Annotated in this window: 197 protein-coding genes and 9 pseudogenes; 107 read left to right on the top strand and 99 right to left on the bottom strand. The window is 62.3% G+C overall.

Annotated elements, in window-relative coordinates:
- Positions 1-133: 133 nt before the first annotated feature.
- Complete coding sequence (locus V1289_RS39915; RefSeq protein ID WP_334404586.1) at positions 134-346, bottom strand: hypothetical protein; 213 nt, start codon at positions 344-346, stop codon at positions 134-136.
- 628 nt (positions 347-974) lie between these two features.
- On the opposite strand from V1289_RS39915, the pseudogene V1289_RS39910 reads away from it, so the two are divergent.
- Positions 975-1,383: pseudogene (locus V1289_RS39910) on the top strand (SUMF1/EgtB/PvdO family nonheme iron enzyme); the annotation flags it as partial.
- Positions 1,384-1,462: 79 nt separating this feature from the next.
- Here V1289_RS39910 and V1289_RS39905 read toward each other — a convergent pair.
- Positions 1,463-3,223, bottom strand: a complete 1,761-nt coding sequence (locus V1289_RS39905) for an IS1634 family transposase (protein WP_334395305.1) — start codon at positions 3,221-3,223, stop codon at positions 1,463-1,465.
- A gap of 395 nt (positions 3,224-3,618) precedes the next feature.
- Here V1289_RS39905 and V1289_RS39900 point away from each other — a divergent pair, with 395 nt between their 5' ends.
- The 3 genes from V1289_RS39900 to V1289_RS39890 are packed head-to-tail and all read left to right on the top strand — an operon-like array spanning position 3,619 to position 6,956.
- A complete protein-coding gene (locus V1289_RS39900; RefSeq protein ID WP_334404585.1) occupies positions 3,619-4,056 on the top strand; it encodes a hypothetical protein in 438 nt (145 codons plus the stop codon).
- A gap of 15 nt (positions 4,057-4,071) precedes the next feature.
- Positions 4,072-5,373 carry a hypothetical protein gene (locus V1289_RS39895; protein WP_334404584.1) on the top strand — a complete coding sequence of 434 codons (1,302 nt, stop codon included), beginning with the start codon at positions 4,072-4,074 and terminating at the stop codon, positions 5,371-5,373.
- Positions 5,374-5,390: 17 nt separating this feature from the next.
- On the top strand, positions 5,391-6,956 hold the full coding sequence (locus tag V1289_RS39890; protein ID WP_334404583.1) for a Dyp-type peroxidase: 1,566 nt from the start codon (positions 5,391-5,393) through the stop codon (positions 6,954-6,956).
- Here the strand turns inward: V1289_RS39890 and V1289_RS39885 are convergent.
- Entirely contained in the window at positions 6,924-8,141 is a 1,218-nt protein-coding gene (locus V1289_RS39885; protein ID WP_334404582.1) for a catalase family protein, read from the bottom strand. The genes V1289_RS39890 and V1289_RS39885 overlap by 33 nt on opposite strands.
- 458 nt (positions 8,142-8,599) lie before the next feature.
- On the opposite strand from V1289_RS39885, the gene V1289_RS39880 reads away from it, so the two are divergent.
- The 3 genes from V1289_RS39880 to V1289_RS39870 are packed head-to-tail and all read left to right on the top strand — an operon-like array spanning position 8,600 to position 13,930.
- Positions 8,600-11,116, top strand: coding sequence for a hypothetical protein (locus V1289_RS39880; RefSeq protein WP_334404581.1), 2,517 nt, complete (start codon positions 8,600-8,602; stop codon positions 11,114-11,116).
- A gap of 2 nt (positions 11,117-11,118) precedes the next feature.
- Positions 11,119-13,050 (top strand): GMC family oxidoreductase, encoded by a 1,932-nt coding sequence (locus V1289_RS39875; RefSeq protein ID WP_334404580.1) that lies wholly within the window; start codon positions 11,119-11,121, stop codon positions 13,048-13,050.
- Positions 13,043-13,930, top strand: coding sequence for a hypothetical protein (locus tag V1289_RS39870; protein WP_334404578.1), 888 nt, complete (start codon positions 13,043-13,045; stop codon positions 13,928-13,930). Before V1289_RS39875 ends, V1289_RS39870 begins: the two co-directional genes overlap by 8 nt.
- 12 nt (positions 13,931-13,942) lie before the next feature.
- Here V1289_RS39870 and mmsB read toward each other — a convergent pair whose 3' ends face one another.
- The 14 genes and pseudogenes from mmsB to V1289_RS39800 form a co-directional block, all read right to left on the bottom strand.
- On the bottom strand, positions 13,943-15,133 hold the full coding sequence (gene mmsB / locus V1289_RS39865; RefSeq protein ID WP_334404576.1) for a multiple monosaccharide ABC transporter permease: 1,191 nt from the start codon (positions 15,131-15,133) through the stop codon (positions 13,943-13,945).
- Positions 15,130-16,707, bottom strand: coding sequence for a multiple monosaccharide ABC transporter ATP-binding protein (gene mmsA, locus V1289_RS39860; protein ID WP_334404575.1), 1,578 nt, complete (start codon positions 16,705-16,707; stop codon positions 15,130-15,132). Before mmsA ends, mmsB begins: the two co-directional genes overlap by 4 nt.
- Positions 16,708-16,804: 97 nt before the next feature.
- Positions 16,805-17,869, bottom strand: coding sequence for a multiple monosaccharide ABC transporter substrate-binding protein (chvE, locus tag V1289_RS39855; RefSeq protein WP_334404574.1), 1,065 nt, complete (start codon positions 17,867-17,869; stop codon positions 16,805-16,807).
- A gap of 168 nt (positions 17,870-18,037) precedes the next feature.
- Complete coding sequence (locus tag V1289_RS39850; RefSeq protein WP_334404573.1) at positions 18,038-18,925, bottom strand: SMP-30/gluconolactonase/LRE family protein; 888 nt, start codon at positions 18,923-18,925, stop codon at positions 18,038-18,040.
- Positions 18,926-18,949: 24 nt separating this feature from the next.
- Positions 18,950-20,038: an aldose epimerase family protein gene (locus V1289_RS39845; RefSeq protein WP_334404571.1), complete on the bottom strand. Its 1,089-nt coding sequence runs from the start codon at positions 20,036-20,038 to the stop codon at positions 18,950-18,952.
- Positions 20,039-20,042: 4 nt separating this feature from the next.
- Entirely contained in the window at positions 20,043-20,969 is a 927-nt protein-coding gene (locus tag V1289_RS39840) for a Gfo/Idh/MocA family protein (protein WP_334404570.1), read from the bottom strand.
- Positions 20,970-20,975: 6 nt separating this feature from the next.
- Positions 20,976-21,908, bottom strand: a complete 933-nt coding sequence (locus V1289_RS39835) for a dihydrodipicolinate synthase family protein (RefSeq protein WP_334404568.1) — start codon at positions 21,906-21,908, stop codon at positions 20,976-20,978.
- Positions 21,909-21,978: 70 nt separating this feature from the next.
- Positions 21,979-22,647: pseudogene (locus V1289_RS39830) on the bottom strand (ABC transporter permease subunit); the annotation flags it as partial.
- 258 nt (positions 22,648-22,905) lie between these two features.
- The gene (locus V1289_RS39825) at positions 22,906-23,607 is read right to left on the bottom strand and encodes a hypothetical protein (RefSeq protein WP_334404566.1); all 702 of its coding nucleotides are present in this window, start codon (positions 23,605-23,607) and stop codon (positions 22,906-22,908) included.
- On the bottom strand, positions 23,604-24,149 hold the full coding sequence (locus tag V1289_RS39820) for a GNAT family N-acetyltransferase (RefSeq protein ID WP_334404564.1): 546 nt from the start codon (positions 24,147-24,149) through the stop codon (positions 23,604-23,606). The genes V1289_RS39825 and V1289_RS39820 overlap by 4 nt, the downstream gene beginning before the upstream one ends.
- Positions 24,150-24,181: 32 nt before the next feature.
- Positions 24,182-24,700, bottom strand: a pseudogene (locus V1289_RS39815) (DUF3455 domain-containing protein).
- A 50-nt stretch (positions 24,701-24,750) separates the two neighbouring features.
- On the bottom strand, positions 24,751-26,205 hold the full coding sequence (locus tag V1289_RS39810) for an HlyD family type I secretion periplasmic adaptor subunit (RefSeq protein WP_334404562.1): 1,455 nt from the start codon (positions 26,203-26,205) through the stop codon (positions 24,751-24,753).
- A complete protein-coding gene (locus V1289_RS39805) occupies positions 26,192-28,333 on the bottom strand; it encodes a type I secretion system permease/ATPase (RefSeq protein ID WP_334404560.1) in 2,142 nt (713 codons plus the stop codon). Before V1289_RS39805 ends, V1289_RS39810 begins: the two co-directional genes overlap by 14 nt.
- A gap of 25 nt (positions 28,334-28,358) precedes the next feature.
- Positions 28,359-31,253: a beta strand repeat-containing protein gene (locus tag V1289_RS39800; RefSeq protein WP_334404559.1), complete on the bottom strand. Its 2,895-nt coding sequence runs from the start codon at positions 31,251-31,253 to the stop codon at positions 28,359-28,361.
- 245 nt (positions 31,254-31,498) lie between these two features.
- On the opposite strand from V1289_RS39800, the gene V1289_RS39795 reads away from it, so the two are divergent.
- Entirely contained in the window at positions 31,499-33,106 is a 1,608-nt protein-coding gene (locus tag V1289_RS39795; RefSeq protein WP_334404557.1) for a winged helix-turn-helix domain-containing protein, read from the top strand.
- Positions 33,107-33,249: 143 nt separating this feature from the next.
- Positions 33,250-33,859, top strand: a pseudogene (locus V1289_RS39790) (TetR/AcrR family transcriptional regulator).
- A gap of 31 nt (positions 33,860-33,890) precedes the next feature.
- Here V1289_RS39790 and V1289_RS39785 read toward each other — a convergent pair.
- The 4 genes and pseudogenes from V1289_RS39785 to V1289_RS39770 all read right to left on the bottom strand — a co-directional run bounded on the left by V1289_RS39785 (position 33,891) and on the right by V1289_RS39770 (position 37,694).
- Positions 33,891-34,839: pseudogene (locus tag V1289_RS39785) on the bottom strand (fatty acid desaturase).
- A 27-nt stretch (positions 34,840-34,866) separates the two neighbouring features.
- The gene (locus V1289_RS39780) at positions 34,867-35,898 is read right to left on the bottom strand and encodes an alpha/beta fold hydrolase (RefSeq protein WP_334404555.1); all 1,032 of its coding nucleotides are present in this window, start codon (positions 35,896-35,898) and stop codon (positions 34,867-34,869) included.
- Positions 35,899-36,192: 294 nt separating this feature from the next.
- A pseudogene (locus V1289_RS39775) lies at positions 36,193-37,416 on the bottom strand (cytochrome P450).
- A 68-nt stretch (positions 37,417-37,484) separates the two neighbouring features.
- Entirely contained in the window at positions 37,485-37,694 is a 210-nt protein-coding gene (locus tag V1289_RS39770) for a ferredoxin (protein WP_074280974.1), read from the bottom strand.
- Positions 37,695-37,849: 155 nt separating this feature from the next.
- On the opposite strand from V1289_RS39770, the gene V1289_RS39765 reads away from it, so the two are divergent.
- Positions 37,850-38,485, top strand: coding sequence for a TetR/AcrR family transcriptional regulator (locus tag V1289_RS39765; RefSeq protein ID WP_334404553.1), 636 nt, complete (start codon positions 37,850-37,852; stop codon positions 38,483-38,485).
- A gap of 46 nt (positions 38,486-38,531) precedes the next feature.
- Here V1289_RS39765 and V1289_RS39760 read toward each other — a convergent pair.
- Positions 38,532-38,885 (bottom strand): annotated as a pseudogene (locus tag V1289_RS39760) (mannonate dehydratase); the annotation flags it as partial.
- A 796-nt stretch (positions 38,886-39,681) separates the two neighbouring features.
- On the opposite strand from V1289_RS39760, the gene V1289_RS39755 reads away from it, so the two are divergent.
- Positions 39,682-40,068: a YkvA family protein gene (locus V1289_RS39755; protein ID WP_334404551.1), complete on the top strand. Its 387-nt coding sequence runs from the start codon at positions 39,682-39,684 to the stop codon at positions 40,066-40,068.
- A 16-nt stretch (positions 40,069-40,084) separates the two neighbouring features.
- Here the strand turns inward: V1289_RS39755 and V1289_RS39750 are convergent, their stop codons facing one another.
- Together V1289_RS39750 and V1289_RS39745 are read right to left on the bottom strand one after the other, a co-directional pair.
- Positions 40,085-42,526, bottom strand: coding sequence for a TonB-dependent receptor (locus V1289_RS39750; RefSeq protein ID WP_334404549.1), 2,442 nt, complete (start codon positions 42,524-42,526; stop codon positions 40,085-40,087).
- A gap of 147 nt (positions 42,527-42,673) precedes the next feature.
- Positions 42,674-44,041 (bottom strand): histidine kinase, encoded by a 1,368-nt coding sequence (locus tag V1289_RS39745; protein ID WP_334404547.1) that lies wholly within the window; start codon positions 44,039-44,041, stop codon positions 42,674-42,676.
- A gap of 209 nt (positions 44,042-44,250) precedes the next feature.
- Between V1289_RS39745 and V1289_RS39740 the strand changes: the two genes are divergently transcribed.
- The 7 genes from V1289_RS39740 (at position 44,251) to V1289_RS39710 (ending at position 50,431) form a co-directional block, all read left to right on the top strand.
- The gene (locus V1289_RS39740; protein WP_334404545.1) at positions 44,251-44,871 is read left to right on the top strand and encodes a response regulator transcription factor; all 621 of its coding nucleotides are present in this window, start codon (positions 44,251-44,253) and stop codon (positions 44,869-44,871) included.
- Positions 44,872-44,904: 33 nt separating this feature from the next.
- Positions 44,905-45,750, top strand: coding sequence for an S-formylglutathione hydrolase (gene fghA / locus V1289_RS39735; RefSeq protein ID WP_334404543.1), 846 nt, complete (start codon positions 44,905-44,907; stop codon positions 45,748-45,750).
- Positions 45,751-45,941: 191 nt separating this feature from the next.
- Entirely contained in the window at positions 45,942-47,123 is a 1,182-nt protein-coding gene (locus V1289_RS39730; RefSeq protein WP_334404541.1) for an ABC transporter substrate-binding protein, read from the top strand.
- Between the two features lie 41 nt (positions 47,124-47,164).
- Positions 47,165-48,142 carry a YVTN family beta-propeller repeat protein gene (locus tag V1289_RS39725; protein WP_334404540.1) on the top strand — a complete coding sequence of 326 codons (978 nt, stop codon included), beginning with the start codon at positions 47,165-47,167 and terminating at the stop codon, positions 48,140-48,142.
- Positions 48,139-48,960 carry an ABC transporter ATP-binding protein gene (locus V1289_RS39720; RefSeq protein WP_334404538.1) on the top strand — a complete coding sequence of 274 codons (822 nt, stop codon included), beginning with the start codon at positions 48,139-48,141 and terminating at the stop codon, positions 48,958-48,960. Before V1289_RS39725 ends, V1289_RS39720 begins: the two co-directional genes overlap by 4 nt.
- Positions 48,957-49,805, top strand: coding sequence for an ABC transporter permease (locus tag V1289_RS39715; protein WP_334404536.1), 849 nt, complete (start codon positions 48,957-48,959; stop codon positions 49,803-49,805). Before V1289_RS39720 ends, V1289_RS39715 begins: the two co-directional genes overlap by 4 nt.
- Positions 49,802-50,431, top strand: coding sequence for a hypothetical protein (locus V1289_RS39710; protein WP_334404534.1), 630 nt, complete (start codon positions 49,802-49,804; stop codon positions 50,429-50,431). The genes V1289_RS39715 and V1289_RS39710 overlap by 4 nt, the downstream gene beginning before the upstream one ends.
- A gap of 192 nt (positions 50,432-50,623) precedes the next feature.
- Here V1289_RS39710 and V1289_RS39705 read toward each other — a convergent pair whose 3' ends face one another.
- The 3 genes from V1289_RS39705 to xoxF5 (V1289_RS39695) form a co-directional block, all read right to left on the bottom strand.
- On the bottom strand, positions 50,624-51,193 hold the full coding sequence (locus V1289_RS39705) for a PQQ-dependent catabolism-associated CXXCW motif protein (protein WP_334404533.1): 570 nt from the start codon (positions 51,191-51,193) through the stop codon (positions 50,624-50,626).
- A gap of 1 nt (position 51,194) precedes the next feature.
- The gene (locus tag V1289_RS39700; protein WP_442896124.1) at positions 51,195-52,082 is read right to left on the bottom strand and encodes a substrate-binding domain-containing protein; all 888 of its coding nucleotides are present in this window, start codon (positions 52,080-52,082) and stop codon (positions 51,195-51,197) included.
- A gap of 78 nt (positions 52,083-52,160) precedes the next feature.
- Complete coding sequence (gene xoxF5 / locus V1289_RS39695) at positions 52,161-53,966, bottom strand: lanthanide-dependent methanol dehydrogenase XoxF5 (protein ID WP_334404531.1); 1,806 nt, start codon at positions 53,964-53,966, stop codon at positions 52,161-52,163.
- Positions 53,967-54,343: 377 nt separating this feature from the next.
- Here xoxF5 (V1289_RS39695) and V1289_RS39690 point away from each other — a divergent pair, with 377 nt between their 5' ends.
- Together V1289_RS39690 and V1289_RS39685 are read left to right on the top strand one after the other, a co-directional pair.
- A complete protein-coding gene (locus V1289_RS39690; protein WP_334404529.1) occupies positions 54,344-55,270 on the top strand; it encodes a quinoprotein relay system zinc metallohydrolase 2 in 927 nt (308 codons plus the stop codon).
- Positions 55,271-55,326: 56 nt separating this feature from the next.
- Positions 55,327-56,157, top strand: coding sequence for a quinoprotein dehydrogenase-associated SoxYZ-like carrier (locus tag V1289_RS39685; protein WP_334407863.1), 831 nt, complete (start codon positions 55,327-55,329; stop codon positions 56,155-56,157).
- Positions 56,158-56,350: 193 nt separating this feature from the next.
- Here the strand turns inward: V1289_RS39685 and V1289_RS39680 are convergent, their stop codons facing one another.
- Entirely contained in the window at positions 56,351-56,710 is a 360-nt protein-coding gene (locus V1289_RS39680; protein WP_309183949.1) for a hypothetical protein, read from the bottom strand.
- Positions 56,711-56,815: 105 nt separating this feature from the next.
- Between V1289_RS39680 and V1289_RS39675 the strand changes: the two genes are divergently transcribed.
- From V1289_RS39675 to V1289_RS39655, 5 genes are read left to right on the top strand one after another with little or no spacing between them, the layout of a single operon-like run.
- Entirely contained in the window at positions 56,816-57,778 is a 963-nt protein-coding gene (locus V1289_RS39675; protein WP_334407862.1) for an ABC transporter substrate-binding protein, read from the top strand.
- A 1-nt stretch (position 57,779) separates the two neighbouring features.
- Positions 57,780-58,517 carry an ABC transporter permease gene (locus V1289_RS39670; RefSeq protein WP_309183948.1) on the top strand — a complete coding sequence of 246 codons (738 nt, stop codon included), beginning with the start codon at positions 57,780-57,782 and terminating at the stop codon, positions 58,515-58,517.
- On the top strand, positions 58,507-59,235 hold the full coding sequence (locus V1289_RS39665; RefSeq protein ID WP_334404526.1) for an ABC transporter ATP-binding protein: 729 nt from the start codon (positions 58,507-58,509) through the stop codon (positions 59,233-59,235). The genes V1289_RS39670 and V1289_RS39665 overlap by 11 nt, the downstream gene beginning before the upstream one ends.
- 47 nt (positions 59,236-59,282) lie before the next feature.
- Positions 59,283-60,074 (top strand): pentapeptide repeat-containing protein, encoded by a 792-nt coding sequence (locus V1289_RS39660; RefSeq protein ID WP_334404525.1) that lies wholly within the window; start codon positions 59,283-59,285, stop codon positions 60,072-60,074.
- Positions 60,075-60,108: 34 nt separating this feature from the next.
- Positions 60,109-60,453 (top strand): hypothetical protein, encoded by a 345-nt coding sequence (locus V1289_RS39655; RefSeq protein ID WP_334404523.1) that lies wholly within the window; start codon positions 60,109-60,111, stop codon positions 60,451-60,453.
- Positions 60,454-60,499: 46 nt separating this feature from the next.
- Here V1289_RS39655 and V1289_RS39650 read toward each other — a convergent pair whose 3' ends face one another.
- The 3 genes from V1289_RS39650 to V1289_RS39640 form a co-directional block, all read right to left on the bottom strand.
- On the bottom strand, positions 60,500-60,736 hold the full coding sequence (locus tag V1289_RS39650; protein ID WP_334404521.1) for a hypothetical protein: 237 nt from the start codon (positions 60,734-60,736) through the stop codon (positions 60,500-60,502).
- Positions 60,737-60,932: 196 nt separating this feature from the next.
- Positions 60,933-62,693: an IS1634 family transposase gene (locus tag V1289_RS39645; protein ID WP_334395305.1), complete on the bottom strand. Its 1,761-nt coding sequence runs from the start codon at positions 62,691-62,693 to the stop codon at positions 60,933-60,935.
- Between the two features lie 126 nt (positions 62,694-62,819).
- Positions 62,820-63,686: a hypothetical protein gene (locus V1289_RS39640; RefSeq protein ID WP_334404519.1), complete on the bottom strand. Its 867-nt coding sequence runs from the start codon at positions 63,684-63,686 to the stop codon at positions 62,820-62,822.
- 201 nt (positions 63,687-63,887) lie between these two features.
- Between V1289_RS39640 and V1289_RS39635 the strand changes: the two genes are divergently transcribed.
- The gene (locus tag V1289_RS39635; protein WP_074280955.1) at positions 63,888-64,196 is read left to right on the top strand and encodes an EthD family reductase; all 309 of its coding nucleotides are present in this window, start codon (positions 63,888-63,890) and stop codon (positions 64,194-64,196) included.
- A gap of 113 nt (positions 64,197-64,309) precedes the next feature.
- On the opposite strand, the gene pqqA is transcribed toward V1289_RS39635, so the two are convergent.
- Entirely contained in the window at positions 64,310-64,390 is an 81-nt protein-coding gene (pqqA, locus tag V1289_RS39630) for a pyrroloquinoline quinone precursor peptide PqqA (RefSeq protein WP_035721241.1), read from the bottom strand.
- Between the two features lie 309 nt (positions 64,391-64,699).
- Here pqqA and V1289_RS39625 point away from each other — a divergent pair, with 309 nt between their 5' ends.
- Positions 64,700-64,954 carry a hypothetical protein gene (locus V1289_RS39625; protein ID WP_334404515.1) on the top strand — a complete coding sequence of 85 codons (255 nt, stop codon included), beginning with the start codon at positions 64,700-64,702 and terminating at the stop codon, positions 64,952-64,954.
- 14 nt (positions 64,955-64,968) lie between these two features.
- Entirely contained in the window at positions 64,969-66,522 is a 1,554-nt protein-coding gene (locus tag V1289_RS39620) for a hypothetical protein (protein WP_334404513.1), read from the top strand.
- A 59-nt stretch (positions 66,523-66,581) separates the two neighbouring features.
- On the opposite strand, the gene V1289_RS39615 is transcribed toward V1289_RS39620, so the two are convergent.
- Positions 66,582-66,974, bottom strand: coding sequence for a hypothetical protein (locus V1289_RS39615; RefSeq protein ID WP_309183937.1), 393 nt, complete (start codon positions 66,972-66,974; stop codon positions 66,582-66,584).
- Positions 66,975-67,266: 292 nt separating this feature from the next.
- On the opposite strand from V1289_RS39615, the gene V1289_RS39610 reads away from it, so the two are divergent.
- The 3 genes from V1289_RS39610 to V1289_RS39600 are packed head-to-tail and all read left to right on the top strand — an operon-like array spanning position 67,267 to position 70,230.
- On the top strand, positions 67,267-68,937 hold the full coding sequence (locus tag V1289_RS39610) for a methanol/ethanol family PQQ-dependent dehydrogenase (protein ID WP_334404509.1): 1,671 nt from the start codon (positions 67,267-67,269) through the stop codon (positions 68,935-68,937).
- A 13-nt stretch (positions 68,938-68,950) separates the two neighbouring features.
- Entirely contained in the window at positions 68,951-69,301 is a 351-nt protein-coding gene (locus tag V1289_RS39605; protein ID WP_334404507.1) for a c-type cytochrome, read from the top strand.
- A complete protein-coding gene (locus tag V1289_RS39600; protein ID WP_334404505.1) occupies positions 69,298-70,230 on the top strand; it encodes a substrate-binding periplasmic protein in 933 nt (310 codons plus the stop codon). The genes V1289_RS39605 and V1289_RS39600 overlap by 4 nt, the downstream gene beginning before the upstream one ends.
- 76 nt (positions 70,231-70,306) lie before the next feature.
- On the opposite strand, the gene V1289_RS39595 is transcribed toward V1289_RS39600, so the two are convergent.
- Positions 70,307-71,275: a helix-turn-helix domain-containing protein gene (locus tag V1289_RS39595; RefSeq protein ID WP_334404503.1), complete on the bottom strand. Its 969-nt coding sequence runs from the start codon at positions 71,273-71,275 to the stop codon at positions 70,307-70,309.
- A gap of 412 nt (positions 71,276-71,687) precedes the next feature.
- On the opposite strand from V1289_RS39595, the gene xoxF5 (V1289_RS39590) reads away from it, so the two are divergent.
- The 6 genes from xoxF5 (V1289_RS39590) to V1289_RS39565 all read left to right on the top strand — a co-directional run bounded on the left by xoxF5 (V1289_RS39590) (position 71,688) and on the right by V1289_RS39565 (position 79,194).
- A complete protein-coding gene (gene xoxF5 / locus V1289_RS39590) occupies positions 71,688-73,493 on the top strand; it encodes a lanthanide-dependent methanol dehydrogenase XoxF5 (protein WP_334404501.1) in 1,806 nt (601 codons plus the stop codon).
- Positions 73,494-73,567: 74 nt separating this feature from the next.
- The gene (locus V1289_RS39585; RefSeq protein ID WP_334404499.1) at positions 73,568-74,083 is read left to right on the top strand and encodes a c-type cytochrome, methanol metabolism-related; all 516 of its coding nucleotides are present in this window, start codon (positions 73,568-73,570) and stop codon (positions 74,081-74,083) included.
- Positions 74,084-74,144: 61 nt separating this feature from the next.
- On the top strand, positions 74,145-75,254 hold the full coding sequence (locus V1289_RS39580) for an S-(hydroxymethyl)glutathione dehydrogenase/class III alcohol dehydrogenase (RefSeq protein ID WP_334404497.1): 1,110 nt from the start codon (positions 74,145-74,147) through the stop codon (positions 75,252-75,254).
- 31 nt (positions 75,255-75,285) lie between these two features.
- Positions 75,286-75,855 (top strand): S-(hydroxymethyl)glutathione synthase, encoded by a 570-nt coding sequence (gfa, locus tag V1289_RS39575; protein WP_334404495.1) that lies wholly within the window; start codon positions 75,286-75,288, stop codon positions 75,853-75,855.
- A gap of 565 nt (positions 75,856-76,420) precedes the next feature.
- Positions 76,421-76,873 carry a (2Fe-2S)-binding protein gene (locus V1289_RS39570; RefSeq protein ID WP_334404493.1) on the top strand — a complete coding sequence of 151 codons (453 nt, stop codon included), beginning with the start codon at positions 76,421-76,423 and terminating at the stop codon, positions 76,871-76,873.
- A 2-nt stretch (positions 76,874-76,875) separates the two neighbouring features.
- Entirely contained in the window at positions 76,876-79,194 is a 2,319-nt protein-coding gene (locus tag V1289_RS39565; RefSeq protein WP_334404491.1) for a xanthine dehydrogenase family protein molybdopterin-binding subunit, read from the top strand.
- Positions 79,195-79,308: 114 nt separating this feature from the next.
- Here V1289_RS39565 and V1289_RS39560 read toward each other — a convergent pair whose 3' ends face one another.
- The 6 genes from V1289_RS39560 to V1289_RS39535 form a co-directional block, all read right to left on the bottom strand.
- Positions 79,309-81,039, bottom strand: a complete 1,731-nt coding sequence (locus tag V1289_RS39560; RefSeq protein WP_334404489.1) for a methanol/ethanol family PQQ-dependent dehydrogenase — start codon at positions 81,037-81,039, stop codon at positions 79,309-79,311.
- Positions 81,040-81,106: 67 nt separating this feature from the next.
- Positions 81,107-81,700, bottom strand: a complete 594-nt coding sequence (locus tag V1289_RS39555; protein WP_334404487.1) for a QcrA and Rieske domain-containing protein — start codon at positions 81,698-81,700, stop codon at positions 81,107-81,109.
- A gap of 486 nt (positions 81,701-82,186) precedes the next feature.
- Positions 82,187-82,522 (bottom strand): ferredoxin FdxA, encoded by a 336-nt coding sequence (gene fdxA, locus V1289_RS39550; RefSeq protein WP_334404485.1) that lies wholly within the window; start codon positions 82,520-82,522, stop codon positions 82,187-82,189.
- A gap of 35 nt (positions 82,523-82,557) precedes the next feature.
- Entirely contained in the window at positions 82,558-83,535 is a 978-nt protein-coding gene (locus tag V1289_RS39545; RefSeq protein ID WP_334404483.1) for a HEAT repeat domain-containing protein, read from the bottom strand.
- Positions 83,536-83,537: 2 nt separating this feature from the next.
- Positions 83,538-83,771 (bottom strand): 4Fe-4S dicluster domain-containing protein, encoded by a 234-nt coding sequence (locus V1289_RS39540; RefSeq protein ID WP_008141081.1) that lies wholly within the window; start codon positions 83,769-83,771, stop codon positions 83,538-83,540.
- 34 nt (positions 83,772-83,805) lie between these two features.
- A complete protein-coding gene (locus tag V1289_RS39535; protein ID WP_334404481.1) occupies positions 83,806-85,548 on the bottom strand; it encodes a fumarate reductase/succinate dehydrogenase flavoprotein subunit in 1,743 nt (580 codons plus the stop codon).
- A gap of 100 nt (positions 85,549-85,648) precedes the next feature.
- On the opposite strand from V1289_RS39535, the gene V1289_RS39530 reads away from it, so the two are divergent.
- The 6 genes from V1289_RS39530 to V1289_RS39505 all read left to right on the top strand — a co-directional run bounded on the left by V1289_RS39530 (position 85,649) and on the right by V1289_RS39505 (position 90,494).
- Positions 85,649-85,813 (top strand): hypothetical protein, encoded by a 165-nt coding sequence (locus V1289_RS39530; protein WP_334404479.1) that lies wholly within the window; start codon positions 85,649-85,651, stop codon positions 85,811-85,813.
- A gap of 126 nt (positions 85,814-85,939) precedes the next feature.
- Positions 85,940-86,245, top strand: coding sequence for a DUF971 domain-containing protein (locus V1289_RS39525; protein ID WP_334404477.1), 306 nt, complete (start codon positions 85,940-85,942; stop codon positions 86,243-86,245).
- 92 nt (positions 86,246-86,337) lie between these two features.
- Positions 86,338-87,120, top strand: coding sequence for a Crp/Fnr family transcriptional regulator (locus tag V1289_RS39520; RefSeq protein WP_334404475.1), 783 nt, complete (start codon positions 86,338-86,340; stop codon positions 87,118-87,120).
- 181 nt (positions 87,121-87,301) lie between these two features.
- The gene (locus tag V1289_RS39515; protein WP_334404473.1) at positions 87,302-88,723 is read left to right on the top strand and encodes an ABC transporter substrate-binding protein; all 1,422 of its coding nucleotides are present in this window, start codon (positions 87,302-87,304) and stop codon (positions 88,721-88,723) included.
- Positions 88,720-89,625, top strand: a complete 906-nt coding sequence (locus V1289_RS39510) for an ABC transporter permease (protein ID WP_442896123.1) — start codon at positions 88,720-88,722, stop codon at positions 89,623-89,625. The genes V1289_RS39515 and V1289_RS39510 overlap by 4 nt, the downstream gene beginning before the upstream one ends.
- A complete protein-coding gene (locus V1289_RS39505; RefSeq protein WP_334404471.1) occupies positions 89,622-90,494 on the top strand; it encodes an ABC transporter ATP-binding protein in 873 nt (290 codons plus the stop codon). The genes V1289_RS39510 and V1289_RS39505 overlap by 4 nt, the downstream gene beginning before the upstream one ends.
- A gap of 305 nt (positions 90,495-90,799) precedes the next feature.
- Here V1289_RS39505 and V1289_RS39500 read toward each other — a convergent pair.
- A protein-coding gene (locus tag V1289_RS39500; protein ID WP_442896122.1) for an IS3 family transposase occupies positions 90,800-91,977 on the bottom strand; the annotation gives its coding sequence in 2 pieces (ribosomal slippage) (positions 90,800-91,686 and positions 91,686-91,977; 1,179 coding nt in all).
- Positions 91,978-92,720: 743 nt separating this feature from the next.
- Here V1289_RS39500 and V1289_RS39495 point away from each other — a divergent pair.
- The 3 genes from V1289_RS39495 to ilvD all read left to right on the top strand — a co-directional run bounded on the left by V1289_RS39495 (position 92,721) and on the right by ilvD (position 96,305).
- Positions 92,721-93,206: a hypothetical protein gene (locus V1289_RS39495; protein ID WP_334404467.1), complete on the top strand. Its 486-nt coding sequence runs from the start codon at positions 92,721-92,723 to the stop codon at positions 93,204-93,206.
- 164 nt (positions 93,207-93,370) lie between these two features.
- Positions 93,371-94,102: a hypothetical protein gene (locus V1289_RS39490; protein ID WP_334404465.1), complete on the top strand. Its 732-nt coding sequence runs from the start codon at positions 93,371-93,373 to the stop codon at positions 94,100-94,102.
- A gap of 361 nt (positions 94,103-94,463) precedes the next feature.
- The gene (gene ilvD, locus V1289_RS39485; RefSeq protein ID WP_334404463.1) at positions 94,464-96,305 is read left to right on the top strand and encodes a dihydroxy-acid dehydratase; all 1,842 of its coding nucleotides are present in this window, start codon (positions 94,464-94,466) and stop codon (positions 96,303-96,305) included.
- A gap of 337 nt (positions 96,306-96,642) precedes the next feature.
- Here ilvD and V1289_RS39480 read toward each other — a convergent pair whose 3' ends face one another.
- Genes V1289_RS39480 through V1289_RS39470 form a run of 3 tightly spaced genes read right to left on the bottom strand, consistent with a single transcriptional unit; the run spans position 96,643 to position 99,573 of the window.
- On the bottom strand, positions 96,643-97,692 hold the full coding sequence (locus V1289_RS39480) for a hydroxyacid dehydrogenase (RefSeq protein ID WP_334404461.1): 1,050 nt from the start codon (positions 97,690-97,692) through the stop codon (positions 96,643-96,645).
- Between the two features lie 14 nt (positions 97,693-97,706).
- Positions 97,707-98,603 (bottom strand): amidohydrolase family protein, encoded by an 897-nt coding sequence (locus tag V1289_RS39475; RefSeq protein WP_334404459.1) that lies wholly within the window; start codon positions 98,601-98,603, stop codon positions 97,707-97,709.
- A gap of 4 nt (positions 98,604-98,607) precedes the next feature.
- Entirely contained in the window at positions 98,608-99,573 is a 966-nt protein-coding gene (locus V1289_RS39470) for a Bug family tripartite tricarboxylate transporter substrate binding protein (protein WP_334404458.1), read from the bottom strand.
- Positions 99,574-99,767: 194 nt separating this feature from the next.
- Between V1289_RS39470 and V1289_RS39465 the strand changes: the two genes are divergently transcribed.
- From V1289_RS39465 to V1289_RS39455, 3 genes are all read left to right on the top strand, one after another.
- A complete protein-coding gene (locus V1289_RS39465) occupies positions 99,768-100,370 on the top strand; it encodes a decarboxylase (RefSeq protein ID WP_334404456.1) in 603 nt (200 codons plus the stop codon).
- 8 nt (positions 100,371-100,378) lie between these two features.
- Positions 100,379-100,993 (top strand): thiamine pyrophosphate-dependent enzyme, encoded by a 615-nt coding sequence (locus V1289_RS39460; protein ID WP_334404454.1) that lies wholly within the window; start codon positions 100,379-100,381, stop codon positions 100,991-100,993.
- Between the two features lie 142 nt (positions 100,994-101,135).
- Positions 101,136-101,498, top strand: coding sequence for a VanZ family protein (locus V1289_RS39455; RefSeq protein ID WP_334404453.1), 363 nt, complete (start codon positions 101,136-101,138; stop codon positions 101,496-101,498).
- A gap of 57 nt (positions 101,499-101,555) precedes the next feature.
- Here V1289_RS39455 and V1289_RS39450 read toward each other — a convergent pair whose 3' ends face one another.
- The 5 genes from V1289_RS39450 to V1289_RS39430 form a co-directional block, all read right to left on the bottom strand.
- Complete coding sequence (locus tag V1289_RS39450; RefSeq protein WP_334404452.1) at positions 101,556-101,942, bottom strand: DUF1236 domain-containing protein; 387 nt, start codon at positions 101,940-101,942, stop codon at positions 101,556-101,558.
- A 239-nt stretch (positions 101,943-102,181) separates the two neighbouring features.
- Positions 102,182-103,219, bottom strand: coding sequence for a tetratricopeptide repeat protein (locus V1289_RS39445; RefSeq protein WP_334404450.1), 1,038 nt, complete (start codon positions 103,217-103,219; stop codon positions 102,182-102,184).
- Positions 103,220-103,280: 61 nt separating this feature from the next.
- Positions 103,281-104,513 (bottom strand): tetratricopeptide repeat protein, encoded by a 1,233-nt coding sequence (locus tag V1289_RS39440; RefSeq protein ID WP_334404448.1) that lies wholly within the window; start codon positions 104,511-104,513, stop codon positions 103,281-103,283.
- Positions 104,465-104,785, bottom strand: coding sequence for a hypothetical protein (locus V1289_RS39435; RefSeq protein WP_334404446.1), 321 nt, complete (start codon positions 104,783-104,785; stop codon positions 104,465-104,467). The genes V1289_RS39440 and V1289_RS39435 overlap by 49 nt, the downstream gene beginning before the upstream one ends.
- Positions 104,786-105,007: 222 nt before the next feature.
- Positions 105,008-107,131: an acetate--CoA ligase family protein gene (locus tag V1289_RS39430; protein ID WP_334407851.1), complete on the bottom strand. Its 2,124-nt coding sequence runs from the start codon at positions 107,129-107,131 to the stop codon at positions 105,008-105,010.
- Between the two features lie 266 nt (positions 107,132-107,397).
- Here V1289_RS39430 and V1289_RS39425 point away from each other — a divergent pair, with 266 nt between their 5' ends.
- The 3 genes from V1289_RS39425 to frc all read left to right on the top strand — a co-directional run bounded on the left by V1289_RS39425 (position 107,398) and on the right by frc (position 111,238).
- On the top strand, positions 107,398-108,093 hold the full coding sequence (locus V1289_RS39425) for a GntR family transcriptional regulator (RefSeq protein WP_074280929.1): 696 nt from the start codon (positions 107,398-107,400) through the stop codon (positions 108,091-108,093).
- 76 nt (positions 108,094-108,169) lie between these two features.
- On the top strand, positions 108,170-109,903 hold the full coding sequence (gene oxc, locus V1289_RS39420) for an oxalyl-CoA decarboxylase (RefSeq protein ID WP_334404443.1): 1,734 nt from the start codon (positions 108,170-108,172) through the stop codon (positions 109,901-109,903).
- Positions 109,904-109,960: 57 nt separating this feature from the next.
- Positions 109,961-111,238 (top strand): formyl-CoA transferase, encoded by a 1,278-nt coding sequence (frc, locus tag V1289_RS39415; protein WP_334404441.1) that lies wholly within the window; start codon positions 109,961-109,963, stop codon positions 111,236-111,238.
- 67 nt (positions 111,239-111,305) lie between these two features.
- Here the strand turns inward: frc and V1289_RS39410 are convergent, their stop codons facing one another.
- From V1289_RS39410 to V1289_RS39400, 3 genes and pseudogenes are all read right to left on the bottom strand, one after another.
- The gene (locus V1289_RS39410; protein ID WP_334404439.1) at positions 111,306-111,962 is read right to left on the bottom strand and encodes a TetR/AcrR family transcriptional regulator; all 657 of its coding nucleotides are present in this window, start codon (positions 111,960-111,962) and stop codon (positions 111,306-111,308) included.
- A 56-nt stretch (positions 111,963-112,018) separates the two neighbouring features.
- Positions 112,019-113,164, bottom strand: a complete 1,146-nt coding sequence (locus V1289_RS39405) for a CocE/NonD family hydrolase (RefSeq protein WP_334404437.1) — start codon at positions 113,162-113,164, stop codon at positions 112,019-112,021.
- Between the two features lie 14 nt (positions 113,165-113,178).
- A pseudogene (locus V1289_RS39400) lies at positions 113,179-113,718 on the bottom strand (CocE/NonD family hydrolase); the annotation flags it as partial.
- Between the two features lie 377 nt (positions 113,719-114,095).
- On the opposite strand from V1289_RS39400, the gene V1289_RS39395 reads away from it, so the two are divergent.
- From V1289_RS39395 to V1289_RS39360, 8 genes are all read left to right on the top strand, one after another.
- Complete coding sequence (locus tag V1289_RS39395; protein WP_171986097.1) at positions 114,096-114,233, top strand: hypothetical protein; 138 nt, start codon at positions 114,096-114,098, stop codon at positions 114,231-114,233.
- A gap of 255 nt (positions 114,234-114,488) precedes the next feature.
- Complete coding sequence (gene oxlT, locus V1289_RS39390) at positions 114,489-115,775, top strand: oxalate/formate MFS antiporter (RefSeq protein ID WP_334404435.1); 1,287 nt, start codon at positions 114,489-114,491, stop codon at positions 115,773-115,775.
- A gap of 253 nt (positions 115,776-116,028) precedes the next feature.
- Positions 116,029-117,342, top strand: coding sequence for an oxalate/formate MFS antiporter (oxlT, locus tag V1289_RS39385; protein WP_334404433.1), 1,314 nt, complete (start codon positions 116,029-116,031; stop codon positions 117,340-117,342).
- A gap of 257 nt (positions 117,343-117,599) precedes the next feature.
- Positions 117,600-118,028, top strand: coding sequence for a CBS domain-containing protein (locus V1289_RS39380; protein WP_334404431.1), 429 nt, complete (start codon positions 117,600-117,602; stop codon positions 118,026-118,028).
- A 237-nt stretch (positions 118,029-118,265) separates the two neighbouring features.
- On the top strand, positions 118,266-119,261 hold the full coding sequence (locus V1289_RS39375; protein WP_334404429.1) for an NAD(P)H-dependent flavin oxidoreductase: 996 nt from the start codon (positions 118,266-118,268) through the stop codon (positions 119,259-119,261).
- 223 nt (positions 119,262-119,484) lie between these two features.
- On the top strand, positions 119,485-120,453 hold the full coding sequence (locus V1289_RS39370) for a zinc-binding dehydrogenase (protein WP_334404427.1): 969 nt from the start codon (positions 119,485-119,487) through the stop codon (positions 120,451-120,453).
- A gap of 405 nt (positions 120,454-120,858) precedes the next feature.
- Positions 120,859-122,436 (top strand): caspase family protein, encoded by a 1,578-nt coding sequence (locus tag V1289_RS39365; protein ID WP_334404425.1) that lies wholly within the window; start codon positions 120,859-120,861, stop codon positions 122,434-122,436.
- 42 nt (positions 122,437-122,478) lie between these two features.
- Positions 122,479-122,709: an IS1096 element passenger TnpR family protein gene (locus tag V1289_RS39360; protein WP_334404423.1), complete on the top strand. Its 231-nt coding sequence runs from the start codon at positions 122,479-122,481 to the stop codon at positions 122,707-122,709.
- A 460-nt stretch (positions 122,710-123,169) separates the two neighbouring features.
- Here V1289_RS39360 and V1289_RS39355 read toward each other — a convergent pair whose 3' ends face one another.
- A complete protein-coding gene (locus tag V1289_RS39355; protein ID WP_334404421.1) occupies positions 123,170-125,155 on the bottom strand; it encodes an ATP-binding protein in 1,986 nt (661 codons plus the stop codon).
- A gap of 1,090 nt (positions 125,156-126,245) precedes the next feature.
- Here V1289_RS39355 and V1289_RS39350 point away from each other — a divergent pair.
- From V1289_RS39350 to V1289_RS39340, 3 genes are all read left to right on the top strand, one after another.
- Entirely contained in the window at positions 126,246-127,625 is a 1,380-nt protein-coding gene (locus V1289_RS39350; RefSeq protein WP_334404419.1) for a cation-efflux pump, read from the top strand.
- A gap of 192 nt (positions 127,626-127,817) precedes the next feature.
- A complete protein-coding gene (locus tag V1289_RS39345; protein ID WP_334404417.1) occupies positions 127,818-130,118 on the top strand; it encodes a PAS domain-containing sensor histidine kinase in 2,301 nt (766 codons plus the stop codon).
- Positions 130,119-130,616: 498 nt separating this feature from the next.
- Positions 130,617-133,202: an MASE1 domain-containing protein gene (locus V1289_RS39340; RefSeq protein ID WP_334404415.1), complete on the top strand. Its 2,586-nt coding sequence runs from the start codon at positions 130,617-130,619 to the stop codon at positions 133,200-133,202.
- Positions 133,203-133,356: 154 nt separating this feature from the next.
- Here the strand turns inward: V1289_RS39340 and V1289_RS39335 are convergent, their stop codons facing one another.
- The 3 genes from V1289_RS39335 to V1289_RS39325 all read right to left on the bottom strand — a co-directional run bounded on the left by V1289_RS39335 (position 133,357) and on the right by V1289_RS39325 (position 135,941).
- Positions 133,357-133,995: a class I SAM-dependent methyltransferase gene (locus V1289_RS39335; protein ID WP_334404413.1), complete on the bottom strand. Its 639-nt coding sequence runs from the start codon at positions 133,993-133,995 to the stop codon at positions 133,357-133,359.
- Positions 133,996-134,339: 344 nt separating this feature from the next.
- Positions 134,340-135,089, bottom strand: coding sequence for an SDR family NAD(P)-dependent oxidoreductase (locus V1289_RS39330; protein WP_334404411.1), 750 nt, complete (start codon positions 135,087-135,089; stop codon positions 134,340-134,342).
- Positions 135,090-135,191: 102 nt separating this feature from the next.
- Positions 135,192-135,941 (bottom strand): SDR family NAD(P)-dependent oxidoreductase, encoded by a 750-nt coding sequence (locus V1289_RS39325; protein ID WP_334404409.1) that lies wholly within the window; start codon positions 135,939-135,941, stop codon positions 135,192-135,194.
- A gap of 621 nt (positions 135,942-136,562) precedes the next feature.
- Here V1289_RS39325 and V1289_RS39320 point away from each other — a divergent pair.
- On the top strand, positions 136,563-137,396 hold the full coding sequence (locus V1289_RS39320; protein ID WP_334404407.1) for an SDR family NAD(P)-dependent oxidoreductase: 834 nt from the start codon (positions 136,563-136,565) through the stop codon (positions 137,394-137,396).
- Positions 137,397-137,572: 176 nt separating this feature from the next.
- On the opposite strand, the gene V1289_RS39315 is transcribed toward V1289_RS39320, so the two are convergent.
- A complete protein-coding gene (locus tag V1289_RS39315; RefSeq protein ID WP_334404405.1) occupies positions 137,573-138,463 on the bottom strand; it encodes a LysR family transcriptional regulator in 891 nt (296 codons plus the stop codon).
- A gap of 242 nt (positions 138,464-138,705) precedes the next feature.
- On the opposite strand from V1289_RS39315, the gene V1289_RS39310 reads away from it, so the two are divergent.
- The 5 genes and pseudogenes from V1289_RS39310 (at position 138,706) to V1289_RS39290 (ending at position 144,657) form a co-directional block, all read left to right on the top strand.
- Positions 138,706-139,182: a formate dehydrogenase subunit gamma gene (locus V1289_RS39310; protein ID WP_334404403.1), complete on the top strand. Its 477-nt coding sequence runs from the start codon at positions 138,706-138,708 to the stop codon at positions 139,180-139,182.
- Entirely contained in the window at positions 139,179-140,735 is a 1,557-nt protein-coding gene (locus V1289_RS39305) for a formate dehydrogenase beta subunit (protein WP_334404401.1), read from the top strand. The genes V1289_RS39310 and V1289_RS39305 overlap by 4 nt, the downstream gene beginning before the upstream one ends.
- Before the next feature lie 11 nt (positions 140,736-140,746).
- Positions 140,747-143,622 (top strand): annotated as a pseudogene (fdhF, locus tag V1289_RS39300) (formate dehydrogenase subunit alpha).
- Between the two features lie 2 nt (positions 143,623-143,624).
- Entirely contained in the window at positions 143,625-144,455 is an 831-nt protein-coding gene (gene fdhD, locus V1289_RS39295) for a formate dehydrogenase accessory sulfurtransferase FdhD (protein ID WP_334407849.1), read from the top strand.
- Complete coding sequence (locus tag V1289_RS39290; RefSeq protein ID WP_334404400.1) at positions 144,445-144,657, top strand: formate dehydrogenase subunit delta; 213 nt, start codon at positions 144,445-144,447, stop codon at positions 144,655-144,657. The genes fdhD and V1289_RS39290 overlap by 11 nt, the downstream gene beginning before the upstream one ends.
- Positions 144,658-144,846: 189 nt before the next feature.
- On the opposite strand, the gene V1289_RS39285 is transcribed toward V1289_RS39290, so the two are convergent.
- A complete protein-coding gene (locus V1289_RS39285) occupies positions 144,847-145,182 on the bottom strand; it encodes a copper-binding protein (RefSeq protein ID WP_334404398.1) in 336 nt (111 codons plus the stop codon).
- 147 nt (positions 145,183-145,329) lie between these two features.
- Between V1289_RS39285 and V1289_RS39280 the strand changes: the two genes are divergently transcribed.
- Positions 145,330-145,710, top strand: a complete 381-nt coding sequence (locus V1289_RS39280) for a hypothetical protein (RefSeq protein WP_334404396.1) — start codon at positions 145,330-145,332, stop codon at positions 145,708-145,710.
- A gap of 96 nt (positions 145,711-145,806) precedes the next feature.
- Here V1289_RS39280 and V1289_RS39275 read toward each other — a convergent pair whose 3' ends face one another.
- Genes V1289_RS39275 through V1289_RS39265 form a run of 3 tightly spaced genes read right to left on the bottom strand, consistent with a single transcriptional unit; the run spans position 145,807 to position 149,368 of the window.
- On the bottom strand, positions 145,807-147,345 hold the full coding sequence (locus V1289_RS39275; RefSeq protein WP_334404395.1) for an AMP-binding protein: 1,539 nt from the start codon (positions 147,343-147,345) through the stop codon (positions 145,807-145,809).
- A gap of 55 nt (positions 147,346-147,400) precedes the next feature.
- Positions 147,401-148,522, bottom strand: coding sequence for a DUF5938 domain-containing protein (locus V1289_RS39270; RefSeq protein ID WP_334404393.1), 1,122 nt, complete (start codon positions 148,520-148,522; stop codon positions 147,401-147,403).
- Positions 148,523-148,564: 42 nt separating this feature from the next.
- Positions 148,565-149,368 (bottom strand): SDR family NAD(P)-dependent oxidoreductase, encoded by an 804-nt coding sequence (locus V1289_RS39265; protein ID WP_334404392.1) that lies wholly within the window; start codon positions 149,366-149,368, stop codon positions 148,565-148,567.
- A 239-nt stretch (positions 149,369-149,607) separates the two neighbouring features.
- Between V1289_RS39265 and V1289_RS39260 the strand changes: the two genes are divergently transcribed.
- Positions 149,608-150,273 (top strand): TetR/AcrR family transcriptional regulator, encoded by a 666-nt coding sequence (locus tag V1289_RS39260; protein ID WP_334404390.1) that lies wholly within the window; start codon positions 149,608-149,610, stop codon positions 150,271-150,273.
- Between the two features lie 99 nt (positions 150,274-150,372).
- Here the strand turns inward: V1289_RS39260 and V1289_RS39255 are convergent, their stop codons facing one another.
- The 14 genes from V1289_RS39255 to V1289_RS39190 all read right to left on the bottom strand — a co-directional run bounded on the left by V1289_RS39255 (position 150,373) and on the right by V1289_RS39190 (position 168,058).
- On the bottom strand, positions 150,373-151,374 hold the full coding sequence (locus V1289_RS39255; protein ID WP_334404389.1) for a DUF3592 domain-containing protein: 1,002 nt from the start codon (positions 151,372-151,374) through the stop codon (positions 150,373-150,375).
- A 371-nt stretch (positions 151,375-151,745) separates the two neighbouring features.
- Positions 151,746-154,706: a bifunctional [glutamine synthetase] adenylyltransferase/[glutamine synthetase]-adenylyl-L-tyrosine phosphorylase gene (locus V1289_RS39250; RefSeq protein ID WP_334404387.1), complete on the bottom strand. Its 2,961-nt coding sequence runs from the start codon at positions 154,704-154,706 to the stop codon at positions 151,746-151,748.
- Positions 154,703-156,169, bottom strand: a complete 1,467-nt coding sequence (locus tag V1289_RS39245) for a sensor histidine kinase (RefSeq protein WP_334404385.1) — start codon at positions 156,167-156,169, stop codon at positions 154,703-154,705. The genes V1289_RS39250 and V1289_RS39245 overlap by 4 nt, the downstream gene beginning before the upstream one ends.
- Complete coding sequence (locus tag V1289_RS39240; protein ID WP_074280906.1) at positions 156,153-156,833, bottom strand: response regulator transcription factor; 681 nt, start codon at positions 156,831-156,833, stop codon at positions 156,153-156,155. Before V1289_RS39240 ends, V1289_RS39245 begins: the two co-directional genes overlap by 17 nt.
- A gap of 262 nt (positions 156,834-157,095) precedes the next feature.
- A complete protein-coding gene (locus tag V1289_RS39235) occupies positions 157,096-158,694 on the bottom strand; it encodes a Do family serine endopeptidase (protein ID WP_334404383.1) in 1,599 nt (532 codons plus the stop codon).
- Positions 158,695-158,863: 169 nt separating this feature from the next.
- Positions 158,864-159,361 carry a cytochrome c-type biogenesis protein gene (locus V1289_RS39230; protein WP_334404381.1) on the bottom strand — a complete coding sequence of 166 codons (498 nt, stop codon included), beginning with the start codon at positions 159,359-159,361 and terminating at the stop codon, positions 158,864-158,866.
- A gap of 4 nt (positions 159,362-159,365) precedes the next feature.
- Complete coding sequence (locus V1289_RS39225; protein ID WP_334404379.1) at positions 159,366-161,348, bottom strand: heme lyase CcmF/NrfE family subunit; 1,983 nt, start codon at positions 161,346-161,348, stop codon at positions 159,366-159,368.
- On the bottom strand, positions 161,345-161,836 hold the full coding sequence (gene ccmE / locus V1289_RS39220; protein WP_334404377.1) for a cytochrome c maturation protein CcmE: 492 nt from the start codon (positions 161,834-161,836) through the stop codon (positions 161,345-161,347). Before ccmE ends, V1289_RS39225 begins: the two co-directional genes overlap by 4 nt.
- A gap of 25 nt (positions 161,837-161,861) precedes the next feature.
- Positions 161,862-162,965, bottom strand: a complete 1,104-nt coding sequence (gene ccmI / locus V1289_RS39215; protein ID WP_334404376.1) for a c-type cytochrome biogenesis protein CcmI — start codon at positions 162,963-162,965, stop codon at positions 161,862-161,864.
- A gap of 148 nt (positions 162,966-163,113) precedes the next feature.
- Positions 163,114-164,517: a hypothetical protein gene (locus tag V1289_RS39210; protein WP_334404375.1), complete on the bottom strand. Its 1,404-nt coding sequence runs from the start codon at positions 164,515-164,517 to the stop codon at positions 163,114-163,116.
- Between the two features lie 158 nt (positions 164,518-164,675).
- Entirely contained in the window at positions 164,676-166,052 is a 1,377-nt protein-coding gene (locus V1289_RS39205) for a sensor histidine kinase (protein WP_334404374.1), read from the bottom strand.
- A gap of 100 nt (positions 166,053-166,152) precedes the next feature.
- Entirely contained in the window at positions 166,153-166,824 is a 672-nt protein-coding gene (locus V1289_RS39200) for a response regulator transcription factor (RefSeq protein WP_074280900.1), read from the bottom strand.
- A gap of 262 nt (positions 166,825-167,086) precedes the next feature.
- The gene (locus V1289_RS39195; RefSeq protein WP_334404373.1) at positions 167,087-167,755 is read right to left on the bottom strand and encodes a metallophosphoesterase; all 669 of its coding nucleotides are present in this window, start codon (positions 167,753-167,755) and stop codon (positions 167,087-167,089) included.
- Between the two features lie 150 nt (positions 167,756-167,905).
- The gene (locus tag V1289_RS39190; RefSeq protein WP_171986096.1) at positions 167,906-168,058 is read right to left on the bottom strand and encodes a hypothetical protein; all 153 of its coding nucleotides are present in this window, start codon (positions 168,056-168,058) and stop codon (positions 167,906-167,908) included.
- Positions 168,059-168,320: 262 nt separating this feature from the next.
- Here V1289_RS39190 and ku point away from each other — a divergent pair, with 262 nt between their 5' ends.
- Both ku and V1289_RS39180 read left to right on the top strand, forming a co-directional pair.
- Positions 168,321-169,310, top strand: coding sequence for a non-homologous end joining protein Ku (gene ku, locus V1289_RS39185; RefSeq protein WP_334404371.1), 990 nt, complete (start codon positions 168,321-168,323; stop codon positions 169,308-169,310).
- Positions 169,311-169,341: 31 nt separating this feature from the next.
- On the top strand, positions 169,342-169,575 hold the full coding sequence (locus V1289_RS39180; RefSeq protein WP_334404369.1) for a hypothetical protein: 234 nt from the start codon (positions 169,342-169,344) through the stop codon (positions 169,573-169,575).
- A gap of 6 nt (positions 169,576-169,581) precedes the next feature.
- On the opposite strand, the gene V1289_RS39175 is transcribed toward V1289_RS39180, so the two are convergent.
- On the bottom strand, positions 169,582-169,746 hold the full coding sequence (locus V1289_RS39175; protein WP_074280896.1) for a Flp family type IVb pilin: 165 nt from the start codon (positions 169,744-169,746) through the stop codon (positions 169,582-169,584).
- A 230-nt stretch (positions 169,747-169,976) separates the two neighbouring features.
- On the opposite strand from V1289_RS39175, the gene V1289_RS39170 reads away from it, so the two are divergent.
- The gene (locus V1289_RS39170) at positions 169,977-170,141 is read left to right on the top strand and encodes a hypothetical protein (RefSeq protein ID WP_334404366.1); all 165 of its coding nucleotides are present in this window, start codon (positions 169,977-169,979) and stop codon (positions 170,139-170,141) included.
- Positions 170,142-170,190: 49 nt separating this feature from the next.
- Here V1289_RS39170 and V1289_RS39165 read toward each other — a convergent pair whose 3' ends face one another.
- A complete protein-coding gene (locus V1289_RS39165; RefSeq protein ID WP_334404364.1) occupies positions 170,191-171,777 on the bottom strand; it encodes a porin in 1,587 nt (528 codons plus the stop codon).
- 473 nt (positions 171,778-172,250) lie between these two features.
- Between V1289_RS39165 and V1289_RS39160 the strand changes: the two genes are divergently transcribed.
- The 5 genes from V1289_RS39160 (at position 172,251) to V1289_RS39140 (ending at position 180,941) form a co-directional block, all read left to right on the top strand.
- Positions 172,251-172,721 (top strand): aminoacyl-tRNA deacylase, encoded by a 471-nt coding sequence (locus V1289_RS39160; RefSeq protein ID WP_334404362.1) that lies wholly within the window; start codon positions 172,251-172,253, stop codon positions 172,719-172,721.
- Positions 172,722-172,998: 277 nt separating this feature from the next.
- Positions 172,999-174,633 (top strand): thiamine pyrophosphate-requiring protein, encoded by a 1,635-nt coding sequence (locus V1289_RS39155; protein WP_334404360.1) that lies wholly within the window; start codon positions 172,999-173,001, stop codon positions 174,631-174,633.
- Between the two features lie 175 nt (positions 174,634-174,808).
- On the top strand, positions 174,809-177,934 hold the full coding sequence (locus V1289_RS39150) for a GAF domain-containing protein (protein WP_334404358.1): 3,126 nt from the start codon (positions 174,809-174,811) through the stop codon (positions 177,932-177,934).
- Positions 177,931-178,320 carry a response regulator gene (locus V1289_RS39145; protein WP_334404357.1) on the top strand — a complete coding sequence of 130 codons (390 nt, stop codon included), beginning with the start codon at positions 177,931-177,933 and terminating at the stop codon, positions 178,318-178,320. The genes V1289_RS39150 and V1289_RS39145 overlap by 4 nt, the downstream gene beginning before the upstream one ends.
- A gap of 722 nt (positions 178,321-179,042) precedes the next feature.
- The gene (locus tag V1289_RS39140) at positions 179,043-180,941 is read left to right on the top strand and encodes a hypothetical protein (RefSeq protein ID WP_334404354.1); all 1,899 of its coding nucleotides are present in this window, start codon (positions 179,043-179,045) and stop codon (positions 180,939-180,941) included.
- Between the two features lie 125 nt (positions 180,942-181,066).
- On the opposite strand, the gene V1289_RS39135 is transcribed toward V1289_RS39140, so the two are convergent.
- The 3 genes from V1289_RS39135 to V1289_RS39125 form a co-directional block, all read right to left on the bottom strand.
- On the bottom strand, positions 181,067-181,288 hold the full coding sequence (locus tag V1289_RS39135; RefSeq protein WP_143206083.1) for a hypothetical protein: 222 nt from the start codon (positions 181,286-181,288) through the stop codon (positions 181,067-181,069).
- Positions 181,289-181,413: 125 nt separating this feature from the next.
- Entirely contained in the window at positions 181,414-182,997 is a 1,584-nt protein-coding gene (locus V1289_RS39130) for an MDR family MFS transporter (RefSeq protein WP_334404353.1), read from the bottom strand.
- Between the two features lie 172 nt (positions 182,998-183,169).
- Positions 183,170-183,685, bottom strand: coding sequence for a YcgN family cysteine cluster protein (locus tag V1289_RS39125; protein WP_334404352.1), 516 nt, complete (start codon positions 183,683-183,685; stop codon positions 183,170-183,172).
- Between the two features lie 296 nt (positions 183,686-183,981).
- On the opposite strand from V1289_RS39125, the gene V1289_RS39120 reads away from it, so the two are divergent.
- Genes V1289_RS39120 through V1289_RS39110 form a run of 3 tightly spaced genes read left to right on the top strand, consistent with a single transcriptional unit; the run spans position 183,982 to position 187,505 of the window.
- Entirely contained in the window at positions 183,982-186,285 is a 2,304-nt protein-coding gene (locus V1289_RS39120; protein WP_334404350.1) for a transglycosylase domain-containing protein, read from the top strand.
- 27 nt (positions 186,286-186,312) lie between these two features.
- A complete protein-coding gene (locus V1289_RS39115) occupies positions 186,313-186,891 on the top strand; it encodes a DUF1214 domain-containing protein (RefSeq protein ID WP_334404348.1) in 579 nt (192 codons plus the stop codon).
- Entirely contained in the window at positions 186,888-187,505 is a 618-nt protein-coding gene (locus V1289_RS39110) for a DUF1254 domain-containing protein (RefSeq protein ID WP_334404346.1), read from the top strand. Before V1289_RS39115 ends, V1289_RS39110 begins: the two co-directional genes overlap by 4 nt.
- 7 nt (positions 187,506-187,512) lie before the next feature.
- Here the strand turns inward: V1289_RS39110 and V1289_RS39105 are convergent, their stop codons facing one another.
- Positions 187,513-188,346, bottom strand: a complete 834-nt coding sequence (locus V1289_RS39105) for an MBL fold metallo-hydrolase (protein WP_334404344.1) — start codon at positions 188,344-188,346, stop codon at positions 187,513-187,515.
- A gap of 94 nt (positions 188,347-188,440) precedes the next feature.
- On the opposite strand from V1289_RS39105, the gene V1289_RS39100 reads away from it, so the two are divergent.
- Positions 188,441-189,298: a LysR family transcriptional regulator gene (locus tag V1289_RS39100; RefSeq protein WP_334404342.1), complete on the top strand. Its 858-nt coding sequence runs from the start codon at positions 188,441-188,443 to the stop codon at positions 189,296-189,298.
- A gap of 1 nt (position 189,299) precedes the next feature.
- Here V1289_RS39100 and V1289_RS39095 read toward each other — a convergent pair whose 3' ends face one another.
- Complete coding sequence (locus V1289_RS39095; RefSeq protein WP_334407845.1) at positions 189,300-190,004, bottom strand: hypothetical protein; 705 nt, start codon at positions 190,002-190,004, stop codon at positions 189,300-189,302.
- 88 nt (positions 190,005-190,092) lie between these two features.
- On the bottom strand, positions 190,093-190,287 hold the full coding sequence (locus tag V1289_RS39090; RefSeq protein ID WP_334404340.1) for a hypothetical protein: 195 nt from the start codon (positions 190,285-190,287) through the stop codon (positions 190,093-190,095).
- A 240-nt stretch (positions 190,288-190,527) separates the two neighbouring features.
- On the opposite strand from V1289_RS39090, the gene V1289_RS39085 reads away from it, so the two are divergent.
- Positions 190,528-191,505, top strand: coding sequence for a DUF2336 domain-containing protein (locus V1289_RS39085; RefSeq protein WP_334404338.1), 978 nt, complete (start codon positions 190,528-190,530; stop codon positions 191,503-191,505).
- 50 nt (positions 191,506-191,555) lie between these two features.
- Here the strand turns inward: V1289_RS39085 and V1289_RS39080 are convergent, their stop codons facing one another.
- Both V1289_RS39080 and V1289_RS39075 read right to left on the bottom strand, forming a co-directional pair.
- Positions 191,556-193,139: a CYTH and CHAD domain-containing protein gene (locus V1289_RS39080; protein ID WP_334404336.1), complete on the bottom strand. Its 1,584-nt coding sequence runs from the start codon at positions 193,137-193,139 to the stop codon at positions 191,556-191,558.
- A 349-nt stretch (positions 193,140-193,488) separates the two neighbouring features.
- Positions 193,489-193,833, bottom strand: coding sequence for a DUF1491 family protein (locus V1289_RS39075; RefSeq protein WP_334404334.1), 345 nt, complete (start codon positions 193,831-193,833; stop codon positions 193,489-193,491).
- Between the two features lie 152 nt (positions 193,834-193,985).
- Here V1289_RS39075 and V1289_RS39070 point away from each other — a divergent pair, with 152 nt between their 5' ends.
- Entirely contained in the window at positions 193,986-195,149 is a 1,164-nt protein-coding gene (locus tag V1289_RS39070) for an OpgC domain-containing protein (RefSeq protein ID WP_334404332.1), read from the top strand.
- A 108-nt stretch (positions 195,150-195,257) separates the two neighbouring features.
- Positions 195,258-196,197 (top strand): IS630 family transposase gene (locus V1289_RS39065; protein ID WP_334397836.1). Its coding sequence is split into 2 segments (ribosomal slippage): positions 195,258-195,596 and positions 195,598-196,197, totalling 939 coding nucleotides; the frame shifts between segments, so codons are not numbered across the junction.
- Positions 196,198-196,222: 25 nt separating this feature from the next.
- On the opposite strand, the gene V1289_RS39060 is transcribed toward V1289_RS39065, so the two are convergent.
- On the bottom strand, positions 196,223-196,999 hold the full coding sequence (locus tag V1289_RS39060) for a peptidoglycan-binding domain-containing protein (RefSeq protein WP_334404331.1): 777 nt from the start codon (positions 196,997-196,999) through the stop codon (positions 196,223-196,225).
- Positions 196,992-198,806: a PAS domain-containing sensor histidine kinase gene (locus V1289_RS39055; protein ID WP_334404329.1), complete on the bottom strand. Its 1,815-nt coding sequence runs from the start codon at positions 198,804-198,806 to the stop codon at positions 196,992-196,994. Before V1289_RS39055 ends, V1289_RS39060 begins: the two co-directional genes overlap by 8 nt.
- A 422-nt stretch (positions 198,807-199,228) precedes the next feature.
- On the opposite strand from V1289_RS39055, the gene V1289_RS39050 reads away from it, so the two are divergent.
- Positions 199,229-199,621: a DUF5330 domain-containing protein gene (locus V1289_RS39050; RefSeq protein ID WP_334404327.1), complete on the top strand. Its 393-nt coding sequence runs from the start codon at positions 199,229-199,231 to the stop codon at positions 199,619-199,621.
- A 181-nt stretch (positions 199,622-199,802) separates the two neighbouring features.
- Positions 199,803-200,231 carry a SufE family protein gene (locus V1289_RS39045; protein WP_334404325.1) on the top strand — a complete coding sequence of 143 codons (429 nt, stop codon included), beginning with the start codon at positions 199,803-199,805 and terminating at the stop codon, positions 200,229-200,231.
- A gap of 121 nt (positions 200,232-200,352) precedes the next feature.
- Here V1289_RS39045 and V1289_RS39040 read toward each other — a convergent pair whose 3' ends face one another.
- Together V1289_RS39040 and V1289_RS39035 are read right to left on the bottom strand one after the other, a co-directional pair.
- The gene (locus V1289_RS39040; RefSeq protein ID WP_309183808.1) at positions 200,353-200,766 is read right to left on the bottom strand and encodes a MucR family transcriptional regulator; all 414 of its coding nucleotides are present in this window, start codon (positions 200,764-200,766) and stop codon (positions 200,353-200,355) included.
- A 173-nt stretch (positions 200,767-200,939) separates the two neighbouring features.
- Positions 200,940-201,842 (bottom strand): DUF308 domain-containing protein, encoded by a 903-nt coding sequence (locus V1289_RS39035; RefSeq protein ID WP_334404322.1) that lies wholly within the window; start codon positions 201,840-201,842, stop codon positions 200,940-200,942.
- On the opposite strand from V1289_RS39035, the gene V1289_RS39030 reads away from it, so the two are divergent.
- The 3 genes from V1289_RS39030 (at position 201,829) to V1289_RS39020 (ending at position 204,728) form a co-directional block, all read left to right on the top strand.
- Positions 201,829-202,131: a hypothetical protein gene (locus tag V1289_RS39030; RefSeq protein ID WP_334404320.1), complete on the top strand. Its 303-nt coding sequence runs from the start codon at positions 201,829-201,831 to the stop codon at positions 202,129-202,131. The genes V1289_RS39035 and V1289_RS39030 overlap by 14 nt on opposite strands.
- 51 nt (positions 202,132-202,182) lie before the next feature.
- On the top strand, positions 202,183-203,832 hold the full coding sequence (locus V1289_RS39025) for a glycosyltransferase family 39 protein (protein WP_334404318.1): 1,650 nt from the start codon (positions 202,183-202,185) through the stop codon (positions 203,830-203,832).
- Between the two features lie 116 nt (positions 203,833-203,948).
- Complete coding sequence (locus V1289_RS39020; protein WP_334404316.1) at positions 203,949-204,728, top strand: class II aldolase/adducin family protein; 780 nt, start codon at positions 203,949-203,951, stop codon at positions 204,726-204,728.
- Between the two features lie 208 nt (positions 204,729-204,936).
- On the opposite strand, the gene V1289_RS39015 is transcribed toward V1289_RS39020, so the two are convergent.
- The 4 genes from V1289_RS39015 to V1289_RS39000 all read right to left on the bottom strand — a co-directional run bounded on the left by V1289_RS39015 (position 204,937) and on the right by V1289_RS39000 (position 210,108).
- A complete protein-coding gene (locus V1289_RS39015; RefSeq protein WP_334404314.1) occupies positions 204,937-205,473 on the bottom strand; it encodes an REP-associated tyrosine transposase in 537 nt (178 codons plus the stop codon).
- Between the two features lie 59 nt (positions 205,474-205,532).
- Complete coding sequence (locus tag V1289_RS39010; RefSeq protein ID WP_334404312.1) at positions 205,533-206,936, bottom strand: M20/M25/M40 family metallo-hydrolase; 1,404 nt, start codon at positions 206,934-206,936, stop codon at positions 205,533-205,535.
- Positions 206,936-208,267 (bottom strand): glycosyltransferase family 87 protein, encoded by a 1,332-nt coding sequence (locus tag V1289_RS39005; protein WP_334404310.1) that lies wholly within the window; start codon positions 208,265-208,267, stop codon positions 206,936-206,938. The genes V1289_RS39010 and V1289_RS39005 overlap by 1 nt, the downstream gene beginning before the upstream one ends.
- Before the next feature lie 218 nt (positions 208,268-208,485).
- Complete coding sequence (locus V1289_RS39000) at positions 208,486-210,108, bottom strand: helicase HerA-like domain-containing protein (protein WP_334404308.1); 1,623 nt, start codon at positions 210,106-210,108, stop codon at positions 208,486-208,488.
- 336 nt (positions 210,109-210,444) lie between these two features.
- Between V1289_RS39000 and V1289_RS38995 the strand changes: the two genes are divergently transcribed.
- The 14 genes from V1289_RS38995 to V1289_RS38930 all read left to right on the top strand — a co-directional run bounded on the left by V1289_RS38995 (position 210,445) and on the right by V1289_RS38930 (position 222,310).
- Positions 210,445-210,810, top strand: a complete 366-nt coding sequence (locus tag V1289_RS38995) for a DUF2267 domain-containing protein (protein WP_334404307.1) — start codon at positions 210,445-210,447, stop codon at positions 210,808-210,810.
- Positions 210,811-210,854: 44 nt separating this feature from the next.
- Entirely contained in the window at positions 210,855-211,262 is a 408-nt protein-coding gene (locus V1289_RS38990) for a DUF4332 domain-containing protein (protein ID WP_334404306.1), read from the top strand.
- Between the two features lie 85 nt (positions 211,263-211,347).
- On the top strand, positions 211,348-212,205 hold the full coding sequence (gene folP / locus V1289_RS38985; protein ID WP_442896121.1) for a dihydropteroate synthase: 858 nt from the start codon (positions 211,348-211,350) through the stop codon (positions 212,203-212,205).
- Positions 212,202-212,579, top strand: a complete 378-nt coding sequence (folB, locus tag V1289_RS38980; RefSeq protein ID WP_074280861.1) for a dihydroneopterin aldolase — start codon at positions 212,202-212,204, stop codon at positions 212,577-212,579. The genes folP and folB overlap by 4 nt, the downstream gene beginning before the upstream one ends.
- Positions 212,572-213,063, top strand: a complete 492-nt coding sequence (gene folK / locus V1289_RS38975) for a 2-amino-4-hydroxy-6-hydroxymethyldihydropteridine diphosphokinase (protein WP_334404301.1) — start codon at positions 212,572-212,574, stop codon at positions 213,061-213,063. The genes folB and folK overlap by 8 nt, the downstream gene beginning before the upstream one ends.
- Before the next feature lie 93 nt (positions 213,064-213,156).
- Entirely contained in the window at positions 213,157-215,022 is a 1,866-nt protein-coding gene (locus V1289_RS38970) for a methylmalonyl-CoA mutase subunit beta (RefSeq protein ID WP_334404299.1), read from the top strand.
- Positions 215,023-215,024: 2 nt separating this feature from the next.
- Complete coding sequence (locus V1289_RS38965) at positions 215,025-215,489, top strand: GFA family protein (protein WP_334404297.1); 465 nt, start codon at positions 215,025-215,027, stop codon at positions 215,487-215,489.
- Between the two features lie 43 nt (positions 215,490-215,532).
- Positions 215,533-217,689 (top strand): methylmalonyl-CoA mutase, encoded by a 2,157-nt coding sequence (scpA, locus tag V1289_RS38960; RefSeq protein WP_334404294.1) that lies wholly within the window; start codon positions 215,533-215,535, stop codon positions 217,687-217,689.
- Between the two features lie 38 nt (positions 217,690-217,727).
- The gene (locus V1289_RS38955) at positions 217,728-218,024 is read left to right on the top strand and encodes a nucleotidyltransferase family protein (protein ID WP_334404292.1); all 297 of its coding nucleotides are present in this window, start codon (positions 217,728-217,730) and stop codon (positions 218,022-218,024) included.
- A gap of 1 nt (position 218,025) precedes the next feature.
- Positions 218,026-218,370, top strand: coding sequence for a HepT-like ribonuclease domain-containing protein (locus V1289_RS38950; RefSeq protein WP_334404290.1), 345 nt, complete (start codon positions 218,026-218,028; stop codon positions 218,368-218,370).
- Between the two features lie 5 nt (positions 218,371-218,375).
- Positions 218,376-219,149 carry a DUF3298 and DUF4163 domain-containing protein gene (locus tag V1289_RS38945; RefSeq protein WP_334407843.1) on the top strand — a complete coding sequence of 258 codons (774 nt, stop codon included), beginning with the start codon at positions 218,376-218,378 and terminating at the stop codon, positions 219,147-219,149.
- The gene (meaB, locus tag V1289_RS38940) at positions 219,146-220,132 is read left to right on the top strand and encodes a methylmalonyl Co-A mutase-associated GTPase MeaB (protein ID WP_334404286.1); all 987 of its coding nucleotides are present in this window, start codon (positions 219,146-219,148) and stop codon (positions 220,130-220,132) included. Before V1289_RS38945 ends, meaB begins: the two co-directional genes overlap by 4 nt.
- The gene (locus V1289_RS38935; RefSeq protein WP_334404284.1) at positions 220,129-220,782 is read left to right on the top strand and encodes a pyroglutamyl-peptidase I; all 654 of its coding nucleotides are present in this window, start codon (positions 220,129-220,131) and stop codon (positions 220,780-220,782) included. Before meaB ends, V1289_RS38935 begins: the two co-directional genes overlap by 4 nt.
- Before the next feature lie 157 nt (positions 220,783-220,939).
- Positions 220,940-222,310: a TIGR03808 family TAT-translocated repetitive protein gene (locus V1289_RS38930; RefSeq protein ID WP_334407841.1), complete on the top strand. Its 1,371-nt coding sequence runs from the start codon at positions 220,940-220,942 to the stop codon at positions 222,308-222,310.
- Between the two features lie 23 nt (positions 222,311-222,333).
- Here the strand turns inward: V1289_RS38930 and V1289_RS38925 are convergent, their stop codons facing one another.
- The 4 genes from V1289_RS38925 to V1289_RS38910 form a co-directional block, all read right to left on the bottom strand.
- Positions 222,334-222,846, bottom strand: a complete 513-nt coding sequence (locus V1289_RS38925; RefSeq protein WP_334404282.1) for a TIGR03809 family protein — start codon at positions 222,844-222,846, stop codon at positions 222,334-222,336.
- 563 nt (positions 222,847-223,409) lie between these two features.
- The gene (locus tag V1289_RS38920) at positions 223,410-225,137 is read right to left on the bottom strand and encodes a S8 family serine peptidase (protein WP_442896120.1); all 1,728 of its coding nucleotides are present in this window, start codon (positions 225,135-225,137) and stop codon (positions 223,410-223,412) included.
- Between the two features lie 37 nt (positions 225,138-225,174).
- A complete protein-coding gene (locus V1289_RS38915; protein WP_334404280.1) occupies positions 225,175-225,882 on the bottom strand; it encodes a hypothetical protein in 708 nt (235 codons plus the stop codon).
- Positions 225,879-226,448, bottom strand: coding sequence for a sigma-70 family RNA polymerase sigma factor (locus tag V1289_RS38910; protein ID WP_309183788.1), 570 nt, complete (start codon positions 226,446-226,448; stop codon positions 225,879-225,881). Before V1289_RS38910 ends, V1289_RS38915 begins: the two co-directional genes overlap by 4 nt.
- A gap of 442 nt (positions 226,449-226,890) precedes the next feature.
- Here V1289_RS38910 and V1289_RS38905 point away from each other — a divergent pair, with 442 nt between their 5' ends.
- Entirely contained in the window at positions 226,891-228,039 is a 1,149-nt protein-coding gene (locus V1289_RS38905) for a GGDEF domain-containing protein (RefSeq protein WP_334407837.1), read from the top strand.
- Between the two features lie 63 nt (positions 228,040-228,102).
- Positions 228,103-229,209: a DUF2336 domain-containing protein gene (locus V1289_RS38900; RefSeq protein ID WP_334404278.1), complete on the top strand. Its 1,107-nt coding sequence runs from the start codon at positions 228,103-228,105 to the stop codon at positions 229,207-229,209.
- Between the two features lie 67 nt (positions 229,210-229,276).
- On the opposite strand, the gene V1289_RS38895 is transcribed toward V1289_RS38900, so the two are convergent.
- Together V1289_RS38895 and V1289_RS38890 are read right to left on the bottom strand one after the other, a co-directional pair.
- On the bottom strand, positions 229,277-229,915 hold the full coding sequence (locus V1289_RS38895; RefSeq protein WP_334404276.1) for a DUF1109 domain-containing protein: 639 nt from the start codon (positions 229,913-229,915) through the stop codon (positions 229,277-229,279).
- A 2-nt stretch (positions 229,916-229,917) separates the two neighbouring features.
- Positions 229,918-230,463 carry a sigma-70 family RNA polymerase sigma factor gene (locus V1289_RS38890; protein WP_334404274.1) on the bottom strand — a complete coding sequence of 182 codons (546 nt, stop codon included), beginning with the start codon at positions 230,461-230,463 and terminating at the stop codon, positions 229,918-229,920.
- Positions 230,464-230,686 lie beyond the last annotated feature (223 nt).

Raw genomic sequence — 230,686 nt, 5'->3', positions numbered from 1 at the left:
TCCCGCCCGCGCGTCCAATGGGCAGCGTCTACCTCCGCATCCGCGCCCGCCTGAAAGCTCTGATCGAACGGATTGACCTTACGAATTTCCCGGGATCATGCTGCGGATGATCGCGCGGCGATCCCCGTTCGCGTCAGGACGGGAATTCGGCATCGGCGATGTGAACGCGGTCGGCATGGAGCAACCAATCCCCAACGTTCTCGGTCTCGCAAAATTTCGCCTTCGCCAACTCGGCGGCATCGGTCAGGCATGACGCCTCGATCTCGACCGAACGCTGGCAAATCTCGGCTTCGTGCCCGTTTTCGCCGAGCACGTCTTTCATGAATCGAGCGATATAGTGTGCCATGTTGGGCTCCCGCCTGGTTTCGATTAACCTTCGTTTCAGTCTATGGCATGCAAAGCCGTTCGGTTTGACGCAGGTCAAACGGCAACGAACCACGCAAAATCGACAACCCCCTGTTGCGCCCGGCGCGTCGACCATGCGGGCCGCGCCGTGAGCAGGACCAGACCAAAAGGCAGAATCCGCCAAACCAATTTCTGTCGGGGACCCCGCGATCGGCAGCGGCCTCAATTGGCTCGCGAGCAAGAGGATACTCCCATGGATGCGGGTCGCAATCACAATGTAGATCGCCCATCCGTGCGGCCTGAAACAGCAGACCCGATCTGCCCGGATCATATTGAAAGGACCCGGGAACGACCAAACACAGCGCATGTCTGTACCGCACGCCGGTAAAAGGGCCGGTGCAAGCACGATCTCCACGCCGGCACCACCGCCCCGGCATTACGAGCAATACTGCCCCAAGCGCCGGCGATCGACGGAGCGGGCCAACAGCCCTGACCCAATCGTTAGCTCCGGCCGGTGAGCAACCGGCTGAAAGCGATTGAGAAACCGAGGAAGGCCGCAGCCCACGCGAAGGCGGCAAGAAGCAGCAACGGTCCGTAATGCGATGGATCGACGGCCGCGCAAATCCGTGCGCGAGTCCGATCGCGGCCCGGAAGATCCGCAAACCCATGCCTTCGGCAGCTTCGGCGCTAGCGAGAACGGGTTGCTCGACCTCGGCGGCAACGTCTGGGAATGGACCAGATACGTGCTTCATCCGGACCGCGCTGGACAATGCCGGCAGTGTGCTGTCGAAAAATCCTAATTGCGGCGTACGGGTCGCCGAAGGGCAGCACCGCGCCTACGTCACCGACTTCATCCGCGACGCCCGCGCCGGTGGCTGTGACACCGGCCTGCCGCCGCGCAATCTCGGGTTCCGGCTGGTTCGTGAGCCGAAGGCTTCGGCAATATCGGCTTTGCCCGAAAGCTGCGCGAACAGCTCCAGCCGGTCAGATCCACGTCCAAGCCAGGGCAATTTAATTTCTCCCTTCTCCCCGAAGTAAGCAACTAGCCCGAAGTTTTCACCCATGAATCGCATAAGTATCTGATGCGGTTTGATCATTCGTCCGCGAGGCTACTCGGTTACTGGACACGAACGGGATTGAGCCCGAGCAGATCGAAGGCCGCCTCCTGGAGGGCGGTTGGTTTGGAGTGAAGGGTAAAGCGGTGCTTGGGGCGCGCGGGCACGTGCATGGTGTTGCGAGCGAGTGTTCCGAGATGCGCAATGAGGTCACCGAAGCTCATGACGCGCTGACCGTCTGCCGATCGCCTGGTTGTCTTCTTGACCTTGACGACGTCTGACGGTGCGGTGGCCGCAACTGGAGAAGTTCGCTCCGCTTTGGCTGCTGCCAGATCGGTGTCGTGGAACAACAGCGGCGCTAGGGCCTCCCGTAGGAGCCACTCGACATGGTAGGCGAGCATGCACAGGAAGACATGAGCCCGCACCCTGTCCGCGGTCCAATGACGGATCGGCCGGATTTCCAGATCGACGCTCTTCAGGGATCGGAATGCCCGTTCGACGTGCGAGAGATCCTTGTAGGCCTGAACTGCTTCTGCGGCATTCAGATGCTCGGCAGGCATGCTGGTTCGGATCACATAGATGCCGTCGAGGCGCGCCTCTGCCTCGATCTGATCGAGCCGTCTATGCCAGGAGAGATGACCATCGCGGATCGTAACGACGAAGTGCTTGGCCATCTTTCTTTTGTTAAGAACCGCGCCGACCGCCAGACCTATTTCGGCAGCGTCACGCAAGGGAGCGTTCCTGCGCCGGACCTTGGCTTCGATCCGGGCCAGTTCGCGTTCAGTCACTGCTAACAAGTCCTCACGCTTGCGCGCCCGTTCGGCGGCGAGGTCGTGATTGCGGCACGCGATCAGCCGTTCGCCTGGGAACATGTCCGGCGCGCTGATTTCGGCGAGATCGCGATCATCGAACAACGACAGCTGTAACGGCCCATTTTCCGCGGCCAGCGCCTGCACCGCCGGTGCACGCAGGCAGGTGATCCAATCGAGATTCGCGGGCCTAAGTTCGTCGCGAATGCGGGCCGAGGTGATCATGCCGCGATCTCCGACCAGCACCAGACGACTGATCCTGAAGCGATCCTTCACCTTCTCGATCTGCGCGCTCAAGGTTGAGGGATCCGCGGTGTTGCCGTCGAACACCTCCACGGCGATCGGCAGTCCCTCGCGTGTGCAGAGCAGCCCATAGACAATTTGCGGCCGGTCCTTGCGGTGATCCCGGCTGTGGCCATAGCGCGCCAGCGGGCAGCAGCGGCCCTCGAAGTAAGATGAGCTGACGTCATAGAGGACCAGCACGCCGTCTTCGAGATGCCGCCGCGCCAAGCCATTTTCGACGCGGCCCTGACGTTCGAGCAGCCAATCCAGCGCCTCATAGGCCTCCCGCTCCTTGACCCGGCCAAGGTGCAAGACCGCGCCCAGACTCGATACCGCCGTCTCCTCATCGATCGCGCGGACAAAGCCCAGCTTCGATCGTGGCGCAATCAACCGATCAACCACCATGGCGACAACGAGATCGCAGCAGCGTCGCGAGGCCGGATCCTTCGCCGCACCCAGAATCAACCGGTCGAGGCCAATCTTGCGGATCATTCCAAGCGCCGCCGCAACATGGCCGTGCGGCAATGAGCGCTCGACTTCCAGTTCCTGCGGACCAGTGCCGATGACCGTTCCGCCCTTCAGCACCGCCTTCAACGTATCGATCATATCACGCGGCAGCTTGCTGAGATTGGCCAACGTCCGCTTCTGCGAACGGCCTTGCTCGTCGCGATAACTCTCCCGCAGCAACACCGCAGGCGGAGAGTCTCGATTGGGCACCATCTCGATGAACATGCCCGAATCGAATCATATCCTCGCCGATTTGGGAATCCCCTTACATGGACACAATCACAGGATCATTCCCACCCTAACCCACTGCACTGACTCAAGTCTCTCCTGACGACACGAGCAAACTTCGGACTAGCGCAACGTCAGTTTTGCTGTACAATTTTTCCGGTTAGAACCATGCCGCAACGTCCTGTGCGCGAGCGCCAAGCGGTGTTCTCAATGCGAACCAGTTCACACTCGATCGGGCACGCCGAGACCGTTCACGGCTCGATTCAAGTGGTATCTCGATCTGCATGTACGGGTTCACCGACCGCGAATGCGGTTATCGGATAAGGGGCCGGCATATCCGCGCCTGCAATCGCACATCAAATGGATTTCGGGCATGACCAAGGGAGAGGCCAATGGCTTTAGATGCAAAGCAGCTACTCCAAATGTCGCAACAACAGCTCGACGCGCTATTCAGCGCACGTGACGCCGGGCCGATCCCCGACGGCGAAGCCAAGGGTACCGCGATCATTGCGCCCGGCACGTCGTTCAGCGGCGCGATCGCCGAGTTCATCAACATCTTCGCCTGGCAAGGCAAGGTGTTCGACGCCAAGGACGGGTTGCTGCGAAACCACATCCTGGCGTTCGGCCTGAAGGCTATCATCGCTCGCGTCTACAAGGCGCCCAGCTTGCTCGACGGCAAGGAATGCATCGTTCTCGATTATTCGGAGACATCGCTGGTCGCGTCGCACATTCGCGACGAAATTCGCATGATCGAACCCGGGTTCTATCTCGGCAAGGTTTACTGGGACAAAGCCCGGTTGATCGATTTTTCGCTCGACTTCAGGACCTAAAGCCGGATTGGCGGCATGATCCCGCAAGACAGTTTTATCATCGTCACAAAGATCGATCCTGTTCAGCTCGACAAGCTGAGATCGCTGCTCAAGACCATGACCTTCGCCGACCGCACGGGCATGGCGGATCCCGACAACCCGCTGGTGCGGTTTCGCGACTTCGACGAGATCCACTTTGCGCGGTTCGTCGTGCTCGCGGACAACACGTTGAACGATCGTGCCGATTATCCGCAGCTTCCAAGTAGGGAGCCGTTCTACCTCTGCTTCATGGTGGATTGCGACGGCTCGGCGGATGAGCTGTTGGCGCGCATGGCACAAAGGCCGGACGGATTGCGGACAATCGTCGGTCATTGCGAGGAGTTTGGCCAAACCACCGACCTGCTCGGCTGGCTCCGCGCGCGCCGGGTAAAGCCTGCAGCTTCCTACGTCAATTGGGTCGGACGCAGCGTCGGTCAGGTGCGGGAAGAGGCGCGGTTGCACGATCTGTTGCGCGCTGCGCTATCGGAGATCGAGGAGAGTGAGCCTCAGAAGATTCTCGTCCGCTTGCGGCAGTCGATTATGTTGCCCGAGCCGCTGAAGCCGGCGCCTCCGACGCCCCTCTCCTGGCGCATTCGTAACTTGGCGCATCTGTTGCTTCCGTTCGTGGTCGCGTTGGTCTGCCTCGCATTGTTTCCAATCATCACGATCGTGCTGCTGGGCATCGGCTCGGTGCTGTTTGCCGTCGCATTGCGCAGGCATGAACAAACGGACAAATTCGTCAAACAACCTTACGACGCCGACTGGGTCGCAGAGCTTCGCAAGAGCGAGGATCATGATGTAACCAACCAGTACACCGCGATGGGCTCCATCAAGCCGGGATGGTTTCGTCTCAGGACCGAGAAGGCGATCCTTTACGGAATCAATTGGGTGGCTCGCCACATTTTCACGCGCGGATCGCTCGCGCGCATCGGCACGATACATTTCGCCCATTGGGTGTTTCTGGACCAGGGCCGCCGCGCCTTCTTCTGCAGCAATTACGACGGCGGTCATGAAGCCTATATGGACGACTTCATCAACAAAGCCGGCTTTGGGCTGAACCTCTCGTTCTCGAGCGGCATCGGCTATCCCACTACCAACTGGCTCCTCGCCCGCGGGGCATGGCTGGAGCAGGAATTCAAGCACTTCCAGCGCCGCCATCAGATTCCCACGGACGTCTGGTACAAGGCCTATCCTGGGCTGACCGCCCACGATCTCGCCCGCAACAGCCGCATCCGCAACGGGTTCGAAAAAGCGGCGATGAGCTACGACGAAATACGCCGATGGCTGGCCGAAATATGACGGCGCGAGAAACCAACATGCGACGTGAGATCGACGCAACCGACATCCAGGCGATCGCCCGAACCGCCTTCGGCTCGTACAAGAGCGCAAGATACATGCTGTTGCGCGCTGTCGAGCCCAGTGCCGCGCGTCAATGGCTGCGCGGCCTTACCCCGACGAGCCTTGCGAAAATGTCTCTGAAAGAGCTCCCTCCTGAAATCAGCCAGATGGCCTTTACGGCGGAAGGCTTAAGGGCACTGGGCATCAAAGACACGATCCTGCAGCAATTTGCGCCCGAGTTCGTCGACGGCATGGCAAACAATGACAATCGCTCTCGGCGATTGGGCGACACCGGGGCAAATGCGCCGACGAACTGGTGTTGGGGCGTCGGCGAGAAGGAACCGCACATCCTGCTGATGCTGTTTTCGAGCGTGGAACAGATCGAAGCGTTCACCGACAGGATGCTGGATCAGGCGCTTGCCGCCGGACTGTCCAAGATTGATATCCTTTCGGACAGCGACATGGACAACACGGAGCCGTTCGGATTCCGCGACGGAATTTCGCAGCCTACATTCGACTGGGATCGCCCTCGGATCCCCGGCACCAAGGCCGATCAGGACTACACCAATCTGCTGGCGCTGGGCGAACTTCTCCTCGGCTATCGAAACGAATATGGCCTGCTGACAGACCGCCCGCTACTCGCAGCAAGCGAAAAAAATGTCGACATCTTGCCGAAAGATTTGACGGATCGTGGGGACGTTGGCCTGAATGGCAGCTACCTGGTCTATCGTCAGCTCGCCCAGGATGTCGCAGGCTTCTGGCGATGGGTCGCCAACGAGGCCGCGCGTTCCGGAATAACAAAAGAGCAGCAGGCCGAGTCGATGGTCGGGCGCAAGCTTGACGGCAGTCCCCTCCCCGACCTCCCCGTCGGCCGGTCGATTCCCGGCGTCGACGAGCGCAACTCCGGTCTCAACGGCTTTCTGTTCGATACCGATCCGGATGGACTGAGCTGCCCAGTCGGCGCGCATATTCGTCGCGCCAATCCGCGTACCGGCGATATGCCCGGCGGCAGGAAGGGGCCGCTCGACAGTTTGCTGACCATGCTGGGGCTAACCACGCGCCGCGACCGCCGCCCGACTTCGTCCACGCTTCCCTGGCGGCGCAATACGACGGTGTGGCCTTTTATTCGATCCGAGGATGATGCGGTGGCTTCGGCCCGCTTTCACCGTATCCTGCGGCGCGGCCGGGAATATGGCACGAAGCCAGATCGCGACCTGGGGCACGATCCCGCGACCGAGACCGGCATCCACTTCCTTTGCCTCAACGCCAACATCGCGCGGCAATTCGAATTCGTTCAGGGCGCCTGGATCGCCAGCGCGAAATTTGCCGCACTCACGGGAGAGCAGGACCCGTTGCTCGGCAACCGCGAGCCGTTTCCGACCGGCCCGATCGCCGAGCCGCAGCCCACCGATGGGTTTACCCGGCCCGGCGCTCCCCCTCACTGCCGGCATGCTAGCGGGCTTCCGCAATTCGTCCGCGTGCGCGGCGGCGCCTATTTCTTCCTGCCGGGCCTAGCTGCCCTGAGGTGGATCGCCAGCGATTGACCCGCCGTCGAACCGTTCGTCGCCGTTCGGCTCGATGTGGATTGCGCCATTCATCTTCTGACGAAACGTTGCCAGTTCGTCATACATCCGCTTACGCGCCCGGCTCTGGTTGCCGAGCGGACGATGCTCCGGCAGACAATGCCATGGATTGAACTTCAGATTGCGGGTGAAGGCGAATTGCGCGGGGCTGTCGAATTCCTGTCGCGGGATTCGTAAAGTTGCCACCGGTACGCGCGGAGACAGGCGCTCGGGCCAAAGCACGGCGTTGTTTTCGATCGGCATCAAAAAGGCGTCGGTCTGCAGCTGAACGCGCATCTCAAATTCGACGTCCATCTCCTTGAGGGTGCTGATCATGTTGTCACGCAAATAATTGTCGGGTGGACGCAGCGGCAGCCGCGGGATCCTGCGGTGGACATTGGTCTTGGACCTGAAGCTGTATTGCATCGCCTGGTGCGGTCCCATGAGATAGGGAACGCAGCTGTAAAAGGTGGCGCCGAGCGGGTTGGTCTGGGTCTCGTTCCAAAGGCCTTGCATTGCCATGTCCAGCAGATGGGTCCCGCGAAAATCCATAAAATAGAACGCCGGTAGATGGCGGCGGCTCCAATATTGCAGCCGTGCATTGGCCTTGATGTCAGGCGTCACGAACGTCGGCGTGCAAACCGCCGTGAAGTCCTGCGTGTGCGTTTCGTCTTTCCACAGCTTGTCGCCCTCAACGCCCATCACTTTGACGCTGATGCTGACAAACCCGACGTCGTCGATATCCGGTTCGATATGCGGGCCGGGACCGGAAAAACGGACCCAGCACCGGTAGGTCTTTGGCATCGCAAACAGGCCATGCCGGAAGGCTTCCGGCAGATTGTCGGCAATGGTCAATTCGCCGCGCACGAGGCCATGGGTCTTGGTGTTGCCGGCGCGCTCGAAGCCGCCGGGCGGGAAATCGATCACCAGATGACGCCGCATCTCGTCGATCATGGTCTGGACATCCTGATCCTCGCCCGGCTGCGGCGTCTCCTCAGCCAGCGCGACGTCCTCGCGGCTTCGCATGAGATTGATCAGTGCTGTGAGGAGCCGCGCGATCGGTTCGCGCAGCAAATAGTTAAACGCTGGCCGCAGAAAAGGCTGTTCGAACCGTCGCTCGAAATGCAGCAGGATATCGATGATACGGTGCAGGAACCTGAGAAGCATCGCCAGTCTCTCCCCAGCAGACGCCGCCTTGAGTACCGCCAATCGTCGTAAACTTTCGGACTCGCGGACGCCCGCAAAACAATACGCGAAGAAACGCTTCAACCGTAGCTTTCAGTCGACATTGCCACGGACCGACGCGAAACACAAAATTCTACGCGCCGCGACGCAACCGGTCTGAGGTCGGGTTTTTCTCGTTCGTGTTCCGTAAACACTTGAATTTGGTCGCACTTCGGAGGAATCGGCAGGAAAATCAGCCTCCTCGTCGCACCCGAAGAGGATCAAAACTGCCACAACCTAAGGAAGCTCGCTTTAATATTGCGCGTTTCGATAAATGGCGCAAAGATGCAAGGTGCGAGGCGAGGCAGTGCCGCCTTTGGGCTTTGAATTGCTGTCCGGTGAGCGTCGGCTTGACGCCCCCATATGCGCTGCCGGCGGATTTCGGAAGCGAGGAAGCGATCATGCAAGCAATCCATTTGCGCGCTCGTACCGCTGGACTCATGGGAATTGTCGCGGCGGCCGCCTTGATACTTTGGGTACCCGGCACGCAAGCCGCGCCCCCCGCCACACCGGACGAGGCGCAGCGCGCCGGGCGTACCCCAGCGAGTTTTCCGCAGGCAAAGGAGGACCATTTTCACGACATGGACAATGGCGTGGCCATGTCTCCTGAAGAGATCCAGGGGCGTAACATGTGGCTGCTCTGGACCGGCGGCAATGACCGGTTCTGGGACAAAGTCACGCGAAACAGCATGGCGACATTCGACCTCCTGAAGATTGTCACATCGCACCCAAGCCAAACTTATTGCGACGGAAAGCATTGCGATCGCGATTCGCGCTGGCACTGGCTGGGCGCGCTCAACGAACCCTGCTTCGAAAAGCCTACGGCGCCCGATCCGAACCGCTTCGGTCTATGGCTCGATGCGCGCCGCAAGGACTGTCCGGCGGAGCCATTCGAGGACGAGAAGGCCTATCCCGGCGTAAAGATCGGCGCGCGCGGCGCGACCTTCACCGACGGCTCAAAGCTGCCGGTCGGCTCGTATTTCGGTTATGCGACGGGCATCGTCGGCTTGCGGCTGTTCCCGAATCCGGACTTTGACCAGGCGGCAAAGGACAAGTGGGATCCGGAGAAGTACTACACCGACGAAAATTATTACAAGAATCCCGACCTCGTCCGGCCCTATCGCGTCGGTATGGCCTGCGGCTTCTGCCATGTCGGCCCAAGTCCCATCCACCCGCCGGCGGACCCCTCCAATCCGCAATGGGCCAATCTCAATTCGACCGTGGGCAGCCAGTATCTCTGGATGGACCGGGTGTTCGTTTACTCCGGCGACACCAAGGAGTTTCTGTATCAGCTGATGCATTCCTACCCGCCGGGCACGATGGATACGTCGCTGGTGTCGACCGACTACATCAACAACCCGCGCACGATGAACGCGGTCTATCTGCTGGAGCAGCGGCTGACCGAATCCAGCCTCTGGGGCAAGGAAACACTGAAGGGTGGCGAGCTCAACAACAAGCAGTTGCCGCCCTATTTTGACGATCCGAACACGTCCTGGTCGCCGCGCGTGCTGAAGGACGGCTCCGACTCCGTTGGCGTGCTCGGCGCGCTCAACCGCGTCTATCTCAACATCGGTCTCTACAGCGAAGAGTGGATGAAGCATTTCAATCCGTTCTTTGGCGGCAAGAGCATCACGCCGATCGAGATCGAGACCGCGGAGAGCGGCTCTGCCTATTGGCGGGCCACCGAGATTGGCACGCTGAACATGGCGAAGTTCCTGCTCAAGGCCGGGCGGCCGGACCGATTGGCGGATGCGCCCGGAGGAAGCCAACATTTGACAACCGACAGAGCCGTCCTGGAGCGCGGCAAGACGGTGTTTGCCGAAACCTGCGCCCGTTGCCATTCGAGCAAATTGCCCGACGAAGCGCGCGCCAAAATGGCGCCGGGCGGTTGCTCGGGACCCGGTTACCTGACCTGCTGGAACCGCTATTGGAGCTATACTAAGACCGACAAGTTCAAGGCCAAGATGCGCGCGATCGTGGCCCGGCCCGACTTCCTCGACGGCAATTATCTATCCACCGAAGCCCGCATCCCGGTGACGTTGTTGCGAACCAATGCCTGCAGCCCGCTGGCGACCAATGCCATCCGCGGCAACATCTGGGACAACTTCTCTTCCTCGACCTACAAGACCCTTCCCTCGGTCGGAAAAATCACGGTGCAGGATCCCTTCACCGCAGAGCGCTGGCAATACCCGATGGCCGGCGCCGGACGCGGTTTTACGCGGGTGCCTTCGCTGGTCAGCATCTGGTCGACCGCGCCATTCCTGCTCAACAACCGGCTCGGACCGCGCGGGCCGTTTTCCGACGATCCGTCGGTCGAGGGGCGCATGAAGGTTTTCGACGCCTCGATAAAGCAGTTGCTGTGGCCGGAAACGCGCGACCACGAGGAAAACTTTGACGGATATATCGTTCGCACCACCGAGAGAAGCGCGATCAACGTTCCCAAGCGAAGCATCCCGGTCGAATTGAAGAGTCTCGTCGACAGCCTTCCGGCAGAACCGTTCGGGCGCCTTTTCGATCGCGATGGCGCGTTCAAACTCGGCCCGATACCGAGGGGATTTCCCATCAGTCTGGCGGCCAGTTACCAGCCCCTGCCCGATCTGGATCGCGCGACGGCTGCAGAACGAATTGCCCATGTCGCCAACTTCGGTCGACTTATCGGGAAATTCCTCGAAAATTGGCCGAGTCTCGATCTTTCAGCCGATGACGCAAAACTGCTCGCCTGGGGCGCCAATCTTCGAGAGCCATTGCTCAAATTGAGCAAATGTCCGGATTTCGTCGTCAACCGTGGCCACTATTTCGGCACGGCGAAATTCAACGACACCAGTGGATTGAGCGACGACGAAAAAGCATTTGGAGCCGAACCGCCGCTCAGCGACGAGGACAAACAGGCTCTGATCGAATTTATCAAGACGTTCTGACAATGAACCCCGCGTCAAACGACGACTACGACTACGTCGTGGTCGGCTCCGGGGCCGGAGGCGGCACGGTCGCCGCACGCCTCGCCGAAGCGGGAATGAGGGTCCTGCTGCTCGAAGCAGGCAGCGACCCCTGCGATCAGCCCAGCCGCGCCCCGGAGCTTCCGAGCCAGTACCAGGTTCCCGCCTTTCATCCCTTCGCCTCGGAAAACCCGGCGATGGCGTGGAATTTTCTGGTACACGATTTTGGCGAAGACGCCTCCCGCCGCCTGCCGCGCGCGAATCCGCCGGCCGGGGTGCTCTACCCGCGGGCCTCAGCGCTCGGCGGCTGCACCGCGCACAACGCCATGATCTTCATGTACCCGCACGATTCGGATTGGGACCAAATCGCCGCGCTGACCGGTGACCGATCCTGGAGCGCGGACAACATGCGGCGCTATTTTCATCTGCTCGAGAATTGCCGGCATCGCCCGCTCTGGCGTTTCCTCTCCTGGCTGACCGGCGATCGCTTCAACCCGACAGGACACGGGTGGAAGGGCTGGCTCGACGCCGAAATCCCGCTGCCGCGGAAGGCATTCGGCGATCGAGCGCTGATGCGAACGATCAGGGACACGATCCGCGCTGACCTCAAACCAGACCAGCGAACCACGGTAGTTGCCTGGCTGCGCCATATCTGCCTGCGGTTGGCGCGCTTCCTGATCGGCGAGAGCGATCCCAACGATCAACGCTTGCAAGAGTTGCTGGCCGAGGGCCTTTGCGAAATTCCGTTATCGACATCCACCGGGCGACGGCGCGGCGCGCGCGAACGCGTCTTGTCCGCCGTACATAAACACGGATTGGCCGTCGAGTTCGACGCGCTTGCGACCAAAATCCTGCTTGATGCCGACAAACGCGCCATCGGCGTGGAATTTCTCAAAGGCAAGGCCCTCTATCGCGCCTCACCGAACACCAGCGGCGAACCCGGCGTGCCAAGGCGCGTCAGCGTCATGCGCGAAGTCATCCTCGCCGGCGGTTCCTTCAATACCCCGCAACTGCTGATGCTATCGGGCATCGGTCCGCCGCCGTCCCTCGCCGCATTGGGTATCGATGTCGAGGTCCCACTGGAGGGCGTCGGTCGAAATCTGCAAGACCGTTACGAGATCGGCCTTGTTCACAAGACCTCGCGTCCGTGGAGTTGCTTGCGGGATGCTCGCTTCGCCGCCGATGATCCCGTCTACCGCGACTGGCTGGCTGGCCGCGGCATGTATATTTCCAACGGCGCGGCGATCGCTTTCGCCTTGCGTTCGAGCCCGGTCCAGGCAAACCCGGATTTGTTCGTGATGGCGCTGCTAACGCGCTTTTCGGGTTATTTTCCCGGCTATTCCGACCTCATCCGCAACAGCCATGACGATCTCACCTTCGCACTCTTGAAGGCCCATACCCATAATCGCGGCGGCACGGTGTCGCTGAAATCGAGCGATCCGCGCGATCCGCCGCAGATCGATTTTCGCTACTTCGAGGAAGGGACCGATAAAGACGGCGACGATCTCGCCGCGGTCGTGGAAGGTATTCGCCGCGTCCGGAAAATGTCGGCCGCGCTGCAAGCCAGCGGACTGATTCATGGCGAGGAAACGCCTGGCGCAGACCTCCAAGACGATGAGCAGTTGCGGCAATTCGTCCGCGACCACGCCTGGGGACACCACGCGTGCGGCACCTGCGCGATTGGTAATCGAGACGCCGGCGGCGTCCTCTCCAGCGACTTTCGCGTGCACGGAACGAGCGGTATTCGCGTCGTCGATGCTTCCGTCTTTCCGCGCATCCCCGGGTTTTTCATCGCCTGCGCCGTCTACATGATCGGCGAAAAGGCCGCCGAAGCAATCCTTGAGGCCGCGAAGACGACGCGTGGGCATTCGACCATGCCAGCGGCAGGCCAAAGCAGCGGAGGTATCCATGCTTGAAAGTCCATTGGCACTCGATCCACGGGTCCGCGACCTGATGGTGGAGACCAAGGTCACCTGCCCGTTTCTAGGCAGCCTGGTCCATCAGGAATTGCTCAGCGTCAGGGGCGCACCCGACAATCCGCTAGCCAACATCGAGGATGTCAGGCGGTTGGGCAACGAAGGCGGCGGCGACCTCGGCGACCTGCTGGCGTTTTTTGCCGCCGGCAATCATGCCTTGATGCGCAATAGTTCGGGAAGCGCGCTCGACACGCCAGTGCCGGCCGGCCTGTTCTCGCTCGAACTGCCGGGCTCGCAGGGTTCCCACCCCGGACACAGCGGCATCCTGCAGGGAAACCCCACGACATTGGGCTCCGGACGACTAAGCCAGGCGGATTTCGATCGGCTCGCGAAGCTTGCCACCGACAACTTCCTGAAACGGTCGGATGTTGGCAAATTCATCGCACAGAATCTGAAACGGGATCCGAACTCGAAGGTGGCGAGCGCAAACGTCGCTGAGTTGATGGCTCGTGATCTGGCAGGCGTCGTCGGGGCCATTTCCACGGCCCTGGCCTCGAAACTGCTCGGTTCAAGCTCCGACGCCAACGACGATCACCGACTATTGGAACAGAAACTTACAAGGCTGATGGGAGAGAACAATCTGGTCGGTTCTGCCGGCGAGTTCGGCCTTCTCTTCGCGTTCCTGACCCATGATCCCAACACCAAGGAAATAGAGGGCGAACCGGCGCTTGCGCTCGATCGGGTCCATGGCATGTTTGTGCAAAAGCAGCTTCCGGATGGGTGGCAGACCTGGAAGAAATCGCGCGTGGATTGGGTGGTCCACACCACGGCGTTGCTGCTTGCTGCGGGCAAGGAATACCACCAGCTATCGGCGAACTGACGGCGCCTCACGTCAGCGCCGCTGGTTGTAGACATCAAGGCACACCGCGCCGAGCAGTACCAATCCCTTGATCACCTGCTGATAGTCGATGCCGATGCCGAGGATCGACATGCCGTTATTCATCACGCCCATGATCAGCGCGCCGATCACGGCACCGGCGACCCGCCCGACGCCGCCGTAGGCCGAGGCCCCGCCAATGAAGCAGGCGGCAATGACGTCAAGCTCAAAGCCGGCCCCTGCTTTGGGCGTTGCCGTGTTGAGCCGTGCGGCGAACACAAGACCGGCGAGTGCAGCCAGCACGCCCATGTTGACGAAGGTCAGAAAGGTCAGCCGCTCGGTCTTGATGCCGGAGAGCTTGGCCGCCTTCTCATTGCCGCCGACCGCATAGATCTGCCGGCCGATCGTGGTACGCGCGGTGACGAAGCCATAGAGCGCGATCAGTGCGATCATAATTACCAGCACGTTGGGCAAACCGCGATGCGAGGCGATCAGATAGGTGAAATAGATGATCACGCCGAACAGAAGAGCGTTCTTGAGCGCAAAGAAACCGGTTGGCTCGACCTCGACGCCGTGGCTTGCGCGCCGGGCTCGGGTCTTGACGCTGACATAGACCAGACCAAACGCCAGCGCGGCGCCGATCAGAATCGACGTAGGATAGAGCGCGCCGGCGCCTGGAAACAATTCCGGAATGAAGCCGGAAGAGAGTTTCTGGAAGGTCGACGAAAACGGGCCGACCGACTGGCCCTGCAGCACGGCCAGCGCCAGTCCCTTGAACACCAGCATGCCCGCTAGCGTGACGATGAACGACGGAATCTTGAAATAGGCCACCCAGTAGCCTTGCGCCGCGCCGATCAGCGCACCGAGCGCAAGACAGGCAATGGTGGCCGGAATGAAATGCACGCCGTATCGCACCATCAGCACCGCGGCGATCGCGCCGATGAAGCCCGCCACCGAACCGACGGAAAGATCAATGTGCCCGGTGACGATCACCAGCAGCATGCCGAGCGCCATGATCACGATATAGCTGTTCTGCAGCACCAGATTGGTGAGATTGAGCGGACGCAGCAGCGTGCCGTCGGTCACGAACTCGAAGAACAGCATGATCGCAAACAGCGACAGAAGCATGCCGTTTTCGCGCAAATTGGCCTTGAGAAAGCCCGCATGTTTGGGCGCTTCGGGAAGCGTCACGGTCTTGTCGCTCATGGATGCGCCTCTCCCAACAACTTCTCTTCCAGGCTTCTATCAACCAGCCGTTCGCCCTTACTCACGATGGCGCGCATGATTTTCTCCTGCGTCGCCTCGGCTCTGTCGAACTCGCCGACAAACGCGCCTCCGTTCATAACGCAGATACGGTCACAGATCCCGAGCAGTTCCGGCATTTCCGACGAGATTACGATGACCGCCTTGCCGGCGTCAGCCAGCTCGTTGATGATGCAATAGATCTCGTACTTGGCGCCGATGTCGATACCGCGGGTCGGCTCATCGAGGATCAGGATTTCCGGATCGGTGAACAGCCATTTCGACAGCACCACCTTTTGCTGGTTGCCGCCGGACAGGTTGCCGCAGGTCTGGTAGACGTCGGAACAGCGGATGCGCATGCGGTTGCGATAATCATTCGCGACGTGCAACTCCTTGATGTCGTCGATGACGCGGCCGGCCGCGACGCTGCCGAGATTGGCAAGCGTGATGTTCTTGCGCACGTCGTCGGCGAGCAGAAGGCCGAGCTGCTTGCGGTCTTCGGTGACGTAGGCAAGGCCGGCGTCGATGGCCCGGCTGACGGTCGAGAGATCGACCTCGCGCTCGTGCAGCGTAGCGCGGCCGGTGATCTTGCGGCCCCAGGAGCGGCCGAACAGGCTCATGGCGAATTCGGTGCGCCCGGCGCCCATCAACCCTGCGATGCCGACGATCTCGCCGCGGCGGACCTGGAAGTCGACATTCTTGATGACTTGCCGATCCGCATGCTGCGGATGATAGACCGACCAATTCTCAACCTTGAGAACCACCTCGCCGATATCAGGATCGCGCTTCGGAAAGCGATGCTCGAGGTCGCGATCCACCATCTTGCGGATGATACGATCTTCCTCAACCGCGCCGGCCTCGCAATCCAGCGTATCGACGGTGCGACCGTCGCGCAGCACGGTAATGCGGTCGGCGACGCGCGCCACCTCGTTGAGCTTGTGCGAAATCAGGATCGCGGACATGCCCTGGGAGCGGAACTCAAGCAGGAGATCGAGCAGCGCCGCGCTGTCGCGTTCGTTGAGGCTCGCGGTCGGTTCGTCGAGGATCAGGAGGCGCACCTGCTTGGACAGCGCCTTGGCGATCTCCACCAGTTGCTGCTTGCCGACCCCGATATTGGTGATCAGCGTATCCGGTGCCTCGTTGAGCCCGACCTTTGCCAATAGCTGCCGAGACCGCCTATAGACTGCGTCGCGATCGATCACGCCGAACCGCGACGGCGGGTTGGCGATAAAGATGTTCTCGGCAATCGAGAGCAGCGGGATCAGCGCGAGCTCCTGATGAATGATGATGATGCCGAGCGCCTCGGAATCATTGATGTTGCGGAACTGCCGCTCCTCGCCGTCATAGATGATGCTGCCGTCGTAGTCGCCGTGTGGATAGACGCCGCTCAACACTTTCATCAAAGTCGACTTGCCGGCGCCGTTCTCGCCCACCAGGGCATGGATCTCGCCCTGCCGGACGGTGAAATTGACGTCGTTCAACGCCTTCACGCCGGCGAAGGCTTTGCTGATACCGCGCATCTCAAGCAGTGTGGTCATTCGGATACCCTGCGGCAAGAAAGACGTAGATGGCCGCAAACATCGAGCACGAAGATACCTCGCGCCCTTTGCCCGGCCACCTCAGGCACAGCCCGCCTCAGTTGACCTGCGCCTTCTTGTAATAGCCGCCATCGACCAGCACCTTCTCCCAGTTGGTCTTGTCGACGACCACCGGCTTGAGCAGATAGGACGGCACCATCTTGACGCCATTCTTGTAGGTCGTGGTGTCGTTCACCGTCACGGTCTTGCCGCTCAACGCCGCGTCCACCATGTCGGCGGTGACCTTGGCAAGGTCGCGGGTGTCCTTGAAGATCGTTGAATACTGCTCGCCGCGCAGCATGGACTTGATGGAGGGTATTTCCGCATCCTGGCCGCTGACGATCGGCATCGGCATATTGCCGCTGCCATAGCCGACGCCCTTGAGCGACGACAGGATGCCGATCGAAAGCCCGTCATAGGGCGACAGCACCGCGTCGACCCGCTTGGTGGTGTAGAACGCGCTCAACAGATTATCCATGCGAGCCTGTGCCGTGGCGCCATCCCAGCGCAGCGTCGAGACCTTGTCCATGCCGGTCTGGTGGCTGGCGACCACGAGCTTGCCGCTGTCGATATAGGGCTGCAACACCGACATCGCGCCGTTGTAGAAGAAGTAGGCGTTGTTGTCGTCGGGTGAGCCGCCGAACAGCTCGATGTTGAACGGGCCCTTGCCTTCCTTCAGTTTCAGTCCCTGCTCGATCGACTGCGCCTGCAGCACGCCGACCTGAAAATTGTCGAAGGTGGCATAGTAGTCGACGTTGGGCGTGTCGCGGATCAGCCGGTCGTAGGCGATCACGGTAATGCCCTTGGTCTTGGCCTGCTTGAGCACGTCCGAGAGCGTAGTGCCGTCGATTGCAGCGATCACAAGCACCTTGGCGCCCTTGGTCACCATGTTCTCGATCTGGGAGAGCTGGTTCGGAATATCGTCCTCGGCGTATTGCAGGTCGGTGTTGTAACCGCGCTCCTTCAGCACCTTGACGATGTTGTTGCCATCATCGATCCAGCGCGCCGAGGATTTGGTAGGCATGGCGATGCCGACCGTGGGTTTGTCCTGCGCGAGCGCGGATCCCGCAAGGGCGACCGAACCAAGCACGATGGCGGATAGAGCAGCTTTGAATAGGTTCATCTTTCGCTCCCAGGGGGTTGAGCCTTAGTTGCCGCGTTGCTGCGGTTTGGCGCCAGTACGTATCGGCGCATTGTCAGGTACCCATCGTGGCCGACGGAAACGAGGGGATGATCGATCACGCATTGTGGTTCTGCAAGCATCATAAACTCTTGTGCGATGGGGCCGCTTTCATGCTGGACCGAGCCTGACACGCGGTTCCGCCCGTCCCCGTGCGCCGACGTCGAGAATGAACGTCCTGCCGTGGTCGGGATCGGCGGCCCTGGCCTGCTCGTCCATTCCCTCCCAGGCGGTGGTCACCAGCAGCCGATCGAAATGCCGGCCGACGAACGCCGGGCAGCTCGGCTGCGTCGCCGGCACCCGAATGGTGCGAACGCGCTCGCCTTCCGGCGTATAGACGTCGATGCACGACCCGCCCCAACGCGCATTCCAGATCAATCCCTCGCTGTCGACGACGGCGCCGTCCGGGCTGCCTGGCCCGTCGCTGTGGCCATCGAGTGTCGCGGGATTTCCGGTCGGCAGGGCATTCGCCGGGTCGACTGCGACGCGATAAAGAATTCCTTCACGGCTGTCGGTGAAATAGGCGGTGGCGCCGTCCGGCGAAAAGCAAATCGCATTTGGGATGCTGACGTTTGCATAGAGCCGGCGCAACGCTCCGCGATCAAAGTGATAGATCGCGCCCGCCCCCTTTTCTCCCCTGCGGCCCACGGTTCCGATCCACAGCGCGCCGCAGGGATGGACCCGCCCATCGTTGGAACGCGTTGCCGCATTGTCGGCCTCGAGCGGCATGTGAAGCGCAAGGCGGCCATCCGCGACATCGCGAACATAGAGGCCGTTTTCGGTCGCGAGCAGCTGGCGCTGGTCGTCGATGAAGGCAAGCACGCTGGCCATCAGCGGCAGCGCGTGCGAGGTGACGGCGCCGGATTGAAGATTTGCCTGAAACAGGGTGCGCTCGATGATATCGAACCACCATGCGGTATCGGTTACCGGGTCGTAGGTACAGCCCTCGCCGAGATGGCAATGCTGTTCGCTGAGGATCCTGGTGCCGACTTGCTCCACGCGATGTCCCTTTCTTTTGCGCCGTCAGCTCGTGGAAAATCGATACAGCGAGGTATGGCGATAGGTCTGCCCGGGATCGAGCCGCGCCGACGGAAAGGCCGGATGATTTGGCGTATCGGGATAGACCTGCGGCTCCAGGCATAGCGCGTCATACTGACGGTGGACACGGCCATATTTGCCGGTCACGGTTCCATCAAGGAAATTGCCCGAATAGAACTGGACGCCCGGTTGATTGGTCCAGAGTTCAAGAACACGGCCTGACCCTGGATCTTCCACACGAGCAGCAAAGCGCGGGACGCTGCTGGCGCCGCCACGCAGGCAGAAATTGTGATCATAGCCCTGTCGAATCAAAACCTGTTCATCCGCGTCGCGAAGGCGAGCGCCGACACGATGGGGCTTGCGGAAGTCGAACGGCGTTGCATCAACCTTGTCTGGCGCGCCTGAGGGAATGCCGGCCGCGCTGACCGGCAAATAGGTATCTGCCGCGATTGTCAGAACGTGATCGAGAATTCCGCCGTCGCTCTCGACGCCTGTGAGGTTGAAGAAGCTGTGATTGGTCAGATTGACGATGGTCGATTTGTCGGTCACCGCGGAAAATTCAAGCGAAAGCTCGCTGTCGCCCGAAATGCGGTAGGTGATCTCGGTCTTCAGCGTGCCGGGATAGCCTTCCTCGCCGTCCAGGCTGAGATAGGACAGTGTAACGAACGGCGCAGGGTTCTCGCCGATTGCGGTGATGGTCCAGGGTTTGCGATCGAAGCCTGCAAGTCCGCCGTGCAGGGCGTTAGCCCCATCATTGGTGGGCAGTTGAAAGCGGCGGCCGTCCAGCTCGAAGCTGCCGTTCGCAATCCGGTTGGCGTACCGCCCAATCGTCGCGCCGAGGAACCGCCGAACCGCGAGATAGCCTGCAAGATCATCGCGGCCAAGCACAACATCGGCAAGGCGCCCGGCGCGATCCGGCGCGAAGATCGACTGCAGCGTCGCGCCATAGGTGATAAGGCGCACCTCAAAACCGTTGTCGCCGCGCAACCGCACCATTTCAATCGCGGCGCCATCGGGAAGATGTCCGAAACCCTCGCGCGTGACCTTCGGCGCCCGTGATTTATCCATCTGCATCACATCAATCCTCGATGAATGGTTCGACATCGCGGCGCCGGCCGAGCATGAAGGCATCCGCGACATGAGCCAGCGGCGACAAATCGACGTCGGACACTCCGTTGGCGATCAGTTCGACGAAATGCCGATAGATGCCGCGGTATTCCGCCTGCTTCTCGTCGACCAGGGTGCGGTCATCATGAACGAGGCGGCTGCCGCCGGAGGAGAGCGTCAGCCGTCCGCCATCGGTCTCGACGTTGATATCCCAGGTCTGGGGGACGGTCTGGCGCCAGTCGAACTCGGCCCGGATCGGCAGACCAGTGTCATCCGAGAAGACGAGATCGGCCGCGATCGGGGCCGCACGATTCCGCGGGAAGGACAGTTCAGCCTGGGTCAGAAAGAATGGCCGCGGCAAAATGCGGGTGAGGATCGAAAGCGCATTGATGCCGGGATCGAACACCCCCAGCCCACCGGGCTCCCAGATCCAGGCCTGACCGGGATGCCAGACCTTCACGTCTTCCTTCCATTCGACCACAACCGAGTTGATTTGCCGGTCGGCAAGGAACGCTCGCGCCGGTTCGACGGCCGGTGCAAAACGGGAATGCCAGGTGGCGAATAGCGTTCGCCCGCTTTGCCGTGCCGACGCGATCAGCGGCATCAATTCGCTGACGGTCGCGCCCGGGGGCTTTTCGAGCAATACGTGCTTGCCGGCCTGCAACGCTGCCGCCGCCTGCGCCTGACGAACTTGCGGCGGCGTGCAGAGCGCCACGGCATCGATCCTGGGTGCGAAGAGCAGTTCGTCGAGTGTCGCAAAATGCGCGATGCCGTCGATGGACGCATTGCGGCTGGCGATGGCCGCTAGCTCGATACCCTCAGTGCCGGCGATCGCGGGGATGTGCTGATCCCTGGCAATCTTGCCGAGACCGACAATGGCGAGGCGGACGGCGGTCACCACGGCTCACTTACCCCAGCGCAACACGAGTGGATCGAGACGGCCCGCGATTTCGATCAAACCCGATCGAACCGCCGGATGCAGCGGCTGCAGCGGAAGGCGGACGGTTTCGTGTTTGATAACGCCGCCTTCCTTCATCAGCGCCTTGCATGCAATAAGGCCGCATTGGCGATTTTCGAAATTGATCAGCGGCAGCCAGCGTTGATAGGCCGCCATAGCTTCGTCACGGCGGCCGGCAAAATACGGGTCCGTGATCTGACGAATGCCATCCGGATACCCACCGCCGGTCATCGCGCCGGTCGCACCGGCATCAAGGTCGGCCATCAGCGTGATCGCCTCCTCGCCGTCCCACGGACCTTCGATTGCCGCGTCGCCGAGTGCGATCAACTCGCGCAGCTTGGCGGCGGCTTGCGGCGTCTCGATCTTGAAGTAGGCGATGTTCTTCAGCTCGCGTGCCATGCGGGCGAGGAAAGCCGCCGAGAGCGGCGTGCCGGCCACCGGCGCATCCTGGATCATGATGGGAATCGAGATCGCGTCCGAAACGGTTCGGTAGAACTCGTAGATGGCGGTTTCCCCAACCCGGATGGTCGCCCCATGATAAGGCGGCAACACCATCACCATGGCCGCTCCTGCCTGCTCGGCCCGCCGCGAACGTTCGGCACAGATGTGCGAAGCGAAATGGGTGGTCGTGACGATCATGGGGACGCGGCCCGCGACATGGTTCAGCACAGCGTCGAGTATCAGGTCGCGCTCGGCGTCGGTCAGTACGAACTGCTCGGAGAAGTTGGCGAGGATGCAGAGCCCCTGCGAACCGGCATCGATCATGCAGTCGACGGCGCGCTTCTGGCCATCGAGATCGAGCCGGCCGTCGCCGTCGAACACCGTCGGCACGACCGGAAATACACCCTTGTAGGGCCGTTGAACGGTGGAATTTGCCATGACCATGCTCCGTTTTCGCTTCAACCCGCCGCGCCGTGCCGGCGCAGGCCGTTGAAGATAACCTCCCTCAAGCAAACAGCAGAAAGCCGGTCACGATCTCGGTCCACCAGCTCGACAGATTACCGTCGAAGGTAATGTAGGTCTGGATCAGGCCCTGGATCAGGAGCCCCATCAAGGTGCCAAACATGAAGCCCGCGCCCCCCGTCAACAGTGTACCACCGATCACCACGGCGGCGATGGTATCGAGCTCAACGCCAACCGCGGACAATGCGTAGCCGCCGGCGGTGTAGAACGAGAACACGATTCCCGACAGGCTCGCCAGCACGCTCGACAGCATGTAAACCCGGATGATGGTCGGTGCCACCCGAACGCCCATCAGAGCCGTCGATTGGCGGCTGCCGCCCAGCGCGTAGACGTTGGTGCCGAATTCGGTGAACTGCAGCAGCACGGCGCCGACAGCGAACACCGCAAGCATGATGTCGGCGATCAGGGGAAGCCGGCCGCCGCCCGGGTGGTGGATCGTCAGCGATCCGATATCGGTATAGAGCGGTGCATTGATCGGGATCGATTCCGTAGATATCAGAAAGGCAGCGCCGCTGTCTGATCCGGAAGACCGACCCTGTGAGGTTTGCGGCAGCGCGCTGGACCCGCCGAGCAGGCTCTGGCCCCCAATCGCGAATTGAACGAGCGGCGCCGGTTGGCGGGCTTGCCGGGACTGGAAGTCGATCTGGCCCTGCATTTCGGCCGCGTGGTCTATGGCAATGTCGGGACCAGCCGGCGGCTGGACTTCACGGTGATCGAGCGGGCGGTGAACGAAGCCAGCCGAATCGAAGAGCTGTGCGACAGGTGGGGCGTTCCATACTGGTGTCCCACACCTTCGCCGAACGTTGCGCACGGCGGCTCGAACCGATCGACTCCTTTGCCCTACGCGGGCTTGAACGAAGCCAACAAATCTGGGCGCCGGCCCGAAGATGACTCGAAACCATCCAAAAGCCGCTCAGCGGGCATGAACGGTCAGATTTCGGAAGTGACCGTCAGTACCGTTGTCGACCCAAAGACCCACCGAACCATGCGCCTCGGCGCCACGCTTGAGATCGTGGACGATGAGTGCCGGCTGCGAGGCCGTTCCAACGTAGAATTGAGCAGTCGCACCTCCCACCTCAATGCGAAGGTGTGTCCACTCGTCGGCTACGACGTCCGCATATGATTCATATTCGCCGGGGTCTTCGCGCCGCAGCCGGTCGAAGTCATAACCGGGATAGGAAAAATATTGCGTCGAATGGTTGCGGCGAACCTGATCGTCGGCCCGCGCATTGGTCGGACGGATATAGAAGCCCTCGCTCGAAAAGCTTCCGCCCGCCGCGTCGATTCGAAAGGCGATCCCGATGAATCCGCGGGCCCCGCTCAATGAGCTCGGCAGCAAGGAGCCGGCGACATCCACCTCGATGGTGCCATCGTGGAAATCCAGGCCGGGAATGTATGCGAAGGTGTCCAGATCGGGGCCGCGATACGGACCGGCGAGACGGACCTCGAGCGCCTCGCTGTCGCGATAGCGGACCGGAGTTGCCGTTACGTAATGCAGTTCGAGCTGCGAAACGTCATTCAGAGGCAGTGTGACCGTTCGCTCTTCCGCGAAAACCAGCTCGATCAAGGGCACCAGCAACAGCGCCAAATACGCCGTTCGTCCAACCCATTTCATTTGTCCACCCCGAAAGGCACGGTTCGGAAGCTCCAGATCGGCCCGCGCCAATGCTCGCCGTTGCCTTCAAAACGGACAAGCCGGCATATGTTCGGTGCGGCCGTGATGGCATGCGGCCAGAATGCCTTGGCCGCTGCATTGCGCTCCGCCACGGCGACCTCCCAGTGACCCGGATACAACAGCAGGATTTGGCGGATAGCCTCGGTCGCTACGCCGCGGCGCCGATGTTTTCGCGCCACAAAGAACTCCGCCATGTTGTGCTCAACCCGTCCGCCGCGGTGGGAACGGGTGTCGACCAAGACGAATCCGGCGAGCCGTTGCCTGACGTAAATCAGCAGTGGACGGAAACCCTCGATGCGCCAATAGCAATCGATGTCCGGAAGCGGCGGATAGAAGCCGTGATCACCAAACTCCATCTGGCGGGAGCCGACCGTCTCCATCTCCGAGAAGTCGTAGATATAGAATTGCGAGAGGTTCTCGATCAACGGCCGCTCGCGATCGCCGGCGAGCCTGATGCTGACGGTCTCGTGGTCCGCCTTCATCATCGCTCGCCCTAGCAGCCGCGGTTCCCGCATCACTCGCCCTTGCGGAGGAATACGTAGTCCGCCGCATAGGCGACGCTGAGATGTTCGCCCACGCGCCCGCACGGTCCCTCTGCAAGTCCTCCTTTGGTGTCGATGCGCAGAACGGTCGTGGCATCGGACAGCATGCCTTTGCCGCGACGATCCGTCACTTCGAGTCTCAGCCACGCGATATCCTTTTAGGTCGCGCCGGCCGCACTTGCGACCACCTTGCCCTTCGCGCCGCTGCCATCGATATGATCCCAGTTTGGCCCGGCGTGATGCCGTCCAACCGATTTTCCATCAACGAAGAGGGTCGCGACCGGTTCGACAAATTGCCACGTCAGTGCTGGTCCTCCCGATGCAGATTTGTCGGCTGGTTTGCACTCGTAGATCTGAGCGCCCTCCGCATGAAGCTGGACGAGTACGATCTCGCCGGGCGCGACCAACGCCACTTGCGCCGATGCCTCGACAGCCGACAAAGCGCTAACAATCAAAGCAACGCCAAATAACAATTTCGAGGAACGGTTCATGGAGTATCCTGACTTTTCAATACTATTCTTTTCAACTGTACGTGGAGCCTTCACCGCTCCCGCAACGTTTCCTGCCGGTAGCGCAGCAGCGGCGACAGCAGATAGCTCAGGATCGTCCGCGATCCCGTCTTGATTTCCACCGTCACCGCCATGCCGGGCGACAGATTGACCATCCTGTCGTCGATCTGCATTTCGGTGCGGTCGAGCGAAATCCGGGCGCTGTAGTTCAGTTCCTGGCCTTTCGGTTCGCTGCTGTCGTTCTGCGTACCGAGTTGCCGGTCGTTGGGGCGGTCCTGTTGCCGGTCGCGAATGACGGCATCCTGCGACACCGTGAGCACCTGGCCGTGCAGCAGGCCATAACGGGTGAAATTGAAGGTATCGATCTTGATTTCGGCCTCCTGGCCGGCGTGGATGAAGCCGATGTCGCGGTTCGACACCATGGCCTCGATCTCCAACCGGCTGTCGCTCGGCACCACCACCAGCAGCGACTGCGCCGGCGTGACCACGCCGCCGACCGTGTGGACTGCGAGTTGCTGCACCACGCCGTCGACGGGAGCGCTCAACAGCTGAAGCCTGGTCCTCTGCTCGGCCTTGATCAGGTCCTGGGCCAGTCCATTCGCCTTCTGCCCGGCCTTGGCCAGTTCGTCAGAGAGCGTATGCCGATATTCTGCCATCGCCTGGCCGCGCGTCTCGCGAATCGCAGCGATTGCCGCCTCGGTCTCCTGCAGATGGCTCTTTTGGACGCTGAACTCCTCCTGTTGTTCGACCAACAGCTGGAGCACCTCGAAATAACTGAGCTTCGAGCCCAATTCCTTCTCCACAAGCGTCTTGCGGATGTCGACGCGCGACTGGACCACCGGAATGATCGTCTCGAGCTTGTGGATTGTCGCCGCTGTCGTGGCTTGCTCGGCTTCCTTCTGCGCCTGCTGACGCACGAGCGCGGCAATCTTGGCCCGGTGCTCGGTCACCTGGTTGAGCAAGAGCTGGCGCTGGGTAGCGATCAGTTCCGGATCCGCGCCGGCGGGGGCGACGAAGTCGGCCGCGGGATCGTCGCCGCCGGCAAGTGCTGCCCGCAATCGCGCGATGTTGAGCCGCTCGGCGAGGAGGTCGTTGCGCAAATGATCGCGTTCGGCCTCGTTGGCGGTCGGATCGAGCTCGATCAGGACGTCGCCTGCCTTGACCGCCTGCCCATCCTGCACCTTGATCGAACGCACCACCCCGGTCTCGAACGGCTGGATCACCTTGACCCGGCCGCCCGGCAGGATCTTTCCGGGCGCCGACGCAACGATGTCGATGGTGCCCCACCACGCCCAGACCAGCGCCGTACAGGACAGCACAATGATAACAGCGCCAATCGCACGCTTGATTGGCGAGGGCGGCGTTTCCGCGATTTCAAGCGCCGCCGGCAGGAATGCCAGCTCTACGCGTCGACGCTGTTGCGCGCGCCGGAACGGAATGACGCGTGGCGTGGACTGGGCGTCCATCGCTGGTTCAACCGGCTTCATGCAATCCTCCTTGCAACCGATGCAACGATGCATAACGGCCGCCGGTTTTGATCAGCGCGTCGTGGCTGCCGTCCTCGACCAGGCGGCCACGATCGAGCGTGACGATGCGGTCCGCCGCCCGCACCGTCGAGAGCCGGTGCGCGATGATCAGCACCGTTCGCCCTTTGGCGATATCCTTCATGTTCTGCTGAATGATGCGCTCGCTTTCATAGTCGAGGGCGCTGGTGGCCTCGTCGAAGATTAGGATGCGCGGATCGGTGACGAGCGCACGGGCAATGGCGATGCGTTGCCGTTGGCCGCCTGAAAGCGTCGAGCCGCGTTCGCCGACCACGGTGTCGTAGCCTTCGGTGAGTTCGAGGATGAATTCATGCGCCCCCGCAAGTCGGGCCGCCGCTATGACGCGTTCCATCGGCATAGCCTGATCGGCGAGCGCTATATTGTCGCGCACCGAGCGGTTGAACAGCACGTTCTCCTGCAGGACGACGCCGATCTGGCGGCGCAGCCAGGCCGGATCGGCCATCGCGAGGTCCATTCCGTCCACCAGCACGCGGCCGCGCTCCGGGACGTAAAGGCGCTGGACCAGTTTTGCAAACGTACTCTTGCCCGAGCCTGAGGGCCCGACGATGCCGACCGTCTGCCCCGAGGGCACCTCGAAGCTGACATCCTGCAGCACCTCCTGCCCGTCGATGCGATAGCGGAACGAGACGTGGTCGAATTTGATGTCGCCGCGGATCGCCGGCAGCCGCGCGCGACCTGCCGAATAGGTCGGCTCGGCGGTGGTGTTGAGGATGTCGCCCAGCCGCGCAATCGACAGCCGCGCCTGGTGGAAATCCTGCCAGATCTGGGCGAGACGCAGCACCGGCGCGCTCACGCGGCCGGCCAGGATGTTGAACGCGATCAGTTCGCCGACCGACAGGGTGCCATCGATGACGAGCTTGGCGCCGCAATAAAGGATGCTTGCGGTGACGATCTTGCTGACGAGCTGCACCGTCTGGCTTGCGCTGTTGCCGAGGCTGAGCACCCGGAAGCTCGCGGCGACGTAGCCGGCGAGTTGCTCCTCCCAGCGCCGCTGCATCTGCGGCTCGACCGCCATCGCCTTGAGCGTCTCGATACCGGTCACGCTCTCGACCAGAAAGGCCTGGTTCTCGGCGCCGCGCTGGAATTTCTCGCTCAGCCGGCGCCGGAACAGCGGCGTAACCCCGGCCGATATCGCGATATAGAACGGGAACGAGCCGAGCACGATCCAGGTCAAAAGCGGCGAATAGAAGAACATCACGCCCAAGAAGACGAAGGTGAACAGCAGGTCGATCACGAGCGTCAGGGCCGAGCTGGTGAGGAAATTACGGATGTTCTCCAGTTCGCGCACCCGCGCTACGGAGTCGCCGACGCGCCGCGCCTGGAAATAGGCCATCGGCAACGCCAGCAGGTGCCGAAAAAGGCGCGCCCCGAGCTCGACGTCGATGCGGTTGGTGGTGTGCGAGAACAGATAGGTCCGCAGGATTCCGAGCACGGTCTCGAAAACCGAGATGGTCACAAGTCCGAGGACGAGGACATCGAGGGTGTTCAGGGACCGGTGCACCAGCACCTTGTCGATGACGACCTGGAAGAACAGCGGCGAGACCAGGCCGAGCAGCTGCAGGAAGAACGAGCCGAGCAGCACCTCGCTCAGGAGGTGGCGATATTTGTGGATCGCCCCCAGAAACCAGGTGATGTCGAACCGTCGGGTGATATCGGACAATCCGGCGCGGCGGGCCATCAGGATCAGCCCGCCGTCCCAGACGGCCATGAGTTCGTCTCGTGTCATCAACACCGGCCGGGGCGCCAGCGGCGACTGAACCAGCACCTTGTCCTTGTCGGCCTTGGCTATCAACAGGAAGCCGCCATCGCGCAACGGCGCGATCGCGGGCAAGGGCGTGCTGGCAAGGCGCGACCAGTCAGTCCGATAGGCCCGTGCCTTGAGCCCCATATCCCTGGCGCACCGGAGCATCTCCGGTGCGCCGATCTTGTCCGTTCCCAGCCGATGCGCAATCTGTCCGGCATCGGCCGCAACGCCCTGGAGATGCAGCAGCGTCACAAGTGCTTCGAGACCAGGATCGGTTGGTCTCGCACTGTCAGTTTCGGTGCTCATAGGTGCTCTCCAGGGCGATGTCGCATCATGCGTGCGGCTGCGCCAGCTGCGGATGCTGGCTGGCCGACGGATCGGCGATCGGCACTGCGCCGAGCCCCTCGCCTGCCGAGACAAAGCTCGACGCCATGAATTGACCCAACAGGGCCGCACTCGCGGCTGGCGAGCCATCGCTTACGGCGCTGTTGCGGCTCACCGGCGCCTGCAGGAGGATGTTGTTGCCCGCCCCCCCATCGAGCGTGTCAAATCCCCCGCCGCCGATCAGGACGTCATCTCCCGCGCCGCCGGAGAGGGTGTCGTTACCCGCGCCTCCCAGCAGAACGTCAGCACCGTCGCCGCCATTCTCGGTGATCAGGATGCCGGCCGGAAGCCCGGAAGCGTTGATGACGTCGTCGCCGCCAAGGCCGTTGATGACGATGCGGTCGTTGGCGTCGAAGCCGGCGATCGTCACGTCGGTAGCCAGACCCGACACCGTGATCACACCGTTATTCTCGGTGATGTTGATCACGTCGTCGCCGTTGGTCGCGTTGATGACGATTGTGTCCGCGCTGCCGTCGCTGACGCCGCTGCCCGGCGTCGCCGCCAGATCTATGGCGACATGCCGTACGTCGGTCGTGGACAGATCGTTGACCGTGATGGTGTCCGCGCCGCCCAAGGCGTTGAAATCGATGGTCTCGATATTATCGAGGCTCATCTTAATGGCCGCAACGTCGCGGCTAAACGTGGCCTGCCCACCGTTGGCCGAGATGTCGATATTCTCGCCGACATTGGCGCCGTTGAACAGGAGCGTATCGTTGCCAGCCCCACCGTCGACCGTATCGCTGCCATCGCCGGGGTTCCAGACAAAGGTGTCGTCGCCGGCGCCAAGCGAGGCAACGTCATTGCCGCGCCCGCCAAAAACGACATCATTGCCTGCACTGCCGGTGATAGCGTCGTTGCCGTCGCCGCCATTGATGGTGAGGTTGGCCTGGCCGGCGTGGAGCGCGGAAGCGTTGATGATGTCGTCTCCACCCCCTCCATTGACGACCAGCGAGTCGGTGCCAGCGTCGATGCCCTTGATCGTCACCTGCGCCGCCAATCCATTGACCAGGATCGACGAGCCGCTGCTGACGACACTGATGTGATCGTCGCCGGTGGTGCCGTTGACGATCACGGTGTCGGGCTGCGCGTCGCCCTGCCCGATGCCAGGCGTCGCGGACAGGTCGATGGCGACCTGCTTGACGTCGGTTCCGGTGAGGTCGTTGACCGTGACGGTGTCGGCGCCGCCGAGCGTTGCGAGCTGGATGTGCTCGATACCGCCGAGGTCCATGGTGATGTTGCCGACATTGCGGAACAACCTCGCCCGCGAGCCATTGGCCGAAATGTCGATATGCTCGCCCGCGTTAGAGCCGTTGAACACCAGCGTATCGGTACCGGCCTGCCCCTCGACCACGTCGCTGCCGTCGCCCGGGTTCCAGATAAAGGTGTCGTTGCCGTTGCCGAGCCGCGCCATGTCGTTGCCCCGGCCTCCGGTGACGACGTCGTTGCCGTCACCGCCGATCAGCGTGTCGTTGCCCTGACTGCCGGTGATGGTGTCGTTCCCGGCACCGCCGTCGATGGTGAGGCCGATGACGCCGGCGACGAGGTTTGCGGCATTGATGGTGTCGTTGCCAGCACCGCCGTCGACCACGAGTTGATCGTTGGCTCCCTCGGAGCCGGCAAGGGTAACCGTTGCGGACAGGCCGGCGACCGTGACAGAGCCTCCCGTTCCCGACACTTGGATGTTGTCGCTGCCGTTGGTGCCGTTGACGGTCACGCTGTCCGCCGCGCCGTCGCCGACACCGCTGCCGGGTGTCGCCGCGAGGTCGATCGCGACCTGGGTGACACCGGTGCCGGTGAGGTCGCCGACCGTGACGTTGTCGGCACCGCCGCGAGCGGTGAAGTCGATCTGCTCGATGCCGCCGATATCCATATTGACGTTGCCGACATCGCGGCTGAACTTCACCCGCCCAAGATTGTTCGTGATGCTGATGTTTTCGCTGACGTTGGCGCCGTTGAATATCAGCGTATCAGTACCGTCCTGGCCCTCGACGGTGTCGCTGCCGTCGCCCGGATTCCAGACGAAGGTATCGTCGCCGCTGCCGCCGAGCAGGGTGTCATTGCCGCGGCCGCCGGTAATGATGTCGTTGCCGGCTCCGCCGATCAGCGTGTCGTTGCCGTCGCCGCCAGTGATGGTGTCGTTGCCGTCGCCACCGTCGACCGTAAGGTGGATGAGAGGCGCGAGACCGTTTCCGGCGGTGAAGACGTCGTCGCCGCCGTTCATGTTGAGCACAAAATTCTCGGTGGTGCCGATGTCGAGCGAGAACGGCGCAGGGCTGATCCGATCGAAACGCACGCGGCTGCCGTTGGCCGCGATCGTGAACGTCTCGGCGCCGTTGCCGCCATTGACCTCGGCGGTGTCGATGCCGTCGCCACCCTCCATGAGATCGGTGCCATCGCCCGGATTCCAGATCATGCGGTCGTTGCCGGCCTGGCCGAACATCTGGTCGTTGCCGGCACCGCCGGTCAGCGTGTCATTGCCGTCGCCGCCGAACAGCAGGTCGTCGCCGCCCTTACCCAAGAGGATGTCATTACCGGTGCCGCCAAACAGCTGATCGTTGCCTGAGCCGCCGATCAGCGTGTCGTTGCCCGCACCGCCGAACAACTGTGCCGCGGGTAACGCACCATTGGTCTCGTCCAGCGAAATCGTATCGTTGCCGCCCTGGCCGAACACCTGGATGATTCCAGTGTTGGCGACGGTCGGACGAACCGCTATGGCTACGGCGCCGCCGTTGACGAGAATGTTACCGGCCGCGTCACGGCTGGTCACGATGGTGTTACCGCCGTTGTCGTCAAACACCGACAGCACGCCGGCACCTTGGGAAAATGTAGCCTTGGTAGCCATAGTCATGATCCTTCTAAAGGTCTTAGTCCCTCAATCGGCTGCTTAGCCGCGAGTCGCCCCGAAGACTTGAAGCCGGGCTTTAGGCCACCGTGAATTCTTCTGAAGAGATCCTTCAGATTTCCTGTCTGTGGTATGGTGATCCCCAAGCCGTCACCTGCCCTGCCTCAAGGCGCAGCCAACGAGCGGCGACTGCGAACGGAAACGCATCCCGCCTCATTTTTTTCAGATCAATTGCGGCACCGGTCGTGCCGATCCAATTTTGGGATACTGGCGTACGATTTCTTTTTGCCGACCATGTGCTGGACACCGAGCGCCGCGAGCTGCGTCGCGGCCCTGAATTGATTGCGATCGAGCCACAGGTGCTCGATCTGCTGGTTCATCTGGTGCAGAACCGCGATCACGTTGTCAGCAAGGGCGATCTCATCGCTTCGGTTTGGGGCGGCCGTGCCGTGTCGGATGCAAACCTGACAAGCCGCATCTACGCGGCACGCAAAGCGCTGGGCGACGACGGCCAGCGCCAGGCGCTAATCCGCACGATCCCCCGCAAGGGCCACCGGTTTGTCGGCACAGTGCGCCTGCAATCCGAGGGCGACGAGCTGGCGGCGCCCGCCACCGGACGGCGCTCGGAGGAAGTCAAGGAAGAGCAGCCACCGTCATTGCCGCTGCCCGACCGGCCCGCCATCGCCGTGCTAGCCTTCCTCAACATGAGCGACGATCCGGAGCAGGATTATTTCTCCGACGGCATCAGCGAGGACATCATCACCGCGCTTTCCAAACTGCGCTGGTTCTTCGTCATCGCGCGCAACTCGTCGTTTGTCTACAAGGGCAAGGCCGTCAACATCAAGCAGATCGGCGCCGAGCTCGGGGTCGATTACGTGATCGAAGGCAGCGTACGCAAGGATGGCGACCGCGTACGCATTACCGCCCAGCTCAATGACGTTGCCACCGGCAGCCACCTCTGGGCGGAACGGTACGATCGCGGCCTCGCCGACGTGTTCGCCGTGCAAGACGAGATCACCGAGGCAATTACCGCCTCGATCGAACCGCAGCTCTTTGCCGCGGAAAATTTCCACGCCAAACGCAGAGCACCGGACAGCATGGACGCCTGGGGTCTGGTAATGCGGGCGCTGTCCCATTTCTGGCGTCTCACGCAGCGCGACTATATTGTCGCACAGGAGTTGCTGGAGAAGGCCATCGCGATCGATCCCGGTTATGGCCAGGCACTCGGCGTTCTCGCCACCAGCCATGCCTTCTGCGCCTATAATGGCTGGGCCGACATGGCCACCTCCGTTCGGCTCGCCGAGCGCGCGGCGCTGGCGGCGATCCGTGCCGACAGCGAGGACCCCTGGGCGCATCACGCGCTGGGGTGCGTTCATGTGTTGTTGCGGCGCTTTGACGATTCGCTTGCCGAGTTCGAGCTGGCGCTGAGCCACAATCCGAACTTTGCGCTGGCCCAGAGTGTGTACGGCCTCGCGCTGGCGTTTAGCGGCCGCTGGGAGGACGCCGGCGCGGCTACCGCCCGGGCGCTGCGCCTGAGCCCGCGCGATCCGTTTTCGGCGATTTACAATGGCATCGCCGCCTACGCCCAGTTCGTCGGACGCAATTACGCGGAGGCGATGCGGCTGGCACGCGCGAGCATTCGCCTGCGCAGCGATCATGTCAGCGGCTACCGCATGCTGTGCGCCGCCGCTGCCATGGCCGGACAGCCCGATGTCGCCGGCTCCGCGCTCGAGGCGCTGCGACGCGCGCAGCCCAATTTCTCGCTCGCCTGGATCGCGGCCAATATGCCGTTCAAGCACGACGCCGATCGCGAGCAATATCTGGAAGCCTTCCGCCGCGCCGGCCTCGACTAGCTGCAAGGCGAGCGTCCGCCTGCCCCACCCTGGATGGCCTCGCAATCTGTGCTAAAGTAAGATATCCGCCGAATGCGGGTACGCTTCGATTTCACTCAGGCCGCTCGGCCTGCGGTGAACCAACGGGACTGGAAAGCTGGGCGATGGCAAAAGGCGCGGCCGAATCGGACGGTGATACGACTGCCCGCCGTGGCCGGCCCCGTTCGGCGGAAACGACGGCGGCAATCCTTGAAAGCGCATACACCTTGATGGCGACCACCGGGCTGGCCGCCACCAGCATCGATGCGGTGGCGCGCCACTCCAACGTCTCGAAGATGACCATCTACAAATGGTGGCCATCACGCGAAGCCCTTCTGATCGACGCGTTCCTGAACCAGGCCGCGCTGATGCTGCCGCTGTCCGCCGCCGGAAATCCGGCCGCGCGCGTGAGACGCCACGCCGCGGCGTATGCCGAAGCCCTGCAGAAGAATTCGGCCGGGTGCACCTCGCGGTTATCTCCGAATGCATCTCGAAGCCGGATCCGCGGAAATCTTCTACGAGCGTTACCTCAGCTTTCGCAGAGATGCGATTGTCAAAACTATCGCCGCCGGTCAGCAGGACGGAAGTATCCGTTCAACCGGCTCGCCGGGAGATTTGTACGACGCGATCTATGGCGGTCTGTTTTACCGTTACGTCTTTGCGATCAAACCCCTGTCAGCGGCCTATGCCCGGAACCTCGTCGACCTCCTCCTGACACCAGGCACCGATACATGAGGGACCCTCGCCGCAGTCGCTCCCGCAGCCACTAGGTTTTGACGTATCGCCCGCGAAACCAGGCCCATGTCTCTCGCGTCCCGGCCCGATAGCTCCGGCCTCGGAAGGCAATCTGGTCGGCGACGATCTGGTTCAACTGCGGCAGCGCATGAAACGGGATCGAAGGATAGGCATGATGCTCGACGTGATAGGGCATATTCCATGCGAACCACTTCATCGCGTTGCCTGTGTAAGTGGTGCGGGTGTTGTCGAAGGCGCTGCGGGTACGCTCGCAGCCGGTGTGTTCCGCATAGAGATAAGGCCGCAGGATCAACTGGCCAACGAGCAAGGGGATGACCCATACCCAAAGCAGGATCGGCGTCGCAAGCGCGAGCGAGACGACGAGCAATAGCGCGTAGCCGGCGAGATAGAGCCGCGCTTCCCGCACGATGATGTTGCGCTTGTTCTCGGGGACCCAGGGCAGCGAGACCTTGCCGGTCAAGGCATGATCAAGCATCAGCCGCTCGCGGCCGGCGATCTGAACAAGACCGCTATAGGCGATCGCCAGTTGGGTATCCGAAGACGGTTTGGGGCCAACGACCAGTTCCGGGTCCCGGTCCGGATCCTGCGTATAGCGGTGATGGTCCCAGTGAAACAGGCAATAATACTCGTAGCGATGCGCGATCACGAAGGCCGACAGATGCCCCACGGCAAGGTTGAGCGCGCGGCTCCTGAAGGCCGTCTTATGGGCGGTCTCGTGCATGGGCATGAACAGGAAGGCCACGAAATAGGCCTGCACGACGATGAGCGGGCAAAGCCCACGCCAGCCCGTATCGCGAGGACATGAGCCAGATCAGCGTCCCGACGATGGCGATCGCGCCGTAATGGCTCACCGTGTGCACCGCGCCTTGCAGGTCCGAGCGCGCCGAAAGCTCGCGGAGCATAGCCGGACTTAACGGCTTGGGCCTGTCGTTCGCTTCGGGAATTGCTGTGGTGCTCATGTTCGGTCGCCCCGTGAGATGTTCGTTTCAGATCTGCAGGATCGCCGATATCTCGGCATTGATGAAAGCGCGATCCGCGGCATTGTTGACCGGATTTCCGGCACGGTGCCCATGGATTGACGGGATCGGATGCAATTCCACCAACTTTGCGTTGGTCAGCCGCCCGACCTCGTCTTCGTTGTCGTGGAAATCGAAATAACGATCCGTTCGTCCCGGCATCAGCAGGACGCGCGCCTTGATCGCGGCCAGCGCACGATCGATGTCTCCGCCGAATTCGGGACATCGGCTGATGTCACCATTTTGCCAGATGCCAATCTGCGCCAGCAGATCGTTGGCATCACGCCTTGAAAAGGCATTGTCCCACGAACCCGCCAGGTAGTCTTCCAGGGAATCGAATCCGGCCTCGCGCCAGATCTCGTCACGGTAATAGGCATGCGACATCGCCCATCCGGCGTAGACGCGTCCCATGGCCCGCAGCCCGGCGGAAGGTTTTGCGACGAAGCGGCCATCCCGGTACGCGGGGTCCGCAGTGAGCGCAGCCTTCACGCCCTCGAGGAAGACGTGATTGTACGGCGAGCATCTGGCACTCCCGCATACGATCGCGGCTCTTTCCACCATGTCGGGATAACAGGCCGCCCAGTGATAGGCCTGCATGCCGCCCATCGACCAGCCGTAGACGAGTGCGATCTTCGATATCGCGAATTGTTCCTGCAGAAGCCGGCGCTGGATCGCGACGGCATCGTGATAGCTGATGGCCGGGAACGGTTCCGCTCCAAGCATTTCCCTGGAATTGGACGGCGAGGACGAGAGACCATTGCCGAACAGATTGGGGATGACGATGAAATAGCGATCGGGGTCCAACGCACCGCCGTGCTGGACCAGCCACTCGGTGTCGGTGTGTTGTGCGCCAAAGGACGTCGGATAGACGATCACGTTGTCCTTGCGCGCATTCAGCGTGCCGTAAGTCTTGTAGGCGAGACGCATGGAACGGAAGACCACGCCTGACTGCAGCGTGACGTCGCCAGCCTGGAATACGTGATAGTCGCCGACAGTCGTCATATCGCCTGTTCCGATTCCTCGACATTAACTGTACCAATAGCACACTATTTAGATCCGCCTGCAAACGCGCGATGGGCCTGGGGCTGGGCGGCGTCGGCAATGTTGATCTTGCCATTGAGGAAACACGGGTTTACGGCGAACCCGCAAGCAACGAATTGCTTTGATGGCGGCGGGTCAAGGCCAGCGCCGTCGATCCGACGGCTCTCGGGACTCGCGCCGGGCCAGGCGCGGTCGTGCGCCGGAAATCACCGGGACCCGCCGCGCGCAGATCGCCGACGGGTCCGCAACGGCCGCCTAGTTCGCCTTGCCGAACAGGATCGGAAGCTGGCGCGGCCCGCGCACGGTGCCTTGCGACCATGTGACCTGGCCAGCCGGATCGAGACGGAACTCGGGGATGCGCTTCAGCCATTCCTCGATCGCGACCGTCATCTCCATGCGCGCGAGATTGGAGCCGACGCAGCGGTGAATGCCGAGGCCGAAGGCGGCGTGGCGGTTCTCCTTGCGGTCGATCACGACCTTGTCGGCATCCGGGAAGACAGTTGGATCGCGGTTGGCGGCCGGGAACGACAGCAGCACCATGTTGCCCGGCTTGACCGGGCAGCCGCTGATGGTGGTTTCCTTCATCACCTCACGCGCCATCGTCACCGGCGAATAGGCCCGCAACAATTCCTCAATCGCGATCGGCATCAATTCCGGCTCCGCGATCAGACGCTCCCGGTCCGACGGCGTCTTGGCGAGATGCCACAAGGAAGCGCCGATCGCGCTCCAGGTGGTGTCGATGCCGGCGATCAGCAGCAGCCGCAGCGAACCCAGCACGTGGGAGTCATCCAGCGGCTGGCCATTCTTGTCCTTGGCGTTCATCAGCGTCGAGATCAGGTCGTCGGTCGGATGCTGCTTGCGCGCTTCGATGTGGCCGGCGAAATAGGCGGTCATCTCCTGCACCGCCTGCATCAGCATCCGCTCGTCCTTGATGCTGAGCTCGAGGATCATGTGGATCCAGGTGATGAAACGATCGCTGTCCTACTCGGGGATGCCGAGCATGTGGGCGATGGCGCGCACCGGAATGTACTTGGTGTAGCGCGCCGCCGCGTCGCAACTGCCGTCGGCGACGAACTCGTCGATCAATTCGTTGCAGATCGCGCGGACCCGCGGTTCCAGCTTCTTCATCGCATCCGGCGTGAACGGCGGCAGCAGCAGTTGCTTGGCCGGCTTGTGCTCCGGGGGATCCGAGGTGATCGGCGGGGCGGCGTTCCTCGTCACCTCCGGCCGCTCGTCGCGGACGATGACACGGCGCGAGGAGAAATGCTCGGTGTCGTAGGCGATTTCCTTTACCGCCTGATAGGTGGTCGGCATGTAGCAGCCGAGAAAGCGGTCGGTGTGGACCACCCGGCTGTGGGAGCGCAACTCGTCCCAGATCGGAAACGGATTTTCGGTCCAGCGCGGATCGGTGTGGTCGAAATCGCGGACCCAGTCGGTCACCGGAGGATGCTCGGGCAGCACGCTGGAAGAATCGGACATCGGATCATTTCCTCTGTTTTGCTCGCTTGGATCAATATTCGCGGCTTGCATCGTCCTCGACGCGCGGTTCATTCCTCGGTGATCTCGATCGCGATTTCCGGACAATTGGAATGCGCCAGCCAGGCCTTGTCCTCCAGACCCGGCGGCACGGTGCCATCGCCGATCTCATGCGCGTTACCGAATTCGTCGAGATCGAACAGTTCCGGCGCCAGCGATTTGCAACGCGCATGTCCCTGACATTTGTCCTGGTCGACGCGGATCTTCAGCTTTCCGGACATGGCCTGTCTCCCCTTGTCACGCGCTGTCAGCCGCGCGCGTTTCCTCGTGTCGATTGGACCGCGCGGGCGGGTCGGCGCCACGCCGGAAGTTATACCGTATTACATTCGGTCCATGGTTGTGCTGTCAAGCGGAAAGTTATAGATCATAACACTGAATGTCGCCCCGTCCCGCCCGCAAACCGCTCAATACTTACCACCATGGGGATCTCAGGGATGCCCTGGTTCAGGCTGCGCTTCAGCAGGTCGAGCTTGGCGGCCCCGAGGCCGTCAGCATCAGCGCGCTGGCGAAAAAGCTCGGTGTCTCGCAACCCGCGCCCTACCGGCATTTTGCCGACCGCGAGACGCTGCTGACCGCGGTGACGGCCGAGGCCTTCCGCCAGTTCAGCGCAACCCTTCGCGAGTCGATCGGAAAACCATCGACACGTTCGAAGCTGTCGCGCTTTGCGCTCGCCATGCTGGATTTCGGCCTTCGCCGCAATGGCATTTACCGACTGATGTTCGCCTCGCGCACCATGGCCTGCGCGCCAAATGGCACCGAGCTTCACGCCGCCGCGATGGAAACCTTCGGTCTGGTTCTGGAGGCCCTGGAAGCTCCGGCCGTTGGATTGTTGCGCGAACGGCATGCCCTGAAAATTTGGGCCGCGCTGCATGGCGTGGTCATGCTGGCGGAACAGGGGTTGCTCACCGGGCAGGTTGCTCACATCACGCGCGAAGAACTGGTCGAGGATATCGCGGAACAGACCAAACTCAGTCTGTCGCTTGCGATCAAGGCCGCCGAGAAGGACCGATAGCGCTTCGGCAATTCGCGTCACGACTTGATTCACCCCCATCGACGTCTCAACCGGCATGCTCGATGGCGCGAATGGCGCCGCGCAATTCGGCGAGCCCATGCAGCCTGCCGATCGCGGTATAGCCGGGGTTGGTCCGCTTGGTCTCATTGAGATCGTCGAGCATGCGGTGGCCGTGATCGGGCCGGAACACGATTTTGTCGCCGGCCGGCCGCCGCCGGTTTTCCGCGAGCAGCGCCTTGAGAACCGCAATCATGTCGACGTCGCTGTCGAGATGATCGGACTCGACGAAGGACAATCCATCCGCGTCCCGCTTGGTGGCGCGCAAATGCGCAAACGCAATGCGCGGCGAGAACTGTCGTGCCATCGCCGGAAGATCGTTTTCCGCGCGCACGCCGAGCGCCCGGTGCAGGCATCGCTGCCCACGTAATACAAAAGCAGTCATTGCGAGTCACCGGGTCGCGCAAATGCGCGCCCGATGACAGGCTCCGCGAAGCAATCCATTCCTCAACCGGAAGGAAGAATGGATTGCTTCGTCGCTTCGCTCCTCGCAATGACGGTGTTCCAATTGCAAACACAGCTTCATGTCCTCGCGGCGCGATACGCCCGAGTTGTTGACAATCTCCGCCCGAAAGAGGGTGCAGGGAATGGCCGGGTGCGCGCTGCACCCGCGGTCTCGTGTGCAAGATGCACAAAGGAAAACGCACACGAGCATATAGGTTCAGCGGAGACACTCCGGCATCCCCCGCGCAATGGTTTTACGGCTTATGCCGCGCTCACCCGGCGACGAATTCGTTTTGTCACCGTCATCGGCGAATTGACGATTTTTCGAACCCGGTCGCGTCCGCAAAATTCTCCGCCGACTTGACACCAGCGACGGATGCCAGGACCACGCGGTTTTGCCGTACGCTTCAGCGCCGTTCGTCCGGCGCGCCGGCGATCACTCACGGGCCGTAGCCCGCCCTGCTTTCACCCCTGCCCGCCCGATGCTGTCGCGTCCACCGCAATCCCTGCCCAACGTAGCTGACGATCATGATACGCCCCTCCTTGGGGCGGGGACCGCGGAAGTTATAGTTTTGATTTGCCCGACGGGATGAACAAGAAAATTTCGCTTCGAGACAAAAAAATGACTCGACAACGGAAGCGCCACGCGACCGGGTGATTTGCCAGTCGGGCATAATGCGGAGACACAAGAGCAGATGCTCTGTCGTATCAAGACATGGGCGCAAAACCTCAAGCGGGACAGCCACGCCGTCTATCTGGCGTCGCGCGATCCGCGCGTGCCATGGTACGCAAAAGTGCTCGCGATTGGCGTTGCCGCCTATGCGCTGTCGCCGATCGACCTCATTCCGGATTTCATTCCGATCGTCGGCTATCTCGACGATTTGGTCATCGTGCCGCTCGGCATCTGGCTCGTGGTGTCGCTGATCCCCGGCGAGGTCATGGCCGAGTGCCGCGCCAAAGCTGATGAGATTGGGCAGCGACCGGTGAGCCGGGCGGGAATGATCGCGATCATCGTGGTCTGGATCATTGCGGCCGTCCTATTCGGCTGGATCGCCTATATCGCCTGGCGCCGACTCAAATAAGCGGGATGCAGCGATTTCAGAATGTCGCCTTCAGCCCCGCATAGAAGGCGCGCGGCCGCGCCGGGCTGACCGATCGCGGGTCGGTGAAGGCAGCGCCGCCATTGCTGAAATTGGGCACGGCGCTGGTATCGAAAAAGGTTCCATAGGTCGCGTAGCGATTGTCGAACAGGTTGTCGATGCGGCCATAAATCTGGAACGTCTTGTTGATCTGATACGAGGTGTGGACGTTGAAGACGGTATAGGACGGCAGCCGCTGCGCCTGATTGGATTCATCGCCGACGAAATATTGACTGCCGACGAACAGCGCGTCGCCGCCGACCTTGAGCGCATCGGTGATCGAATAGTCGATGCCGGCCTTGACCCGGTCGCGCGGGATCGCCGGGATCCGGTTGCCCGGCAGTATCTGGACGTTGCCATTGGCATCCGCAAACGGAGAATTGGAGCCGACCTGCAGCGTATCGAGGAAGCGTGCGTCGACCAGGGCGTAGCTGGCGTAGAGCTGCAGCGTCTTCGACGTCAGAGTGACCTGCGCCTCGATGCCTTGCCGGCGGGTCGAGCCGACGTTCTGGAAATAACCAAAACCCTGCAGCACCGGGCTTGGAATGGCGAGGATGTCGTCGCTATTGGTCGCGCGGAAAGCACCGAGCTTCCATCCCAGCGTTCCCACGCTCAACTCCTTGGTGCCGCGCAAGCCGGCCTCCACCGTGCGGGATACCACCTGTTTCAGCGGCGGGTCGGAGACCAGGAACGCCGCGATGGTGCAGGGATGGGCCGGATCCGCGCAGCCCAGTTCCAGCGGGGTCGGCGCGCGGTTGGCTTCGGAATAGCCGGCATAGGCGGTCAGCTCCGGCGTGATCTTGTAGGTGCCGCCGATGACCGGGTTGAAGCGCTTGAACGTCTCGTTGCCATTGAGCGCGGAGCCGATCTGGTCTTCGAGTTCGATCTGGGCCAGATTGAAACGGCCGCCGCCCGTGATCGAGAACTTGTCGGTGACGTCGAAGGTGTCGAGCGCGTAGAGCCCGCTGTAGCGGTTGGTGGTGCGCAGCGCGACCGGGCCGATCGAAACGGGATCGCCGGATTGTCCGAGAAATATCCCGCTGCCGCTGATGACGAAGTTCGGCGCCATCGTGCCCAATTCCGCGCTGGCGGTGAAACGGGTCACGCTGGAGTCGAAACTGGTGCCGACCATGAAGTGATTGTTATGCCCGAACAGCTGGTCGGTGTTGGTGGCCTGCAAGGATGCCCCTGTCGACACCGAGCGGGTCAGCGTGCGGTCAAGTTCCCCCAGCACAGCCCCGGTGGGGAACGGGTTGGCGAGTTGGACGCCATTCAGACCGTTGGCCGGCGGTTGGACGCCAGTCAATTTGTTGACGTCGCCAAAGCAAAGCAGCGTCGCATCGGCATCGCATGGCTGGGTAGCGGTCGGATTGCCGTCCAACGCATTGTGCTGAAACGCGCGCACATGCGCTGATGCTTCGATGGTCCAGGTCGGCGTGGCCTCGACCTTCCCCGTGAAATTGAGATAGCCGACGCGGTTGTTAGTGATCTGCGGCGAGGTGTAGGTCGCGCCCCAATATTGCTGCAGCAGTTCAACCGGCACCGTCGCGGTGGCGCCGAATTTATTATCGGCGACACCCATATTGACGTGAAACTCGTTGCCGTCGTTGCGGTAGCCGACATCGCCATAGAAGCGGCGGACGTCCGATGCCGAGAAATTGCGAAATCCGCTGTCATGCAGGCCTTCGAGCGCGCCATAGACGGAAAAATTGTCGATCTGCTTGCCCCACTGCGCCGAACTCTGGATCCGGCCGAACGAACCGCCCATCGTGTCGATCTCGTCGCCGTGATAGTTGAAGCCGTCCTTCATCAACACGTTGACCGCGCCGCCCAGCGCATTGAGCCCGAATGCGGGGTTGTTGGTCACCACGGTGACCGATCGGATCGCCGCGGTCGGAATCAGATCCCAGTTGACGGTGTCGCCGAATGCTTCGTTGACACGCACACCGTTCTGGTACACCGCAAGTCCCTGCGGCGTGCCGTTGACGGGGGATGCGACGAAGCCACGGAATTCCACGTTCGGCTGAAATGGATTGCCGCTGACTTCGTTGAGGACGACGCCGGGCACCTGCTGCTGCAGGGCGTCCGCGATGTTCAGCGAGCCGGTGCGCGCGATTTGAGCGGCGCCGAGCGCGTTGATGCTGGCCGGCACCCTGTCGACATCCATACCCGAACCCGCCGTTGCCGTCGGCGCGGTCGGATAGATGAAAACCCTTCGCAAATTTTGCGCGACCGGGCGCGGACTTCGGGCGTGACCGGGTTTGGCGCTGGTTCGCGGCGCCGTCACTTCGATGGTGGGCAAGACCTCGGTGGTACCAGGTGCATCCTCGGCGCGCGCGCCGGCACTCCCGGAAATCAGACATATCGAGAGGATCCCGATAAACGGGAAACGCGCGCCCATTGCCTCGTCCCATTCCATTCCGGCTGCGCTAGCGTCCCCGCCGGTTAGCTGCGGATCAGTGTAATGCGCCGGCGGCGTTGCGCAGCATTCAAAAGATCGGATACCGCGAACGCTTTCTTCCCGAATAAATCGGGAAGAATTCCCGATTCAAGCGCGCAGGTCGTTGGGAACCAGGGCTTCCACCGTGACGCCCCCCTCGCCGGACGCAACCGTCAGCGTGCCGCCCAGCGCCAGGATGCGCTCGCGCATCCCCGTCAAACCAAGGCCGAGCCTGTGATCCGGCCGCAAGCCGCCGCCATTGTCGCACACCCGCACCAACGCGCCGCTGCGGCTCGTTCCCGTCGCTTCCGAAAGCTCGGTCGGTTCGATGGAGACGTTGACGCTTGTGGCGCCGGCGTGGCGAAAGACATTGGTGAGGGCTTCCTGAATGGTGCGGTAGATCGTGAGATCGGCGGTCTCGCCGCGCTCGCCGAGATCAGGCGAAATCGCGGTTTCGATCACCACATCGGGGTGCGACTCGCCCCACAGGCGCAACAGCGCCCCGAGCGCCTCGCGAAGGCCAAGCTCGGTCAATCCGGCGGGGCGCAGTTTCTCCAGAACGCGCCGGTTGAACTGCTGCAAGGCATTGACCTGCTCCAATATGGCGCCGCCATGTTTTCGCAAACTATCCATATTCGGCTCGCTCGAATCCGCGATCCGCGTCAGCGCGCTGGCATGCGCCCGCAACGCGAACAGATAAGGGCCGAACTCGTCGTGCAGTTCGCGCGCGATCTCCTTGCGTTCGACATCCTGGAGCGACACCACGCGCTCTGCCAGCCGTCTCTTGTCGTCGACGGCGTCTCCCAGCGTTCCCGCCAGATGGTTGAGCTTGTTGCAGATATCCGTGAGTTCCGGCGGGCCATCGGGTTTCACCCGCGTGTCATAGGCGCCGGATTCGATCCTGGTCATCGCCTCCGACAGCGTCGCGATCGGCGCCAGCGCCCGGCTGACGACCATGAAGGTAATGAGAAAAAGCACGATTGCGATCGCCGAACCGACCTGGAGCTGGGTGACGATGCCGTCCCAGATCTCGGCCATCTCGTCGTCCGGATGTGAAGTGATCAGCAGCGATCCCGGCTTGCCGTTGATCGCAATCGGGACGCTCACCGCGGTCTTTTCCGGATGCACGAGGGCTTCGAACCAGGCGGGCACCGACTGGGGCCCGCCGTCGCCGCTGGTGCTCGTCGCGGGCGCGGCCTTGGCCCCATCATCCTGCCGCGTGATGCTGACATGACGCAGCCGGTTGAGATCCCCGACGATCCGGTCAAGCCGCGCATCGGCGTCGGGGGTTTCATTCAGGCCGACGACCAGGGTTTCGATGAATTCGCGCGCCAGCCGTATCACGCTTTGATCTTCCGCCTGAACGCGGGGCGCGGCTTCCAGCACCAGGCGCGTGATGTTGACGGCGAGGCCCAGCGCGAGAACGAGCGCCAGCAGCAGGCTCAGCCGGGTACGCAACGAAAGTTTTTGCCACATGCCATTCATCCAGTGCCGCGCAGCTAGCGGGTCCGCATCAAGAGCAGCGTTGACAGATAAAAAACGCGGCTATCTAATTGAACCGTACAGCAATCTTGCCTTGGATGCATGATTGGCCGGAACTGCATCGCGACCGGGGATGCGTCAGCCGGTCAATCTGGTGCGACGCAACAATGGACTGACGCCGGCTGATCGGGACTGCGATATCGATGCGTGTTCTGATTGTGGATGATCATCGCATCGTCGCTTCCGGCTGCCGCGCTCTGTTCGCGGACGATCCCGACATCGCCATCCTGGAGGCCCCCGACGCCGAGAGCGGCGAGCGGGTTTTTATCGACGAGCATCCAGAAATCTGCGTGCTCGATATCAACCTGCCTACCGTGTCCGGATTCGAACTGGCACGGCGCATCCTTGCGCGCGATGCATCGGCGCGCATCATCATGTTCAGCATGAACGACGATCCGATCTTCGCCGCGCGCGCGATCGAAATCGGCGCCAAAGGCTATGTCGCCAAGACCGGGGATCCCAACGACCTGGTCGAGGCCGTCCGCGAAGTCGGCAAAGGCGGCACCTATCTGCCGCCCGCGATCGCCCGCAGCATCGCGTTTGCGGGACCCGCATACGCCAGGAGCCCGTTGTCGAAGCTGACCGCGCGCGAGATGGAGATCCTGCGCCTGCTCAGCGCCGGCAAGAGTCTTTCCGAGATCGCCTGGCTGGTCCATTCATCGTATAAGACGGTTGCCAATACGTCCTCGATCATGCGCCAGAAGCTTGGGGTGCGTACGTCGGCGGAACTGGTGCGGCTCGCGATCGAGAGCGGCGTAGCTTGAAATGGCGTCGCACGGCGCCGGAGTTTTGAAATCATGACAATCCAGACCGTTTCGCTGAATAAATCCTATGGCGGCATGCAGGGCGTTTATAAACACGCCAGTCGCGAGACCAAAACCGACATGACCTTTTCGGTCTATGTGCCGCCGCATCAGGAAGGCGCGAAGCTGCCGGTGGTCTGGTATCTGTCGGGCCTGACTTGCACCCATGCGAATGTGACGGAGAAAGGCGAATTCCGCAGCGCCTGTGCCGAATTGGGGCTGATCTTTGTCGCACCCGACACCAGCCCACGCGGCGAAGGCGTCCCCGGCGATGCCGCCAACGCTTATGATTTCGGGCTTGGCGCCGGCTTTTATGTCGACGCAACGGAAGAACCTTTTGCACGAAATTACCGGATGTGGAGCTATGTCACCGAAGAATTGCCGGAACTGGTCGCGGCAAACTTTCCCGTCGATCCGAACCGGCAATCGGTCCTCGGTCACTCCATGGGCGGCCACGGCGCGCTGACCGTGGCACTGCGCAATCCCACCCGCTACCGCGCGGCAAGCGCTTTTTCGCCGATCGTGGCGCCCTCGCTGGTGCCGTGGGGCACCAAGGCGCTCGGCGGCTATCTCGGCGGCAACAAGGACACATGGCGCAAGCATGATGCGGTGGCGCTGATCGAGGATGGCGCAAGGTTTTTCGATCTGCTGGTCGATTACGGCGACGCCGACCCGTTTTTAACCGAACAGCTACGCCCGGAACTGCTGCAGAGCGCCTGCGAGAAGGCCGATATCCCCCTCAACCTGCGCCGCCAGCCCGGTTACGATCACAGCTATTACTTCATCTCCACCTTCATGAGCGATCATCTGCGCTGGCATGCCGCGCGGTTGAAAGCCTGAGCACCCGCCGAAGCGCGCTCTCATCTTCGTGAACCGTGAAATGCAAGCCTCCGCAACGACAAAATGCGGGGTTGCAAGCCCGGGCAATTCGGTCATGAATCACGCCAAGAGTTCTTTTGGAATAGACAGTTCTTGCAGATAAAGCGTCCCTCCATCGTCGATCAAGGCGAGGAGGCGTGTCGGGAGGATGCATGTTCCGATGGTTGGTCGGTGCGATCGGCTTCTGCGTCGTGGCTACCCACGCGCTCGCGGCCGACGTGACAGAGATCGGCATCGGCTATCTCGGCCACACCGGCGTCAAACCGAAGATATCGCTGGTCGAGCAGCCCGCGGATAACGACGGCATCGCCGGCGCGCGGCTTGCGATCGAGGACAACAACACCACCGGCAAGTTCCTCAATCAGCATTTTACCCTCGAGGAGGTTCGCCTCAAGGAGAGCGATGATGTCGCCAAGGCTGCATTGGCGCTCGCCGGTCATAACGGCTTCATCATCGTCGATCTTCCGGCGGATGCGCTGCTGAAAGCCGCCGACACGCTGCGCGATCGCGGAACCGTGCTGCTGAACGCCGGTGCGATCGACGACCGGCTGCGTGAACAGGACTGCCGCGCCAATGTGATCCATGTGGCGCCGACCCGGTCGATGCTGGCGGACGCGCTGGCGCAATATCTGGTGTGGAAACAGTGGAAGCGCTGGCTGCTGGTGGCCGGCTCGCACGACACCGATAAGCTCTATGCCGATGCGCTGCGGCGCGCCGCGGCGCGCTTTGGCGCGAAAATCGTCCAGGAGCGAACCTTTGAGGACACCGGCGGCGCCCGGCGCACCGACAGCGGCGTCACGCTGATCCAGCGGCAGATGCCGGTGTTCACGCAAGCTGCGCCGGCCTATGACGTTCTGGTCGCGGCCGACGAAAGCGAAGTGTTTGCTTCCTACCTGCCTTACCGGACCTGGGACCCGCGGCCGGTCGCGGGTTCGGCGGGACTGGTGCCGACCAGTTGGGACGCGTCGCAGGATCAGTGGGGCGCGGTCCAGATGCAGAACCGTTTTATGAAATTGAACTCCCGGCGCATGACGGCAACGGACATGCAGGCCTGGACCGCCGCCCGCTTGATCGGCGAGGCGACGTCGCGCACCAATTCGGGCGATCCAAAGGTCGTATTCAGCTTTCTTAAAGGACCCGATTTTTCCGTCGCAGCGTTCAAGGGCACACGGCTGACACTGCGGGACTGGAACCTGCAGCTTCGCCAGCCCATTCTCTTGGTCGACGGACGCATGGTGGTTTCGGTCTCGCCGCAGGAAGGTTTCCTGCACCAGGTCTCGGAACTCGATACGCTGGGGGTCGATCGGCCCGAAACCAAATGCAAGCTGCTGTGAAGCAATTGAAGCAGCCTTTAAGGAAGATTTGGAGTTCGCTGATGTGGCGTCGCTGCTACCTGCTTGCCGGCACGGCTCTGTGGCTCGCCGCCGCCGCGCCCCCCGCCTCGGCCTTCATCGCCTATGTGTCGAATGAGAAGGGCAATACGGTGTCGGTGATCGACACCGACAAATGGGCCGTCACCAACACCATCAAAGTCGGCCAGCGGCCGCGCGGCATCGAGTTCACGCGGGACGGCAAATTCGTGATGGTCGCAGTCGGCGACGACGACACCATCCAGGTGATCGACGCCAAGACGCAAGCGGTGGTGGATACCCTGCCCTCCGGACCCGATCCGGAGCTGTTCACCCAGGATGCCCAGGGCAAGGTGCTCTATGTCGCCAACGAGAACGACAACACGGTGACGATCATCGACCTCGAGAAGCGCGCCCGTCTTGGGGACATCCAGGTCGGCGTCGAGCCCGAGGGTATGGCGATCAGCCCGGACGGCAAGATTTTGATCAACACGTCCGAGACCACCAACATGGCGCATTTCATCGACACCGCGACGCACCAGATCGTCGCCAATGTGCTGGTCGATGCGCGGCCGCGCTTTGCCGAATTCAAGCGCGACGGTTCCGAATTGTGGGTGTCCTCGGAGATCGGCGGCACGGTGTCGATCATCGACCCCGCCAAACACGCGGTGACCGGCAAGGTCACCTTCGAGATACCCGGCCTGCGGCGTGAAGCGATCCAGCCGGTCGGCATCGGCATGACCAAGGATGGCAAAACCGCGTTCATAGCCCTCGGCCCCGCCAACCGCATCGCGGTCGTCGATGCCGCAAGCCACAAGGTGACAAAATATCTTCTGGTCGGCCAGCGGGTCTGGCATATGGCCTTCACCCCGGACGAAAAATATCTGCTGGTGACCAATGGCGTCTCCAACGACGTCTCGGTAATCGATGTGACGGCGCAGAAGGTGATCAAGACCATCCAGGTCGGCGAACTGCCCTGGGGCATTACGATGGCGCCGCAATGACCGCGACCGACGCAAAAGCCGCTGGCCGGATCGTGCCGGACGTCCCGCCGCGGAACGAACCCGCCGGAGTATCGGCGTTATCGATCGATGGCGTCAGCCATTCCTATGGCCCGCGGCGCGCCCTCATCGACATCAATTTTGCGGTGGCGCCGGCAAGTTTCACGGCGCTGCTCGGCCTCAATGGCGCGGGCAAGAGCACCCTGTTCTCGCTGGTGACGCGGCTGTTCGGCATCCAGACCGGACGCATCAGCATTTTCGGCCACGACATCGGGCAGGCGCCCGGCGAAGCGCTGCGGCAGCTCGGCGTCGTGTTCCAGCCGCGCACGCTCGATCTCGACCTCTCGGTGACGCAAAACCTGCTGTATCACGCCGCCCTGCACGGCATCGCACGGCGCGACGCGCGGCTGCGCAGCGACGAGGTGCTGACGCGCATCGGACTTGCCGACCGCGCCGGCAGCAAGGTGCGCGACCTCTCCGGCGGCCAGATGCGGCGGCTGGAAATCGCGCGCGCCCTGCTGCATCGCCCGCGTCTGCTGCTGCTCGACGAGGCGACCGTCGGGCTCGACGTCAAGGCGCGCGCCGACATCCTCACCCATGTCCGCCAGCTCGTCACCGAGCAGGGCATTGGCGTGCTGTGGGCGACGCATTTGTTCGACGAGATCATATCGAGCGATGACCTCGTGGTGCTGCATCAGGGCCGCGTGCTGGCGCACGGCCCCGTCGGGCGCGTCGTCGCCGATGCCGGCGCGCAGGACGTCAACACCGCCTTCATGCGCCTGACCGGCGCGGCGGCAGTATCCGGGAGCGCGACGCCATGAGTTCCCTGACCGCACGGCAAAACCAGAGCGGCTTCTCGCTGTCGGAATATCTCACCTGCCTGAACGGCATCGTGTGGCGCGAGGCGCTGCGCTTCCTGCACCAGCGCGAACGTTTCGTCTCGGCGCTGGTAAGACCATTGGTGTGGCTGTTCATCTTCGCCGCCGGCTTCCGTCAGGTGCTGGGCATTTCCATCATCCCGCCCTACGAAACCTACATCCCCTACGAGGTCTATATCGCGCCCGGATTGATGGCGATGATCCAGCTGTTCAACGGCATGCAGTCCTCGCTGTCGATGGTCTATGACCGCGAGATGGGCAATATGCGCACGCTGCTCGTGAGCCCGCTGCCGCGATGGTATCTGCTGTTCTGCAAGCTGCTGGCGGGAACCGCGGTGTCGCTGCTCCAGGTCTATGCCTTTTTGCTGATCGCCTGGTTCTGGGATATCGCGCCGCCGCCAATCGGCTATCTCACGGTGTTGCCCGGGCTGATCCTGTCGGGATTGATGCTGGGCGCGCTCGGCATGCTGATCTCGTCCGGCATCAAGCAGCTCGAGAACTTTGCCGGGGTAATGAATTTCGTCATCTTCCCGATGTTCTTTGCTTCCTCCGCGCTGTACCCGCTGTGGCGGGTGCAGGAGGGTAGCCCGATGCTGTATTATGTCTGCTTGTTCAATCCGTTTACCCACGCGGTCGAGTTGATCCGCTTCGCGCTGTACGGACAGATCAACTGGCTTTCGCTGGCGGTCGTGGGCTCCTGCACCGCGGCCTTCATGATCGGCGCGATCTATGCCTATGACCCGTCGCGCGGCCTGATCCGCCGCGGGCCCGCCGGAGGCGAGACATGAAATGGAGTAGTGCGAAATGGAGCAGTGCGACCTTGGCGTTGTTCGCCGTCGCGGCATCGACGGGGTCGTGCCTTGCCGCCGATCCGCGCTACCCGGACTGGCCGTGCGCCCAGGCCAAGGTGCCGGAGATTTCACTCGCCGCCGTATGGGCCGGGCCCCCGCTCGACGACGTCCAGGACAAATGGAAGAACGATGCCAAGGTAGCCGCGCTGGTGTCGAAACTGGCCGCACGGCGGATCCCGATCGAGGAAGCCCAGAAGGACATCACGGAATTTCTGACAGGCTCGACGACGGAGAAGACCACGACGGGAAAGCTGCTGTTCGCCGGCCTGTTCGATACGCTCAATGCGCAGCGTTCCCAGGTCATGAACGGGCTCGAACGTGTCATGCGCAAGCAGCGCGAGGCCGCCGACAAGATCCGCTCCGATACGGTGGCGCTGCAGGCGCTGCAGGATGCAAACCCGCCCGATCAGCCCAAGGTCGATGAACTCGGCAACCAGTTGACCTGGGAAACCCGGATTTTCGAGGACCGGCGGCGCGTGGTCAAATTCGTCTGCGAGGTGCCGACCGCGATCGACCAGCGCCTGTTCGCACTGGGCCGCGCGATCCAGCAGGAGATGGAGTAGCGGGCGCCGCGGAAGCGAGCGTAGCGGAAGCGCTCGCGCGGTCTCTCGTCATCCTGAGGTGCGCGCTCTTGCGCGCCTCGAAGGATGAATACGGCCCGTGACCCATCCTTCGAGGCTCGCCCAGCGGTGCAAGTGCACCGCTACGCTCGCACCTCAGGATGACGGCTTCGACATTGCTTCGCCAATTCACCCCTAACGCGGCGACTTCTCCTCACCCGCCCGCGGCTCCGGTTGCGATTCTGCAGTCGGCAAACTGGCGCGCTCCCAGCCATCCGTGCCTTCCGGATACCAGGCCACATTGGTGTAGCCGTATGACAGCGCGCGCTTGGCCGCGTTCCACGACATCCAGCAATCGGTCAGGCAATAGATCACGAGCTGCGCCGCGTTGTTGCCGCCGGAGGCGCGGGCAAGGCCGCGCCGCAGATAGTCTTCGGTCGCTTCCGCCAGCTTTCCGTAACCGGTGTCCGGCAACCAGATGCTGCCGGGTATGTTGAACCGCGGCTTGTCGCGCCAGACCGTACCAGGGGGGAGATTGGGCGGCTTCGGCGGGCGCGGCAGCACGTCGATGAAAGCCCCGCTCTTGGCGCGCCAGATCGTCTCGGCCTCCGCGGTCGTGAGCACGCGTGCGCCGGCGAGCGTTTCCGGGACGAGCGTGCGATAATCATCCATGCGGTAGCCGCCAGGCTCGGGTACGAGCGGCTGCGGATACGCCGGGGCCGTAGTTGCAAACGTCGCAAGGATCAAGCCTGCGAGCTTCCACATCTCATGGCGACTTCGTTGCGGTCTCCGCGCCGATCGGCCGGTCGTTCTCGTCGAGCAAGGGAACGCCAAAATCGAGCAGTATCTTGTTGATGGCCGGCTGGTTCTCCTGGATCAAACGATTGAGTTGCCGTTTCCAGTTCTGGTCGGCCGGCCGCACGCCCATGCCGATGCGATAGGCGAGCTTGGGTCCGGTGGTTTCCTTGACCAGCGGCGTGACATGGAGCGCGGGGCTGGCGTTCTTGGCATAGAAGCCCGCCATCGGCCCCCACAGCACGGCGGCGTCGATCTCGCCCTTCTGGAGATCGCCGATCATGGCCTCCGCCGACGAATCGAAGCGGGTGTCGATCATCAGCGGATAGGGCCTGGCATTCATCATCAAACCGTTGACCGCCATGTTGGTGGCGGGCGGCGTGCCGGCAACGATGCCGATATGCTTGCCTTTCAGCCGCCCGTCTTCCAGCGTCGCGACGTCGTCGAGACCGCTGCCTTGCTTGACGACCAGCGCGTACGCCGTGCGGTAATAGGGGTTGGTGCCCTGGGCGAGATCGTTGCCTTGCGGAAAACCCATGATGACGTCGCAACGATGCGAGCCGAGCGTCATCCGAACGAAACCCGTCGCCTGCGGGAAGTACATGTAGTCGAGCTTCTTCTGAAGCTTTTCGGCGAAAAATTCGGCGAGCTTGTTCTCGAAGCCTTCGCCCTTCTCGTTCGAGAACGGCAAATTGCGCGGGTCGGCGCAGACGCGCAACACCTTGGGATCGACCAGCTCGATCGAGAGGTCGCCGCTTTCGCTGGTCTGCGCACGGCAGATGTCCCGGCTGACAAGCGTTGCGGCGATCGCGAGCAGTGAAACCAGCAGCGCACGATGGAGCCCGGTATTTTGACGCAAGAGCTTGTCCTCGATGTCAGATGGAAACGAACCGGCGCATGGGAAACGACCCATGCGCCGGAACGAGGTTAGCCCGGTTTACTTCGGCAGCGCGAACACCGTCAGGGCTCCGCCGAGCGCGGTGTAGTTGCTCAGCGCAGCATAACCACCGACGGCGCCGAGGCCCGCGGTCGGATCGGTCAGACCGGCCGCAAGGCCGATGCCCGCCCAGCCGCCGACGCCGGACAGCACGGCCACATACTGCCGTCCGCCCTGCTCATAGGTCGTGACGTTGCCGATGATCCCGGACGGGGTCTTGAACTTGTACAGTTCCTTGCCCGTCTTGGCATCGACCGCCTTCAGGTAACCTTCCAGCGTGCCGTAGAACACCACGCCACCGGCGGTCGCGAGCGCTCCCGACCAGACCGAGAACTGCTCCTTGTTCGACCATGCGATCTTGCCGGTCTTGCCGTCCCAGGCAATGAAGTTGCCCATGTTGGTTTCGCCGGGAGGCGGATACATCGACAGCGTCGCCCCGACATAGGGCTGGCCGGCGGTGTAGCTCACCTTGAACGGCTCATAGTCCATGCAGACGTGGTTGGTCGGCACGTAGAACAGCTGCGTGTCCGGAGAGTAGGCTGCCGGCTGCTCGTCCTTGGAGCCCAGCGCGGCCGGGCAGATGCCCTTGTTGTTGTGGTCCTCGCCCTGCTTGTCGGTCGAGTACGCATCGACAACCTTCGGACGGCCGTAGGTCGGCGAGTTCTTGTCCATGTCGACGCCGGAGGTCCAGTTGACCTTCGGATCGTACTTGTCGGCAACCAGCAATTCGCCGGTGGCGCGGTCGAGCGTATAGCCGAGGCCGTTACGATCGAAATGCGTCAGCAGCTTGCGCGGCGCGCCGCCGACGTTCTGATCGCTCAGGATCATTTCGTTGACGCCGTCATAATCCCATTCGTCATGGGGCGTCATCTGGTAGACCCACTTGGCCATGCCGGTGTCCGGATCACGTGCCCAGATCGTCATCGACCATTTGTTGTCGCCGGGACGCTGTTTCGGATTCCAGGTCGAGGGATTGCCCGATCCGTAATAGACCAGGTTGAGCGCGGGATCGTAGGAGGTCCAGCCCCAGGTCGCGCCGCCGCCGATCTTCCACTGATCGCCTTGCCAGGTCTTCAGGCTGGAATCCTTGCCGACCGGCTTGCCGAGTGCGGTGGTCTTCTCGGGGTCGACCAGGATTTGGTCATCCGGTCCTTCCGAGAACGCCCGCCAGACCTGCTTGCCGGTCTTGATGTCGTAGGCGGTCATGTGCGCCTGGACGCCGAACTCACCGCCGGAAATCCCGACCAGCACCTTGTCCTTGACCACCATCGGCGCCGAGGTTCCGGTCTCGCCCTTGCTGGGATCGCCGTTCTTGGCGGTCCATACCACCTGGCCGGTCTTGGCATCGAGCGCAACCAGGGTGGTGTCGGCCTGATGCAGGAAGATCTTGCCGTCGCCATAGGCAACGCCACGGTTGACCGTGTCGCAGCACATCACCGGGATGACGTTCGGATCCTGTTTGGGTTCATACTTCCAGACGATCTGGTTGTCCTTGGAAAGGTCAAGAGCATAGACCTTGTTGGGGAACGGGGTGTGGACGTACATCATGTTACCGATGATCAGCGGTCCGCCTTCGTGGCCGCGCAGCACGCCGGTCGAGAAAGTCCAGGCGACCTGCAGCTTGCCGACATTGGCCGCGTTGATCTGGTTGAGCTTGGAGTAGCGCGTATTGGCGTAGTCACCCGTCGGCATGACCCAGCCCTTGGGGTCCTGCGACATCTTGTTGAGTTCTTCGTTGGCTGTAGCGCTTCCTGCGGCGAACGCCGCCATCGCGCCAAGACCGGTCGCAAATAGCACCTTGCGCATCGTCAAATCCTCCCATTTATGAGCTGTGGGTTTCCGCGGAGCGGCCCAGCCTTCCATTATTCGTTCCTATCCCTATCCCGTCCGGCAATGGGAAACTTGCCCAAGAGCGAAGCCGGTTTGCTCGTAAGCGAAAGCGATTGCACTTTCGCCTGGTCAATTTGGCCAGCTTCCAATGGATATCGGCGCTCTCAATGAACCGAAGTCGAGCAGAAGCCGGGGACGATCAAAAAGCTATGCTTCCCGATTGGAGCGTGCAACAGGAATAGTCCTTGCGGTGGTTTGGCTTCGGGAATCGCTTGCTGCGACGCAAACCAGCCTCGGCGATGGAACAAGAATCCGTCGATAGCGCTTCGTGGCGAGACGGAGGCAGGAGTGTAATGGTTCGCCGCCTTTTGATAATTGCTGCGCTCGCCCTGCTCGGCGCATCGACACTCTCGTTTGCGCAGCAACAACAACTCGCCGTCCGTGAAATCACCGCCGGCGTGTTCGTGCGTGACGGCCAGACCGCGCTGATGACGCGCGAGAATGACGGCGCGATAGCCAATGTCGGCTTCATCATTGGCGCCAGCGCGGTGGCGGTGATCGATAGCGGCGGCAGCGTTCGCGAAGCGCGCGAACTATTGGCAGCGATCCGCGCCCGCACCGACAAGCCGATCCGATACGTCATCAACACCCACGGCCATCCCGATCACGTCTTCGGCAACGCGGCCTTCGTGCACGACGGCACGGTGTTTGTCGGTCACGGGAACCTGCCCCGGGCGCTGGCCGCACGCGGGCAATTCTATATCGATGCGTTTCGCCGAATCATGGGCGAGCAACTGATCGACGAGGTCCGCCTGGTGCCGCCGACACTGCTGGTCGACGACACCATCACACTCGATCTTGGCGCGCGAAGCCTGACCTTGAAGGCGTGGCCGGTTGCCCACAGCGACAGCGATCTCACCGTGCTCGATGAAGAAAGCAAAACGCTGTTTGCGGGCGATCTCGTGTTCCTCACCCATGTCCCGGTGATGGACGGCAGTATTCGCGGCTGGCTCGGCGCGATGGACCAACTCGCCGCCCTGCCCGCGCAACGCGTGGTTCCCGGTCACGGAGCCGTGAGCGAATGGCCGGCGGCGCTCGCTGACGAACGCCGCTACCTCGACACGCTGGCCTCCGATGTTCGCGCGCTGGTCGCCCGCGGCGCGCCGATCACGGTCGCCGCCGATACCGCCGCCGCCTCCGAGCGGCCGCGCTGGCAATTGTTCGAAGATTACAACGCGCGTAACGCGACCGCAGCATTTTCGGAAATTGAATGGGAATAGCCGCCGCGATGCCCTATGTTGATATCGTTGCTTCGATCCTCGCGAGGACGCGGACCATGTTCGGAACTCATTTCCGTCTGCTCTGCATTGCCGGCGTTTTGAGCGCCGCGTTCGGCGCGCGCGCAGCACCTGCGGCAACCGCCGAGGCCTATGATCCGTGGCCCGGCCTGGTCCAGGACATCTTCAACAACCGTCCGATGAACGACGGCACTGAGGTGATCGCGATCGAGATGCCCTACCGCGCCGAGGATGCGGCGATCGTCCCGGTGACCCTGCGCACAAAACTTTCGCCCGGCGATACCCGACGCGTCAAGACGATCACGCTGGTGATCGACCAGAATCCGGCGCCGATGGCGGCGAAGTTCGAACTCGGACCGGACGCCAATGTCTCGGAAATCTCGACCCGCGTGCGCGTCAACAATTATACCGATGTTCATGCGGTGGCCGAGCTCAGCGACGGCAAGCTCTACGTCACCAAGACCTACGTCAAGGCCTCCGGCGGTTGTTCGGCGCCCGCCGTCAAGAATGCCGATGAAGCCAAGGCGAGGCTCGGCCAGATGCGATACCGACAATTCGCCAAGGCCGGCCAGGGTCCCGTCAGCGGCACCCGCGACGCCCAGATCATGATCGGCCATCCCAACAATTCCGGCCTGCAGATGGACCAGGTCACACAGCTCTACATTCCGCCCTTCTTCGTCAACGAATTGCGGCTAACGCAGGATGATAGTCTGGTGTTGGCGATGGAAGGCGGCATTTCGATTTCGGAAGACCCCAATATCCGCTTCACCTATGTCTCCAACGGTGCCAAGCGTTTCCGTGCCGAGGCCAAGGATACCGACGACCACGTGTTCGAGCACAAATGGAAGATCGACGATTCCGGGATTTGATGGGTACCAAGCTCGTCTTGCCCGGCGATAGCAGTCTGCCTTGCGCAGAGCGCGTAAACTTGTCTGCGATGCCGGGCATCCACGTCCTTGCAGTCTCACAGCAAGAAAGACGTGGATGGCCGGGCATCGGCGAGCGGGAGCGACGCCGTCCTTTTGACGGCTATGCCCGTCCATGACGGAAAGCGGAGCCCCCTCAAAAACATCTCACCTCCGCCTCCGCCTGCGCGCGCCGGAGATCGTTGAGCGCGTTGGCCGCCTGTTCGGAGGAGCGGAATTGTCCGCCCAGATTTCCCCTGACCTGCGACATGCTCAGGACGGTTTCGGCCGTGACATAGCGGTCATAGGGCACCAGCGATGCAATGACATCGATCGAACAGGAGCATTGCTCGATCGCCTGCCGCGTCTCGCCATTGGCTTTCAGGCAGCCGAACACATATTCGGCGCGCGCCGAGGTCGGATAGTCGTTGAAATCCTCGGCGCCCGCGATCCCCGCCGTCGCCGCAAGGGCTGCGACTGCGGCGACAATAGGTCGTACCGATCCGGCAAATCTCATGGCCAGCCTCCCGCTGCTTCTTGCGGAAGCTATGCTATGACTGCCATGCTGAAAAGAACATGACCTGAGGAAACGGCCCGACCGACAATGAAATTCTTTGTTCGCATGCTGCTGGCCGCAGCCGTTTTCGCTGTCGCGCAAGCGGCCAGCTGTTACGGCGCGGAGACGATCCGTCTCGCCGTGCAGAAAACCGGAACATTTGCGTGGGAACTGGCGGTTGTCCGCGCGCACGATCTCGACAAGCAGGCCGATCTGTCGATCGAAGTGACCGAACTGGCGAGCGCGGAGGCCGGCAAGATCGCGCTGCGTGCCGGGAATGCCGATATGATGGTGTCCGACTGGCTGTGGGTGTCGCGCGAACGCGCGCTTGGCGCCAAACTGACATTCTATCCTTATTCGAGCGCGCTCGGTGCCGTGATGGTGCCGGACGCCTCCCCGATCCGGACTTTGGCCGATTTGAAAGGCCGCAAGCTCGCGGTTGCCGGCGGCCCGATCGACAAGAGCTGGCTGCTGCTGCAAGCCCGGCTGAAGCAGGACGGCATCGACCTGAAGTCGGAAGCGACGATCGTCTACGGCGCGCCGCCGCTTTTGACGGCAAAGATGCTCGGCGGCGAAATGGACGCCACCATCAATTACTGGAATTTCTGCGCAGCACTGGAAGCCAAAGGTTTTCGCCGCGTCGCCGGCATCGAGGATATTCTGCCGAAGCTTGGCGCCAAGGGCCGCATCGCGATGGTGGGCTACGTCTTCGACGAAGGCTGGGGCAACGCCAACCGCGATGTGGTCGCGCGCTTCATCGCGATGACCCGCAAGGCAAAGGAGATCTTGTCGACCTCGGATGCGGAGTGGGAGAAGATCGCGCCGCTGACGGGTACCTCCGATGCCGCGACGCTGCGCGTCTACCGCGATCGTTACCGGGAAGGAATCCCGCGCCGCCCGATCGCCGACGAGGAGGCCGACGCGCGTATCCTCTATCGTGTGCTGGCTGATGTCGGCGGCCGCGAACTGGTCGGGCCGGCGCCGGAGCTCGAGCCCGGCACCTTCTTCCACGCAATCGCCGGAGACTGAGGTGCTGCGTCTGCTGTCCTTCATCGTGTTCCTGGCGACCTGGTGGATCGCAGCGCTGCTCGCCGGGCCCGAGAAGCTGCCGCCGCCGCCCGTCGTGCTCGCGGCGATGATGACGGAGGCGCGTTCCGGCGCGCTGTTCCTCAATCTCGGCGTCACGCTGGCGCGCGTTGCGCTTGCCTTCACGCTCGCAATGTCGATCGGTTCGGCCATCGGCTATTTGATGGGCCGGGTGCGGCTGGCCAACCGGCTGGGCGATCCCTGGCTGATCCTGCTGCTCAATTTGCCGGCGCTCGTCGTCATCGTGCTCGCTTATATCTGGGCGGGGCTGACGGAAGTGGCCGCGATCGCGGCCATCGCCATCAACAAGCTTCCGACCGCCGTCGTCACCCTGCGCGAGGGAACCCGCGCGCTCGATGCGGCGCTCGACGAAATGGCCACGGTGTTTGCGATCCCGCGCTGGCGCGCGTTCCGGCACGTGGTCCTGCCGCAACTTGCGCCCTATATCGCGGCCGCCGCGCGATCGGGATTGTCGCTGGTCTGGAAGATCGTGCTGGTCGCCGAGTTGCTCGGCCGCCCCAACGGCGTCGGCTTCGAGATCGGCGTCGCCTTCCAGCTGTTCGACATCCCGCTTCTGCTCGCCTACTCCTTGAGTTTTGCCGCCGTCGTTCTCATCATCGAAACCGCGCTGGTGCAGCCATTTGAAGCCCGCTTATCCCGGTGGCGCCCCCGTGCAGCTTGAGGTCGATATCGAAAGCAAGACGTTTGAGAACGCGGCGGGCGGGCGGCAGCACGTGCTTGCCGGCGTCAACTTTGCGCTCGGCGCCGGAGAGGTTGGCGTTTTCGTCGGCCCGTCCGGCTGCGGCAAGAGTACGATGCTCAAAATTCTCGCCGGCCTCGATCATGACTTCAGCGGGCGCGTGTCACGGCCGGCCGGCGCACGGCTCGGCATGGTGTTCCAGGAGCCGCGATTACTGCCCTGGCGATCGGTCGAGGAAAATGTGCGGCTCGTCGCCCCGCACGCCGATGACGCTAAACTTTCGGCGCTGTTCACCATTCTCGAATTGAACGCGCATCGCAGCCATTTCCCGGGCGAATTGTCGCTCGGCCTCGCCCGCCGCGTAGCGCTCGCCCGCGCGTTCGCGATCGATCCGGATTTCCTGATTCTCGACGAACCGCTGGCCTCGCTGGACGAGGCGCTGGCCGCGCGCCTGCGCGAACAGATTGCCATGTTGGTGGACAGCCGTTCCGTGATGACACTCCTGGTTACCCATGACGTGGACGACGCGGTTCGTCTCGGCGACCGCCTGTTCCTGCTGTCGCCGAGACCGGCACGGATTCTCGCCGACCTGCCAATCCTCACACCGCGCAACGCTCGGGGAGACGCCGAGATCGCTGCGATCAAGATCGACATCGCCCGGCGGATCAATGGCGATCGCATCGAGCGAGATGCCTCATAGGCAGTGCTTGAGGCGCGTGCTAAAATACACTATCGGCGGAGTTGACGATGAAACGCACGATCGCGACCGCAGCGCTCGCCCTTGGTCTTGTCACTGCGGCGACAGCGCAGGACATGATGCGTGACGTTGACCTGTTGTCGCCCGATATGGTCTCGGCCGAAATGACCCGCGAAGAGGTCGAGGCCGCGCTTGCTGCGGCGACCATCGCCGCGCCCGCCGATTTCACCGGAAAGCGATTGTCCGGCCTCGACCTTTCCGGGCTCAATTTGTCCGGCGCGATTTTTCGCGCAGCACGGCTCAACAAGACGAGGCTCGCCGGCGCGAGACTCGATCGTGCGGTTCTCGACCAGGCATGGCTGCTCGACGCGGACCTGACGGGCGCGAGCCTGAAGGGCGCCAACCTGTTCGCCTCGCAGATGGCTCGCGCCCGCCTCGACGGCGCCGATCTGTCGGGAGCACGCGTTGCGGCTGACCTTACGGGCGCAAGTCTCGTCGGAGCCTCGATCGCGGACGCGAATTTGGGCGCCGACATGCGTAACCAGTCGATGGGTCTCATGCGCGCGGTTCTGAAATCCGCCAAATTGGAGCGACTGAACGCCCGCGGCGCTGACCTGTCTCGCGTCGATCTCGAATTTGCCTCCCTGAAGGGCGCCGACCTCACCGGTGCATCTCTCAAGAGCGCGCAGCTCGGGGGAGCCGACTTGACCGGTGTCACGGTCATCGACACCGATTTCGACGGCGCCGATCTCGTTTCAGTGAAGTTGGTCGCCCCGATTGGCCTCGGCCAGGCAAAAAATTTCGACAAGGCAAAAAATCGCGACCGTCTGATAAAAGAGTGACGATTCCAAGCGTTCCACTTAGGAGGATTACCTGATGCGATGGATTCTGGCTTCGATCGCGCTGTTGTTAGCGAGTGCCGGCGAACTTGCCGCGCAGGGCAAAGGCATCCGATTGTGGAACCTGACCACCGCGACCATTTCCGGCTTTCAGCTTTCGCCCGCCGGCAAGAATGAGTGGGGGCCGAACCAGACCCTGAACGACAAGGACAAGGAGGTCGATCACGACGAGCGCCTGCGCATCACCGGCGTGGAACCCGGACGCTACGATGCCAAGGTCAGCTATGCCGGTTCAAAGCAATGCGTTGTGCGCGACATCGAGATCAAGGCCGATGCGGTGTTTTCGATCGCCGACAAGGATTTGAAGGACTGCAAGAAGTAGTGCCCTGCAGCGGTCATCTCCGCGGCCCGCGCCGTCACGTCAGGATTCAGCCCGCAGGCGTCGCCTTGCCTGCATCCGCCTTGTCGTTGGCGTGCGGATATTCGCAGCGCCATCTGACCGCGTTCCACTTCGGATGCTCGCCGACCCATTGGGCGATATACGGCGGCGCCGCCATCACGCATTGCTGCAACGAACCGCTCCAGTTGAACACCAGATGGGTCTCTTCGCAGGTGGCCGGTGACAGCACGGCGCATACCGTTACGATCAGATCGATCGGATTCATGCCTGACATCCCCACATCGTCAGAAAGATATCACAGAGAGAGAGAGACGTATTCGGGGGCGGTAAGTTTCACGCCACCGTGAAAATTCGGACGCCGGGCCGCGCTCTTGTGGCCATCAGCGCTAGACCGAAGTTTTCACCCATGAATCGCATAAGTATCTGATGCGGTTTGATCATTCGTCCGCGAGGCTACTCGGTTACTGGACACGAACGGGATTGAGCCCGAGCAGATCGAAGGCCGCCTCCTGGAGGGCGGTTGGTTTGGAGTGAAGGGTAAAGCGGTGCTTGGGGCGCGCGGGCACGTGCATGGTGTTGCGAGCGAGTGTTCCGAGATGCGCAATGAGGTCACCGAAGCTCATGACGCGCTGACCGTCTGCCGATCGCCTGGTTGTCTTCTTGACCTTGACGACGTCTGACGGTGCGGTGGCCGCAACTGGAGAAGTTCGCTCCGCTTTGGCTGCTGCCAGATCGGTGTCGTGGAACAACAGCGGCGCTAGGGCCTCCCGTAGGAGCCACTCGACATGGTAGGCGAGCATGCACAGGAAGACATGAGCCCGCACCCTGTCCGCGGTCCAATGACGGATCGGCCGGATTTCCAGATCGACGCTCTTCAGGGATCGGAATGCCCGTTCGACGTGCGAGAGATCCTTGTAGGCCTGAACTGCTTCTGCGGCATTCAGATGCTCGGCAGGCATGCTGGTTCGGATCACATAGATGCCGTCGAGGCGCGCCTCTGCCTCGATCTGATCGAGCCGTCTATGCCAGGAGAGATGACCATCGCGGATCGTAACGACGAAGTGCTTGGCCATCTTTCTTTTGTTAAGAACCGCGCCGACCGCCAGACCTATTTCGGCAGCGTCACGCAAGGGAGCGTTCCTGCGCCGGACCTTGGCTTCGATCCGGGCCAGTTCGCGTTCAGTCACTGCTAACAAGTCCTCACGCTTGCGCGCCCGTTCGGCGGCGAGGTCGTGATTGCGGCACGCGATCAGCCGTTCGCCTGGGAACATGTCCGGCGCGCTGATTTCGGCGAGATCGCGATCATCGAACAACGACAGCTGTAACGGCCCATTTTCCGCGGCCAGCGCCTGCACCGCCGGTGCACGCAGGCAGGTGATCCAATCGAGATTCGCGGGCCTAAGTTCGTCGCGAATGCGGGCCGAGGTGATCATGCCGCGATCTCCGACCAGCACCAGACGACTGATCCTGAAGCGATCCTTCACCTTCTCGATCTGCGCGCTCAAGGTTGAGGGATCCGCGGTGTTGCCGTCGAACACCTCCACGGCGATCGGCAGTCCCTCGCGTGTGCAGAGCAGCCCATAGACAATTTGCGGCCGGTCCTTGCGGTGATCCCGGCTGTGGCCATAGCGCGCCAGCGGGCAGCAGCGGCCCTCGAAGTAAGATGAGCTGACGTCATAGAGGACCAGCACGCCGTCTTCGAGATGCCGCCGCGCCAAGCCATTTTCGACGCGGCCCTGACGTTCGAGCAGCCAATCCAGCGCCTCATAGGCCTCCCGCTCCTTGACCCGGCCAAGGTGCAAGACCGCGCCCAGACTCGATACCGCCGTCTCCTCATCGATCGCGCGGACAAAGCCCAGCTTCGATCGTGGCGCAATCAACCGATCAACCACCATGGCGACAACGAGATCGCAGCAGCGTCGCGAGGCCGGATCCTTCGCCGCACCCAGAATCAACCGGTCGAGGCCAATCTTGCGGATCATTCCAAGCGCCGCCGCAACATGGCCGTGCGGCAATGAGCGCTCGACTTCCAGTTCCTGCGGACCAGTGCCGATGACCGTTCCGCCCTTCAGCACCGCCTTCAACGTATCGATCATATCACGCGGCAGCTTGCTGAGATTGGCCAACGTCCGCTTCTGCGAACGGCCTTGCTCGTCGCGATAACTCTCCCGCAGCAACACCGCAGGCGGAGAGTCTCGATTGGGCACCATCTCGATGAACATGCCCGAATCGAATCATATCCTCGCCGATTTGGGAATCCCCTTACATGGACACAATCACAGGATCATTCCCACCCTAACCCACTGCACTGACTCAAGTCTCTCCTGACGACACGAGCAAACTTCGGGCTAGAAATTGACGCCGAAAACCAGCCGCGCCTGGTGGCGTTCGAAATTGACGAGATCCAGCGCCGCGTTCGATCCGGCCTGATGTCCCCACGCCTGAATGCCCCAGGTGGCGGTCAGCCGCGAGCGCGGCGACAGTTGGAAATAAGCGGTCGGGCCGATGAACAGCGCCTGGCCCGCGAGTTGTTCCAGGCCAATCCCCTCGTATCTTCGGAAGTATCGCGCCTCTCCTCCGAGAAAAATGCCCGGACGTACTTGCGCCATCAGACCGAACGCGGCGCCCACGGTGGATTCCTGCTCCGCCGCGCCGGTGCCGGCCAAGCGGATCCATTCCGGCTGATAGGTCAGATTGAGTGCGGCGACCGCCACGTTTGGAATCACCTCCCGGTCGACCGCCAGCGTAAAATCCGTGCCGTAATTCCGCACCACCGCAGCGGTCGTCTCGTCGACGCGGTCGGCGTGGGTTTCCATCGCAAGGGTGAGTCCGAAGGGTGCTGCGTCCTTGTCGAGAAATCGGTAGCGGAAGTCGACGGAAACGCCCTGCCAGGATAATTCGCGGCGATCGTCAAAACCCATCACGCCATTGATGTCGTGCGCCGCAAAGCTGGTTCCCATCTCGACGCGAAAATTATTGGCGGGCAGGAATTCCAGTTCGAGTTGCTGGCCGACCGCGCGATAGTTGCCGCCGTTCTTGGTAAATCGTCCGGTGGTCTCGCTCTGGAATTCGCGTTCGCCGACGGTGCCGACATCGGTGCCGATCATAAATCCGAACAGATGCTCGGTATCGATGCCCTCGGCACGAACGCCGCCCGCGAGCAACGCCGAGAAGCACACCGTCGCGGCCCGGAACGTCTTTGCACTGATGGGCATTCACATTCCGAAAGCCATTGGGATGAATGGAAGGAGACAGCACCGCTGCCGACACCTCACCCTATCACAATGCCAGAACCGGCGGCTAGCAATCGGAACGCTTGATCGCGGCGTTCAGATCGGCTGCAATGCGGGGACTTAAACCTTGGACCTGGCCTTCGACCCGGCCGCCCAGCAACAACAATTGGGAGAAGCGACCAAATGGCAAAAGTTCTCGTGCTGTATAAAACGCCGACGGATCCTGCAGCTTTCGACAAATACTACGCCACGATTCATATTCCGCTTGCGAAGCAAATTCCTGGCCTGAAGCGATACGACGTCAGTACGGGTGTGGTCAGAACGCCGGCCGGCCCGAGCGGAGTTCACCTGGCCGCGGAGCTGAATTTCGACTCGTTGGATGCGCTCGCCGCCGGCATGGCGTCGCCGCAGGGACAGGCCGCAGCCGCCGATCTCCCCAACTTCGCAACCGGCGGGGTGGATCTCTATCTGTACGATTCAAAGGAAGTGTGAGGGCTTTGCCGCTGTGCTGAGGCCGTGCGTGTAATGCGCCCGTGGGCCGGACGCCTGCCCGACTCCGAGCGGCGGATTGCCGCTGGAGCCGGGCAGATCGTTTCGAATGCAGACTATTTGCGCGCGGCGCAGGCGTACATGTTGATTTCCATGCCCACCGGCACTTCGACAATCTTCGGAGTTTTCCAGGTCATTCCGATCTCCCAACTAGCTTGCAAGTAGTTTGGCGCGATGTCGCGCCGAGGTTGAACCTAGGGCGGCCTCGGAAACAGCGCAAGTACGGAACAGCGCAGGCCAAGCACCTTTGAGAGCCGATACTTCTCTCTTGGACAAAACCATTTCTCTCTTGGACAAATTTCGCTCGGACAAAGCGCGACAGGATATGATTGCCGCAATCGCCGGTCGAACGCGGGTTTCGGGTGGAAAGAGAAATCAAGGCGGTGTTCGATCGCGCGCTTCTCCATTCACGCAGTGCCGCAGCGTCGAGATCTTGCGAGGCCACCATGGGAATCCCGTACGGAACATCGATCGTCTTCATCTTCGCCATCTGTCTCACATGGTCCGCGGCCGCCCAGAATGCGCGATCGCCTGAGCAGCCCGCACCGAACGCGACCGTCCAGCAGGAAACGCTGACCGGCAAGGAGCGGCTCGGGCCGAAGTGGACGGACGAGCAGCGGATCGACAATTGCAAGGTGCCGGTCGACAAGCGAGGAACCAAGCCACGGTCGAGCGCCTGTCCCCCTATTCCTACGGGATGAACGGGCACCGGCCAATGCGCGACACCGGCGCACGAACGACGCAGCGAAGCGGCACGCGCGGAATTCGCCGGACCGGCACCGGAATTCAGGCTGGCCTGATCTCGATGGTGCTGATCGCGCTTGCGTGCTCGCGCACTCAGGCCGACGAGCCATCCGTCACACCGGCAATGCTGGCTCGTATCGGCGAGGTCGACGCACGTTTCCAGTCCTACAACATCGAAATGGTCGAAGTGACCGGCGGAAGATTCTGGAAGCCGTACGGTCCGGATCGTTTCGAAGCCGGCTCGGACCTGTTTGCGCAGCGTGCACCGATCGATCTGACCAACACTCGGCTGCGAAAACTCGCCACCGCGTTGGCTCCGGCCTATCTGCGTGTCAGCGGAACCTGGGCGAACGCCACCTATTTTGCGGATTCGGCCACGGTCCCATCGGCGCCGCCGGCTGGATTCAACGGCGTTCTGACCCGTCAGCAGTGGCGCGGCGTGATCGATTTCTCGCGCGCCGTCGGAGCACGGATCGTGACGTCGTTCGCCGTCAGCCCGGGCACCCGCGACGCGGCCGGCGTATGGACGCCAGATCAGGCGTCCCGCCTTCTCGCCTATACCGCCTCGGTCGGAGGCCATATCGCGGCCGCAGAATTCATGAACGAACCAAACGTCGCAGCGCCGGGCGTAGCGGCGACCACCGACGATGCAGCGGCGTACGGACGCGACTTCACGATATTCCGTTCGTTCATGAAGCGTGAAGCGTCCGACGTCCTGATCCTTGGCCCGGGCATGGCGGGTGAGACGGATGCTGCCGCACGCCTGCTTGCGGCATCCGGGCTCGGCCTGGATGTTTTCTCGTACCATCACTATGGCGCGTCGTCCGAACGATGCACCGGCACCCGCCCCTCGGATGGTGCGCTTTCGGAACAATGGCTGGCGCGAACCGACCAGACGCTGAATTTCTATCGCCGGCTTCGCGACCGTTTCGAGCCGGGCAACCCGATCTGGCTGACCGAGACCGCGGAGGCTGCCTGCGGCGGCAATCGCCTCGCCGCCACATTCCTCGATACTTTCAGATATCTCGACCAGCTTGGACGATTGGCGAAGGCCGGCGTTCAAATCGTGATGCACAACACGCTCGCGGCGAGCGATTACGGCCTGCTCGACGAGAAAAATTTTGTACCCCGGCCGAATTACTGGGGCGCGCTGCTGTGGCGGCGTCTGATGGGAACGACCGTGCTCGAGTCCGGCGTGCCGATCCAGGCCGGCCTTCACGTCTATGCGCACTGCCAACATGGCACGCCTGATGGTGTCGGCCTGCTGGTGATCAACACTGACCGCGATGCAGCGCGCGTGCTCAGGCTTGACGCTGCTTCGGAGCGCTACACGCTGGATACGGCAATGCTGGACGACGGCGCCGTGCGCCTGAACGGCCACGCGCTCGAGCTGAGCACAACGGATGATCTTCCGGAGATCACCGGTGATCGGACGCCCGCCGGCCCGCTGATATTCGCGCCAGCGACCATCACCTTCCTGGCCATTCCCGCCGCGGCCAACGCTGCCTGTCGCACGCGCCGTTAAAACGGCGAGTACCATCAACTCGCCGGATCAATCCGGCACGGGACGCCATACGCGACCGATCAGACGCCGCCGGGTTGAACGTAGCAAAACACGTATCTGTTGCGGCTCAGGAATACGATGCCATGGCCGGTTGGATTCGATCGATCCCATTTCAGCTTGTTGTTCGGGATTTCAATTTCCGTTCCGGCCTCGATGTGCGGTCGACCTCGCGGTTCATCGGGCCGATCATCGGTGATGGTCGCATAGGTTTTGCCGTCGCGGACATGGACCTCATCAGCCCAATAGGCATCGGCCTCGCCGCAGCATGACGCACTTGGAACGTCCGGCTGCATCAGCGCCTGGTACCATTGCTTAAGTGAGGGATCGACGGCGTCCCATTGGCCGAGATCGCGGGCGCTAACATTTGTATTCAAGTAGCCGAAAATACTGAGAAAAAGGATGATGTGCTTCATCCACCTCGCTCCTGGTTTTCCGGCGAGCTAGACAAAGCAATGTTCGTGCCGCGAATCAGTCGCGAGTCCCATAAGCAACCCAAATATTGTTGGGTGGCCGGAGTGGGCCTGATCCTGTGCTCGCGGAGCAAAAGCCTCCGAGTACCGCAGGTTGTACCAGCAATCTGGTATCCCACATCGGGTTGCAATCGCATTTCGCTTTCGCTTGCGTATTGACGCTTTCACCTTTCGGGAAGATTGTTGGCGCGCAGCGTCAGCATAGGCGCGCAAAAAAATTATTGGGAGGTAACAAATGAAACGCCTCGCGCTTGTCGCCAGCCTTGTCATATTCGCGCCATTCGGGGCGAACGCTCAGACGTCAGATCAATTGATCAAGGGTGCGACCGATACGGCGAACGTCCTCAACTACGGCATGGGCTATAATCTGCAGCGGTACAGTCCGCTGACGCAGATCAACAAGGATAACGCCAAGAATCTCGTTCCGGTCTGGAACTACAGTTACGCCGATGACCGCAGCGAGGAGTCGCAGCCGCTGGTTTATCAGGGCGTTCTCTACGTCACCACCCACGCCGCCACGATGGCGGTCGACGTCAAGACCGGCAAGCAGATCTGGAAGACCAAGGTCGAGTATCCACCGGAGACACCGCGCCTCACATGTTGCGGCATCATCAACCGCGGCGCCGCCATTTTCGATGGCAAACTATTCCGCACCACGCTCGACGCCAATGTCATCGCGCTCGACGCCAAGACCGGCAAGGAGCTCTGGCGTCAGAAAGCGGCCGAGATCAAGGAAGGCTATTCGATGACGGTGGCGCCGCTGGTCGCCGACGGCGTCATCCTGACCGGCATCTCCGGCGCGGAGTTCGGCACCCGCGGCTTCATCGACGGATGGGATCCGGCGACGGGCAAGCATCTGTGGCGTACCCATACGATTCCTAGTCCGGATGAACCCGGCGGCGACACCTGGAAGGGCGACACCTGGAAACTCGGCGGCGGATCGACCTGGATCACCGGCTCCTACGATCCGGAGCTGAACACGGTCTATTGGGGCATCGGTAATCCCGGACCGTTCAATTCGGCGGTACGTCCCGGTGACAACCTCTTCACCTGCTCCGTCCTCGCGCTCGACCCGAAGACCGGCAAGACCAAATGGCACTATCAGTTCTCGCCGAACAATCCGTTCGACTACGACGCGGTCGCCGAGATGGTGCTCGCCGACATGACCATCGAGGGCAAACCGACCAAGGTGCTGATGGATGCCAATCGCAACGGCTTCTTCTACGTGCTCGACCGCACCAACGGAAAACTGCTCGCGGCTAATCCATATGTGAAGGTCAATTGGGCTTCCGGCATCGACATGAAGACCGGCCGCCCGATCGAGACGGATGTCACGAAGGATGCGCGCGACGGCAAGAAGGTCGTGGTGTATCCGTCGATCCTCGGCGGCAAGAATTGGGAACCGATGTCGTTCAATCCGCAGACCGGCCTCGCCTACGCCAATACGCTGGCCTTCGGCGGCCACTACAAGACCGAACCCGTCACCTACAAGGCCGGCGAATGGTATCTCGGCATGGATCTGACCGATCTGTGGGACTGGCCGCAAGGCGATGAACCGCGCGGCCACCTCAAGGCCATCGATCCCATGACGGGAAAAACCAAGTGGGAAGCGCCGAGCGCGATCCCGCGTTTCTCGGGCGTGATGTCGACGGCCGGCGGAGTCGTGTTCTCCGGTCAGCTGACCGGCGAATTTGAAGCCTTCGACGCCGACAGCGGTAAGAAGCTGTGGAGCTTCCAGACCGGTTCCGGCATCGAAGGACAGCCGGTGACCTGGCAGCAGGACGGTGTGCAGTATGTCGCGGTCTCCAGCGGCTACGGCGGCGTCTATTCGCTGTTCTCCGGCGACGAACGGCTGGCCAAGGTGCCGACCGGCGGGTCATTGTGGGTCTTCGCGGTCAAGAACTGAGCGCGGATCGCACGTGACGAAGAGAGTATCCAAGCGGACGGTGGCGTATTTCGCCGCCGTCGCGGCGACTGCTGTCGCGCAAATGACGATGCCGGTTGCCGCACAACAGGCAGGCGGCGATCAGGCACAAATCGATCTGGGCAAGAGAACCTATGCCCAGAATTGCTCGCACTGCCATGGCCCCAATATGGTCAACTCCGGCACGATCACGCCGGACTTGCGCACATTTCCGGACGACAGGATGCGCTTCGTCACCACGGTCAAACAGGGCAAGAATGGTAAGATGCCGCCTTGGGGCGATATTCTGAGCGAAGACCAGATCGCCGGTATCTGGGCCTTTGTAGCGAGCCGGAGGAATCCATGAGGGCCTGGCTTGCGGCATCTGCAGCGGTGCTTCTGCTTAGCGTGACGGCCATGACGGCCGCACGCGCAGCCGATGAGCCGTTGAAAGTCTGTCTCGACGAAGACCTGCCTCCGCTTTCGGCGCATCATCGCGGCCAACCCGACAGCGGGTTCGATGTCGCGCTCGCCCAGGCGATTGCGGACCGGCTCGGCCGGCCGCTCAAAATACAGTGGTTCGAAAGCAAGCTTGACGAGGATTCGAGCCCGGCGCTCGAAGCCAATGCGCTGCTCTCGGACGGCCGCTGCGCGCTGGTCGGCAGCTATGCCTTCACCAGGGACTCGCTGGTGGCGCCCGGCGTCAAGACCGCAAAGCTACCCGATTTCGAGGGCATCACCCCGCCCGATCGCAAGCGGCGGATTCCGATCGGCGTGCTCGCGCCAAGCCAGCCCTATGTCTATTCGCCGCTGACGGTCGTCCTTGGTCCCAAGGCGCGCGACCGCAGAATCGCTGATGTCGGCGACCTTGCCGGACTTCGCATCGCCATCGAAAGCGGAACGCTCGGCGACGCCATCCTGATGACGTTCGACAACGGACGACTGATCGACGACATCACGCATCTGGTCCCGGGCCGCGACGACCTGCTCGGCGCCGCCGACCGCGGTGACTTCGATGCGACCATGCTCGACTTGCGCCGGTTCGACGCCTATCGCGCCGCGCATCCCGAGACCAAACTTGTCGGCTCCGGATATTATTATCCAATCGGCGTCAATCGTGGCTATGTCGGCCTCGCCAGCGACCCCACTCTGCTTGCCGAGGTCAACAAGGCGCTTTCCGATTTGCAGGGCACAGGAACCATCGCTGAGTTTGGCCGGACGGCGGGCCTCACCTACCTCGCCCCCCGCGAGCCGATCATTCTCGGCGATGTCTGGCTGAAGATACTTCAGAAGTGAGGGCGGATTAGTCGCGGCATTCTACGGCGCGGCGGTTGCCGCAAACCTCATGCACGCGGAGCGGATATCCCGTTCCCTAGGGAACTTCCGGCGACAGGCCGGCGTGCTGCGCCTTGTGGATGGCAGAGGGAACAAATCCAAAATATTTGCGGAAGACGCGGCTGAAATGGGATGAGCTCGAAAAGCCCCAGGAGAATGCCACGTCCGTGATCGTCTTTCCGGCCTGCGTCTCCAGCTCGTGGCGGCAGTTCTGCAGCCTTGTCTGCCAGATATAATCGCTGACGGTCATGCCGCGGTCGCTGAACAGCATGTGCAGGTAGCGCTTGGTGCAGCCCAGGGCCGCGGATATCTGATCGATGGTCAGATCCGGATCGCGCAGATGTTCGCGGATGAAGCCCTGCGCCCGCACATACATCGCCTCGGGACCGACACGATCGAACATCGTGTCGGCCTCGCGCAGCGGCAACAGCAGCAGATCGATCAGCGAATCGGCGACGCCGGCGGCGTTGTTCGGTGACAGCTTGGTCGCCTCGTCGAACACGGCATGCACGAAGTCATGGGCAATGCGGCCGGTGCCGGTGCGCGCCGAAAGCTTGCACGCCGACATCTTCGACAAACGGAAGCCGCGCTCCAGCAGCAGCTCCTTCGGCACGATGACGACTTCATGCCGCGTGTGGGCCGGACTGACGATGGTATGCGGGCAGGATACATCGTAGGCGAGGCAATCGCCCGGCATCACCACGATGTGGCGGCCATTCTGTTCGAAGTAGGAAATTCCGTGGGTCTGGAACAGGATCTTGACGTAGGGATGTTCGCTTAAGCGTGCCCGCGAAATGGTATGCGCGATCCGGTGCTGGCTAGCCTCGATCTGACAGAGCTTCAACTTCGAAACGGTCGTATAGTTGACCCGTCCTTCGAACGACGACGCCTCCATCGGATCGACGTCGAAGTGACCGCAAAGATCGGTCAGCGCATCTGTCCAACATTGGATCTGCTGCTTCGGCGCCAATCCGGAGGTGCTGAGTGAACGGACTGTATCAGACATTAGCCAGCCACCGATTCGAGATCAGAACGTGAGGCGCGCCACATGAGCGCGATCACGGTGAAGCGTCATTTATCTCAATATTTAAAGCGGTCTTGGGGTTTGAGCAGATTCCGTCCCGGTATCCATTTGATAATCCTCCGACTTAGTTTCGGCCCCGTCAAGGGGAACCTAACCGCGGGTTGCGCGTTTGGAGCACGCTCCAGAACGCTGCCGCATCGCGCGGGGTGGAGGCGCCGCCAGCAAAATCCATAGCCGAAAGCTAAATAGTTCGTCTGGTTTCGCTTACGAGCAAACCGGCTTCGCTCTTGGGCAAGTTTCCCGTTTTCGAACGGGATAGGGATATGAACCAAGAAAATAGAAGAACTGGGCCGCTCCGCGGAAACCCACAGCTCATAAATGGGAGGATTTGACGATGCGCAAGGTGCTATTTGCGACCGGTCTTGGCGCGATGGCGGCGTTCGCCGCAGGAAGCGCTACAGCCAACGAAGAACTCAACAAGATGTCGCAGGACCCCAAGGGCTGGGTCATGCCGACGGGTGACTACGCCAATACGCGTTACTCCAAGCTCAACCAGATCAACGCGGCCAATGTCGGCAAGCTGCAGGTCGCCTGGACCTTCTCGACCGGCGTGCTGCGCGGCCACGAAGGCGGACCGCTGATCATCGGCAACATGATGTACGTCCACACCCCGTTCCCCAACAAGGTCTATGCTCTTGACCTTTCCAAGGACAACCAGATCATCTGGAAGTACGAACCGAAACAAGATCCGAACGTCATCCCGGTGATGTGCTGCGACACGGTCAACCGTGGCGTCGCCTATGGCGACGGCAAGATCTTCCTGCATCAGGCCGACACCACGCTGGTTGCGCTGGATGCCAAGACCGGCCAGGTGGTATGGACCGCCAAGAACGGCGATCCCAGCAAGGGCGAGACCGGAACCTCGGCGCCGATGGTGGTCAAGGACAAGGTGCTGGTCGGGATTTCCGGCGGTGAGTTCGGCGTCCAGGCGCATATGACCGCCTACGACATCAAGACCGGCAAGCAGGTCTGGCGGGCGTTCTCGGAAGGACCGGATGACCAGATCCTGGTCGACCCCGAGAAGACCACCGCACTCGGCAAGCCGGTCGGCAAGGATTCCAGCCTGAAGACCTGGCAAGGCGATCAGTGGAAGATCGGTGGCGGCGCCACCTGGGGCTGGACCTCCTACGATCCCGCGCTCAACCTGGTCTATTACGGATCGGGCAATCCCTCGACCTGGAATCCGAAACAGCGTCCCGGCGACAACAAATGGTCGATGACGATCTGGGCACGTGATCCGGACAGCGGCATGGCCAAGTGGGTCTATCAGATGACGCCCCATGACGAATGGGATTATGACGGCGTCAACGAGATGATCCTGAGCGATCAGGCGGTCGGCGGCGCGCCGCGCAAGCTGCTGACGCATTTCGATCGTAACGGCCTCGGCTATACGCTCGACCGCGCCACCGGCGAATTGCTGGTTGCCGACAAGTACGATCCGAAGGTCAACTGGACCTCCGGCGTCGACATGGACAAGAACTCGCCGACCTACGGCCGTCCGAAGGTTGTCGATGCGTACTCGACCGACAAGCAGGGCGAGGACCACAACAACAAGGGTATCTGCCCGGCCGCGCTCGGCTCCAAGGACGAGCAGCCGGCAGCCTACTCTCCGGACACCCAGCTGTTCTACGTGCCGACCAACCACGTCTGCATGGACTATGAGCCGTTCAAGGTGAGCTACACCGCCGGCCAGCCCTATGTCGGGGCGACGCTGTCGATGTATCCGCCTCCCGGCGAGACCAACATGGGCAACTTCATTGCTTGGGATGGCAAGACCGGCAAGATCGCGTGGTCGAACAAGGAGCAGTTCTCGGTCTGGTCGGGAGCGCTTGCGACCGCCGGTGGCGTCGTGTTCTACGGCACGCTGGAAGGCTACCTGAAGGCGGTCGATGCCAAGACGGGCAAGGAACTGTACAAGTTCAAGACCCCGTCCGGGATCATCGGCAACGTCACGACCTATGAGCAGGGCGGACGGCAGTATGTGGCCGTGCTGTCCGGCGTCGGCGGCTGGGCGGGTATCGGCCTTGCGGCCGGTCTGACCGATCCGACCGCGGGCCTCGGTGCCGTCGGTGGTTACGCTGCGCTGAGCAACTACACCGCGCTCGGCGGAGCCCTGACGGTGTTCGCGCTGCCGCAGTGAGCTGAACCTCGTTCCGGCGCATGGGTGGTTTCCCATGCGCCGGTTCGTCTCCATCTGACATCGAGGACAAGCTCTTGCGTAACATCCGGTTTGTGGCTGCTGCGATCATCCTCGTGGCATCAGGAAATACTGTCTTCGCCGAAGACGCGGCGGATCCGACCGCCGTCAAATCCGAGGACGGCAAATATCTGGACAAGGAAGGCAACCCGACCTTCAAGGTCGCCGCCGACGGCACCGTGGACTGGTACACCTATTCCGGCTACCGCCGTTATCATTCGGAATGCCACGTCTGCCACGGCCCTGACGGAATGGGATCGACCTACGCGCCGGCATTGAAGGACTCGCTCAAGACCATGAGCTATGCCGACTTTCTCGGCGTGGTCGCAAGCGGCCGCAAGAACGTCACCTCGTCGCAGGAGAACGTGATGCCCGCGTTCGGCGATAATCCAAATGTCGCCTGCTACATGGATGACCTCTACGTTTATCTGCGGGCCCGCGCCAATGATGCCGTCGGACGCGTGCGTCCGGCGAAGCACGAAGACAAGACCGAGGCCTATACCAAGGCGGAAAATTCGTGCATGGGCCACTGAACGTGCCAGGGACGGATCGAAGTGCGGATAACGACATGTTTTACGGTTTGGAGATACTACGATGAAGACACGCGCCGCCGTCGCCTTTGCGGCAAAGAAGCCGCTCGAAATCGTCGAGCTTGATCTGGACGGCCCGAAGGCCGGTGAAGTCCTTGTCGAAATCAAGGCGACCGGAATCTGCCACACCGACGCCTACACGCTCGACGGCTTCGACAGCGAAGGAATCTTTCCTTCGATCCTCGGCCATGAAGGCGCCGGTATCGTTCGCGAGGTTGGTGCGGGCGTGATTTCGGTGAAGCCGGGCGATCACGTGATCCCGCTTTACACGCCCGAATGCCGCCAGTGCAAAAGCTGCCTGAGCCAGAAGACCAACCTCTGCACCGCGATCCGCGCCACCCAGGGCAAGGGGCTGATGCCCGACGGCACCTCGCGCTTCAAATACAAGGGTGAGACCGTCTTCCACTATATGGGCTGCTCGACGTTTTCGAACTTCACCGTGCTGCCGGAAATCGCGGTGGCGAAAATCCGCGAAGACGCTCCCTTCGACAAGAGCTGCTACATCGGCTGCGGCGTGACGACCGGCGTCGGCGCCGTGGTCAACACCGCCAAGGTCACGCCCGGTTCGAATGTGATCGTGTTCGGGCTCGGCGGAATCGGACTCAACGTCATTCAGGGCGCCAGGATGGTGGGTGCCGACAAGATCATCGGCGTCGACATCAACGATTCCAAGGATAATTGGGGCCGCCAGTTCGGCATGACGCACTTCGTCAATCCGAAAAAGGTCGAGGGCGACATCGTCCAGCACCTGGTGACGCTCACGGATGGCGGCGCCGACTACACCTTCGACTGCACCGGCAATACCACCGTGATGCGCCAGGCGCTCGAGGCGTGCCATCGCGGCTGGGGCGTCTCGGTGGTGATCGGCGTGGCGGAATCCGGCAAGGAGATCGCCACCCGGCCGTTCCAGCTCGTGACCGGCCGGGTGTGGAAGGGCACCGCGTTCGGCGGCGCCCGTGGCCGCACCGACGTGCCGAAGATCGTCGACTGGTACATGAACGGCAAGATCCAGATCGATCCGATGATCACCCACACTCTCAAGCTGGAGGAGATCAACGAGGGATTCGACTTGATGCACGAGGGCAAGTCGATCCGATCGGTCGTCGTATTCTAAACCCAAACGTCCAAACAAGGAGGAGAGGCCTATGACTGTTCATATCCACCCATCCGTTGACAGCGGTGTAACGAAGGGTACTGGCAGCTTTGCCGGCGGAACCCTTGTCTGCAAATGCCAGGACAGGCCGGTCAAGGTCGGCATCAAGGGCGATGTCGCCCACAACCACGCCTGCGGCTGCACCAAATGCTGGAAGCCCGAAGGGGCGACCTTCTCGGTGGTCGCCGTCGTGCCGCGCGAGAACGTGACCGTGCTGGAAAACGGCGACAAGCTGCAGATCGTCGATGCGTCGGCGGCTATCCAGCGGCACGCCTGCAAGGCCTGCGGCACGCATATGTACGGCCGCATCGAGAACAAGGGCCATCCCTTCTACGGCCTCGACTTCATCCACCCCGAACTGTTCCAGGAAAGCGGCTCGGCGGCACCGGGGTTTGCGGCGTTCGTGTCGTCGGTGATCGAGTCGGGCGTCAGCCCGTCGGAGATGCCGGGCATCAGATCACGCCTGAAGGAACTCGGGCTCGAGCCCTATGATTGCCTGTCTCCGGCGCTGATGGATGCGATCGCCACCCACGTGGCGAAATCGCGAGCCATGGCGGCCTGACCGGACGACCGCGTGCGACTGCCGGTGGTGGGCACCACCACCGGCGGAGTCGCGACCAATTCAAACAACGCCTTCGCGAGATCCGCCAGGGGCGATTCTCGACGATGATGTCGCATGTGCCCAATATCTGCCCTGCGCCATTGGCGGCCCGTAAAATAAAACCCGATTGTGCGAACGGAAGCTTCCCGGGCGCAAGTTGCGATGGCAAGAACTCATCTCGCACCGGAGTGTAAGGTCCGCTGACCATAGCCGCGCCTCCGCGACAACAGCCCGGCTTTCGCAAAATACACATGCAAGACAACGCGTTGTGAAGTCGATTTCGCCAGTTTTCTGGTAGTGTCCGCGCACGTCGGTCGCGCCAGGCGCGCGCCCCTTGAAAAAGTAAAAATCAAGACAGGAGGATGACGCCCGACCCAAAAACCCAAGCCGACGGATCATGCGAGCAGACTCACTGCGAGAAAACTCATTGCGAGAAGACTCATGGCCAAGGCGCTGAGCGGCAAGGAAATATGTTCTCGCTCACGCCGAAGAAACATCGGCAGCTTATGAAGAGCGAGGAACGATCATGATCAAGATGAAGATTAACGGCGAGGAACGAACCTGGGACGGCGACCCGGATCTTCCATTACTCTGGTTTCTCCGCGACGAAGCCGGATTGACGGGCACCAAATACGGCTGCGGCGAGGCGCTCTGCGGCTCTTGCACGGTCATCGTCGACAAGCAGGCCGTGCGCGCCTGCATCACCTCGGTTTCCGACGTGGTCGGCCGCGAAGTGACCACGATTGAAGGCCTTCACCCCACCGGCGATCACGCGGTTCAAAAAGCCTGGCGTCAGCTCAATGTCCCGCAATGCGGTTATTGCCAGGCCGGCCAGATCATGCAGGCCGCGGCACTGCTGATGGACAATCCGAAACCCAACCACGACCAGATACGCGAAGCGATGGCGGGCAACATCTGCCGCTGCGGCTGTTACCAGCGCATCGAAAACGCGGTGCATCTTGCGTCTACGGGGGTCTGATCATGAACATCCTCACAAATCCCGAAAAGCTTCGTGGCTTCGAGCGCCACATCAAGGTCGAAAAAATCTCCCGCCGCAGCATTCTCAAAGGCCTCGGCATTGCCGGCGGACTGGTGCTGGCGGCACCCGTCACGTCACGTCAGGCCTTCGCGGCCTACAAAACCGGCGCCGACAAGATGCCGCACGGCACCGTGGTCGACCCGCGCGTCTTCGTGGCCATCGCCCCGGATGGAATCGTGACCATCGTGGCGCACCGCGCCGAAATGGGAACCGGTGTCCGGACCAGCCTGCCGTTGATCGTGGCCGAGGAAATGGATGCCGATTGGTCGCGCGTCAAGGTAGCTCAGGCGCACGGCGACGAAGTCAAATTCGGCAATCAGGATACCGACGGCTCGCGCAGCACGCGGCACTATCTGATGCCGATGCGCCAGATAGGCGCGTCGGCGCGCACCATGCTTGAAGCCGCCGCCGCCAAGCGCTGGGGCGTGCCGGTAACCGAGGTCAAGGCCACCAATCATGAGGTGGTCCATTCGGCCAGTGGCCGCCACCTCGGATTCGGCGATCTGGCGGCCGACGCCGCCAAGGAAGCGGTGCCGAGCCTCGAAGGTTTGAAGCTGAAAGACCCGAAGGATTTCCGCTATCTCGGCAAAGGCCAGATCGGCATCGTCGACCTTCGCGACATTACGACCGGAAAGGCGCATTACGGCAGCGACACCCGCCTTCCCGGCATGAAGTATGCCGTGATCGCGCGACCGCCGGTAACCGGCGGCAAGCTCGTGTCCTTTGACGCAACGGATGCGATGAAGGTCTCCGGCGTCGAGAAGGTCATGGAGGTGCAGGGCTGGCCCTGGCCGTCCAAATTCCAGCCGCTCGGCGGCGTCGCGGTGATCGCGCGCAACACCGGTGCGGCGATCAAGGGACGCGACGCGCTGAAGATCGTCTGGGACGACGGAGCCAACGGCAAGTACGAGTCGGTGGCCTATCGGGCCGAACTCGAGGCAGCCGCGCGCAAACCCGGTTTGGTCGTGCGCAAGGAAGGCGACGTCGATGCCGCGCTGAAAACCGCCGACAAGGTCATTGTCGGCGAGTATTACCTGCCCCACCTCGCGCATGTGACGATGGAGCCCCCGGTCGCGGTCGCCGACGTCAGGGATGGCAAGGCCGATATCTGGGCGCCCGTGCAAAGCGCTGGCGGCACGCGCGAGGACGTCGCCAAGACGCTGGGAATCCCCGAAGACAAGGTGACCGTCAACGTCACCCTGCTGGGTGGCGGATTCGGGCGCAAATCGAAATGCGATTTCGCGCTCGAGGCAGCCCTGCTCTCGAAGGCGCTCGGCGCACCGGTCATGGTGCAATGGACGCGGGACGACGACATTCATCACGGCTTCCTCCATACTGTCTCGGTCGAACGTATCGAGGCCGGCCTCGACAAGAACGGCAAGGTGATCGCCTGGCGCCACCGCAGCGTTGCGCCGTCCATCGCCTCAACCTTCGCAGCCAACACGGTGCACGAGGCTGCCTTCGAACTCGGCATGGGGTTGATCGACATGCCGTTCGAGATCGCCAACATCCAGTGCGAAAATCCGGAAGCCGCCGCGCATACCCGGATCGGCTGGTTCCGCTCGGTGTCGAATATCCCGCGCGCGTTTGCGGTCCAATCCATGGTCGGCGAGCTGGCGCACGCCACCAACCGCGACCAAAAGGATATGCTGCTGGAACTGATCGGCTCGCCGCGGATCGTCAGTCTCGCCTCGGTGAAAGATCCCTGGAACTATGGCGAGCCCTACGACAGCTATCCGATCGACACCGCGCGCCTGCGCAAAGTGGTCGAACTCGTCGCCGACAAGGGCGGCTGGGGACGGTCGGTGCCCAAGGGCAGCGGGCTCGGCATTGCCGTGCACCGCAGCTTCGTCAGCTATATCGCGACCATTGTCGAGGTCGCCGTTGACGCCAAGGGCAAGCTCACAGTGCCGCGGGTCGATACCGCGATCGATTGCGGAACCTACGTCAATCCGGAACGCATCGAATCCCAGATCGAGGGCGCCGCGATCATGGGCCTCAGTCTCGCCAAATACGGCGAGATCACCTTCAAGGACGGCAAGGTGCAGCAGGGCAATTACGATACCTTCCCTGTGATCCGGATGGACGAGTCGCCGCTGGTGACCAACGTCTACATCGTGCCGCCCGGCCCCGATACCCCGCCGAGCGGCGTCGGCGAACCGGGCGTGCCGCCGTTCGCACCGGCGTTGATCAACGCCATCTTTGCCGCCACCGGAAAACGCATCCGAAGCTTGCCGATCGGCAAACAACTGGAGGCGTGAGACGACATCGCGCGCCTGGCGGGCGCGTCAATCAAAAAAGGGCGGCGAACACTTTGTCCGCCGCCCTTTTCTTTCCGCCTTGGTTCCTACCCCAGGGCAGCTTCGATCCGCAGATTACTTCTTGACTGCGAACACCCAGACAACGCCGCCCTGCGGCACGTTATTCTCGACGCCGATATTATTGGTGGTCGCCAATGCGTCCTGGATACGCTGCGCGTCGACACCCCAGCCCGACTGGACCGCGATGTATTCCGTACCGTCCACCTCATAGGCGACCGGCATGCCCATGATTCCGGAGTTGGTCTTCTGCTCCCACAGCAATTCGCCGGTCTTGGCATGATAGGCGCGGAACATCCGGTCGTTCGTGCCACCGACCAGAACGAGATCGCCGGCGGTCGCCGTCACTGAGCCGAACAGCTGCGATTTGGGGTAGTTCTGTTGCCAGACCTTCTTTCCGGTCGCCGGATCCCATGCCTGCAGTTCACCGTAATGATCGGCGCCGGGCTTCACCTTCAGGCCGATATCCTCCGGCTTGGTCCCAAGCCAAAGCTGGCCGGGAACGAGCGGCACCTTCTCGCCGGTAAAACCGCCGCAGAAGTTCTCGTTGGCGGGAACGTAGACGAAGCGGGTCTTCTGGCTATACGCCGCCGACGGCCAATCCTTGCCGCCCCACAATGACGGGCAGAACTCGACCCGCGTACCCATGACCGGCTTATGCGCGGGATCGACGATCGGCTTGCCGGTCTCGGCCTCGATGCCTTTCCAGACGTCGGTTTGAACGAAGGGCCAGCCGGCGACATAGTTGATCTTGTCCGCCTGGCGTTCCAGCACCCAGAAGATCGCGTCGCGCCCGGGATGAATGAGGCTCTTGAAGGAGCGGCCATCCCGTTGCAGGTCGATCAGCATCGGCGCCTCCACCTCGTCCCAGTCCCAGGAATCGTTTTGATGGTACTGGTGGTAGGCTTTGATCTTCCCGGTGTTGGGATCCAGTCCGAGCACCGAACTTGTGTAGAGGTTGTCGCCCGGGTGCGTTGAGCCCGGCCAGGGCGCAGCGTTTCCGACGCCCCAATAGATGGTCTTGGTGTCGGTGTCGTAATTGCCCGTCATCCACGCCGATCCGCCACCCGTCTTCCAGTCGTCGCCGCTCCAGGTGTCGTGGCCGGGCTCGCCTTCGCCGGGAATGGTGAAGGTCCGCCACAGTTCCTTGCCGTCATTGGCGTCGAACGCGACGACATAGCCGCGCACGCCGAATTCGCCGCCGGAACCGCCGACGATGACCTTGCCGTCGACGACCAGCGGCATCAGGGTCAGATACTGACCCTTCTTGTAGTCCTGGACCTTGGTGTCCCAGAGAACCTTGCCGGTCTTGGCATCGAGCGCCACGACATGATCGTCGGTCGTGGCGAGGTACAGCTTGTCCTGCCACAAGCCAACGCCGCGGCTGGTCGGATGCAATTGGAAGAGGTCGTCGGGAAGCTGGCGTTTGTAGCGCCAGTACTCGTCGCCGGTCTTGGCGTTGATGGCGATCACCTGCCCCATCGGGGTCGCGACGAACATCACGCCATTGTTGACGATCGGCGGCGCCTCGTGGCCTTCGACCACTCCGGTGGAGAAGGTCCATACCGGCGTCATGCTTTTGACGTTGGTGGTGTTGATCTGGTCGAGCGGGCTGTAGCCCTGCCCGTCATAGGTCCGGCGATAGAGCATCCAGTTGCCGGGTTCGGGATTTTCGAGGCGGGCCGATGTCACCGGGCTGTAATTCTCGATCGGGGCGGCACCGGCGGCGGTTGCGATAAGGCATGTAAACGCGACAGAGCCAGATAATAGCCATTGCTTCGTGGTCATGGACGCTACCTCCCTGTTTGTTTTTTCACTTGTTTCAGTCCCGTGCGGAATCCGATGCGGGATGCCGTCACCCCGCCTGTTGTACGCCTACCTTTCCAACAAATGTTGCAGCTACCGTGAGCGCGCCGTCGGCGACAGCCAGCGGAAGCGCCGCCAGACGCCGGGGCGCCGGTCCGAATACGACTTGCGCGCTTTGTCGCGGATCAAATTCGGAATTGTGACAGAAGCATTTGAAAACGTTCTTGTCGCCCGTCGCCCCCTTAACCCAGCCGGTGACGGGACATCCGGCGTGGGTGCACGTATCCGAATACGCAACGACGCCGTCGGCAAACCGCGCGCGCGTCTCGTCATCGAGTTCGGCCGGATCGAGCCTGATGATCAGCACCTCGTTCAACCGGGAACCCTTGCGGACGACGGAGGTTTTTGGATCCTTTGGCCAGGCGCGCACCGGCGGACCGCCGAGCTTCAGATCCTCCGGCTTGATGACTTCGCCGGCACGTTCTCCTTCGGCGAAAACCAGGACGTCGGCTTTTTGAGGTCGCTCGTCGCTGCCGGGCTGATCCTCGTCGGCACGGGCCGATGGGGGCGCCGCCGCGCCCGCCGCCGTGGCGAGGGCCGCCAGGATCACCGTGCGCCGTGTCTGATCAGAAGACGATGACATCGCCGTCTCGCGTTCTGCACTGATGCCTGCCGCCGGTGCTGCAGTGCGTGACCGGATTTAGAGATGACTCAAGCTGAACGGTCGAACTCGGCCAAAAAGAGGCGACGGACGATTTTTGTCACGCGACCTGCAATTTTCCGATGATGCAACCTTAGCAAGAATACGATTTCCGCTCCAATCAAATCATACCCCAGAAAATGACGTCATGCACATTTCGCAGATCAGCCCGAATGCACGCGCGGCGCGTTACAGGAAAGCGCGGCCCGAATGCGTATCGGTCAGGGTTTGTTGTGGAACCTTTTAAGCATCGGGAAGTTAACGTCGACGCGCTTCGTGCGCCACCATGTCAGACGCTAGGGCGCCTCACCCGTCCTTGGCATCAGCAACACATGAGGTTCATTTTTCCGGCACTAACCGTCGGGCGGGTGATATCGAAGGGCTCGGCTTTCCGGTTTGTCTTTTTCGATCCGTAACGCCGTAGCGGTCTCACTGTGAACCCGCGGCCTCGCTGAAAAACTTTTCGAACTTGCCTTCCACGCCTTCAAAATCCTCGGCGTCGGAGAGCGCCTCTTTCTTGTCGGAGATATTGGGCCAGACCACGGCAAATCTGGCGTTTAGCGCCAGCCATTTTTCCAGCCCCGGCTCGGTGTCGGGCTTGATCGCATCCGCCGGACATTCGGGTTCACAGACGCCGCAATCGATGCATTCGTCGGGGTGTATCACCAGCATGTTGTCCCCCTCGTAGAAACAATCGACGGGACATACCTCGACGCAGTCGGTGTATTTGCACTTGATGCAGGCTTCGGTGACGACATACGTCATCTGGCGCTCCGGACTATCGTGGCTTCAAGAGGCGACTACGCGCCTGATTTTGCCTTGCCGGCGGCGATCCGCTGCAGCCCCCAGCGCGCGTTCTTCCTGACTTCGGGATCTGGATCATTGGCCACGAGCACGAGATACGGTTCGGCCGCTGCGTCGGCAATCTCGCCCAGTGCCGCGGCCGCTTCCTTGCGCAGATTGGCCTGCTCGTGGGTGATGCATTTGCCGATCGGATGGACCGCCCGCTCGATCTTCATCTTGCCGAGGCTTCGGATCGCCTTCAGCCGCACCTGCCAGAAATCGTCCGCCAGCGCTGCTATCAACTGATCCGCCGCCACCGAGCCGTTGGCATTCTGGCCAAGCGTCTCCGCCGCCATCTCGCGGACCATCCAGTCGTCATCCCCCAGCGTGCGGGTGATCGATTCGGCCGCGGGCTTCATCTGCGAAAACGCCAGCGCGCTGACCGCCGCCCGCCGGACATGGGAATCGGAATCGCCGGTGGAAGCCGTGAGCGCGGGAATCGACTCTTCGAGCTTCAGGAAGCCGATGACGCCGATCGCCTGCACGCGGACCGCGGCATCGATGTCCCTGAGCGCTTCGAGCGCGGGTTTCAGCGTATCCTTGCGCCGCAATTCCTTTAGCGCCCGCAGCGCGCCCATGCGGACGAAGGCGTGACCGTGCTTGACCAGCGGCAATATCGCGTCGGCGCAGGCCGGGTCCTTGAACTCGGCCATGCTGTCGGCTGCAGCCGACGCCACCGCCTGCTCCGGATCGACCAGCAGTCTCGCCAAGGCAGTCGCGGATTCCGGCCCGTCGAATTCCCCGAGCGCCATCGCCACCTGCTGACGCACGCCGGCGTCGGGGTCGGAGACCATATTGGCGAGATGTCCCACCGCAGCCGGATCCCCGGAATGGCCGAGCGCAATGATGGCGACGCGACGTTCCGCCGGATCGGCGGCCTGAAGGCGCTCATCGGCGTCCTCGAGATCGTCGTAGGATTCGAAAGGGCCCGACATGGTTACCTCAGCAGGTAGGGAATGTTGACGGTGACGGCGCCGGTCGGGCAATCGGCCTCGCACGGCATGCAATACCAGCACTCGTCGTAGGCCATGTAGGCCTTTCCGGTCATGTCGCTGATACGCAGCACGTCGAGCGGACAGACGTCGACGCAGACGGTGCAGCCCTTGTCCGCGATGCATTTGGCATCGTCGACGACGACCGGCACCGAGGTCTGATAGCTGGCGAGAGGCATGTGTTAAATCTCCTGTTGCTTCGTTGCAGTGCGGTTACGCGCTGGCACGGATGCGTTGCTTGTCGTAGAGATCCTTCTCGTCGTCGGCGATCGGAACTACATAGGGCTCCACATCCCGTTTCTCGCTGGTCATCTTGCCGTCCTGCTTGCTGAGCAGCGTGTGGCAGAACCAGTTCTCGTTGTCCTTCTCCGGGAAATCGGTCCGGAGGTGATAGAGGCCCCAGCGGCTTTCCTCGCGGTACAGCGATGCGTGGGCGGCCATGTCGGCGCAATCCAGGATCGACTGGGTTTCCAGCGCGCGCAGCAGTTCGTGCGAATTGCGCGCGATCATGCGCTGCTCCATATCCTCACGAACTTCCGCCAGCCGGCGCTGCCCCAGTTCGAACTTGCGCGTGACCTTCGGCGGCTGCAGATAGTCGTTCACCAGGCGGCGCGCCTTGTATTCGATCTGGTTCGGCGGGATGCCGTCTTCCCGCTTGGTCGGCGCCATGACGCGGTCGCGTTCTTTGGCGACGTCGGCGGCATCGAACTCGGCAAAATCGTGGTTGTCGGCGAACTCCATCGCGTCGATGCCGGCGACCGAGCCGTTGGTGAAGGCGCCGAGCATGTAATTGTGCGGCACGCTGGCCATGTCGCCGGCGGCATAGAGCCCCGGCACCGTGGTGCGCGCGAAATCGTCGACGAACACGCCAGAGGCGCTATGTCCCGAGCAGAACCCGATCTCGGAGATGTGCATCTCGATCGATTCGGTTCGATAGTCGGTGCCCCGTCCCTTCTGGAACAGGCCGCGCGTCGGCCGCTCGACCTTGTGCAAGGTGGATTCGATTTCCTCGATCGTGTTCGGATGCAGGTGCTTGAGCTGCAGGAACACCGGCCCCTTGCCGGACAACAGCTCGTTGTAGAACTCGAGCATCATCTGGCCCGACCAGTAGTCGCATTCGATGAACCGCGATCCTTCGTTATTCGCGGTGAACGCGCCGAAGGGACCCGCGACATAGGCGCAGGCCGGCCCGTTGTAATCCTTGATCAGGGGATTGATCTGGAAGCATTCGAGGTTCGCAAGTGCTGCACCGGCATGATAGGCCATCGCGTAACCGTCACCGGAATTGGCGGCGTTCTCGTAGGTGCCGAACATATAGCCTGAGGTCGGCAGGCCGAGACGTCCCGCAGCACCCATGCAGAGAATCACGGACTTGGCCTTGATGACCAGGATTTCCGCGGTGCGGGTGTTGACGCTGATGGCGCCGGCGACGCGTCCATCGCTCGCCGTCAGCAGACGTGTCGCCATGTAGCGGTTCGAAATCAGGATCCGCGCCCGACGGAGCTGGCGGTAGAGCGCCTTCTTCACGGTCTCGCCGTTCGGCATCGGAAGCACATAGGTGCCGATGTGATGCACCTTCTTGACCGCGTAGTCGCCGTTCTCGTTCTTCAGGAAGCGGATGCCGAAACTGTCGAGCTCCTCGATGATGTCAAAGCAATTCTGCGCGTATTTATAGACCGCCTTCTGGTCGACGATGCCGTCGTTGGCGATGGTGATTTCCTTGGTGTATTGCTCCGGCGTCGCGTAGCCGGGAATGACGGCGTTGTTCAGCCCGTCCATACCCATCGAGATGGCGCCGGACCGCTTGACGTTGGCTTTCTCGAGCAGAACGACATTCGCCTTGGGATTTTTCAGTTTTGCTTTCAGCGCGGCCATCGGCCCGGCGGTGCCGCCGCCGATCACGAGCACATCGCAGGAAACTTCCGAAAGCCCGTCGACGATTTCATCCATTGCCATCATTCGCTCCTGGTTCGGCGCAGTCGCCGCCGTCGTCAGCAGATTTGTTCAGTTGTCCCTCCGGCGATAGCAATTAGTTGTCGCCGAAGAGAGAATGCCAATGTTTGGCCCGTTTGCCGAAATCGAAGCCAGCTTCATGATCAACAAACAGGCAAACACATTGGCTCAACGTTCCCTAGGAAACCAAAGTCGCGCAACGCCGGACTTTGATTTCCGGTCGATTAGTTTCCAATTTTGTGAAGGTGAGCGTGACGCGATCATCTAAAGTGACGCGATCATCTAAAACATCCGTGATGCAGCATGTTCGTGCTGCGTCTCGCGCGCTCACCGGCAATTAGTTGCTATCCACGCCATCGGCCGCAACATAACGTCAACAGCGAAGGATATTCAGATGTCGATGACGGCACCGCCAGCGACCGACTCATTCACCTGCGAGGTGAGCGCCGATCTCGCCTCACTCTCCATGATCGCAGCCGACGGATCCTGCACCACCCTCAGCGCGGAGAAGCTCCGGCTGTTCTGCAAATGCGCCCATTGCACCCGCGCCCGGTTCGACGAGCGCTTTCCGAAGCACTTCCCGGGGATCGCGATCGTGGAAGTCGCCGACCTCGGCTACGGCCTGAATATCTGCTTCTCGGATGGGCACAATCGCGGAATCTACCCCAAAAGTTATCTAGCGAGCCTGACCGATCATTGATTTAATTGATCTTTTTGTTCTCGTTCCCCGACTCAATCTGGCACGAAGATTGCTGCTTTTTAGATCAGCTATAAATGATCTGGAGACCGGCAATGTTGCTGCAGGCTACAAACACGGTGGGCGGAAGCCCGCCTTCGGCCGCGGCGACCAAGGCGAAATCGGGTTCGTCCCTGCTGTTGACCGAGAACCAGCAATCGATCGGCGGTCCGCCCTCCCTGATGGAGAAATTGACGCTGCGCGAGCGGGAAACCGTTCTGAAGCAAGGACGCCGAAAGGTCCTCAACCGCGGACAGACGCTGTTCAGTCAGGGCGCGAAACACGACGGCATTTTTCTGATCGAAAGCGGCCGAATCCGGGTGTTCTATTCCTCGCCGGCCGGGCGCGAGATCACGCTGGCCTATTGGCATGCCGGTAATTTCGTCGGCGGGCCGGAGGTATTCGACCACGGCATTCATCAATGGTCCGGCATTGCTTCCAGCAATTGCAGCGTCGTGCAGCTGCCGGGCAAGGAGCTGCGAACGCTCGCGGGCGAAATACCGAACCTTGCCATCGGCTTGATCGAGGGGCTTGCCTTCAAGGGCAAATGCTATTCGGCGCTGGCGCAGATGCTGGGAACCCGTTCCATTACCCAGCGGCTCGCGCACCTGCTATTGCACCTGATGGATCTCTACGGCGTCGAAGATCCCGATGGAACGGTGATCGCCGCGGCCTTCACCCATGCCGACCTCGCGCACATGGTGGGGGCGACCCGGCAATGGGTCACGATCAGCCTGAAGCGAATGCAGGAGAAGCGAATCGTCCTGACGAAGCGGTCGCAGATCGTCGTCTGTCTTCCCAATGTTCTGGAGGAGATGCGGGGCCAAGCCTCTGATTAACAAGCCTCGGATTAAAAGCGATGCACACGCAAGCGGCTTTGCCCGGCAAAACTGCCCAACGAGTATGCAACCGGCTTTTGACGGCAACTAATCGACTATGACCACAAGTCCGCATTTGCAGGGAGCGCCTCCCCAAACCAAACATGGGGACCGCAGCACATCCAACCGAATGAGGATGAAAATGGTCCGCCACGTTCAAACACTCTCGACAGCGATGTCCATAGCGGCCGTGGCCCTGGCGCTCGCGCAGCCGGCCAAGGCGGAAACCATCAGCATCGGCATCGGAACCCAGGATACCACGACCAATACGGTGACGGCCGGCACCGTGATTCGGCAGCTTCATCTGTTCGAGAAATACCTGCCGACCGACGGCAAATACGCCAACATCAAGTTCGAACTCGAATGGCAGAACTTTACATCCGGGCCGCCCGTCACCAACGCGATGATGGCCAACAAGCTGCAGTTCGGCATGATGGGAGATTATCCGCTCATCGTGAACGGCTTCACCTTCGAGAGCAATCCTGAAAGCAAGAGCCGCCTCATCGCGGTTGCCGCCTACAGCCTGTCCGGCTCCGGCAACGGCATCGTCGTGCACAAGGACTCGCCCTATTACGACCTCGGGGACCTCAAGGGCAAACTGGTCAGCGTTCCCTTCGGATCCGCAGCGCATGGCATGGTCCTCAAGGCCATGCAGGACCGCGGCTATCCCGCGGATTTCTTCCAGCTGGTCAGCCAGAGTCCTGATGTCGGCTCGACCAACCTTCAGGAGAAGAAGATCGACGCGCATGCCGACTTCGTTCCGTTCGCCGAACTGCTGCCGTTTCGCGGCTTTGCCCGCAAGATTTTCGACGGCGTGGAAACCAACCTGCCGACCTGGCACGGCGTCGTGGTCCGCACCGACTTCGCCGATAAATATCCGGAGGTCGTGACCGCCTACATCAAGGCGATTATCGCCGCCAACCAGTGGCTCCGCGCCGATCCAAAACTTGCGGCCGAAAAAATCCAGGAATGGACCGGCATCGCCAAGGAAGTCGTCTACATCTTCCTGGGCCCAAGCGGCAACATGACCGCCGATCCCACCATCAAGCCGGCCCTGATCGAGGCCGCGGCAACCGACGTCAAGGTGCTGCAGAATCTCGGACGCATGAAGGAGTTTGATCCCAGGAAATGGGTCGACGACAGCTTCATCCGCAAGGCCTATGGCGAAATGAAACTGGACTACGACGCCCAGCTCGCCAACGCCAGGAACTACGAGATTTCGGGCGAAGACAAGTTCTGCAAGAAGCCGATCGCCGATCCCCGCAAATCCGGCGAGGTGTGGGTCGACGACGAGGGAATCCTCCCCTTCAGCAGCACGACCTGCACGCTCGGCGCCTACGCCGATTTCAAGGCCAAGGGCAAGAAGATCAACGTCGCTTACGTCTTCGATACCGCGCGCGGCATCAAATTGTTCGCCGACCAGGCCTTCTTTGCGGTCGCCGGCGGCGACATCGCGCCGTTCCTGTTGAAGAAGGATGCGGAAGCTTACGCTGCGAAGAACAACGGCAAGGTGCTCGGGTTCGAGGATGCCGTGAAGTCGGCCGTGACCGGAGGCAAGACGTGAGCAGCCCCTCGCTCGTGCGACAACCAACCGAAAGCGAGACATCCGCGACCACGGCCGAGCTGGCGCCGCCCACCTCAGCGCCGGTGATCGATCCCGTCACGCTCCGCGTCCTGGCCGGGCGCTGGTTCCGGCTCAACAAGGAGCGCATGCGCGCGATGCTGATCGGCGTGATCTCGCTGGTCGCATTCCTGATCGTCTGGCACCTCCTGACCAAATACCGCGTGGTGTTCTTCGTCCGCTTCACCAACGTTCCCTCGCCGCTGGCGGTCTACGCCAGTTTTACCAAGGCGATCCACGACCCCAAATTCCTGCTGCACGTCCTCTTAAGCTGCCGCCGGATCATCTTCGGTTTCTCGCTCGCAGCCCTTGTCGCGGTGCCGCTCGGCCTCGTGATGGGCCGTTTCAAGCTGATCCACGAGGTCGTGTTCCCGGTTTCCGAAGTGCTGCGGCCGATCCCGGCGATCGCGTGGGTGCCGATGGCGATCATGCTGTGGCCGACCAACGAGCAGAGCATCGTCTTCATCACCTTCCTCGGCTCGTTCTTTCCGATCCTGGTGAATACGCTGCACGGCATGTCGCTGGTCGACCCGGTGCTGGTTCGCGCCGCGCGATGCCTCGGCGCCAAAGAAGCTTCGATCTTCCGCGAGGTGTACTTTCCGGCTTCGCTGCCGCACATCTTCACCGGGCTTACCGTCGGGATGGGCGTAGCCTGGGTTTCGCTGATCGCCGCCGAGATGATCTCCGGCCAATACGGCATCGGCTACTTCACCTGGGAGGCCTATTCGCTGGTCCAGTACGCCGACATCGCGCTCGGCATGATCGCGATCGGCGTGCTCGGCCTGTTGTCCAGTCTCTTGATCCGATCCGCCGGAAAGCTGGCAATGCCATGGGGGCGCACATGAGCCTGATCGAAGCCAAAACCGCCCAAGGCCACATCGAGGTCAAGAATTTCGCGCTCAGCTATGAGACGATCGACGGTTCGGTGGCCGCGGTCACCGACACGGAGATCCACGTCAAGCCGGGCGAATTCGTCTCGATCGTCGGGCCCTCCGGGTGCGGCAAATCCACATTGCTGAACGCAGTCGCGGGATTCCTGAAACCTACCGCGGGAACGGTCACCGTCGACGGCGAAGAGGTGAAGGGACCGAGCGCGGAACGCGGCATGGTGTTCCAGCAATATTCGCTGTTCCCCTGGAAGACGGTGCGCGAGAACGTCGAATTCGGATTGAAGATGCGCGGCATGGAGCGCTCGCGCCGCGAGCGGGCCGCGCGCACCTTGCTCGGAATAGCCGGGCTGGAAGCGTTCGAGAAACATTATCCCGACCGGCTTTCCGGCGGCATGAAACAGCGCGTCGGCATTGTGCGGGCGCTGGCGACCGGGCCAAAGGTGCTGCTGCTCGATGAGCCGTTCGGAGCGCTGGACGCGCAAACCCGCGTCATCATGCAGCAGATCCTCACCAACATGTGGCAGCGGCTGAAGATCTCGGTGCTGTTCGTGACCCACGATATCGACGAAGCGATCTTTCTGTCCGACCGCGTCTACTGCATGACGGCGCGCCCCGGCTCGATCAAGGCCGAAATTCCGATTCCGCTGGAACGGCCGCGGCAGCAATCCATGATGATGTCGTCAGAGTTTTTGGGGCTGCGGCGCGGCCTGATGTCGCTGATCCGCGAGGAGAGCCTGAAAGCGATGGGCGGCGAAATCAGCGATCTCGGCATGCAGGGACTGAATATCGACCTGCACGGGCAATCCCTGGCCGACGTGCTCTAAGGGCGTGTACTCATAAATGCGCGATGTCCGCTTTTGGGCGTAGAGCAGACATGCACTGGTCACTCCGGAATTTCGCCTTTTGACCCAACTCGGACGACCAGCAATAGCCAACCCGCCGCCCAAGGGCCTGATCAGAAAAAAGTAGGTTTAGCCTCGTCGAGAGGTTAGGATTTAGAGTGGCCTGCTCACCTTTCTTTGGAGGTTCGAACATGGCACGGCACCTTTTCTTCGCGATCACCCTCATAGGCATCGGAGTGCTCCTCAACTCACAGGCAGATGATCTTCCCCCGAAAAAATGGACAGGGTTAAGCTGCTTTTAGCTCCATCTCGATCGGGCTGAGATAGCCGATGGCGGAGTGACGACGCGTTCGATTGTAGAAGCCCTCGACATAGGCAAAGATATCACGTGTGGCTTCTTGCCGTGTTGCATAATGCCGGTGATGGACGAGCTCGGTCTTGAGAGTGTGGAAGAAGCTTTCCATCGGGGCATTGTCGTAGCAGTTGGCCTTGCGGCTCATTGAGGCCCGCAAGCCGGCAGACTGCATCATATTGCGATACTCCGCCGAAGCATATTGAACGCCCCGATCGGAATGGTGGATCAGGCCGGCACCAGGCCGCTGTGCTGCAATGGCCATCCGCAAAGCCGCCAATGGCAGGTCGGCGCGCAAGTGATCCGCCATCGCCCAGCCGACGATCTTGCGGCTGTACAGGTCCATGACGGTGGCCAGATAGAGCCAGCCCTGATCAGTCTCGACGTAGGTGATGTCGGCGAGCCAGATCCGGTTCGGCGCGGCGGCGGTGAAGTTCTGCTCGAGCAGATTCGGGGCAATCGGGAAGTCGTGACGGCTGTCGGTGGTGCGCACCCGGCGTGGCCGCGCCATGATGGCCCTGATCCCGTGACGGCGCATCAGTCGCTCGATGCGACCGCGGCTCGCCCCGCGGCCCTGGGCCTTCAGCTCGGCATGGATGCGCGGGCTGCCATAGCGTCCGCAGGCCTCGCGGTGGACCCGTTCGATGTCGTCGACGAGCGCACGATTGGCGGCGGATCGCCGGCTCTCCGGGCGCGCTCGCCAGGCATAGTAGCCGGCCGGCGAGACACCGAGCACGTCGCACATCAGTGACACCGGGTAGTCAGCGCGGCGATCTTCAATGAAACGGAATCTCATGTCCGCGTCCCAGCAAAGATCGCGATCGACTTTTTTAAAATGTCGCGCTCCATGCGCAGCCGTTCGTTCTCTCGCTGCAAACGAGCGATCTCCGCCGCGTGGTCCGCCGACGGCACCGTCGCCTGCGTTGTGGGGCGCCGCGCCGGTGCCGTCGGCTCCCGCCCAGCCCCACGCTGCTCCACCCAGCGCCGCAATACGGAATCGCGCAGGCCAAGTTCCTTGGCCACCGATCCGATCGAGCGACCGCTCGAAGCCACCAGATCGACTGCTTGCCGCTTGTAATCGTTCGTAAACGACCGACGTTGACGTGCTTCCATCCGACACCTCCTGGCTCCTCGAGCCTACTACAGGTGTCCATCAATTCGGAGGAGGTTCACAGAAGCAGTGAAAGATGCAGCGCAATGTGAGGATCAAGCCGCAAATTGCGTGGGCAGTTGTGTCAACCCCGGTGGTGGGACGAATGATAACAAATGCATGAACTACTGCGACCGGCAGGTGACCAGATGTTTGGTACGCGCGCATGGCGCAGCTCGGCGGTAATAGGTGGTGACGGGATAGGGGCAGAGCGGAAAGGCGTACCGGCCTGCCCAAAAGCATACTCGAACACGCAATCGGCGAGAAACGATTCAGCCAAGAAGACCGACGCCGCAACTCCAAAGAAGCCCAAGATAATTAGCTAGATTTTCAGCGGTCCCATATCGGTGGGTTCTCTTCGTTGGCCGAGCGGGTATTGGCCTGTTTCGACCCTAAAGAGTAACGGCAATCACTAACAACCTGGTTAAGATACCGGGTTTGGGGCTGCTATCATTTCCCGATCTTGACCTTACGTCCGCTCCTGGCACTTCTCGGACATGCCGAGACAGCCTGACGATTGTCCGCTCACGGGGGCAAAGCAGACATCCCGCCGCAAGGCCGCGACTTCCGTTTTTGACCCTAAGGCGACCTCTGGCGTTATTTTGGAGGCGTCGCATGCGGTGGGTTGCACGTTACAACCGGCGCTCTACATCTTAGTGGATTGAGTGGCCGATGCAGGAAGCGAGGCGCGTTAAAGGGCAAGGCGATGCGGCTGGCGAATTTCGACCCCAAAAGCAACCTGTCTTTGGCCGACCGCGCCAAAGGCGCAATAGCTTACGTTTGTGGCGAGGTCTTTTTTTGGTTCGGCTTTTTTCTAGCCGTATGGGGAGCTACCTACAACATCTACCTGGGGCTGGCCTTATTTTTAGGTTGGGTGCTACTTTTTGTACTGATGGTGCGGCGAGAACTCAAACGAGACATCGAAGCCCTCGACGATCCTAACCAACTGACGCGGCGTCGGAGGAACGATATGCCCGTTCGATTTGCAGTCGAATTTGTCAAGTCCATCGCGATCATAATTGCGCTGACGCTGGGAATGGGGTTCGCGGCTGAAATCGTTGCGTTCGCTTTATCCGACCGTGATGTGAGTGGCGCGTTTGGTTCTGGTCTAGCCGGAATTGCTGGCGGCATACTTGGCTTAGTCATCGCCGTCGTGATCGTCCTCAGGCAGATTGCTGACATCGAGGATTGATATGGGCGATAATCAAGCCCAGCCCGAGATGTCGCCAGCATTAGCAATGATGGATTGAGGCGAATACTCGCAGAGCGTGCATCATTGTCTAGCCTGTGCTAAGGTTCAAACGCAGCGGGACAATTTCGACCTTCGACCGCGCCTTGCAGGTGAGATTTCTATCAATGATTAAGCGTGGTCTGTCGGTATTCGATCCGCCCAAAGACCTGATCGACGCCTCTGGGGTGACACCCAAGCTGAGTGAAGACGAGCGCGTGCTCTGGATCGGCACGCCAGGATGGTTCAGTTCTTTCTTCTGCTCAACGACAGTTCCTACGTGGGGAGCGTTTTGCCTGGCGCTTTTCGCGTATCATGGGATCTATACGCTAACACCGGAGCAACACGCCATTGAAGGGCTCGTAAGAGGACGATGGATAGTTGTCTGTGTGATAGTCATATTTGCCTTCATACCTCAGCTATTCGTACTGCGCATAGGCGGGGCCTTTGCGTATATTCTCACGACAGAACGAATGATCGTAAAAATCGATCAGACAAGAATGTTCGTCAGATGGCTTAGGTACTTCAAGAGCGTCGCCGATACGGATGGCTTTGCTGCCTATGACTGTAGACATCTCAACGGCGCTCGTGTCTATGCCGGCTTGTGGAACTACGGAAATATAAGCGTCCGCCTCAATGTCGGCTCGTTCGGCGGGCTCAGAGACGGCATATATGAATCTGAGCCAGTTTTTCGTGACGGCAGATACGTGAAAGTATTCTGGCGGAGGTTGGCTTACTTCCATTTGGCCGAGACACCTTGCAACGTGTACTTCGGCATCAAGGACGTAGGTAAGCTTAGTGATATTCTAAACGATCAATGCGCGGCCGATATTGAGCGCATAGTTTCCCGGCGACGCTGACGCGAAACCTGGAAGCCCAGTGAAATGGGCTTTAAACTAGGCGGACCGCTCTAGTTTACTGGCATGTCCGGAAGTGGCCCAAAGCAGACATGCTTTAGGCTAACCCGAATGTCCGCTTCCGAGGGCAAAGCGGACATCGCTAAACTCACGGGCGTCCCGGATTTATGAGTACACGCCCGAGGGCGTCCTCACGACGGACCGCTCCGGACGGCCGCCAAGGCCGCCATGGCAACCCGATATTCCCGGGGGGCCCGCTCCGGAATGCGCCCGGTGCGGGCTAGCATGCGGCGTTCGTGGCTTGAATCCAGCGGCCGGCGGGGGCATAAGACCCAAAAATTCGCCGACAGCCCAAGGATTTAGGATGCCCCCCTATCGTTCCCGCACCACTACACACGGCCGCAACATGGCGGGCGCCCGCGGCCTTTGGCGCGCCACCGGCATGAAGAACGAGGATTTCGGCAAGCCGATCATCGCGGTCGTCAATTCCTTCACCCAGTTCGTGCCGGGGCATGTGCATCTGCAGAACCTCGGCCAGCTCGTGGCGCGCGAGATCGAAAAGGCCGGCGGCGTCGCCAAGGAATTCAACACCATCGCGGTGGATGACGGTATCGCGATGGGACATGACGGCATGCTCTATAGCCTGCCCTCGCGCGAGCTGATCGCCGACAGCGTCGAATACATGGTCAATGCGCATTGCGCCGACGCGATGGTGTGCATCTCCAATTGCGACAAGATCACGCCGGGCATGTTGATGGCGTCGCTGCGCATCAACATTCCGACCGTCTTCGTCTCGGGCGGCCCGATGGAGTCCGGCAAGGTCGTCATCAAGGGCAAGAAGCGCGCGGTCGACCTGATCGACGCCATGGTCGCCGCGGCCGACAGCTCGGTGACCGACGCCGAAGTCGAGGAGATCGAGCGTTCGGCCTGCCCGACCTGCGGCTCCTGCTCGGGCATGTTTACCGCCAATTCGATGAACTGCCTGACGGAAGCCCTTGGCCTTGCGCTGCCGGGCAACGGATCGGTGCTGGCAACGCATGCCGATCGCAAGAGCCTGTTCGTCGAGGCCGGGCATCTGATCGTCGATCTCGCCCGCCGCCATTACGAACAGGACGATGCCAGCGTGCTGCCGCGCGGCATCGCCAGCTTCAAGGCGTTCGAGAACGCCATGACGCTCGACATTTCGATGGGCGGTTCGACCAACACCGTGCTGCATCTTTTGGCGGCGGCCCACGAGGGCAAGGTCCCCTTCACCATGAGCGACATCGACCGGCTGTCACGCAAGGTGCCGGTGCTGTGCAAGGTCGCGCCGTCGGTTGCCGACGTCCATCTCGAAGACGTGCATCGCGCCGGCGGCATCATGGCCATTTTGGGCGAGCTGGATCGCGCCAGGCTGATCACCACCGACCTTCCGACCGTCCACAGTGCGACGCTTGCCGACGCGCTCGATCGCTGGGATATCGTCCGCACGCAAAGCGAAAAGGTCCGGCATTTCTACATGGCCGCGCCCGGCGGCGTACCGACGCAGGTGGCTTTCAGCCAAAACGAGCGTTTCGACGAACTCGATCTCGATCGCGCCGAGGGCTGCATTCGCGATGCCGCGCACGCCTACTCGAAGGACGGCGGACTTGCCGTGCTGTCCGGGAACCTGGCCGAGGACGGCTGCATCGTGAAGACGGCCGGCGTCGATCAGAGCATTCTCAAATTCTCCGGTCCCGCCCGCATCTTCGAAAGCCAGGACGCCAGCGTCGAGGCCATTCTCACCAACAAGGTGAAGGCGGGCGACGTCGTCGTGGTTCGCTATGAAGGTCCGCGCGGCGGTCCGGGCATGCAGGAGATGCTGTATCCGACGAGTTACCTGAAGTCGAAGGGACTGGGCAAAGTCTGCGCGCTGATCACCGACGGCCGCTTTTCGGGCGGCTCATCAGGACTGTCGATCGGGCATATCTCGCCGGAAGCCGCCGAAGGCGGTTTGATCGGACTCGTCGAAGAGGGTGACGTGATCGAGCTCGACATTCCCAACCGCAGCATTCGCCTGGCCGTGCCGGACGCCGAGATCAACCGGCGTCGCGAGGCCATGATCGCGAAGGGCGCGGCCGCCTGGAAACCGGCGCCACGCAAGCGCGCGGTGACGACCGCCCTGAAGGCCTATGCAGCGTTCGCGACCAGCGCCGCGCGTGGCGCGGTGCGCGTCGTGCCGGAGTGATCGAGGGGAATCGAAAAGCCTGAGGTGAAGTCTGCGCCGATCAGGCGCCCGCGGCCGGCAGGCTGGCGGCGGCGATGGCGACGATCTGGGCCAGGCGGCGTCCGATCCTGGCGGGCGCGGCGCGCAGCAATGAAGTTACCTGTCGCATCTCATTTTCCTTTTGCCCCGAGAACGCCGGGTGGATCAGGAAAATGGTCGTTGGCAGCTAACTAGTCGAGACTACAGCGAAAATAGCAACAGCCGCTTCGCCCCGAGGGCAATTCGTAGTGGATTTATTGCCGCGATCGAGCCTGCGGCGGACAAAATCTTCTCCCCCGGATTTTACCCGCCGGAGCCGCTATTTCGGCGTAAAGCCAAACGTCCGTTCGAAGCGCTTGGCGTAGTCGGGCCAGACCTCGGGGTTGACGATACGCGGCGGCCGCTTGCCGTCGAGCCCGTCGAGAATCTGCTCGGCGGCGATCTTGCCCATGTTCATTCGCGCTTCCTTCGTCACACCGGCCGTGTGCGGACTGGCCAGCACATTGTCGAACTGCAGCAGCGGATGGTCCGGCGACGGCGGCTCCTTGGCCCAGACGTCGAGGCCGGCGCCGGCGATGCGTTTGTGGCGCAGCGCATCCTCCAGCGCGGCCTCGTCGTGAATGAAGCCGCGCGCGGTGGTGATGAAAAAGGCATGCGGCTGCATCAACGCGAATTCGTGGCTGCCTATCATGCCGCGATTGTCCTTGGTCAGCGGGCAAGAGATCGACACGAAGTCCGAGCGGCGCAGGAGATCGTCGAGTTCGACCTTCTCCCCGCCCCGCGCGGCCATTTCCTGCGCCGTGAGATAGGGGTCGTAGGCAATCACGTTCATATGGAGCAGGCCCTTGCAGAGTTCGGCGATGCGGCGGCCGACATTGCCGAGCCCGACAATGCCGATGGTCTTGCCTCCGACTTCGTTGCCGATCAGCGCATTACGATTGACGTTGGCCTCGCGCCGCAGCACGCGGTCAGCCTCGAGGATACGTTTCGACAGCGTCAACAACATTCCCAGCGCGTGCTCGGCGACGGAATTGGCGTTGCCGCCGGATTGATTGACGACCAGCACGCCCGCCGCCGTGCAGGCGTCGACGTCGACGGGATCGAATCCCGCGCCGTTTGACGAGACGATCAGCAAATTCGGCGCCCGCCGCAGCAGGTCCTGATCGACATGGAAATGTCTTGCCAGTTCGTCGCGTGCCGCACCGATCTGATAGGCGTGCGCGGCGGACAGGATGGGGGCTGTGAGGTCATCCGGGCTTTCATTCTCCAGCCGGTCGAGCCGCACATCCGGCCGGGCTTTGAGAATCTCGGCATAGATCTCATGGGCGAGATATTTGACGTAGAAGACGCGCTTGTTATTCACGGACATTGGCTGGACGACTTTCAGTGAGGGAAGCCATAGAGTTTTGCGGGGTTGGTGACGAGAATGCGCTGCTGCGCCGCCTGATCCGGCGTCCAGGCTTGAAACAATTCGAGCAAATGCCCGGCATCGGGCATCTCGCCCTCGACGCGCGGATGCGGCCAGTCGCCGCCCCACACCAACACTTCCGGATTCGCCTTCACCAGCGCTTCGTGAAACGGCCGCGCGTCGGGATAATCAGGCGCGTTCTGGCTAAGGCGATGCGCGCCCGACAGTTTCGCCCAGCACCAGCCGTCGCCGACCGCGCGCAACAGACTCTGGAAACCTTCGGTGCCGGTGCCCGCGCGGGCGTCGGTGCGGCCCATGTGGTCGATCACGACCGGCAGGCCGAACGATTTCAGGAGCGGAATCGTCTGCGGCAAATCCTTCACATCGATCCAGAGCTGAAGATGCCAGCCGAGTTCGGCCATGACCGGCGCAAGCTTTTCTGCCGCGGTGAGCGGCACGCCGCCGCGATAATGCAATTGCCCGCCGCGAAAGAAATGGTTGAAGCGCAGGCCGCGCACGCCAAGCCTGCTCCACTCGCGCAAGGTCGCCGGTGAAATATCGGCATCGGCTACCGCGACGCCGCGCAGGCGCTCGCGCTGACGTTTCAGCGCGTCCAGCATCGCGAAATTGTCGTGGCCATGCGCGCTGCCCTGCACCAGTACGCCGCGGGCAAAGCCGATCGCATCTAACATCGCGAGATATTTTTCCAGCGCTGCATCCGGCGGCGTGTAGCTGCGATCCTCCGCGTAGGGAAAGCGATCCCCCGGCCCGAACACATGGGCATGAGTATCGCAGGCGTTTGGCGGCAGCGGCTGTTTCGGGCGGCTGACCTCGCGCGGCGGCAGGCAGGCGGGAATCATCTGATGTGCCACCGCGTCATTCGGCTGTCATTCCGGCGGCCTTGATGATCGGCCCCCATTTGTCGTAGTCGGCATGGATCTTGGCATCGAATTGCTGCGGCGTGCTGCCGATCGGCACGGCGCCGAGCTTGGTCAGGCGCTCCTTGACCGAGTCCGTATTCACCGCTGCGACAAAATCATGCGAGAGTTCTGTCAGTAGCTCCGGCGGCATGCCGGCCGGTCCGAGCAGGCCCCACCATACTTCGGTGTCATAGCCCGGCACCGCCTCCGACATGCTGGGCACGTCGGGCAGGAACGGCGCGCGCGTGGCCGTGGTGACGGCAAGGGCGCGTACGGTGCCGGCCTGCAGCTGTCCGATCGATTCCGGGCCGTTGTTGAACGACATCGGGATTTGCCCGCCGAGCAGGTCGTTGATCGCCGGCGCACCGCCTTTATAGGGGATGGCGTTGAGATCGATTTTGGCGAGGTTCTTCAAAAGCTCGCCGGCCAGATGCGTCGACGTTCCCGTGCCGGCGTGGGCAAAGGACAGGCTCCCCGGCTTCGCCCTTGCCGCCGCGATCATGTCGCCCAGCGTCTTGAACGGCGAATCCGCCCGCACCAGCAGCACATTGGGCGACGACGCCAGCAGCGAGATCGGCGTGAAATCCCGGAACGTATCGTAGGGAATTTTGGGATACAGGAACGCATTGGTGGCATGCCCGCTGGCGACGACGATCAGGGTGTAGCCATCCGGCGGCGACGTCGCCAGCGCCTGCGACGCAATCAGCCCGCCGGCGCCCGGCCGGTTTTCGACCACGACCGACTGTCCCCACTGCTTTGAGACCACGTCGCCCAGCGTACGCGCGAGGACATCGACGCCCCCGCCGGCGGGATAGGGCACGAAAATATGCACGGCCCTGGAGGGAAATGATTGCGCGGATGCCGCGCCAGCCGACGCGAGCATGACCGACGCGACGGCAGCCATCCGGATCCGGCTTCCCATGATACTCCTCCCGATGTTCTCGTTATCTCACATTGTGGCATGCCGACAGAATGGCGGCATCGCCGCCGCGCGCAGACCACGGTAACGACAGGGCATGTTGACAATCCCGCTGGTCGCGTCAAGTTTCGCGCCACAGCAAGACGACCGCGATTTGGATCGCGAACGAAAATCGTCGCGAAACAAGGGAGAACAAGATGGCGGTTGCGGAGCAGCGAACCTCGCCCAAAACTTCTGACAAGAAGACCTCTGACGACAAGAGCTCTGGCGAGAAGAGCTCTGGCGAGAAGAGCTGGCACGGCATCGTGCTGCAGGCGCTCAAGCGCAACGACATCCGCCTGGTGCCCTATGTGCCTGACCGCGTGCTGACCACGCTGATCAAGAACATCCACGCCGATCCGTTCTTTACGACTTTTCCCACCGCGCGCGAGGAAGAGGCGGTCGGCATCGTCTCCGGCGCCTGGATGGGCGGCATGCGCGGCGCGGTGCTGATGCAGACCTCCGGCTTCGCGACGCTGGCGAACGTGCTGGCGTCGCTGGCGATCCCCTATCAGATCCCGCTGATCATGTTCGTGTCCGAGCGCGGCACGCTCGGCGAGTTCAATTACGGCCAGTCGCTGGTGTGCCGCACCATGCGTCCGGTGCTGGATTCGCTCGCCATGGAGCATCACACCTGCACCCGGCTCGAAGAGTTCGAGTTCATCGTCGATCGCTCGATCAAGCAGGCCATCACCACCCAGGCGCCGGTGGCGCTGATCCTCTCGCCGCTGTTGACCGGCGGCAAAACCTTCGACAAGTGAGTGATCGCATGAACACCGCAACCAACCTGCCTGCGCGCAACACCAAGGTGATGAACCGCTTCGATCTCACCTCGCGGCTGATCAAAAAGCTCGAGCATGAGGAAGCCGTGATCGGCGGCATCGGCAACACCAATTTCGATTTGTGGGCCGCCGGGCACCGCCCGCAGAACTTCTACATGCTCGGCAGCATGGGCCTCGCCTTCCCGATCGCGCTCGGCGTGGCGCTGGCGCAACCGAAGCGCCGCATCTTCGCGCTCGAAGGCGACGGCTCGCTGCTGATGCAGCTCGGCTCGCTGTCGACCATTGCGACATTGGCGCCGAAGAACCTCACCATGGTGGTGATGGACAACGGCGTCTACCAGATCACCGGGGCGCAGCCGACGCCGGCCGCCGCGGTAGCCGACATCGTCGCGATCGCGGTCGCGTGCGGTCTCGTCAACAGCGCCTGGGCGGCGGACGAGGAGGATTTCGAGCGCCTGATCGATCAATCCATGGCGGCCACGGGGCCGACCCTGATCGGCGTGCGGATCGACGACAAGCCGGGTGTCGGCACCACCCGCCGCGATCCCGTACAAATCCGGGAGCGCTTCATGCACGGCATGGGCGTGCGGGAACCGCTGTAGATACATAGCGTTTTCAAGCGAAGTGGGTACCGGTTCGCGCAAAGAAAACGCGTCAATCTGGGGCAATTGGCGTATTAACCACACGCGCACCTCGAGTCGGCGTGAACGATATCAGGCGGACAAACCGTGCTAATCCGGCACGATGAACCGGATCTTCAGACTGCTCGCCTGGGCGTTGGCCGCGGCCGTTGCGTTCGCAACGCTCGGTCCGCCATCCTATCGGCCGCATTCCGACCTCGGCCAGGACGGCGAACATGCCCTCGCCTTCGTCCTGGTTGGCATCGCGTTCGGGGTGGCCTATGGCCGTAACCGGCTGATGACGACGGCGGTCGCCGTCGTCCTGATCGGCGTGCTCGAGATCCTGCAATTCTGGGCGCCGGGGCGGCATGCCCGGCTCGAGGATTTCGCCGTCGATGCGTTGGCGGCCTGTGTTGGGTTGGCGATGGCGGCGGCGCTGGACTGGATGATCAAGCGAACCCGCCGGCCGAACATCGGCACTTCCTGACAGAAAATCCCCGCGGGCAAAAATCCCGCGAGGATCAATCTGAAAGCCAGGTTACGATCAATCGATGATCTTGATGACCTTGCGGGTGCGCGGCTCCACGATCACGCGGCGATCATTGACGACCGCATAACGATATTCGGTGTGGCTCGGCACGGTCCGCAATTCGACGGTCGGCGGCAGCGGCTCGCCGACCACGACGCGCTCACGGACCACGACCGACGGCTCGCCTCGCGGGATCGCCGAAAACACCGCATTCGGAATTTCCAGACCGGCGCCGACGGCCGCACCCACGGTGCCGCCAACGACTTCGCCGACCGGACCGGCTACGTCGCCACCGGCGCGCGCGCCATCGCGAGCGCCCTGCGCGGTGGTCGATTGAGCGAAAGCCGCGCTAGAGATCAGCAGCGAGGTAGCGATCAGCGAAACGGCAAGACGGTTGTTCATCGTGTCCTCCAGTGATTGATGACGCGGTTCAACCGTGGGGACAAAAAGATGTTCCGGTTCCACCTGCCGCGAATATCGCCACCTAGCGACATTTTTGTTTGTGCGTGCAATCGGAACCGGACCGGAACCTAGTGCGCTGTGGGGGCGACCGCCATCAAGGGCCGCACCAGAAGCGGAAGTTGCCGGTGTAGGTCTATTGCTTCCGCCCCTACTGCCCCGAGGAAGTCCGAATACTCATGCTATCCCGGAATGCTGATGCCGCGTCCACATGCGTCGTTGATAAAGCAGGCCTGAAGGGCGTCATCGAGCTGATCCGACCGCGCGCCGTCCAGTTTCACATCCGGAAATCCGTGACTGCGAAGATAAACCTGCATCTGCAGGACTGCGCGAACGCCGCCGAACCTGACGATGGATTCCAAATCCCGCTTCGCTTCTGCAGGCTTCCCGGTTCGGGTCAACGCAATCGCGCGCTGAACATACAGATCCACGAAACCCGGTCCGGCTGGAAGCATGGGGGGCTGATCCTCCGGTTTTGCGAGGATGGCATTCAAATCGTCGAGCGCGCCGGCATAGTTGCCGGACATTGCCCGCACGATCGCGCGTATCTGAAAAGCATCCCTGGTGGGTCGTACTGCAAGCAATGCGGTTGCGTCATTCCCAGCTTCGCTCGCCTTGCCCATTCGCATACGAATTTGGGCTCGGAACAGCAGATTTCTGGGATTGTCCGGCTCAAGCGTAAGAGCAGAACTCAAGCTCTCCTCGGCTTCGTTGAGACTGCCAATCCGAGCAAGGATAAGCGAACGAATCCAGAGCGCGTCGACATTCGCAGGATCAATTTCAAGAGCCTTGTTGACGTGTTGTAGCGCAACCTGCTCGTCCTTGTCGAAAAACAGGTACGCTCTCGTCGCCAATGCGTTGGAATCCGCCGGGTTGATTCGGAGCGCCAGTTCAACATCGTTCATCGCTTCGCCGGATTTGCCGGGTATCCTCAGGCGTCCCCGCAGTAGTAGAGCCGCAGTATTGGCGGGATCGTCGGCGATTGCTGCGTCCAACTCGAGGATGGCCTGCTCGAGCCGGATGAGCGAAATCAACTGTTTGGCTCGCTCGATTCGCTCCTGCGACCGGCGTTCGGGGAAGGACGTTGCGTTTACCGGAGGCGGATCGCATTCGCCTCTTTTGATGGCCGCATAGCCACCATTGCAGGTCTTGCCACCCCATGAGCGGATGGGACCGGCGGTTCCCAAGCGGTCGAATGCGAGACACGGCGCGATCAACAATCCGACCGCAAGAACCGCGGCGACTGCACAGAGACGGTTTATGCCAGGTGACATTTCTGCCTCAGTTACAATACTTATCAAGCATGCAAGCCCGGACCGCATCTTCGAAGGCAGGCGTCAGTTCGGTGAGGTCCTCGCTTGATCGCCAATATCCGGCACGGCTCAGGGCGTGCATGGTACCCCGGCGTTCTGCGGGACTGACCGCCACAGCATGCAAGGTGTCGGCAACGGCGAGGTCGGTCTGATCCAGTTCCCGGTACACGGTGGCGCGCATTCGCAGGGCTAAACCGAAATGCGGAGCGAGCTTCAGGGCACCATCGAATGCAGCCAGCGCGTCCTGAGCCTTCCGAAGACGCATATGCACCACGCCCTTCGCATAAAACGCGTCAGTATCGACCGAGCCAAGCGATATCGCGTCATCCAGGTCGGAAAGCGCCTCCCTTTCCCGTCCGTCCTTATAGGCGAGGAATTTACCCCGGACCGCCAGCGAGAGCGCTGAACGGTTATAGGCGACAGCAGCATTGAGATCCTGATCGACCCGCTCGGGCTGGCGGAGTCCATCGTAAACCCGTGCACGATTCTCCAGGGCGAGAACATGGAAGTCTAAACGATCACCCTTGTAGTCCAGGTAGCCCTGGCGGTTGATGTCGGCAGGTGGCATTGAGACCAACACATCGGCGTCCTTCAGAGCTTCATCAAATTGCCGTTGCTCGGTGTTGTTTCTGCTGCGGAATATCAGCGCATAGGCATCCTTTGGGTCTGCCGCCAATGCCATTGCGTAGTAACGATTGGCCTGCTCCCTGTGACCAGAGGTCTCCAACTTCGCTCCGATCGTGCGCAGCGCGTGCCCGTTTGACGGGTTCAGGGCCAAGGCCTTTTGAAGGAAGGATACGCCTTCCTCCTGACGCCCCCCGCGAAACGCAATGTTGGCACGGGCTACAAACAGCTCCTCGTTTTCGGGTGTCAGGCCGATCGCTGCGTCGTAATCTTGTCGCGCGAGATCGAAGCGCTTGGTGTTGTGATAGCCCATGCCCCTGATGAACAAGGCATAGCCACGATCGGCAGCTGACGTCGTCTCCTCAACGATGATCTTCGAGCACGGCTCGATCGCCGTGTCGGGACTTGTTTCGACCTGTGCGAGCGAGCACCCGACCGATTCCAGCGCGAAGGCCGCCTCGGGACCAGCGCCCGCAACACTTGCCATCAAAAATGAGCCGAAGACAGCGCCCCGCATCATCACCAAACTCACTGCAAGAAATACGACACTGGAGCCAACGCGTTCGATCTGGGACACAGTTTTTGCTGGACCGACCTGATGTCCGCGACTGTGGCGAGCAGCGCCGCACCTGAAGTCGCGCGGATCGTCTGGCCACTGCAAATGCGGATCCCGCTGGTAAGATCGGTGCTCGCTTCCGCCGTGCACGATCGACGATCGAGAATGTCATTGCCGTCGCGGGCGAAGCAGCCGGCGCCGGTATCCCGTATCGAAGCACCCGACGATACCTGGCTCGAGCACCCGAGGGCAGCCAAGGTGAAGGCAATGCACGCAATGTTCCGGTCGATCATGTTCGGGCTCTTGTTCTCAGGCCCTGGAGGCATACACGCAGGAGTTGGCTCGTCGGTAAATCCGACAGCTAAATTTTTAGCGAATGCGCGTTGCAGGGCGCCAACTACACCGCCAAGGCTGAACGGAACCTGTATCGCGACCGCTACGGTTGCATTCCCGCCAAAAGCAAAATGCCGCCCGACGATCGGGCGGCATTTTCTATTGGCTCGCGTTCAAATCGCTTACAGCAATCCCGCGCCGCGCGCCCATTTGTATTTGGCGCCCAGCACCTCGACCGGCAGTTCGGTCGAATAGGCATAGGACGGGATGCCGTTCTGGTAGAGATATTCGGCGGCCTCCTCGACCTCGACGTCGCCGGCGAGCGAGGCGACCATCGGCTTCACAAAGCCCTTGGCCTCCATCTCCTTCTTCACCTCGACCATGTTGCGGGCGAACACCATCGGCGGCGTCACGATGGTGTGCCAGTAACCGAGGATCAGCGCGTGGATGCGGTCGTCCGACAGACCGAGCTTGACGGTGTTGACGTAGGTGATCGGCGGCTCGCCGCCAGTGATGTCGACGGGATTGCCGGCGGCGCCGAACGGCGGGATGAATTTCCGGAACGCCGCATCGAGATCCGGCGGCATCGCCATCAGCGACATCCCGTTGTCGACCACCGAGTCCGACAACAGCACGCCGGAGCCGCCCGCGCCGGTGATGATCAGGATGTTCTCACCCTTCGGCGTCGGCAGCACCGGCACGCCGCGCGCGAATTCGAGCAACTGCCTCAAGCTGCGGGCGCGGATCACGCCGGACTGCTTGAACACGTCCTCGTAGATCTTGTCGTTACCGGCAAGCGCGCCGGTGTGCGAGCTTGCTGCCTTGGCGCCGGCCGAGGTGCGGCCGGCCTTGAGCACGATCACCGGCTTCTTCTTCGAAACCCGTTTTGCCGCTTCCGCAAAGGCGCGGCCATCCTTCAGGTCTTCGCAGTGCTGGGCGATCAGATTGGTGTTCGGATCCTGCTCGAAGAAGGCGAGCAGATCGTCCTCGTCGATATCGGACTTGTTGCCGAGGCCGACGATCGCGGAGACACCCATCTTGGCCGAGCGCGAGAAGCCGATGATCGCCATGCCGATGCCGCCGGACTGCGACGACAATGCCGCGTGGCCCTTGACGTCATAGGCCGTGCAGAACGTGGCGCAGAGATTGGCCGGCGTATAATAGAAGCCGTAGATGTTCGGTCCCATCAGACGGACATTGTACTTCTGGCCGATTTCGACGATCTCGGCCTGCAATTCGGGCGCGCCCGCTTCGGCAAAGCCCGACGGAATCAGAACCGCGCCGGGGATCTTCTTCTCGCCGCATTCGACCAGCGCGCCGGCGACGAATTTTGCAGGGATAGCAAACACCGCGGTGTCGATCACACCGGGCACATCCTTGACGCTCTTGTAGGCCTTGTAGCCGAGAATCTCTGATGCCTTCGGGTGGATCGGATAGATCTCGCCCTTGTAGCCGCCATTGATCAGGTTCTTCATCACCGAGTTGCCGATCTTGCCGTCTTCGGCAGAGGCGCCGATCACGGCAACCGCCTTCGGCTGCATGATCCGGCTCATCGCGGTGACGATTTCCTCGTTCGAGCGCGGCGCCGGACGGGGCTTGTAGTCGAAGTCGACGACGATGCGCACGTCGGCGGCGATCGCATCCTTCTTGGTGGCGAATACCGGGTTGAGATCGAGTTCGACGATTTCGGGGAAGTCGCTGACGAGCTGCGACACCTTGACGATGACGTCGGCCAGCGCCTCGCGGCTGACCGGATCGCCGCCGCGCACGCCCTTCAGCATGTCATGGGCCTGGATGCCGTCGAGCATCGACAGCGCGTCGTCCCTGGTTGCGGGCGCGAGGCGGAAAGTGATGTCCTTCAGCACCTCAACCAGCACGCCGCCGAGGCCGAAGGCAACGAGCTTGCCGAACGAGCCGTCGGTGATCGAGCCGACGATGACCTCGGTGCCGCCGGCCAGCATCTGCTGGACCTGGATGCCCTCGATCTTGGCATCGGCTTTATACTTCTTGGCATTCGCCAGAATGGTCTCATAACTCTTTTCGGCATCGGCCGCGGTCTTGACGCCGACTACCACGCCGCCCGCTTCGGTCTTGTGCAGGATGTCCGGCGAGACGATCTTCATCACCACCGGGAAGCCCATGTCGGCCGCGAGCTTCGCGGCTGCGCTGGCAGATTTGGCCACGCCCTCTTTCGGGACCGGGATGCCGTAGGCATCGCACACCAGTTTGCCTTCCGGCGCCGTCAGGCTGGTGCGTTTATCCGCCTTGACCGCATCGAGCACTTTGCGGACGGCATGTTTTGGCATTGGCGCCACAGGATCGGGGATCTTGCGGGCCGCATCTGCAGAATTTGACATTGGCTTCCTCCTGGGGCTAATTTGATGGCATTTGGTATGCCAGCGAAGAGATTGTCAAGACCGACGAACCTGTGGAAACGCTGAAAACACGGGCAACTTGACAATCTGGCATTTGGTATGCCAAAAATCTTGCGGTATTCTTCTGCTACAAGACGTCTCCCAATGGATGGAGACGAATCGTGCCCGCACGTAAACAACCCAAGGCGTTGCCTGCTATGGCTGAGGCAGATATCGCGATCGTTCGGATTGCGCCTGAGACGAGCTTCAAGAACAAGGCCTATGAGGCCTTGAAGGAAGCCATTCTCAAGATGGATATCTATGCGACGCCCGAACAGGTGATGCTCGATGAGCGCGCGCTGTCCGAGCGCCTCGGCGTCAGCCGCACGCCGATACGCGAAGCGATCGCGATGCTCGAGCAGGACGGCTTCGTCAAGACCGTGCCGCGCCGCGGCATCGTCGTGGTCCGCCGCACCAAGACCGAGATCGTTGACATGATCCGCGCCTGGGCGGCGCTGGAGAGCATGGCAGCAAGGCTGATCACGACCACGGCGCGCAAGAAGGACATCACGGCGCTGCGCGATTTCTTCAAGGATTTCAACCAGGACCGTCTGCCGCAGGACCATATCGAGGAATATTCCAAGGCCAACATCGCCTTCCATCAGGCGCTGATCTCGCTTTCGGAATCACCGGTGCTGGTCGACATGACCAACGACATCCTGCTGCATGTGCGTGGCTATCGGCAGCTGACGATCGGACGGAAGGATCGCACCGCGACCTCGCTGCCCGAACATATGGGCATCATCGAAGCGCTCGAAGCGCGCGACACCGAGCTTGCCGAGAAGCGCGCCCGCGATCACACGCTGGGGCTCGCCGCCTACGTCGAGGCGCACGGCCAAGAGCTGTTTACTTAAGTTTACGCAAGCGACCAACTTCACAGAGAAGACGACGCACTCGTCCACGCCGAGAAATGATCAGGGAGAAAGTGGAATGTCCGTAACTGCAGCGAAGAGCATTGATGCAACTGAAGCCGAGCGCGAGCTGACCGACGGCTTTAACCTGATGATCGATGCGCTGAAGCTCAACGGGCTCACCACGATCTACGGGGTGCCCGGCATTCCGATCACGGATTTCGGCCGCATGGCGCAGGCCGCGGGCATCCGGGTCATCTCGTTCCGCCACGAGCAGAACGCCGGCAACGCGGCGTCGATCGCGGGCTTCCTGACCAAAAAGCCCGGCGTTTGTCTGACGGTTTCGGCGCCGGGTTTTCTCAACGGCCTCACCGCGCTGGCCCACGCCACCACCAACTGTTTTCCGATGATCCTGATCTCGGGCTCGTCCGAGCGCGAGATCGTCGACCTGCAGCAGGGCGACTATGAGGAGATGGACCAGCTCGCGATCGCCAAGCCGCTGTGCAAGGCGGCGTTCCGCGTGCTGCACGCCGCCGACATCGGCATCGGGCTGGCGCGCGCGATCCGCGCCGCGGTCTCGGGGCGCCCGGGCGGCGTCTATCTCGATTTGCCCGCCAAACTGTTCGGCCAGGTGATGGATGCCGAGGCCGGCAAGAAGTCGCTGGTCAAGGTGATCGACGCCGCGCCGGCGCAGATACCCGCGCCCTCGGCGGTCAAGCGCGCGCTCGACGTCCTCAAGGGCGCAAAACGTCCGCTGATCATCCTCGGCAAGGGCGCGGCCTACGCCCAGGCCGATGACGCGATCAAGAGCCTGGTCGAGAAGAGCGGCATTCCGTTCCTCCCCATGAGCATGGCCAAGGGATTGTTGTCCGACACCCATCCGCAATGCGCCGGCGCGGCGCGTTCGACGGTGCTGAAGGACTCCGACGTCGTGATGCTGATCGGGGCGCGCCTCAACTGGCTGTTGTCGCACGGCAAGGGCAAGAGTTGGGGCGATCAGCCGAAGAAGTTCATCCAGATCGACATCGAGCCGAAGGAGATGGACTCCAATGTCGAGATCGTCGCCCCCGTGGTCGGCGACATCGGCTCCTGCGTCACGGCGCTGCTCGAGGGCATGGGCGCCAACTGGGCGGCGGCGCCGTCCGACTGGACCGGCGCGGTCGCCAAGAAGCGCGAAGAGAACGTCGCCAAGATGGCGCCGCGGCTGATGAACAACAACTCGCCGATGGACTACCACGGCGCGCTCGGCGTGCTCCGGACCATCGTCAAGGAACGGCCGGACGCCATCCTCGTCAACGAGGGCGCCAACACCCTCGATCTCGCCCGCGGCGTCATCGACATGTACCGGCCGCGCAAGCGGCTCGACGTCGGCACCTGGGGCGTGATGGGCATCGGCATGGGCTATGCCATTGCGGCCGCAATCGAGACCGGCAAGCCGGTGCTCGCGGTCGAAGGCGACTCGGCGTTCGGCTTCTCCGGCATGGAGGTCGAGACGATCTGCCGCTACAAGCTGCCGGTCTGCATCGTCATCTTCAACAATGACGGCATCTACCGCGGCACCGACGTCAATTCGGTGGGCGCCGATCCGGCGCCGACCGTGTTCGTCAAGGGCTCGCGCTACGACCGGATGATGGAAGCGTTCGGCGGCGTCGGCGTCAACGCGACCTCACCGGATGAACTGAAGCGCGCCGTCAACGAGGCGATGGATTCCGGCAAGCCGACCCTGATCAACGCGGTGATCGATCCCGCCGCCGGCTCCGAAAGCGGCCGCATCGGCAACCTCAATCCGCAAAGCATCTTGAAGAAGAAGTGAACAGACCTTCAACCCAATACGCCCTGCGGTCGCGGGGCATAGTACGGAGCAAAGACGATGACAAAGGCGCTCGAGGGCGTACGCATTCTCGATTTCACCCACGTCCAGTCGGGACCGACCTGCACGCAATTGCTGGCCTGGTTCGGCGCCGACGTGATCAAGGTCGAGCGCCCCGGCGTCGGCGACATCACGCGCGGCCAGCTGCAGGACAAACCGAATGTCGACAGCCTGTACTTCACCATGCTCAACCACAACAAGCGCTCGATCACGCTCGACACCAAGAACCCGAAGGGCAAGGAAGTCCTCACCGCGCTGATCAAGAGCTGCGACGTGCTGGTGGAGAATTTCGGCCCCGGCGTGCTCGACCGCATGGGTTTCCCCTGGGAGAAGATCCAGAGCATCAACCCGAAGATGATCGTGGCCTCGATCAAGGGCTTTGGCCCCGGACCGTATGAAGACTGCAAGGTCTATGAGAACGTCGCGCAGTGCACCGGCGGCGCCGCCTCCACCACCGGCTTCCGCGACGGGCTGCCGCTCGTCACCGGCGCGCAGATCGGCGACAGCGGCACCGGCCTGCATCTGGCGCTCGGCATCGTCACCGCGCTCTATCAGCGCACCGTCACCGGCAAGGGCCAGAAGGTCACCGCCGCGATGCAGGACGGGGTCTTGAACCTTGCCCGCGTCAAGTTGCGCGACCAGCAGCGCCTCGCCCATGGTCCGCTGAAGGAATACAGCCAGTTCGGCGAGGGCATTCCGTTCGGCGACGCGGTGCCGCGCGCCGGCAACGATTCCGGCGGCGGTCAGCCCGGCCGCATCCTCAAATGCAAGGGCTGGGAGACCGATCCCAACGCCTACATCTATTTCATCACGCAAGCACCGGTCTGGGAGAAGATCTGCGACGTGATCGGCGAGCCGACCTGGAAGACCCATCCGGATTACGCCAAGCCGCCGGCCCGGCTGTCGCGATTGAACGAAATCTTCGCGCGCATCGAACAGTGGACGATGACCAAGACCAAGTTCGAGGCGATGGATATCCTCAACAAGGACGACATCCCCTGCGGCCCGATCCTGTCGATGAAGGAGATCATCGAGGACCAGTCGCTGCGCGCGACCGGCACCGTGGTCGAGGTCGATCATCCGACCCGCGGCAAGTACTTTTCGGTCGGCAATCCCATCAAGATGTCGGACAGCCCGAGCGAGGTCACCCGTTCGCCGCTGCTCGGCGAACACACCGACGAAATCCTGCGCCAGGTGCTCGGCTTCACCGACCATCAGGTCGCCGAGATCCACGCTTCCGGCGCCCTCGATCCGCCGCGGAAGCAGGCAGCGGAGTAGGCGCTGCACCCGTTTTGAAAACCTTAGCAAGGCCGCCGGAGTTCCGGCGGCCTTTTCGTTTTGGCAATCAACCGCGCTTCGAAATCGAATCGAGGTTGGCTTCCAGATACGCCAGGGCTGCGCGTCCGAATTCGTCGCCCAGCGCCGTCCACGACAGATCGTTGAGCGCCTCGTCCGACGCTCGCGCCTTTGCGAGGATCGCCGCCGTGATGATATGAAACGACACACGGACCATGAGTTCGGCCTTGTCCTTCGCGACGCCTTCCAGGAACGGGAGCAGCGCCTCGCGATATCTGGAGAAAATGCGGCGCCGCCCGCTTGCGCCGATTCGGTCCATCGCCGAACTGCCGGTCTGTACGGAGAACAGCGCGCGATACAATGTCTCGTCGCCGGCGAAGGTGTCGCATGTCGCGCCGGCGAAGCGGAGGATCAGATCGGAAATGTCCCTGAACTGGCGCAGCGCCAGACGCTCGTCGACCGCGGACTCGATGCGCGCGGTAACGTCGTATTTGATCGCCTGAAGCAACTCCTCCTTGCCGCGAAAGCGGCGGTAGATGTTTCCTACCGGCAATGCGGACGCCTCCGCCACCTCGGCCATCGAAAAGCCGTCGACGCCTTTCGTCCTCAGCAGCTGTTCGGCGGCCGTCACGATCTTCGCCAGCGCCGCACGGCTGCGCTGCTGCTGCGGCCGCAGGACGTGAGGTGACGTTTCGAATGTCGACATGACGGCAGCAATACCATCATGTCGGCAGTCCAACAACGCGCCGGCCCGGCCCTGCCTCATTCGCTGCGCGGGATCGCCGGCAGCACGAGGAACGAATCATGCGCTCCCCCCGCGGCGATGGTCGTCACGCCGTTGAACTCGGGCGGCGGCCGGTCGACCGGATCGCTGTGCAGGAACACGCCCGAACCGCGTCCTCCCATCGCATTTTCACCGGCATTGGCGGGCGGGCGCTGAAAATCGGCGCCTTCGATCCGCAGCGCCAATTTGTATCCGGAGTGAACCATGACCGACGTCGGCCAGATCTCGACGTCGACCGGATAGAACTGGCCAGGGGTCAGCTTCTGTACCTCGTCGAAGGTGTACCGGGGCTGGTAGGACTTCGATCGCTCGACGTCGAGCTTGCGCCGTGATGCGCGCAGCCAGCCCTGGGCCAAAGGCGAGGCCGTATCCGAAGCACCGAGGAAGGTGACCTCGCGCCCCTTCTCGTCGAAGAGCTGCAGCGTAACGAACAAATCCGCATCCGTGGTGGACGAGGCGATCCAGAGATGGGCGGCAAGCGGTCCGGTGAACTCCATGGTCCGATCGAATGCCATCTCGAACACGGCGGCGGTCTTTCCGGCATCGAACGTCAACGCGGCTTCCGCCTTTGCCGGCTCGGTGCTCAGCCGGCGATCCTTCGCATCTAGATGATAGCTGACATACCGGGTCCGGGGAATCGGCCAGCCCTGTTCGGATCGCGTCGTCCAGTTGGCGCGCGCCGGATCGCGCTCGACCAGGGACACAGGAGGCGTCGTCTCCCACTTGTTGTCGATACCCTTCAGATAGTGATCGAAGAACCGATGCTGAAGCGCGATCCCTTCGTCGCTGTAGAAGCTGTCGTCGTGCGTCCCGGTGTGCAGAAAGAGCCACTTCTCCATCGAGGCCGCCTGGACAAATCCCTCGTAATTGCCCCTGCCATGCAGCCCCGGCGCCGAGAGGTTGCCGGCCGACAGCAATGGCGTGCGGATTCGACCCAGCATCGCATTGCGCTCCAGATTGTAGGCATCGAGCAAGGAATGATCGTGCGCGTCGTCGACCAGATTCCTCCGGTTGGCCTTGAGCAGAACCTCCCCAAGCGGCGCGCCGGTCGGCGCCAGCCCGGTTCCGGGATCCTTGTAGGCCGTGAGCGCGTTGCCGTTCTGATTGGGAAGGATTTGAACCATAGCTGAAGAAAGACGTTGCTCTCGATACCTCCGTGAAACAGAGCCTCCCGATACAGGTCGGAGGCACCTTCCCATGGAATGATCGCGGCAAGATGAGGCGGCTGCAACGCCGCGACCTGCCATTGATTGATGGCCATGTAGGAGATGCCGAGCAGGCCCACCTTGCCGTTCGACCAGGACTGACCGGCGGCCCATTCAATCGCATCGTAGAAGTCCCGCGCCTCGCGCGCCGACCCCAGATCGAGATAGCCCGGCGAATAACCCGAGCCGCGCACGTCGAGCGCGATGACGGCGTAGCCGTCTCCCACCCATCGCTCAGGATCGGTGTGCTCCCAGCGCATGAAGCGACAGGAAGATTGCACGGAGACGTCCGGGTTTGCCTTCAGCAGTTGAGCCCAGCCCGCCGCATAGGCGCCCTGAAACGTTGCATCCTTGCCGTACGGCCCCTGCGCCATCACGACCGGATAGGTTCCGGGCTTCCTGGGACGAAAAACATTGGCGTAGACAATGTGACCGTCGCGCAAGGTCACGGCGACATTCTGGTCGTAAATCATCGTCGCTCCGCTTTTCAGCGCGACCTCTTCGTGCGCGTGCGGAACGCCATCGTTCGATGGCGGAGCGGCCTGCGCGGCGAAAGCCAGGCTCAATCCCGCGATCAATGCGAGAAGGCCTCTTCCGGACGAGTTCACGAATTGCATCTGCTTTCTCCCAATGGGCCGCGCTGAAGGCGGCCATCGAGCTCCATTAGCTGGAGATTAATGTGAATGCAAATCTTATTCGCATTTTTCTGGCGAGAAAATCACAAGATGTTGCACTGCACACGCAAAATTGCTGCTATGCAAACAAAGGCGTTGTTCTTGGCATCTGGTATACCTAGATTGTCCTGAGATCACGGGGCGGCTGACGGCTGCCCACCAGGAAAGGGGACACAATGTCCAAGACTGCTTCGATTACGCTCCGGCCTTCCAGCACCCTGTTCGGCCGCCTGTTGGCCACCATCGACCGGTTGCTGATGAAGAGCGCCGAAATCGCGAACCGAAACGGCGACCTTCCCCGCATCGGCCTCTGAGCGCCGCGCACCCGGCGTTCTGCCGATCGCTGGTTTCGTTTCGGGACGCGATCCGAAATCCTACCTTCGACCAATGGCCTCGATTTTCGAGGCCATTTTTCTTGCGTTGGAGTACTCTCCTACCGCGGCGGTGCAAGCAGCTTATGCGGCATTTGCGCACGTTTGTGCTCGCGTCGCTTGTAGCTTGGCATGTCGAATAGCCAAATGGCCGCCGGATAGCGCTCAACAAAGTCAGAAGCGCATCGGGAGGGAGCTATGACGGAGATGGTTCAGGCAACGGGCCCCTCAGCCGCCCGTGTCAGCGACACCTATCGCTGGACGCAACTCCTGATCGGCGTCGCCGCGATGGTGATGATCGCAAATTACCAATATGGCTGGACGTTCTTCGTCCCCGACATCCAGAAAAAATTCGGCTGGGACCGCGCGTCGATCCAGTGGGCCTTCACGCTCTTCGTGCTGTTCGAAACCTGGCTGGTGCCGGTCGAAGGCTGGTTCGTCGACAAATACGGTCCGCGCCTTGTCGTCCTCATCGCCGGCATCCTCTGCGCGCTCGGGTGGGCGATCAACGCGCAGGCGACCACGCTCAACGGCTACTATCTCGGCATGATCGTCGCGGGCATCGGCGCCGGCGCCGTCTACGGCACCTGCGTCGGCAATGCGCTGAAATGGTTTCCCGACAAGCGCGGCCTCGCCGCCGGCATCACGGCAGCAGGCTTCGGCGCGGGCTCGGCGCTGACGGTCGCGCCGATCCAGGCGATGATCCAGGATTCCGGCTTCCAGACCACCTTCCTCTATTTCGGTCTCGGACAAGGCATCATCATCGTAATCCTCGCCTTCTTCCTGTTCGCACCGAAAGCGGGACAGGTCCCAGCCACCGTCCAGCGCGGTAATGTCATCCAGAGCCGCCGCAACTATGCGCCGACCGAAGTGATCCGTGAGCCGATCTTCTGGCTGATGTACTTCATGTTCGTGCTCGTCGGCGCCGGCGGATTGATGGTGACGGCCAATCTCAAACCGATCGCGGTCGACTGGAAAGTCGACAACATTTCCGTCACGCTGGTCGGGTTGACGATGACGACGGTGACGTTCGCCGCGACCATCGATCGAATCCTCAATGGCCTGACGCGGCCGTTCTTCGGCTGGATCTCCGACATGATCGGCCGCGAGAACACGATGTTCATCGCCTTCGGCATCGAAGGCGTCGGCATCTGGGCGCTGTACATGCTCGGCCACGATCCGGTCTGGTTCGTGATCCTGTCGGGCCTGGTGTTTTTTGCCTGGGGCGAAATCTACTCGCTGTTCCCCTCGACCTGCACCGACACTTTCGGCGCGAAATTCGCCACCACCAATGCGGGCCTGCTCTATACGGCCAAAGGCACTGCCGCGCTGCTGGTGCCGATGGCGAACTACATGCAGCAGGCGTCGGGGCATTGGGACACCGTGTTCGTCATCGCCGCCGGCGCCAACATCCTGGCATCGCTGCTTGCGCTCGCCGTGCTGAAACCCTGGCGCAGGACGATTGTCGCCAAAGCGAGCGCATAAGCGCCAACATCAACGCGGTCTGAACGAAGCGCTCGGCCCTTGGGTCGAGCGCTTTTTCCTTTGCCCGGCATCCCTGAAGCTGTGCCGAACTGGCCCGGCCGGGCGGTGGAACTTCTCCCGCGATTATGCTGTCCCGCGATTATGCCGCACCACAGCCTAAGGATGGGCTTGCATTCTGGGATATAGTATACCAACATCGGTCTGACGCTTGCGACACTAGGTCACACAAAAGAGCGCGCTTGGGGAGGACTTGATGGTTTCCAACAGTACCGCCACAGCTTCAGCACCGTCGTCCAGCAGCTTCCGCTGGCTTCAGCTCGTCATGGGCATCGTCTGCATGGCGATGATCGCGAACCTCCAATACGGGTGGACGCTGTTCGTCGACCCGATCGATGCGAAAAATCACTGGGGCCGCGCCGCGATCCAGCTCGCGTTCACGATCTTCGTGGTGACGGAGACCTGGCTGGTCCCGATCGAAGCCTGGTTCGTCGATAAATACGGTCCGAGCCTGGTCGTGATGTTCGGCGGTGTGATGATCGCGCTGGCCTGGGTGCTGAATTCCTACGCGGATTCGCTGACGCTGCTTTACGCTGCCGCTGTTCTCGGCGGCATCGGCGCCGGCGCAGTCTACGGCACCTGCGTCGGCAACGCGCTCAAATGGTTTCCGGACCGCCGCGGCCTTGCTGCGGGAGCAACCGCCGCCGGTTTCGGCGCAGGCGCTGCGATCACCGTGGTGCCGATCGCGAGCATGATCGCCACCAGCGGCTACCAAAGCGCGTTTCTCACTTTCGGCATCGGACAGGGCCTGATCGTTTTCGTTCTCGCCTTCTTCATCCGTCCGCCATTGGTGGCGATGCCCGCGAAAAAGAAGCAGCTCCATTTGCCGCAGACCAAGATCGACTTCACGCCGCCGCAAGTGCTGCGCAGCCCGATCTTCTGGGTCATGTATGCGGTGTTCGTGATGGTCGCGGCCGGCGGCCTGATGACGGCGGCGCAAATTGCGCCGATCGCGCATGACTACAAGATCGCCAACACGCCCGTCAGCCTCGCCGGTTTCCAGATGGCCGCGTTGACCTTTGCGATCTCGCTCGACCGCATCTTCGACGGTTTTGGCCGCCCGTTCTTTGGCTGGGTGTCTGACACGATCGGCCGCGAGCACACGATGTTCATCGCGTTCGGAACGGCCGCGATCATGCTGTTGACGCTCTCGGCCTACGGCCACAATCCGATCGTGTTCGTGCTGGCGACCGCCGTTTACTTCGGCGTGTTCGGCGAAATCTACAGCCTGTTTCCGGCAACCTCCGGCGATACGTTCGGCGTGAAGTACGCCACCACCAACAACGGCATGCTCTACACCGCAAAAGGAACCGCCTCGCTGCTGGTTCCGCTCGCGAGCGTTGTCGCCGCCAGCTACGGCTGGCAGGCGGTGTTCGTGATCGCGGTTGCGCTCAACGCCACCGCGGCCTTGATGGCACTGTTCGTGATCAAGCCGATGCGGCGCGCGTTCATCCTGGGCAACGAAGCCGCCGCCGAGGAAGCGGCGGCGCGCAAGGTCAAAGCCGCCTGACAGCCATCCAGTCCCGGACAAAGAGGCGCACTCCGGTGCGCCTCTTTTTTTGCCTGCCGCCGCAGGAATACAAAATACAACGAAACATTTTCGCCCCTGAGGCACTTAAAAATCAATGCGTCCCCGGCGGTCAGAATGTCAGCATTACTGCCGTAAAAATAAGTGCTTCTTGAACGGGGATCAGCGAACGACGCGGTATTGACAATTGGCATTATGTATACCAGTATTTGCACAGATTCACATCAGAGGAGGTCGCAATGCAAGTCGGAGACGTCCTGCGCAAGAAATCTGGCCGTGTTGCAACGATCAGAATGAACGAGACGGTCGCTATCGCCTGCCAATTGATGCGCTCCGGTAATATCAGCGCGCTCGTGGTCAAGGACGTCGTGCGCACCGAGTGCAATACCGCGGTCGGCATGTTCACCGAGCGCGACGTGGTGCGCGCGATCGCCGAACACGGCGCGGCCGGCGTCAACCTGAAAGTGTCGCAACTGATTTCGGTGCAACAACTGGTGTCCTGCAGTTCGTCCGACTCGCTCGAACACGTTCGGCGCCTCATGAACCGGCACCACATCCGCCATCTGCCGGTGATCGACAATTACAGCCTGATCGGCGTCATCAGCATCCGCGACATTTCGACCGCGTTCGACGAGGAAGCCAACGCCACGCTGGCCATTTCGGCCTGACATTTGTTCGGAGCCTGAACACCGGCGCGCCGGCCTGAGACACGTCCAGCGCCGGCGCAGGCTCATACGACGGAAATGTCCGCCCGGCGGAAACAAAAGCCCCCGCTTTTGCATGATTGCGATGCCCTGACCTGCCCCGCCTCCGGTAGACTTTTGCCGGGGCTAACGGCATCCTGCCCCTCGAAAACGTACAAACGTGCGCGATATTCCGCGCCGGGGAAACACAGAGGGCAGCACATGATCAAGACGCGATTCACCGAACTTGTCGGCGTCGAACACCCGATCGTGCAGGGCGGGATGCAATGGGTCGGGCGCGCCGAACTGGTTGCGGCCGTCGCCAACGCCGGCGCGCTCGGCTTCATCACCGCGCTGACGCAGCCGACCCCCGAAGACCTCACCAAGGAGATCGCGCGCTGCCGCGGCCTGACCGACAAGCCGTTCGGCGTCAACCTGACCATTCTGCCCTCGATCAAGCCGCCGCCTTACGCCGAATACCGCCAGGCCATTATCGAGGCCGGCATCAAGGTGGTCGAGACCGCCGGCAACAAGCCGCAGGAGCACGTCACCGAATTCAAGAAGCACGGCATCAAGGTCGTGCACAAATGCACCAGCGTCCGCCACGCGCTGTCGGCCGAGCGCATGGGCGTCGATGCGATTTCGATCGACGGTTTTGAATGCGCCGGCCATCCCGGCGAGGACGACACCCCCGGCCTGATCCTGATCCCGGTTGCCGCCGACAAGGTCAAGATCCCGATGATCGCCTCCGGCGGCTTCGGCGACGGCCGCGGCCTGGTCGCCGCATTGGCGCTGGGCGCCGAGGGCATCAACATGGGCACCCGCTTCATGTGCACCAGGGAGAGCCCGATCCATCAGCTGGTCAAGGAGCGCATCGTCGCCAATGACGAGCGCGAGACCGAATTGATCTTCCGCACCATGCGCAACACCTCGCGCGTCGCCAGGAACGCGATCTCGACCAGGGTGGTCGCGATGGAGAAGGAAGGCGCAAAATTCGAGGACGTCCGCGAACTCGTGGCGGGCGCGCGCGGCAAGATGGTCTATGCCACCGGCGACGCCGATGAGGGCATCTGGTCGGCCGGCCAGGTGCAGGGATTGATCCACGATATCCCGACCTGCGCCGAACTGATATCCCGCATCATGCGCGACGCCGAAGCCATCATCCAAAGCCGCCTCGAAGGCATGATGTCCGGCGGCCGGCGTCAGGCCGCCGAATAGGCGGCCGCCCTCCTCCCCCTCGCCCCGCACTTGCGGGGAGAGGGTTGGGGTGAGGGGCTGTCTCCGCGAAAGCGGTGTTAGTTGATAGACCTGTACCCCCTCACCCGGATCGCATCTGCGATGCGATCCGACCTCTCCCCGCAAGCGGACCGCAAGCGGGGCGAGGTAAACTGAACCCGCTTTGAGAGTTGCCCTAAACCTCTTTCCAGCCGTGAGTGATCCCATGAAAGCCTATGTCTACGGCGCCAACGGCGCTGAAATCACCGACGTCGCAAAGCCGTCGCCGAAAGGCACCCAGGTGCTGGTCAAGGTTCACGCCTGCGGCCTCAACCGTGCCGACCTCGGCATGACCAAGGGCCACGCCCATGGCGCGGCCGGCGGCGTCGGCACCGTGCTCGGCATGGAATGGGCCGGCGAAGTCGCCGAGCTCGGCCCGGACGCCAAAGGCGTCAGGGTCGGCGACAAGATCATGGGCTCCGGCGGTGCGGCCTTCGCCGAATATACGCTGGCCGACCATGGCCGCTTGTTCCGCGCGCCCTCCAACATGAACTTTGACGAGGCGGCCACCCTCCCCGTCGCGCTCGCCACCATGCATAACGCGGTCGTCACCAACGGCGCGCTGCAGGCGGGCCAGACCGTGTTGATCCAGGGCGCCAGCTCCGGCGTCGGGCTGATGGCGATGCAGATCGCGAAATACAAGGGCGCGAAAACCGTGATCGGGTCGTCGACGGATGCGATGCGCCGCGGACGCCTGAAGGAATTCGGAGCCGATCTGGCGGTCGACTCCAGCGATCCCGGCTGGGTCGACGAGGTGCTGAAGGCAACCAACGGCGAAGGCGTCGACCTGATCGTCGATCAGGTTTCAGGCCCCGTCGCCAACCAAAATCTCAAGGCCACCAAGATCAAGGGCCGCATCGTCAATGTCGGCCGGCTCGGCGGCACCCATGGCGATTTCAACTTCGATCTGCATGCCGCGCGCCGCATCAACTATATCGGCGTCACCTTCCGCACCCGCTCGATCGAGGAAATTCGCGAGATCTTTGACGAAGTCCGCAAAGACATCTGGCCGGCGGTGGAGAGCCGAAAACTGCAATTGCCGATCGACAAGGTTTATCCGTTCGCCGAGATCGGCAAGGCGTTCGAGCACATGGAAGCTAACAAGCACCTTGGGAAGATCGTGGTGACACTGTAGGGGCGAGGGATGCGCGGACCGGAGCGCCGAGTAAAATCCTCGCGCTACCTTGGAGCGGTGCCCATCAATTGCGATTTGCGATGGTGATATATAGGCGGAACGGCTCGTCCCGTGGCAATTGAGTGCACTGTCACCGTAATGCCCGTGCAGAGAAGGATAATGATGCAGACCATCATTTCCGCGCTCAAGACGAAGAATTTCGTCAAGGGAATCGAGTCCAGATGACGATTTTGTTGAAATCAACAATGTGATATTGGTCACGTCCTTCAGCGGTAGCTGCGATTTAGAGTCGCTGACGATGCAAGTTGATGGGGGAGACGTTGGGATGTTGGCCTCAATCTCGGCTACGTTTCTCAAACCGAACGGTTTTTGAATGTTTGGCAACGCTAAATCCGGGGTATTTCTGTGGCTCGTTTCCATTTCTTTTTTGTGAGCTTTTTATTGCTTTTGGCTCTGAACGGGGCAGCTCCTGCATCCGCCGCCGACCGTGTCGCGTTGGTGATTGGCAACGGTGTCTATCAAAAGGTGCCTACACTCCCTAACCCTCCACGGGATGCAACCGATATTGGTCGCGCCCTGGAAAGATTGAATTTCAGGGTGACCCGACTAAGCAACGCAAGCGCCGCCGAAATGCGAAAGGCGATAGTCGATTTTGGTCGCACGACCGAAGGGTCGGAGATGGCAGTCGTGTTCTATGCCGGACACGGCATGGAAGCAGGCGGCGAGAATTGGCTTATTCCGGTGGATGCTGAGTTACGCAGCGATGCCGACGTCGAGAGCGAAGCTGTCAGTCTGAGGTCGATTAACCTCCAGGTATCGAAGGCGCGCCAGCTTGGCCTCGTTATTCTTGATGCATGCCGCAATAATCCTTTTGCAGCCAAGATGCAGCGTTCGCTTCGTACGCGGGCTGTAACTCGCGGCTTAGCCCCGACCGAACCCACAGACAATGTCTTGGTAGCTTACGCAGCCCGCGACGGCACTACGGCCAACGATGGGGATGGGCGAAATAGCCCATTCACCACGGCACTGCTTCGGAACATCGAAACGCCGGGTCTTGAAATATCGTTTCTGTTTCGGAACGTTCGTGATGAGGTCATGTTGGCTACCAAGCGCGAGCAGCAACCATTCGTTTACGGCTCGCTTTCGAAAGAAGCGATTTACCTGAAACCTCCTGCGTCGCCAACGAGCGTCATTGCATCGACGACGACGAATGCACTGCCCCAGGTCGAACAAGGTCCTAACAAACAAAGACAAGATCCGGTCGCGGGCGGAGAACCAAATCGATTTACGCCAGACGATGCCCAACGCGTAGCGGCGATGGGATCTAAGCTGAAGCTGACGATGCCCGCATTCGCAATCGGCAACACCAAAGTCGATGTTCCTGTATCTTTTCGACGGTTCGTGGGCATTTGGGCAGGTAAGGTTGATAAGGGGGAAGGGCGTCAGAAAATGCTGATTCTGACCGAGGCCCTGTCTGATGGTCTGGTCCTAGGATATTATGTTTACGGGACTCCAGCTAACGGTTCTTGGGATAACGCCGCACCTGCTGGCTACGTAAATTTTGCGGGGAAGATTTCTGACAACGTGCTCCGATTCAATTCTGGGAAATACCCCGTGGAGGTTAAGCTCAGTGGAGCTAATGCAATGACGATGCGGCTCACCGATCCCGACAAAAAGTCGAAGAGCGACTCAATTAAATTCAGCCCAATTTGGCAGTTAGTTCCTCCAGATCACGAGGCGTCAGGGAAACGTCCCAGTGATCTGGACGAAAGCACTCGCGCGGCGAGAAAGAAAACTACCGTGATTTCACTCCCGTCTGACGAGCGCAAACCTGATCCCCCAAGCGCACGAGATTCAAGTCGGTCTACGCAAGCGCTTTACGCGAAATGTAGCGCCGAGGGGCACAGGCTTATGGGCAGCAAACACAAAAACGTTGGCTTTTCGAGAATTGAAGCCTGCGTACGAAACGGCGGCCAGATGTAGTTCAATGATTTTCTGTTGATGCGAAGGGCCGAGATTGACTGAATGACCGCCTCCCCTGCAGACGCCATCGCTACCCTACGCATTGAGATCAAGTACATCGAACCATTGATTTGGCGGCGCGTTGCGGTGCGCAACTCGATGAGCTTTGCCGCCCTCCACAAGGTTATCCAGGCTACCATGGGCTGGCTCGACTATCATCTTTGGGAATTTTCCGTTGACGAACAGGTATTACGGCGCACTGTCACCGTAATGCCAGCTCGTAGGGCGGATTAGCGCAGCGTAATCCGCCATCTTATTTCGAATGCAGTGGCGGATTACGCCTTCGGCTAATCCGCCCTACGCGCTGGCGGGCACAACGGCCGCGACGGCTGGCCTACCAACCTCAGATATGTATCCCGTCGTGGCGGATTGTAACTTTGAAGGCAACGCCATAGCGTCGCTGCGTAACGGCGTGCTGTTCGTCGGTGGCACAAACGATGCGACCCGCAGCGCTCCGGGCGTGCTTTACCGGAATGGTCTAGATGCGTCCGCAGCAATCGACGTTATCATCGACTTCAAACACGATTCTGGCTTCGGTAAGATCGGCCTAGTCGCGAACGGTGTACCCGGCCTTTGCACGATACCAGTCAGGTAATTGCGCCAGTTTCAGATGCCAGATTTGACGATGTTACGGTGACGGTGCACAAAACTGCTGGGTAAGTTAAATGCACTGTCACCCTAGTTGCCAGCAGGCCTATTCACCTAGGAGCACTTTGAAGAAGGCTTGGTTACGCTTCTTTGCGTTCTCGACCAGGGTGTCGAATCCGAACACCTGAATGAAGATGGCGTCCCGGTCTCGATAGCGAACGAAAACTTTCGGGTTCCAGCCATTTTGAAAATCGTGCTTGTAAAGAACATTGACCAACGAAGGTGTGAGGTCAGCAATCACGAACGCGAATCTTCGAACGATGTTCGCGAATGAAAAGTATGTTCCATCTGTTTTGGCGATGCCGCCTTCGGCGGTAGCCTTGTCTAGTGTGTTAATTACTTGAAGGACCGGGTCGCTTTTCTCGACGCCAAACACGTAATCGTCACGACTCGGTCGCTTGAATTCAACGATGGTCAAAGTGGTCCCGTCGTTGTCTCCCAAAATCATACTGTCATCGAAGAAAAGCAAATCAGAAACTTTATCGCCCTTTTTGCGACGGCCGCCGTGCAGAGTGCGGTCGCTAGAGACGTAGGGCAAGAACGCCAACGCATCGTCTATCAGCCACAGATTATGTTCGAAGTAGTCAACGCTGGCACTATCTGAGAATCGACGGAACACCAATTCGTGTATAGCGTCTTCTGGCGCGTGCTTACCATCGCCCTGAAAGCGCCGAGCGGCTTCCACCAAGGCGATGATATGCTTCCGGTGTATGACGTATTCGGCGAGGGATTCCTTTTTGCTCGCGTCGATCTTGGCAACAATTTGCTTGATTGTGGCCTCGTAATTGTCCGCGTCGGCTGAGGCAGCAACGATTTGCTTGGTTAGATCGGCGGTTGCGCGGTAACGCTCGATTGCTAGATCAGATATGAACTGTTCCGGCTTCCAATTGTTAGGCTTGGCGGCGACATAGTCCGTGACCGTCTTTCCTCTCAGCCCCAACTTCAGAATGGGGTTTTCGCGAAGCGCTTCTACCAATTCCACTGATTGATCGGTTTTAATCTTGTCAATTTGCGCGTGCTCTTCGAGTTGGATCACGTCGCTAATGCGCGATACAACGTCCTCGACGGTGCGGGGGCTCAGGTTTATCCCGGTGCGCGAGTCGTTTAGGCGGCTTTCGAATGCTTCCCCGCGCACAACGGCGATCACGACATAGCGCTCGTTATCCTCGCCGACGAAGAATGGTTGACCAAGCTTATTAGTTAGATCGCGCGGCGAGCCAACTATGCGGTCGGCGGCGGACAACAGTAGGCAGTGATTCTTGAATTGCTGCGTGCGCGGCAATTTCGCGAGCGAATATGAGAGTTCTTCGGGCGCACCGTCAATTTCGCAAACGATTGTACCCTGCGCAAACTGCTTAAACATGCCCTGAAAGCGGCTGCGAATATCGATAGGCTTGTCGTTATCAAACTGGATTACGATTTGCGGTAGCCAGCGGTACAGGAAATAGGGCAGGAAGTGCGCCCCGATTTCACCCGCTATTTCGTCGGCATTCAAGGTTGCAATCAGGTCGTGCCAATTTGTGAGAGGTTGGTCATACGTGACGGCAAGACCGGCGCCGTCGAAGCCGGGTTGATCGTCTAGAAGAATGAATTCTTCCTTCTGCGTGATATCAAATCGAAACGACCGAACGTCGCTTTGTCCGAAGAACGAAAAGCGGCTGTGATACATGACTCTCGCGAAGACTTTGAATGCGATGAAGCGGCCGAAGCCGCGACCCTTCTGACGCAATTTGTGGCCGCTGAATGGCGTCTTAAATGAGCGATAGTTGTCTTCGGTGAGTCCGGCCCCGTTGTCAGAGACGGAAATGACAATCTTGTTTGGATTGGTCCAATCCCTGAATTTGACTGTAATGACCCCCTGCCGCTCTGCGGTGGAAGTGTCTACGAAAGCCTCTTCAATGCCGTGCATAGCATTCGAGATGGATTCGAAGATCGGCAAGAGGAAGCCGTGAAGGGTCGCCTGCAAATGGGTGCGCGACAACACGGCTAACATGTCCGGCTTCAACAGCGTGTCGGTTACCAGTTTGTCCATTGCCCCGCCCAAAGACTTAAAATATTGAAGGCACCCTACAACACCCCTCAGTTGTGGTTCAATACGTGCGACGCGCTAATCGCTTACGCCCTTGTCGTCTAACTTCACGGTCGACGAATGCCAGCAACGCGGGAGTCGCCAACGGGCGGGCCGACGCAGTAGACGAGAACGGTCTTAAAGCCCGCCACCCGTCGAGCATCCGCTCCGGTCAAATCTGCTAGCAATCGCCCTGCGCGTTCAGGCTAATTTATTCAACCAGATCAACGTGATTTGCCCTGTCCAGTCCCTCCAACAAAAATATTCCTCTTCCCATCTCCCCCCAAATCAGCGGCATAACTCCCGCCATCCCGTCCCGGTAGAGGGGCGTTGGCCATCGTCACGAACGTTGGGGCGGGATGCGGTGGACGCGGCAGCGTCGGGCGCGTGGTCGTGTTCGCAGGGCGGGCTTTGGTCCGTGAGCGAACAGAGCGTGCAGACGACTGGCGGTGCTGCGTACGGCAAAACCGTGTGGTCCTGGCACCCGTTGCTGGTGTCAAGCTGACGGAGGGGCGTCGACCCAACCGGGTTTTGACAATCCTTCAATCCGTCAGCGACGGTGACAAGACGAATTCGTCGCCGGGGAGAGCACGGTATAAGCCGTAAAACCATTGCGCGGGGAATGCCGGACTGCTCCGACTGTACCTGTATGCTCGTGTGCGTTTTTCGCACATTTTTGCACACGAGACCGCGGGTGCAGCAAGCACCCGGCATTCCCTGCGCCCTCTTACTTTTTGGGCGAATGATTTTGGAAAAGCTCGGGCGCATCGCGCCGCGAGATTGCGGAGTTGTATTCAGTGGAAGCCACGTCATTGCGAGCCAACGGGTCGCGCGAATGCGCGCCCGATGACAGGCTCCGCCGAAGCAATCCATCTTTCGGTATGGAGGTGACAATGGATTGCTTCGCTTCGCTCGCAACGACGGCCCCCTTACCTGAAGCGCTCGGCCCCTTAACTCGGAACAATTCGCAACAAACCTGCTTCTGCAAGCGAGTAGCGACTAGGGTTGTGGATGGCCGCTTGATGTTAACCGATGGGCTGCTAAACCGCCGCCCATGAACGCACACGACCACAGCACCAAATCGAACGTCGCCGCGATTTCGATCTTCGCCAGCGCCGGCATGGCCGCGGCGAAATTCGTGGTCGGAATCCTCATCGGCAGCCTGGCGCTGATCTCGGAGGCGCTGCACTCGTCGGTCGACGTGGTCGCGACCGTCATCACCTGGCTGGTGGTGCGGGTGTCCGACCGCCCCGCGGACGACGAACATCATTACGGCCACGGCAAGATCGAGAGCCTGTCCGCGCTCGGCGTCATTGCGATGCTGTACGTGCTCGCCGGCGGCATCCTGGTCGAATCCTGGAGCCGCCTGACCGAAGGCGCGCCGCCGCCGACGCTGTCGGCGATCCCGTTCGTGGTGCTGCTGATCGACATCGCCGTCAATTTCTGGCGGGCGCGGGCGCTGCATCGCGCCGCGCGCGACACCAAAAGCCAGGCGCTGGCCGCCGACGCGCTGCATTTTGCCTCCGACGTGCTGGGTTCGATCGCCGTCATCATCGGTCTCGCGCTTTCGGGGCTGGGCCACGTCTGGGGTGACGCCGCGGCTGCGATCGCGGTTGCGGTGATGATATCGGTCCTGGGATTGCGGCTGGGGCGATCCACCATTGAAACCCTGCTCGATCGCGCGCCGGAAGGTGCCGCGGAGAAAGCCACCGCGGCGATCCGCTCGGTGCCCGGCGTGGTCGGCGTCGAGCGGCTGCGCGTGCGCATGGTCGGGCCGACCCATTTCATCGACGCCATCGCAAAAGTGCCGCGGACCTACCCGATCGACCGCGTCGAGCAGATCAAGCGGACGGCGCAGGATGCCGTGACCAGGGCGCTCGGCGACGCCGACCTCACCTTCACCGCGGTGCCGGTCGCGCGCGACAATGAGAGCGTGCGCGAGCGCATCATGGTGATCGCCCGCAATTCGGGTCTCGCCATTCACCACGTCACCGTGCACAATCTCGGCGACAAGCTCATTGTCGGCATCGACCTCGAAGTCGACGGCGAGATGGCGCTGACGGCCGCCCACGCCATCGCGCACGAACTGGAGCGGAGCATCCGCGAGGATTTTGGCGAGGACGTCGAGGTCGACACCCACATCGAGCCGCTGGAGCCGGAACTGCCGCACGGCACCGACGCCGCGCCCGGGCGCGTCGAGGCCGTCAAGGCCGCGCTGTCGCGCTTTGCCGCCGACGGCGCCATCCACGACATCCATAATGTGCGGGTGCGCAACACCGACGCCGGCGAAATCGTCAACTTCCATTGCCGCGCCGCGCCCTCGATGAGCGTCATCAAGGTCCACGAGAAAGTCGACGAGATCGAGCGCGCGTTGCGCCGCGCGTTTCCCTCCATCAAGCGCGTGATCAGTCACGCCGAACCGCCGCACGCGTAAAATTACGGACCCGTTCCCGTTTCGGACTCACGCATGGAGTCCCGATTCCCCGTTGGACAAGATTTATTTCGCATTAACGAATCGTTGACTCTCGACAGCTCCGGAAAACTGGATTCAAATCGCCTTGATTCGGAAGCGGCGTGGGGCTCCTTCCGGACATTGTGCAAAATGAATATTGTGGGGGTTTAGGGCATGGCGCGCGCGCATGCGGCGAACGCGTGCGTCCAATCCGATTCGATCAAGGGATTGGCGCAATCGATCGCGAAACCTGCCTATCACAGGCTGCTGACCGCGGAGCCTGCGCTCCGCCGGGCGGTACCTACCCTCATCATCGCCTTCCTGATCACCATCTGTCTCGGCGCCTTCGTGCAGGTGATCGACCAGAGCCGGCAAAAACGCGCCGCGATGAAGCTCAACCTCTCGGCGCTCTCCGACATGCTGGCCGAGCGCCTCGACCGCGTCGCCTCGGTCCGGCAGGATCGCGTGACGAGCATCGAGCGCCTGCAGGCGTTGCTGCCCGATCTCATTCCACCGTGGGGCTTCGCCGCCGGGCGTCATGTCATCATCACCGGCGCGGACCATCGCGTTCTGGCCCGCGTCCCCGTCGAGAGCCTCGGCGACGGCGACCGCATCCTCGACGTCATCAGCACCGCGCAGCTGCTCGCCGCGCCCGGCCAGCAGGGCACCGTCAGCGACATGATCCTGCCCAACGGCAACGGCGCGATGGCCATTTCGCGGCTGGTCAAATCGCTGCCCGGCCAGGTCATCGTCATCCAGGAAAAAATCGAACCGCTGTGGGGCTCCGATGCTGCGCTTTCGGTGACGCTCTCCGCGACCACCGGCTTCGTCGTGCTGATCCTCGGCTTTGCCTTCCACTGGCAATCGACCCGTGCCCGCGAGGGCGATCTCATCAATGACGCGGTGCGCGGCCGGATCGATACCGCGCTCAACCGCGGACGCTGCGGCTTGTGGGACTGGGATCTGTCGCGCGGCCGGATATTCTGGTCGGCGTCGATGTTCACCATGCTGGGGCTGGACTCCCGTAACGACCTGCTCACCTTCGGCGAGGTCAACGCGCTGGTGAAATCCGACGACATCGACCTGTTCGAGATCGCCGACCAGCTGATCTCCGGCCAGATCCACCACATCGACCAGACCTTCCGCATGCAGCACACCGAGGGCCACTGGATCTGGCTGCGCGTCCGCTGCGAACTCAGCCAGGCCGCCGCCGATAACGGCCTGCACCTGATCGGCATCGCCGTCGACATCACCGAGCAGAAGAGCCTCGCGGAGAAGACGGTGGAGGCCGATCTGCGGCTGCGCGACGCGATCGAGACCATTCCCGAAGCCTTCGTGCTGTGGGACGCCGAAGACCGCCTCGTGCTCTGCAACTCGCACTTCCAGCGCCTGCACAAGCTTCCGGACTCGGCGGTCACGCCGGGCACCTCCTATGAGACCGTGATCGAGGTCGGCAGCATGCCGGAGGTCCGCACCCGGCTGCAGGAGACCGGCGCACAGGCGCCGGGAGCGCGCACGTTCGAGGCGCAGCTCGACGACGGCAGCTGGCTGCATATCAGCGAGCGCCGCACCAAGGATGGCGGCTATGTTTCGGTCGGCACCGACATCACCCGCATCAAGGAGCACGAGCAGAAGCTCGTCGACAACGATTTGCGCCTGCGCGCCAACGTGCTCGACCTGAAGCGTTCGCAGGCCGAGCTTGCCGACCTTGCCGAAAAATACTCGCAGGAGAAGAACCGCGCCGAGGAAGCCAACCATTCCAAATCGAAATTCCTGGCCAATATGAGCCACGAATTGCGCACGCCGCTCAACGCCATCATCGGATTCTCCGAAATCATGGGAAGCGGCATGTTCGGAACGCTCGGTTCCGACAAGTATCAGGAATACTGCCACGACATCCTCACCAGCGGCAAATATCTGCTCGAAGTCATCAACGACATCCTCGACATGTCGAAGATCGAAGCCGGCCGCATGAAGCTCGACATGGAGCCGCTGGATCTGCCGAAGATACTGGCGGAATCGCTGCGCGTGGTGTCCGGACGCGCCGAGGACAAGCATCTGACGCTGGACGCGGATTTCGAAAGCGCGATTTCCGTGGTGGCCGATCGCCGCGCCGTCAAGCAGATCATCGTCAATCTGTTGTCCAATGCCGTGAAGTTCACCCCCGACGACGGCAAGGTCATCGTCCGCAGCCAGGTTTTGAGCGATTCAATCGTGCTTGTCATCGCCGACACCGGCATCGGGATCGCCCCGGATTCGCTGCGGCGGCTGGGCAAGCCGTTCGAGCAGGTCGAGAGCCAGCTCACCAAGACCTACCAGGGCTCGGGACTGGGGCTGGCGATTGCGAGGTCGCTGACCAATCTGCACGGCGGCACGATGCGGCTGCGCTCGAAACTCGGCACCGGCACCGTCGTTCGCATCACGCTGCCGCGCGATGGGCGAAAGGCGAAGGAAAAGGTTCAGGTAGCCACTTGATGTGGCGCGTTTGCGCTCAATCCACCGCAGCTCCAATCGTACTCGCTGCTCGCCATCCAATCGGCTTCGGCTTGGTAGAGAGCCTCGATCGACCGGGTCGCAGGCGGCGGCGGCCTTAATCGTCCCAAATGCGCTCACCGCACCGGCATTCGTACATGCGAAGGGTTTTGCCCGTGCGCGGGTCAAGCATTACCTGAACGATGGTGGGCCGATCACCGCAGCGAATGCACTTGAGCTCTTCCTTAGTCTCCTCGCCGATCAGCTTGCGAGCACTAAAAAAGTTCATGTCGTGCCCCTAATGGGTATCCAACAGGACGACGGAACTTGGTTCCGGAAATTGGCTTAATAGTGAATATTTCGTGGCTCCATCGTAGAATTACTGCGCTCGGAGCAAGACCGGTGAACAGCTTGCTGCCGGGTTTGTCCCCTTTCAAGACACGCCATTGAACCTGTAGACTGTCACCTTGGAGCGAGGTCCCCCACCGCAAAGGATTTGTGATGGAACGGGCAAGGTTCGGTAAAGTCAGGATTTCCGCGTTTGGCAGCGCCCGGAGTACTGCGACCTACTTGGTCGAACTTTTGATACTCGCCGCGAGTTACATTGGCCTTGCCGGGTCCGCGCTGTTGCTACCCGCGATTAATCCGGCCGGGACGCCGTTGTGGCCACCAACCGGCTTCGCGCTCGCGCTGGTCCTGCTGCGCGGCTATCGGATTTGGCCCGCGATTTTAGTGGGCTCTCTCTCGCCTTACCTCATGGCCGGCCGATCGCTCCTGGAGTTGGGCTCAGTCGGGATCGGTACTCTCCTCGCTGCGTCTGCCGGGGCATGGCTGATTGGTCGCTGGTCGAACGGTCACCAGACGTTTGATACCCCCTCTAATGTCGCAAAGTTTGCAATCATTTCCTTTGCGCCGACCACGATAATTAGTTCAACCGTCGCCCTGGCGGGATTCATTCCCGCCAACACACCCGGTTTTTCCGATTCTGTCGTCACCTGGTTAACCTGGTGGCTTGCAGACGCGGCCGGGACCTTGGTTATTGCTCCGGTCGTCGTGCTCTGGGCGACGATGCCTTTGCGCGGTTTTTCCGAATGGAAGCTGCTGGAATCCGTCGCAGTCTCTGTTCTCGTGAGCGTCATCGGGATCGTTGCTTACAGCCCGCTCATCGGCAGTAACCTCATCAGCGATGACCTCAACGTGCCGCTGCCGTATCGGAGTCTTCTTGGCTTTCTGGTTTTACTACCGTTGATGTGGGCTGGTTTGCGCGGTAATCAACGCAACGTCGCCTCAGCCGCGCTCATTTTCTTCGGAATCGCCGTGTGGGGTTTCTCGGTGGGTAGCGATCCATTTCCAAAAACGGATCTGAATGGAGCCCTGTTATCGTTGCTCGTGCTTTCGATCAGCGTAACAGCGCCGCCTCTCGCGTTGGCTGCAGCAATTTCGACACGCCAAAACACCGAAGCCCATTTGCTTTCTGTGCAGAACCAATTGAACCGTCAGATTGAACGGAAAACTTTGGTGCTCAACAGCGTCAAACGCCACTTCCAAACTTTAATCGAAGGCGTTGTCGACTATGCAATTTTTGCGCTCGACAAAGAAGGGCACGTTGCAAGCTGGAATAGCGCCGCACAAAACATCATGGGCTACACCGCGGACGAAATTATCGGCAAGCATTTTGGAATATTTTATCGACCGGACGAGCGCCGCGCGGGCGCACCAACCCGCGCACTGGAATTGGCAATCCAAAGAGGCAAGCACGAAGTTGAGGGTTGGCGCATCAGAAAAAATGGCACGCCGTTTTTCATCACCGGCTCGGTCTCGTCGAACCGTGATGACGCTGGAAATCTGGCCGGCTTTATCAATATCCTCCGGGATGCAACCGAGCGACGCGACGCGGAGGAGAAACTGGTCCAGGCACGCGAACAGCTTGCGATGTCGCAGAAAATGGAGGCAATCGGCAAACTGACTGGCGGGATTGCGCACGACTTCAACAATCTATTGATGATCATTGGAGGTAGCGCTCAGATCTTTGCACGCCTACTTGATCCGAAACTGCCAAAAGCAATCGAAGCCATACAGACCGCGGCCAAGCGCGGAGAAAGTCTCACACGCCAATTATTGACATTCTCTCGTCATCAGCATCTTAGCCCGACGGTCGTCGATTTGAATGCTTCCATAAAGAACATGCGGACCATGATTGAAAGCTCGCTGCGCGGGAACATTGTGTACAACGAAAATATTGGTGACGGGGTTTGGCCGGTTAAAGTGGACCTCGCCGAACTGGAACTTGCGATTGTCAATATCGCCGTCAATGCCCGCGACGCAATGCCTAACGGCGGCACGTTCACGCTATCCGTCAACGAGGTGACCGCAAATCAGGAGATCGGCGCCTTCCTTGCGATAACGTTTAGCGATACGGGCACTGGTATTCCGCCAAATCTTCTGTCCAAGATGTTCGATCCTTTTTTCACAACCAAAGAGGTCGGCAAAGGAACCGGGCTCGGTTTGTCGCAGGTATATGGTTTTGCGCACCAGGCCGGTGGAACGGTGACGGCAAACAGCGAGGTCGGAAAAGGAACAACGATTACGGTCTATTTACCGTCTTGTGCGGACGAGCAAATCACCAGCAAAGAGGCCTCCGCTGCTAAAACAAGAACACAGCATTCGCAACGGCAGACGGTCCTCGTTGTCGACGACAGCGCTGATGTGGCGGAAGTAACATCCTCGATGTTCGAGCATTTGGGCTATGAGACCATCTATCGAGATTCGGCCGAAGCGGCATTAAAACTGCTGGAAGCCGGGACGAAGATCGATCTCGTCTTCAGCGATATCGTCATGCCAGGGACCATCGACGGTGTCGGACTTACGAGAGAAATCCGTTCGCGGTATCCCAATTTGCCGGTGGTCCTTACGACCGGTTACAGCGATGCGGCAAACGCAGCTCCCCCAAATGTAAGGGTACTGCGTAAGCCGTTCGATACCGAGGCGCTAAGAGATTTTATCCATGATATTACGCCTCTGAGATTATTGAAACCATCCGGCGTGCCGCCAACGTCAAGCACGGCTAGCGCTTTGCGCAGAAGTTGATCGACCGTGGCCGGCGGCTGTACCGACGCAGTAATCGAACAGGCTTCTTTTGTTACAGTGCATGAGTCCGGTTTTGGCGCTTTTCGAACCTCTCGCGATGTCCGACTTGAGTCCGGCGTGCCCACCATAGCGGACGTCCGCCGACCACTCCGAATTATGGGTTCACGCCCTCGATCAGCCTCCGGAACAGCGAGAACTGAAAATGCTGAATGGCGGCCCATGGGGTCGCATGATCGTGGAGGCGGGTGTGAAGCAATTCGAAATCACCTCCCAGCACCTTGCCGAGGCTCGCGGCGTCATGACGGACGATCGGCAAGCCGCTGCAACGCTCGGGCCCATTCATCGCGAACGTGCCGATGATGACATGGCCGCCCGGCCTGACGGCCTTCTCAAGCCGCTCGACATAAGCGGTTTGATCGGCCGCTGTGGTGAGGAAATGGAAGGCTGCGCGGTCATGCCAGATATCGAAAAGCTGTGTCGGGTGCCATTCTGTGACATCTGCTGCGATCCACCGCGCCCTCGTCGCCCTGTCACCGAGCCGGGTCCTGGCAGCGTCAAGCGCCGCTTCCGACAGATCCAATACGGTCACATTGATGAAGCCGCGGTCGATCAGCGCATCAACGAGATGTGACGCTCCCCCGCCGATGTCCACGACGGCGGCGGCAGGCGCAGGCCTGGCAAGGTCGATCAATTCGAGCGAGGGTGCGGGGCTCTCCTGAAACCAACTGACCTCGTTCTCCGCCTTCGTGCGGTAGACATTATCCCAATGGGCCTTTCGGCTCGCATCGTTCATAAGCTTTTCTCCGACCCGCGATCACAGGGAATGCTGGAATGGCCACGCCTCCGATACTCAGCGACAAGCATACCACTTCCCCTCGGTGTTTGAACCTGCCGCGCTTTGCGTGAGGCGAGACAGCAAAAGAATATCCCAACGACCGATGTGCCCGCGGTCTGCATATTGGGCCCGGACGGCGATCTTGTGGGCAGTCTTCGCAGGACGGGAAAGGCCAGGAGATTTGAGGGCTGGCCTCGCTATCACACCGAATTGGACACCTTCGAGCTTGCGGACCGAGAGGTCGGCCTTGTCGGACGCGTCGTCGAGCCGGCGTATAGTGGTGCCGGCTTACGCCGACAGTTTCAAACCGCGGTTAAGCCGCCATCGACTGGGAGGTCCACGCCTGCGATGAAGCTTGCTTCGTCAGAAGCGAGGAACAAGGCGGTCGACGCGATCTCCTCCGGGCGGCCGAGCCGCCCGAACGGGACGGCCGCGGCGAACTGGGCGCGGGCTTGATCAGCCCCCTCTTTGGTCGGCGCCTGCTGCTCGAAGATCGGCGTGTCGATCGGGCCCGGGCTGATCGCATTGACCCGGATGCGACGATCCTTCAACTCCGCCGTCCAGCTGCGGACGAAGGAGCGGACTGCCGCCTTGGTGGCGCTGTAGGCCGTGAAGCCGGGGATGCCCTTGTTTTCGGCGATCGAGGTGATCACAATGATCGCCCCGCCGTCATTCAAAAGCGGCAGGGCCTTCTTCACCGTGAAGGCCAAAGCCCGCGTGTTAATCGCAAAGAGCTTGTCGAAGCGTTCCTCCGTCATCTCGGCGAGCGGCTGAGGATCGACGATACCCGCCCCGGCAAAGAGGACATCGATCTTGCCCTTCTCGCTGGCAATCCTGGCGTAGAGCCGGTCGAGATCGGCGAGGTTGGACACGTCACCTCGCACGGTAGCGACGCTGCGGCCGATCAGCGATACCGCCTTGTCCAGTTCCGTCTGGCGGCGCCCGGTGATGTAGACGAAGGCGCCTTCTTCAACGAAGCGCTTCGCGGTGGCGAGACCTATTCCGCTGCTGCCGCCAGTGACGAGGGCAACTTTTCCTTGGAGCTTTGGCATTGAAATCCTCTTTGCAAGATGGAAACGGCCGCGCTTGGGCCTGTCGGGAAAACAGCGCGCCGGACGGTTGGAGCGCTCGGGAAACGATCGCCTGGGGCTGGCTCAGACGGAGCACATGCCGCCATCGACCAGCAGTTCGCTGCCGGCGACGAAGCTGCTGTCCTCAGACGCCAGGAACAGCATCGCGGCCGCGATCTCTTCCGGCCGCGCCATGCGGCCGAGCGGGATGCTCGCGGCATGCTTGGCGCGGACCGCGGCCGCCTCATCGGGCGAACTGGCCTGGGCATCGATCAGCGGCGTGTCGCAAGGACCCGGCGTGATCGTATTGACCCGGACGCCGCGGTCCTTGAGCTCCATCGTCCAGGTCCGGGCATAGGAGCGCAGTGCTGTCTTGGAGGCGGCGTAGGCGCTGCGACCGGGGAAGCCGCGCAGGGAGGCGATCGTGCTGGTCAGGATGACGGATGCGCCATTGTTCAGGAGCGGCAGCGACTTCTGCACCGTGAACAGCACGCCGCGGGCGTTGACGTCGAAATTGTGGTTGAAGCTCTCGATGGTGACATCGGTAAGTTTCACGCTGTCGACGGCGCCGATATTGGCGACCACCACGTCGAGCTTGCGGCCATCGGAAGCGACCCTGGCGTAGAGGCGGTCGAGATCCTCGAGCTTGCGGACGTCGCCCTGGACGCCCGCGATGTTCCGGCCGATCGAGGTAACCGTCTTGTCCAATTCGTCCTGACGGCGGGCGAAGATGTAGACGAACGCCCCTTCGGCGACGAACCGCTGTGCCGCTGCCAGTCCAATCCCGCTGGTGCCGCCGGTAATCACGGCGACCTTGTTCTGTAGTCTCGACATCGTTGCTTCCTCAATCGCTGGAGTCGGGCGCGGCGCGAGCCGTTCCCTTGAAGACCGCAGCCTAGCGGCGCCCTGCCGCCACCGTCGTGTCAGCAGCCGCGGCGGAATAGCAGTCATTCCAGGATGGAATTATCGCTCGGGCGCGTCAGCTAAAGCCGTCCGTCCGATTTCCCGAGCCTCCAGTTTCTGAGCTTGAATCACGTCTGCGGCGGCCCCATCAACCCGAAATGGCCAGTCGCAGAGCCGCTAATGCTCTGACTACACTTCCGCTTTCGTCAGCAAAGCGGACTTGGCCGGACGTGTGGCCGGCTCACTTCGGTCGCGAATGATATTTTCAAGCGTGTGCTTGGAAAATGGTGGTAGGCTGACGCATCGAGCATCGGGGTGGACAACTGGATAACGCGGACCGTGCGACCGGCCCAAGGCAAATCAAGTGAGTATGGCGGGTTGAAGTGCGATTGGATGAAGCGGCTCTAGAAGCCGCGCTGGCGTTGATCGTGTGACGACCAGCTTCATGACAGGCCGGCTCTATTGATATCGTAATCCCGGTGATAGGGGCCCCTTCATTACAAGAAACAAACGCACCCGTATTTCCCGACGTGTTTCTCACTAGGACTCGCCATGAAAGAGCTTCACGGAAAAGTTGCGGTGATCACAGGTGCGGCCAGTGGATTTGGTCGTGAATTTGCGATCCGTTGTGCCGACGAAGGAATGAAGGTTATTCTCACAGATATCGATACAGGTGGCTTAGGTACCACCGTCGCGCTGCTCAAGCCCGGCACCGAGTCCCTCGTGATTGGCAGCGACGTCTCAAGTGCCGACAGCATTGAGCATCTAGCAAGGTCGACATACGACCGCTTTGGCGCATGCCACCTGCTCTTCAACAACGCGGGCGTGGGAACGGCGGGGCCGATCTGGACGGCCACGCTCGACGACTGGAAGTGGACGTTGGGTATCAACGTGATGGGCGTGGTTCACGGGTTGCGCAGCTTCGTGCCGCGCATGCTGGCGCAAAAGGAAGAGTCTTACATCGTCAACACAGCCTCCGCAGCGGGTCTGCTTGCGCCCCCGGGCTCCGGCGTCTATGCCGCGAGCAAACACGCCGTCGTCGCGATCACGGAATGCCTTCATCACGAGCTGCGCGGCCAGAATGCGCCGATCGGCGTTTCCGTGCTATGCCCCGCATTTGTTGATACCGGGATATCGAACTCCGAACGCAACCGGCCCGCGGAACTCGCGGACTCCAATCCGGAAGCGGAACAGTACTCGGATCGCATCAGACAGGCGATCAAATCAGGAAAGCTTTCCGCCGCCGACATCGCAAGGATCACGATCGACGCGGTGAAGGACGGGCGCTTCTATATTCTGACGCACCCGAACGTGAAAATCGCGGTGGAAATCAGGATGAACGATATTCTGTTGGATCGGCAGCCGACCAATACATCGCAGCGCTGACGTCGCCGATTTTCCGCAATTGTTCATCGGCGCGTCGTTGTGGCATCGTTCGCGCCAATGTCGCATCTTGGCACATCGCGTCATTTCGCTCCGATGCAGAATTTGGTCTCTATCGGTGCACAGCGGACATCGATCAGGCAGCACCGACCAAGCTCAATTCATAGGCACGCCAGCTTTCACTCCAGCGTCGGCGCGACTTCGCGGGCGACCTGCACCAGCGCAGCGATCAGCGGCGTCATCGGGTCGCGCTGCGGGATCACGAGGCCAATGCTGTAATTGACCGCGGGATCGACGATCGGAATGCTGCGGACGGTATCCGCAAGGCCCAGCGTCTCCGCGAGTTTGGCGGGCATCACGCTGGCCCAGCGGCCGGTCTTGACGTGGGTATAGAGCACGAGCAGCGAATTTGAGGTCAGCGTAGGCGTCGCCTCGGCGCCGACCGAAAGCAGCGCGCGATCGATGATGCGCCGGTTCTGCATGTCAGGGGTCAGCAGGCACAGCGGCACTTGCCCCACTTCCTTCCAGGTGACCTGCTTGCGGTCGCCGAACATGCCGTCGGGTGCCGTCAGCAGACGATAGCTCTCGTTATAGAGCGGAATGGTGCGAACCCGGCCGATCGGCTCGTTCTCGATATAGGTCAGGCCGGCATCGACCTCGAGATTTTCCAAAAGACCCAGCACGTCGGCGGAGGTGCAGGACTGAATCCGGAAGCGCACGTCCGGATGGCGCGCGCGGAACGGCGTGGTCAGCGATGCCACCATGCCGAGCACGGTCGGGATCGCCGCGATCCGGATTTCGCCGGACAGCTTGTCCTTCAGCCCGTTGATCTCCTGCTTCATCGCGCGGGCGTCGCCGACGATGCGCCGCGCCCAGTCGAGCGTGCGCTCGCCCTCCGGCGTAAAGCCCTGGAAGCGGGAGCCGCGCTGCACCAGCATCACGCCGAGGATTTCCTCGAGCTGCTTGAGGCTGGTCGACATCGTCGGCTGGGTGACGCCGCAGGCCTCGGCGGCCCGTCCGAAATGACGTTCCTTGGCCAGCGCGAGCAGAAGTTCAAGCTTGTCGATCAAGAAGGGAGCCTCACAGGATAGGTAGAATAGCCGTCATGAATATCACGGTCGCTGCCGGACCCATACGCCAAAAGCCGCGCCTTGGGCGCGCGATTTTCACATTCATTGCATTTCCAAATCGCCCGATTTCCTGGGAACATTGATCGCGTTTTGATATCGCAGCATGAGACAGCTTTATTGATCTTTGGAGCAATTCCAACTCTCATCAGCGGGTGCCAGCAACCCCTGATTTGAGAGCGCGGATGACACCGGTCTATGAACCCTGGGATGAGGCGCGCGGCGCCGAAATCATCGCCGAGCACGACAAGCTCGAAGGCGCCACGCTGGTGATCCTGCATGCGCTGCAGGAAGCCTTCGGTTACGTGCCGGAGCCGGCGATTCCGATGATCGCCGCAGCACTCCATCTGTCGCGCGCCGAGGTCCACGGCGCATTTACCTTCTACCACGATTTCCGGCACCAACCCGCCGGCCGCCATGTGCTGAAACTGTGCCGCGCCGAGGCCTGCCAGGCCGTGGGCGGCGATGCGCTGGCCGCGCGCGCGGAAGCAAGGCTCGGCATTTCCCTTGGCAACACCACCGCCGATGCGCGGGTGACGCTGGAGCCGATCTACTGCCTCGGGCTCTGCGCCACCGCGCCGTCGGCGATGCTCAATGGCCGCCTCGTCGGCCGGCTGGATGACGCAGGGATCGATGCGCTGGTGGCGGAGGTGCAGCGATGACGATGCGCATTTTCGTTTCCCGCGATGCCGGTGCGGTCGCCGTCGGCGCCGATGATGTCGCCGGCGCGCTGGAGCGGACCGCCGCCAAGCGCGGCCTCGCCATCGAGATCGTCAGGACCGGATCGCGCGGGCTCTATTGGCTCGAGCCCATGATCGAGGTCGCAACATCGCAAGGCCGGGTCGCGTTCGGCCCGGTGACCACGACCGACGCGCGGTCGGTGCTGGATGCGATGGCAGCCAGCAGCCCGCACCCGCTGCGGCTTGGTGTCGCCGACGAAATCCCCTGGCTGAAGCGGCAGACGCGGCTGACTTTTGCACGCTGCGGCGTGATCGATCCGCGCGCGGTCGAGGATTATCGCGCCCATGACGGCTACAAGGGCCTGGAACGGGCGCTGCGGCTGACCCCGGACGAAATTCTCGCCGACGTCACCGCCTCCGGGCTGCGCGGCCGCGGTGGCGCCGGTTTTCCGACCGGCATCAAGTGGAAGACCGTGGCGCACACCAGCGCCGACCGCAAATACATCGTCTGCAACGCCGACGAAGGCGACAGCGGCACCTTTGCGGATCGCATGATCATGGAAGGCGATCCCTTCGTGGTGATCGAGGGTATGACCATTGCCGGCATCACGGTGGGTGCGACCAAGGGCTATATCTACATCCGCTCGGAATATCCGCACGCCGTCGCGGCGATGAATGCGGCGATATCGGCCGCGAAACGCGCCGGCTATCTCGGCGCCCGCATCAACGGCTCCGCGCACGATTTCGACCTCGAAGTCCGCGTCGGCGCCGGCGCCTATGTCTGCGGCGAAGAGACCTCGCTCCTGGAAAGCCTGGAAGGCCGCCGCGGCATCGTGCGCGCCAAACCGCCGCTGCCGGCGCATAAGGGCCTGTTCGGCAAACCCACCGTGATCAACAATGTGCTGTCGTTCGCGGCGATCCCCTTCATCCTGGCCGGCGGTGCAACAGCCTATGCGGATTTCGGGATGGGCCGTTCGCGCGGCACCATGCCGATCCAGCTGGCCGGAAACATCCGATATGGCGGCCTGTTCGAGACCGCCTTTGGCGTTACCCTCGGCGAACTGATCGACGATATCGGCGGCGGCACCTTGACGGGCCGTCCGGTCCGCGCGGTGCAGGTCGGCGGCCCCCTGGGCGCGTACTTTCCCCGCGCGCTGTTCGATACGCCGTTCGATTACGAAGCGTTTGCGGCGCGCGACGGCCTGATCGGCCATGGCGGCATCGTGGTGTTCGACGACAGCGTCGACATGGCCAAACAGGCGCGCTTTGCGATGGAATTCTGTGCGGTGGAATCCTGCGGCAAGTGCACGCCGTGCCGGATCGGCTCCACGCGCGGCGTCGAGACCATCGACAAGATCCGTGCCGGCGAACGCGTGGCTGAAAATCTCGCTGTGGTCGAAGACCTCTGCAACACCATGAAATTCGGCTCGCTGTGCGCGCTCGGCGGCTTCACGCCCTACCCTGTCATGAGCGCACTGAAACATTTCCGGGAAGATTTTGGCCCGGCACCGGCCCGTCTGCAGGCCGCGGAATAAAGGAGATCGCCATGTCGCTGATCCAGGAAACCGATTTCGGAACGCCCCGCTCGAAATCCGAGACGATGGTGACGCTCACCATCGACGGCAACAGCGTCACGGTGCCCGAAGGCACCTCGATCATGCGAGCGGCGATGGAAGCCGGCACGCAGATCCCAAAGCTCTGCGCCACCGACATGGTCGATGCATTCGGCTCCTGCCGGCTCTGCCTGATCGAGATCGAGGGCCGCGCCGGCACGCCGGCGTCCTGCACCACGCCCGTTCTGCCCGGCCTCGTGGTCCACACCCAGACCGAGCGGCTGAAGAAGCTGCGCAAGGGCGTGATGGAGTTGTACATCTCCGACCATCCGCTGGACTGCCTGACCTGTGCCGCCAACGGCGACTGCGAGTTGCAGGACATGGCCGGCGCGGTCGGCTTGCGCGACGTGCGCTACGGCTATGAGGGCGACAACCATGTGTTCGCCAAATCTCATGGCGAAGCCAATGCGGCGTGGATGCCGAAGGACGAATCGAACCCCTATTTCACCTATGATCCCTCTAAATGCATCGTCTGCTCGCGCTGCGTCCGCGCCTGCGAGGAAGTGCAAGGCACGTTTGCGCTGACGATCTCGGGCCGCGGCTTCGACAGCCGGGTGTCGCCGGGCATGAGCGAGAGCTTTCTGGGATCGGAATGCGTCTCTTGCGGCGCCTGCGTGCAGGCCTGCCCGACCGCGACGCTGACGGAAAAATCGGTGATCGAGATCGGCCAGCCCGAACATTCTGTTGTGACGACTTGCGCTTACTGTGGCGTCGGATGCACCTTCAAGGCCGAGATGCGCGGCGAGGAAGTCGTGCGCATGATGCCCTCCAAGGACGGCAAGGCCAACCGCGGCCATTCCTGCGTCAAGGGCCGCTTTGCCTGGGGCTATACCACCCACAAGGAGCGTATCCTTAAACCGATGATCCGCGAGAAAATCGCCGATCCCTGGCGCGAAGTGTCGTGGGACGAAGCGTTCAATTTCGCTGCCGCCAAATTCAAGGGCATCCAGCAAAAATACGGCCGCGACGCCGTCGGCGGCATCACCTCGTCGCGCTGCACCAACGAAGAAACCTATCTGGTGCAAAAACTGATCCGCGGCGGGTTCGGCAACAACAATGTCGATACCTGCGCCCGCGTCTGCCATTCGCCGACCGGCTACGGCCTGTCGACTACGTTCGGCACCTCGGCCGGCACCCAGGACTTTGATTCCGTCGAACACACCGACGTCGTGATGGTGATCGGCGCCAATCCCGCGTCCGCACATCCGGTCTTTGCATCGCGGCTGAAGAAGCGGTTGCGGCAAGGTGCAAAGCTGATTGTGATCGATCCCAGACGCACCGAGATGGTCGAGGCCCCGCATCTGACGGCGCTGCACCTGCCACTGATGCCCGGCACCAATGTCGCCGTGCTCACGGCGTTGGCGCATGTCATCGTTACCGAAGGCCTTGTCGATGAAGCCTTCGTGCGCGAGCGCTGCGACTGGAGCGAATTCGAGGAATGGGCCGCCTTCGCAGCCTTGCCGAACAACAGCCCCGAGGCCACCGCGATCATGACCGGCGTCGATCCGAAGGAGTTGCGCGAAGCAGCCCGGCTGTTCGCCACCGGCGGCAACGGCGCGATCTATTACGGGCTCGGTGTCACCGAGCACAGCCAGGGCTCGACCACGGTGATCGCGATCGCCAACCTCGCGATGGCAACCGGCAATATCGGCCGCCCCGGCGTCGGCGTGAACCCGCTGCGCGGCCAGAATAACGTTCAGGGCTCCTGCGACATGGGCTCGTTCCCGCACGAGCTGCCCGGCTACCGCCATATCTCGGGCGACGCCGTTCGCGACCAGTTCGAGGCGATGTGGAACGTCAAGCTCGATCCGGAACCGGGCCTGCGCATTCCCAACATGTTCGACGCCGCGACGAGGGCACCTTTATGGGCCTCTACGTGCAGGGCGAGGATATCCTGCAGTCCGATCCGAACACTAAGCACGTGGTGGCGGCGCTGTCGTCGATGGAATGCGTCATCGTCCACGATCTCTTCCTCAACGAGACCGCGAACTACGCCCACGTCTTCCTGCCCGGCTCGACCTTCCTGGAAAAGGACGGCACTTTTACCAATGCCGAGCGCCGCATCCAGCGCGTACGCAGGGTGATGACGCCGCGCAACGGTTTGGCCGACTGGGAAGTCACCATCGGGCTCGCGAAAGCGATGGGCTTTGAGATGACTTACGACCATCCATCTCAAATCATGGACGAGATCGCGGCGCTGACGCCGACTTTCGCCGGCGTCTCGTATACAAAACTCGACGAACTCGGCTCGGTGCAATGGCCGTGCAACGAGAGGGCGCCGGAAGGCACGCCGGTGATGCATATCGGCGGCTTCGTCCGCGGCAAGGGCAAGTTCGTGATCACCGAATATATCCCGACCGACGAGCGCACCGGCCCGCGTTATCCGTTGCTGCTGACCACCGGCCGCATCCTCAGCCAGTACAATGTCGGCGCCCAGACCCGCCGCACCGAGAACGTGGTCTGGCACGGCGAGGACCGGCTCGAAATTCATCCGCACGACGCCGAGCAGCGCGGCGTGCGCGACGGCGACTGGGTAAGGCTCGCCAGCCGCGCCGGTGAAACCACCTTGCGCGCGGAGATCACCGATCGCGTCGCGCCCGGCGTGGTCTACACCACCTTCCACCATCCGGACACGCAGGCCAACGTGATCACGACCGAGTATTCCGACTGGGCCACCAATTGCCCGGAATACAAGGTCACGGCGGTGCAGATTTCGCCGTCGAACGGTCCGTCCGACTGGCAGAAGGCCTATGACGAGCAGGCCCGTCACTCGCGCCGGATCGCGCCGGTCGTGGAAGCCGCGGAATGACGATGCACGATCCCGTCCGCAAGGCCCGCCGCCAGGTCTGGCGCGACGGCAGCCGGAGCGAAGGCCCGCGCCTGATCCCGGAAGAAACCGCGCTGGCGCTGACCTACAACGGCGGCACCTACGCCGTGATGATGGGCACGCCGCAGAACTTAAGAGATTTCGCCGTCGGCTTCAGCCTCAGCGAAGGCATCGCACAATCGCCTGACGAGATCGAGACGCTCGACATCATCGAACTCGACGACGGCATTGAACTGCGAATGTGGCTTAAGCCGTCGAAGGCCGCACTCATCAACGAGCGGCGGCGGCATATCGCCGGCCCCACCGGCTGCGGCATCTGCGGCATCGACTCGATTGCCGAGGCCGTTCGCCCCGCAGCCATAGTGCCGGAAGGCCGCAGCTTCGCGCCCCACGAGATCATGGCGGCGATCGCTGCGATCGCGCCGCTGCAGCAAATCAACATCGAGACCCGCGCCGTCCACGCCGCGGCGTTCTGGACACCGGCGCGCGGCATCATGTGCCTGCGCGAGGATGTCGGCCGCCACAATGCGCTGGACAAGCTCGCGGGTGCGCTGGCGCAGGCCAAGGTCGCCGCCGGCGAAGGCATGGTGCTGCTGACCAGCCGGGTCTCGGTCGAGACGGTGCAGAAGACCGCCGCACTCGGCGCGCCGCTGGTGGTTGCGGTTTCGACACCGACGGCGCTGGCGGTGCGGATGGCGGAGGCCGCCGGCATCACCCTGGCCGCGATCGCGCGATCCGATGGTTTTGAAGTGTTCACGCATCCGAAACGGATTGCGGCAGAAGTCATGGCCAAGGAGGCCGCTCATGTCGCCTGATCGACTGATCTGCATGGCCAACCAGATCGGCAAATTCTTTCAGAGCCAAGGCCACGACAGGGCCGTGCCCGGCATTGCCGATCACATCAAAAAATTCTGGGATCCCCGGATGCGCAAGGCGATCTTTGCCCATGTCGACACCGGTGGCGCCGGCCTCGATCCCAATGTCCGCGACGCGATCCAATCGCTGAAGCAGGCGTAGCGCATCGTGTCGAAGCGGCACAAATTGTCATGCCCCGCGAAGGCGGGGCATCCAGTACGCCGCGGCCTCTCGATTTCACTACGCCGGCTCTGGAATACTGGATCGCCCGCCGGAGCCTGTCATCGGGCGGCCATTCGGCCGACCCGTTGGCGGGCGATGACGGCGGGATCGTTGAACGCTTCCGAGCGCCTACTGCCTCTCGAGCTTCGTGATGGTTTTGGTTCCACCCGCTTCGGTGGCGGAGAATGTCACCCTGTCGCCGGCGTGCAAATTGTTCAGCATGCTTTCTTGCACCTTGAACTCCTCGGCAGAGCTTCCGGAACTCGCTCCGACCGTGCCGCTCTGGGTTTCTCGAATGGCGATGGTGCCGCTGATCCGATCAATTTTGGTGACCGTTCCCGTCGACGCTTGCTGGGCCAGAGCCGCCGAACTGACGACGATGAGGGCCGCAAAACCGGCCAAAGCGATCTTTGCCATGTTCATGGGAGTCTCCCGGAATTCGAACCGTCGGCGATAAGCCGCCATGACCGGATTTGTTCCCAGCGGCGTGACGATTGCGGTGCAACAGTCGGTTCCATCGTCACTCACGCATGCTCTGCGCCGTCTCGCTTGGGGAGGTTGCGCAGAGAAGCGGTTCAGCGCTAGTTTTTGTTCCCGAACAAGGAGACTGTGATGCGCTTTGGTCTGTTGCTACTGGGATTGATTGCCGTTGCCGCTCCGGCGCATGCCGAGCAGCGCCTGGCCTATGTGACCATGGTCCTGCAGGCTTTCGCCGCCAAGGTGGAATGCCCCGGCACCGATGTCGCCTATCAGGATCTGGTTCAAAAGGCGCAGGAAATGCAACTGCCGGATGGAACCACCGAGCAGGTGCGCAAGGCCATCGCCTACTTGCACACCGGCGGCAAAATGGGCGAACGCGGGGATGAAGAGCTGATGACGGAAGTCGCGATGGCGACAAGGTCGACGGACCTCGACCAGAAGCGGATCGGCATGGCGGCCTGGTGTGAGGCTCAGAAAACCAAGCTTGCCGGGTTTATCCGCACCAAGAACTAACCCGGTACCGCACCGCTCGCACGCAGGCGCGGGCTCAATTTTTTCAGCGCGCCAAACCCAAAGCGCGGCACGCCGCGTTTTGCGACCCGAGCATCGTCAAGCCTTTCCATCCGCCAGCATCCTGGCGCGGATTTCGGATTTCAGCACCTTGCCGACTTTGGAGCGCGGAAGGTCATCCCAGACTTCGATCTGCTTGGGTGTTTTGACGCTTCCGATCCGCTGCTTCACGAAGCTCGATACCGCGGCGACATCGATGGTGCGCCCTGCTCTCGCCTGTACCACAGCGACAACGCGTTCACCCCACTTGTCGTCCGGCAAACCGATCACGGCGCAGTCCTGAATGGTTTCGTGGGCCTGAAGGGCGTTCTCGACTTCGACCGAATAGACATTGAAGCCGCCGGTAATGATCATGTCTTTGGCGCGATCGACGATGTACAGGAAATTGTTCGCGTCGAGATATCCGATATCCCCCGTATGGTGCCAGCCGTGCGCGGAAGCCTCCGCCGTGGCTTCGGCGTTCTTGTAGTACCCGTCCATCACCAGCGATCCGCGGACGACGATTTCGCCGCGCGCTCCGGCCGGCAGCAAATTGCCGTCGCCATCCATGATGCCGACCCGAACCAGCGGCCCGACACGGCCCGCCGACGACAACCGTTCAGTCGCGATCGAACCGTCGGGATTGTAGTGGTCCGCAGGCGGCATCATCGAGATCATCATCGGTGCTTCGGTCTGCCCAAAGAGTTGCGCCATCGGGCCAATCTTTTCCAGTGCCTCGGTCAGGCGCGCCGCCGAAATCGGGGCCGCGCCGTACCAGAAGCATTGCAGCGAGCTGAGATCGGCACTTTCGAGCTTCGGATGATCCAGCAGCATGTAGATGACGGTTGGCGGAAGGAACGTGTGCGTGACCCGGTAGCGTGCGATCAGGTCGAGGAATTCGCCGACGTCCGGGTGATGCATGATCACCACCCTGCCTCCGAGCGTCATGATGGGAAAGCACAGCACGCCGGCAGCATGCGTCAGCGGCGCGAGCGCAAGATAGATCGGCCGCCCCTTGAACGGATAACCCATCAGGGTCAACGCAGCCATCGTTTCGATGTTGCGTCCCGAGAGCATCACGCCTTTGGGTTTGCCGGTCGTTCCGCCGGTGCCGGGTATCATCGCAAGATCATCAACGCAATCGCGCTGAAAGGGCTGGTCGTCGACGTCGGCAAGCCAGGTTTCGAACGACGGCGCGAAAGACATCTCGGTGTCGAGACATACAAGCTGACGCAATTTTGGTAGCTGCGGCCTTAGTTTGTCGACCATCGGCGCGAAACCGCTGTGAAACAGCAACAGGCAGCAATCGAACGCGTCGAGGATGAACTGGTTTTCCGCCGCCTCGTTGCGTGGGTTGATCGGACACCAGACGGCCCCGGCGCGGGAAATACCGAATACGCAGGCAAAGGCGATCGGATCGTTGCCGGACAGGATCGCGACTTTCTCCCCGGGAGCAACGCCGGAATTGTCCAATCCGCGTGCAATCCGGTAGCTAAGGCGCTGCACGTCACCATAGCTCAGGTCGTTTCCGTCCATGGTCAGGCATGCCGCATCGGCGCCAAGCGAGGCGCCCTTATCCAGATAATCGACAAGTCGCACGGACCACCTCCGGAAAGAAGACGGGTGGCGCGGTGGTCCGCGCGACCCGGTTGCATCAATTGTGAACCGTCAGAACCGGATTCATCACCAGTCCGAAGCTTCGCAACTGCCCCAGCAGTTCGCGATGCCCGAACGCCTGACAGGCGGAGGCAAAGCCAACTTTCCTGGGAGCCGTCTGCAGCAGCGAGAATGCAGCGTAGGCCTGCAGCATTCCGGTCTGCTTGTAATTGCAGTTGCCATGAATCACGCAATGCGCGCGGCCGAGCGGACCGGATGCATAGACGGAGTCGATCGAGGTATTGATGCGCGGATTCTCGCGCGGCGGCATACTTGCCTGCAGCGTTGCCGCGATGTCGGCCAGCGCCTTCTCCTGCAGGTCGGGCGGAAGCGGCCTGATTTTCTCTTTCACCATCTCCTGGGTTTGAACCACACCGAGCATGATGTCGCGCTGCATGACGCCACCGAGCACCTTGCAGTTGGAGACGCGCGGATCGTTCTTGAACCAGACCGGATGCGCGGTGCCGCCCCACGGGACGGCAATGGCGCCCTCATGCTGACCGGGAACATTGACCTCGAAATTGGCTGCCACATCCCATTCGACAAATTTGTTCTGGACGAGATAGTACCAGTTCGCCTTGAGGATGGTGAAGATCGTCTGCGTCGAGGCGTAGGTCGGGAACCCCTTCCACAGCACCAGGATATCGAGCGTATCGAGACCCGGCGTTTCGAGGCAAATGTTCGCCGCGATTTCTCCCGTCGTGTACATTTGCGCGACGTTTGGCGCCAGCAGCAATTCCTTTGCCGCGAATTTTGCTCCCCAGCGTTCCTGCGCCAGCATCACCCAATCCTGTTCGCCGGTCGTATCCGTGTAGTGACAGCCGGCCGCAAGACAGGCTTCGACGACTTCGGGGCCGAACTTGATAAATGGGCCGACCATATTGCTGACGACCTTCGCGCCCTTGAACAGCTCAGTCAGCGCTCCGACCGTGTGCTCAACCTCGGCAATCTCGTAGTCTGCGGTTTCGATGCCGGGAATTTTTTCGACGACGGCCTTCACTTTGGCGGCGTCGCGGCCGGCCGCAATGAAGGCAATGTTGTACTCACGCAGATATTCACAAACCAGACGCCCCGTGTAGCCGGAGACGCCATAGACGATGACGGGTTTCTTCTCGCTCATATTCATATCCTCCCGAATTTCCGTTTTTTACATTTTGGCGATTTACATGCCCATGCCGCCGTCGACCGGCAGGCCGGCACCGGTGATGAAGCGCGCGTCGTTGGAGCAAAGGAAAACAGCGGCGTCGGCCATGTCGCCGACCTCGCCCAACCGGCCAAGCGGTGTCTGCTCGACGACCGATGCGACGGCGGCGCCGACGTCCGGTGCCAGTCCGGCGGCGACGATGTCGTTGGCCAATTGCATGCCCATGTCGGTGGGGACAAGCCCGGGATAGAGACAGTTGATCCGCACGCCATAACCGAGCTTGCCGGCTTCCATCGCGGCGACCCGCGTCATGCGGTCAACGGCCGATTTGGTGCCGGAGTATCCGGCAATGGCCGGAAACGCGATCGTAGCTGCGACCGAGGCAATATTGACGATGGCCCCGCCTGCACCTGCACTTCCGCCAGGTCGCATCGCGCGAAACGCATGCTTCATGCCGAGAGCGGTGCCAACGATGTTGACGTCGCACATCCGGCGCAGATCTTCAGCCTTGAGATCGACGACCAGCGAGGTAATCTCGATGCCTGCGTTGTTGATCAGGATATCGTAGCCGCCCAGCGTGGCGATGGTGGCAGCGACTGCCTTTTCCCATTGCGCGTCGTCGGTGACATTCAGTTCCACAAAGCCGGTCTTGGCGCCTGTTTTGGCAAGACGGACGGCGGTTTCCTTGCCGAGATCGGCGAGAATGTCGCCGATCATCACCGAAGCGCCGGCATTCGTAAGCGCCTCCGCGATCGCAGCGCCGATGCCTCGCGCTCCGCCGGTGACCAGAGCCTTGCGGCCAGCCAGATTCTTCGTACTCATCGTTGTCCCTCCCTTGTGATTTCTGTTGTGACGCGCCGAGGCACGCCGCCAGCGCTTTCTCCCTATGCACGGCTTCTTCCGGCCGTGAATCCTGAAAAACTTGACGATTGTCCAAGATTATCTTGACGATTGTCTAAAATCTTGACATTTGTCAAGCAATCCTTGACTGAGGATGATTTCGGAAGGCATTTCAGGGCATTATGGCCGCCGAAGTGACGCGGCGATTCGGAGTTTTGGACGTGCGCAAGCAATCTGCGGTGACGCAGCGGAAAATTGAAACGCCAAGCCGGCCAAGCAAGCCTTCGGATCGGATCGAGCGTTCGCGTGTCGATAAATTCAGCGCCCGACGCATCGAACTGGCCGAGGCTGCGTTGGAAACCCTGGCCGAGCTCGGCTATGCGCGGACCAGCCTGCGCGAGATCGCGCAGAAATCCGAGTTTACGCACGGGGTGCTGCACTATTACTTCAGCGACAAGGTCGACCTGATCTGCTGCTGTGTTCGTCACTACAAGTCGAAATGCGTCACGCGGTACGACCAGATCACGTCAGCGGCGCAAAGCCGCGACGAACTGATGAAGGGCTTTCTGGAGAAGCTCGGCGCCACGGTTCGCGACGAGGCCGGGATGCATCGCCTTTGGTACGATCTTCGTTCGCAGTCCCTGTTTGAAGGGGCCTTTCGCGACGACGTCGCCGAGATCGACAAGAGCCTGGAAGACATGGTGTGGCGAGTCGCGTCCCGCTTTGCCGCACTTGGCGGCCGACAACCTGTCGTCTCCCGGGGCGCCCTCTATGCGCTGTTTGATGGACTTTTCCAACGATGCCTGTTGCGGCATCTCTCAGGCGATCGCACGGCCATCGCGGACCTGCAGGAAGAAGTGGGGCGCCTGCTCCCGACCATTGCATAACGGCCGCCGGCATGCGGTCACCCGCAGAGGCAACAGCATGGTCGGGAGGATTGCAGGATCGAGCACACAGCAGCCTGCTGGATGCCGGCGTCCTCGACGCTAGTTGAACCCGACCTTGATGAAGAACGCCAGAAGTGTGCCGCCTATGACGGCGCAAATGGCAGCGAGGATGAGCGGCGCCAGCGAGCCCTGCCGATTGTCCGGCTCCAGCACGGCATTGCCCGGCCGCTCCGGATCGTAATAGACGGTGACGGGTTGTCCCGGCCGGTAATGGCCCGCAGCTTTTTCCGCGAGTTCGCGAAGGCCGTAGATCGCGGTCCCTCCCCAATTTGCCGCGGTGCCGACGAAATCGCGCTTGCCGACCTGATACGCGTAGCGCAGATCGACCTGATAGCGATGGATTTTGCGAATGAACGACTTGTCGTCATTGCTCTTGTCCTCGATCGCCTCCTCGATCACGCCTGAGGTGGTAATGCTGCCGGCCACGGTCGGCCACCGCAGGCTGGCGCTGGCGAGCTGCCGCCCGCGGACGAATGCGACGACGCCGAAGACAGCGCCGAGCAGCGCGAGGATCGGCAGCGGGAAAACGAACAGCGGAACACCGTTGCCGGTATAGAGCACGTGGCCTGCGATCGAATGCGCGGTCAGAATCGCCGCAATCAAGCCGAACACGATCGTGAAGGCGGTCAGGGCCGAGACATTCCGCAGCTCAGTCGGCTCCAGCAGCGTTTGCTTGGGGTCGTTCGGGTCGACATAAACATCGACGTGGGCGCCGACCGGATATCTCCCGACCAGTTTGCCGGCGAGCACGCGGGTCATCAGCGGCTGGCCGCCGATCGCGACCTGGTCACTCTCCAGTTCCTGACCACCGGCGCGATAGCGATAGCGGATGATGGGAGTGGCGTCGTTCAGATCGTCCGAGACATGCTCGGGCGGTTGATCCACCTCGGAGACGGTGATGACGCCCTCGATTTTGTCCCAGCTGCGGGCCGCCTGCATCTGGCCTCGCATGCGAAACAGATTGAACAGCATTGCGCCAAAAATCAGCAGGCAAACGCCGGCGGCAATTTGCGTCCAAAGCAATTGATGGGCATCCAGCATCTGGTTTCCTTATTTGAATTGCAAAAATCGCAAGAAGAGGTCGTCACGGCTGACATCGCGTGTCGTGCCGCGAGGGGGCCCCCTTCCGGACCGATCCGGCTTGCGTGCCGGCCGGGACGAGAGCCGACAGAGCGTCGAACTTCAATGTGTCGCGCAGAGAAAACATGCAATTTGCCCCTCGATCCCCGGTGAGCGCGCCGCGTTTCGGCCGCCGGCGCGCTCAATCAGGCGCTGCCCTGATCGCACACGGCATTGTGTCGCACCCTGCGTCATTTAGGTTCACAGCCGTCGTGGAGGCCACGGCATTGCGGGCGGCAGCCGCTTTACGGGCGGCATTGCCGCAGACGTCCGAAGATGGGAGTACGCACCCCCTAACCGCCGCCAACCAACGCCCCGAACACCCGCCGCACCTCGGCCTGGGTCTCGCGCACGCGGGCTTCCAGCGTTGAAAAGTCCGGCGTGTCGCCGGCCCGCGCCATCACCCGCAACAAATCTTCGCCCGCGGTTTCCGGCTTGAATTTTTCAGTGACGCACAGCCTTAGGATCTGCGTGAGATCGTGGTAGAGCCGCGCGGCCGAGCGCAGGATTTCGGTTTCCGGCTGCGCCAGCACGCCGAGCCTGGCGGCATTGTCGAGCACCTGCAGGGTCGAGACGTTGAGAATTTCCGGCTTCTCGGCGGCGTGCACGAGCTGGAGATATTGCGCGATGAAATCGATATCGACGAGGCCGCCGGCGGCCAATTTCAAATCCCAGACGTCGTCTTCGCCCTTCTCCAGCGCGATGGCGCGGCGCATGTCGGCGACGTCGGCCGCCGTGACGGCCGGATCGCGCGGGCGCGTCAGCGCGGCGCGGATGATGGCTTCGATCCTCCCGCGAAGCTGCGGCGAGGCCGAAATCACCCGCGCCCGCGTCAGCGCCATGTGCTCCCAGGTCCAGGCTTCGCGCTCCTGGTAATCGGCAAAAGCGTCGACCCGCGACGCCACCGGTCCGGCGCGGCCGGAAGGACGCAGCCGCATGTCCACGTCATAAAGCACGCCGTAATTGGTCCGCGTCGTGAACGCCGAGATCAGCCGCTGGGTAAGACGCGCAAAATACTGCGCGCCGTGCAGCGATCGCTCGCCGTCTGAATCCGGCTGCTCGTGGTCGAAATCATAGAGCAGGATCAGGTCGAGGTCGGAGGACGCCGTCATCTCGCGGCCGCCGAGCCGGCCCATGGCGAGGATCGCGGTCTCCTGCCCCTTGATCCGGCCGTATTGCGCGGCGAACTGATCGGTGACCAGCCCATGCACGGTATGGACGATGCCCTCGGCGACGTCGGCGAAGGCGACGTTGGCCTGCTGGGCGGAAACCGTGCCGGAGAGAATCCGCGTGCCGATCAAAAACAGGCTCTCCTGGCCGAACAGCCGCAGCCGATCGAGAAAGTCCTCGTAGGAATGGGCGTCCTTCAGCGTCGCCGCCAGCCGGGCCGATAATTCCTTCTGATCCGGCATCGCGCCGAAAAAGCGCGGGTCGATCAACCCGTCCATGATCTGCGGCTGGCGCGCCAGCATGTCGCCGAGCCGGGGTGCTGCGCCGAGGATCAGCGCCACCAGCGCGACCAGGTCGCGGTTCTGGCTCAACAGCGAGATCAGCCGCGCGCCGCGTTGCAAGGCGCCCAGAAAACGATCGAACGCCGTCACCGCATCGTCGGGGTCTTCGGCATGCGCCAGCCCGTTGATCAGGCCGGGAATGAACTCGACGAACGCGCTCCTGGTGGCCTCGACGCGCAGTGCGCGATAATCACCCTGCATCCATTGCTGAACGGTCTTTGCCACCATGAGCGGCTTCTTGAAGCCGAGCGTGGCGAGATGGTCGAGCAGACGCGGATCGTCCGGGCCGGCGCCGTAGTCGACATCAGGCAGTTTTTCGGTGCCGGTCGGGTCACCTTCGAACAGCTTGCTGTAATGCCCCTGCACGGTGTTGAGATGGCCGAGCAGGTCCCTGGCAAAGGTTGCGCGGCTGTCATAGCCGAAGAAATGCGCGAAGCGTTCCACCGCCTCGGCATCCTCGGGCAGCGCATGGGTCTGCTCGTCGGCGATCATCTGCAGCCGGTGCTCGACCCGGCGCAGGAATTCGTAGGCCGCGGCCAGTTCGTCGTGCGCCTGGAAGGTGATCCAGTTGCTCGTCGCCAGCACGTTCAGCGCCGCCAGCGTCGGCCGCACCCGCAACTGCGGATGACGGCCGCCGGCGATCAATTGCTGGGTTTGAGCAAAGAACTCGATCTCGCGGATGCCGCCGCGTCCGACCTTGACGTTATGGCCCTCGACCGCGATCTCGCTCTGGCCGCGATAGGTCTGCATCTGCCGCTTCATGTCGTGGACGTCGGCGAGCGCCGCGAAATCCAGATGCTTGCGCCAGACGAAGGGCGCCAGCTCCGAAACCAGCGCCTCGCCGGCTTTGGGATCACCGGCGCAGGGCCGCGCCTTAATCATCGCCGCGCGCTCCCAGGTGCGCCCTTCCCGCTCGTAATAATGCAGCGCCGACAAGGTCGAGATCGCGACCTGGGTCGAAGCCGGATCCGGCCGCAGGCGCAGATCGACGCGGAACACATAGCCGTCGCCCGAGCGCTGCTGCAGCAGCCGCGACAGCGCCTGCGTCACGCGCACGAAAAACGGCTGCGGCTCGATATCCGGAACCAGCGACGTCGCGGCGGGATCGAAGAACACGATCAGGTCGATATCGCTGGAATAATTCAGCTCGCCAGCGCCCATCTTGCCCATCGCCAGCACGATCAGGCCGCTGTCCTGCTCGGGCCGGTCGGGGTCGGCCGGAATCATCCGGCCGCGCGCAACCTCCTGCCGCAGCAGAAAGCGCAAGGCCGCCTGGACCGAGGCCGTCGCAAGATCGGTCAGCGCCGCCGTCACCCGCATCACGGGCCAGACCCCGCCGATATCGCACAGCGCAATCAGGAGCGCGGCTTCCGCCTTCATGCGACGGAGCAGGTGCATCACGTCGGTCTCGCGGGCGGCGGCGAACACCTCGTTTGATGCCTTCTCGATCAGCGCAGCGAGGTGTTGTTCCGGGTCGCACGCCAGCAACCGGATCAGCCGCGCGGCGTCGGCCCGGATCAGATCGAACAGATAGGGCGAGAATTCCGCGATCCCGAGCAAAATGGTTTTGGCGAACGGATGATCCAGCAGTCCGCCGAGCGCAGCCGATTGCGCCGGCTCCAGATCGGAGAGCCAGTCGTTCAAGAGCTGCTCGGCTTGATTGGAAGCGGAGACATGCGGCCCGTCCGCGAATCGCGCGGCCAGTCGATGTCGTTCCGCGTTGCCCGGCGCGGATGAATTCATGCCACCTTCTGTGGCACATCCTGCGTTTGAGCCGCAAGCCTGTCACTGGCCGCGGGGAGTGCGGGGATCGCCAGCGTCGCGATCAATCCCGGATAGGAATCACCGAGCCTGAGCTCGCCGCCATGCAGCGTTGCCACCGCCGACGCCAGGCTGAGGCCAAGTCCGGAACCCGGCAGGGTGCGGCTGGCCTCGAGCCGGACGAATCGTTCCACCGCGTGTTTGCGATCGCCTTCGGGAATGCCGGGACCATGATCCCTGACGCTGAGCAGTATCTGGTCGCCCTCGCGCCGCGCCTCGATCAGGATCTCCTTGGTGCCCGCCACGGCATCGGCGCCCAGCGGCTGCGCCGATGGGGCCGGCTTGCCGTATTTGATCGCGTTCTCGACCAGATTGGCCAGCGCCTGGCTGATCAGCTCGCGGTTACCGTGAAGCCGCGCCGGCGCGGATTTGACGTGCAGGATCATGCCGTCGTCTTCCGCCAGCGGCTCATAAAGTTCCTGGATGCCGTTGGCGACGTCGGCGGCGTCGAAATCGTCCATATTGCCGCGCGCCTGCCCGGACTCGGCGCGCGCGATCATCAACAGCGCATTGAAGGTGCGGATCAGGCCGTCGGATTCCTCGATAGTACGCTCCAGCGCCGCGCGGTATTCGCCCTCGCTGCCGGAGCTCGCCAGCGCCTCCTCGGCGCGGTTGCGCAGGCGCGTCAGCGGCGTCTTCAGGTCGTGGGCGATGTTGTCGGAGACTTCCTTCAGCCCCATCATCAGGGCCTCGATCCGCTCCAGCATGGCATTGAGGTTTTCGGCCAGCCGATCGAGTTCGTCGCCGCTGCGCCCGACCGGCAGCCGGCCCGAGAGGTCGCCGGCCATGATGCGCCGGGTGGTGCCGGTCATGGCGTCAATCCGGCGCAGCACCCGTCGCGCTACAAAGATGCCGCCGCCGATACCGAGCACCACGACGACCAGTATCGACCATTGCGCGGCGTGGGCGACGATCCCGAACAGCCGCCGGCGCTCCTCCAGATCGCGGCCGATCAACAGCCGGAAGCCATTGGTCATTTCGGTAACGCGCACCAGCGCCCGATGATCGGTATTGTCCTGATCCTCCATCCGCCGGTAGGCGGTCTCCGACCAGCCCGATGTCGCCATCACGCCCGGCGCCAGCGAGCCGACATTGCCGGCAAGCGCCTGTCCGGTCGGCGTGGTGACGAGATAGAGATTGGCGCCGGGCCGCAGCGACCGGTTGCCGATCGACAAGATAAGGCCGCGCAGCCCGCGCCGCGCGTAGATATCGCTGATCTCGCTGACTTCGACGTTTACCGTGGTGGTGATCTGCTCGGTGATCAGCCGGCGCGTATTCCAGGCGAAATAGCCGAGCAGCGAAGCGGCAAACAGCGCAAACAGGAACAGATAGACCAGCGTCAGCCGGAACGCCGTGGTCCGGATCAGTTTACCGAATGCCGTCACGGATCATGTATCCGGCGCCGCGGATCGTATGCAGCAGGGGTCGCTCAAAACCCTTGTCGATCTTGGAGCGCAGCCTTGAGATATGCACGTCGATGACGTTGGTCTGCGGATCGAAATGATAATCCCAGACGTTCTCCAGCAGCATGGTGCGGGTCACCACCTGCCCTGCGTGCTTCATCAGATATTCGAGCAGCCGGAACTCGCGCGGCTGCAATGTCAGTTCGTCCTTGCCGCGGGCGACGCGGTGGGAGAGCCGGTCCAGTTCGAGATCGCCGACCTTGTAGGTGGTTTCTTCCGCCGGGCCGCCATGACGGCGCGACAGCACTTCGACGCGCGCCAAGAGCTCGGCGAACGAATAGGGCTTTGGCAGATAATCGTCACCGCCGGCGCGCAGGCCCTTGATGCGGTCGTCAACCTGCCCGAGCGCCGACAGAATCAGCACCGGCGTCCGGTTGCCCTTTTCGCGCAGGGAACCGATCAGCGACAGGCCGTCGCGCTTCGGCAGCATGCGGTCGACCACCAGCACGTCGTAATCGCCGCTGTCGGCGAGCGACAGGCCTTCCTCGCCATCGCTGGCGAGATCGGCGACATAACCGACTTCACGGAACGCCTTGACCAGATAGTCGGCGGACTCGCGGTCGTCTTCGATGATCAAGAGGCGCATCTGGGAGGCGGTTGCGGTCAAGTGATTGGCTTTCTCTCACCATGGCGCGGGCCGCATGCCGATGCAAGGCGACCCGGAACCCTCTCGATCATGTGAAAAAAGCGGGCGGTGAAGCTGGGGGACCTCACCGCCCTTAGGCCTTCCGACGGAGGGGGGCGTATTCCACCGGAAGGTAGCCAGTGGGAGCGAACCTTGAGCCCGCTCCCCGGAAAGTGCCGTCGGCGGGGGCGACGAATGCCGGCGACACCCTCCATTGGCGTAGTTAACCCTTGGCCAGCGGCAACGCCACAAACCGCGACGAACCGCCGCTCTTCACGCGCATGAGAACGCTGTTCTTGTTGTCGGTGCGCGCGGCATTGATCGCCTCCCGGATGTCGCCGGCATTGGTAACGCTCTTGCCGGCGACTTCGAGAATCACGTCGCCTTCCTTGAAGCCGCGCTCCGCTGCCGCACTCTTCGGGTCGACCTCGGTGACCACGACGCCGTCCTTGCCGGCGCCGGCCACGCTGTTGGCGGGGGCCACCGTCAGGCCGAGCTTCGGCACGTCGGTCCCGCGGGTGACGCCGCCGCCCTTGTCGTTGTTGTCGGTATCGGCCTTGGCCTCCAGCGTATTCGGCAACTGGCCGAGCGTGAGGTTGATGACCTTGTCCTCGCCCTTGTGCAGCACGTTGAGCTTCACGGCGTTGCCGGGCGCCAGACCGCCGATGGTGCGGGCGAGCTCGCGGGCATCCTTGACCGATTCACCGTTCACCGCGGTGATCACGTCACCGGATTCGATGCCGGCCTTGGCCGCCGGGCCGTTGGCCTGGGGTTCCGCGACCAGCGCGCCTTCCGCCTTCTTCATGCCGAGGCTGTCGGCAATGTCTGAGGTGACCGGCTGGATCTGGACGCCGATCCAGCCGCGGCTGACCGAGCCCTTGTCCTTGAGCTGCGCGATCACGCTCTTCACCGTCGAAGCGGGGATCGAGAACGCAATGCCGACGCTGCCGCCGGACGGCGAATAGATCGCGGTGTTGACGCCCATCACCTCGCCTGAGGTATCGAACGCCGGGCCACCGGAGTTGCCCTTGTTCACGGGCGCGTCGATCTGGATGAAATCGTCATACGGGCCGTTGCCGATGTCGCGGCCGGAGGCCGAGACGATACCGGCGGTCACGGTGCCGCCGAGACCGAACGGGTTGCCGACCGCCAGCACCCAATCGCCGATCCGCGGCTTGCCGTCGGACAGTTTTGCGAACGGGAAGTTCGATCCGCCTTCGACCTTGATCAGCGCGACGTCGGTACGCGGATCGGTGCCGATCACCTTGGCGGTGTAGGTCTTGCCGTCGTCGGTCGTGACTTCGACCTTGTCGGCGCCGTCGACGACGTGGTTGTTGGTCACGGCATAACCGTCAGCCGAAATGAAGAAGCCCGAACCCTGACCGGTCACCGCGCCACGGCCGCCGCGCGGACCACCGCGCAAGCCCGGGGGCAAGCCATCCGGTCCGCCGAAGCGGCGGAAGAAGCGCTCCATCGGCGAGCCCGGCTGGAACGGCGAGTCGTCGTCCTTGCCCGCGCTGTCGTCCTTGCTGACCTTCTCGTTGATGTTGACCTTGACCGAAATCACCGACGGCTTCACGCGCTCGACAATGTCGGCAAAGCCGATGGGCTTCTCGACTTTGCGGACTTCGTTGTTGACCTGCGCGTGCGCCGGGCTGGAGAAGATATTCCCGGGGCCCTGCGACGGGCTAAAGCCATAAACGGCGACGCCGAGGCCGGCGACGACAGAAGCCATCAGCGCGAATTTGCGCGCCGAGAACAGCGAGCGCCGCGGCGCACGATAGGACGGAAGCGAAGAAAGATCAGTGGGACGGTCGGTCATTGTTCGGAATCTCCAGGGCCAGAATCGACGGTGCCGGGCGAGCACCTGACAGCACCAAAGATGGGGATTTCCGCCTTACCGCGCGCTGGCGAGGGAATTAAACTTTCGTAATGGAGGCATAACCGGATGCGGCAGAATAGCGCAGGCCCATGAAAGGGTTAGACGAGACCTAAAGCAGCTTTTCGGTCGGCTCCGCCGCCATCAGGCGTTCCAGCCGGGCTTTTTCGTCTGCGGTCAATTTGACGGCGGAGTCGTCGGTATCTCCTGCGGATTTTCCGCGACGGCGGCTGTACCGCCACATCACAAATCCGCCGCCCAAAAGCACCAGCGGCGGGACCAGCCACAGCAACAGGGTATGCTGATTGACCCGCGGCTTCAGCAGCACGAACTCGCCATAGCGCGCGGCCAGAAAATCGATCACCTGCGCGTCGCTGTCGCCGGCTGCGATCCGCTCGCGGACCAGAAGCCGGAGATCGCGCGCCAGCGGCGCCTCGGAATCGTCGATCGACTGGTTCTGGCACACCATGCAGCGCAATTCCCGCGACAGATCGCGCGCCCGCGATTCCTTGGCTGGATCCGCCATGATCTCGTCGGGCTGCACGGCGTAGGCGGCCGGGCATCCCAGCAGGACGGTCACGGCGAACAGGCAGGCAAGGAACTGCTTCAATGGATCACTCCGCCGCCTGCAGCCCGCGCAACGCCCTCGCCGGCTTCGGCGCCCCGACTCGCAGCCTGCGGTCCGACAGCGACAGCATGCCGCCGAACGCCATCAGCACGGGTCCCCACCAGATCAACAGCACCAGCGGCTTGTGATAGATGCGCACCGCGATCGCGCCGTCGGCCGTGGTGTCGCCAAGCGAAATGTACAACTGGCTGGCGCCGCGCGTCAGCAGCGCGGCCTCGGTGGTCGACGCTTCCCGGGTGGTGAAATTGCGCTTCGACGGCGTCATCACGCTGAGCTTTTGGCCGTCGAGATCGACCGTGAACCGCGCGATCATCTCGCGGAAATTCGGCCCCTGCCGCTGGACCATGTCGTCGAGCCTCAACTCGTAGCCTGCGACTTTCGCAACGTCGCCCGGCCTCATCGTGCTGATATATTCGCTGTTCCAGGTGGTTTCGCAGACGATTCCGATCAGGGCGATGCCGACGCCGGCATGGGCGAATGCCGAGCCCCAGGTCGCGCGCGGCAATCCGCGCGCACGGCGCATCGCCGTTCCCAGGGGAACCCGGAACAGGCCGGTACGCTCGGCCAGATCAGTGAACGCGCCGGCAATGACGAACACCGCAAGGCCGATCGCAAGCGGCGCCAGCGTGCTGCCGCCATACGTCCATGCCCACAGCAACGCGATGGCGATCAGCGCAGCTGCGCCGGCCGCCGTCAGCCGCTGCGCGGCGCCGAGTAGATCGCCGCGCTTCCAGGCGAGTAACGGCCCGAACGGGACGGCGACCATCAGCGGCACGAACAAGGGCGCAAAGGTCAGGTTGAAGAACGGCGCGCCGACCGAGATCTTGTCGCCGGTCAGGACCTCGAGCGCGAGCGGATACAGCGTGCCGATGAAAACCGTCGCGCAGGCGGTGGTGAGGAACAAATTGTTGAGCACCAGCGCGCCTTCGCGCGAGATCGGCGCGAACAGCCCGCCCTGCTTCAGCGCGGACGCCCGCCAGGCGTAGAGCGACAGGCTGCCGCCGATGAAGATACAGAGGATCAAAAGGATGAACACGCCGCGCGTCGGATCGGTCGCAAACGCGTGCACCGATGTCAGCACCCCCGAACGCACCAGGAAGGTGCCGAGCAGCGACAGCGAGAAGGTCAGGATCGACAAAAGGATGGTCCAGACTTTCAGCGCGTTGCGCTTTTCCATCACGACCGCGGAATGCAACAGCGCGGTGCCGGCCAGCCACGGCATCAGCGAGGCGTTTTCGACCGGATCCCAGAACCACCAGCCGCCCCAGCCGAGTTCGTAATAGGCCCAGTACGAGCCCATCGCGATGCCGAGCGTGAGGAATATCCAGGCCACCAAGGTCCACGGCCGCACCCAGCGCGCCCACGCCGCATCGATCCGGCCTTCGAGCAAGGCTGCCACGGCGAACGAGAACGAGATCGAGAATCCGACATAGCCGAGATAGAGCATCGGCGGATGCACGGCGAGGCCGATGTCCTGCAGCACCGGATTGAGGTCGCGGCCCTCGATCGGCGGATTGGCGATCCGCAGGAACGGGTTCGAGGTGATCAGGATGAACAGGTAGAACGCGCTGGCGACCCAGGCCTGCACCGCCAGCACATGGGCGCGCAGCGACAGCGGCAGATTGTTGCCGAAGGCTGCGACCAGGCCGCCGAACAGCGCCAGGATCGACACCCACAGCAGCATCGATCCTTCGTGATTGCCCCAAACGCCGGTGATCTTGTAGATCAGCGGTTTGAGCGAATGCGAATTCTCGTACACGTTGACGACGGAGAAATCCGAGGTGACGTGCAACGACACCAGCGCGGTGAACGATATCGCCGCGAACAGCAATTGCGCCAGCGCGGTGGAGCGCGCGACATTCATCAGGGCGACGTCGCCCCAGCGCGCGCCCACGATCGGCACCGTGGACTGGATCAGCGCCAGCGCGAGCGCCAGCACCAGTGCGTAATGTCCGGCTTCAGCGATCACCGCATGGCTCCCTGCGTCGGCTGGGGCGCGGCCGATGCGCTTGGCTTTTTGCCGTAGTCGTCCTTCCAGTGGCCCTGCTCCTTCAGCGCGTCTGCGACATCCTTGGGCATATAGGTCTCGTCATGCTTGGCCAGCACGGTGTCGGCCCTGAATGTGCCGGAGGCATCGAGCGCGCCCTCGGCGACGACGCCCTGCCCTTCGCGAAACAGGTCGGGCAGGATTCCCTTGTAGGACACCGGCAGCGTGGCGCTGCCGTCGGCGACGCTGAAATTGACCGCCAGATTGTCGCCGCGCTGGAGCGATCCCGGCTGTACCAGCCCGCCGAGGCGGAAGCGCTTGCCGGCGGAGATATGTTTTTCGACCACCATCGACGGCGTCGAGAAGAACACGATGGAATCGCGCATGGCGTTCAGCACCAGTGCCGCCGCGACCGCGAGCACCGCGAGCGAGCCGCCGATCATCGTCAAACGCCGCTGCTTGCGCGTCATGGTCTTCCCTTGTGCATTCGCCTGATCATCCATCAAGCCCGAGATTCTTCAGGCCCTCATTGAGCTGGCGCAAGCGCTCCGCATTGTTGGCGACGGCCTGACGGGCATCGGTGACCGCGCTTGCCGCCTTGTCGCGGTCGCCCATCACCATATAGGCCCGCACCAGCCGCAGCCATCCCTCGACGTCGTCGCCGTTTTGCTTCAGCCGCGTCGCCAGGCGATCGACCATGCCACGGATCATCGCGCCGCGGTCGGCGTCGTTCATCTCCTTGGCCGCGGCCATCGCGCTATCCGGCAGCGCAGGCACTGCCGGACCGCCGACCCGGACCAGCGCCGCCTGGACCAGCGGCCGCCATGGCGCGTCCGCCGGCGCCTTGGCGAGCATCCCACGCCAGATCGAGGCGGCATCGGCGTTGCGGCCGTCCTGCTCGGCGGCGAGCCCCAGGAAATAGTTGGCCTTGGGATCGTCGGCGCTCAGTGCGATGGCGCGCTCGAATTCGGCCTTGGCGTCCGAGGTGACGACACCGCCCGCGGCACCCGCAAGGGCTTCGCCAAGATCGGACCGGCGCTCGGCGCTGTCGCCGTTATAGGTGATCGAATTGCGATAGGCGCGGACCGCCTCGTCGAAACGGCCGAGCCGCGCCAGCACCGGCGCCAGCACGTTCCAGCCGCGGCCATCGGTCGGGTTCTGTTCCAGATGGGCTTCGACCTGGGCCACCAGACTGCCGAGCGACTGGGTGGCGTCGGCGACGCGGGCGCGCCCGGCAAGCGGGAAATCGCCGAGCTGCGGCGATCCCAGCGAAAGGTAGAAACCAACCGCCACGACAGGCAGCCCGATCAATGCCGACACCGCAGCCAAACGGCGCAATCTGACGTTCGACTGCATCGTGGGATCGCGCTGATCGTCAACGGCGGCCAACAGGCGGCGGCTGATTTCGACCCGCGCAGCATCCGCCTCCGGCGGCGCGATCAGGTCGGCGGCAACATCGCGATCGATCTCGGCGAGTTGATCCTTGTAGACCGCAGCCTCACTGCCCCCACCTTGCGGCCGGGCGCGCCGGCCCAACGGCCAGAGCACGGCAAAGATCGCCGCGACCGTCATCAGCGCGAACACAAACCACAGCGTCATCAAGCGGTTCCCGGGCGGAACGGCGCTTTTCAGGGAAGCGCCGATGCGCCGCTTTACACTACCGGCGGCAAGCCCGGCAATTGACAATTACTGGATCGAAACCGGGGCCGGAAGACCCGGAATTCGCTGGCAAAATGAGACAGCCGCCCTATCCGGCGCGGGAGGGTTTGCGCTCGCCGGTCACCGCGTTTTCGGCGGCCCGGCTCATCAGCGACGCATAGTCGTGGCCGAACAATACCTCGCAGAAGCGGATCGCCGCCTTGACCTGCATCTGCCGGTAGGCGCGCGCCTTGGTGTCGCCGCCGCGCAGCGCCTGCACCAGCCCCTCGGTGGAATGTTCGACATATTGTTGCAGGTCGGAATAGGTCCGCAGCGTGACCTCGTTGATCGCGAGCTCGCTCGCATAGGTGCGGCACACCGCGACGAAGTCGATGAGGGCGGCGGTTTCCTCGACCTCCGACGGATCGATCTTGGGAGCGGAGGAAATGTCCTTGTCGGCACGCTGGCGCAGGATGCGGCGGACCCGGCCGGGCACGCTGTCGATTTCCGACTGCAGCGAGTTGGAAGTATCGGCTCGGATCGCCGTCAGTTGTTTGCCCCATGAGGAGTCGTTGCGCAGATCGAGTTCGGTCCGCAAGCCGCGCACCCCGTCATGGAGGATTTTCAGCTGCTCGCCGACATTCTCAAAATGGCCGCGCCTGATATCCGTCCGCAGGCAGGCCGCGAGGAAGTAGAGATCGTGCAGCGCGATGGTGACGGCCACGCCGTAAGGCGTAGCGGCAACGCGAATTTCATCGTCAGATGCCGCCATCTTGATCGCGAGGCGGATGATCTGCCAGGGCGCCGCCAGCCGCAGCATGATCAGCGACAGCGCAAACGGCAGCAGCTGCGGCGTTTGCAGCGAGGGAACATTGAGCGCCGAGCTCACCGACGCGATCTGGGGGTCGGCAAAAACCCGCAATTGGCTGGGGAGCCGGCTGCCAAGCGTATCCAGCGCCTCGCGTGCCCGCAGAACCGCGCCGATCGACAACAGATCCTCGACGACATTGGACGGGCCGATGCGGGACAGCGAACGCTGCTTGTCGTCGCCCGGTGCGGTTGCAACCTTCGAGATCGCCTCGACCGCGGCGAGCTGGAACTTGCGGGCGGCCGCTTCGAGCATGGACGCCGTACCGGCCTGCCGCGCCTGGGCCAGCACGGCTTCGAATTCGCGCGCCTGCTCGGGCGCGCCGTCGCGACTGAGCCATTGCCAGACCGGCAGCAGCGACGTGCGCCGGATCTGGCCCGGCCGCACCGGAAAAATGCTCTCGGCGAGAAACGGCTCGAGCGGACGGAACAGGAGACGCGCCGGATCGTCGGTCCGCGGCTGCGCTTCCTCGTCTTCCTCGGTTCCGCGCGCGAGCTTGCGTAATTGCTCCAGCACGAGGGTCGCGACCGCGGTGTCTTCGCCACGCTCGATGGCGCGCTCGAACCCCCGCATCAGCAGCGCCTGCGCCTGCGGCGGGAGCTGCGCGAGATAGTCCCTCAGCCGCTCGGTCGATGTCTGGCTCATGCGTCCGGTATGGATGCTTTGTGTCACGCGGACGGCAACACGCGTCCACCGCAATCATAAAAGTGCGCGCGTTAAGAAGTCGTTTAGGAATGATGAATTGACGGCTTCAAGGCTCATTCCGGATCGAAATTGCCCTGTGTTTCCCGCGGGTCTGGCATTCACACCCCCGGCAGCACCAGTTCCGCGCGCAAGCCGCCGGTCGGGGCGTTCCCCAGCGAAAGATTGCCGCCATAGAGGCCGGCAAGATCGACCACGATCGAGAGCCCGAGCCCGGAGCCCGGCTTGGATTCGTCGAGCCGCTGGCCGCGCTGCGAGACCTGCGCGCGTTCGGCGGCCGACAGGCCGCGACCGTCGTCATCGACGATAATCCGCAGCCTCGGTCCCACGCCCGGCAATGCCGGCGGTTCCACCAGCACCTCGATGAAGACCTGGGACGCGGCCCATTTGCAGGCATTGTCGACCAGATTGCCGGCCATCTCCTCGAGGTCCTGGCGTTCGCCGCGAAACTTCGCCTGCGGATCGGCCTTGAGCTCGATGGCGATGCCGCGATCGCGGTGGATCTTCTCCATGGTCCGCCGCAACGCCTCGATCGCGGGCGCGACCTCGGTGACGGTGCCGATGATGGTGAGCCGGGCGGCGATGCGCGCACGTTCCAGATGGTGCGCCACCTGATCGCGCATCACGTCGGCCTGCTCCAGCACCTTGCTCGCAAAGGGATCGGCGGCATGCGCCGAGGCTTCGTTGACGATGACGGAGAGCGGCGTCTTGATGGCGTGGGCGAGATTGCCGACATGGGTGCGCGCGCGCTCGACGATTTCTCTGTTGGCATCGATCAGCGCATTGGTCTCGCGCGCCAATGGCGCGATCTCGACCGGAAATTCGCCCTCCAGCCGTTCGGCCCGGCCGGAGCGGATGTCGGCGATCGATTCGGAGATGCGCTTGAGCGGCGCGAGGCCAAAGCGGACCTGGAAGATCGTGGTCAGCAACAGCACGATACCAAGTGCTGCGAAGGTGCCGCCGAGATAATAATCGAAGCTGCGGGTTTCGTCGAAAATTTCGGAAGCGTCGCCGGCGACGCTGACCAGGAACTTGCCGTCGGCGCCGAGATCGACCGGCCGCTCGACCATCCGCAAACCCTGGCCCTCCGGGCCGTCGACGTAACCGAGACGGATTCCGGCGGCGGTCAACTCCGCGCCGTGCTCTTCCAGTTTCGGCAGTTTCTTGTCCCACAGCGAACGCGACGCCCGCGTTTCCGCTTTCTCGGTATCGGTCCGGACGATCTGCCAGTACCAGCCGGACAAAGGCAGATCGAACAGCGGCTCGCCGAGCGACTGGAACTGGCGATCGGGCGGCTCGTCCGGGGTTGCTACTTCGGCAACCAGGGTGCGCAGATAGAGATTGAGGCGGCGATCGAAGGCGCGCTCGGTCGCATCGCGATAGACCGACGACAGCACGACCCCGGTGATGACGAGGATCACCACCACCCACGCGGTCGCCGACAGGAACAACCGCGTGGCGAGCGAGCTTCCGCGCATCAGAGCATGATCCCGAAAAGCATGTCCTTGAGCCCGGAGCCTGCGGACGGAGGCCCGTTTTCGGACAATATCATGCCCACTACAAGAGCAAGCGCGGCGCTCAGGCGCCGGGCGCCGGCGGCGTCAAGAGATAGCCGAGCCCTCGCACGGTCTGGATGATATCGACGTCGAGCTTCTTGCGGATGCGGCCGACGAACACTTCAATGGTGTTGGAGTCGCGGTCGAAATCCTGATCGTAGAGATGTTCGACCAGTTCGGTGCGCGACACGACGCGTCCGGTGTGATGCATCAGATAGGCCAGCAGCCGGTATTCGTGCGACGTCATCTTGATCGGGTTGCCGGATACGCTGACCCGGCCGGTCCGCGTATCCAGCGACACCGGACCGCAGGTCAGCTCGGACTGGGCGTGGCCGGCGGAGCGGCGCAGCAGCGCGCGAATCCGCGCCAGAATTTCTTCGAGGTGAAACGGTTTTGCGACGTAGTCGTCGGCGCCGGCATCGAAGCCCTGGACCTTGTCGCTCCAGCGGTCGCGCGCGGTGAGGATCAATACGGGCATCGCACGCCCGTTGCGGCGCCATGCCTCCAGCACCGAGATGCCGTCCATCTTGGGCAGGCCGATATCGAGCACGACGGCGTCATAGGGTTCGCTGTCGCCGAGGAAGTGCCCTTCCTCGCCGTCGAACGCGCGATCGACTACATAGCCGGCATCTGTCAGCGCCGTCGTAAGCTGACGGTTGAGATCCGGATCGTCTTCAACGACGAGCAGGCGCAAGCTGGCCTCCGATAATGAGCTTCACGATAACTGGTCTCAAGATGAGGCTCACGGGCGTGAACAGGCTATGAACAGGGCACCCGGCAAAAATTACATTTTCTTCATAACCGCTTGTTCTTCATAACGGCTTTCGGCGGCCCGGGTTCATCTCCCGTACGCGCCGCCAGCCTCCGGAGAGGCCAAACCGCTGCCTAACACGGCGAATCGGAAGCCCCAAGAGGCTGTAGCTGGGTGTGAAGAGGCCGCGACCGCAAGGCTCCCGTTAACCTCCGGCCGGCGGCCCCGTGACCACGATAAAATCGACCGGGCCGCCCGCTTTGTCGTCGTCGAAAACCCCGACCGTCAGCCGTCCCGTTCGCCAGGCGAGCGTGTCCAAATTGGTGCGGCCTTCGTATAGCAGCGGGCCGTCGGGATCATTGTCGTGACCATGGACCACGTGAAGTTCGCCGAAGCCGTGCTTGTATCCCTTCGGATAACGCTTCCACAACATCGTTACCTCGTCCTGCCGATCCAGGGGAACTTCGGGATCGACACCGGCGTGAACGTAGACGCGGTGTGCGTCGACATGCATCAGTTGCAGTCGATCGAGCCAGGCGATGTGGGTTTGCGGCACGGCCAAGGGGTCGCCGCCGTAGGACGCCAGCGCCGCGTCGCCGCCCTTCTCCAGCCACGACGCCATCTTCGCGGGGTTCCGCAACGCCTGCTCCATCATGGCGTCATGGTTGCCCTTCAGCGAGATGAGGCGCCAGCCATCGGCAACGCCAGACAACAGCCGGTCAATGACCTGCCTGCTGTCCGGGCCCTTGTCGACATAGTCGCCGATCGCGACAATGATTCCGGCTTCGCCGCCATACGCGGCGATCTTCGTCAGCGCACGGCCGAGCAGATCATCGCGGCCATGGATATCCGGAATGACGTAAGTGAGGCTCATACCGCTCGCGCATTTCCGGCTGTCGGGTCGGGACGCGACGGTCCTATTCCAATCGACCACGGCCGGCAACCGACGCCCGCCGGCCTGGCTCGGCTTGCGGTGTTGGCGCGATCATCACCTCCAGAGCCAGCCTCGCCGCGTGACCGCCGCTCAGGTCCGGAAGAACACGAACCAGACCACGCCGAGGATCAATACCGCGAGCCCGGTGGACGCCGTCAAAAGCGCGAGCACCGAGGGGCCCGGTTCGGCCTGGCGTGCCTCGGTCGGGGTTTCGACAATCTGGCCATGTCGACGCGTTACCATGGGGACCTCATTGCTTAAGTGCCTGTAATGCCAGCCAATGCCTCGACACCGCCTGTCGAAAGCAACGCTTGATGGAAGATCATGTTCCGATCTTTTGGGCACCGCGGCGTGAGGCCGATCCATGCAAAAAGGTCGCAGCGGATCGAACCTTCCCCCGGGGACGGTTAACGCCGTTGCGAGATTCCCTGCCCCGCCATGTTTGAAACCGCCTGCCCCGGTGGTATCCTCGGCCCTTCGTCAGTTGCGTTTTCGGAGTTTTCGCATGGTCCCCCGCGCCAACTGGAAAGGCTTTTTGCGCCTTTCGCTCGTGACTTGCCCGGTCGCCCTGTATCCGGCGACTTCGGACACCGAGAAGGTCTCTTTCAACCAGATCAATCGCAAGACCGGCCATCGCATCAAATATGCCAAGGTCGATGCCGACACCGGCGAGGAAGTGGCAGCCGAAGACATCATGAAGGGCTACAAGATCGACACCGACACCTACATCGAGGTGTCGAAGGACGAACTCGACGACATCGCGCTGGAATCGACCCGCACCATCGAGATCGACGAATTCGTGCCGAAGACCGATATCGACAACCGCTATCTGATCCGCCCCTATTATCTCGTGCCGGACGGCAAGGTCGGCCACGACGCGTTCGCGGTGATCCGCGAAACCATCAAGAGCATGAACAAGGTCGCGATCGGCCGCGTGGTGCTGACCAACCGCGAGCACATCATCGCGCTGGAGCCGCTGGACAAGGGCCTGATGGGCACGCTGCTGCGTTACCCCTATGAGGTCCGCAGCGAAAAGGAATATTTCGACGACATCCAGGACGTCAAAGTCACCAAGGACATGCTGGATCTGGCCAAGCATATCGTCGAGCAGAAATCCGGCTCCTTCGAGCCGGAAGAATTCGAGGATCGTTACGAATCCGCGCTGATCGAACTGATCAATCAGAAACGCAACGGGGTTACGACCGCCGCGAAGGCCGCGCCGAAAACCGCCGGCAACGTCATCAATCTGATGGACGCGCTCAAACGCAGCCTCGCCAGCGAAAAGCAATCTGCCCCTGCGGCCGCCAAGGAAACCGGCAAGGAAACCGGCAAGACCAAAGGCAAGAAGCCGAAGAAGGCAGCCTCCGGCCAGCGCGAAATGCTGCTGCCGATCAGCGGCGGCGGCAAGCGCGCCGTGAAGGAGGCCGTGAAGGAAGCGCCGAAGAAGGCGGAGAAGCCGGTGCGTACGCCCGCCCGATCGAAGAAGGCTGGATAGCCGGACGGACCGTTGCGGTAGGTAGCCCGCGATGCCGTGGTCGACGCCGTTCGATGAACCGATAGCGTTACGCTCCGGCCGCAAGCTCGCGACGCTGCAGCACGCCGCCGATCACATCATGAAGTTGCCGGAAGAGGCCCAGCAAAGCCAATGCTGGCAGGTCGCGGTCGAGAATTTGATCAATGCCGCGGAGACTGGCGGCGGCTGGCTGATGTTCGCACGGATCGCGATGATGCGGGCGCTGAATGCCAATGAAGACGGCTGATCCGGCTTACTTCAGTGAGGTGCTCACCGTGGTGAACGTGGTGGTGAGTTTGGTGCCGATGCCGTTCACGGAGGCGACGATGACGATGCTGATGCCGGCCGCGATGATGGCATATTCGATGGCCGTCGCGCCGGACTCATCACCCAGAAATTTGGTCAATAACCGTCGCATCCCGATAACTCCTGTCGACGCCTTCCCCCGGATTTGTCCCGCGCCTGTTCGGCCCTACTCTAGATTGCGATTGGTTGACAGTGCATTCACGAACACGATGAACGCTTGATTAAAGCCGGGCAGCGGATTCCGTGCCTTCCGTCCGGTATTCATACGGGACGGAAAATTTACGTTCGATTGTCCATAGCCGCTGCATGCTCGCCGGATCGGCAACCTCTGGAGCCAGCGCCATGTCCACGCAGAAGCGTGAGCCGGGAAAAAACTACATCGGCCTGATGATCGACGACGAAGAACAACGCGCCGCTGAGCCGATGGCGCCGTCCGATCGCCGTATGCAGGATTATTTTCTTGGCCTGGTGGCCGCGGTATTCAATCGCCGCAGCGACGCAAGGTAATTTCCCCCTCGCCTCGCCTCGCCGCGGCGTCGACCCCGAACCCCGGCGGTCAGAAATTGCGCTGCGCCCGAACCTGCAGCGAAACCGCATCCTGATCCTTGAACTCGTACCGCGCCGTCGGCTTGGGCGCCGCGGGCCCGAGCACGGCCGTACCCTGGAACATCTGGTCGAGGTGGAACCACTGGACTTCGGCCGAGAAGGTCAGGTTCTTCACCGGCACCCAGCGGGTGATAACGCCAAGCTGCGAGACGTTGTAGTCGGGATTGCAGACGTAATCCGCACTGACGGCCTTGGCCGGCGTCGTGTAGTTGGCACACATGAAGGCCTTCGCCGTCCCGTCATATCGAACGGCGGAATAGCTTCCGAAGAGGCTCGTCGACCAGTTCGGATTCCAGTTGTGGTTGAAGGCGCCGCGGACGCCGTAAGCCGTCGTCAGATGCAGCGAACCGTCGCCGCCATTCGCCACCGGAAGATAGACCGCATCCGTCGTCGCACCGAACCCGATGCTCTGATAGGCGCCGGCAGCGCCGGTACCGCCGAACATCGCAAAGCTCGGCGAGGCCGCGGCGGTGGAAATGACGTTTTTCGTTTCTCCCTTCGCGTAGCTCGCGTCGATCTTGAAATCGTCGCTGGCTCCGGTCGGAATATTCTTGATCTGCAATGCCGCCATGACCGAGCCGCCCCATTTGGTCTCGGGATGGCCGGAGATTTCCGACAGCGCTGTCGGCGAGGCGCCAGCCACGCCGACAGAACCGGCAGGGGCAGCAACGGCGTTGAGGATGTTGTAGGAACCGCTGACCTCATGTGCCGCCGCCGAGACCTGGAACAGGCCCCAGGCCTGGTCGACGCGGATGTTGCCCACGACGTCTGGCGCATGGGCGCCCGCATAGGCGTTGCCCGAGTTCAGTGTGGCATTGAGCGGAAGCGACAGATTGTAGACCGCGGTGCGGTCCCAGACGACGGGATCATCGAGGCCGATGGTGCCGGACACGCCGTTACCGAACTGGGCGGTGTACTGGATGTTGTTGACGCCGGTGTCGGTATTTTGACCGCCGAGCAGGAACGACGAGATGTTGCCCGGGAAACCCTGCCAGGGCGTCGCGTAGGCCGAGGCGGACTTGCCGAAGGTGAAGCCGGCGAACTGGAGGAAAATGTACTCCGTCGCGACGTAGCCTTCGCCGGGCTGGTTGAGCAGGGCAGTGTTAGTGCCGGCGGCCGGCGATGCGGTGAAGTTGGCCGGATTGACCGTGTTGCTGCCCTGGGTCGTGAACTGGATATTGGCTTGCAAGAAGGTGCGGACCACGCCGTATTCGCTGGCGGTGCGGGTATCGACCGTCAGCGCCAGACGGGACCGCGCAGCATAGTAGTCGTGGTAGCGGTTCTGCTCGCCGAGATCGCCGTTCCAGGCCGGCTGGCCGTGCGTGCTGCCATTGAAGGTGACGTCGGCGCGGAAATAGCCGCCGAGCTTGATGCAGGTATCGGTACCCGGGATGAAGAAGAAGCCGGCGCCGTACAGCGAGCAGATCCGCACATATTCGACCGCCTTGGCCTTGACCGGAAGGTCGGCCGCCTGCGCGCCGCCGATCGCGATCAGGCTGGCCGCGGAGCCAAGAATAAGGGTTCGCATCGCTTTCATTTGCGTCTCCCGTCCTGCGATTCATGCAGGTGCATACGTTCAGAACCTAGCTACTCCAAAACTTCCCGACCGCAATGCCAAGCCGCGAGGTCGGCGTACTTGGCCGCTTACTGTGATTTTTTCGCCACGCGTCGCGGCCGAAACCGCCATGCGCAGCCGACTTTCGCCCAAGGCACTGGGCGCCGACAGCAAGAATATTCTCTTCCTGAATCGTCACCGTCGTGCGGCTGCGCATTCGCCGCACGCCTGACCGTCACGAACGCCGCGACGATCACCTGCTATTGGCAAAGACAGGAAGTAGACCCAACGCCAAAGTGGAGATAGTGCATCGCACCCGGTCACTGACGAAGAATTGCAGCTGGCGGATGGAGGGCCTATGTTGACCTTATCATTATGCAGCCGCCCATCGTACGCGAGGCTCTGCAGGAAGACCTTGTGGCGGGTGGTTTGCCCACTGCACCGGAGGTCATGTCATGTCCATTGCACCCACACTCCAGAAATACCTGGCCGCTGAAAACATCCAATACGAGGTGATCCCGCACGAATTCAGCATGACGTCCACTCGCACGGCTGAGGCATGCCATATCTCGGGCGATCGCCTCGCCAAGGGCATCGTGTTGCGGCGCGACGGCGAATACATTCTGGCCGTCTTGCCCGCATCGCATCACCTCCGCCTGTCGGACCTGAGGACAGAACTCGGTGACAATGTCCACATGGCCGATGAAACCGAGATCAATCGGCTGTTCGGCGACTGTGCACACGGTGCGGTTCCCGCCGTCGGCAAATGCTACGGGCTGGACATCATCGTCGATGACAGCATCCAGGCGCAGCCGGAGATCTATATGGAAGCCGGCGATCACGAGACGCTGCTTCATATGGGTCACGCGCAGTTTGCGCGCCTGACGGCCAACGCACCGCACGGGCGCTTTAGCGCGCACGACTGAGGATTTGTTGGTTGTATCGGACCATCCGCGGCGACCGTTGCGGTCCCGAAGGGGAAGATCTTGCCGCTGCTTGACTATTCATGCGGCGGCGCGACGCCTCTTTATGTCGCATGCAGGCGAAGACCAAGACCCCGCCCTCGCGTGCCAAACCCCAAAACGCATATCAGCACTTCCGCCCGCACGCGCCGGGCGCGCTTTACCGCTCCGCAAAATCCTGTTCCAACTGTAAATAACTCGGTCGGACCAAACCGGCCTGAATCAAGGGGGAGAGACCGCCATGAAGCTCGGCACCGCGATCGCGGAAATCATGAAGCGTGAGGGGATCGAGATCCTCTGCGGCTATCCGGTCAACCATCTGATCGAACATGCCGCCAATGCCGATATCCGCCCCGTGATGGTGCGGCAGGAACGCATCGGGCTGCACATGGCGGACGCGATCTCCCGGGTCACTTCGGGCCACTCCATCGGTGCGTTCTGCATGCAGCACGGGCCGGGCGCCGAAAACGCCATGGGCGGCGTGGCGCAATGCTTTGGCGAATCCGTCCCGGTGCTGGTGCTGCCGATGGGCTATGCGCGCCGGCTTGCGAACATCGAGCCGAACTTCAATTCCAGCCAGGCGATGAAGGCTTTTTCAAAATCGTCGGAGCCGATCAACATCGCCGCTGAGGTCTGCAACATCTTTCGACGCGCTTTCACAAAGCTGAAGAACGGCCGCGGCGGGCCCGTCATCGTCGAGATCCCGGCCGACATGTGGAACGAGGACGTGCCGGAGCCCCTGAACTACACGCCGGTGCTGCGCACCCGCTACGGGGCCGATCCCGTGCATGTGAAGGAAGCGGCGGCGCTGTTGATCGGCGCCCGGCGGCCGGTGATCTATGCCGGCCAGGGCGTACACTACGCCAAGGCGTGGCCGCAGCTGAAACGCCTCGCCGAACGGCTCGCCATTCCCGTCACCACCAGCCTCGGCGGCAAATCGTCGTTTCCCGAAACGCATCCGCTGTCGCTCGGCTCGGGCGGCCTCGCCGTGCCGCGCGCGGTGCCAAAATTCCTGGCCGAGGCCGATGTGATCTTCGGCATCGGCTGCTCGTTTACCGAAACCTCGTTCGGCATCGCGATGCCGAAGGGCAAGACCATCATCCATTCCACGCTCGACCCCAACCATCTCAACAAGGACGTCGAGGCCAGGATCGGCCTGGTCGGCGATGCCGGCCTCGTGCTCGATGCGCTCCTGGAAGAGATCGGCAAGAGCGTCACCGGGGATCGCGACGCAAGCGCGGTGGCCGCCGAGATAGCGGCCTCGCACAAGGAGTGGCTGGCGAAATGGATGCCAAAACTCACCCATAATGACGCGCCGCTGAATCCCTACCGCGTGCTGTGGGACCTGCAGCACACCGTCGATATCAGGAACACCATCATCACCCACGACGCCGGCAGCCCGCGTGACCAGCTCTCGCCGTTCTGGAAGGCGGTCGAACCACTGTCCTATATCGGCTGGGGCAAGACCACGCAGCTCGGCTACGGCCTCGGCCTCGCAATGGGCGCCAAGCTCGCAAAGCCGGACAAACTCTGCATCAATGTCTGGGGCGATGCTGCGATCGGCTTCACCGGCATGGATTTCGAGACCGCGGTGCGCGAGCGGATTCCGATCATGTCGATCCTGCTGAACAATTTCTCGATGGCGATCGAATTGAAGGTGATGCCGATCTCGACCGAGAAATATCGCTCGACCGACATCTCCGGCGACTACGCCGCGATGGCGCGCGCCTTCGGCGGCTATGGCGAGCGGGTGACCAAGCCGGAGGACATCATCCCGGCGATCCAGCGCGGCATCGCCAAGACCAAAGAAGGCATTCCGGTGCTGCTGGAGTTCATCACCTCAAAGGAGACCGAGGTCTCCCGGCCAGGGACCTGAGCCCTTAACCATCCAGTCCGGTTCACATTTTTTCGCTTCCGCCTGCGAAAAAGGCCGCACTGCGCTGGCTCCGGCGCGTCCGGAATGGAATAATCGCCCAAACGAGTGAAAGCCCGATGCGCCTGTTTGGATTCGAGCTTCCGGTCGCCCTGCCGGAGCAACATGGATTGACGGAATGACCGCCCTTCCCCAGGACGCGGTCGCCGATCTTAACCGGCTGGTGGCCGAACTCGAGCAGAGGCTGGAATCCAGTATCGCCGCGCACGACGCGGCGATAGCCCGGCAGGCCGCGACCGCGGAGGAAAATGCCCGGCTGCGGAACGAGATCGGCATCGCCCGGGATCGCCAGGCCGGCAGCGCCGAAATCCTGAGCACCATCGCCGGTGCGCGGGGCGATGCCGAGCGTGCGTTGCAAAAGGTTGCCGAGACCACCGCGCGCCTGTTCGGCGCTTCCAGCGTCACGATTCGTATCGCGCGGGGTGACGAATGGGGCCAGTCGATCAACGTCGGTGCCGGCTCGGAACGTATCGCCGCAGAGGTTTCTGCGGCGCGACTGCGTCTTGGCGCGCGCAACCTGCCGAGCACGGTGTTAGGCGAAAACCGGCAGGTCCACATTCCCGACCTCGATAATCCCGATCCCGCAATCGCCGACTGGCCTGGTATTCCGCCCGCGCGCGCGGCGGGCACCCGCGCGATGGCCGGCACGCCGCTACGGCGCGAGGGCAAGGCGATCGGCGTTCTCATCGTGCATCGCGACCGCCCCGAACCTTTCACGGCCGAGGAGCTCGCGCTTCAGCAGAGTTTCGCCGACCAGGCCGCCATCGCCTTCGAAAATGCGCGGCTGTTCAACGAGACCCAGGCGACGCTGGAGCGGCAAACCGCGACCTCCGACATCCTGAAGGTGATCGCCAGTTCGCCCTCTGACGTGCAGCCGGTGTTCGAGGCCATTGCGGCCAGCGTCAACCGGCTGGTTAGCGGTTACTCCACCTCGGTATTCAGCATCGTAGATGATACGCTGCACTTGTCGGCTTTCACGCCAACCAATCCTGCAGCCGATGCGGCCCTCAAGGGGTCGTTCCCCAGACCGCTGTCGACAGGGCCCTGGGCCGAACAAACCCGCAATGGCGAGATTATCCATGTCGCCGACATGGAAACCGACCCCGCAGTACCGGAGAATTTTCGGAACGTGTGGCGGATGCGCGGCTTCCGCGGCCTTCTCTTCGTCCCACTGGTGCGCGACCGGGTCACGATAGGCATGATCAATGTGACTCGGACGGAGCCCGGCACATTTGCCAGCCACCACGTTCAGTTGCTTCAGACCTTCGCCGACCAGGCCGTGATCGCGATCCAGAACGCGCGGCTTTTCAACGAGACGAGGGAGGCCCTGGAACGGCAGACCGCGACCGCCGATATTCTGAAGGTCATCGCGAGTTCGCCGTCGGACGTGCAGCCGGTGTTCGACGCCATTGCCGAGAGCTCCAAAAGGCTGATCGGCGGCTTTTCGGCCACCGTGGTGCGCTTCGTGGGCGACATGCTTCAACTGGTCGCGCTCACACCGACCAATGCTGCGGCGGACGAGGCCTTGAAAGCGACATTCCCGGTGCCGTTGGCCGAATTTCCACCCTTCCTGCTGGTCCGCGACGGCGAGGCCGTGCAATTCACCGATACCGAATCAGAGGATGTGCCGCCCCTGAACAGAGAACTGGCACGCCAGCGTGGCTATCGCAGCATGGTGTTCACGCCTCTGATGAACAACGGGACACCTATCGGCATGATCAGCGTCACGCGCAAGGAGCCGGGGACGTTTGCGGAGCACCACGTCCAGTTGCTTAAGACCTTCGGCGATCAGGCGGTGATCGCAATCGAGAACGCGCGTCTGTTCGATGAGGTACAAGCGCGGACTCGTGATCTTTCAGAATCGCTGCAGCAGCAGACCGCGACCGCCGACGTGCTCAAGGTCATCAGCCGCTCGGCGTTCGACCTGCAGACCGTGCTCGACACGCTCGTGGAATCGGCGGCGCGGCTCTGCGAAGCCGACATGGCAGCAATTACCCGACGAATAGGCGACGAATATTATCGGGCCGGCTCGTACGGCTTTCCGCCGGAGTTTACGAAGTATGTCAGGGGCCGCGCGGTAAAGCCCGAGCGACGCACGATTACCGGAAGAACCTTGCTCGAGGGCGGCATTGTCCACGTCAACGACGTGCTCGCCGATCCCGAGTATGATTTCGAGGCCCAGCAGCTTAGCGGCAATCCACGTACCTTTCTTGGAGTTCCCTTGTTGCGCGAAGGCACACCGGTTGGCGCGCTGACGCTTACCCGATCCGTCGTGAAGCCGTTTACCGACAAACAGATCGAGCTGATCGCGACCTTTGCCGACCAGGCCGTGATTGCCATCGAGAACGTGCGTCTGTTCGACGAGGTGCAGGCGCGTACCAGGGAACTCGCCGCCTCGCTCGACAATCTGCGCACCGCGCAGGACCGCCTGGTGCAGACCGAAAAGCTCGCTTCCCTCGGCCAGCTCACCGCGGGCATCGCGCACGAGATCAAGAACCCGCTCAATTTCGTCAACAATTTTGCGGCGCTCTCGGCGGAATTGACCGACGAACTGAACGACGTGCTCAAGCCGGCCACGATCAGCGACAAGATTCGAAAAGAGGTCGATGAGCTGACGGGTCTGCTGAAGGACAATCTGCAAAAGGTGGTTCAGCACGGCAAGCGCGCCGACTCCATCGTCAAGAACATGCTGTTGCATTCGCGCGAGGGATCAGGCGATCACCGGCCCGCCGACATCAATGCCCTGGTCGATGAAAGCCTCAACCTCGCCTATCACGGCGCCCGCGCCGAAAGGCCCAATTTCAATGTCACGCTGCAGCGCAACTTCGACCCGGCCGCTGGCATGGTCGACGTATTTCCGCAGGAAATTACCCGCGTATTCCTCAATCTGGTCGCGAACGGCTTTTATGCGGTAACAAAACGCAAGAGCGAGAACGGCGACGCGGCGTTCGATCCCATACTCAGCGCGGCGACCCGCGATCTCGGCGACAGCGTGGAAATCCGCATTCGCGACAACGGCACCGGCATCCCGCCGGAGGTGAAGGACAAGATGTTCAATCCGTTCTTCACGACAAAGCCCGCCGGCGAAGGCACCGGCCTTGGCCTGTCGATGAGCCATGACATCATCGTGAAACAACACGGTGGCACGATCGACGTCGAGACAGCGCCCGGGCAATTCACCGAATTCCGCATCGTGCTGCCGAGGATCGGCAATCCTCCAAACAAGAACAGAGGTCAGACGTGAGCGTTTTGGTTCTCGTGGTCGATGATGAGCCTGACGTCGAGGCGCTGTTTCGCCAGCAATTTCGCAGGGATTTGCGCGCCCAGCGCTTCGTGATGGATTTTGCCAATTCGGCGGCCGATGCGCTGGCGCGCATAGCCTCCACGATCGAGCAGTCGCTGATCCTGATCCTGTCCGACATCAACATGCCCGGCATGACCGGCCTCGAGATGCTGCCCAGGGTCAAGGAAATCCGGCCCGAGGTCCCCATCATCATGATCACCGCCTACGGCGATCCCGAGACCAGGCGCAGGGCGATCGCCAGCGGCGCGAGCGGGTTATTGACCAAGCCGATCGATTTTGCGCAGCTGCGCGAGGAAATCGACGCAAGGCTGGTGCCCCCCGATTGACTCTCCGGCCCGCGGCCTGGAGACTCCGGTGACGCGGGCCTCGTAAAGCGGCCACCCATTGCATTGCAATTGTTGGGGAGCCGCGTGGCACCGGACGCCCGCAGAAGCGTTGCGATGACGAGGGCCTTAATCTGTTGGCTCAGAGATGCACCGAGTGATGACACGCCGTCTCCTCATCCTTATTTTTGGGTCAGCTGCAGGATATGGACTGGCGTCACACGCCCTTGCTTCATCGAAGCCACCTAGCGGAGCGTCTGAAATGTCGCAGACAGGAAAACCCACAAGCGGTTCCGGCCCGGAAAGGCCGGTTCAACCGGACGACAAAAGCAATGTGGTGATCACGCCAGCCGGGCCGGTACCCAGGGACAAAGTTCACCAGGTGGGCCCCGGAGAAACGGTCCGTCGCAACGACGACGGCAGTTTTGAGGTCGTCCCCAAAAGCAAAGATTAAGCGCAAAGACCAGCACAAGCGCTGACCATCGAGGCCGCTTCGCGGGCGAAGCAGTTTCATTTTTTTGCCGTCCCATGCACAACTTTAGATGGTATTTTTTACGGAGTTATGATTTAACGGGCCATTCGGATAATCTACCAAAGATATTATACTTTCTAGAAATATTTCCACGGTTGTGCCGTCACCCGAGCGCGGCGATCGCGGGTTTCGCGAGACATGCCGCAGACGGCACGCGCATCGTTCCTGAATTTTGGAAAACAGGAGAAAACAAATGGCAGATCAGATGATTATTACGCCTGGCGGCGCTCGACATCCATCGCTGGTGCACAGGATCGAAGCCGGACATACGATCGACGGGACCGCGGGACGGCTGCGTCAATTCAGCGCTTCGCAAGAACTGGTGGCCGATTTTGGCCCCTTGGCGGCACGACCGCAGAATCAATCATTGATGCCAGCTAACGTGGTGCGGCCAGTGCCGACGGTGCCTGGACTGCAGACGGGATGGATCTCGTTTGCGCAATGGTTCAACAGCACCGGCAAGCCGATCACGCTGTTTCGCTCGACCTGGGTTGTTCCACCGCCGCCGTCCGCCGACGACGGCCAGCTGATTTATTTATTCAACGGCATCCAGAATTCGACGATGATTTATCAGCCGGTGCTGCAGTGGGGTTCGAACGGCGCCTTCGGCGGCAGTTATTGGGTCGTCGCCAGTTGGTATGCCGATGGACAGGGCGGACAGTCCTTCCATTCCGCGGAAGTCAGGGTGCAGCCGGGCGATACACTGGTCGGTGTGATGACCCTGACCGGACAGGCAAGCGGCAAATTCAACTACAATCGCGAATTTCAGGGGATCGCAAATACCGGACTTCCGATTTCAAACCAGGAAGAGCTGAAGGATGCCGTCATCACCCTTGAAGCCTATAATCTGATTAAGTGCAGCGACTATCCCAATGCGGACTTCACCGCCTTTAAATCCAACACCATTCAAACGACGGGCGCCGCCCCCGTCGCGTGGGTCGCGTCGAATCCGGTCACGGACTGCGGGCAGCATACAATCGTCGACACTGTCCACAACGAAGTGGACATCTTCTACACGCGCTTCCCGACCAATCTGTTCAAGCCGCTTTATCATCAGGGCGATCCCGGCAACGGTATCGGCGGCTACGATCTCAAATCGCCGGCCGACCAGGCCTTCGCCTTCGATTACAACGGCAGCGGCAAGCTCGATCACCTCGCGCTATACCGGCCCGCCACCGGCACCATCTGGATTCTCAAGAACAGCAACGGCACTTTCAGCCCGGTCTATCGTCAGGGCGATCCCGGCAACGGCATCGGCGGATACGATCTCAAATCGCCGGCCGACCGTGCTTTCGCCTTCGATTACGACAGCAGCGGCAAGCTCGACCATCTCGCGTTGTACCGGCCCGCCACCGCCACGATCTGGATTCTCAAGAACAGCAACGGCACTTTCAGCGCGGTCTATCATCAGGGCGATCCCGGCAACGGCATCGGTGGATACGATCTCAAATCGTCGGCCGACCGTGCTTTTGCTTTCGACTATGACGGCAGCGGCAAGCTCGACCATCTCGCGCTGTACCGACCCGCCACCGGCACCATCTGGATTCTCAAGAACAGCAACGGCAATTTCAGCCCGGTCTATCATCAGGGCGATCCCGGCAACGGCATCGGCGGATACGATCTCAAATCGCCGGCCGACCGTGCTTTCGCCTTCGATTACAACAGCAGCGGCAAGCTCGACCATCTCGCGCTTTACCGCCCCGGCACCGGCACCATCTGGATTCTCAGAAACAGCAACGGCAATTTCAGCCCGGTCTATCACCAGGGCGATCCCGGCAACGGCATCGGCGGATACGACCTCAAATCGCCGGCCGACCAGGTCTTCGCCTACGACTTCGACGGCAGCGGCAAGCTCGATCACCTCGCGCTCTACCGCCCCGGCACTGGCACGTTCTGGATCCTCAAGAACAGCAACGGAAGCTTCGGCGCCGTCTATGCGCAGGGCGATCCGGGACGCGGAATTGACGGCTATGATCTAAGGTCCCAGGCCGATCGCGCTTTCGCTTTCGATTATCACAGCAACGGGAAGCAAAACTGCATTGCGCTTTATCGTCCCGGAACCGGAACGATGTGGCTTCTGGAGAGGAGCTGACCCGGGATGGCCACGGACGCGCGAGGGGCTCAGCCCCCTCACCGCGCAGCATCAAGGAATTTGCGCTCACTTGTGCCGTCCGGCATCCGCGCGTTGCCGGCTTGATCGTCCCGAACGGTCCGGGCTCACGGCTTGAAGAACGCGGGATCGTTGAGCGCCTTGATCATGGTGTCGACCATGTCGGCGGCGCCGTGGTCTTCCCGCTCTTCCAAGAGCTCCCACATCTTGCGCAAATTGGCGCGCATCGGCGCTTTCAGCGAGGGATCGCGTTCGATCAGGGTCCGCGCGATGCAGAAGGCGATGCCCTCCGCGCCCATCTTTGTCTGCTCGATGGACGGTTTGCTCATGGCCGGCTCCTTGTCGGATTTCAACGTTTGATTTGCAGCGGCCGCTGTAGATCAAATCGCGGCTCAGGGATAGCCACGCGGATGGCGCGGCCGTAGCCGACGGCGCGAAAAGGGCTCCCCGCGCCCTACTCCGCCATCTCCGCGGGCACCGTCGCAGGACCGGCCAGCGGCCGTTCTTCCATCGCGACCATGCACAGCGCGGCGCCGGCGAGCATCACGGCGGCGGCGCCGAACACGTAGTGGAACGCCGTGATCATGTCGGCGACGGGGATCGAGTTCACGGGGCCGCGATGTTCGCCGGCGAGCGAAATGTCCGCGCCCAGCGCCATCAGCAGGATCGCCGCGAACGCCGCGACCGTGAACGAGGCCATCAGCGCGCGGAAGAAATTCATCGCGCCGGTCACGGTGCCGATCTGCGGACGCGCCACCGCGTTCTGCAGCGAGGTCACGCTGACCGGGAACGTCGTGCCAAGCCCGAGAGCGAACAACGACAGGATCGTCAACAATCCCCACAGCGGCAGCGTGGTCGTCGCCAGCACAATTCCGAAAATCGTCGCCAGCGACGTTCCGGCGATGGCGACGCGCTTATAGTGCTTTGCGCGCGCCATGGTGCGGCCGGCAAACGCCGCGCCGCAGGTCGAGATCGCGGCGAGCGGAATCAGCGCAAGGCCCGCCTCGCTGGCGCTGAGATGGTAGACCACCTCGTAATACAGCGGCAGATGCACGGTCAGTCCGATCAGCGCACCGAGCGCGCAGGCGCCGGCGACCATCGCATAGGGCACCACCGTCCCGCGCGTCAGCAGCGACAGCGGCAGGAAGGGCTCTTCGGTATTTCTCGCGTGCCAGACAAAGGCACCCGCCAGCGCGATCGCAGCGCCCATCATCGCAAGAATCGTCGGTGACAGCCAGAGATAGCGGTTGCCGCCCCAGGTCAGCACCAGCATGACCGCGACAGCGGACGCCATCAGCAGCACGCCGCCGAGCCAGTCGACCTTGCGCTTGCGATGGAACACCGGAATCTTGCCCATCTTCGGCAACAGCATCGCCAGCGACACGACCGCGAGCGGCACATTGATCCAGAAGATCAGCGACCAGTGCAGATGCTCGGCGAACACGCCGCCGACGACCGGCCCGACCAACCCCGCCGCCATCCACACGCCGCTGAAATAGGCCTGGTACTGGCCGCGCTCGCGCGGGCTAACCACGTCGGATATCACGGTCTGCACCACCGGCATGATGCCGCCGCCGCCGAGCCCCTGCAGGCCACGCGCCAGAATCAGCACCGTGATGTTCGGCGCCACCGCGCAGAGGATCGAGCCCGCGACGAACAGGCTGAGCGACACGATGATCATGACGCGGCGGCCGTAGATGTCGCTGAGCGTACCGAAGACCGGCGCGACCGCGGTCGACGCCAAGAGATAGGCCGTGATCACCCAGGAGAGGTTGGAGACGTCCTGGAACTGGCGGCCGATGGTCGGCAGCGCGGTCGCCACGATGGTCTGGTCGAGCGCTGCCAAAAACATCGTCAGCAGCAGGCTCATCAGGATGGTGCGGACCTCGCCCGGGGTCAGCGGCGCGGGCGGCGCGATCGGCGGCGCATCGCTGATGTCGATGACCTCGGTCGGCATGCGCGCCAGCTCGGCGGCGACGTCTTCCGGCAACGTCTTGATGTCAGCAGAGTGACGGCCCTGCCGTTCGTATTTGTTCATCTCGGACTTATTATTTGCTGCGCGGCGCAACACCGCGGCGGAATCGTTCTGTTGACTGCTATTTACGCGGCAAAATCGTCTCCAGGCAGCCGCTTGCGCGCATGGGTGCATCCCGCGGCGGCATCTTCGCAATCATGTGATCGATCGGCCCCAGGAAACGGCCCAAAAAAATTCAGGCTTTCGGCCGCTTTTTCAGCCGCGCCCGCTTCGGCAACTGCGCCGGCCATTGCACGATGTGATCCTCGAGATCGGCATCCGCGATCTCGTTCTCGGTCCCCTGCACCCGCCCGCGCACGGAAACCCCGGCTTCATGCACGGTATTCGGGTCGCCCGAAATCAGCGGGTGCCACCAGTACAAATCGCGGCCTTCGGCGACCAGTCTGTAGCCACAGCTCGGCGGCAGCCAGTTCAGGGTGCGGACGTTTTCCGGGGTCAGCCGGACGCAATCGGGAACCTTGTCGGAACGATTGGGATAGTCCTTGCAGGCGCACAGCCCGGAATCGAGCAGCTTGCAGGAGACATGGGTGAAATAGATCTTGCCGGTATCCTCGTCCTCGAGCTTCTCCAGGCAGCAGCGCGCGCAGCCGTCGCACAGGCTCTCCCATTCAACGTTGGACATCTCCTCCAACGTCTTGGTTTTCCAGAAGAATCCCTCTTGGGCGGAGGGCGATTTTGGCGGTGCGGTCATGAAATCGGTTGGTTCCGGTTCGGCTGGGCGTCAGCCCTTCTAGGAGGTGGGGTGGCCGGGGCGCAAGCGGCAGGGTGTGCAACCGCAAAAAAGCCGTGGGCAGCATTAGCACTACTGTTCAAAATCGTGAGCCCAACCATTGGTTTATGGCGTCTGCTCGGATAGAACAGCCGCGAGTCTCCAAGGTCGTTATAGCGGGTCGCAAAAGCGCCTTGGGTTTGCCGCAACATGGAAGCAAGACGTCTCAACGGTGCCCGGCGGGCGCTTGAGCGCCTTCGAACCGACCAAGGGCCCCAGTGCGCGAGATCATTCCAGCGCGATGGAAAAAGAAGATCCAGAACTTCTTTCTGGACCTGGACGCGCGCATCGACTCGACGCTGTTCTCGTCGGGCAAGGGCTTGCGCGAACTCTATGAGCGCTACTCGACCTTCATGGACCGCTTCTATGTCGGCCGCTGGAAGCGCTGGGTCTTCATCGAACCTTTGTCTGAAGCCGCCACCATCGGCCTCGGCGGTTCGATCCTGATGCTGGCGCTGGCGGTGCCGGCGTTTCGCGAAACCGCCGACGATGACTGGCTGAAGAAGTCCGATCTCGCGGTGACGTTCCTCGACCGCTATGGCAATCCGATCGGCAGCCGCGGCATCAAGCACAACGACTCGATCCCGCTGGAAGATTTTCCGGACAATCTGATCAAGGCGACGCTTGCGACCGAAGACCGCCGCTTCTACGACCATTTCGGCATCGACATCGCCGGCACCGCGCGCGCGCTCTTGACCAACGCGCAGGCCGGCGGCGTGCGCCAGGGCGGTTCGTCGATCACGCAGCAATTGGCGAAGAACCTGTTCCTGAGCAATGAGCGCACGATCGAGCGCAAGGTCAACGAGGCGTTCCTCGCGGTGTGGCTCGAGACCCGCCTCACCAAGAATGAAATCCTGAAGCTCTATCTCGACCGCGCCTACATGGGCGGCGGCACCTTCGGCGTCGACGGTGCGGCGCATTTCTATTTCAACAAGTCGGCGCGCGACGTCAATCTGGCGGAAGCGGCGATGCTGGCCGGCCTGTTCAAGGCGCCGACCAAATACGCGCCGCATATCAACCTGCCCGCGGCGCGCGCCCGCGCCAACGTGGTGCTGGACAACCTCGTCGACGCCGGCTTCATGACCGAAGGCCAGGTGTTCGGTGCGCGGCGCAATCCGGCGTTCGCCGTCGACCGCCGCGACGAGGCTTCGCCGAACTATTATCTCGACTACGCCTTCGACGAGATGCGCAAGCTGGTCGATACGTTCCCGAAATCCTACACCGAACGCGTCTTCGTGGTCCGCACCGCGATCGACATGAACGTGCAGCGCGCCGCCGAAGAAGCCATCGAGAACCAGTTGCGCCAGTTCGGCCGCGACTATCACGCGACCCAGGCCGCCACCGTGGTCGCCGATCTCGACGGCGGCGTCCGCGCCATGGTCGGCGGACGCGACTATGGCGCAAGCCAGTTCAACCGTGCGGTCGATGCCTACCGGCAGCCCGGCTCGTCGTTCAAGCCCTATGTCTACTCGACCGCGCTGATGAGCGGCTTCACGCCGAACTCGACCGTGGTCGATGGCCCGGTCTGCCTCGGCAACTGGTGTCCGCAAAATTATGGCCACTCCTACTCCGGGACGGTGACCCTGACGCAGGCGATCACCCGCTCGATCAACGTGGTGCCGGTCAAGCTGTCGATCGCGATCGGCAATTATCCGAAGGGGCAGAATCCGAAAAACGAGTGGGAGGCCGCCAAGAGGGGCCGCGCCAAGATCGTGGAAGTGGCGCGCCGCTTCGGCATCAAGGCGCCGCTGCCGGATACGCCCTCACTGCCGATCGGCGCCGACGAAGTCACCGTGATCGAACATGCCGTCGCCTACGCGACCTTCCCCAACAAGGGCAAGTCCGTGACGCCGCACGCGGTGCTGGAAGTCCGCACCGGCGCCGGCGACCTGGTGTGGCGCTTCGACCGCGACGGCAAGAAGCCGCTGCAGGCGATCCCGGCCTCGGTCGCATCCGATATGGCGGGCATGATGAGCCACGTCGTCAGCGAAGGCACCGCGCGGCGCGCGGCGCTCGACGGCATTCCCACCGCCGGCAAGACCGGCACCACCAACGCGTATCGCGACGCCTGGTTCGTCGGCTATACCGGCAACTTCACCTGCGCGGTCTGGTACGGCAATGACGACTATTCGCCGACCAACCGCATGACCGGCGGCTCGCTGCCGGCGCAGACCTGGCACGACATCATGGTCGCGGCGCATCAGGGCGTGGAGGTCCGGGAAATCCCGGGCATCGGCATGGGCACGAAACTGCCGCAACCGACGACGCCGGCGACGATCGCGGCCAACAACGCGCCAAAGGTGCTGGAGACCAAGCCGGGACCGCCGCCGGTCCTGACCAAGCGCGGCGCGGATATCCTGGTGCGCGTCGAAAAGCTGCTCGACGAGGCCGGCAAGACTGCGGGCAAGACGTCGTCCAGCGATCAGCCGGCGCCGGTCTCGGCGGGCGCGCTGGCGTTCCCGGAGAACTACGCAGCGGCGGGACAGGGCGACCAGACCGCGCCCGCGCCGCGGAAGAACTAGTGCAGTGAATTTGCGGAGCACTGGCCCGTGCGGCTGATCTTCATCACTTTGCTGGCGCTGATCCTCGCCACCGTGGTCGGCCTCGGCTCGACCTATCTGACGGCGACGCGCGGCACCGATCTCGGCACGCTGACGATCGGCGCCTGGACCGCACGGCCGAAGAGCGGCACCGCCGACGTCGATCCCTATTCGCGGGCGTCGATTGCCCGCAGCGGCGAATTGCCGATCGGCACCGGCGACGGCATCGCCTTCTCGGCGACCACCGACGACAAGAAGAAGCCGCTCGACGGCCGCTGCGACATCGTCGTCAGCGGGGTCACGCCGGCCGCGCGGTTCTGGACGCTGACGCTGTTCGACCGCAAGGGGCATCTGGTCGCCAATTCGCTGCAGCGTTACGGCTTCACCAGCCAGGAGATCATCCGCGGCTCCGACGGCGCGTTCGAGATCCGCGTGGCCTCGCGTTCGCGCGCCGGAAATTGGCTGCCGACCGGCGGGATCGAACGTTACGCGCTGATGCTGCGGCTGTACGACACGCCGGTCGGGGTTGCGACGCGAACCCAACGTGATGCGCCGATGCCTTCGATATCCACGGTGGGTTGCCCATGATCCGCCTCGTGTTCACTATCATCGCGGGCGTGCTGCTGGGCGGCGTGGTGCATCTCGTCAGCGTGCTGGCGTTGCCGCGGATTGCGAGCCAGGATGCCTATTCGCGCCTGACGCCGATGACCAAGCTGAACGCCGTGACGCCGCTGCCGCTCGCCGATCCGAACAACGTATCGATGCCGTTCATGGATCCGGCCTTTGCGCTAGCGATCTGCCGCTATGATCTGTCGGGCGGGCCGATCAAGCTCACGGTGCCGGTTAGCCAGGCCTATACCTCGGTGTCGTTCTATACGCGCAACGAGGTCGCCTATTACGCCATCAACGACCGCTCGGCCGGCCGCAAGGTGATCGAACTCGACCTGATGACGGAAGCGCAACATAATGAATTGCCGGAAGACGAAGAGGTCACCGCCGCCGACCGGCTGATCATCGACTCGCCGACCGCCACCGGCCTGATCGTGCTGAAAGCAATGGCGCCGGAGCCCGGCCTGATGCCGCAGGCGCAGGCCTCGCTCGCAGCATCGAGTTGCAAGGTGCAGACGGATGCACCGGTCGCCAAGCAGGAAGAGCCTGCTCCCGCTCCGCCACTACCGCCGGCGCCGCGGGGCAAGCGCTAGCCAGCCGTCAGGCGTGCGGCGAACCGCAGCGGCAATTCTCATAGTCGACGGGATCATGGCTGTTGACGATCGTCACGGCATCGCCGTGGGTTGCCTTTAGCGTCCGCAATCGCTCCTGGTTGGCGATGCGCGTGGCGCGGTCCATATCGGCCTTGCGCTGAAACATACCCAGCACCAGCGGCATCCGCGGCGGCGTCTGCAATTGACCATGGAAGAAGTAGCTGTCGCCGGCGTGCAGCAACCATTTGTCCCTGGACCGCACGGCGATGCCGCAATGGCCCAGCGTATGGCCGGGCAGCGGGATCATCAGAATATCCGGTTCGCGATCGCCCAGTGCGCGCACGCCCTTGAAGCCGAACCAGTCTTCACCGCCTTCACCATAGAACGCCCAGTCGGGGCCGTGCTGCCATTGATCGGTGATGTAGCGGCCCTTCGGCGCGGGGATTTTTTGCGACACCGCCATCTCGTATTCGCTGCGATGGACATGCGCCTTCGCCTTCGGGAAATCCGGAACGCCGCCGGCATGATCGCGATCGAGATGCGTCAGCAAGAGATGCCTGACATCGCCGGGTGAATAGCCCAGCGACTTGACCTGCTGGATCGCGGTCTCGGCCGGATCGAGCCGCGGCGTCGTTTGCCGGACCCATTTGCGGCCGAGCCGCGGCGGATTTTTGATGTCGTCCAGCCCGATGCCGGTATCGATCAGCGCCAGCCCGTCATTGGTCTCGACCAGCAGGCAGTGACAAACCATCCGGGCGCGCTGGAAGATGCTGCCGGTGCCGTTCACAAGACGCCGCCCGATCGGGCACATGGTGCCGGTGTTGAGATGGTGGATGCGCATGACGAATTCCCTGGCTGAGGTCAGGTGCGTTGCTTGCCATCTGGATTTCCATAGGTAAAATATTCATATTCGATATCATCGATAGGATGGAACTATGGATATCCGCGAGCTTCGATATTTCGCCTCAGTGTTCCGGGAACGTAACCTGACGGCGGCGGCCAAACGCTGCTTCATCTCGCAGCCCTCGATCTCGGCCGCGATCACCCATCTGGAAGCCGAGCTCGGCACCACGCTGTTCATCCGGCACAAGAAGGGCGTCGCCCCGACGGCGTCGGCCGAACAGTTTTACGCGGCGGCCCGCCGCATCATCGACGACACGGATGCTGCGCGAAATCTGTTCAGAAAACCGTCGACCCGGCATGCGCTGACGCTCGGCCTGATGCGCACGCTGGATCAGCCCCGCACGATCGCCTTGCTGAAGCCGCTGACCGGCAATTCCGAGATTGCGCTCCGTCTGGTTGGCATCAAGGAAGCCGCGGATGCGCGGATCATTTCCAAGAACATCATCGACGCCGGCGAGCACTTCATTCCGCTCTGGGTCGAACGCTATGTCGCAGCACTGCCGCCATCGCATCCGCTCGTTCTGAAAGAACGGCTTCGCACCTCGGACCTTGCCGGCGTGCCGATGATCGATCGCTGCCACTGCGAGCAAAGCGCGTTCTTCGGCCGCAACGCATCGGCACGCCAGCCCGCGGCCATCGCCGAATCGGAGGATTGGGCGATGGCGCTGGTCGCCGCCGGCGTCGGCATTGCCATCGTTCCGGAAGGCGTGGCGCGCGCCAATCCCGACGTCGTCGTGCGCGAGATCGAGGTCGACGTGAAGCGTCAGGTCGGGCTTGCCTATAGCGCAGCCCGGCCGCCGTCAGATGCGTTGCAGAACTTTATCGCGAAACTTCAGAAGCAGCGCCCCAAAGCGGGCCGCGCCGGGCTTGCCACCAAGCGCAAGCGATAGTTTAGCCCTTCACCGTCACAGCGCGCCCGATCACGGGCTGGGCCGCGACCGGCGGATTGGCGGTTTGCGCTGCGAGTTCGCCGATCAGCCGGTCGGCTTCGGCGGCGATGTTATCCGGCGCCTGGATCACCAGCCGCTCCAGCGCCCAGCGATAGGACGAGATCCGCCGCTCCAGGCATTGCTGGACCCACTGTACGATCAGGCTGTTCTCTTCCATGCGGGCGATCGCGTCGGCCCGTTCGGGCGGCGACAGCTCCGACACCATCCTGAGACTGGCATTGCGCTTGCGGTCGAGTTCGATCACGCGCGCGGCCGAGGCGAAGAACGGCTCGAACCGGGTGATGTCGTCGCGCACGTCCTCGATCAATTGCTGATAGCGCGAGGTGTGCGAGCGGTGCGGCTCGTCGATCAGGGTGCGCCCGTAGGTGGTGCGGTCGAACACGACTTTCTGCCGCCACGGCGAAGGCAGCGGCTGGTAGTCGCCGAACACGCTCTTCCAGGCCGGGCGCGAATGCGGCGGCTCGATCAGGGGATATGCGAGATCTCGCAGCTGGCGTTCATTATCGGTGAGCTGGAACTGCGACGCCTTGAGGCCGACGCTGCCGGTCACCTCGGCGCCCAACCAGCTGTGCATGTCGTCGTTGCGAAAGTCCTGGCGGGTACGGCCAAAATCACCGCCACTGCAGCCGCCAAGGGCCGCGCCCATCAACAGGAAAGCGAGAGCCAGTAGTGAACGCCGAACTCCGGTTGTCCGGGTCGGAAGGCACATCTCCGGCATTTTCAAACGTCCAATGTCAGGGGCGCCGACGGCGACGGCGACCGGGTGCTGCACCTTCTTCCGGTCCGCGCCCACCGCTCGTACCGTCGGTATCGCGTTCGATCCGGACAACGGGAAGGATCAGCAAGGTTCCCAGCCCCTCGCGTGGCGCGCCAACCATGCCCGGCCGCCGCGAAGCCGCATCCGCCGGAAATTCAATGATGGTGCACATGTTCCGTTCTCTCTGGTTGCCGCGCGGACATCATCTGGCCGGCGACATGCCATCATTAAGAACAGCACGTGGTTAACGGCTTCTTAATTTATGGACAGGGCCGATTGCGGATCGGCCGCTGTGGCCTGTTCGACACCGCGCCAATTTTATCCGATTTCTTCACCGGTTGTTTTCCTTAACCGACTCTTAAAGCGGCCCGCGTAGGCTGGGGTTAGAACCTCCAAAGTCGCGTACGCTGACATGACTGCAACTCCCCTGTTTCCGGGTTTCGATGGCTTGATGACGCTCTCGCGCCGCGAGGGCGTCGATATCCGCCCTACTTTGCTGCGCGTGCTGACCGATCTCTATGTTCAGGCCAGCGCCCATTCCGGCGATGAGGAGCGGCAATTCATCGAACTGACCTCCCGCCTGATCGAAGAGGTCGACGACGCCACCCGCGCGGCCGTGCGGGCCCGGCTTGCGGTCTATCCGGCGACCCCGGCTGAAATTCTGAACAAGCTCGGATTACGGCGTTCCGACCCCGGCCAGATCGTGCCGGTCGCATCGGCGATTCCTACGTTCCCGGCGGAAACGCCGCCGCTCAAGGCGCCGACCGAAGCGCAGTTGCGGATGGCATCGAATTTGTCGATGCGGCCCAACGACGCCGCCGAAATCAGCGACATGTTTTTCGCAGCCAGCGCCAGCGAGCGCGCGCTGATCCTGCACAATCTCAATGCGACACCGCTGAAGGCTTCGGCGCGGATTCCGGCCGCGCGCGCCGCGCGCGCCATCGAGACGCTGGAGATGGCGGCGTTTGCTGAAGACAGCGAAAACTTCATCCTCGAGCTCGGCGATGCGTTGATCCTGCCGACGCGGATCGCTGCCCAGGTGGTCAACGACCCCGGCGGCGAACCGTTGGCCGCTGCGGCGCGCGCGCTGGATATGCCGAGCGCGGTGTTCCAGCGGGTGCTGATGTTCCTTAATCCCGCATTCGGCTCCTCGGTGCACCATGTCTACCGGCTGTCGCGGCTTTACGACCGCTTGAGCGAACGCTCCGCTTTGGTCATGCTGGCGGCGTGGCGCGGCTCGACGATGGCGGTCACCCGCGCGAAATATCGCCCCTCGCTTTACGACGACGAGCGCAACCGTGCGCGCGCAGCGCCTGCGCAGACCCGGCCGGCGGTTCAGCCGGTCGCCGTCCCCGCTGTACGAACAGGCACGGATGGCTCGGGGCGTTAAGTTGATGCGAGCTTGATGAAGGTCAGATAGTTGGCCGCGAGCATCGCAGGTTACCGGCTCCAGAACGCCGGCGTCGCCTTGAACCGCCGCCATCGCTTGCGCAACATTTTCGCCACCGCCATCTGATCACGGGCTTGCCAGCCGGCCACCGCGCCGATGGCGAGATGAAGCTCAGGCTGGTCGTCCTGCCGGATGGCATCGAGCAGGATGCGGGTGCTTGCGATGTCGCGCACGCGTCCCAGACTGGCCTGGAGCCTGGCGAGCCGCCTCACGTAGCGCTTCGCGGGCGCATGGGTGGCATAAAGCGGCAGGAAGAACTCCGCCGCATAACGCAATTTCTTGAGGTCGATTCTGAGATCGTGCTGCGCACCGATGTTGAGCTGCCGGAAATGCGCGCCACGCTTGAGGGCCTTGCGATGCAATCGCGCCAGAATTCTATCGGCAAGCGTCGGTATCGGTTGCGACAGGACGGCCAGCGCTTCGCTGTCGATCTCGTTGCGCCAGCCGCGGCGTTCTACCAAATGCCCCAGCGAGAGCAGGAAGCGGCTGCAACGGGGATCGGCGAGAACGATCTGCAACGCGGCGTAGCTCGACTTGCGCTGCCGTTCGACCGCCTCGCGCAGGCCGCCTAGGTCGACCTCCGGAGCCGCCGTGACCAGGCGAGTGATGGTCGCCTCGGCGAATACATCCCAATCCCGCGCCGGGCCGAGCTGCTGCATCAGCCACTTCGCTTCGCTGTTGACCGCCTGGAATGCAGGCGACGGAATATCGCGCCGGAACAGCGCACAGATCGTCCGCAAACGCCGCAAGGCGACGCGCATCTGGTGCACGCCTTCCGGGTCCGATCCTTCCTCCGCCACCCTGTGATTTTTAAGAAGATGATGCCAGCAGGACCCCGCCAGGAGTGCGATGACGTCGTCGACCACATGCTCCGCGGTAACGCTGAATGACTCAGCTTTCGCCGCAGACTGCACCATGTCGAATGCGAGCGCATAGCCGCGTTCCGCCTTGCTGCGCGTGCCGACCCGTAGCGGCGCAGCGTCCAGCAACTGCGTTCCGAGATCGAACAAGACGCCGGCATTGCCACTCTTCAATTCGAGTTCGATTTCCGACAGGACTTGCTGGCGCGCACCGGCCTCGATCGTCCCCTCGTCGAATGCGATTTCAACCGACGCATCGGGCAGGTCGAGCTGCCGCGCATGCCGGCGAACTTTGGTCGCGAAAACCGGCACCAGTGCTTCGTTGGTCAGCGTCGTCACGGGATCGCCGACCTCGTCGGCGGGAAGCCGCGCCAGATCAGGGGTGATGCCGTCAACCGGCGCTTCCCACTGCCGTCGCGCCAGCGGTTGCCCGCTATTGGGTGGAAGCTTCAGTGTCTGGATGAAGTGCTTGCCGCTGCGTCGCACGCGCAGCGACATGCCATGTTGGAACAGCAGCCGCTCCGGCGTATCGTAGTACACCGTTTCCAGCCGGTGAAACGCACCCCGGTTGCGCGCATGCTGCACGATGACGGGCGCCTCGCGCAGTTTTTCGAGGGCTCCTTGCGGCGCAAGCAGCTTAAGTTCGATTTCCGCACCCGGGCGCACGGCAATGCCGGTGCCCGCATCGCTCGCGATTGGCTGCCGCGCGTTCAACGATATCTCCATCGGGATGGCGTATGAAGATTTTATGACAACGGCAAGGGATATCCTAGTAATCTAAGGGGGTGAGTCGCGAATTGACGCGGAACCCACGCGGTGAAGTTGTGCGACGCCTTCATGCTGCAAGCCAAAGTCGAGGAAACGCCTCACTGCAGCAAAGCCAGACCAAGAGTGGAAATCAGTTGATCCGTCGTGGCTGATCATTTGGGCTCGCGCGGTCGCTGAGCGAGTAACTATTGTCCGCCGTTGGTACTTGTCGGACCTCACACGATGTCCGACTTGAGTCCGGAATGCGCACCAAAGCGGACGTCGACCAACCGCTGTGAATTTATGTGTTCACGCCCTAAGCCTTGGCGAGATCGAGAAAGTGCCGCCCTGCCCGGTCCTCGGTCTCGACGATCCAGGCATCCGGGTCGAAGCGGATTTCCTTGGCCAGACGCTCTTCCACGGATTGCTCGGGCACCGGCTGCGGCGAGGCCGGCGTGAAGAAGCGCTCGGCCGGCCGGCTCTCGTCATAGACGGTCTGCGGCGCGGGCGCATACAGCATGGCATTGCCGTCAAGCGTCGCCACCTTGACGAAGACAGCGCCGGCTTCTTCGGCGCCACGCCGGCGTACGGCGCCGAAGATTCCCTCGGTTTGGCAGCGGCGCAGATAGGCCGCCACCCAGATGCTTGATTTCAGTCGCATGGGGCCGACGATAGGCCAGCGGATATTTTGAAGCTAGTACCCTGATCCCCAGGCCGCGCGGCTGCCGCCGGGGTCAGCGACGTCGTCTGTTTGCGCTTGTATCGCGGGGGCAAGTTACGCACACTTCGCCGTACGGGGGAGGTAGAAGCGGGATGGCTGATCAAAATGATGATGGTCTCCTGGGCCCGGCCGAGCGGGATCTCAGGCTTGATCTGATGCGGGGCATCGGACAGTGGATGGTCTTTCTCGATCACATCCCCTACGACATCGTCAGCTGGTTGACGCTGCGCAACTACGGCTTCAGCGACGCCGCCGAATTCTTCGTCTTCATTTCCGGATATACCGCCGGCTTCGTCTACGGGCCGGCAGTTGCCAACGGACAGCTCCTCGCCGCCACCAAGCGACTACTGAAGCGGGCCTGGCATCTCTACGTCGCGCATATTTTCCTGTTTCTGTTTTTTGTTGCGCAGATCGCGCGCGCCGCTCGCCGCTTCGACAATCCGATGTACGGGGATGAGTACAACATCTTTCTGTTTCTCGAGCACCCCGACGTGATGATCGGGCAAACCCTGATGTTGAAGTTCAAGCCCGTCGATCTCGACGTGCTGCCGCTCTATATCGTGCTGGTACTCGCGTTGCCGGCGATCCTGTGGGGCCTCGTCAAAATTCCACGCTGGACCCTGCTCGGCTCCGCGGTCTTTTACGTACTGGCACGTTATTTCGACTGGAATCTGCCTTCGTTTCCGGGAGGAAACTGGTACTTCAACCCGTTCGCCTGGCAGCTGCTGTTCGTGTTCGGGACCTGGTGCGGCCTCAACGGAGCCGCGGAGATTGCGGCATTCATCCGGTCGCGCGCCGTGCTGATCCTGGCCCTCGTCTGGATCGCGTTCTCGTTCCTGATCGTGATGACCTGGCACCTTCCGGCGCTGGATGCGATGATCCCGAAGTGGCTGATCCATGTCATCTATCCGATCGACAAATCCGATCTCGACATGTTCCGGCTGATCCACTTCCTGGCGCTGGCGGTGGTGTTCGTGCGCTATGTGCCGCGCAACTGGCCGGCCCTGCGCTCAAGCCTGCTGCGCCCGCTCGTTCTCGTCGGGCAGCACTCGCTGCCGATCTTCTGCCTCGGCGTCTTCCTGTCATTCGCCGCGCACTGGTTCCTTGTCCAGATCGAAGGCGATATCGCCGCCCAGATCCTCGTCAGCGTTGCCGGTATGGCGGCGATGGTGGGCGTGGCCTGGGTATTGGACAAGTTCAAGGCGCTCCCGGATCACTTCGCGCCGCGCAAGGCAGCCGCACCGGAAACGGCGTGACGTGACCTAGAGCGGTTTTCGGTTGATGTGAATCGGAACAGTAAGGGGGTTCCCAGAGGCGCGCAAATCAGATTCGAGTTGCTTTGACAGCAACGGCGAGGTCGCGCGATGGCGAAGGGATACTCGAAAGACCTCAGGGCGCGGGCGGTCGCGCTTGTCGAAGACGGCGAGAGCAGACGGGAAGCGGCGCGGGTGCTCGGTCTCGGCGCCTCGACCGCAATCCGCTGGATCGAGCGCTGGGCGACAACGGGCAGTGTAGCGGCATTGCCCGGCACGGGCCACAGCCGCTCGCCGCTCGAGGCGCATCGCCAATGGCTGCTTGATCTGGTCGCAGCGGAGCCGGACTTGACGCTCGAAGAGATTCGCGCGCGGCTCAAGTCCGAGAAGCGGCTGAAAACCGGTACGACCTCGGTCTGGCGCTTCTACGAACGCCACGACATCACGTTCAAAAAAAACTCTGCACGCCGCCGAACAGGATCGTCCTGATGTCGCTGCAGCGCGTGCCGCGCTGAGGGTCGAGCAATCCAAGCTTGATGCGCCGCGCCTCGTCTTCATCGACGAGACGGCGGTTACGACCAAGATGGTCCGGCATCGCGGCCGCTCACCGCGTGGCGAGCGTCTCGTTGCGAGCGTGCCGCACGGCCACTGGAAGACGCTGACGCTCGTTGCCGCGCTGCGCATCAATGGCCTGACGGCGCCTTATGTCATTGACGGCGCGATGGATGGGCCATCGTTCCTCGCTTATGTTGAGCAGATCCTCGCGCCGACGCTGCGCAAAGGCGATATCGTATTCATGGATAACCTGCGCACCCACAAGATCGACGGCGTTCGCCAGGCGGTCGAAGCGGTCGGCGCCAAGGTGCGCTATTTGCCGGCCTACTCGCCCGACCTCAATCCGATCGAAATGGCATTCTCGAAGCTAAAGACAGCGCTGCGCAAGGGGGCCGCTCGCACCGTGACAACGCTGATGAAGCTGATCGGCAGGCTCATCAAGACATTTGCACCCGAGCAGTGCGCGAACTACTTTCGACATGCCGGATACGCGTAGTGACCCATATCAAGTGGAAAGCGCTCTAGTCGATCGGATGCCCGATCATCGCAGCGAGTTCCTTCACCACGCGTTCCGATATCTGTCCGGTCACCGGGAGCTTGCGGTCGCGCTCGAATTTCGAGATCGCGGCCTGGGTGTCCGAACCGATGGTGCCGGTCGGCCTCAACTGGCCGTAGCCATATTGGGTGAGCGCGCGCTGCACCGCCGCTATGCGGTGTGCGGCGGTGGATTGGGTGATGTCGCCATGGGACGGGATCGGCGCCGGCGGCCGCACGACGTTCAAAGCAGCAATGGGAGCAGCGCTGGTCGGTTTGACCACCGGATTGGCCGCGTTGGAAGCTGCAGCGGGAGCCGAACTGGTCGATTTGACCACCAGATTGGTCATGGGATCCGAGGTCTTGGGATCTGAGGTCTTGGGATCTGAGGTCTTCACCTCGACCGGCTTGACCTCGGCCGCCTTCGGTTCTGCGGGCGCGGGCTCTGCGGGTCTCACCGCAACTTCGACCGGGCGCGGACGCGGCAACGGGCTTGCGACGGCTACCGGGGGCGCGGGCGGCGGCAGCGTGACGACCGATCCGCCGAACATTGGCGACGGATGACGGCCGGCCTGCAGGAACAGCGCATTGGTGATGATGGCCAAGACCGCGGCGACGGCCAGCGCGCCGGCCACCATATCCTTCGGACTGTGCAGCAGGATGCGCATCACAAGGCCGCGCTCCTCCTCGGCTTCGATCGCAACCGCCTTAGCGCCACGCCGGCGGCGGGGCATCAAATCGTCATCGGCAATCTTTCTAGGCACTTTTCTTCACCTGATGGGCTTGGTCTTGTAATCCGGATCGCAGCGCCGGCTTCAGCGTCGCGATATTGCTCGACGGCTCTCGCGCCTGTGGCGTGAACGAAAGCGGCAGCGCAACGGTCACCGTGGTTCCCTCGCCGACCTTGCTCTGCACATTGATCTCGCCATTGTGCAATCCGACCAGGCCTTTCACGATCGACAATCCGAGGCCGGTGCCTTCGTGCTTGCGCTGATAGGTCTTGCCGGCCTGGAAGAAGGGATCGCCGATCCGCTTGAGGTCGTCGGCGGCGATGCCGACCCCGGTGTCGGCGACGCGCAGCATCAGACGCGATCCCTCGACCACGGCCGAGACCGTCACGCTGCCGCCGCGCTCGGTGAACTTGATGGCGTTGGCGACGAGGTTCAGCGCGATTTGCTTGAATGCGCGCGGATCGCCGTTCATGACGGGCAAATCTTCCGGCGCGCGGGTGACGAGATCGACGCCGCTTTCCCGCGCCTTCAGCGCCAGCAGGTTGCAGCAGTTGAGCAGGGCTGCGCGCGGCGCGAACGGTTCCGGCGATATCTCGAAATTACCCGTTTCCATCTTGGACATGTCGAGGATGCCGTTGACCACCGACAGCAGATGCTGGCCGGAATCGTTGATCAGCTGGGCATATTCCTTGCGGCGCGCAGCATCGATCATCAGCACGTCCTCCTGCACGATCATCTCGGAAAATCCGATGATGGCGTTCAGCGGCGTGCGCAGTTCATGGCTCATGGTGGCAAGGAAGCGGGTCTTGGACGCATCCGCCTGCTCGGCGGCGATGCGCGCCAGTTCGAGCGCCTCTTCCTGGACCTTGCGGTCGGTGACGTCGCGCATGACGGCGACAACCTCGGCTTCGCCAGATGCCTGCTCGAGCGGCCGGCACCGCATCTCGACCCAGATGAAATCGGCGGGTTGGTTCTGGCCGCGGACGGCATCGCGCCGCAGCCTGAACTCGACGCTTCGCGCCTCGCCGCCCCGCGCGGCATCCGACAGCGCGGTCAGATAGGCTGGGCGATCGGCGACATGGACGCGGTCGAACAGGCCATGGCCGAGCAGCCGGGCGACCGGCGCCCCAACCATGGTCTCGGCTGCGGGCGAAACGAACTGCACCGCGCCGTTGCGGCTATGGCGCGAAATCATGTCGCTCATATTGCGCGCCAGCAGGCGGTAGCGGTCTTCCTCGACATAGAGCAGCGACACGGTGGTGCGCGCCAGCGATTCGGCGCCGAAGGCAAGACCGGCCGCATAGAAGATCGCCGATACCACGCCAAACCCGGTCAGTGCGCCGCGCAGCGCGGTGCCAAGATCCGGCACCGGCAGCATGTGGTAATGGCCGAGCACGATCAAAAGCGCCGCGCACGACATCGCCAGTGCGAACGAAAACGCTACCACCCGGCGCGAGGCCGAGAGCGCGGCCTCGAGCGGAATGACGATCAGCCAGACCGCGGCAAAGGATTCGATGCCGCCGGTGGCCGCCGCGACCACCATGACGAAACCCGCCAGCGCCAGCGACGACAGCACATGTGCGCCTTCGTAACGGCCGGTACGCGACAGAAACCACGACAATAGAATGGGTGCGATCAGCCAGGCGAATGCGGCGACCTCGAGTGCGGTGGGCGCGCCGCGCATCGCGAGAAATACCGGAAATGCGGCAAGCAGTGCGAGGCTGCCGAGCAACCGCGGCGCCATGAACGCGCGATGACGCGCGCGCGTCAACGCGTCATACCGCGCCGACGGGTGCAGCAGCGCATCGAGACAATCGCGGATGATACTCAAAACACTCACGGTTACTTGCGCTTCGGCTTGTTCGTCGAACAGACGCGCCGGAACGCCCCCTTTATCTTTGCCCCACCGTGTCAGAGCGAACTTAAGCGAACACTAAGGTGCGGCGGCCGGCCGCCAAACACCTGACATTCGCGGGGGTTTGACGCACGATGCGATGCGCATTCGACGCGGATGGTGAACGTCGGGTTTCCAGCGCGTTCACGCTATGGTTTCGAAATGGTGGACGCACAGGGCGAGCGGAGTTCATGCGCCAAGACGATATCAATCGAAAATTTACATCGAATCAAATCAGTCGGATTTTCAGCCAATTTTCGGCGAGTTTACCTCAATGCAAACACTTACGATTTATCGACGGCTGCTAGTCAGGAGCAAACGGCGGCATCAACCGCAATTCAACCAAAAGAAATCATCGGGGTCGCGAGATGTTTTTCCTGCTTCGCATGGCATTCTGGCTCGGGCTGGTGCTCGTGCTGTTGCCCAGGGAAAAGACACCTGAATCGGACAAGATGCCGCAGATCGGCGCGTCCGAGGCCGTGTCGGCTGCGTCCGCAGCCGTGTCCGACATGAGCCAATTTTGCAAGCGCCAGCCGGCGGCCTGCGAAGTCGGCGGCCAGGCCGCAACCGTCATCGGCCAGCGCGCGACCCAGGGCGCCCGCAAGCTGTATCAGATCATCACCGACAAGAAGGCGCCCGATCACACCGGCTCGATCAGCGGTGGCGAGAATATCGACGCTCCGCGCACCGTCGCAGCGCCCCGCGACACGCTGACGCTGGACGATATGATGGTCGAATGGCGCGTGCCGCCGACGCCGTGACCGCAAATTAGGCGCGGAACTGGCTCCATTTTCGTCGCTTTCGGCCGCCTGCGATCCTATATAACTGTTTAGAGCCTGGCTCTGGCGAGCCAGAACCAGGCTCTAGTGTTTGTTTGACGCGTTTTCTTTACGCGGTATCCACTTCGCTCGAAAACGCTATCGGAATTGGACGCAGGCCACGATGACGATCGACGAAATCAGGGATAATTTTGCGCTGCTGGACGAGTGGGACGACCGCTACCGGTACGTCATCGAACTCGGCCGTATGCTGGCGCCGATGCCGGAGGCCGAGCATTCCGCGACCAACAAGGTCAATGGCTGCGCCAGCCAGGTCTGGCTTTCGAAGCAGATCGATCGCAGCGGCAATCGCGAACCGCGATTGAATTATCTCGGCGACAGCGACGCCCACATCGTCCGCGGCCTGATTGCGATCCTGCTGACGCTGTATTCCGGCCATACGCCGCGGCAAATCCTCGCGACCGATGCCATCGCAGTGTTCGACGAATTCGGTTTCCGTGAGCACCTGACGCCGCAGCGCTCCAACGGCCTGCGTTCCATGGTCGAGCGCATTCGCTCCGATGCGCGTGAGGCGCTCGCCGCCGCTTCCTGAAAGCCCGTCATTGCGGGCCAACGGGTCGCGAGAATGCGCGCCCGATGACAGGCTCCGCGAAGCAATCCATAGTGCCGCAAACCATGGATTGCTTCGTCGCTTCGCTCCTCGCAATGACGAGCTACTTCCGCTTCCGCTGCTGCTGGCCGAGCCCCATCTTCTTGGCGAGCTGCGAACGGGCCACCGCATAATTCGGCGCGACCATTGGATAGTCGGCCGGAAGCCCCCATTTGTCGCGGTATTGCTCCGGCGTCATGTTGTACTGCGTGCGCAGATGGCGCTTCAGCGACTTGAAGCGCTTGCCGTCCTCGAGACAGACCAGATATTCCGGCGTCATCGATTTCTTGATGGAAACCGCGGGCTTTGCCGGCTCGAGCGGCGCCTCGACCCGGCCGGTCGATACCCGCATCAGCGCGGCATGAACCTGGCTGATCAGGTTCGGAATTTCCGATGCCTGGGTCGGATTGTTGCTGAGATAGGCCGATACGATACTGGCGGTGAGTTCAACTGGCGTCTTGCCGGCGGCATCGGTCATGGCTCAACCTTCCCTCGGATTGCGGACGGGCCGCGCGATTCTGACAGTATCCGGCCACGTCTATACGCTGCGGAACCTTGCACGACTTGACGAATATGAGCGGATCGCCGGGAATCTGACAAGAACAACGGTGTTTTATTTTCAAAATGGATTTTGCTGCAAGTATTGCCCGCTCAGGGGCGCTGATCGAGGTGCGAGCGCAATTCGTCGATCGAGGCAAAGCGCATCATGCCTTCCGGCATTTGCGCCTCGATCGAACCGTCGGAATAGAGCGAATAGGCCATCCCGTCGACAACGCCTGACTTCAGGACCGTGACCTGCGGCTGATCCTCGTTTCGCCCGGTGGCGGCATTTTCGCTGAATGTCGAGGATGGCGTCGAGGGTGGCCTGGGACTCCACCGCTGCGGCGGGACCTCGCCAGGCGGCCTCGGCCGTTCCGATTTTGGCCAGGCAGTGTCGAAGGATGCGGGCGGCGCTTCGGTTGCTTCGAGCGGCGGAGGTGCGGCCGGTGGATTGGGGCGAAACTCCGGTGACAGGATATCCGGCGGCAACGGTTCGCTGGTTCGGGTCTGGGCGCGCTCGCGCTCTTTCCGCGACGACGAGGAAAACAGCAGGTTGCGCTTTGGCTTGGCGGGCGGTGCGGCCTCGGCCGGCTCGCTCTCTGGCGGCACCTCGTTGCGCGGGCGATCGCGCGAGGCGACTTCTTCATGCCACGGCCGCGGCGCTGCGGGCACGGCCGGTTCGGCGTGGCCGGCTTGCTCGGCTGCGGGCGGCTGGTCGCGACTGAACAGGAAGCCGCCATCGCCCGGCGCTGGCGCGCGCGGGGCCAGCGGCTGTGCCACGACTTCCCCGTGCGGTTCGGCCGAGATTCCCGCGCCAAGCCGCCGCGCGACGTTTTTCAGCTCCCGCACGGCCATCCAAAGGCCGAGCATGATCACGCCGGTGCAAACCCCGATCACGCCCGTGAGAATCAGCGTATTGCCGAAACTGAACTCCTTGACCGGGATACCGAAGCCGATCGCCAGCAGGCCCGCCAAAACGAAGCCAAACCCGGCGACCAACATGACAACCATCATCGAACTCACCCCCTGCAGCCGCGCTCGAAACACTCGCAAGCCGCCAACGCCACGATACCGTCATATTGTGTGCATCGCCAACCTGCAATTACGGAGCCGGTTCCCCAAAATCGGCCCTCGGCTGGAAGATTCCGGTCAACACTTTGCGGCTCGCCGGTCCGCCCGGCCCCGCCCGTATTTTTACCGTCTACCAATTGATATGCCATATGTTGCGTTGCATCAGGAAAATTACGCCACAATTGCCAATTACTTGGAAAGGGAACTGCGCTATATGGATGCCGGGGAATGAGGCCCAAAAGCGCCAACGCTGGGCCAAAGGGACGCCGGGTTACCAATAGCCATGTCATCCATCACGACTTCGGCCATCGAAACGCCGGCGAGGCGCTCGGTGGAGCGGACTTGCGAAGAGCTCGCCATCATTGTGCTGGGCGCGGTCGCTTTGGTCGCTGGTCTTACCTTCCGCGATTACGGACTGGGGTGGGACGATTATACCCACGCCGAATATGCCGACCTCCTGCTGCGCATGTACGGTTCCGGGTTCAGGGATACCGGCGCGCTGTCGTTCGCCAACCTCTATATGTATGGCGGCGGCTTCGACATGGCCGCCGCATTGCTGCACAAGGTCATCCCGTTAGAGCTATTTGAAACGCGCCGCCTGCTCGGCGCCGTCGTCGGCGTCATCGGCCTTGCCGTGACATGGCGGCTCGGACGGCGCGTCGGCGGCCCGCTCGCCGGCCTCGCCACGTTGCTGTTGCTGGCGCTGTGCCCGACCTTCTACGGCCACATGTTCATGAACCCGAAGGACGCGCCTTTCGCGGTGGCGATGGTGATCCTGATCCTTGGCCTGGTCCGGTTGGCGGAGGAGTATCCTCAGCCGTCGCCGCGAACCATCCTGATCGTCGGATTTGGCGCCGGCCTTTCGATCGGCTGCCGGGTGCTCGGCGGGCTGGCCCTGGTCTACGCGGTGGCCGGTTTCGTGCCGCTGCTGCTCGAGGAATACCGCACGCAGGGAGCGCGCGAAGCGGCACATCGCTTTGCCCATGTGATTTACGTGCTGCTGCCGGGTCTCGCGTTCGGCTATCTCGTCATGGGCCTGATCTGGCCATGGTCGATCATGGAGCCGGGACACCCGTTCGAAGCGCTGACCTATTTCTCGCATTTCTTCGAAAAGCCCTGGAAGGAAATGTTCGACGGCGCGCTGGTGTCGGTCCCGGACATGCCGTGGTCCTATCTGCCGACGCTGTTCGCGCTGCAGCTTCCCGAAGTGCTGCTCGCGCTGTTGGTTGCCGGCGTCGTCGGCACGTTGATGTCGCTGTCGCGGCCTGACGTGCCGGGCCGCCGCAAGACGGTCCTGCTGATGCTGACGCTGGCGGCGACGCTGCCGCTCGTGATTGCGATGGTGAAGCGGCCGGCGCTCTACAACGGCATCCGCCATTTCATTTTCGTGATCCCGCCGATGACGGTGCTCGCGGGCCTCGCCTTCGCCCGCGGCATGGACCGGCTGCGGGAGAACCGCCGCAGCTGGCAGCCGGTGGCGTTGGCGGTGTTCGCGTTCGGCTTGCTGCTGCCGCTCGGCGAAATGATCCGCCTGCATCCCTATCAATACACGCACTTCAACCATATCGCCGGCACCGTGCGCGCCGCCGATGATCTGTTCATGCTGGATTACTGGGGTCTGGCGCTGAAGCAGGCTTCCGACGGCCTGCGCGAGGAACTGACCGAGCGGCAGGAAGCGCCGCCCCACGGTCGCAAGTGGAAGGTCGCGGTCTGCGGTCCGCAGCGGCCGGCGCAGGTCGCGCTTGGTCCGGATTTCACCATCGGCTGGGACAGCCATTCCGCCGATTTCGCCATGACGCTCGGCGAGTTCTACTGCAAAGGCCTGACCGCGCCGGTGCTGGTGGAGATCAAGCGCGACGACGTGGTGTTTGCCCGCGTCTACGACATCCGCGGCCGCAGCATCTCCAGCCTGCTCTCGATACCGGCGCCGTAAGGCGGCACTCACTCACCGTCCGAAAGCATATCTGCCACCCCGGGCCCGCGCCTTGCTGCGGACCGGGCGCAGGGCTAGACTCGCGGTCAAATCAGCCATTCACACGGAGATACCTCATGTCGCCCGCCGAAGCTCGCCGGAAGGAAGTGTCGTCGGACATGACGGATGCGGAGTGGAACCAGCGCGTCAATCTCGCAGCCTGCTATCGCCTGGTCGCGCTGTACGGCTGGGACGATCTGGTCGACACCCACATCTCGGCGCGCGTGCCGGGACCGGACCATCACTTCCTGATCAACCCCTACGGGCTGATGTTCGACGAAATCACCGCTTCGAGCCTGGTCAAGGTCGATCTCGACGGCAACCAGCTTACCAAGAGCGACTACAGCATCAACCCGGCCGGCTTCACGATCCATTCGGCGATCCATGAAGTCCGCGAGGACGCCGGCTGCGTGCTGCATCTCCACACCCCCGACGGCACCGCGGTCTCAAGCTGCATGGAGGGCCTGCTGCCGCTGAACCAGACCGCGCAGCTCGTCACCTTCGATCTCGCCTATCACGATTATGAAGGCATCGCGCTCGATCATGACGAGCGCCCTCGCCTGCAAAGGGATCTCGGCAACAAGAACCACATGCTGTTGCGCAATCACGGCACGATGACGGTCGGCCGCTCGGTCGCCTCCGCCTTCGAGCGCATGTATCATCTGGAACGCGCCTGCACCATGCAGGTCCGCACCCGCATGCTGGGGCCTTCCGCCTATCCGGTCGACGAAGCCGTCGTCGACAAGAACACCAATCTGCTCTCGAACCGCGACCGCGCGGAATTGCGCTCGACGACGCTGGTCTGGCCGCCGCTGCTGCGCAAGCTCGACCGCATCGACCCCAGCTACAAGAATTGAAATTTTACCGTTTCCGTGTAAGATCGCGTCCAACGACCTCTGCATGACCGAATCAAAACGCCGCCCAATTCCGGGCGGCGTTTCTATTTTCGGAGACATGGTGATGGGTTTCGCTTCGCTCTACCCATCTTACAGGCTGAGCGCGTTCGTGGACGCGGCGAAATATCGTCGTAGGATGGGTAGAGCGAAGCGAAACCCATCAAACTGTCTATGATCGCTCGCCAAAATCCCCGCCGAGCTCCGCCACATCGCCCGCCCAATCCTCGGGATAGACTCCGAGCTTCACCATGCGATGAAACGACGAATACGGCCAATCTCTAACGCGGGTCACAAGCCTATGTTTGACCGGATTAACATGGACGTAGTCTACGTGACGCGCGAAATCGTTTTCATCGCGAATCGTGTGCTCCCAGTAGCGCCGTTGCCAGATACCGCGCTCATTTTTGGCCGCACGACTCTCTGAAATCGGTTCGGTGGGTGCGAGCTTGCGGGAAAACGCCGATTTGATCTGCCTCCAGCGCGTTGCGAAATCAGCGTCGCCCTCGGGCAGCGTCCAGACCGTGTGTAGATGATCGGGCAGCACAACCACGGCATCGGTCGTGAACGGATGATGCCGCTGCACCTCCCGAAATGCAGCGCGCAGTTCATCGACGTGTTCGGTCAGCAGCCGTAGCCGTCGATCCGCCAGATTCACGATAAAGAAGAAACTGCCGCCGGGGATGAAGTTGCGACGGTAGCCGGTCATGGCCACATGCTCGCGCGGTAAGGTGATGGGTTTCGCTGCGCTCTACCCATCCTACGACGCTATTTCGCCGCGTCCGCGAACGCCCCCAGGATCCGCGCCCAGGAGCGGATGCCCTTGTGGAAGCTCTTCAGGTCGTACTTCTCGTTCGGCGAATGGATGTTGTCGTCGTCGAGACCGAAGCCGACCAACACGGTATCGAGGCCGAGCGTGCGCTTGAAATCCGCCACGATCGGGATCGAGGCGCCGGAACCGATCAGGAGCGCTTCCTTGCCCCATTCGTCGGTCAGCGCGCGCTTGGCAGCCGCCAGCGGCTTCATGTTCCAGTCGAGCGCAATCGCCGGTGCGTTGGAGTGATCGGTGAACTCGGCCTTGCAATCGCCCGGCAAACGCGACGTCACATAGTCGCGAAAAGCCTTGCGGATCTTTTCGGGGATCTGGCCCTCGACCAGCCGGAATGAAACCTTCGCCGACGCTTCGGCGGGGATCACCGTTTTCGAACCCTCGCCGGTATAGCCGCCGATGATGCCGTTGATGTCGCAGGTCGGACGCGAGGAGACCTGCTCGATCAGCAGGCGGTCCTTTTCGCCGGCGGGAAGCGAGAGGCCGATCGGCTTCAGGAACGATTCGGGCGTGAGGTTGAGGTTTTTCCATTGCGCCAGGATTTCCGGCGGCAAATCCTTCACGCCATCGTAGAAGCCGGGAATGGTAATGTGGCCGCTCTCGTCATGGAGGCTGCCTAGAATGCGGGTCAGCACCCTGATCGGATTTTGCGCGCCGCCGCCGAAGATTCCGGAATGCAGGTCGCGATTGGCGGCCTTGATCTTGACCTCGTCATAGACGAGCCCGCGCAGCTGCGTGGTGATCGCCGGGGTGTTCGGATCCCACATGCCGGTGTCGCAGACCAGCGCGAAGTCGGCCTTGAGGTCCGCCTTGTTCGCTTCGAGAAATGGAACAAAGTTCTTCGAACCGATTTCTTCCTCGCCTTCGATGACGATGGTGACGTCCACCGGCAGCGACCCCGTCACCGACTTCCAGGCGCGGCAGGCCTCGACAAAGGTCATCAACTGGCCCTTGTCGTCCTCGGCGCCGCGCGCGACGATGATCTTTCGTCCGTCGGCGTGATCGGTAACGATGGGCTCGAACGGTGGACGATGCCAGAGATTGAGCGGATCGACCGGCTGCACATCATAATGGCCATAGAACAGCACATGCGGCCGGCCGTCGGCGCTGCCATTGGCCTTGGCGACAATGGCAGGATGACCGGCGGTCGGCCTGACCTCGGTCGCAAATCCAAGCGACGCAATGTCTTTGGCGAGATGATCGGCGGCCGACTTGCAATCGCCGGCAAAGGCCGGATCGGCCGAGATCGACTTGATCCGCAGCAGCGCAAACAGCCGCTCGAGGCTGTTGTCGAAATCGGCGTCGATACGGTCGAGGACCGGCTGAAGCTTTGGGTTGGACATCACGATATTCCCTGACTGTGGGCGTTATGATCTGCGCCACGTTGTAGCCCGCTTGCGGCCGGAGGCAAGGCATCTGCGACGAGCGGATGCAGCATATGCCAGACCAGCCCTGCCACCAGCACGACGGTTGCGGCGAGGTTATTCCCGAAAGCCTGCAAATCGATCGGGAACACCGGAAGCGACAGCATCATCAGACCGCCTGCAACGGCCAGCAAGGCCCAGGTGCCGGCCCTGACGGCCGGACGCGGGTCGTAGGCGGCGCGATGCATCAGCACGGTCATCGGAAAGAACAGCCACATAAAATAATATTGTCGGGCCAGCGGCGAGGCGACCGTCATCAGACAAAACAGGATGCCGATCTCTTCGGCGTCGGACCGTTCGGTCCGGCGCGAAGCCTTCGGCATCACCGCGAGATAGCCGAGCCCGATCAGAAGCGAGACCGCCACGACGATCAGGTTCGCGGTCTTGAAATCGAGATTGGCGACATTCATGTAGCGCGCGGGCTTGATTTGGGTCGGATCGTCCTGGCCGTAATTGACCGGGCGCGTCAGCCGGTGCGTCATCGCGATGATGGACTGATTGACCCACGACCAGTTCTGCTCGTCGCGCTGCCCGAAGCCCTTCTCGGAACTCGACCCGATCATGCCCTGGTACCAGGTCTTCAACTCCCTGACATTGTGCTGGTAACCGCGGAACGGCGCCGGAAGCACGAACAGAAACAGCCCTAGGAAAACCACCATGCTGGCGGCTGCGGCCCACTGTTTGCGCCAGATGAGATAGGGCAACACCGCCACTGGAAAAACCTTGATCGCGGTCGCCAGCGCAAACATGCTGCCCGCCATCCATGGCCGCATCCGCCGCAGCAGCCAGAACCCATACAGCATCATCGCGAGCAGCATCAGGTTCGGCTGGCCGAGATCGAACATGTCGAACACGAAGGTCACGGTGACGATGCCCGGCAACGCTTCCAGCCAAACCCCGGGCTTGCGGTCCGATCCGGTCATCGCGCGCGAGAATTGCGCCGTCATCCACCAGGCGACGACGTTGAGCAACGAGAGGCACAGATACAGCGGTATCTTGCCGAAGAAGCTCGGCACCGCGAGCAGGACCGCGGGCAGCGGCGGATAGATGAATTCGAAATAGGCGCCGGGATCGCTGGGGTAGAGATCCCTGCCCTGCAGCACCTGCTGCCCGGCCCAGAACCAGAGCGGATAGTCCTTGGTCTTGCCGTGCCCCCAAATCTCGGGGGCGATGACATCGGCCGTCAGCGCGATACAACAGATCAAGAACAGGATATCGAGCGGCGCTCGCAGCGATGGGTATCTCAGCACAAGCTCGTCCCGGACATCAGGAAGCTATCCATTCTTTGGTTCAGCGGCGATACCATGGATTGCTTCGCGGAGTTTATCATCGGGCGCGCATTGGCGCGACCCGTTGGCTCGCAATGACGTTGTTGGAGCAAGGAACTCTCCTCACCCGTCATTGCGAGGAGCGGAGCGACGAAGCAATCCATTCTTTCTTTCGCGGAAGGTAGCACGGCCGCGCGACACTAGCGCCGCAGCAATCCGCCGAGCGCGCCGCGCACCAGCGCGCGCCCAACCGAACCGCCGATCGAGCCGCCCATCGATTTGCCGAGATCGGCGACGGCGCCGCCGACCACCTTGTTGGTGACCGAGCGCGTGACGCTTCGCGCGATGATCTGCCCGGTCGACATCCGGCCGCGCGATACGTTGGTACCGAAGATGGTGCCGACGATCGAGCCGATCTGTCCAAGGATTCCGCCGCCACTGTCGCCATCCGACCCATCCGCCGGCGCCGCCGTCCCGGCGACGCGCTTCTGCAGGATCTCATAAGCGGATTCGGCATCGATCGCCGTGTCGTATTTACCCTTCACCGGACTGTTGTCCATGATCACCTTGCGCTCTTCCGGCGTGATCGGTCCGATCCGCGCCGATGGCGGCCGCACCATGACGCGCTCGACCATCGCCGGCGTGCCGCCCCCTTCAAGGAACGACACCAGGGCTTCGCCCTTGCCGAGTTCCATGATGACCCGGGCGGTATCGAGCTTCGGGTTGGGCCGGAAAGTTTGCGCCGCCGCGGTCACCGCCTTCTGATCGCGCGGCGTGAAGGCGCGCAGCGCGTGCTGCACGCGGTTGCCCAATTGAGCGAGCACCTTGTCCGGCACGTCGATCGGATTTTGCGTGACGAAATAAACGCCGACGCCCTTGGAACGGATCAACCGCACCACCTGTTCGATCTTGTCCATCAAAGCCTTCGGCGCATCGTTGAACAACAGATGCGCCTCGTCGAAGAAGAACACCATTTTCGGTTTGGGCAGGTCGCCGGCCTCCGGCAGTTCCTCGAACAGTTCCGACAGCATCCACAACAGGAAGGTCGCATAGAGCCGCGGGCTCTGCATCAGCTTGTCCGCGACGAGGATATTGACCATGCCCCGGCCGTCACGGTCGGTTTTCATGAAATCCTTCAGCGACAGTGCCGGCTCGCCGAAAAATTTCGTCCCGCCCTGGTTTTCCAGCACCAGAAGCTGGCGTTGAATGGTTCCAACCGTCGCCCTGGTGACATTGCCGTAGCCTTGCGCGGCCTGTCGGATCGGCGCCAGCGGATCTTCGTCGGCGTCCGCACCCTTCTTGGTCGTGTCGGGGACGATCGCGTCCAACAGCGCGCGAATATCTTTCATATCGATCAGCGCCAGGCCGTTCTCGTCCGCGACACGGAACGCGACATTGAGGACACCTTCCTGCACGTCGTTCAGATCGAGCATCCGCGACAGCAGCAACGGCCCCATTTCCGTGACGGTGGCGCGGACCGGATGGCCTTGTTCGCCAAACACGTCCCAAAATACCGTCGAGAACTGGTCCGGCTGGAAGGTCAGGCCCATCTCGCCTGCCCGCTTGACGATAAAATCCTTGGCCTCGCCGACTTCGGAGATCCCGGACAAGTCTCCCTTGATATCGGCCGCAAAAACGGAAACGCCGGCACGCGCAAACCCTTCCGCCATCACCTGCAGCGACACGGTCTTGCCGGTTCCGGTCGCGCCGGTGACGAGGCCGTGCCGATTTGCAAGCGCGAGCGTCAGCCAGACTGTCTCGTCACCCTTGCCGATAAAAATCTTCTCGTCGGTATCGGCGGTTTTGTTATCGGGGGTGGCCATCGCATCGCCTCTTCGCGCGTATCGGGGAGGTTCGGTCAGCAAGCAACCCGATCATAGCGCATCCTGCCCGTCGATTGAAACCGTCAGCGGACATGGACCTATCGCGCCGCCGCGAAGACCATGCTCATGATACTTTTCTCCGATCCCCGGTAGGCAAATGGAGGACGCGCTGCGGCAACTTGACCTGAATCAATTGCATTGCTGCAACACTCGCCGCGCGATCTCAGTCGAAAATCGCCTTGGCGTGCGGTCATCGCTTGTATTTCAGGTCGCAGGCGATCAAGATAAATTCACAAGCAAATGACCCGGTAATCAACCGGCTGAGGGCGGGGCAATATGGACGAATTGATTGGAAGGCTGGCCTCGAAGGCTGGCATCGATAGCATTGTCGCTGAAAAAACCATCGGCATCGTTCTGGGATTCCTCCGTCACGAGGGGCCTTCGGACAAGGTCCAGGCTCTGATCGACCAAATTCCAGGTGCGGAAGCTGCGATCGCGGCCTCGAGCAGCAATGGCGGGCTCTCCAGGTTGATGGGCGGCGGCTTGATGGCGCTCGGTACCAAGCTGATGGCGCTTGGTCTGGGCATGGGCGAGATTCAGAGCGTCGCGCGTGAACTTTTCCGGTTCGGCCGCGACAAAATCGGAGCGGATAAAATGGGCGAAATTATTTCGGGGACGCCGGGCCTGAGCCAGTTCGCTTAGCAGCACCGTTCGGCCTGCGCAATTTTCTTTGCATATCGAGTATCATGACATATCCCCTTTCCGAGATTGATGGCTTGACCGCCTATTCCGCTTCGAAACTGAAATCGCTTGGCATTCGCACCACCGAAGCGTTGCTTGAAGCCGCGAGTACAGTCAAAGGGCGCAAGGCGCTGGCCGCGAAGACCGGCATCAGCGAACAGCAACTGCTCGAATGGGCCAATTTCTCCGACTACATGCGGATTCCCGGGATGGGCAAGGCAAAGGTCGGACTGGTGCGCGCCGCCGGCGTCCCCACGGTCCGTGAACTGGCGCTCCGTAATCCCGCGCGCCTTGCCCAGAACATGAAAGACGTGAACACCAAGCGCAAGCTCCTCCGCGTCATGCCGTCGGAGAAGTCGGTCGGGCAGTTGATCGCGCTGGCGCGCAAGCTGCAGCCGAAAATCAGCTACTAAACCGGGTTACAAAGCCGACCCTGCCGGCGTGCCGGGCCGGCTCTCCTGCCTTGACTCGCTTGCGCGGACCGCGCAAAGCCACCGCATGATCGCAACCATGCCCAGACCCGCCATGGCGGCCGGCCCGGCCGGTCATCTCCTGCTGCCGGCGCTGTTGTCCAGGCCCTATCCGGCCGTGATGGGCGTCTTGAATGTCACGCCGGATTCATTCTCGGACGGCGGACAGTTCGCGACCCCCGAACACGCGCTGGCGCAGGCCCGCCGGATGGTTGCCGAGGGCGCCGACATCATTGACATCGGCGCGGAATCCACCCGGCCCTACGGTTCGGAACCGATATCCGCGGATGAAGAACTGAAACGGTTGCAGCCGGTGCTGGCCGACGTCGTTTCGCTCGGCGTTCCCGTATCGATCGACAGCATGAAATCCGCCGTGGTCGCATGGGCGCTCGACAATGGCGCTGCCATCGCCAACGACGTCTGGGGCCTGCAGCGCGACGGCGGCATGGCCGCGCTGGTGGCCGCGCGCCATGCACCAATCATCATCATGCACAACCGCGACAGCGCCGATCCCGCCATCGACATCATGCAGGATATCGCGGCCTTCTTCGTGCGCTCACTCGACATCGCAACCGAAGCGGGTATTTCGTCCGACCATATCGTGCTCGATCCCGGGATCGGCTTCGGCAAGACGCCGGAACAGAGCATGACTGCGCTGGCGCGCCTGAATGAACTCAGCATTTTCGGCCTGCCGCTGCTGGTCGGCGCCTCGCGCAAGCGCTTTATCAGCACGGTGACGCCGTCCGAGCCGCAGCAACGACTCGGCGGCTCGATCGCGGCGCATCTTATAGCCGCCCAACGCGGCGCGCGGATCATCCGAACGCATGATGTGGCGGAAACCGTGCAGGCATTGCGGGTAGCGGCAGCGATCAGGGAACGGGAATGAGCGATACCATCTTCATCACCGGCGTCGTCATCCATGCCCGCCATGGCGTAATGGAACACGAGACCGAGGTCGGGCAGCGCTTCGTGATCGACCTCGAACTCTCGGTCGATTTGTCGGAATCCTCGCATACCGACCGCCTCGCCGACACCGTGTCCTATTCCAACGTGGTCGCGACCGCGACGGCGGCGTTCAAGAATACCAATTACAAGCTGCTGGAGCGCGCAGCCGGCGCCGTCGCGGACGCCATTTTGTCGAGCTTCCCGCGTATCAGCGCGGTCGAGGTCACCGTCCACAAGCCGCATGCGCCGATCGCTGCGATCTTTGACGACGTCGGCGTGGTGCTGATGCGCACACGGCAACCCTCCCATGGCTGACGTGCTGATCGCGCTCGGCGGCAATGTCGGCGACGTCCGCGCAACATTCCAGAAGGCGATCTCCAATATTTGCGGCATGACGCAGGCCGCGTTGCTGGCACGGTCGTCGGATTACGCCACCCCGCCCTGGGGCGACGAGCAGCAGGCCGACTTCATCAATGCCTGCATCGAAATCGAAACCAGCCTGGATCCCCATGCCTTGCTGTTCACGCTGCACAAGATCGAAAAGAAATTCGGCCGCGACCGCGCCCAGGAAACGCGCTGGGGCCCGCGCACCCTCGACCTCGATCTGATCGCCTATGACGATGTCAAAATCGACAAACCCGAGTTGACGCTGCCGCACCCCCGGCTGTTCGAGCGCGCGTTCGTGCTGGTACCGCTCGCCGAGATTGTCCCGGACCGTCTCATCGCGGGACGAAGTGTGAGCGCGGCGCTGGCACAAGTTTCGACCGAAGGTATTTTGCGGCTACCCGAACTGGGCTAGCCAAAAAGGACCGAAAACAACCGTTTGGCTTGGCGACCGCCCCGTGGCAATTTCCGGCCAAATAGAAGAAGCGACCAAGGAACGATTGGCCGGATGACCACCACCAAGGACGAACTGCGATTGGCCGCGGACTTTGCCCCGGCGACTTACGACGACTGGCGCAAGCTGGTCGACGGAGTGCTGAAGGGCGCCCCATTCGAAAAGCTGATCGGCAAGACAGCGGATGGATTGAAGATCGATCCGATCTATCCGCGCGCGAAAGGTGCGACGCCGGTCGCCGCGCGGCATGCGGCCGCCCCATGGCAAATCATGCAGCGGATCGATCATCCCGATGCCAAACAGGCCAATGCGCAGGCGCGGCACGATCTCGAGAATGGCGCCACCGGGCTCACGCTGGTCTTCGCCGGCGCCAATGGCGCCTATGGTTTTGGACTGGAGCCCACGGCTGAGGCGATCGAGCAAGTGCTCGACGGCATTTACCTCGATGCCGGAATCGCCATCGAACTGCAGATTGGTCCGCAGTCGCGGATGGCCGCCATTCACGTCGCCGAATATGTGAAACGCAAAGGCCTGAGCCCGGCGGCCTGCGCTATCCGCTTCGGTCTCGATCCGCTCGGCGCCTGCGCGGTGTGGGGGTCCAGTCCCTATAGCTGGCCCGAGATCGTGCCGGCGGCAACGGGCGCGATCAAAGGCCTCGCCGCGATGGGCTTCAAGGGTCCGTTCGCGGCGGCCGATGGACGGGTGATCCATGACGCCGGGGGCTCGGACGTGCAGGAGCTGGCGTTCGTGCTGGCTTCCGGCGTTGCCTATCTGCGCGCGATCGAACAGGCCGGTGTTACGCTGGAAGATGCGCAAGGCATGGTCTATGCCCGGCTCAGCGCCGATGCCGACCAGTTCCTGACACTGGCGAAATTCCGTGCGCTGCGGCTGCTGTGGGCGCGGATCGAACAAGCCTGCGGCCTCACGCCAAAGCCGCTTTACGTCGCTGCCGATACCGCTTGGCGCATGCTGACCCAGCGCGACCCTTACGTGAATATGCTGCGCGCGACCATGGCGACCTTCTCGGCGGGGCTCGGCGGCGCCAACGCCATCACCTTGCTGCCGCACACGCTGGCGCTGGGACTGCCCGATCCGTTCGCCCGGCGCGCCGCGCGCAACACGCAGCTGGTGCTGCTGGAAGAATCCAACCTCGCCAAGGTGTCCGATCCCGCGGCCGGATCCGGCGGCATCGAGACGCTGACGAAGCAGCTTTGCGAAGCCGCATGGGCGCTGTTTCAGGAAATCGAAAAGGCCGGCGGCCTGTTCGCTTCCCTCGCGCAAAACCTGATCCAGCGCAAGGTCGCTGCGACCCGGGCCGTGCGCGAGGCCAATATCGCCAAGCGCCGGGACGTGCTGACCGGCGCCAGCGAATTTCCAAACCTGCACGAGGCCGAGGTCGCGGTGCTGGACGCAAAACCGGTAACGCTCGCGCCTTATGGCGAGGCCAGGTTCAAATTCGATGCGCTGCCGCCGATGCGGCTGGCGGCGCCGTTCGAGGCGCTGCGCGATAAGTCGGATACCCGACTCAAGAGCACCGGCGCGCGGCCAAGAATCTTTCTCGCCAATCTCGGCACGCCCACCAACTTCACGGCGCGTGCTGCGTTCGCAAAAAGCTTCTTCGAGACCGGCGGCATCGAGGCGCTCGACACTCCGGGGTTTACCGAGCCAGCAGCGCTTGCCGCCGCCTTCAAGGCCTCCGGCGCGGCGGCGGCGTGCCTGTGCTCGTCGGACAGGGTTTATGCGGCACATGCGGAAGCCGCCGCCAAGGCCCTTCAAGCCGCTGACGCAAAGCATATCTATCTGGCAGGCCGTCCCGGCGGGCAGGAAGCAGGCTTGCGGGCCGCCGGCGTCGGCGATTTCATCTTTGCCGGCGGCGACGCGCTGGCGACACTGCAGGAAGCCTGGCGGCGGATGGAGTGAGCATGTCCGAGGAGACCAAGACCGTCCTGACCGGCGGCTGCCAATGCGGCGCCGTCCGCTTTGCGCTCTCGGGGCTGCCGGCCAAGATCAGCATCTGTCATTGCCGGATGTGCCAAAAGGCCTCCGGTGCGCCGTTCGCCTCCTTCGCCGACATCGAGCATGCCGATTTCGCCTGGACCCGCGGCAAGCCGGCGGCGTTTCAGTCCTCCTCCATCGCCGTGCGTGACTTTTGCAGGGATTGTGGCACGCCGCTCAGCTTCCGCCGCATCGACGGCCCGCGGATCGAGATCATGACCGGTACGTTCGACCGGCCGGATCAGATCATACCAACCAGGCAGTATGGAACCGAATCCCGGCTCGGCTGGGTGGTTGGCATCGCCAATTTGCCGAGCCAGACCACGCTGCAGAATTACGGGCCGGAAAAGGCAAATGGCATCATCAGCCACCAGCATCCGGACCATGAGTGATGATGGCGCGCCCCAAATCTCACATGTGCTATAATGGTAACCCATGAGCCGCATACCGAACTTTGCTGATGTCTCTTTCGAGCCGGTCGCTCCGGCGTCGCCCGCCAGCAGCGCCGAGCCCTGGCTCACGCCCGAGGGCATCCCGGTAAAGCCCGGCTACAGCGAAGCCGATCTCGAAGGCATCGACTTTCTCGAGACCTGGCCGGGCATCGCGCCGTATCTGCGCGGCCCCTACCCGACCATGTATGTCAATCAGCCCTGGACCATTCGGCAATATGCCGGGTTCTCGACGGCGGAAGATTCCAACGCATTCTATCGCCGCAACCTCGCCGCCGGCCAAAAGGGCCTGTCGGTTGCGTTCGATCTCGCCACCCACCGCGGCTACGATTCCGATCATCCGCGCGTCACCGGCGACGTCGGCATGGCTGGCGTCGCAATCGACTCGATCTACGACATGCGTACGCTGTTTTCGGGCATCCCGCTCGACCAGATGAGCGTGTCGATGACCATGAACGGCGCGGTGCTGCCGATCCTGGCGCTGTTCGTCGCCGCCGCCGAAGAACAGGGCGTGCCGCCGGAAAAACTTTCAGGAACGATCCAGAACGACATCCTGAAAGAGTTCATGGTGCGCAACACCTATATCTATCCGCCGGCGCCCTCGATGCGGATCATCTCCGACATCTTTGCCTACACCTCGCAAAAGATGCCGAAATACAATTCGATCTCGATCTCCGGCTATCACATGCAGGAAGCCGGCGCGACGCAGGACCTCGAACTCGCTTACACGCTGGCCGATGGCGTCGAATATCTGCGCGCCGGCCTTGCCGCGGGCCTCGACGTCGACCGCTTCGCGCCGCGGCTGTCGTTCTTCTGGGCGATCGGCATGAATTTTTTCATGGAAGTCGCCAAGATGCGCGCCGCGCGGCTGCTGTGGGCGAAACTTCTAAAGCCGTTCAATCCGAAGGACCCGCGCTCGCTGTCGCTGCGCACGCATTGCCAGACCTCCGGCTGGTCGCTGACCGCGCAGGACGTCTTCAACAACGTGATGCGCACCACCATCGAAGCGATGGCGGCGACGCAAGGCCATACCCAGTCGCTGCACACCAACGCGCTCGACGAAGCGCTGGCGCTGCCGACCGATTTCTCCGCACGCATCGCCCGCAACACGCAATTGTTCCTGCAGCAGGAAACCGGCACCAACCGCATCATCGATCCCTGGGGCGGCTCCTATTATGTGGAGCGGCTGACCCGCGATCTCGCCGCCAAGGCCTGGGGCCACATCCAGGAAGTCGAGGCGCTCGGCGGCATGGCGAAAGCGATCGAGGCCGGCGTGCCAAAGCTGCGGATCGAGGAAGCCTCCGCCAAAACGCAAGCCCGGATCGACGCCGGCCGGCAGGCGGTGATCGGCGTCAACAAATACAAGCCAGTCAATGAAGCCGCCATCGACGTGCTGAAGGTGGAAAATTCCACGGTGCGCCGCCTGCAGATCGACAAGCTGTCGCGGCTGAAGCAGGAACGCAACCAGAAGGACGTCGATGACGCGCTGGCGGCGCTGACCCGCAGCGCCGGCGAAGGCAACGGCAATTTGCTGGCGCTGGCGATCGACGCCGCCCGCGCGAAGGCTACCGTCGGCGAAATTTCGGACGCGATGGAGAAGGTGTTCGGCCGGCACCGCGCCGAAATCAAGTCCATCACCGGCGTCTACAAGCGGGAGGCGTCCACCATGTCCAACCGGGTCGAAAAGGTGCAGGCGCTGATCGATGCGTTCGAGGATGCCGAGGGCCGCCGCCCGCGTATCCTGGTCGCCAAGATCGGCCAGGACGGCCACGACCGCGGCCAGAAGGTGATCGCCTCCGCCTTTGCCGATGTCGGCTTCGACGTCGATATCGGGCCGCTGTTTGCGACCGCCGACGAAGCTGCGCGGCAGGCGGTCGAGAACGACGTCCATATCCTCGGCGTGTCGTCGCTGGCGGCGGCGCATCTCACGGCTGTACCCGAACTGAAGGCCGCGCTGAAGAAGCAGGGCCGCGAGGACATCATGATCATCATCGGCGGCGTGGTGCCGCCGCAGGATTATGAGGCGCTCTACAAGGCCGGCGCCGAGGCGATCTTCCCGCCGGGCACCGTGATCGCGGACGCCGCCGAAGAGCTGATCCACAAGCTCAACGCCCGGCTCGGCCATAGCGAGGCGGCGGAGTAGCTGATAGACTGATGGGATCGTAAAATCCGGTCAGGCCCATGACGCGCGACGAGATCATTGCAGCGATTAGGAAAAACGCTGACGCCATCAAGGCGGAGGGTGTGACCAAACTTGCCATTTTTGGCTCTCGCGTACGGGGCGACAATCGCCCTGACAGCGACATTGACGTGCTTATCGAAATCGAACCAGACGCGTCATTCTCGCTTCTCAACCTGATCGACGTTGAGCACATTATCGAGGATGCAACGGGATTGCAGGCGCAGGCTACCATGCGGCGATCCCTTCCGCCCCGCATCGCGCAGCGAATCGCGGACGACATCGTCGAAGTGTTTTGACGTGCAACCAACCCTCGCGGACCGGATCGGCCATATCGCTGAAGCGATCGGTAACCTTCGACGTATGTTGGCCGGACATACGCGCGAAAGCTTTGCCAACGATCTGGTGATCCGATTGGCAGTGGAACGATTATTTGAAGTCATCAGCGAAGCGTCGCGATTCATTCCGTCGGCCCTGAAAGAAAAACAGCCTAACATCAACTGGAGAGGGTTGGCCGATCTCGGAAACTGGCTGCGCCATGCCTATCATCGGACCGATGCCGATTTGTTATGGGCAATGGTCGAAAGCGATCTCGAACCTCTCAAGAACTTTGTCGAACGCCTTTCCAAGGAATCGAAACTTTGACCTTCCTGACCAAATTGAGCGTAGTGCTGGCGTTGAGTGCCATATCTTTCCAGGCTGTCTTCGCCGCCGACCCAAGGCCCGACGCCGCGATCAAGACCAAGATCATCGACGCCGGCGTGTTCCTTGACGACAAGATCAAGGCCGATCCGGCGCTCGCGGCGGATTGTCTCGCCGAGGGCAGGGCATGGGCGGAGAAGAACCGCGCCGACGCCGAGAAGGAACGCAAGCAGGATCCACAAATGTTCCGCAACGGCGCCTGGTCGATGGAGCGGAGATACGAGACGCGCTCGGTGGTCGACGGCCACTATGTCAGCATCGTCAGGTCCGACTATATGGACACCGGTGGCGCGCATCCCAATTCCGACGTCAACACCATTCTCTGGGATAAATCCGCGAACAAGCGCATCAGCATCCGCCCCTTCTTCACCGAGACCGCAGATGACGGCCCGACCATGAAGGCGATGGTCGAAGCTGTCATCGCCTCGCTCAATGTCGAGAAGAAGAAGCGTGACACCAGCGAGACCGCGACGGCGGAGTGGTACAAAGATGTTAAGCCGACCCTGCTCAAGATCGGCGCGGTGACGCTGGCGCCGTCGACCGTTTCAGGCAAGAGCTCCGGCCTGACCTTCCATTACCCGCCCTATGCGGTCGGCCCCTACGTCGAAGGCGAGTATGTCGCGTTCGTGCCGTGGGAAACATTGAAGCCGTATCTGACGCCGGAAGGCGCAAGCATCTTCGGCGGCGCGCGGCCCAAGGGCGACGACGACGGTCAGCAATGAGCGGGAACAAAACGCTCGACATCGACAAGCTGACCAAAGACCTCCGCGCAGGCCACCGCGCGGCGCTGGCGCGCGCGATTACGCTGATCGAAAGCCGCCGCGCCGATCATCAGGCGGCGGCGCGCGATCTGGTGCAGGCGCTGCTGCCGGACACCGGCAAGGCGATCCGCGTCGGCATCACCGGCTCGCCCGGCGTCGGCAAATCCACCACCATCGACGCACTCGGCATGTTCCTGATCGAGCGCGGCCACAAGGTCGCGGTGCTTGCGGTGGACCCGTCGTCGGCACGCACCGGTGGCTCGATCCTCGGCGACAAGACGCGGATGGCGCGGCTCTCTAGCTCCGATGGCGCCTTCATCCGGCCCTCGCCGGCATCCGGCACGCTCGGCGGCGTCGCTGCAAAAACCCGTGAGGCGATGCTGTTGTGCGAGGCCGCCGGCTTCGACGTGGTGCTGGTGGAAACCGTCGGCATCGGCCAATCCGAGACTGCGGTCTGCGACATGACCGATTTCTTCCTGGCGCTGATGCTGCCCGGCGCCGGCGACGAATTGCAGGGCATCAAGAAGGGTCTGGTCGAACTCGCCGACATGATCGCGATCAACAAGGCCGACGGCGACAACATCAAGCGCGCCAACCTAGCGGCCGCCGAATATCGCGGCGCGCTGCATATCCTCACCCCCCGTTCGGTGCACTGGCATCCGCCGGTCCTGACCTATTCGGCGCTGACCGGGACCGGCATGGACACACTGTGGCAGAAGATCCTGGATCACCGCACCGCCATGAACGCCTCGGGCGAGTTCGCCGCACAGCGGCGTGAGCAGCAGGTGAAATGGATGTGGTCGATGCTGGAGCAGCGGATGATGGCGCGGCTGCGCTCCGATCCGGCGATCCGGGCGAAAGTGAAAAAGACCGAAGCCGAAGTGGCGGACGGCCGGATCACGCCGGCGGTCGGCGCCGCAGAGATCGCGGAGATGCTGCGGTGAGCGCCAGGCTTCGTATTCTCATCACCGGTTTCGGTCCGTTTCCCGGGGCGCCGTTTAATCCGACGCAAGCGCTGGTAGCGCGGCTAAAGCGGCTGCGCCGCCCGGCGCTTGGCGATGTCGAGCTCATCGGCCACATCTTCCACGTCACCTACGCGACCGTCGATCGCGAACTGCCGCTGCTATTGGCAAAACACCAGCCGCAGGCGCTGTTGATGTTCGGCCTCGCCGGCCGCACCGCGCATCTGCGGGTCGAGACCCGCGCCCGCAATGCCGTCACCACGCTGTGGCCGGACGCCGATCGAACCCGCGCCCGCAAGGGATCGATCCTCAGTGACGCCGACGCCAGAATGTTCGGCCCGCATACCGCCAAATTGCTGCGCGTGGCGGTCGGCACCGGAATAGACGCCCGCGCCTCGCGCGACGCCGGCAGCTATCTCTGCAATTATCTGAGTTGGCGCGCGATCGAGGCCGCGCGAACCGACAACGGCCCTCGCCTCGCCGCGTTCGTCCACGTTCCGCTGCTTGCGCGCGGCGGCACGTCCCGGCGCAAAGGCATGCCACGCATCACGCTGGAAGAACTGGTCGATGCCGGCGAGGCGATGCTGCTGGAGATGGTGCGGCTAACGCGGCAGGCTGCTCGGACTTCGTAGAGCGGGCTTCGGCGGGCGTCAATTATTCCACCCGCGATTAACCCTACCGCCAATAATCGCCTTGTTCCGCCCTCGTCTTCACCATGCACGGCCGTATTTTGGCGTTACTTAGAAAGCGCGAATGCCAAAACGTGCGTTGCGCGAGGGCCATTCAATCATGGACATCAACCGCCGCCATCTGATGGGCGCATCAGCCGCCGGCGTTGCCGGCGCGCTGGCGATGTCGCCGGATACCGCGCGCGCAGCACCGCTCACTTCCGCGTTTGGGCGCGACGTCACGCAATATGGCGTTCGGCCCGGCAGCCCCGACGATCAGACCAGGAATTTGCAGCGCGCCATCGACGAGGCCGCGCGGGCGCAAGTGCCGCTGGCGCTGCCGCCCGGCGTCTACCGCACCGGCATGCTTCGGCTGCAGAGCGGCACGCAGCTGGTCGGCGTCCGCGGCGCGACCAAGCTCGTGTTCAATGGCGGACCGTCGATGCTGCAGGGCGAAGGCGCGGGCAGCATCGGCCTTTCCGGCATCATTTTCGACGGCGGCAACATCCCGCTGCCGACGCGGCGCGGCCTCGTGCATTGCCTCGGCGGGCGCGATGTCCGCATCATCGATTGCGAACTCACCGGCAGCGGCGGCAACGGCATCTGGCTCGAACAGATCTCCGGCGACATCAGCGGCAATATCTTCACCAACATGGCGGCGACCGCAGTCGTTTCGTTCGATGCGCAGGGCCTGATCGTCTCGCGCAATACCATTACCGGCACCAACGACAACGGAATCGAAATCCTGCGCACCGCGATCGGCGATGACGGCACGCTGGTTGCCGACAACCGCATCGAGGACGTCAAGGCAGGCCCCGGCGGCTCGGGGCAATACGGCAACGCCATCAATGCCTTCCGCGCCGGCAATGTAATCGTGCGGGGAAACCGGATCCGCAACTGCGATTACTCGGCGGTGCGCGGCAATTCGGCGTCCAATATCCAGATATCAGGCAACAGCGTTAGCGATGTCCGCGAGGTCGCGCTCTATTCGGAATTTTCGTTCGAAGGTGCCGTGATCGCCAACAACACCGTCGATGGCGCGGCTGTCGGCGTCTCCGTCTGCAATTTCAACGAGGGCGGCCGCATCGCGGTGGTCCAGGGCAACATCATCCGCAATTTGATCCCGAAACGGCCGATCGGCACCGCGCCCGACGACGACGCCGGCGTCGGCATCTATATCGAGGCCGACAGTTCCGTCACCGGCAATGTGATCGAGAACGCGCCGTCGTTCGGGATCGTCGCCGGCTGGGGTAAATATCTCCGCGACGTCGCCATCACGGGCAATGTGATCCGAAACGCGTTTGTCGGCGTCGGCGTATCGGTGGCTCCGGGCGCGGGAACGGCGCTGGTCAACAACAACATGATCTCGGAAACCCCGCGCGGCGCCGTGGTCGGGCTCGACCACGCCCGCGCGATTACCACCGACTTGTCCGCCGACGGCGCCCAGCGCTACGCGCAGGTGGTGATCGGGACCAATGCGGTACGGCGCTAATCCTCGTCGCGTCCGCGAACACTCTACAGCGCGTTGCGCAGCAGCGGATAGCGATCCTGCATCGCGTCGAGATCGAGCGCCGCTAACGACGGCTCATCCACGACCGGCGCATCAGGTGCGGAAGGTGCCTCATCCGAGGCAATGAGTTCGTTTTCCAGCGCGAGCAGAACATCTTGCGGGATTGCGCGTTCCGGAATAGCGGGCGGCGGCGGCGCGATCGCCGCTGGCGCCGGCTGCGGCAGTTGGACCCGCTCGCGCAATCTGTCGCCGGGCGGCAGCGGCAGGCGTGCACCGCTGAGCCTGGGGACATCGACGGCTGAATTGTCGGGCGCGGCCTCGCGGTTCAACAGATCGCGCCAGGTCTCGACCGCGGCCTTGGCTTCCTGGATGTTTTCGAGAAAGGCGAGTTCGCTGTGAAAGCGGCGCCAGCGCCCGGTCTCGAACAGTTCGGTGAGGTATTCCAGCCGTTGCTCGGCAAGGTTGCACCAGCGCGCGACGACATTGCGGCCACGCGCCACGTCTACATGAAGTGTCATGAATCAGCCCGCAAAGAGAAAAACGGACGCGGACGCAACAGAGACGAATCAATTCGATGTGACAGGGATATTCTGTGGAAAACTTCTGCGTTGTCCAGTGCGCGACAATACGGGTCACGTCCCAATCGAAGAACGCCGCACAAATACGGGGTTATTTGCGCTATCCACCGTCAAGCCGCACGGCGGCATGGCCGCGTTGCGGAGCGCGGTCGGTCATTGCGGCGAACGAACGCACAGGAAACATCGGGACAGATTTTCGGTTCGAAAGCTCTGCGGCGCGTTTCCTAAACCCGGCGGCCCGCGCGGCGGGCTTCGATCAAAATGCTCTCGAAAACGAAAAGACCCGTCCGGGGGGACAACCGGACGGGTCAAGCCATATGGGGCGCTTGGGGTGGATGGGCGCTCGCGCCGAATATAGCCGATGGGGAGGGATTACCGCTCCCACATTGATAAGTCGCAGCAGGCGCGCCGGACGTTCAAAACATCAGGCGATTTTTTTAATTTTTTTATTCCGAGGTTCCGACGGCTTTCCAGCAGATTTACCGCGGAAAATCCGAGCAAAATCACCGCGTCGCGGGGCGATTGGGGTCGTTTGCCGCAGATTTGTCCGACGCCATCGAGGGCGCAGGGTCATTCAATGCTCTGCTCACGGAAGCGTTATTGCGATCGGGCGCTTTTTCCGCGGCAGGCTGACCCGGAACCGCGGCGACGGGCACCGAAGCCGGGCCGATCGCGGCCGTGACCGCCGCGTATGCATCGGCCTCGCCCGCCCCGAACAGATCGTCGCGGCCGGGCGCGCCGAGATCGCGGGCGGTATTCTCAAGAACTGCGCGCACTTCGTTCGGCTTCAACGCAGGATTGCGCTCCAGCATCAGCGCCGCGATGCCGCTGACGTAAGCGGCGGAAAACGAGGTGCCGGACGTCATCTGATATTTTCCGTCCGGCGCCGGCAGGAAGATATCGGCGCCGGGAGCCGCCAAGGCGATGTAGTTGCCCCGGTTCGATGCCGCGAACAGCTTTTCCTTGGCGTCGGTGCCACTCACCGCGATCACGTTCGGATTGGCGGCGGGATAGAGCGGCGGCGATTTTGCGCCGGCATTGCCGGAGGCGGCCACCAGCACGATGCCCCTCGCCGCAGTCGCGGCGACGCCGCGTTCGATCAGCGGATCCTTCGGACCGGCAAAGCTCATATTGACGATCTGCGCCCCGTGCAAAGCGGCATAGTCGAGGCTTTTCAGGATCACCCACGAAGTGCTTTCCGCGCCGCCGGATGCCGAGCCAAACGCACGGATCGCCAGGATCCGCACCTCCGGCGCACTTCCCATCAGTTTCGCATGCGCGGCGATCGCGCCGGCAATGCCGGTGCCGTGAACGTGCGGACCTTCCGTGCTGCCGAGCGCGTCGAACGTGTCGGCAATCGAGTTGGTCAATTCCGGATGGTTGGCGTCGATGCCTGAATCGATCACGGCAATGGTGACGTTCATGCCGTGGGCAAGCGTATGCGCCTGCGGCAGGCGAAGCTGCGCCAGCGCGTATTGCGCGGGATCGCCTTCGCTCGGTACCGCCTTCTGATCCTGCAGCACATAACGGAAATTGGGCTGCACCGAGCGGGCGCTGGCGGCCAGTTCACGGCTCACGGTCTCGACCGGGCGGCGATCGATGATCCGGAACAGGCCGATGGTGCCGCCGACAAGCGCAAAGTTCTGCGACTGGATGCGCTCGAGGCCGTGACTCCGCGCCCACTCGTCCGCCTGCGCATCCGACATCGCGCCGTCGAGTTCCGCCACGAGTTCGTTGGCAACGGTACGCAGATTGACCGCCGTTTGCGGATTATTGCCGCGCGGGCCGCCGCTATTGCCGTTCTTGGCCGAGCCGCCGCCGGTGCTGCCGCCATCGGTCGTGATGACGCGACGGTCATAGCATTCGCCGCCGGGCCCGCGATAGGCGTACTCGCAAACGGGATAAAGATTATGCGAATAGCGCGCGTAAGGCAGCGTCGACCCCACCGCTATGCGGGAAACCGGATGCATGGCCGAAGTCGCTCCACCGACCCGGGACGTCGTTCGTCCGCCGCCGTCGACGCTCACATGGGTGCGGCCGGCGATACTGGGATTGACCCGCGGCGCAACCGTCGGGTTGATGGTGGAGATCCGCGACTCGATGTGGAGGCTGGGCGTGCGCATGATGCTTTGCGCAAGAACCGCCGATCCTTCGAGGCAGGCAAACGGCAGCAGCGCGGCGGTGAATGTCACCGCCGTCTGGATGCGCCGATTCAAGGGATCACGGGTCATCGGACCTCTGGCTTTGGCTAAGAAACGCCGGACGCCGTTACGGCGTCTCAACTGCGAGACTGACGATCTTCTCCTTCTGCAGCTTGCTCATCAGCGCCGCGAGATCGTTCTTGCCCATCGCGCTGTTGCCGAATTGCAGCCGGAACATGCCGCCCTTGGCGCCATCGACGATCGAGGCTTGATAGTTGTCGAGCAGTGCGGTGATGTCGGCAACGCGGGCATCCTCGGAGAACCGGACCAGCGCGCGCGGCGGCGACGACCCGCCCAGGTCGCGGGTGATGGGTGCCGACCGATCGTTCACGATCAATGACGCGGTCTGGAACGAGCCGCCCTGGTTCTTCACCAGCACCGCACCGATCACGCCGGCCTGCAACAGCAACGCCACGGCACCAAGGCTGGCCGACCAGGCCAGCGTCCGCGGCGAAAGCCTTGCGAAGAATTCCGATATCCGCGCGGAGATATTGACCGACACCGATGGCTTGCGCACGGGCTCTCCGTCAATCGCAGCAAACAGCTTCTGCATCGCGCGCGCCGACGGCGCACCAAGGCTTTCGTTGAGGTGAATGGTCTCGGCGTATTCCTCGCGGATGACGGCGTATTGCCGGGCCAATGCGGGATCGTTGGCGAGTGCCTCGTCGACACGGCGCGCATCACGCGCGTTCAGCGTGCCGGCCGCATGCCATGGCAACAGCACCTCGATTTCGCTGGGCTCTTGATCCAGCATTTTTTTGTTCGCTGCCATCATGGCCAACCTCGCTCTATGCCGGCTGCCTTCAGCAACTCGGCCAATTTCTTGCGCGCATAAAACAGGCGCGTCTTGACGGTGTTCTCCGGAATACCGACGATTTCGGCCACCTCTTCCACGGACTTCTCGTGGTAGTAGACGAGATCGACGATCTCCCGATGGTCTGGCGAAAGTGATGTCAGGCACTTGCGCAACGCTTCACTGGTATCCTTCTTCTGCACCACCACTTCCGGATCGTCGGACGTATCCTCGATCGCGTTCGCGGCCTCCTCGTCCAGGCCAACGTCCTTGCGGCGCCGCAACGCCGACAGGGCCTTGAACCGTGTAATCGCCAGCAGCCAGGTGGTAACGGCGGATCGCCCTTCGAACTTGCCAGCCTGACGCCACACATCGAGAAAAACCTCGCTGATGAGGTCTTCCGCAACCTGTTCGTCCCGAACGAGCCGGAGCCCGAAACGAAACACCCTGACATGGTGCCTTCCGTACAGCACCTGCATGGCGAGCCGGTCGCCTTGGGCGATCCGGGCGATCAGAACCTCGTCTGAAGCCGCCTGTGTCGCGCTCAATGGCCGTCTCGCAAGGTTGGTCGGATGGGGGGGGCCGGTGGTTCGATGGGGGAGGCAAGATTCTTCACAATACGGCAATGTCCGGAATGCATGTGTGATCTACCCCACAGAACATGATTGCCGGGGAGTCTTTCTGCTGGCGAAAACGAACAGAGCTGCGAAATTGGTATCATAATACGGAAATACTTTCTGAGAGATTGCGCCGTCCGCGGCGACCTTACCAAGGCGACCTTACCAAGGCTTGGGCCGCAAGGCAGCACCTGCTTACTCCCCGACCAGCCCCCCCACCCGGCCAGCGATCCGGCGTCCCGGGTGCAACGGATTTCCGTTGCAAAACAGGGCAATGGCGGGATCTTAACGGACCAGATTCGGCCCCAAAAGATACCAAACCTAAAGGCTTTCCCACTTAGATATTTTATTGGGTTCCACCAACGGCAAGACCATGGGCACCGCTGCGTCCTCATTCCTGAATCCGATTGCGGCCGAACTGGACGGCGTGGGTATCAGGCCGACGGCGCAGGCGCTGACGCGCCGCGCCGAGCAGCGTCGCCAGATCCACGGAATGATCGGCGCCAGCTATGTCGTCGATGCCGCGGTGCTGCTGCTCTATGCCTATGCCGGCACGATCCCGCTCATGATCGGCCCTGCCTTTGCCGCCTGTGGCCTGACCTTGACCGCCTGCAGTATCACCCTCTCGGAACTCGGCTTCAACGAGCGCTTCAAGGACCATTATTTGGTCGCGCCGCAGTCGACCGCCAACATGATGATCATGCTGGTCTTCACCTGGATCGCGCCCGAAGTCGGCGTGATGTTCCTGTGCACCCTGTTCGTCGTGTTCAGCTTCAGTTCGCTGCGCTCCACGCCGCGGCAAACGATGATGATCTGGACGGCGATGGCGCTCGGTCTGTCCGGGCTGTTCCTGCTGACCGACAAACCGATCGCGATGCCGCACGGCAGCTATCTCGAGCGCGTTGCCACCATGCTGGTGTTCATCCTGACCATCGGGCGCTGCATGTTCGTCGGAATGTTCTCCAGCTCGATGAAGCAATCGCTCTACCAGAGCGGCCAGAAGCTCAAGGAAGCCTACAAGCGTATCGAAGAGCTCGCCGAACTCGATGAACTGACGGGCTCGTTCAATCGCCGCTGCATCATGCGGATGCTGGACGAGGAGATCGCCCACGCCGGCCGCGGCGCATCGCCCTGCTCGATCGCGCTGATCGACCTCGACTGGTTCAAGCGCATCAACGACGGTTATGGCCACCCGACCGGCGACGAAGTGCTCAGAACGTTCGCGATCACCATGTTCGCCAATATCCGCGCCGTCGACCGGTTCGGCCGCTATGGCGGCGAGGAATTCCTGCTGGTGCTGCCCGATTTGGCCGCAGACAACGCCATACGCGCCCTGGACCGGCTGCGCGCGATTATCGCCGATCTCGACTGGAGCGCATTCTCGCCCGGCATGAAGGTAACGATTTCCGCAGGGGTTGCGACGCTGAGGCCGAACGAGACCCCGGACAGTTTTCTCGCGCGCGCCGACAGCGCGCTCTATGCAGCCAAGGCACGGGGACGCAATCGCATCGCCAGCGCTTGACCCGACATTTTCAGTTTCCGGTGACGGAGAAGCCATCACCGCCATACACTCCAGGACAGAGTCATGAGTTCGAAGTCTGCTACCGCCCCCGGAAACCTGCTCGACGAGCTGCAGTCCACGCTCGCGCACGGAACCGTCGCGCGCCGGGTCGAGACCCTGCGCCGGGTAACCGATCTCTTCATCGACGGCGTGGTGGATTATTCGGACGAACAGATCGGGCTGTTCGACGATGTCTTCCAGTGCCTGATGGATCACATCGAGACATCCGCCAAGTCGCTGCTTGCCAACCGTCTCGCCCCGATCGACACCGCGCCGCCGCTGACGATCCGGACACTGGCATTCGACGACGTCATCGAGGTTGCCGGACCCGTACTGTCTCAATCGGCGCGGCTCGACGACAAAACCCTGATCGAAAATGCGCGCAGCAAGAGCCAGGCGCATTTGATGGCGATTTCGACGCGAAAAGTGCTGAGCGGCGCGGTAACCGATGTGCTGGTGCAGCGCGGCAACGACGAGGTGGTCCAGAGCACCGTCAACAATCCAGGCGCGGAGTTCACCGAGCGCGGTTTTACGCGGCTGGTCAACCGCGCCGAGGGCGACGACAACCTCGCGACCTGCGTCGGCCTGCGTCCGACCATTCCGCGGCATCTCTATTTGAAACTGCTCGCGAAGGCGTCCGACATCGTGCGGCAGCGGCTGGAAGCCGCCAACCCGCAGCAGGCGGGCGAAGTGCCGATGGCGGTCAGGGAGGCGACGCGGCGCGCGCGCGCCGCGCCCTCGGCGATCACCCGGAATACCGAGATCGCCCACGCGCTCGTCAAGTCGCTGCACGCGGACGGACGGCTCGACGAATTTCAGGTGGCGTCATTCGCCGATGCCGGCAAATTCGACGAAGCCAACGCGTCGATCGCGGCTCTCGCCAACGTGCCGGTGACGATTGCCGAAAACATGATGATCGAAACCCGGGCCGAAGGCGTGATGATCCTGGCGAAGGTCGCGGGGCTGTCGTGGTCGACCGTGAAATTGATCATCAACATGCGCGACGAGCTGTCAGGCGGCGACCCGACCGACCTCGCGGCTTGCAAGGACACCTATGAGCGGTTGCGGCCGTCCACCGCACAGCAGGTGCTGCGCTTCCACCGCATGCAGCAGAACGTGCCAGCGGCGTGAGCTGTCAAGTGCAGCGTCGTCCCGGCTCCCAGTGCGCAATTGCGCACTGGGCCGCGACGACGAAAAATCAGAATCTCAACAGCTTCGATCCGGCCAACGCGCCGATCGCGGTGACCAGCGCGGTTGATACCGTGTACCAGGTCGCAACGAACAGCGGTGAATCATCCGTGCAATGCGACGCATACAGCGTCGCCGCGAGTCCTGCCGACAACAGCCCGGCAACGGCGCCGGCGACCGCCGGCCGCGCCGGTGCGCCGTGACGCAGGCCGATCAATGCCCCTGCCAGTATCGGCAACGACATCAGCGGAATGGCGGTCATGCATACCCTGGAATTGCTGCCGACCAGCCGCGTCATCATCGGCAGCCGCTGCGGCATCATCATCTCGCCTGCGATTCCTGCGGTCAGGATTCCGGCCGGGATCAGCAGCAGCCAGCCCCAGCCGCGCAATGAGGCCTCCGGCCGCGACAGATGCAGGCTGACCGCCATCGCCGAGATCGCAAGCGCCAGCGTCACCGCGAACTTCAGGTCGAAGAACGGGTTGCGCATCGCAATCATGACGTCGGGCCGGACGCCGAGCTCGGTGAAGAACATCAGCAACGAGACCGGAGCCGCGGCAAGCAGCGCCAGCATGAGCGCAAAGCCGACCGGCCGCGCGCGGGACGAATTGTCTGCGGCAAGGGTTCGAATGAGCTGATCGGTATCCATTCTCATTGTCCCCGTAACTTCGCGGTCAGGCTGGCGAGGCCGCGATGCAGCGCCACCCGCACCGCGCCTTCGCTCATCGCAAATTTCGCAGCCGTTTCCTTGATCGAGGCGCTGTCGACCGCGATCGCCTGCAGCACGTCGCGCTGACGCGGCGGCAGCGACTGCAGCTGGGCGGCGACCTCGCCCGCCGAAGCGGTCTCCGCCACCGCCTCGCCCGGCAGCGTCTCGGTGAAATCGTCGATATTGACGAAAATCCGTCTTCCGCGCCGGCGCAGCGCATCGATCAGCTTGTTGCGGGCGATCGCAAACAGCCATGGGGCGAACGGGGCGCTGGCGTCCCAGGTATGCCGCTTCAAATGCACTGCCAGCAGAATGTCCTGCACGATGTCCTCGGACTGATCGACCGGTTGCCCCGCCCGCGCCAGACCGCGGCGCGCCGCCGCCCGGAGCACCGGCGTGACGGCCTTGAGCAGGCGATGATACGCCGCATCGTCGCCTGAAATGGCCGACCGCATCAGGCCGGTCCATTCGTCCTCAGTTTCGCGCACGCGCGCTCCCACATTGCAATTCGGTCGATCTTTCAATTTGTTACGTCGGAACCCGATTATCACGAAGTCGTGATCGAGTATCCCTCGGCAAGATGATCGAACGGCCCCTCGGGGAATCGAGACAGCCAATTCCATCCTGGCAGGCTCATAACATCGATTGCGCCGCCTCGCACCCGCCGCCGCCACTGCGGAAATCCGCCCGCAACGAGCCAGGCGCCGTTGC

The sequence above is a fragment of the Bradyrhizobium sp. AZCC 2289 genome (assembly GCF_036924615.1).
Taxonomy (GTDB): Bacteria; Pseudomonadota; Alphaproteobacteria; order Rhizobiales; family Xanthobacteraceae; genus Bradyrhizobium.
This window is presented reverse-complemented; position numbering and strand designations above follow the sequence as displayed.

Bases quoted from the DNA above. Each gene is read 5' to 3' on its own strand.
- V1289_RS39915 (WP_334404586.1), bottom strand. From the start codon at position 346: ATGGCACACTATATCGCTCGATTCATGAAAGACGTGCTCGGCGAAAAC.
- V1289_RS39905 (WP_334395305.1), bottom strand. From the start codon at position 3,223: ATGTTCATCGAGATGGTGCCCAATCGAGACTCTCCGCCTGCGGTGTTG.
- V1289_RS39900 (WP_334404585.1), top strand. From the start codon at position 3,619: ATGGCTTTAGATGCAAAGCAGCTACTCCAAATGTCGCAACAACAGCTC.
- V1289_RS39895 (WP_334404584.1), top strand. From the start codon at position 4,072: ATGATCCCGCAAGACAGTTTTATCATCGTCACAAAGATCGATCCTGTT.
- V1289_RS39890 (WP_334404583.1), top strand. From the start codon at position 5,391: ATGCGACGTGAGATCGACGCAACCGACATCCAGGCGATCGCCCGAACC.
- V1289_RS39885 (WP_334404582.1), bottom strand. From the start codon at position 8,141: ATGCTTCTCAGGTTCCTGCACCGTATCATCGATATCCTGCTGCATTTC.
- V1289_RS39880 (WP_334404581.1), top strand. From the start codon at position 8,600: ATGCAAGCAATCCATTTGCGCGCTCGTACCGCTGGACTCATGGGAATT.
- V1289_RS39875 (WP_334404580.1), top strand. From the start codon at position 11,119: ATGAACCCCGCGTCAAACGACGACTACGACTACGTCGTGGTCGGCTCC.
- V1289_RS39870 (WP_334404578.1), top strand. From the start codon at position 13,043: ATGCTTGAAAGTCCATTGGCACTCGATCCACGGGTCCGCGACCTGATG.
- mmsB (WP_334404576.1), bottom strand. From the start codon at position 15,133: ATGAGCGACAAGACCGTGACGCTTCCCGAAGCGCCCAAACATGCGGGC.
- mmsA (WP_334404575.1), bottom strand. From the start codon at position 16,707: ATGACCACACTGCTTGAGATGCGCGGTATCAGCAAAGCCTTCGCCGGC.
- chvE (WP_334404574.1), bottom strand. From the start codon at position 17,869: ATGAACCTATTCAAAGCTGCTCTATCCGCCATCGTGCTTGGTTCGGTC.
- V1289_RS39845 (WP_334404571.1), bottom strand. From the start codon at position 20,038: ATGCAGATGGATAAATCACGGGCGCCGAAGGTCACGCGCGAGGGTTTC.
- V1289_RS39835 (WP_334404568.1), bottom strand. From the start codon at position 21,908: ATGGCAAATTCCACCGTTCAACGGCCCTACAAGGGTGTATTTCCGGTC.
- V1289_RS39825 (WP_334404566.1), bottom strand. From the start codon at position 23,607: ATGAAATGGGTTGGACGAACGGCGTATTTGGCGCTGTTGCTGGTGCCC.
- V1289_RS39820 (WP_334404564.1), bottom strand. From the start codon at position 24,149: ATGAAGGCGGACCACGAGACCGTCAGCATCAGGCTCGCCGGCGATCGC.
- V1289_RS39810 (WP_334404562.1), bottom strand. From the start codon at position 26,205: ATGAAGCCGGTTGAACCAGCGATGGACGCCCAGTCCACGCCACGCGTC.
- V1289_RS39805 (WP_334404560.1), bottom strand. From the start codon at position 28,333: ATGAGCACCGAAACTGACAGTGCGAGACCAACCGATCCTGGTCTCGAA.
- V1289_RS39800 (WP_334404559.1), bottom strand. From the start codon at position 31,253: ATGGCTACCAAGGCTACATTTTCCCAAGGTGCCGGCGTGCTGTCGGTG.
- V1289_RS39780 (WP_334404555.1), bottom strand. From the start codon at position 35,898: ATGACGACTGTCGGCGACTATCACGTATTCCAGGCTGGCGACGTCACG.
- V1289_RS39770 (WP_074280974.1), bottom strand. From the start codon at position 37,694: ATGTCCGGAAAGCTGAAGATCCGCGTCGACCAGGACAAATGTCAGGGA.
- V1289_RS39765 (WP_334404553.1), top strand. From the start codon at position 37,850: ATGTCGCCCCGTCCCGCCCGCAAACCGCTCAATACTTACCACCATGGG.
- V1289_RS39755 (WP_334404551.1), top strand. From the start codon at position 39,682: ATGCTCTGTCGTATCAAGACATGGGCGCAAAACCTCAAGCGGGACAGC.
- V1289_RS39750 (WP_334404549.1), bottom strand. From the start codon at position 42,526: ATGGGCGCGCGTTTCCCGTTTATCGGGATCCTCTCGATATGTCTGATT.
- V1289_RS39745 (WP_334404547.1), bottom strand. From the start codon at position 44,041: ATGTGGCAAAAACTTTCGTTGCGTACCCGGCTGAGCCTGCTGCTGGCG.
- V1289_RS39740 (WP_334404545.1), top strand. From the start codon at position 44,251: ATGCGTGTTCTGATTGTGGATGATCATCGCATCGTCGCTTCCGGCTGC.
- fghA (WP_334404543.1), top strand. From the start codon at position 44,905: ATGACAATCCAGACCGTTTCGCTGAATAAATCCTATGGCGGCATGCAG.
- V1289_RS39730 (WP_334404541.1), top strand. From the start codon at position 45,942: ATGTTCCGATGGTTGGTCGGTGCGATCGGCTTCTGCGTCGTGGCTACC.
- V1289_RS39725 (WP_334404540.1), top strand. From the start codon at position 47,165: ATGTGGCGTCGCTGCTACCTGCTTGCCGGCACGGCTCTGTGGCTCGCC.
- V1289_RS39720 (WP_334404538.1), top strand. From the start codon at position 48,139: ATGACCGCGACCGACGCAAAAGCCGCTGGCCGGATCGTGCCGGACGTC.
- V1289_RS39715 (WP_334404536.1), top strand. From the start codon at position 48,957: ATGAGTTCCCTGACCGCACGGCAAAACCAGAGCGGCTTCTCGCTGTCG.
- V1289_RS39710 (WP_334404534.1), top strand. From the start codon at position 49,802: ATGAAATGGAGTAGTGCGAAATGGAGCAGTGCGACCTTGGCGTTGTTC.
- V1289_RS39705 (WP_334404533.1), bottom strand. From the start codon at position 51,193: ATGTGGAAGCTCGCAGGCTTGATCCTTGCGACGTTTGCAACTACGGCC.
- xoxF5 (WP_334404531.1), bottom strand. From the start codon at position 53,966: ATGCGCAAGGTGCTATTTGCGACCGGTCTTGGCGCGATGGCGGCGTTC.
- V1289_RS39690 (WP_334404529.1), top strand. From the start codon at position 54,344: ATGGTTCGCCGCCTTTTGATAATTGCTGCGCTCGCCCTGCTCGGCGCA.
- V1289_RS39685 (WP_334407863.1), top strand. From the start codon at position 55,327: ATGTTCGGAACTCATTTCCGTCTGCTCTGCATTGCCGGCGTTTTGAGC.
- V1289_RS39680 (WP_309183949.1), bottom strand. From the start codon at position 56,710: ATGAGATTTGCCGGATCGGTACGACCTATTGTCGCCGCAGTCGCAGCC.
- V1289_RS39675 (WP_334407862.1), top strand. From the start codon at position 56,816: ATGCTGCTGGCCGCAGCCGTTTTCGCTGTCGCGCAAGCGGCCAGCTGT.
- V1289_RS39660 (WP_334404525.1), top strand. From the start codon at position 59,283: ATGAAACGCACGATCGCGACCGCAGCGCTCGCCCTTGGTCTTGTCACT.
- V1289_RS39655 (WP_334404523.1), top strand. From the start codon at position 60,109: ATGCGATGGATTCTGGCTTCGATCGCGCTGTTGTTAGCGAGTGCCGGC.
- V1289_RS39650 (WP_334404521.1), bottom strand. From the start codon at position 60,736: ATGAATCCGATCGATCTGATCGTAACGGTATGCGCCGTGCTGTCACCG.
- V1289_RS39645 (WP_334395305.1), bottom strand. From the start codon at position 62,693: ATGTTCATCGAGATGGTGCCCAATCGAGACTCTCCGCCTGCGGTGTTG.
- V1289_RS39640 (WP_334404519.1), bottom strand. From the start codon at position 63,686: ATGCCCATCAGTGCAAAGACGTTCCGGGCCGCGACGGTGTGCTTCTCG.
- V1289_RS39635 (WP_074280955.1), top strand. From the start codon at position 63,888: ATGGCAAAAGTTCTCGTGCTGTATAAAACGCCGACGGATCCTGCAGCT.
- pqqA (WP_035721241.1), bottom strand. From the start codon at position 64,390: ATGACCTGGAAAACTCCGAAGATTGTCGAAGTGCCGGTGGGCATGGAA.
- V1289_RS39625 (WP_334404515.1), top strand. From the start codon at position 64,700: ATGGGAATCCCGTACGGAACATCGATCGTCTTCATCTTCGCCATCTGT.
- V1289_RS39620 (WP_334404513.1), top strand. From the start codon at position 64,969: ATGCGCGACACCGGCGCACGAACGACGCAGCGAAGCGGCACGCGCGGA.
- V1289_RS39615 (WP_309183937.1), bottom strand. From the start codon at position 66,974: ATGAAGCACATCATCCTTTTTCTCAGTATTTTCGGCTACTTGAATACA.
- V1289_RS39610 (WP_334404509.1), top strand. From the start codon at position 67,267: ATGAAACGCCTCGCGCTTGTCGCCAGCCTTGTCATATTCGCGCCATTC.
- V1289_RS39600 (WP_334404505.1), top strand. From the start codon at position 69,298: ATGAGGGCCTGGCTTGCGGCATCTGCAGCGGTGCTTCTGCTTAGCGTG.
- V1289_RS39595 (WP_334404503.1), bottom strand. From the start codon at position 71,275: ATGTCTGATACAGTCCGTTCACTCAGCACCTCCGGATTGGCGCCGAAG.
- xoxF5 (WP_334404501.1), top strand. From the start codon at position 71,688: ATGCGCAAGGTGCTATTTGCGACCGGTCTTGGCGCGATGGCGGCGTTC.
- V1289_RS39580 (WP_334404497.1), top strand. From the start codon at position 74,145: ATGAAGACACGCGCCGCCGTCGCCTTTGCGGCAAAGAAGCCGCTCGAA.
- gfa (WP_334404495.1), top strand. From the start codon at position 75,286: ATGACTGTTCATATCCACCCATCCGTTGACAGCGGTGTAACGAAGGGT.
- V1289_RS39570 (WP_334404493.1), top strand. From the start codon at position 76,421: ATGATCAAGATGAAGATTAACGGCGAGGAACGAACCTGGGACGGCGAC.
- V1289_RS39565 (WP_334404491.1), top strand. From the start codon at position 76,876: ATGAACATCCTCACAAATCCCGAAAAGCTTCGTGGCTTCGAGCGCCAC.
- V1289_RS39560 (WP_334404489.1), bottom strand. From the start codon at position 81,039: ATGACCACGAAGCAATGGCTATTATCTGGCTCTGTCGCGTTTACATGC.
- V1289_RS39555 (WP_334404487.1), bottom strand. From the start codon at position 81,700: ATGTCATCGTCTTCTGATCAGACACGGCGCACGGTGATCCTGGCGGCC.
- fdxA (WP_334404485.1), bottom strand. From the start codon at position 82,522: ATGACGTATGTCGTCACCGAAGCCTGCATCAAGTGCAAATACACCGAC.
- V1289_RS39545 (WP_334404483.1), bottom strand. From the start codon at position 83,535: ATGTCGGGCCCTTTCGAATCCTACGACGATCTCGAGGACGCCGATGAG.
- V1289_RS39540 (WP_008141081.1), bottom strand. From the start codon at position 83,771: ATGCCTCTCGCCAGCTATCAGACCTCGGTGCCGGTCGTCGTCGACGAT.
- V1289_RS39535 (WP_334404481.1), bottom strand. From the start codon at position 85,548: ATGGCAATGGATGAAATCGTCGACGGGCTTTCGGAAGTTTCCTGCGAT.
- V1289_RS39530 (WP_334404479.1), top strand. From the start codon at position 85,649: ATGTTTGGCCCGTTTGCCGAAATCGAAGCCAGCTTCATGATCAACAAA.
- V1289_RS39525 (WP_334404477.1), top strand. From the start codon at position 85,940: ATGTCGATGACGGCACCGCCAGCGACCGACTCATTCACCTGCGAGGTG.
- V1289_RS39520 (WP_334404475.1), top strand. From the start codon at position 86,338: ATGTTGCTGCAGGCTACAAACACGGTGGGCGGAAGCCCGCCTTCGGCC.
- V1289_RS39515 (WP_334404473.1), top strand. From the start codon at position 87,302: ATGGTCCGCCACGTTCAAACACTCTCGACAGCGATGTCCATAGCGGCC.
- V1289_RS39505 (WP_334404471.1), top strand. From the start codon at position 89,622: ATGAGCCTGATCGAAGCCAAAACCGCCCAAGGCCACATCGAGGTCAAG.
- V1289_RS39495 (WP_334404467.1), top strand. From the start codon at position 92,721: ATGCGGCTGGCGAATTTCGACCCCAAAAGCAACCTGTCTTTGGCCGAC.
- V1289_RS39490 (WP_334404465.1), top strand. From the start codon at position 93,371: ATGATTAAGCGTGGTCTGTCGGTATTCGATCCGCCCAAAGACCTGATC.
- ilvD (WP_334404463.1), top strand. From the start codon at position 94,464: ATGCCCCCCTATCGTTCCCGCACCACTACACACGGCCGCAACATGGCG.
- V1289_RS39480 (WP_334404461.1), bottom strand. From the start codon at position 97,692: ATGTCCGTGAATAACAAGCGCGTCTTCTACGTCAAATATCTCGCCCAT.
- V1289_RS39470 (WP_334404458.1), bottom strand. From the start codon at position 99,573: ATGGGAAGCCGGATCCGGATGGCTGCCGTCGCGTCGGTCATGCTCGCG.
- V1289_RS39465 (WP_334404456.1), top strand. From the start codon at position 99,768: ATGGCGGTTGCGGAGCAGCGAACCTCGCCCAAAACTTCTGACAAGAAG.
- V1289_RS39460 (WP_334404454.1), top strand. From the start codon at position 100,379: ATGAACACCGCAACCAACCTGCCTGCGCGCAACACCAAGGTGATGAAC.
- V1289_RS39455 (WP_334404453.1), top strand. From the start codon at position 101,136: ATGAACCGGATCTTCAGACTGCTCGCCTGGGCGTTGGCCGCGGCCGTT.
- V1289_RS39450 (WP_334404452.1), bottom strand. From the start codon at position 101,942: ATGAACAACCGTCTTGCCGTTTCGCTGATCGCTACCTCGCTGCTGATC.
- V1289_RS39435 (WP_334404446.1), bottom strand. From the start codon at position 104,785: ATGATCGACCGGAACATTGCGTGCATTGCCTTCACCTTGGCTGCCCTC.
- V1289_RS39430 (WP_334407851.1), bottom strand. From the start codon at position 107,131: ATGCCAAAACATGCCGTCCGCAAAGTGCTCGATGCGGTCAAGGCGGAT.
- V1289_RS39425 (WP_074280929.1), top strand. From the start codon at position 107,398: ATGGCTGAGGCAGATATCGCGATCGTTCGGATTGCGCCTGAGACGAGC.
- oxc (WP_334404443.1), top strand. From the start codon at position 108,170: ATGTCCGTAACTGCAGCGAAGAGCATTGATGCAACTGAAGCCGAGCGC.
- frc (WP_334404441.1), top strand. From the start codon at position 109,961: ATGACAAAGGCGCTCGAGGGCGTACGCATTCTCGATTTCACCCACGTC.
- V1289_RS39410 (WP_334404439.1), bottom strand. From the start codon at position 111,962: ATGTCGACATTCGAAACGTCACCTCACGTCCTGCGGCCGCAGCAGCAG.
- V1289_RS39405 (WP_334404437.1), bottom strand. From the start codon at position 113,164: ATGGTTCAAATCCTTCCCAATCAGAACGGCAACGCGCTCACGGCCTAC.
- V1289_RS39395 (WP_171986097.1), top strand. From the start codon at position 114,096: ATGTCCAAGACTGCTTCGATTACGCTCCGGCCTTCCAGCACCCTGTTC.
- oxlT (WP_334404435.1), top strand. From the start codon at position 114,489: ATGACGGAGATGGTTCAGGCAACGGGCCCCTCAGCCGCCCGTGTCAGC.
- oxlT (WP_334404433.1), top strand. From the start codon at position 116,029: ATGGTTTCCAACAGTACCGCCACAGCTTCAGCACCGTCGTCCAGCAGC.
- V1289_RS39380 (WP_334404431.1), top strand. From the start codon at position 117,600: ATGCAAGTCGGAGACGTCCTGCGCAAGAAATCTGGCCGTGTTGCAACG.
- V1289_RS39375 (WP_334404429.1), top strand. From the start codon at position 118,266: ATGATCAAGACGCGATTCACCGAACTTGTCGGCGTCGAACACCCGATC.
- V1289_RS39370 (WP_334404427.1), top strand. From the start codon at position 119,485: ATGAAAGCCTATGTCTACGGCGCCAACGGCGCTGAAATCACCGACGTC.
- V1289_RS39360 (WP_334404423.1), top strand. From the start codon at position 122,479: ATGACCGCCTCCCCTGCAGACGCCATCGCTACCCTACGCATTGAGATC.
- V1289_RS39355 (WP_334404421.1), bottom strand. From the start codon at position 125,155: ATGGACAAACTGGTAACCGACACGCTGTTGAAGCCGGACATGTTAGCC.
- V1289_RS39350 (WP_334404419.1), top strand. From the start codon at position 126,246: ATGAACGCACACGACCACAGCACCAAATCGAACGTCGCCGCGATTTCG.
- V1289_RS39345 (WP_334404417.1), top strand. From the start codon at position 127,818: ATGGCGCGCGCGCATGCGGCGAACGCGTGCGTCCAATCCGATTCGATC.
- V1289_RS39340 (WP_334404415.1), top strand. From the start codon at position 130,617: ATGGAACGGGCAAGGTTCGGTAAAGTCAGGATTTCCGCGTTTGGCAGC.
- V1289_RS39335 (WP_334404413.1), bottom strand. From the start codon at position 133,995: ATGAACGATGCGAGCCGAAAGGCCCATTGGGATAATGTCTACCGCACG.
- V1289_RS39330 (WP_334404411.1), bottom strand. From the start codon at position 135,089: ATGCCAAAGCTCCAAGGAAAAGTTGCCCTCGTCACTGGCGGCAGCAGC.
- V1289_RS39325 (WP_334404409.1), bottom strand. From the start codon at position 135,941: ATGTCGAGACTACAGAACAAGGTCGCCGTGATTACCGGCGGCACCAGC.
- V1289_RS39320 (WP_334404407.1), top strand. From the start codon at position 136,563: ATGAAAGAGCTTCACGGAAAAGTTGCGGTGATCACAGGTGCGGCCAGT.
- V1289_RS39310 (WP_334404403.1), top strand. From the start codon at position 138,706: ATGACACCGGTCTATGAACCCTGGGATGAGGCGCGCGGCGCCGAAATC.
- V1289_RS39305 (WP_334404401.1), top strand. From the start codon at position 139,179: ATGACGATGCGCATTTTCGTTTCCCGCGATGCCGGTGCGGTCGCCGTC.
- fdhD (WP_334407849.1), top strand. From the start codon at position 143,625: ATGCACGATCCCGTCCGCAAGGCCCGCCGCCAGGTCTGGCGCGACGGC.
- V1289_RS39290 (WP_334404400.1), top strand. From the start codon at position 144,445: ATGTCGCCTGATCGACTGATCTGCATGGCCAACCAGATCGGCAAATTC.
- V1289_RS39285 (WP_334404398.1), bottom strand. From the start codon at position 145,182: ATGGCGGCTTATCGCCGACGGTTCGAATTCCGGGAGACTCCCATGAAC.
- V1289_RS39280 (WP_334404396.1), top strand. From the start codon at position 145,330: ATGCGCTTTGGTCTGTTGCTACTGGGATTGATTGCCGTTGCCGCTCCG.
- V1289_RS39270 (WP_334404393.1), bottom strand. From the start codon at position 148,522: ATGAGCGAGAAGAAACCCGTCATCGTCTATGGCGTCTCCGGCTACACG.
- V1289_RS39265 (WP_334404392.1), bottom strand. From the start codon at position 149,368: ATGAGTACGAAGAATCTGGCTGGCCGCAAGGCTCTGGTCACCGGCGGA.
- V1289_RS39255 (WP_334404389.1), bottom strand. From the start codon at position 151,374: ATGCTGGATGCCCATCAATTGCTTTGGACGCAAATTGCCGCCGGCGTT.
- V1289_RS39250 (WP_334404387.1), bottom strand. From the start codon at position 154,706: ATGAATTCATCCGCGCCGGGCAACGCGGAACGACATCGACTGGCCGCG.
- V1289_RS39240 (WP_074280906.1), bottom strand. From the start codon at position 156,833: ATGCGCCTCTTGATCATCGAAGACGACCGCGAGTCCGCCGACTATCTG.
- V1289_RS39235 (WP_334404383.1), bottom strand. From the start codon at position 158,694: ATGACCGACCGTCCCACTGATCTTTCTTCGCTTCCGTCCTATCGTGCG.
- ccmE (WP_334404377.1), bottom strand. From the start codon at position 161,836: ATGACGCGCAAGCAGCGGCGTTTGACGATGATCGGCGGCTCGCTCGCG.
- ccmI (WP_334404376.1), bottom strand. From the start codon at position 162,965: ATGACGCTGTGGTTTGTGTTCGCGCTGATGACGGTCGCGGCGATCTTT.
- V1289_RS39210 (WP_334404375.1), bottom strand. From the start codon at position 164,517: ATGAGCCAGACATCGACCGAGCGGCTGAGGGACTATCTCGCGCAGCTC.
- V1289_RS39205 (WP_334404374.1), bottom strand. From the start codon at position 166,052: ATGCGCGGAAGCTCGCTCGCCACGCGGTTGTTCCTGTCGGCGACCGCG.
- V1289_RS39195 (WP_334404373.1), bottom strand. From the start codon at position 167,755: ATGAGCCTCACTTACGTCATTCCGGATATCCATGGCCGCGATGATCTG.
- V1289_RS39190 (WP_171986096.1), bottom strand. From the start codon at position 168,058: ATGGTAACGCGTCGACATGGCCAGATTGTCGAAACCCCGACCGAGGCA.
- ku (WP_334404371.1), top strand. From the start codon at position 168,321: ATGGTCCCCCGCGCCAACTGGAAAGGCTTTTTGCGCCTTTCGCTCGTG.
- V1289_RS39180 (WP_334404369.1), top strand. From the start codon at position 169,342: ATGCCGTGGTCGACGCCGTTCGATGAACCGATAGCGTTACGCTCCGGC.
- V1289_RS39175 (WP_074280896.1), bottom strand. From the start codon at position 169,746: ATGCGACGGTTATTGACCAAATTTCTGGGTGATGAGTCCGGCGCGACG.
- V1289_RS39170 (WP_334404366.1), top strand. From the start codon at position 169,977: ATGTCCACGCAGAAGCGTGAGCCGGGAAAAAACTACATCGGCCTGATG.
- V1289_RS39165 (WP_334404364.1), bottom strand. From the start codon at position 171,777: ATGAAAGCGATGCGAACCCTTATTCTTGGCTCCGCGGCCAGCCTGATC.
- V1289_RS39160 (WP_334404362.1), top strand. From the start codon at position 172,251: ATGTCCATTGCACCCACACTCCAGAAATACCTGGCCGCTGAAAACATC.
- V1289_RS39155 (WP_334404360.1), top strand. From the start codon at position 172,999: ATGAAGCTCGGCACCGCGATCGCGGAAATCATGAAGCGTGAGGGGATC.
- V1289_RS39150 (WP_334404358.1), top strand. From the start codon at position 174,809: ATGACCGCCCTTCCCCAGGACGCGGTCGCCGATCTTAACCGGCTGGTG.
- V1289_RS39140 (WP_334404354.1), top strand. From the start codon at position 179,043: ATGGCAGATCAGATGATTATTACGCCTGGCGGCGCTCGACATCCATCG.
- V1289_RS39135 (WP_143206083.1), bottom strand. From the start codon at position 181,288: ATGAGCAAACCGTCCATCGAGCAGACAAAGATGGGCGCGGAGGGCATC.
- V1289_RS39130 (WP_334404353.1), bottom strand. From the start codon at position 182,997: ATGAACAAATACGAACGGCAGGGCCGTCACTCTGCTGACATCAAGACG.
- V1289_RS39125 (WP_334404352.1), bottom strand. From the start codon at position 183,685: ATGACCGCACCGCCAAAATCGCCCTCCGCCCAAGAGGGATTCTTCTGG.
- V1289_RS39110 (WP_334404346.1), top strand. From the start codon at position 186,888: ATGATCCGCCTCGTGTTCACTATCATCGCGGGCGTGCTGCTGGGCGGC.
- V1289_RS39105 (WP_334404344.1), bottom strand. From the start codon at position 188,346: ATGCGCATCCACCATCTCAACACCGGCACCATGTGCCCGATCGGGCGG.
- V1289_RS39100 (WP_334404342.1), top strand. From the start codon at position 188,441: ATGGATATCCGCGAGCTTCGATATTTCGCCTCAGTGTTCCGGGAACGT.
- V1289_RS39095 (WP_334407845.1), bottom strand. From the start codon at position 190,004: ATGGGCGCGGCCCTTGGCGGCTGCAGTGGCGGTGATTTTGGCCGTACC.
- V1289_RS39090 (WP_334404340.1), bottom strand. From the start codon at position 190,287: ATGTGCACCATCATTGAATTTCCGGCGGATGCGGCTTCGCGGCGGCCG.
- V1289_RS39085 (WP_334404338.1), top strand. From the start codon at position 190,528: ATGACTGCAACTCCCCTGTTTCCGGGTTTCGATGGCTTGATGACGCTC.
- V1289_RS39075 (WP_334404334.1), bottom strand. From the start codon at position 193,833: ATGCGACTGAAATCAAGCATCTGGGTGGCGGCCTATCTGCGCCGCTGC.
- V1289_RS39070 (WP_334404332.1), top strand. From the start codon at position 193,986: ATGGCTGATCAAAATGATGATGGTCTCCTGGGCCCGGCCGAGCGGGAT.
- V1289_RS39050 (WP_334404327.1), top strand. From the start codon at position 199,229: ATGTTTTTCCTGCTTCGCATGGCATTCTGGCTCGGGCTGGTGCTCGTG.
- V1289_RS39045 (WP_334404325.1), top strand. From the start codon at position 199,803: ATGACGATCGACGAAATCAGGGATAATTTTGCGCTGCTGGACGAGTGG.
- V1289_RS39040 (WP_309183808.1), bottom strand. From the start codon at position 200,766: ATGACCGATGCCGCCGGCAAGACGCCAGTTGAACTCACCGCCAGTATC.
- V1289_RS39030 (WP_334404320.1), top strand. From the start codon at position 201,829: ATGACAACCATCATCGAACTCACCCCCTGCAGCCGCGCTCGAAACACT.
- V1289_RS39035 (WP_334404322.1), bottom strand. From the start codon at position 201,842: ATGATGGTTGTCATGTTGGTCGCCGGGTTTGGCTTCGTTTTGGCGGGC.
- V1289_RS39025 (WP_334404318.1), top strand. From the start codon at position 202,183: ATGTCATCCATCACGACTTCGGCCATCGAAACGCCGGCGAGGCGCTCG.
- V1289_RS39020 (WP_334404316.1), top strand. From the start codon at position 203,949: ATGTCGCCCGCCGAAGCTCGCCGGAAGGAAGTGTCGTCGGACATGACG.
- V1289_RS39015 (WP_334404314.1), bottom strand. From the start codon at position 205,473: ATGACCGGCTACCGTCGCAACTTCATCCCCGGCGGCAGTTTCTTCTTT.
- V1289_RS39010 (WP_334404312.1), bottom strand. From the start codon at position 206,936: ATGTCCAACCCAAAGCTTCAGCCGGTCCTCGACCGTATCGACGCCGAT.
- V1289_RS39000 (WP_334404308.1), bottom strand. From the start codon at position 210,108: ATGGCCACCCCCGATAACAAAACCGCCGATACCGACGAGAAGATTTTT.
- V1289_RS38995 (WP_334404307.1), top strand. From the start codon at position 210,445: ATGGACGAATTGATTGGAAGGCTGGCCTCGAAGGCTGGCATCGATAGC.
- V1289_RS38990 (WP_334404306.1), top strand. From the start codon at position 210,855: ATGACATATCCCCTTTCCGAGATTGATGGCTTGACCGCCTATTCCGCT.
- folP (WP_442896121.1), top strand. From the start codon at position 211,348: ATGATCGCAACCATGCCCAGACCCGCCATGGCGGCCGGCCCGGCCGGT.
- folB (WP_074280861.1), top strand. From the start codon at position 212,202: ATGAGCGATACCATCTTCATCACCGGCGTCGTCATCCATGCCCGCCAT.
- folK (WP_334404301.1), top strand. From the start codon at position 212,572: ATGGCTGACGTGCTGATCGCGCTCGGCGGCAATGTCGGCGACGTCCGC.
- V1289_RS38970 (WP_334404299.1), top strand. From the start codon at position 213,157: ATGACCACCACCAAGGACGAACTGCGATTGGCCGCGGACTTTGCCCCG.
- V1289_RS38965 (WP_334404297.1), top strand. From the start codon at position 215,025: ATGTCCGAGGAGACCAAGACCGTCCTGACCGGCGGCTGCCAATGCGGC.
- scpA (WP_334404294.1), top strand. From the start codon at position 215,533: ATGAGCCGCATACCGAACTTTGCTGATGTCTCTTTCGAGCCGGTCGCT.
- V1289_RS38955 (WP_334404292.1), top strand. From the start codon at position 217,728: ATGACGCGCGACGAGATCATTGCAGCGATTAGGAAAAACGCTGACGCC.
- meaB (WP_334404286.1), top strand. From the start codon at position 219,146: ATGAGCGGGAACAAAACGCTCGACATCGACAAGCTGACCAAAGACCTC.
- V1289_RS38930 (WP_334407841.1), top strand. From the start codon at position 220,940: ATGGACATCAACCGCCGCCATCTGATGGGCGCATCAGCCGCCGGCGTT.
- V1289_RS38925 (WP_334404282.1), bottom strand. From the start codon at position 222,846: ATGACACTTCATGTAGACGTGGCGCGTGGCCGCAATGTCGTCGCGCGC.
- V1289_RS38920 (WP_442896120.1), bottom strand. From the start codon at position 225,137: ATGACCCGTGATCCCTTGAATCGGCGCATCCAGACGGCGGTGACATTC.
- V1289_RS38915 (WP_334404280.1), bottom strand. From the start codon at position 225,882: ATGATGGCAGCGAACAAAAAAATGCTGGATCAAGAGCCCAGCGAAATC.
- V1289_RS38905 (WP_334407837.1), top strand. From the start codon at position 226,891: ATGGGCACCGCTGCGTCCTCATTCCTGAATCCGATTGCGGCCGAACTG.
- V1289_RS38900 (WP_334404278.1), top strand. From the start codon at position 228,103: ATGAGTTCGAAGTCTGCTACCGCCCCCGGAAACCTGCTCGACGAGCTG.
- V1289_RS38895 (WP_334404276.1), bottom strand. From the start codon at position 229,915: ATGGATACCGATCAGCTCATTCGAACCCTTGCCGCAGACAATTCGTCC.